This is a genomic window from Streptomyces sp. NPDC004838 (assembly GCF_053600955.1).
In genome coordinates, this window is record NZ_JBSGAW010000017.1 from 1 (window position 1) to 176,595 (window position 176,595).

Below are 176,595 nucleotides of genomic sequence, written 5' to 3' on the forward strand. Positions count from 1 at the left end.
CCACTCGACCGACCAAGACCAGTCGGCCTCAACGGGAGGACCCAGAACAATGCGTAAACAAATCATCGCGGTGGCCGCGAGTGCATCCCGGGAATCCCGGGACCGCGGCGGCCGGCTCCCCCACCCCCTGATAACCCCGCCCTCCGGAACTCCCCGGCTCCGCCACCGGAGCCCCTCACCCCACCACATGATCAGGACCCCATGAACAAGCGCCTCATCGCCCTGTCCTCGTCCGCCGCCGCGCTCGTGCTCGCCCTCAGCGCCTGTTCCGGCGACGGCGGTGACAGCGGCTCGGACGCCTCGTCCGGCACCACCGCCATCAGCCATATCCACGGCGTCGGCATCCACCCCTCCGACGGCAAGCTGTACGTCGCCACGCACAACGGCGTCTACACCCCCGGCGAGGACGGGAGCCCGCAGCTCGTCGGCGACCGCGAGGACGACTTCATGGGATTCGCCATCGGCGCGCAAGGGGCCTTCCTGGCCAGCGGGCACCCCGCCCCCGGCCGTGACGCGCCCGCCAACCTCGGCCTCATCGAGAGCACCGACATGGGCAAGACCTGGAAGGACAAGTCCCTCTCCGGCGAGGTCGACTTCCACTCCCTCGACTACGCGCACGACACCGTCTACGGCTACGACAGCACCAATGGGCTCCTCCGCGTCAGCAAGGACGGCGTGACCTGGGAGAAGCGGAGCGCGCTGCGGGCCGTGGACATAGCCGTCAGCCCCAAGGACCCGGACACCGTCCTCGCCACCACCGAGGACGGGCTCGTCCGGAGCACCGACGGCGGCAGGACCTTCGCGGCGGGCGAGCAGCCGCCCCTGCTGGCGTTCATCTCGTGGACCGGGCCCGACTCCCTCTACGGCATCGACCCGTCCGGGAAGCTGAGCGTCAGCACCGACGGCGGCACCTCCTGGAAGGAGGCGGGCACCGTGCCCGGCGGACAGCCGCAGGCGCTGACCGCCGTCGACGCCACACGGCTCGTCGCGGCGACCCAGGACGGGGTGTACGAGTCGAAGGACGGCGGCAAGACCTTCGACAAGCGCCTCGACGTCTCCTCGGGCGGCGGCCACTGAGGAACCCGCCGGGGCACGGTCCGTCCGCCCCGCCCGGCAGGCTCGGCCGGGCGGGCGGGCGGGCGGCGGACGTCCGCTCGTACGCGCGGGCGCGGTCGACCGGTCCGCGACGATCCGCCGCCGACCATCGACGGCCGGATGGGCAACGATCACCGGACCTGCCGACGTACGTCCACGGAACGCGTCCGCCCCGCCCGGACGATCGCCGAGCGGGGCGGAGCGGACCAGGTCGACCGGAGACGACCGGGCGTGACCGAGGGATCAGCCCAGGGACGCGATCGCCTCCTTGAAGGCCGCCGACGGGCGCATGACGTCCGCCGCCTTCGCGGGGTCGGGCTGGTAGTAGCCGCCGATGTCGGCCGCCGAGCCCTGTACGGCGATCAGCTCGCCGACGATGGTCTCCTCCTGCTCGGAGAGCGTCTTCGCGAGCGCGGCGAACGCCTCCGCGAGCTGCACGTCATCGGTCTGCCCGGCCAGCTCCTGGGCCCAGTACAGCGCCAGATAGAAGTGGCTGCCGCGGTTGTCGATGCCGCCCAGCCTGCGGCTCGGCGACTTGTCCTCGTTGAGGAAGGTGCCGGTGGCGCGGTCCAGGGTGTCGGCGAGCACCTGGGCGCGCGCGTTGCCCGTGGTCGTCGCCAGGTGCTCGAAGCTGACCGCGAGCGCCAGGAACTCGCCCAGGCTGTCCCAGCGCAGGTAGTTCTCCTTGACGAGCTGCTGGACGTGCTTGGGCGCGGAGCCGCCCGCGCCGGTCTCGAAGAGTCCGCCGCCGTTCATGAGCGGGACGACCGAGAGCATCTTGGCGCTCGTGCCCAGTTCCAGGATCGGGAACAGGTCGGTCAGATAGTCGCGCAGGACGTTTCCGGTGACCGAGATCGTGTTCTCGCCGCGGCGGATGCGCTCCAGGGAGAACGCGATCGCGTCGACGGGGGCCATGATCTCGATCCGCAGACCGTCGGTGTCGTGCTCGGGCAGATAGGCCCTGACCTTCTCGATCAGCCGGGCGTCGTGGGCACGGCCCTCGTCCAGCCAGAACACCGCCGGGTCGCCGGTCGCACGGGCACGGGTGACCGCGAGCTTGACCCAGTCCTGAATGGGCAGGTCCTTGGTCTGGCACATCCGGAAGATGTCGCCCGCGGACACGGCCTGCTCCAGCACGGCGTTCCCGGCGGCGTCGACGACCCGCACGGTGCCGGTGGTGGCGATCTCGAAGGTCTTGTCGTGGCTGCCGTACTCCTCGGCCTTCTGCGCCATGAGGCCGACGTTCGGCACCGAGCCCATGGTGGCGGGGTCGTACGCGCCGTGCGCGCGGCAGTCGTCGATGACGACCTGGTAGATGCCGGCGTAGCTGCTGTCCGGGAGGACCGCGAGGGTGTCGGCCTCCTCGCCGTCCGGGCCCCACATATGGCCCGAGGTGCGGATCATGGCCGGCATGGAGGCGTCGACGATGACATCGCTCGGGACGTGGAGATTCGTGATGCCCCGGTCGGAGTCGACCATCGCGAGCGCGGGGCCCTCGGCGATCTCGGCCTCGAAGGACGCCTTGATCGCGGGACCCTCGGGCAGCGACTCCAGGCCCTTGAGGATGCCGCCGAGCCCGTCGTTCGGGCTCAGTCCGGCGGCGGCGAGCGTCCCGCCGTGCTCGGCGAACGTCTTCGGGAAGAAGGCCCGTACGGTGTGGCCGAAGATGATCGGGTCGGAGACCTTCATCATGGTGGCCTTGAGGTGTACGGAGAACAGCACGCCCTCGGCCTTGGCGCGGGCGACCTGGGCCGCGAGGAACTCGCGGAGCGCCCCGACGCGCATGACGGACGCGTCCACGACCTCGCCCGCGAGCACGGGGACCGACTCGCGGAGCACGGTGGTGGTGCCGTCGTCGCCCGTCAGCTCGATCCGGAGCGAACCGGCCTCGGCGACGACCGCGGACTTCTCGGTGGAGCGGAAGTCGTCGGCGTCCATGTGGGCGACGTTGGTCCGGGAGTCGGACGACCACGCGCCCATGCGGTGCGGGTGGGCCTTGGCGTAGTTCTTGACCGACGCGGGGGCACGGCGGTCGGAGTTGCCCTCGCGCAGGACCGGGTTGACGGCGCTGCCCTTGATCCGGTCGTACCGGGCGCGGACGTCCTCGTCCTCACTGGTCTTCGGGTCGTCCGGGTAGTCCGGGAGCGCGTAGCCCTGCTGCTGAAGCTCGGCGACGGCCGCCTTCAGCTGCGGGATGGAGGCCGAGACATTGGGCAGCTTGATGATGTTCGCGCCGGGCGTCTTGGCCAGCTCCCCCAGCTCGGCGAGCGCGTCGTCGATGCGCTGCCCCGCCTCCAGGTACTCGGGGAAGGCGGCGATGATCCGCCCCGCCAGGGAGATGTCACGGCTCTCCACGGCGACCCCCGCGGTCGAGGCGTACGCCTGGACGACGGGCAGGAACGAGTACGTCGCCAAGGCCGGGGCCTCGTCGGTGTGCGTGTAGATGATGGTCGAGTCAGTCACCGGGTGCTCCGCTCCACGTCTGCAACATTGCTCGACATCAAGATATCTCGTGGGCGGCCCCCTCTCGACAGGACCCCGCTCCTGCCCCTGTCGGAGCCCTCCGGCACGCGCCACGCCGATTTACCTGTACTGAGAAGTGACCTTGGTCCACTTCGTGGCTTACCGTGATGGTTAACCGATCAAGTACCACTCAGGATCGCTTCAGGAGGCGCCTCCATGTCCGACGCTGACCCCCGGTTCGCTTCCGCAGCAGACGTTCGCGCCCGTATCGACACGGGCAAGCCGCACTCCGCGCGATTCTGGAACTACTTCGTGGGCGGCAAGGACAACTACGAGGTGGACAGGGAGATCGGGGACCAGATCAAGGAGATCTTCCCCGGCCTGGTCGACGTGGCCCGCACCAGCCGGCTCTTCCTCGGGCGGGCGGTCCGGCATCTCGCCGGGGAGCAGGGCATCCGGAACTTCCTCGATGTGGGCACCGGGCTGCCGACCGCCGACAACACCCACGAGGTCGCCCAGCGCGTGGCGCCGGACGCGCACATCGTGTACGTCGACAACGACCCGCTGGTGCTCGCGCACGCCCGTGCGCTGCTCACCAGTACGCCCGAGGGCAAGACGGCCTACATCGACGCCAATCTGTACGAGCCGGAGACGATCCTCGCGGAGGCGGGGCAGACGCTGGACCTCTCCCGGCCGGTCGCCCTGATGCTCCTCAACGTCCTCGGCCATGTCGCCGACTACGGGCAGGCCAAGAATCTGGTCACGGACCTCATGGCGGGTCTGCCGTCGGGCAGCTATCTCGTGATCAGCGACAGCACCGCCACCAGCGAGGGAATGATCGCGGCGTCGGACGCGTACAACTCCAGCGGAGCCGTCCCCTACTACGTGCGCTCCGTCGAGGACATCGCCGGGTTCTTCGACGGGCTGGAACTGGTGGAGCCCGGAATCTCCCGTGTCACCGAGTGGCGGCCGGAGGGCGGCGGTCCGGCCGAGGCCGTCGACGCCTACTGCGGGGTCGGCCGCAAGCCGTAACCACCGCCCGCGCGCGGCAGTCAGCGGCAGTCCCCGGCGCTCCGGAACCGCGGGCCGGGCCCCCGGAGTTCACCGGTGCGCCCGGCCCCGGCCGTCGGCGCCGGGGACTGCCGCGCGGGGGCACCGGGCTCTACCGTGGTCCGCATGATCAGACCCCCACGGATCGCGACGACCGCAGCGCTCGTCCTGACTCTCGCGCTACCCCCCACCGCCGCGTCGGCCGTGCCGAACGCGCTCCCCGGCGGGCCCACCGCCGCCGTGGCCGCTCCCTCACCACCGGAGACCGGCCGGACCGCACCGTTCCGACTGCCCCGCCCCACCGGGCAGTTCGGCGTCGGCAGTTCGGTGTTCCATCTCGTCGACTATTCCCGTACGGACCCCTGGGTGCCGAGCGCGGGAGAGCGTGAGCTGATGGCGACCGTGCACTATCCCGCCGCACGGCACGGCTTTGGCGCGACCGCGCCGTACGCCACCGCCGAGGAGACCACGCTCCTGCTGAAGGGGATCGGCGTCGACTCCCCGGACGCGGCGGCGCAGTTGAGCGCCGGACGGACCAACAGCCGGGCGGACGCCCGTCCGGCGAAGGGGCGTTTCCCGCTGGTCGTCCTCTCGCCCGGCTTCAGCGTGTCCCGGTACACGCTCACCCATCTCGCGGAGGATCTCGCCAGCCGTGGGTACGTCGTCGTCTCCGTCGACCACGCCTACGAGTCGTTCGGCATATCGATGCCCGGCGGCCGGACGCTGACCTGTGTCGCGTGCACCGCGCTGGACGAACAGGGCGTGCCCGCCAGTGTCGTGACGACGACGCGCGCCGAGGACGTGTCCTTCGTACTGGACCGGCTCACCGGCCCCGGTTCGCCGTGGCGGCACGCCCGGATGATCGACGAGCGCCGGGTGGGAATGGCCGGGCACTCGATCGGCGGGGCGAGCGCCGCCACCGCGATGGCGGGCGACCGGCGGGTGCGGGCGGGCGTCAACATGGACGGCGCGTTCTGGGAGGAGCTGCCGCCGGGCGGGCTGAACGGGCGGCCCTTCATGATGCTGGGCACCGATGACGAGGTGCACCGGCCGGGCGGGACGGACTCCTCCTGGGACCGGATGTGGCCCACCCTCGACGGCTGGAAGCGCTGGCTGACGGTGGCCGGCGCGGAGCACGCCAGCTTCGCCGACTTCCCGGCCATCACCGAGTACTTCGGGATGCCTCAGCCCCCGCTGGGCGCGGAGCGGGCGGTCTCGGTCGTCCGCGCCTATGTCGCGGCGTTCTTCGACCGGCATCTGAAGGGCGTGCCACAGCCGCTGCTCAAGGGACCGGACCCGGCGCACCCGGAGGTGAAGTTCCACCGTCCCTGAGAGACCCGACGGCCCTGAGAGACCCGACTGCCCTGCCACGCAACCGCCCTGCCGCCCGACTGCCCGTTGGTCCAGACCTCTTGACGGAAGGTCTGGACCAACTTACGTTGAGCGCATCACCCCCACGTACGTCTCCCGGCCCCCCACATCCCAGGAGGTGAGCGTGTTCGGCAGGGCCTCCCCCCACCTGATACCGGTATGCCCCGCCCTCTTCGCATGCCGCCGGCCGCCGGATGAACGGCGCCGGTGCAGGCAAGAAGGGAGCACAGCATGACCGGTCGGATGCCCCGCCTCCTGGGAATCGGCCTCGCGGCGGCTTTCGTCGTGCAACTGCTGGCCGCCGCCGCCCCCAGCACATCGAGTGCGGCGACCGCCCCACGTGCCGAGCGCGCCCCGAGCGCGGCCGCGGCCGAGACCTGTGCGGTCAAGTCCAAGCCCACGGGCAAGGTGCTCCACGGATACTGGGAGAACTGGGACGGAGCGGTCAACGGCGTTCACCCGCCGCTCGGCTGGATCCCGATCACCGACTCCCGTATCAGCGCCCACGGTTACAACGTGATCAACGCCGCCTTCCCCGTCATCCGCTCGGACGGCACCGTCCTGTGGGAAGACGGCATGGACAATACGGTAAAGGTCGCCACCCCCGCCGAGATGTGCGAGGCCAAGGCCGCGGGCCTGACGATCCTGATGTCCATCGGCGGCGCGACCGCCGGAATCGACCTCAGCTCCAGCGCGGTCGCCGACCGGTTCGTGGCGACGATCGTGCCGATCCTGAAGAAGTACAACTTCGACGGGATCGACATCGACATCGAGACCGGTCTCGTCGGCAGCGGCAACATCAACCAGCTGTCGCCGTCACAGGCCAACCTCATCCGCATCATCGACGGCGTCCTCGCGCAGATGCCGTCGAACTTCGGCCTGACGATGGCGCCCGAGACGGCGTATGTCACCGGGGGCAGCGTGGTGTACGGCTCGATCTGGGGCGCGTACCTGCCCATCATCAAGAAGTACGCGGACAACGGCCGGCTGTGGTGGCTCAACATGCAGTACTACAACGGCAGCATGTACGGATGCTCCGGTGACTCGTACTCGGCCGGGACCGTGGCGGGCTTCACCGCGCAGACCGACTGCCTCGACCGGGGCCTCGTCATCCAGGGAACCACGATCCGGGTCCCCTACGACAAGCAGGTGCCGGGCCTTCCGGCACAGCCGGGCGCCGGCGGCGGTCATATGTCGCCGAGCCTCGTCGCGCAGGCGTGGAACAGGTACAACGGCGCGCTCAAGGGCCTGATGACCTGGTCCATCAACTGGGACGGCTCACGCGGCTGGACGTTCGGCGACAACGTCAAGGCGCTCCAGGGCCGCTGACGCCCGGTCCGCGCCGCACACGGCGTACCGCTCGCCCCCGCGTCGACGGGAGTGAGCGGTACGCCGACGCCCACCCCCGGATCGCGGCCCCGGCCGGCACGAGCCGCCGCGCGGGATCGTGGGGGCCGCGTCGTTCACCGCGTACACGGCGGCCGCCGCCTCCGTCGCGCTGGGGCCGGCGGGTGGTCCCGTACTGGCGCTGCTGGACGGAGGGCTCGCGCCATGACCCGCGCCGCCGGTGGCGGGGGCTCGGGTCGGTCCCGTACGACGGACCGGCGCGCGACCTGCCGCCGGCCCGGGGCGTCCGGGACACACGCCCCCACCAGCGAGTATTGGTCCAGACCTTTACGGCGCGGCGGGTGAACTTATAGCGTGCTGCCCGATGGGACGCATGCCGTGGTTCCATCAACCCCCCACAAGGAGTCACACGTTGACAGGGTTCCTGTCGGCGTCCCCCACGCCGCACCGCACAGTCGTCCCGTCCACCGGCCCCGCCCTCACGCCGTCCCCCAACGGCAGCGTCGTATTACCCGTCGCCCCCACCGTCATGGGCCGAAGTCCATGCCGATGAACGGGCCCGGCAGACACCGCAGGAGCGAACCCCTCATCGGAGCCGCTCTGGGCCGCTACCGCCGCTACAGCACCACCGTGCTCCGCGTCTCCGTCGGACTCGTCTTCATCGGTTTCGGCGTCCTGAAGTTCGTGCCGGGGGCGAGCCCGGCGCAGGACGTCGCCACCAGGACCATGGACGTCCTGTCCTTCGGCCTCGTACCTGCGGAGGCGTCCCGGCCGCTGCTGGCACTGATGGAGACCGTGATCGGGCTGGGGCTGGTCAGCGGGGTGCTGCTGCGCCTGGTCCTCGCGACCTTCTTCGTCCATATGGCCGGGGTCTTCTCCGCCCTGCTCCTGCTGCCGGGAGAGATGTGGAACGAACAGACGGCGACCCCCACCCTGGAGGGCCAGTACATCATCAAGAACGTGGTGCTGATAGCCGCCTGCCTCACCGTGGCGGCCGATCAGGGACTCACGGGAGCGGCCCGGTACCGCACGGACTCGGTGGACCGCCGGGTCATGGTCGGGACGGCGTCGTGCGGCCGTACGGGCGCGGTGGACGCGGTGGACGCGAAGGCCGGACCCTGCTGTCAGGACCCGGCCCTCCACTCCGGGCCGGTCGGTCCCGAAGTCAACGGCAGTGAGCGGGAGCGTGTTTGACGCGCTCCCGCCGGCAGGCGGCCGGTGGCCGGTGGCCTTCACCGGCGATTGTCAGTAGCGCGTGGCAGGATCCGGGGCCAGGCTTTCGGACCGCGCGCACACCGCGCCAGGACGTCAGGAGTTGCACCGTGGAATGGACCCTCGAACTCGTGGTGGTTCCCGTCACAGACCTCGAACGCGCCAAGGACTTCTACGCGAACCGGTGCGGGTTCACGGTCGACCACGACTCCGCCATGGGCGATGGGGTGCGGGTCATCCAGCTCACACCACCGGGATCGCGCTGTTCCATCGCCATCGGGACCGGCATTCCGCCCATGCCGGGGACGCGCTCGACGACGCCGGGCGAGTTGCAGGGGCTTCAGCTGTGCGTCCTGGACATCCGGACGGCTCACAAGGAGTTCACCGAGCGCGGAGTCGAGGCGAGTCCGATCCACCATCTCGGGGCGGAGGGCTGGGCCGAGGGGTACCGGGAGGACGACTGGAGTTCCTTCTTTCACTTCACCGACCCCGATGGCAACGGCTGGTACGTCCAGGAAGCGCCCACCTCTCTCAAGAAGCGCCAGCCCTTCTGATCCTCACCGCCGCGAACGCGGTCGGCACGGGGCGTGCCCCATGCCGACCGTGTTCGTACCGTCCGCGGGCCGCCATGCGTGCGGGGCACGGACAGCTCACGGACGGGCGGTACCGGGCGGTACCGGGTGGTCGGCCCGCTCAGCGCTTGAAGGCGACGAATCCCCACTGCTCGACCGGATCCCCCGTCACCGGCTCCTCGGGACGCCACAGGCTGATCGAGCCGAACCCCGGCTCGACCAGATCGAGGCCGTCCGAGAAGGAACGCACCACGTCGGAGGGGCGGGAGATGTAGGGCAGGGCTCCGCCGCTGGCGTACTCGTCCGATCCGGCACGGGTCTCCGGCGTCTCGATCGTGTCGCACAGGATGAGGCAGCTGCCGACGGGAAAGGCATCGAGATAGGCGGTCAACAGGGCGGCGGCGTCACGGTCGTCGGCGACATGGCCCAGGGTGGAGAGCAGCATCAGGGCCACGGGCCGGTCGAGGTCGAGGGTCTTCCCGGCCTCCTCCAGAACGGTGGCGGAGTCCGTCAGGTCCGCGTGGATGTAGTCCGTGGCCCCCTCGGGCCGGCTGACCAGCAGCGCGCGGGCGTGGGCCAGCACGATCGGGTCGTTGTCGACGTACACGATCCGCGACTCGGGCGCGGCCTCCTGGGCCACTTCATGGGTGGAGTTGGCGGTGGGCAGTCCGGTGCCCAGGTCGAGGAACTGGCGTATCCCGGCCTCTCGGGCCACGTACCGCACCGCCCGTGCCTGGAAGGCGCGGGAAGCGCGGGCGATGTCGATGATCTGCGGGAACATCTCCTCCATCCGCGCGCCCAGGGCTTGGTCGACGGGGTAGTTGTCCTTGCCGCCCAGCCAGTAGTTCCACACCCGCGCCGAATGCGGCGTACTCGTGTCAATCAATTCCGCCGGGTCCTGCTGCTCCGCACCATCCATCGGGCTCTCCTCGTGTCAGCCCCCGCACAACCCGTACGGGGAACGTACCTATGTTTCACCACAGATCATGTAAACACCAACGGTCCGGCGTACAACTCCCTTGCCGAACGGCCCTGATGGGCCGCGCGGAACCCCGTCCCGGCCCGTCCGCGGCAGCCGTGGCAGCCGCGGGCCCCGGCGCGGCGAAGGGCTTTCAGTAGACTCCGGAGGTTCCGGCCATCGCACATGGGCCGGGACGGCGGGTCAGAACGTCGGGGCAGAACATCGGGTCAGGGCGTCAGGTCCGGGCGCGGGTCGCAGCGTCGGGCCGAAAGACAGAGGAGGACATCGTGCCGACAGCGGACGAACTGATCGGTGAAACGACGGTCGGTGAGCTGGCCGAGCGGCTGACCAGGTCGAACGGAGGCATTCCGGCCGAGGAGGTCGCGCGACGCGCCGCCCGGCTGACCGGACTGTCGTTCAGCGGGCGCGTCGCCGCGGTCAGGGACGCCGTGCTCGCCGATCTTCCCGAGGAGTACACGGCGTTCGCCGCGGTCATCGAAACGGCGCTCGGGGAACCGGGCTTCACCGGCTGGATGACGGCTCCCGTCAATGAAGCGGTCGCCGTGCGCGGGCTGGAGGCATTCGAGCCCGCCCTCGCGCTCCTCGCCGAACTCACCCCGCGGCTCACCGCGGAATCGGCCGTCCGGCCCTTCCTCCGCGCGGATCAAGGCCGCGCCCTCGAGACCGTCATGGAGTGGACCGGCCACTCCGACGCGCACGTCCGCAGGCTCGCCAGCGAGGGAACCAGGCCCCGGCTGCCCTGGGCTCCCCAGTTGCCCGCGCTGATCGCCGACCCCACCCCGGCGCTTCCCGTGCTGGACGCGCTCTACCGCGACGAGTCCGAGTACGTCCGCAGGTCGGTGGCGAACCACCTCAACGACATCAGCCGTGACCACCCGGCGATCGCGGTCACAGCCGCCGGACGCTGGCTTGACTCCCCCGCCGCCACGACGCCCGGCGTGGTCCGGCACGCGCTGCGAACCCTCGTCAAGGCGGGCGACGCGGACGCCCTCACCCTCCTCGGCCACAGCCCGGACGCCCCCGTCGCCGTCGAGGGGCCGCATATCCGCACCCCCGCGATCAGCGTGGGCGACCATCTGGTGTTCGACTACGCGGTGACCAACACGGGCAAGGGGACGGCGCATCTCGTCATCGACTATGTGATCCATCATGTGAAGGCCAACGGCTCGCGTACCCCGAAGGTCTTCAAGCTCACGACGCGGCCCCTGGCCCCCGGCGAGCGGTGGGCCGGAACGCGCAGACACTCCTTCAAGCCGATCACCACCCGCCGCTACCACGCGGGCGTCCACCACGTCCAGGTCCAGGTCAACGGGCGGCCTCACGGCGAAGCGCGGTTCACGCTCGCCACCGGGCCGGGCACAGTCTGAGGGACCGCCGCACAGCCTCCGGCCGAAGGGACCGCCCCGCACCGCGCAGACCGCCGCACAGCCTCCGGCCGAAGGGACCGGCGCGCACCGGGATCCGGCGGACCGGCGCGCCGCGCACCGGTCAGCCCGGTCGCGGAGGGACCGCGCGCCGGGTCCACGACAGACCCCGTCCAGGGGTGTCAGCCGCTCGTGGCGTGGAACAATTCAATAGGGGCGAAATGAGCAGATATGAGCCAATATCAAGCAGTTCCTGAGAACTCGGCCGGTCATCCGTCACGCGCGTACACCGCGACCGTGGCCGCGGACAGAGGCGGCACGGTGACGAGGTGGGACGACGGGGCCCGGCTGATGCTGGGGTACCGCGCCGCCGAGATCGTGGGGCGGGCCGCGGCCGATGTGCTGGGCTCCCAGGTCACCGACGCGGCACAGCCGGTACTCGACGAGCGCAAGCGGTGGAGCGGCACGGCGGTACTGCGGCACCGGGACGGCCACAGCCTGGACGTATGGCTGCTGGCCTACCGGCGGCAAGACGACGGCGGAGGCACCGAGTGGCTCCTCGCCTCCGCTCCGCGACAGGTTCTCGGCCCCCTCCCGGGCGAGGACCGCGCACTGGCGGAGTGGGGATTCGACCAGTCCGCCTGCACCGTGGCCCTCTTCGACAGCGATCTGCGGGCGGTACGGGCCAACGCCGAGATGGAGCGCGCGGCCGACATCACCCAGGACCGGATGAGGGGCCTGCACCTCAGCGAGATCGTGAGCGATCCCAGCAGCGAGCGGGTCGAGCGGGCCATGCGCGATGTGCTGAAGACCGGCGAACAACGGCGGGTGGAGACATATGTGCAGGTGCCGGGCGAGAGGCGCGAGCACACCTGGTCGGTCAACCTCTCCCCTCTGAAGGACGCGGCGGGCCGGGTCTGCGGTGTCTGTCTGGCCGCACACGACTGGACCGAGTACTCCTCGGCCCGGCAGCGGCTGCTGCTGGTCAACGAGGCCGGCAGCCGTATCGGCAGCACCTTGGACATCACCCGTACCGCCGAAGAACTCGTCGACGTGGCCATGCCCCGGCTCGCGGACTACGCCGCGGTCGATCTGCTCACCTTCATCGATCAGGGCGACGAACCGCCGTCGGACCCGCTGACCGGCCCGATCACCATGCGCCGTACCGCGATGCGCCTGGTCACCGGCGCGCCTCCCCAAGGCATGCTCCGGCTGGGGGACACCACCGTCTACCCCGTCTCGTCGCCCGCGGCCGAGTGCCTGACCACCGGCCGGCCCGCGGTGTACGAGATGACCGAGTCCACTCTCGCCGGCTGGACGGTCAAGGACCCGGCGAGGGCCACCCGGATCCGGCTGTCCGGATCGCATTCGGTGATGGTGGTGCCGATGCGCGCCCGCGGGGTCACCCTGGGTATGGCCCTCTTCGCCCGGAGCAGGCGTCCGGCCCCCTTCTCGCCGGACGATGTGCTGCTCGCGGAGGAGATCACCGCGAGGGCCGCCGTCTGCATCGACAACGCCCGCCGTTATGCCAGGGAGCGCCGTACCGCCGAGACCCTTCAGCGCAGCCTGCTGCCGCAGGCGCTGCCCGACCAGGCGGCGCTGGAGATCGCCAGCCGCTATCTCCCCGCGGGCGGCCGGGCCGGCGTGGGCGGCGACTGGTTCGACGCGATGCCGCTCTCCGGCGCACGGGTGGCCCTGGTCGTCGGCGATGTCGTGGGACACGGCATCCAGGCGTCCGCCACCATGGGCCGGCTGCGCAGCGCGGTGTGCACCCTGGCCGATATCGACCTGCCGCCCGACGAACTGCTCACCCACCTCGACGACGTCGTCATCCGGCTGGGCGCCGAGGACGCCAAGGCCGGAGCCGAGGCCGCCGGGGACGTCGGCGCCACATGTCTGTACGCGGTCTACGACCCGGTCTCTCGGCATTGCGTCCTGGCCAGCGCCGGGCACCCCCTGCCGGTCGTGGTCGGCCCGGACGGTGCCTCGGACATCCCGGACCTCCCCATCGGCCCGCCGCTCGGCCTGGGCGGTCTGCCCTTCGAGACCGCCGAATTCGACGTCCCGGAAGGGAGTCTGCTGGCGCTCTACACCGATGGTCTGATCGGAGCGCGCGGGCGCGACATCGACGAGGGGCGGGATACGCTGCGCCGGATCCTCGCCCGTCCCGGCCAGTCGCTGGACGATCTGTGCGACGCCGCGCTCGCCGCACTGCTGCCCGACCGTCCCGACGACGACAGTGTTCTGCTCGTCGCCCGTACGCGCGGTCTCAGCGACTGCCAGGTCGCCACCTGGGAGGTGCCCGCCGAGGCGACCTCCGTCGCGCGCGCCCGGACGAACGCCGCCGAACGGCTGACCGAATGGGGGCTGGACGAACTCGCCTTCACCACCGAGCTGGTGGTCAGCGAGCTGGTCACCAACGCCATCCGCTACGGGCTGCCGCCCATCCAGCTACGGCTGATCCACGAACGCACCCTGATCTGCGAGGTCTCCGACGCCAGCTACACCACGCCGCATCTGCGCCGGGCCCGTGTCTTCGACGAGGGCGGGCGCGGGCTGCTGCTCGTCGCCCAGCTCACCCGGCGCTGGGGCACCCGGTACACGTGCACCGGCAAGACCATCTGGGCCGACTTCTCCCTGACGGACGCCTGAACCCACCGCCCGTCGCCTCGGGGCGTGGCCCCGGCGGGCAGGGGCGTACGGCGAGGGCTCGACGGAACGCGGGAGCAGAGTGCGGGGCCGGTTCGCAGACGGTTCGGGGGGCCGGCCTCGAACACGGTCCCTGTGGGGGTTCGCGGCGACCGGACCGGGTGCCGTTCGGGGGGCTTGCGGGGGCGTCGGTGAGCCCCGCGGTGTGCCGTCCCGGCAGCCGCGAGCGGTGTCGCCGGGTGGAAGGACCGGAGCATGTGGAAGTACATCGTCCGCCTTGGTGGCGGTGAAGACGCCGATCCCGCCCGCGTCGGCGCGAAGGCCGCGAGCCTGGCCTCGTCGGCCGCCGCGGGAGTGTCCACGCCGCCCGGCTTCGCGGTCACCACGGAAGCGTTCGACACCGTCCTGGCGCGGGGCGGGCTCCGCGCCCGGATCGACCGGGCCGTGGGGGAGATCGATCCGGACGATGTGGCGGAAGCGGACCGGGTGAGCGCCGCTGTCCGCCGGGCCGTCCGTGCGCAGCCGGTTCCCGCCGCTGTGGACGTGGAGCTGCGGGCGGCGTACCGGGAGCTGTCGGCGGGCGCCGGTTCCGGATGCCCGGTCGCCGTACGGTCGAGCGCGACCGCCGAGGACCTTCCGGAGGCGGGCTTCGCCGGACAGCTGGACAGTTTTCCGTGGGTGGTCGGGGAGGACTCCGTCCTCGATGCGGTACGCCGGTGCTGGGCCGGTCTGTTCACCGCCCGCGCGATCGTCTACCGGGCCCGCAAGGGGATTCCGGCCGAGGGGCTGTCCATGGCCGTGGCCGTCCAGAGGATGGTCCGGTCGCGGGTGGCCGGGGTCGCCGTGACGCTGGATCCGGGCAACGGCGACCGTTCGAAGATCGTCATCGACGCGAGCTGGGGTATCGGCGCGATGGTCGCCTCCGGCGAGGTGACCCCTGACAACCATGCCGTCGACAAGGTGATGCTGACGTCCGTGCGGACCGTGGTCTCCGACAAGCGCGAGGAACTGGTCGCCGTCGGGCCGGTCACGGACGGAGGACCGGTCACGGGCGAGGGGCCGGTCACGGACGGCGGGCTGCTCCGGCGGCCGGTGGACGAGGAACGACGGCGGCGGTCCTGTCTGACGCCCGAGGAGGTGGTCGCGGTGGCGCGGCTGGCCAAGGCCGCCGAGCGGCACCACGGCGCCCCGCAGGAGATCGAGTGGGCCATCGAGGAGTCCACGGCCGAGGCGGCGGGCCCCGCCGAGGTCGTACTGCTGCAGAGCCGCCCGGAAACCGTCTGGAGCCCCAGGCCGCGGCGGTCGGCCGCCCGTGTCGGCACCGCCGCCGGAGCGGCGGACAGCGGCGGTGCCGACACGGGCGAAGACGCCGGAGCCGTCGTCCCGACCCTGCTGGACCGGACGGCGCACTTCACCGCGTCCCCGGTGGAGCGGCCGCGGGCCGGACCGCGGTGTCCCGAGTCCCCGAGCGGGGGTGAGCCGTCCGTGCCCCGGCGCCGGACCCGTTTCCCCAGTCCGTACGAGCTGCCCGCGCCGCCCGCGGCGCGGGGGTGGCGGCGGCTCTACCCCTACTACGTCCTGTTCCGGGAAGACCGCCGGGAGGACGAGGAGCGCAGGTTCTGGTTCCGCGACAGCCAGCACTGGCCGCGGGTGGTCAAGCCGTTCGAGACCATCGGGGTCGAGTTCGCGTTGCGCTGCCTGGGCCAGTTCAACAACCGTCATTTCCTCATGCCCGCGGCGGGGGGCATCGAGTACCGGGTCCACCAGGGGTACGTGTATCTGAGCCCCGTCACCGTCACGGCGGAGGAGGCGCGCGCCCGCGTCCCGGAGTTCCTCCGCCGGGCGGGCCACTACTACGCCCACTGGGACGCCCTGCTGGAGAACTGGAAGCGGAAGGTGCTCCGCACCATCGCCGCGATCGAGGAACTGGACTTCGCCTCACTGCCCGAGACCGTGCCCTACCCGGATGTCGAGTCCGGTCTCGGACTGGACGCGAGCGTGCGCCTGTTCCGTGACTACGACCGTCTGATCCGGCTCTGCTACCGCGCCTGGCAGTACCACATGGAGTTCCTCAATCTCGGTTACGCCGCCTATCTCGACTTCTTCGAATTCTGCGGGCGGCAGTTCCCCGGCCTGCCCGACCAGGGCATCGCCGCGATGGTCCAGGGCGTCGACATGGAGCTGTTCCGGCCCGACGACGAGCTGAAGTCGCTGGCGAGACTGGCGCTCGAACTCGGTCTCGCCGACGAGCTGCGGGGCGGCGCCCCGGAGCGGCGGCTCGCCGCCGTCGCCGCGGCGCCGCGCGGCGGAGAGTGGCTCGCGGCGTGGGAGACGGCACGCCGGCCCTGGTTCAACTTCACCTCGGGCAACGGCCTGTACGGCTCGGACCCGTACTGGCTGGACCAGCCGTCGATCCCCCTCGGTCACATCGCCGACTACCTCGACCGGCTGGAGCACGGTGAACGCATCGACCGCCGCGTGCCCGAACTCCGCGCCGAACGGGACCGGGTGACCGGTGAGTACCGCGAACTCCTCGCGCCGGACGCGGTGGTGCCGTTCGACGCCAAGCTCGCGCTCGCCCGCACGGTGTACCCGTATGTGGAGGACCACAACTTCTACATCGAGCACTGGACGATGGGCGTGTTCTGGCGCAAACTCCGCGAACTGTCGCGGATGCTGCAACGGGCCGGGTTCTGGGACGGCCCCGACGATCTGCTGTACCTCGGGCGCGACGAAGTGCGCCAGGTGCTGTTCGACTACGCCAACGGATGGGCGGTGGGCACGCCGCCGGCGGGCACGACGTACTGGCCCGAGGAGATCGCCCGCCGCAGGACGATCGTGGACGCGCTGGCCTCGGCCCGCCCGGAGCCCGCGCTCAACGAGCCGCCCCGAGCGGTCACAGAGCCGTTCGCGGTCATGCTGTGGGGCATCACCCCCGAGCGGATCACCGGCTGGCTCGGCGGGCCGGCCGACACGGACGGGCTGACCGGGATGGCGGCCTCGCCCGGCGTCGCCGAGGGCATCGCGCGGGTGATCACCGATCCCGGCCTGCTCGGGACGGTCCGGCGGGGTGAGATCCTCGTCGCCCCGGTCGCCGCGCCCGGCTGGGGGCCGGTACTGGGGAAGATCGGCGGGGCGGTCACCGATATCGGCGGCATGATGTCGCACGCCGCGGTCGTGTGCCGGGAGTACAGCCTGCCCGCCGTCACGGGCACCGGTACGGCTTCCACACTGATCAGGACCGGGCAGCACGTCAGGCTGGACGGTTCACGCGGCACCGTGACGATCCTCGACTGATCGCGTCATGACATCCGGGGCCGACCGCCGGGCGCGAACCGAGCGGTCAGACGGGCAGCCGGGGCACGCTCTCGACCAGCCGGGCCGTGTACGGGTGCGCGGGAGCGCCCAGCACCTGCGCGGTGTCGCCGTCCTCCACGATCCGGCCGCGTTCGAGAACCGCGGTCCGCTCGCACAGGGAGGCGACCACGGACAGATCGTGGGAGACCATGACGAGGGTCAGGCCCTGTTCCCGCTTCAGCTCGTTCAGCAGATCCACCACGGTGACGCGGGTCGTCACATCGAGCGCGCTGACGGGTTCGTCGGCGAGCAGCACCCTGGGGTCGCACACCGTGGCCCGCGCGATGGCGATGCGCTGGCGCTGGCCGCCGGAGAACTCGTGCGGATAGCGTTCCGCGGCGTCGGCCGGGAGTCCGACTCGTTCCAGCGCGTCGGCCACCTTGGGCGCGGCCGTGTGCCGGGTCGCGATGCCGAGGGAGCGCAGGGGTTCGGAGACGATGCTCCCGACGCGCCGGCGCGGGTCGAGGGAGGAGTACGGATCCTGGAACACGCACTGCACGCTGCGCCTGAACCGCCGCATCAGCTCCCGGTCGCGCAGCCGCAGTTCCCGCGAGTCGAAACGGACCGTGCCCGAGGTGGGGCGGGCGAGTCCCAGCAGCATCCGCAGCAGTGTCGTCTTGCCCGCGCCGGACTCGCCGACCAGGGCCAGGCTGCGACCGCTCTCCACGGTGAGCGTGATGTCCTCCACGACCGGCGTGGCACTCCCCCGGTAGGCGAAGGTGACCTCGTCCAGTTCCAGTACGGGTGTCATCGCCCGCTCCTTCGGTCGAGCGCCGATTCCAGTTGGCGCGCGCTGGCCACGAGGGCCTTGGTGTAGGGCTCGCGCGGGGCGGTGACGATGTCGCGGACGTCGCCCTCCTCCACGGCTCGGCCGTCCTTCAGCACCAGGACGCGGTCGGCGACCTTCGCGACGACCGCGAGGTCGTGGCTGACGAAGAGGACGGCCATCTCCCGCTCGCGTACCAGTAGTTCGAGCAGGTCCAGCAGTTCGGCCTGCACGGTGACGTCGAGCGCGGTGGTCGGCTCGTCCGCGATGAGCAGTGCGGGGTCGCAGGCCAGCGCCATGGCGAGGGCGACGCGCTGGCGCTGGCCGCCGGAGAGCTCGTGCGGGAAGGCGCGGGCGATGCGCTCGGGATCGGAGAGCCGCACCCGCTCCAGCGCCGCCAGGATCTCCCGTTTCAGTTCCGCGCCCTTCAGTCCGCGGTGTCTGGCCAGGGGTTCGGCGATCTGCCGGCCGGCGCGCATCAGCGGGTCGAGTGCGGTCAGCGGCTCCTGGAAGACGATCGCGGCGCCCTTGCCGCGTACGCCCATGAGCTGCTTCTCGGTCGCGCCCACCACCTGGGTTCCGGCGACGACGGCGCTGCCGCTCGCGGTCATCCCCTCGGGGAGGAGGCCGAGCAGGGCGAGCGAGGTCAGGGACTTCCCGGAGCCCGACTCGCCGATGAGGCCGAGGCGCTCGCCGGGGGCGAGGCCGAGACTCAGGCCGTCCACGAGGGTGCGCCCGTCCGCCGTGCGGATCGAGAGGTCGGTGACGTCGAGGATGTTCACGCGCGCCTCCGCCGGGCCGCCGGGTCGAGGGTGTCGCGCAGTCCGTCGGCGATGAGGTTCACTCCGATGACGAGCAGGACGAGCAGGATGCCGGGTGCCAGTGCCCCCGCGGGGGCCGTGGTGAAGGTGGCCTGGGCTTCGTTGAGCATGTGGCCCCACGAGGCGTTCGGCGGCGGCGCGCCGAGCCCCAGATAGGACAGGCCCGCCTCGGCCAGCACGGCGAGCCCGAACTGGAGGGCCAGGTTCACGGCGAGCGTCGGCCAGATGTTGGGCAGTACGTGCCCGGCCACGATCCTGGTCCACGAGGTGCCCGAGGTGCGTGCGGCGGTGATGTAGTCCTGGGCCAGGACCCGTTTGACCAGGATGCGTACGAGGCGGCCCACGACCGCGCTCTGCGCCAGTCCGATGGCCAGCACCGCGGAGCCGAGCGTGGCCGAGCGGGCGGCGACGACGAGCATCGCCAGCAGCAGGGTCGGGAACGCGATGAGGATGTCGAGGAACGCGGAGAGGGTGTCGTCGAGCCAGCCCTGCGCGAACGCGGCCAGCACCCCCAGGGTGACGCCGACGGTGGCCGCGATCAGGACCGATCCGGCGCCCGCCTGGACGGCGATCCGGGAGCCGGTCATCAGCTGGGTGAGCAGATCGCGGCCGAGTTTGTCGGTGCCGAGGAGGTGGTCCGCGCCGGGGGCGGTGAGCCGCCCGCCGGAGGTGTCGTCGGAGGCGTACGGAAGCCAGACCAGGGAGACGAGCGCGATCAGGCCGATCAGTCCGGCCACCGCGCAGCCGGTCGTCAGGGTGTGCGAGCGGGTGAGGAACCGTTTCACCGGGTACCTCTTCACCGGGTGCCTCCCGAGAGTCCGCCGCGCAGCCGCGGGTCGATGATCCGCTGGACCAGGTCGGCCGCGAATCCGATGATCAGCACCGCGAAGGTGGAGACGAACAGCACGCCCTGGATCACCGGGTAGTCGTGCTGTGCGATGCCGGTCGCGAGCAGGGAGCCGAGGCCGGGCAGGGCGAAGACGGACTCCACGACCACCGCGCCCAGGAGGGTCGACGCCAGTTCGATGCCGAGGATCGAGATCACCGGTACGGAGGCGTTGCGCAGCCCGTGCCGCCACATCGCCCCCTTGAAGGACGATCCGAGCGCCCGCGCGGTACGGAGGTGGTCGCTGCCGAGGACGTCGAGCGTCGCCGATCTGACGTAACGGATCAGGGACGCGCTCATCACCAGGGCGATGGTGACGACGGGCAGCGTCAGCGAGCGGATCGCCTCGGCGGGCTGGGCCCAGCCGTCCGGCGGGAAGCCGCCCGCCGGCAGCCAGCGGGCGTTCAGCGCGAACACGGCGATGAGGATCATGCCGAGCCAGAACACCGGTATGGCGATGCCCAGCTGGGAGACCCCGCTGAGCAGCGCGCCGTACCAGGTGCGCCGCCGGTACGCGGCCACGAAACCGGCGGGGACCGCGATGAGGACCGCCAGGGCGAACGCGGCGAGCGTGAGCGGGACCGTCACGTTCAGCCGGGCGGTGACCTCGGGGCCGACGGGCAGCGAGCTGACGAACGACGTGCCGAGGTCCCCGCCGGCCAGTTGCCCGATCCAGTGGGCGAACTGTTCGGGCAGCGGCTTGTCGGAGCCGATGGAGTGCCGGGCCGCGGCTATCTGCTCGTCGGTGGCGCCCACCGCGGTGAGCGCGTTGGCGGGGTCTCCGGGCAGCATCCGCAACAGCACGAAGAGCACGACGCTCGCCAGCGCCAGCGATACCAGCAGAAAGGCGAAGCGGCGCAGCAGATAGCGCCCCATCAGCCCTTCTTGATGTCGTAGGCGTGGAACTGCGAGTTCAGACCGTTGAGGGGGTAGCCGGACAGCTTGCTGGAGGCCACGACGATCTGCGGGTACAGATAGAGCCACTCACTGGCGGCGTCCTCGGCGGTCTTGCGGTTGACCTTCTTCAGCAGTTCGGTCTGCTCGGCCGTCGTGGAGGACTGCTCGGCCTGCTCGACCCACTGGGTGACCTGCTTGTCGTCGTAGCCCCAGTAGAAGTCGGGGTTGCCGTACCAGACGAGGTCGCGGTCGTTGACGTGTTCCTGGAGGGTGGCCGTGAAAGTGCGGTTCTTGTAGACCTTGGTGTACCACTCGTCGGGCGTGATGGTGTTGATGTCGACGGTGATGCCGACCTTGGCGAGCTGGGACTTGATGAACGTCGCCGCGGTCGGGTGCGGGTCGTAGTTCGGTGTGTCGAGGGTGAAGCGGAAGCCGTCCGGGTAGCCGGCCTCGGCGAGCAGTTTCTTGGCGCGCCCGGTGTCGTACGTGTCGATCGCGGTGAGGTCCTCGTACCACGGGTCGGTGGGCGGCACCATCGAGCCGATGAGCTTGCCGTGGCCGCCCCAGACGGATTCGAGCAGCTTCTCGTCGTCGATGGCCGCGGAGACGGCCTGGCGGACCTTGACGTCCGTGAAGGGCTTGGCCTTGTCGTTGAAGGCGAGGAGCAGCTTGGTGGTCGAGTTGCCCTCGTTGACCTTGTAGCCGGGGTTGTTCTCGAACTGGTCGAGGGCGTCGGGCGACTGTCCGCTGGTGACGACGTCGACGGCGTTGGTCAGCAGCGCGTTGTTGAGGGCGGTGGCGTCCTTGAAGTAGCGGAAGACGACCTGCTTGTTCTCGGCGGCGTCGCCCCAGTAGCCGGGGAACCGGTCGAGGCCGAGGGCGGATCCGCGGGTCCACTTGCCCAGCTTGTACGGGCCGGTGCCGTCCTCGCTGGTCTTCAGGTTCTTCGCCTCGGAGTTGATGATCCAGACGTACGACAGGTTGTAGATGAAGGAGATCGACTTCTTCGACAGCCGCACCTTCACCGTGCGCGCGTCGGGTGTCTCGACGGTGTCGATGACGGCGAGGTTGCTCTTGCGGGCGGACTGCGAGTCCTCGGCGATGACCTTCTCCAGGCTGTACTTGACGTCCTGGCTGGTGAGCTTCTTGCCGCTGTGGAACGTCACGTCGTCGCGCAGGGTGAAGGTGTAGGTGAGTCCGTCCGCGCTGACCTGGTGGTCCTGGGCGAGGAGCTTCTCGACCTTGCCCGCGTCGGTGAGCTTGAACAGCCCTTCGTAGACGTTGCCGTTGAGCGCTTCGGTGACGCCCTGGCCGCCGCCCGCGGTGTTGTCGAGGTTCTGCGGTTCGTAGAGCGAGCCGATGTTGACCGTGGCGTCCGGGTCGTGCCCCCCGTTGGCGGAGTCGCCGCTGCCGGTTCCGCCGCCGCAGGCGCTGAGGGTGACGGCGAGGGCGGCGACGGTGGCGGTCGCGTACAGGGAGGTCTTCTTGATGCTCATGCTTGATACACGCGCTTTCGTGCTGTGGGGAGGATCGTCCGGGGTGATCAGTTGCCGCCGGGGAAGCCGTCGCGGAAGACGGGGCGCTTCTCACCCGCGTGGACGGGCAGGTGGAGGCGGTTCTGCCGCGGCGGCATCGGACAGTTGTACTGGTCGGAGAATCCGCAGGGGGGCACGAAGGCGCGGTTGAAGTCGAGGCGGACGGCGCCTTCGCCGGTGCGGGTGACGAAGAGGAAGCGCCCGGCGCCGTAGGTGGTGTCGCCGTTGGTGGGGTCGCCGAAGACGAGCAGCAGGAGACCGTCGTCGTCGAAGGCGCTCAGGGTGTAGTCCCGGCCGTCCAAGGTGAGGGATATGTCGCCGGGGACCACGAGATCACGGGAACCCCCGTGGTCACGGATGTGCTCGAACGCCACTTTCCGGGCGCCGGGCACGGGGGTGTAGGTGGCGTCCAGCACCCAGGCCGGGTCGTAGGGGAAGACCTCGGTGTGGTCGAAGGCGCGGATCGCGGGCGACCTCGCGTCCCAGAACCGCAGACCGTGCTCGGGCTCGCCGCTGACGAGGTCGGTTCGCTGAACCGTGGTGACGGTCACACTGTCCGGCTGTCCGGCACGGGCCGCGTCGAGGTCGGGCCGCTCCCCGAGGGGGAGCCAGCGGGTCTCGACGAGCGCGAGGTTGCCGTTCGCGGAGGTGACCGAGCGCATGCGGTCGTCGCACCACGCCTTCCAGCCCGCGGCGGGGTCGTCGGTCGGCAGAGCGGAAACGGCGGGGTGGGACACGGCATGACTCATTCGCGTAGACATCTATCGGCGGCCACGCCGCAAATGTCACCCGGCGTGAAGTTCAACCCAAAGCGTGCTCTTTATCTGCCATAAGGTGACCTAATGTCAAGTTGTGACACATGGCGAGATGGCGGCGAACGCGCGGACGACACCCCTTACCACCTGGGGTTTTCTCGGGCGGCACCGGGGTGCCGTCGAGACCGCCGTCACCCGGAGTGACGGACCGTGCCGTGACGGACCGTGCGGGTCGGTGGTATAGGCCCGGCCGGGCTGCGCCGGTACGAGCCCGGTCGGGCGGCACCGGTACGGGACCCTGCGGCGGTGCCGCGGATCCCCTCCCCCGCCGCGACGTGCGGCGGCCGACGAGGGGCGACGCGTGAGGGCAGGGCGGGCGGCGGCAGGGCGGAGTACCGTGGAAGAAGCGCGAAAGGCCCTGGGGCTCAAGGGCCTTCTCTCACTGCCGGACCGAACCTGAAGCGTGTGCCTCACGGGTGGTGGTTCTCATGACGGCTCAGTCCCCCATGACGGTCGTCCTCGGATGCCTGCGTCGGGGGACGTATGCGCGCGGCCGATGAATCCTCGCAGAGCCCTGTCGGGACGATCGGCAGAGTGACGGTGCCGATCCCGCCCGACGGTCCGGGAGAGGTTCTCGTGGCCGTTCGCGGCGGGTCGGAGTCCTATGCGGCGTGGTCGGCGCGGCCCGTGGACAAGGACGTCCGCGTCATCGTCGTCGACGCGATCTCCGCCCGCGCGGTGATCGTCGAGCCGCTGCCCTCCTGAGCCGCCCGGCGGCCTCGGGACCGCCGTCTCCGGCATCACGCTTCCCGGAACCCAGACACGCCAGGTGATCTCTCATGTTGTTCTGGCACGTACCCGCACCGAATGAGGCCATGCTCATCTCGGGCTCCAAACGACAGGCACAGGACACCCAGTTCCGGATCGTCACCGGTCACGGCAGTTTCGTCCTCCCCGTCAAGCAGAAGGCCCGCATGCTGTCGCTGGCCCTGCAGGAGGCGGAGATCGCCGAGGACTGCGTCACGCAGCAGGGCATCCGGCTCACCGTGCGTGCCGTCTGCGTGTTCAAGGTCGGGGACGACGCCGTCTCGATCGCCAACGCCGCCCGCCGGTTCCTGTCGGAACAGCACCGCATGGAACAGCTCGTCGGCCGGATCTTCGCCGGGCATCTGCGCTCCATCGTCGGCGGGCTGACCGTGGAGCAGATCATCCGGGAGCGCAGCCGGGTCGCCCAGGAAGTGGTGGCGGGCAGCCACGGTGAGATGGAGAAGCTCGGCCTCGTCGTGGACGCCCTGCAGATCCAGGAGATCGAGGACGCCACCGGATACATCGACAACCTCGCCGCGCCCCACGCCGCCGCCGTGGCGGGCCAGGCGCGCATCGCCCAGGCCGGAGCCGATCAGCAGGCGACGGAGCGCGAACAGCAGGCCGCCGCGCTCAAGGCCGAGTACGAGCGTGACACGGCCATCAAACGGGCGGGGTTCCTGGCCGAGACGGAACAGTACAACGCCCGCGCCGCGCAGGCCGGGCCTCTCGCCCAGGCCAAGGCGTCCCAGGAGGTCATCGAGGAGCAGACCTCACTGGCCCAGCGCCAGGCCGGACTCGCGGCGCGGCGGCTGGAGGCGGAGGTACGGCGTCCCGCGGACGCGGAGGCGTACCGGCAGCGCACCCTGGCCGAAGCCGCTCGCGACCAGGTCAAGTTCGAGGCCGACGGCAGCGCCTATGCCGAGCGGACACTGGCACAGGCCCAGGCGGACGCCAACACCGCCCGTGCCACCTCGCTCCGCGAAGGCAACCAGGAACTGATCGCGGCCAACCGAGTGGTGGAGAACCTCCCGGCCCTCGCCGAGGCGGCCGCCCGAGGGATGTCACAAGCCAATCTGACCGTGCTCAACGGCACCTCCGGCGTCAACGAAGTGGCGGCGGGCGTGGTCGGCCAGGGCCTGGCCATCCTCCACTCGCTCCAGCGCTCGACGAACCGGGCCGTCGGCGGGGATCCCGTCCGGCGTCCTCCCGAGAAGACATGAGATCCGGTCCGGGGAACGCGACGGGGACGACCGGCCCGGCGTGCCCGGCCCCGGCCGTACGACCGGTCGTCCGCCAGGGCGGTCACCGGCCTCATCCGGCGGGCCTCGCCCCGGAAGGCCCCCGTACGAAGGAGGTGCGCGCGGTATGGACGCGGAACGTGCCGGCCGGCTGGTGACGGCGCTGCAGGCCCGCAGGGTGATGGCTCACGTCATCGAGGCGGGCGTCTACGAATTCGGAGTCCGTGTCGTCCTCGACCAGGGGATCGAGGCGCTCTGGGACGTCGACGGGGCGGCGGGGCTCGACGCGGAGATCGTCGACGAAGGCGTGCTCATCGGCTTCGTCCCCCATGTACCCGGCTCCGAGAGCTTCACCGAAGAGCAGCTCGTGGACTGCATCGCGACGACGGTCTACTCGGCGGAGGGGCTCCACCCGCCCGCCGACGCGCCCCCGGCGCCCCGGCCCCACCCCGAGCGGGACCCTTCGGCGGGTCCGGCGGGCGAGCCCGCCGGCGGTACCGAGGACAGCCCCGGGGAAAGCCCCGAAGGCGGTGCCCCCCGCCCCTCCGCTCCCCCGCCCGTCACACCGCCGGTCGCCCGGTACCAGCGCCGGGCCCACTGGATCCGGCGAGGCGAGCGATGACGTTCCCCGGCGCCGGTGGCCACCTGCCCGACCGCGCCCTCCACGCCCACGTCGCCGAGAGCCGGGCCGAGTCGGCCGTCGCCGAGAGCGGGCCCGAGCCGGACGCCGAGACCGTCATCCGCACCGTCGGGCTGACGAAGGTGTACGCGGACACGGACTTCGCGGCGGTCGACGGGGTGGACCTGCGGGTACGGCGGGGGGAGATCTTCGGCCTGCTGGGCCCCAACGGCGCGGGCAAGACCACCACGATCGGCATGCTGACCGGCCGTGTGGTGCCCACGTCGGGCTCCGCCCATATCGGCGGCATCGACGTGATCGACGATCCGGCCACGGCCAAACAGATCATCGCCGTCGTCACCCAGCAGAACACCCTGGACCGCTCCCTGAACGTGTGGGAGAACCTCTACTTCCACGGGCTCCTGTTCGGCATCCCCCGCCGTCAGTCGTGCCGGACGGCCGACGAACTCCTCGACGAGTTCCGCCTCTCGCGTTGGCGTACGTCATCGGTCTACGCCCTCTCCGGCGGAATGGCGCAGCGCCTGATGCTCGCGCGGGCGGTCTTCCACCGCCCCGCCGTGCTCTTCCTGGACGAGCCGACCGCGGGCCTGGACCCGCAGGGCAGGCTCGCCCTGTGGGAAGCGCTGGACCAGCTGATCGCCGACGGCCAGACCATCCTCCTCACCACGCACAACATGGAGGAGGCGGACCGTCTCTGCGACCGGGTGGCGATCATCGATCACGGCCGGATCCTGGCGCTCGACACTCCCCCCGGACTCAAACGGAGCCTGGGGGCGGACACCACGGTCACGGTCGTCTCGCACGGCCCGCCGGATGAGCTGGCCGCCGTGCTGCGGCGCGACGTACCGGGCGTCGTCCGCACCCGCCTCATCGACAGCGGCGTCGAACTGCACGTCATGGGAGTCGACCGGCTGCTGTCACGGGTGGTGGCGAGCGCCGAGGCCGGTGGCTTTGACCTGGTCGATCTCTCCCTCGCCGAGAGCACCCTGGAGACGGTGTTCATCAGCCTCACCGGAAAGGAGCTGAGGGAGTGATGTCCGCACCGGATCTGTCCTCACCGCTCGACGCTCCGCCCCGGCGCCGGATCGATGTGGTGCCGCGGCGGTCCGCCGCCGCCGCGAGCCGTTCCGCGCTGGCCGCCCTCATCCGGCGGGATCTGGCCGTACTGAGGAAGAACTTCGGCGAGTTCGCCGGGCGGACGGTCATGCAGCCGTTCCTGCTCGTGTTCGTCTTCCTCTACGTCTTCCCCGTCATCGGGCAGGGCGTCGGCTCCGGGGGCGGAGCGAGGGGCGAATCGGCCTTCGCGACCGTCCTGGTGCCCGGTGTGGTGTCCATCGCCATCATGTTCCAGGGCATCCAGTCGGTCGCCATCCAGATGTCCCAGGAGTTCGGCTACACCAGGGAGATCGAGGACCGGGTCCAGGCCCCCTGCCCCATCTGGCTCGTCGCGGTGGCCAGAGTGCTCTCCGGCGCCGTCCAGGGGCTGATCTCGGCGCTCATCGTCCTGCCGATCGCGGCCGTCGTCCACGCGCCGGGCGTGCACCCGAACCTCCATGTCCACTGGTGGATCGTGCTCACGCTGATTCCGCTGGCGTGCCTCGCCATGACCTCTCTCGGGCTGCTTCTGGGCACCACCTTCGAGCCGAGGAACATCGGCGTCATGTTCGGGTTCGTGATACTGCCGCTCGTCTTCCTCGGGGGCACCTACTACCAGTGGACCGCGCTGTCCCCGGTGCACATCGGAGGATTCCCCTGGCTCCAGGTGCTGGTCCTCGTCAATCCGCTGATCTACATCAGCGAAGGCATGCGCGCCGGGTTCACCGACCTGTCGCATATGTCGCTGTACGCCGTCTACCCGGTGCTCCTGGCGTTCTGCGCCCTCTTCCTCGGTCTGGGCCTGCGCAATTTCCGCCGCCGCGTACTGTCCTGAGAGGCCACGGCCGGGTCGCGGGGCTCGGCGGACCGGCGCCCCGGCCGGAACGCGTCACCGCGGGCCGGGACCCGCCCACGCCCGAGAACCCGCACGTGCCGGCGGACCGCCCGTTCTGGCGGACCGCCCGTGCCCGACGTGCGGTTGCCGTCGCGGAGACACCGCGCGGTTACTCGAACCGCGCGGTGTCTCCGGCTCCCCGGCGCAGGATTTCGAGGTCGCCGCCGGAGAAGTCGATGACCGTGGTCGGCTCGGTGCCGCAGTCGCCCGAGTCGACCACGACGTCCACCACATGGTCGAGCCGTTCCTTGATCTCCCAGCCCTGGGTCATCGGCTCGCTCTCGTCGGGCAGCAGCAGGGTGCTGGAGAGCAGCGGCTCACCGAGTTCGGCGAGGAGGGCCTGGACCACGGCGTGGTCGGGGATGCGGACTCCGACGGTCTTCTTCTTCGGGTGCAGCAACTGCCGCGGCACCTCCTTCGTCGCGGGCAGGATGAAGGTGTAGCTGCCCGGCGTCGCGGCCTTGATCGCGCGGAACACATCGTTGTCGATATGGACGAACTGCCCCAGCTGCGCGAAGTTCTGGCACACGAGGGTGAAGTGATGGCGATCGTCGAGGTTCCGGATCGACCGGATCCGGCCGATGCCGTCACGGCTGCCCAGCTGACACCCCAGCGCGTAACAGGAGTCCGTGGGATACGCGACGAGCGCGCCGGACCGGATGCTGTCGGCCACATTGCTGATCACGCGCCGCTGGGGGTTCTCGGGGTGCACGTCGAAGTACCTTGCCATTCGCCGAGTCTAGGGCCTGTTTGAGCCGCGCCCCGGCCGGTTCCGGCCGGTTCCGGCCTCGGAGACCCGTGACGGGGAACGGCCACGCGCCGGGGAACGGCCACGCGCCGGGCGGCGCGGCACCGGGCCCCGGTCCGGTGCGGACACGTCTCGGCCGGGGCCTTCCCGTCGGTGATCAGCCGCCGTTGAGCGCCACCGTCGGGTGGAGCCGGGAGGCGCGTACCGCCGGATAGAGTCCGGCGACCACACCGATGAGCAGCGTCGCGCCCAGGCCGGCCTGCACGGACCAGAGCGGAATGACCGTCCGCCAGCCCTGGGCCTGGGCGAGGGCGAAGGTCGCCGCACCACCCAGCACCGCTCCGGCCGCTCCGCCGAGGGCGGAGAGCAGCAGGGACTCGGTGAGGAACTGGAGCCGGATCGCGTTCCGCGTCGCGCCCAGTGCGCGGCGCAGGCCGATCTCCTGGCGGCGTTCCAGGACGGAGATCACCATGGTGTTGGCGATGCCCACGCCACCGACCAGAAGGGCCACCGCGCTCAGGGAGAGCATCAGCGTGGTGAGGCCCTCGTCGGTGGTGGCCTTGGCCGCGAGGGCGTCGGAGGGGCGGGAGACCTTCACGGAGCCCTCGTCGCCGGGGCTGACGCTCCGGGCGAGGACGGCCCGTACGTCCTCCACCGAGGCGTCGGAGGAGCGCTCGAAGACGGTGGTGGGGTGTCCGTCGAAACCCAGGTGGCGTTCGGCGGCCGGGAAGCCGATCATCGCGACCCGGTCCAGGGTGGGGACCAGGTCGATCGGCGAGAGGATGCCCACGACCACGAACCGTTTGTCGTCCATCATGATCGTCTCGCCGGGGGCGGTGACGCCCAGACGACTCGCCGCGACCGCGCCGAGGACCGTGACCGGCAGGCGTTCGTTGGCGGGGTTCAGCCAGACGCCCCGGTCGACCTCGGCCTTGAGGGCGGCGAGCAGGTCCGGCCGGGCCGCCTGAGTGGTGACACCGGCCGTCCGTTCCTCGGGGACCACGTCGCTGCGGCGGATCCTGGCGTCGACGTTCGCCGTCGCGGTGGCGTGCTCGACCGGGCCGATGCGTTCCACCATCGCCACGGCGGACTTGGGCAGTCTGACGGGCCGGCCCTGTGCGTCCTCGCCCGCCTCGGCGGTGAGGAGGTTCGTGCCGAGCCGGTCGAGGCGGTCCATCAGGTCGGCGCGGCTGGACTCGGAGAGGCCGACGACCGTGACCATCGTGGCGATGCCGATCGCGATGCCCAGGGCGGACAGCACGGCGCGGGCGCGGCGGGCCCGCAGGCCGACCGCTCCCAGCCGGAGGACGTCCACCGGTGAGAGACGGCCGGGTGCGAGGGTGCTGCCGCTGTGGGTCGGAGCGCTCATGGTGTCGTCCCCTTCGCACACCGGGGGTCGGCTGCCGGGAGGTTCGCGGACGGGGAGCCGGCCGTACGGAGGTCGGAGACGATCCCGCCGTCCCTCAGACGGACGCGGCGCGGCAGCGAGTCGGCGATCTCGTTGTCGTGCGTGATGACGCAGATCGTCGTGCCCGTGGCGTTCAGCTCCCGCAGGAGGCTCATCACGATCTCGCCGGAGGCGGTGTCGAGGGCGCCCGTCGGCTCGTCGGCGAGGATGATCCGGGGCTCGCCGACGAGCGCGCGGGCGATGGCGACGCGCTGTTTCTCGCCGCCGGAGAGTTCGCCGGGGAGATGGGAGAGGCGGTGGCCGAGACCGACGCGCTCCAGCGCGGTGCGGGCGCGGGCACGCCGTTCCCTGAGCGGTACGGAGGCGTAGAGCAGACCGTCCGCAACATTGTCGACGGCGCTGTGTCCCGCCACGAGATGGAAGTGCTGGAAGACGAAGCCGATGTGGTGTGCGCGCAGGGCGGAGAGCCGGGCGTCGCTCAGCGCGCTCACATCGTGGCCGGCCACCAGCACGGTGCCCGAGGTGGGTCTGTCGAGGGTGCCGACGAGTTGGAGGAGGGTGGACTTGCCCGATCCGGACGGGCCGGTGATCGCGACGAGTTCGCCCTGGTCCACGACCAGATCCACACCGCGCAGGGCGTGTACCCCGTCGGCGTACGACTTGGCGGCGTCGCGCAGTTCGATGACCGCACGGGAGGCGTTCACGCTTTCGCCACCCCCACTTTCAGTCCCTCCCGCAGTCCGGGTCCCCTGACCTCGATCCGCCCGTCCGCGGTCATGCCCACCTCGACGCGCACCATCCTGGAGGCGCCGCCCTCGACGATCTGGAGGCCGTAGCCGCCGTTCTCCCCGCGCAGGGCGACGACCGCTTCGACCGGCACCGCGAGGACGTTCTCCCGGCGTTCGCTGACGAAGGTGACGCTCACGGTCGCCCGGGCATCCGCCGCGGAGACGTCGGTTGCGCTGTCGAGGGTCACCTCGGCCGTGATGCCGTTCCCCTCGCCGCCGCCGTCGGACTTCTCCGGTCGGACCGTGCCGGAGACCTTGCCGGACACGGTCTTTCCGCCCGGCAGGGTCACCTCGGCCCTGGTGCCTTCGGCGGTGAGCGGGACGTCGCCCTGGTCGAGGGCGGCGAGGACGACCCGCCGGGTGGAGGCGACCGTGAGCACCGGTTCGCCGGGGCCGACCCCGTCGGCGAGCGCCGCGTCCGCGGAGACGACCCGGACCGGTCCTCGCTGGAAGACGACCTCGCCCCGGCCCACCCTTCCGGTGGTGTCCCGGTTCAGGGACTTCTGCCAACGCTTCACCGCGGCCTCGGTGGACTCGTCGTAACGGACGTCGACGTACAGCCCGGCCCCATAGCCCAGGTCGCGCAGATTTCGCTCCAGTTGGAGCACATCGCTGCCCCGGTCGCCGGTCTTCATCTCGCGGAACATCGGCACGGGCCCGTAGAGCAGGGTGACGGGCTTGTCGTCGAACTCGTACAGCGGCTCGCCTCTGGAGACCGTCCGGCCCTCCACGGCGGCCACGGTGACCGTGCCCTCGACCGCGGACTTCACCGGACGGCGTTCGGTGAAGCCGATGGTGCCGTCGACCGTCTTGGACTGTACGAGGTCGGTACGGACGATGGCGGCGGTCGTGGGCGGCGGACGGTCGCCCCGGTCGCCGCTGCCGGTGCCGGCGCCGTCGCCCCATCCACCGAGGGCGCCGGTCGCGCCGGCGGTCACGGCCGCGGCGGCGGCCAGCGCCCCGACGGTGACGAGCGTGGTCCTCCGTCTCACTGCATACCGTCCAGGCCGTCGAGGAGATGGGTCTTGCACGCCTGGCGGGCCTGCTGGTACGCGGGCGATCGAGGGTCGATGGACGGGTTCGCCGGATTCGGGTCGCCGCCCGGAATCGCGTTGCCACCGGACATTACCGGGTTGGTGAAGCGGGAGACACCGTTGTCGCGCATGCACTGGGCGTGCGCGAGCATCGACTCGTAGTCCTTCTGCTGATCGCGCTTCGGCTCCAGCTTCGTGGCTGCGAGGAACTCGGGCGCGCAGACCTTGTCCTTTCCGCCCTTGAACTTCTCGCCCTTGCCGTCCGGGTCGGGGATCGCCTCGATCGCCTGCCAGTCGAGATGGCCGCTCAGCTTGGGGTCGGGGAAGTCCTTGAGGCCGGCCTTGGTGCGCATGCACCGGACGTACTCCAGCTGAGCGTCGTAGAAGGCGCTCTTGCCCGCCTTCGCGGAGCCGCCGGCGTCCTTCGAGGGTTCACGGGACGCGGTGGCGGGGGCGTCCGGTACGGAGGCGATCTCGTCCTCCGCCTTCACACCGCCGCCCCCGCCCCCGCCGCAGGCGACGGCGAACGCGAGGACGGGGAGGATGACAAGCGCCGTCAGGCGCGGGTTCTTCGGACTCATGCGACCAATCTCGGGCTGCCGCATGGTGGGCACATGGTGGCTACATGATGAGGGCGTAACAATCGGCCCGGACGGCGATTCCGCTGGTCGGGCGGGCTCCGGGCCGGGTGAACGGCACGCATAATCGACCGCATGCCGCATGTTCTGCTCATCGAGGACGACGCCTCCGTACGGGACGCGATGGAACTCGTCCTACGCCGTCACGGGTACGAGGTGACCGCCGCCGCGACCGGTGAGGAGGCGCTCGGCCTGCTCGCCGCACCCGCGGGCCGGCAGATCGAACTCGCCGTCCTGGACCTGATGCTGCCCGGTATGGACGGCTTCGAGGTCTGCCGCGGGATCCGGCGCCGGTCGGCCGCCCTGCCGGTGATCATGCTCACCGCACGGGGTGACGACGACGACATCGTCACCGGGCTGGAGGCCGGCGCGGACGACTACGTCGTCAAGCCGGTCACCGCGCCCGTGCTGGAGGCCCGGATCAGGGCGGCGCTTCGACGGGCGGAGCCCGCGCACCGCCACGGACCGGGGCCCCGCGAGGACCACGCCGGCCTCGGCATCGACCGGGCCGGGCTCACGATCACCAAATACGGGACGTCCCTCGCCCTGCCGCCGACCGAGCTGCGGCTGCTCCTGGAGCTGTCGGCCTCGCCCTGCCGGGTCTTCAGCCGCGAGCAGCTCCTCGCGTCCGTCTGGGAACACGACTTCCGCGGAGACTCGCGGCTGGTGGACGCGGCCGTCGGACGGCTCCGCGCCAAGATCGAGGACGTACCCGCCAGGCCCCGGTACATCCAGACGGTCCGGGGCTTCGGCTACCGCTTCGGACCGCTGTGAGCGACGTGGAACACGGTACGGACAAGCGCGGTCGCGGTCCTCGCCGCGCGGGCCCCGCCGCCGGGCGGGCGCGGCGCGTCCCGGCCCGGCTGCTCGGGGGGCTGCGGACCCGTCTTCTCGTCGCCTTCGTCCTGATCGCGCTGGTCAGCGCCGTGACGGCCACCGGACTCGCCTATCGCGAGTACCGCAACGCCGTTCTCCGCAGCGCCCAGGACGCCTTCGCCGCCGACCTCCGCGAACAGGTGGAATCCCTGGCGCCCGAGTTCGACATACCGCCCGACCAGCGGTCGCTCACCGCCCTCGCGGGCGATGTCTCCGACGGGCTCAGCGGCGATCCCTCGGTCGTGGCCCGCTATCAGAAGCTGACCGCCGTCTCCGGCCCGCGCACGGCCGCGTCCCTCATCACCCCCGAACTGGGCTCGGCCGTACGCACCGGCGACCGGACCCGCCTCCAACGGGTCGAGCACCGCGGCGAGCCGTATCTGGTGGCCGGCACCCCCGTCGCCTTCGACAACGGTCGCGACTCCGGCCTCGACGTCTTCGCCGTCGCCTCGCTGCGGACCGAGCAGCAGGAGATCGGGAGCCTGCTGGACACCGTACGGAACGGGGTCATCCCCGTGCTGGTTCTCGCCGCGCTGCTGGCACTGCTCGCCGCCCGGACCGTACTGCGTCCCGTACGCGAACTGGGCCGGGCCACCCGGGCGCTGGCCACCGGGGCGCTCACCACCCGCGTCACCACCCGCGGCCGCGACGAACTCGCCGACCTGGCACAGGATTTCAACACCACCGCCGACGCCCTGCAGACCTCCGTCGGCGAACTGCGCGAACAGGAGGAGAAGGCCCGCCGCTTCGCCGCCGACGTCTCCCACGAACTGCGCACCCCCCTGGCCGCGATGACGATGATGACCACCGTGCTCGACGAGGACGCCGGCCACCTCCCACCGGACGCCGCCCGCGCGGCACGCGGGGTCGGCGCGGAGACGGCCCGGCTCTCCCGGCTCGTCGACGATCTGATGGAGATGTCACGCTTCGACGCCAAGGCCGCCCGGCTGATCTCCACCGAGGTCGACCTGGTCGCGACGGTCCGTTCGACCCTGGCTCTGCGCGGCTGGTCGGAGACGGTGAGGCTGCACGCCCCCGAGACCGTGCGGGCAGCGGTCGACCGTCGCCGCGTCGACGTCATCGTGGCGAACCTCGTCGGCAACGCAGTACGCCACGGAGCCCCGCCCGTCACGGTCACGCTCACCCCGGACGCCGACGGTGTGGTGCTGGAGGTCTCGGACCACGGCCCCGGACTGCCGCCCGAGGTCATCGGCCATGTCTTCGACCGTTTCTACAAGGCCGACACGGCCCGTTCCCGCTCCGAGGGCAGCGGCCTCGGCATGTCCATCGCGCTGGAGAACGCCCGGCTGCACGGCGGAACCATCGAGGCCGCGAACCGGCCCGGAGGCGGAGCGCTGTTCACCCTGCGCCTCCCCGGCACGGTCAGGGGGAGCCGCCCGTGAAAGCCATGCGCACCATCCCAGCGATACGCCGAACGGTCCCGGCCGCCGCCCTCACGCTGGCCCTCGCGGGCTGCGGCGTCCCGCCCACCGGAGTGCTGGACGCCGGAGCCCCGGCGAACGGCCTGGCAACGGCTCCGCGCGTCTACTTCGTCCGCGACGCGCGGCTCGAGGGCGTCTCCCGCCCCGACCTGCGGATCAGCCACCTCAAAGACGTCGTCAAACTCCTCATCGCGCAACCCACGCAGGCCGAACAGGAACGCGGACTGACCAACCTCGTCCAGCCGTCCGGCATCTACGAGGTGACCGGATCGGGCGACCGGATCACGCTCAGCTCGCCGGACACGTACTTCTCCGAGGCCCACGACAGCCCCGCGAACGGCCAGTGGGTCTGCACCCTGGCCCGCGCCCAGGCCGCCCTGCACCCGGACAGCCAGCCGGACAGCGTGCAGGTGACCCTCGACGGCCTCGGCCCGCCGCTCGGGCCCTATCGCTGCTCCCAGTTCCTCCGCAGATGACCCCGGACGCGCCGGGCGACCGAAACACCCCGGCGGTCATCACGAGCAGGGCAAACGCAGATGAGGGGAACGTCAGGGGGTGCTCGGGCTGACCAGGCCGGACTCGTAGGCGAGGATCACGAGTTGGGCGCGGTCACGGGCGCGGAGTTTGCTCATGGCACGGTTGACGTGGGTCTTCGCGGTCATGGGACTGATCACCATCTGCTCGGCGATCCGATCGTTGGACAGACCCCGCGCGACCAGGGTGACGGCCTCCCGCTCGCGGTGGGTCAGCTCCCCCAGCGCCGTGGCGGAGCCGGTGTCGAGCGGACGGCTGACGTACCGGTCGATCAGCCTGCGGGTGATCGACGGCGCGAGCAGGGCGTCGCCCCGCGCGGCGACTCTGACGGCGTGCAGGAAGTCCTCGGGCTGGATGTCCTTGACGAGGAAACCGGCCGCGCCCGCGCGCAGCGCGTCGAAGACGTACTCGTCGAAGCCGTAGTTGGTCAGGATGACCACATGCACCCCGGCCAGGTCCGGGTCGGCGGCGATGCGCCGGGTCGTCTCGATGCCGTCCGTGCCCGGCATGCGGATATCGACCAGAGCGACGTCGGGGCGGTGCTCCCCGGCCAGTGCCAGGCCCTCTTCGCCGTCGGCGGCCTCGGCCACCACCTCCATATCGTCTTCGAGGTCGAGGAGCGCGCGGAACCCGCTGCGCAGGAGCGGCTGGTCGTCCACGAGCAGGACACGGATCACGGCGTCGGCTCCACGGGGAAGTCGGGGACGAGGGGAAGTTCGGCCTCGACGGTGAAGCCGCCTCCGTCGCTCGGTCCGACGCGGAGCCGTCCGCCGAGGGCGGTGACGCGCTCGCGCATCCCGAGCAGCCCGATGCCGAGCACCGGCGCGGTTCCCCGTGTGGCCCGGCCATCGTCCTCGACGCGTACGACGAGGGTGTCCGGACGGTATCCGATCCGGACCGACGCGGCGGAAGCATCCGCGTGCCGGGCGACATTGGTCAGCGACTCCTGGACGATCCGGTAGACGGTCCGGTCCACCGCCGCGGGCACGGGAGTGTCGTGCGGATCCTTCGCGATCGTCAGTGTCGTGTCCAGACCGACGGCGCGGGCCCGTTCCACCAACTCCGGTACGTGGCCGAGTCCGCGCGGCGGGGCCGTGTCGTCGTCACGCAGCGCCTCCAAGGTCGCGCGCAGTTCCCGAGTCGCCTCCCGTCCGGCCTCCTGGATGGCCAGCAGGGCGTCCGGCACCGGTTCGCCACGTCTGCGGGCCACGTGGACGACGACCTCGGCCTGGACCTTGATGATCGAGATCTGGTGGGTGAGCGAGTCGTGCAGTTCCCGTGCGATACGCAGGCGTTCCTCGTCGACGCGGTGCCGCGCGATCTCCTCACGGGTGCGTTCGGCCTCCTCGGCGCGGCGCTCGGCCTGCCGCAGGGCCTCTCCCGCGGCGCCCGCCGCGACCAACCAGCCCAGCTCCAGGGCACTCCGGGCCCGCGCGAACGCCTCACCCGTGTCGTACGGACCCGAGGCCAGGGCCGCGAGAGGGAGGGCGGCCAGCACCGTCACGCTCGCCAGCACGGTGACCGTGCGGTGGCCGGCGCGTACAGCCGCGTACACCGCGAACAGGTACGCGACGGCGGACACTTCGAGACCGACGGCCCGGTACCCCACCGTGCACAGTCCGGTGACGACCAGGACGGGGACCGGAGCGCGGCGGCGCGCGACCAGTGCCAGGCCGCCCGCCGTCAGGAGCACGTAACCGAGCAGATCGCGGCCCGTCGTGGAGTGCTGTCCGGACACCGCGGTGACCAGGAGGACCGCCGTCACTCCGACGGCGACCGCCCCGTCCCTGACACCGGCCCCGACGCCGATTCGCCCCCTGCCCATGTGCGCACCCTAGTCAGTCGCCCGCGCGGGGGAATCCCGCCCGTGGATGATCGTCCGGCTACCGCGCCCGCGGTACTTCCCCGCGCCCCCACACCGTTCGCGGTACCGGACTGCGGCACCGGCGGCGGTACGAACTGACCGCGCCCGCCGGACGACTGGTGGTGGGTCCGGCCGAAAGGATCGGACCCACGTCCAGTCGCCGAAGGAAGAGGAGCCCCTCTCATGCTGGTCCGATCCGTGCTCGCGGCACCGATGGCCGCACACCTCGTGGTCGAGCCGTACGCCGCCGCTGCCACCGACATGGGTCCCGGCCGGATCGGGGCCGCCGTGGCCGCACTGCTCGGGCTGGCCGCCGTGGTCGTCGGCGGGTTGTCGCTGTCCCGCTCCACCGGCCGTACCACCAGCGGCCCCGGGCGGGGTGGAACCGCCGCGGCCCTGGCGGCAGCAGTCATCGCCATGACCGTCGGCGCGCTGGTCGTGATCACCGCCGACGGCGGTCTGGGCACGGGCAACGGTCTGGGTGGGGCACTCGTCGCGCTGCTGCTCGGTCTGCTCGGGGCCCTTCTCACCGGGCTGGCCCTGGCCCGCTCACGCCGCACCGACTGAAGGGGGTTCGTGCCGGACATGGGCAGCCGCCTCGGCCAACGGCCGTGCCGGGGCGTTCCGGAGGAGACCGGCCGTGAGCCCTCCGAGACGCGGCGCGCGTCACGCGCCGTCCGCCGGGGTGGTGCTCCCCGCCTGTGCGGCGCTCCCAGAGACCTCTTCTGGTCCGTGCACGCATCGACATGTACTGCGCACGCATCGTCAAGGACGATCCGGTCCCGGCACGGCACGATGTGGGGCATCGGGTCCGGCCATGGGCAGCAGACCGGGCGGTGGGACAGCGATGCCCTGGGCGCGGCGGGGAGACCCGAGACGTGCCATTCCTGGACCAACCGTGGCCGGTAACGACCTGGCAGGACTGTGGGAGAGGCCGAAGGGGGTAGGGGCCACGGGACCAAAGTGACTCAAGTGCATGGTGGTTCATCTGGGGCCCGGCATCGAGATCCGGCCCCGGCGTGATCCCGCCATCGATGAAAGGAACTCCTGATGCACATAGGCTTACGCGGTGCCCGCACTGCCTGGCGCGCCGCCCTTCTGACCTCCGCACTCGTCTCCGTACTCGTGCCGCCTTCCCTGGCCGCCGCGTCAGGTCCGGAGCCGACGCGTGCGACCGGTGCCGCGTACACCGCCGATGACGTCCGCTCCGGCGACGGCATGGCCGACACGCCCGCCGGAGAACAGGACGACCTCGCCCGGGGCACCGGGCCGGACGCCGCCCACGGGGACTCGCCGGGCACCGCGACTACCTCCGCCGGACGGCCCGAGGACTTCCAGCTCCGTTCCGGCGCCAACCTCGGCAATCTGGTGAGCCTTTTGACCCTGGGCCTTCACACACAGGGACTCACCGCCCTGATGGGCCAGGCCGACCGGCAGGCGCAGTGGAACACGAGCTGCGGAAACGGCTCCGCCCTCTACGGGCCGGTTCTGACACCGAACCGGCGAGCCTGCTGGACCGACGACGACGCCACGTCCACGGAGTGGATCCCGCAGGCGATCACCGGCGTGTCCGACGCCCAGGAGGACGAGAACTGGGGCAACTCCCCCGCCGATCCCGTGGCCGTGGCCTCGTACGACGCCGAGAACCCCGGCCGTGCCGAGTACCACCCGGACGACAACTGCCAACTCCTCGTCACCCCCGAAGCCTGCAACGAGAAGGGGGTGCGCGTCAGCTTCATCAACCAGCAGACCGGCCGGTACCGGCATGTGCTGCTGGTCTGGCCGTACGAGAACTCCCACGGGCACGCCTCCTTCGACGCCCTCCACGCCAAGGAGGCGAGCTGCCCGCCCGGTGTGCAGTCGCCGGAGTGCCGGGCCCAGGACGGCATCCACGCCGGAGGTATGACCTGGTACGGCAACTATCTGTACGTCGCCGACACCTCCAACGGCCTCCGGGTCTTCGACATGCGGCACATCCTCGACCTCGACCACGACCAGAACCCGAACGTCCACGACCGGACCCCGGACGGCCTGGTCAGCAATGTGCTGGACACCCGGCGGGTGGGCCGCCAGAACAACGTCTGGTACAGCTACGGCTACCGGTACGTCATGCCGCAGGTGGCGACGCTCCACCTCACCGCGACCCCGCCGAGCGGGACCTCCGGCAACCGGTGCTACACGACCGGGCGGCCCAAGGTCTCGTTCGTCGCCCTCGACAGGACCGGTACCGACCATCTGAGCATCGGCGAGTACTGCAACACCGACAACGGCGGCAACAGTCCGGGACGTATCGGCACCTATCCGATGGCCTCGGTGGCGGCGGCCGTCGAGGGGGCGGTTGGGACCATCGCCGACGCGGACTCCGCGTATGTGCTGCCGAGCGGACCGGTCCTCGGCACCGAGCCGTTGTGGCACAAGATCCAGGGCGCGGTGCGGTACGAGGGCGCCTGGTACTTCCACCGCAGCAACGCGCACAGCAAGGGCCGCCTGCTCAAAGCGACGGTGTCCGGGGGCGTGCTCGTGCCGCATCCGGTCGCGCTGGAGTCCTCCATCGGGCCCGAGGACCTGTATCTGGCCCATGGGCGGGGCAACGGCATCCCGCCGGAGCTGTGGTCGGTGAGCGAGCACGCGCCGAGCGTCTGCGGACCGTGCAAGCGGGAGGTGTACAGCTATCCCATGAGCACGGTGACGGCGGGATTCGGCCAGTAGCGACCTCGCCGTAGGCCGGAGCCGGGGCACGGGGAAGCAACGGTGGCGGGCGGCCGACAGGATCCGCGGTTTCAGCCGTCCCGGGTCCAGTCGCGTCCATTCCGAGCCGGGTCGGACGGCCGGGCCCCGCCACCGCTCCGGCCCGGTCGAGACCTCCATCCCCCGTCCACAATCTCCCGGTGCGATACACCTGGACTCGCCGACGGATGCGGTGCCGTCCCACGGCTGGGACTGGTGACCGCCACCGTCGCGTAGTTCATCGTGAAGCTGCCGCCCAGGGCGTCGATCGCGGCCCCGGCGCCCTCCAGCGCCTCCGCTGTGTGTGGCGGGTTTCCCTTCAACCGGCACTTTTTGCAGGCTCTTTGGAGATTCGCCAAACCCGCCGTTTCAGAGGTTTCGGGCTGCTAGCGTCCTGTCCCGTTCAAGTGGGTAACCGTTAAGAGCATCTGAGAAACGGTAGAGCGTGGCTGAATCACATGCATTACGTGACGGGGGCGTACGGCCCCGGTGGGACCCCCGGGAGGCCCCCTGCATCCCGGTACTGACCCTGGATGACCGGCTTGTCGATCTGAGTGTGGTGGAGCTGCTTCACGATGCCGATGATGTGCGGAGTGTGGAAGGCGGCACGCCGGGCGAGAAGGTCGCCGTCATCGAGTTCCTGCTGGCCATCTGCTATGCCTCCGGTACGTATGCGAAGTCGGCTGCGCAGTGGCCTGCTTGGGTGGATCAGAAGGGCGCGCTTCGGCCTGCTGCGAAGTGGCTCGCCCAGCGCCCGGAGGACGAGGTCTGGGATCTGTTTCATCCCGTGGAGCCCTTGGGGCAGAACGCCCTGCTTGCTCCGTTTCTCGACAAACACGGGGCGGGGCCGGCGCAACTGGTGATCGAGCGGGTCGGGGACTACAACCAGTTTTTCGACCACCACCACTTGGAGCACCCCAGTCCGCTCCCCGTCGCCCAGGCGTTCCGCGCCATGCTCACCCAACATGTGTACAGTCCGGCCGGGCGTGCCAGGATCTCCGGCAAGGAGACCCTCGGTGCCACCATCACCAATCTCGCCGCCACCCGTCTCAGTACCCGGATCCGGGTGATCGCGCTCGGGAACAGCCTCGGAGAGACGCTGCGCCTCAACCTGGCTCCCGTTCCCGGGCCGGCGGGAGAGCTGAACCGCACTTGGACCGTCGGTCAGAAGCGGCGGGGGTTCACGACCAAACCGAACGGCCGCCCGGTCGCCGGTCCAGCCGATCTGCACAGTTGTCTCGGTCGGTCGATCCTGCTCAGTCCGACCCGCGCGGGAGATCACGTGGACCGGGTGCTGCTCGGTGCGGGGGAACTGCTCGCGCTGACCGATGAGCATCTGCAGGACGCCGTATACGCCAAGAGAGCCGATGGCACCAGCAAGCCGCTGTGGGCTTCGGCGACTCGGGCCGTCTGGCGGCAGGCTCATGCCCTCTACGCAGCCGTGGACGAGGCGCGTTCGGAGGCGGGCGTCAATGACGGGAACACCCTGTACAGGAGGCTCGCGCTCTTCCCGGCCGAGGACGTCGCTCCCGAGCCCGGTCAGCAGCCCGCGCGGCGCATCGACCTGTGGACGGTCGGGCTCGTGGCCAAGCAGACCACGGCCATCGCATGGGTCGACGGTACCTTCCCGTTCGCCCCCGGCCTGGAGGCCAGGTTGTACCTGGCTTCCTACCGCGGTTCGGAGATCGCCGAGTTCGTGGCAGCCGCCCTGTACAAGGCGGCGTACACGGCCTGGACCGTGGTGTACCCGAACCCCAAGCCGAACGACAAGAACGCCCAGATCGCACGCTTCGACGTCCGTGGCCAGCACTGGGCAGCGACGCGGGAGCCGTTCGACCTGCTGATGGAGGAAACCACCCTGGGCGAGGACGTCCATGCCTCCCTGCACGAGTACGCGATCACCGTCGCCACCGCCGCTCGCAGGTTCCTCGCCGAATGCCTCGACCCGCTGCCCAGGAACTCACAAGGGGCGAAGGCCCGGGCCGCCGCGCTGAGGAAGTACGACGAGGAGCGGGACTCGGCTAAGGCCCCGGCCGAACTCCGAGGGGAGACCTCATGACCACCCATACCGGCGCGGACCCCGATGTCAGTGAGAGCGGTACCGCACTCACAGCCTGGCTCGCCAGCCTCGTCCACAACCACGACTACGCGAGCCTCGCCGAGCTCCGACGTCCCCGGATCCATCGGGAGCCCCACTTCCGGGCCCTGTGGTACAGCCCCACCGAGGCCCAGCGTGAGGTCTACGGCCAGGTCGCCTTCCTGTTCGCGGTCTATCACCAAGGACGGTCGGCGCCCACGTGCGGGTACGGCAGCCTCGGCGAAGCAGCCCGCCGTATCGGCGGCGGAACCGGACGCGGCCCGGACGACCCGGGCGCAGCCCGCCTGGTCGACCGCATCGTGTCCAGCCGCCGGATCCCCTGGCGGCATCTGCAGCACGCCGTCGCACGCCTGCGAGCCTGTGACCGGCAGCCGCCGTCCTGGGCACGGCTCGTCGACGACCTGACCCGATGGCACGACCGCAGAGCCCGTGTTCCGTACGAGTGGGGTGTGGCCTTCCACATGCCTCCCGCCCGCACCTCCGCCGTCCGGCCCGCTCCCTCCACTGCCGCCGCCTCCCTTCAGAAGGACTCCATCGCATGACCGGCAACGCCTCGTCCACCGGCAGCCAGTTCCTCTCCCTGCACCTCCTGGAGACGCTGGTGGCCGTCCTGCCCGTGCGTGACGAGAACGGAGCGCCCAAGTCGATCGTCTACGGCGGCACCGAACGCCATATGATCACCAGTCAGGCGCGGCGCAGGGCTGAGCGTGTCCACACCCGGAACCGGGCCAACGCGGGCCTCGGCGCTCTGGCCGGCCATCGCACCGGTGTCCGGACTCGTGAGTGGGCGCTGATCACCGCTCGCGCCCTCACCTCCGAGCACGGCTGGGAAGCCGACGAGGCCGTCCGCACCGCACGCGCCGTCATCGAGGCCACCGGTTTGAAGTTCGGGGACCCCGCCAAGAAGACCGTCGCCAACCTGACCAAGGTGCTGCTGTTCGCCCCCGCGGACGCGGGCACACGCATCGCCGCCCAAATCGACGAGCAGGCCGAGACGGTCAGGGCCTGGACCGAGGAGTACCTCACGGCGCAGACCGCGGCGGCCGCGGTCAAGGGGAAGAAGGGCACCCGCAAGAGCGCCGGGCAGGAAGAGCCGAACACGAGCGAGGGCGCCGAGACCACGGCAGCCGATGCCAAGCTGCCCGCAGTGCCGGGCGCGATCCGCGCGGCGGTCCTCACCGCGCTCGCCCCGCGCGACGCCATCGACATCGCCCTGTACGGACGTTTCCTCGCCGAGATCGCGGACTCCCCGAACGTCGAGGGCGCCGTCCAGAGCAGCCACGCCTTCACCGTGCACGAGGCGGAGCAGGTCGACGACTTCTACGCCGCGGCCGACGACGCGAAGCTCGACCGCAAGAAGAACGCGCTGGACTTCCTCGACGCGGCGGACGACGCCGGAGCCGGCATGACCGGTTACCAGTCCCTGATCACCGGCACGTTCTATCGGCATGCGGTCCTCGACCGCATGCAGCTGCGCAGGAACCTCCGGGCGGCCGGGATGACCGCTCAGGAGGCCGAGGAGGCGTCCGTCGCGGCCGAGGCCGAGTTCGTCACCAGCTTCGTCGACGCCTTCCCCGCAGCGAAGAAGAACTCGACCGCCTCCACCGGCTCGCTGCCTGCCCTGGTCCTCGCCTTCGAGGGCGAGCGCCCGTACAACTACGCGGCCGCCTTCCAGGCCCCCATCGACGAGAACCCCGTGGACAAGGACGGCGAGGGCCCTGCCGGTCCGGCCGCGGTCAAGCGGCTGCTGAAGCACCACGCGTTCGTCAGCCAGCGCCGGCCCGACATCCAGGCCGGACGCGTCCTCACCTACGACCCGCGGATCGACGAACTTCTCAGCACCCTCGAGGACACCGGCACCCTGGTCGTGACCTCGGCCGAGGAGCTGACGGCGTGAACACGCACGTTCTGCTCGTGCGGCTCGCCGCCCCCTTGCAGTCCTGGGGAGTGGCATCCCGGTTCTCGCACCGCGACACCCACGTCCGCCCCACCAAGTCGGCAGTCATCGGCCTGTGCGCCGCAGCCCTCGGCCGGGAGCGAACCGACCTCGTGGACGACCTGGCCGCGCTCGCCTTCGGTGTCCGCGCCGACCACCCGGGCACCCCGGTGCGCGACTACCACACGGTCGGCGCCGGCCGGTTCCCGCTGCGACCACGGGACATCATCACCGACCACCGGCGTGCCGCGGCCGTCGCCGCGAGCATGGAAGCGGCCGACGGTCAGGGTTTTGGACACCACGAGCTGGCCGGCTGGTACGGGGCGCCGAAGAAGATCACGGCCGATCCCGTCTCCGGGACTCTTGTCTCGGCCGAACTGTCGCGCACGGCGATGATCACCGAACGCTGGTACCTGTCGGACGCGGCATTCGTCGTCGGACTCGAGCACCGGGACCGGACGCTGCTGGAGGAAATCTCCCACGCCCTGGAGCACCCGAAGCGGCTGCTGTGGCTCGGCCGGAAGTCCTGCCCGCCCTCCGGCACCCTGACCGGGGGGATCCTGCCCGGCACGATCGCCACCGCATTCGCCGGCAAACTCCTGCTCCCCGGCCCGGACGGACCCGACACCTCGGGCCGGCGCCCTTGGGCGTGGATCCAGGCACGGCCGGACACTCGCGGTGCGGTGCGGGTCAACGACCAGCCGGTCAGCTTCGATCCGGCCCGCCGGGCTCACGTCACACGCTGGGAGACCCGTACACGCATCACCATCGCACCGACCGCAACCGGATGGGACATCATCCCGTGAACAGCACACGGGCCTCGACGGCCCGCTTCGTCGCCACTCACTCCGTCCTCTCGTTGAACCCCCGCCACCCTCTGGTGGCCAAGTCCTTGGTCGACGCCCAGGAGATGCACCGCACGGTCATGAGCGGCTTCCGTGGCTGGGTCGAGGACGGCACCGCGCAGGCACGTGCCCAGATGGGTGTCCTGTCGACATGGTCGGTGGACCTGAAAGCGGGAGCCCTCGTCCTGGTCGTGCAGTCCAGGGTCCCGGGTGACTGGACCCGTATACCACGCGAGGCGTTCACCACGGCCCCGCACATCATCACCGTCGACCGCACCTTCAAGGCGGGCGAGATCTTCGGCTTCCGCACAGTCGTCAATCCGACCCGCAGCAGGCTGTCGGGCAAACCCGCCTCGGAGAAGGCCCGTGGCATCCGCACCGCCCACACCACACCGGAACACGTGAAACGGTGGTTCGTACGCCGCCTCCAAGCCGACGGAGAGCCGGCGAACGCCGAAGACGGCGTCGCCCGCATCGGCGCGACCGCCGATTCCGCCACCCTGGGAATCCGTATGCTGCCGACGGTGTCCAGCGCCCACCGCGCCAAGCCGGTCCGTATCGGACGAGCCGAGATCCGCGGCTCCCTCACCGCCACCGACCCGGAAACCCTCGTGGAAGTCCTGTCGAACGGCCTCGGCCACGCGCGCGCCTACAGCTGCGGACTGATCCTCACCCGCTGAGCGGAAGCCCCGCGAGAAGCGCCAGGGGGCCGGAACGAAACCGGCCCCGTACACAAAGCGGTGGGCGACGACGCGTCGCCCTTGTCGTAAGGAACATCTGCTGGTTCGGGTGAGTGGCGTGAGTGAAAGACATCCCCGCACACGCGGGAGCCAAGAGGAGCTGCTCCTAACGGGGGCCATCTCCGCATATGCGGGAATCCTCCAGCAGGGGCCGAGAGTACGCCCTGGAACCCCGCCGGGACCAGATCGCGGGCATCACCGCTTCCCACCGCGGCGCATCAGGATCGTCAGCGTCGCCCGGGCGTCGCGCCGGCGCTGCGGGCTGCGGAAGAGGACGGAGGCGGCCGCCACCGTGACGACGGCCCCGATGTAGGCGAGGCCGGTGGCGGCGGAAAGGGTGGCGGCCTCCTGGAACACGGACTCCAGGACAGTCATCAGAACGGACATGCGGGTCCCCCTCGGGGTTGTCGCCCGATGGTCTTCTCCGCCGGGCGCGGTCCCCTAGGTATCCGCCTTCCGGGCAGTGTCCGGCGATGTCCGCACGGGCGGAACGGCGTTGTATCCGCAGGCCAGGAGGGGAATGAAGATGTGTCCGGAGAAGTCTTCCGCGGACAGCGGACGAAGCGGTACCGGACAGGCGCCGACCTTCATGAACAAGTTGAAGGCGCTGTACGAAGCCGCCGGCGGTCATCAGGAGTTGGGGTACGGACGCCTGGTGTACCTCGCCGAGCAGAACGGCTACCAGGTGCCCAAGTCGAATCTCGGTGACTGGTTCGGCAAGGCGCCCCCGCGGCAGCCGAGGCACGTCGACTACGTCACGCAGGTGCTGATCCCCTTCCTGGAGGACCGTGCGGCGCGACGTTCACCGGGTCACCGCAGGACGGCTGAAGGCACCTGGGGCCGTTGGCTGAAAGCAGCGCAGGACGTCAGCAAGAGCGGACAGGGCGGCCGTGGCTCCCGCGTTCACGCGACGTCCCGGGGACGTCTGCTGAGCGGGCCGTCCCAGGCCCTCCTGGATGTCCTTCCCGGTGATCTCGAAGATCGGGAGGAGGAAGTGGCCGAGCTGAAGGCATTCGTCACGGCTCCCGGCGGCGCGCCCGCCTACCTGTGGTGGCAGGCGGGCCCCTGGGCGGGGAAGACCGCTCTGGTGGCCTGGTTCGCCACCCAGGCACTGCCCGCCGGGGTGGATGTCGCGCATTACGTCATCGCGGGACGCCTGGGCACCGACCGCCGTGACGGTTTCGTACAAGCGGTCGGGGAGCAGTTGGCCAGCGCGGCGGGGAACAGGCGCCGCCCGACGGTGGACCGGAAGCGGCCGACCCTCGAGCCGTTGTACGAAGCGGCGGCTCGTGGGTGCGCGGAGCGCCGTCGGCGCCTGGTGCTGATCGTCGACGGGCTCGACGAGGACGCGGATGTCGGCCTGGACGGTACGGGCGTCGCCGGGCTGCTGCCGAAGTCTCCCCCGCACGGCATGCGTGTCATCGTCACCGGACGCCCCCACCCTCGTGTTCCGGTGAAACTGGCGCCGGACCATCCCCTGCGGAACCCTCGCATCGTCCGGCAGCTCACCCCCTCTCCCGCGGCACGGGTCATCCGGGACATGGCCGTGGCGGAGTTGCGCGCCCTGCTCGCCGATCGCGACGTCGGCCGACGGCTTCTGGGGCTGCTCGTCTCCGCGCGAGGTGCCCTCACCGGAGCGGACCTGGGCGAGTTGCTCGGCATCACGCCGTACGACGTACAGGACAAGCTCCGCACCGTGGTCAGCCGTTCTCTGGTGCCCACCCGCACCGATCTCCTTCCCTTGGACGTACGGATCGAAGCGGAGGCGGAAGCCGGCCGACAGACTTTCGTACTGGCCCACGACGTACTCCACGAGACCGCGGGTAAGGAGCTGGGGAAGCCCTTCCTCGCCGAACGCGCCGATGATCTGCACCGCTGGGCCCGGCAGTACCAGGAAGGAGGCTGGCCCGAGGACACCCCGAACTACCTCCTGACCGGCTACATCCGTCTTCTGCACGAGGCCCCGGACATCGAGCGGCTCACGGCCCTGGTCCTCAACCCTCGGTATCAGCGCCGCCTCGCCGAATGCTCAGGAGCCGACGTCGCTCTTGCCCACCTCCGCTTGATCGCTCCGCTTCATCCGGACCACTCACCACCACTGGGCCAGGCCGCGGCGGCCGCCGCTTCCCGGGAGATGCTGCTGGCCCACGTACGGCCGCTGCCCGGCTCCGTCGCGCGGACCATCGCACGGCTCGGCGATACGGGACGGGCCCGTGCCCTGGCGGCAGCGTCAGGGCGCACCGTCGACAAGGCGCTGAACCTGGCCGACGTGGCAGGTGTGTTGCAGACCATGGGCGGCAAGGAGGCCGCCACCACGGCCCGCGAGGCGGGAAAGTGGGCGCGTGCGGCGCTGCGGGAGGCGGACCGACTCGGCTACGCCGCCGACGAGGCCGAGGGTGCGGCAGCACAGGCAGCCCTCGCCCTGTTGAAGACGGCCCAGGGGCCAAACTCACCTGATGCCTGGGATACCACCGCGTTCGGTCGGCAGGCCGCAGGCACGTATGCCCGGCCCGTTCCCGGGACGCCCGCTTTGCCGGGCCGGGGCCGCGACCTCCAGGACCAGTATGAGGACGGTCTTGATCTGCTCCGTTCCACGCGCGGCACGGGTACGGCCCGCAACGAGGCATGGGTGCTGGCCGCCTGTCTGTTGGCACCGGAGCATCCGCAGGACGCGGCAGGGCTTCTGGACGAACTGGAAGAGCAGGCCGAGGTGCTCGCAGGCGAAGACCCTGCCGAAGGTGCCGGCGTGGCCGGTGCGGTTCAGCTCTGGCAGGCGGTGGCGTCCTGCGCCCCTGACCGTGCCGACCGTCTCCACGACCTCGTCCTGGAGCATGTGACGGGGCTGTGGCAGGACGCGCCCGCACTGGAGAAGGTGTCCGTGGTCGCGGCCGCCGCCTCGTTCGTGGCGCAGTCCCGGCCGGTGCGGGCCGAGCAGCTCGTGGCCGCGGCATGCCGCTATCTCGAGCACGTGCTGCATACGGATGCCGGGCGGCTTTCGGCGGCGGACGCCTTTCATGTCGAATTCGGCTTCCAGCACACGCTCACCGTGCTTTCCCAGGCCCTCACCGATGTCGGAACGCCACCGGAAACAGCCACCCGCGTACTGGAGTTCGGGCGGCGCGCCCTTCCCCCGGAGCCGGCAGACCAGCCGGGACAACCCGCCTCCGGCGAGGACGAGGATCGGTCCTTCACCGAGGCCGCCGGGCTCGCCGACCAAGCCTTCCAGCTGGCCGGCCACGGTGCCGTCAACGAGGCAGAGCACCATCTGGAGCAGGCACTGGCCCTGCTGCCCGCGGCCGGCCCCGGCAAGGGCCGCGGCCCTCTGTGGCTGCCCGACCTCGCGGGCGCACTCATCCGTGCCGACGCAGCCGCAGATCCCGGGCCGCTGCTCCATTCGGCAGAGCACCCGGCGGACCGGGTACGCATACACGCCGCCGTGGCCCTGGCCTATGCGGACTGTCGCCAACCGGCCGCAGCACGCCACCACGCACAGGAAGCATCCCGTGCGGCCACATCCAGCGCTGCCTCCGGCAGGAGCCGGCCCTATGCCGCACAGGCGCTGGCATGTGCGGGTGAGGTGGAGTCCGCTGTCGACCTCATCGGGCAGCCTTGGCATCCGAACAGCGCCGGCGGGCGGGCCGCCTGGCGACGGGCAGACCGGGCGGCGCGCATCGCTGTCGCCGCAGAACTGACCGCCCTCGCCCCCGAAGCAGCCGGCGAACTGGTCCTTCCCCTGCTCCAGCGTCTGGACGCCGCCCGGAACACGATCCGAAGCCAAGGACTGCTGACCTCACTGGCACAACTCCTCCCCGCCACCACGCACCTGCCCCCCGAACAGCGACGGTTCTTCAACACGGCCATGGAGCAAGCGCGTGAGCAGGCCGCGCGGAGCAGCCCGCAGTCCTGGCAGCCCGAAGACGTCCTCGTACTGGCCTTCTTGCGCATCGGCGACGGCGAAGAACCCAGCCGTCAAATGGACTGGCTGACGAGGGACATGGCCAACCGCGGAACCGAACACTCCCCCACCGCCGCACTGGCCGTACTCCACACGGCCCTGCATGACACCACCACCGCCCGCCGAGTAGCCACACTGCCCGCCGCCCCGCATCGCAGAGCAGCAGCACTGACCGCGATGGGCTCCCACCTCGCCCGCCTCCCCTGCCGGCCCTGCCCCATCCCCGCCCCGACCGGATCAGACCCCTTCACCAGCACCATCCGATACCTGGCCCTGAAGACAACCCCGGCCACACCCCCCGCCCAACAGACCGCCGCCCACACCCTCCACCACGCCCTGACCACCAGCGGCTGGCATCACACGATCCCCGCCCTGGCCCACCTCGCCCCCGAAACCATCACCGCCATCCACGACATCACCTTGACCCACCTGCACACACCACGAAGCCCCCACGCCCGGTGAACACAACCCACATCAGGCGGTGATGTCGGCGGCGGCCCCCGGGGCGTCGACCCGGCCGAGCCAGACCGGGCGGCCTCCGGCCTTGCGTCCTTCGGCCGAGGGCTGGATGACGATGGCGTTTGCGCGCTCGCACGCGTCGAGGCGGTCCGTGCGCCGGACCGCCGCGACGCCTGACAGCGCGGTGCGCAGGTCGGCGATCTGCGCCTCGTGGTCGAGGCGGGGCACCTTGACCGGGGTGCCGCGGCAGCATCCCCGGCAGACGGTGACCGTGCACCGGGCGACGCCGGTGGGGCCGGTGGGGCCGGTGGGGCCGGTGGGGCCGGTCGCGCCGTGGCGGCGGGTACGCCTGCTCACGCGGTGTCCTTGTCGAGGGAGTTCGTCCATGCGCGCTCGCGTAGCAGGCGCAGGCCGTTGAGGCCGACGATGACGGTGGAGCCCTCGTGGCCGGCGACGCCGAGCGGCAGCGGGAGTGTGCCGATCAGGTCCCAGGCCACGAGCGCGGTGATGAAGATCCCGGCGATGACCAGGTTCTGGATCACGAGTCGGCGGGCTTTACGGGACAGGTCCACGATGGCGGGGATGGCGGCGAGTTCGTCGCGGACGACGACGGCGTCGGCGGTCTCCAGCGCGAGGTCGGAGCCGGCCTTGCCCATCGCGATGCCGGTGTGGGCTGCGGCCAGGGCGGGGGCGTCGTTGACGCCGTCGCCGACGACCAGCACCCGGCGTCCCTCGACTCCCCATTCCCGGACGGCGGTCACCTTGTCCTGAGGGAGGAGTCCGGCGCGGACGTCGGTGATGCCGACCTCGGAGGCCAGGTGACGGGCGGCGCGCTCGTTGTCGCCCGTCAGGAGGACCGGCAGGCGGCCCGTGAGTTCGGTGAGGGCGGCCACCGTGGCCTTCGCGTCGGGGCGGAGCCGGTCGGAGATGCCCAGCACCCCGGCCGGTGCCCCGTCTCGCAGAACGAGTACCGCGGTGCGGCCCCGGTCTTCGAGCACCTGCACCGTGCTGCCGGTCTCCGGGTCCGCTGCGGAGGCGAGGCGGGCCGGGGAGCCGACCTGGACGGCGTGGCCGCCGACGGTGGCGGTGACACCGGCACCGGGTTCGGAGGTGAAGCCGGTGGCTTCGGCGAGGGTGAGGCCGCGTTCGCGGGCGGCCTGGACGACGGCGCGGGCCAGGGGGTGCTCACTGGGGTGCTCGGCCGCCGCAGCCAGTGCCAGCAGAGCATCCTCGTCCAGACCGGAGCGGGGTGCGGGGCGGATGTCGGTGACGCGCGGGGTGCCCTCGGTGAGGGTGCCGGTCTTGTCCAGGGCGACGGCGTCGATCTGGCCCAGGCGCTCCATCACGACGGCGGACTTCGCGAGGACGCCGTGGCGGCCGGCGTTGGCGATCGCGGACAGCAGCGGTGGCATGGTGGAAAGCACCACCGCGCACGGCGAGGCGACGATCATGAACGTCATCGCGCGGAGCAGAGCGGACCGCAGTTCGTCGCCGAAGGCGAGCGGGGTCGCGAAGACGGCCAGCGTGGCGATGACCATGCCGATCGAGTAACGCTGCTCGACCTTCTCGATGAACAGCTGGGTGGGCGCCTTGGTCTCGGAGGCTTCCTCGACCATCTTCACGATCCGGGCGATCACGGAGTCCGACGGGTCGCGATCGACGCGTACGCGCAGGGCTCCGGTGCCGTTGACGGTGCCGGCGAACACCTCGTCTCCGGCCTGCTTGGCGACGGGCAGGGGCTCGCCGGTGATGGTGGCCTGGTCGACGTCGGACGCCCCGTCGACCACCTGGCCGTCCGCGCCGATCCGCTCGCCGGGTCGCACCAGGATGGTGTCGCCGATGGCGAGGGAGTCGGCGGGAACCGTCTCTTCACCGCCGCCGCCGGGCAGGAGCCGGGTCGCCGTCGCGGGGGCCAGGTCGAGGAGGCCGCGCACCGAGTCGGCGGTCCGCGCGGTCGCGACCGCTTCCAGTGCGCCGGAGGTGGCGAAGATGACGATCAGCAGTGCCCCGTCGAGGACCTGTCCGATGGCGGCCGCGCCGAGCGCGGCGACGACCATCAGCAGATCCACGTCCAGGGTCTTGTCCTTCAGGGCCTTGCATCCCTCCCATCCCGGCTCCCAGCCGCCTGTGATGTAGACGGCGGCATACAGCGGGGCCCACATCCATGCCGGGGCCCCGAAGAGATCCAGCGGCAGGGCGATCAGGAACAGGACCAGCGCGGTCAGCGCCCACCGGGCCTCCGGCAGCGCCAGCACCCGCGTGCGGCGCCGCGGGGGCGCCGGACGCGGTCCGGAGGCGGGCGGCGCGGGCCGCTGGTCGAGGACTGAAGGCATGGCAAAACAACCCTTCGCGGGCGGACTGGCGCAACACCCCCACCATACAGGAACACATGAAGAGGTCTTCAGATGTCACGGTTATGATGTCCGTATGGGCCACGGAACCGGCAGTGCCAGCAGCGCCACCACCCGCGAACGCCTCGACGCGGTCGGTACCGCCGACGTCGCAGCCACCCTCCAAGCCCTCGCCACACCCTCCCGCCTGCACATCCTGGCCCGGCTCCAGGAAGGCCCCTGCTCGGTGAGCGACCTGGCCGAAGCCGTCGGGATGGAAGCCTCCGCCTGCTCCCACCAGCTCCGCCTGCTACGCAACCTGGGCCTGGTCACCGGCGAACGCCACGGCCGGTCGATCATCTACGCCCTCTACGACAACCACGTTGCCGAACTCCTCGACCAGGCCCTCTACCACGTCGAACACCTGCGCCTGGGCGTCCGCGATGTCCCGGCCGCCCTGCCCGAACCCGCCGTCGCCGACTGACCTCGTCAGCGGTCCGACCGGTATCGGGGCAGCTTCGAGGTGCGGTCCGGCCGGGTGGTCACGACGTAGCGCACGGCGGTCTGCGCCGTGATGCCGAACAGGCACATCGACCGGAGCGGGTCGGCACTCTCGGACGGCCCGTCGAGGATGGGGTCCCGGCGCGGACCGCCCGGCGTCGGCCCGCGCGGTTCGTTCGACAGACCGCCGCGCATCTTTCATCTGATCGGCGAGTCCGGCAACCGGCGGCACATCAGGCGCGGGCCGATCTCCATGAGGGCCGCCACGCGGCCCGTGAACGGCTCATGCAGGTCTGGTGTCAGGGCAAGCGCGGGGGCAAGGCGCATCCGCGGCGGGAGGCGCTGCCGTTCTCCTCGGCGGCCGCCGCCACTGTCAGTCCTCGATACGGGCCCTTCCGAACTGGCCGACGATCACGGGGTCGCGGTGGTCGAGGACCAGGGACTTGCCGGTGTCGAGGGCGGTGATGGCGGTCATCTCCTCTTCGGCGAGGGTGAAGTCGAAGACGTCGAGGTTCTCCTTCATACGGTCCGGGCGGACGGACCTGGGGATGACGACGACCTCGCGCTGAATGAGCCAGCGCAGGACGATCTGGGCGACGGACTTGTCGTGGGCCTCGGCGAGGAGGGTGAGGGCCGGGTGGGTGAAGAGGTTGTTCCGGCCGACGGCGAGGGGGGCCCAGGACTCGATCTGGACGCCGTGCTCGCGCATGAACCGCTGGTCGGCGGCACGCTGGTAGAAGGGGTGGGTCTCGATCTGGTTGACGGCGGGTGCGATGTCGTGGTTGTCGATCAGGTCGATGAGCCGATCGGGGAAGAAGTTGGAGACCCCGATGGCACGGATGCGGCCCTCGCGGTGGAGTTCCTGCATGGCGCGCCACTCGCTGTAGACGTCACCGTAGGGCTGGTGGATGAGGTAGAGGTCGAGGTGGTCCAGGCCGAGCTTGCGCAGCGAGGCGTCGAACGCGCGCTTGGTGTTGTCCTCCCCAGTGTCCTGGACCCAGAGCTTGGTGGTGATGAACAGTTCCTCGCGTGGAATGCCGCTGGCCTTGATGGCGTGGCCGACGGCCTCCTCGTTGTGGTAGGCGGCTGCGGTGTCGAGGAGCCGGTAGCCGGCGGTCAGGGCGTCGGTGACGGCTTGTTCGGTCTGCTCGGGCGGGATCTGGTGGACGCCGAAGCCGAGGACCGGCATGTCGACGCCGTTGTCGAGGGTGACGTGGCGCATGGGGTTTCCTTTCGTGCGCAGGCGCAGGCGCAGGCCCAGGGCTGAAGGGCGGGAGTCCGGGACGTTGACGGCGGCCGCTGCGGCACGGCACCGAAACGCACACCTCAGCGGTTGTCGCCTTCCGGCGCCGAACCCGGCAGACGGCGCCAGAAAGCGGCGATCATCTCGGTGTCGATTTCCGGGATCGTCACGCCGAGCCGCTCCAGGCTCCGCAAGGTCCGCCGGTTGTCGTAGGTGTCGGCCGACCGCTGGGCTTCCGCGTCGGTGGACCGCGCGGATTCCTCGTATGCGTCCAGGTAGGGCAGGAACGGCAGGTCCTGGCCCGCTTCACTCACCTGCCTGAGCCGACGCAGCCATTCCCCGAGCGGCACCGGTGTCGTGCGCGTTCCGTACATCGCGTCGAAGACCTCCAGAAACGCCTGCGCGCTCGTCTGCCGGACGTTGTGCAGATGGTGCACGACCTCCGGATGGGCGGGATCGTCGTCGAGGATGAGGGCGACCAGGGCGCGGGCCGCGACATCCGCGGGGACGAGGTCGGCGTGCGCCACCGCGTCCTGCGGGTAGCAGCCCAGCGCGGCGCAGGTGGTCAGCAGGCGACAGTAGAAGTCGTCCTGACTCACGGCTCCCTGCCGCGACTCCGCCCACACTCGCCCGAGCCGGTACACGCGTGCGTCGGCACCTTGGGCGACGGCGTGCTGAACCATTCTGTCGGCCACCCACTTGCTGGCCGTGTAGCCGTCCGACGGCGGGTGTCGCTCGCCCGAGGTGTCGGAGTCCTCGGTGATCAGTCGGCGGATCGAACCGCCGCGGAAGAGGCCCAGTGTGGACATGTGGTGGAAGCGCTTGGGGCGGCCTTCGGCCGCGAGCCGCAGCAGTTCCCGGGTCCCCTCGACGTTCGCCGGCTTCAGGCGCTCGTACGACGAGACGTGGTGAACGTACGCACCCGCGTGCACGATGGCGTCCACCTCGTCCGCCAACTCCCGCCACCGGCGGGGCCCGACACCGAGGCCCGGTTCCGCCAGGTCGCCGCGCACGACGCGGACACGCGGGTCGTCCGCTGCCGCGCCGAGGCCGTAGGAGCCCGTGGCGTCGTTCAGACGGGTACGCACCGACTCCGCCGAATCCCCGCGCACCAGGCAGAGCACCTCCGTACCGGCCGGCTCGGTCCGCGACAGCAGTTCTCGCAGCAGGAACGCGCCCACGAACCCGGTGGCTCCGGTGAGCAGGATCCGGCGCGGATCCGCGCCCGCACGGACTGGTCCCGCCGCCGGGAAGCGCGTACCGGCGGCGAGCCGCGCCTCGTCGTCGGTCACCACGGGCACGGCACTCGCCGCGCGCCCCGCCTGGTTGCCCTCGATGACCCCGGCCAGTTCACCCGGCGTGGGTGCCGCGAGGAACTCCCGTACCCACAGGCGTACCCCGAGTTCGGCCCGTACCCTGGCCAACAGCCTGATCGCCAGGAGGGAATGCCCGCCCAGAACGAAGAAGTCGTCGTCGACTCCGACCCGCGCCACCCCGAGGATCTCGGCGAACAGAGCACACAGCGCCTTCTCGTGTGCGGTCTCCGGCTCACGGCCGGAGACCTGTGCGGTGAGGTCCGGTGCCGGCAGAGCCCCCTGGTCCAGTTTCCCGTTCGCGGTCAACGGCAGCGCGTCCAGAACCGCGAAGGCCGAGGGAATCATGTACTCCGGCAGGCGCCTGCGCAGGAACTCGCGTACGACGGCGGTCAGTTCCTGCCCGGCTTCCGGTGTGGTGGCGTCCGCGGCCGGGACGAGGTAGGCGGTCAGACGTTTGTCGCCGGGGCGGTCTTCGCAGGCGATGACCGCGCTCTGGGCCACCCGCGGGTGGGTGGCCAGCGCCGCTTCGATTTCGCCGAGTTCCACCCGGTGCCCCCGGATCTTGACCTGCTGGTCCGTGCGTCCCAGAAACAGCAGGTTCCCGTCGGGCCGCCGGACCACGAGGTCCCCCGTCCGGTACATGCGCCCGCCGGCCGCGCCGAACGGGCAGGCGACGAACCGGTGCGCGGTCGGCGCGGGCTGTCCGAGATAGCCGCGCGCGATGCCCAGGCCCGACACGTACAGCTCACCGGGGACTCCGTCCGGAACGGGCCGCAGCCACGGGTCCAGCACGTACACGTCGGTGTTGTCGATCGGCACTCCCACCACGGGGTCCTGGCACTCGGAGGTGCCGACGCCGAGGGTGTTGATGGTGTATTCGGTGGGCCCGTACAGGTTGTAGCCCGCCGTCCCCTCGGTCTCGGCGAGCCGTCGCCACAGCGCCGGGGTGACGGCCTCGCCGCCCAGCAGGACCAGCGCGGGCCGCCGGGCCGGGTCGTCGAGCAGGCCCTCGGCCACCAGCTGCTGCGCGTAGGTCGGGGTCACGTTGACGACGTCGATGCCGTGGTCGAGGCAGTAGTCGACCAGCCGGGGCGCGTCGCGGCGCAGTTCCTCGTCGCAGATGTGGACCTCGTGGCCGTCGGCGAGCCACAGCAGCTCCTCCCACGACATGTCGAAGGCGAACGACACGGTGTGCGCGATCCGGAAGACGCGGTTGCCGTGGTCGGCCGACACCGGTCCGAAGACGCGCCGCTGATGGTTGATCAGCATATTGGTGAGCCCGGTGTACTCGGTCACCACGCCCTTGGGCTTCCCGGTCGATCCGGAGGTGTAGATGGTGTACGCGGGGTGCCGCAGACGGTCCGGGTCGTCCGGCGTGAACGTCACCCACGGCTCGGCCTCGGGCAGGGGGCGGTCCAGCTCGATCACTTCGCCGGAGAGCCTGGGTGTCACGGCGCTCACCGTGAGGGTCACCTCCGGTCGGGCGTCCGCGACGATCGACGCGATCCGCTCGTCCGGGTGGTCCAGCTCCAGCGGCACATAAGCGGCGCCGGTGCGCAGCACGGCGAAGAGCGCCGTGATCGAGTCGAGGGAGCGCGGGATCGCGAGACCCACGGACATCTCGGGGCCTACGCCCCGCCGGGCGAGCACACCCGCCACCGCGCGACTGCGGCCTTGGAGTTCGGCGAAGGTCATGGTCCGGCCGTGGGCGACGAGCGCGACCCGCCCCGGGTCGCGGTCGGCCGCCCGGTCGAACCGGTCGACGACCGTGTCCGTGCCGACATCGGTGCGCGAGGACGGGCCGGGCGCCGGCCCGAGGCCCGGCAGCGCGCCCACGGGTCCGGTCGAGCGGGCGAGGTCGTCGAGCAGGCGCAGGTAGTCGTCGAGGAGACGGCGGGCACCGGCCGTGGCCTCGCGGTACTCCAGTTTGACCGTGATCCGGTCGCCGGGGGTGACGATCCAGGTGAACGGGTAGTGCGTGGAGTCCTCGGCCCGCACGGCGGTGATGCCGTGCCTGGCGTTCATCTCGGCGAAGGCGTCCATGTCCAGGAAGTTCTGGAGCACGAACAGGTTGTCGAAGAGGGTGTCGTGCCCTCCGGCCCGCTGGATCTCGCCGAGTCCCAGGTGCTCGTGCTCCATCGCCTCGACCCTGGCCGACTGTACGGCCGTCAGGTACTCCCGGACCGTGTCGTGAGGCCGTGGCCGCGTCCACAGGGGGACGGTGTTGAGCAGTACGCCGACGATGCCGGACAGGCCCTCGCCCTCCCGGCCGGAGACGGTCACGCCGAACACGGCGTCCGCGCGGCCGGTGTGCGCGCCCAGCAGCAGGCCGAACGCGCCGGTGAGCACCGAGTTCAGTGTGACGCCGTGGGCTCTGGCCGCTTCCCTGAGCAGGTGCGACCGTGCGGCGGAGAGGGTGTGCGCGAGTGTGCGGGGCGGTCCGTCCGGCAGGGACGGCGCGGGTCCGGCGAGCAGTGTCGGCCCCGGAAGGCCGGCGAGGTGCCCGGCCCAGAAGCGTTCGGCCGGTTCGGGGTCCCTGGCGGCCAGCGCTCGGGCGTACTCCTCGAAGCCCGGTGTCGCCGGGGCCGGGACGGGCGTGTCGCCCGCGAGGACGGCCTGATAGGCGTCGAGGAAGTCCCGGAGCACGATCTCACGGGACCAGCCGTCCCACAGCAGCAGGTGATGGCTCAGCAGCAAGCCGTCGCAGTCGCCGGGTCCTCGTACCACGGTCAGCCGGATCAGCGGCGGCCGCGCGGGATCGAATCCCGTGTCGCGGTCGCGGGCGAGCAGGGCTTCGAGGTCCGCCTCCGTCGCGTCCGCCGGCAGGGTGATGTCGCCGACGTCGACTCTCCGGTCCGCGCTGAGGAGTTGGACGGGGTCTCCGCCGCCGTCGGTGGTGAAGCCGGCGCCGACGACCGGGTGCCGCGCGATGACGTGCGCCATGGCCTCGGCCAGTGCGCCGGTGTCCAGACGCCGGTCGAAGGTGAAGTAGTTCTGTGCCACGTACTGTCCGCCCGGGCCCGCCATCTGGGCCTGGAAGAACAGGCCCCGCTGGAGCGGGGTGACCGGTGCCGTGCGCTCGGCCGTCGCGGAGGCGTCCGCGATGCGTTCGAGCGCGTCGCGCCAGTGTCCGGTGATCTCGTCGGGGATGCCCTCGGCGAGGGTGAAGGCGGCGTGCAGGCTTCCGGTGGCGGCGTCGGTCCAGGCGTTGACCTCGACGCCGTACCAGCTGTCCTGATCGCCGCCGGTCAGGCGCAGGGCCCGGTCCTCGGTGCCGCGGCCGAGGTAGTTGAACAGCACCTGGGGGCGGGCGCCGAGCAGCGGGGCCGTCTGCGGGTTGAGATACCTGAGCCGTCCGTAGGCGATGTGCCCGTGTTCGTCCGGCTGCCGTTCGGCGAGTTCACGCGCCGCGGCGACGGGGTCGGTGTGCGCGGTGAGCCGTACGGGCGCGATGGAGGTGAACCAGCCGACCGTGCGGGCGTAGTCGTGGTGTTCCCGCACCGGGACCCTGCCGTGCCGCTCCAGGTCGATCGCGAGATCGGTGGGCGAGGGCTGGATGTGCGTCAGCGCGGCGCGCAGCGCCCCGCAGAGCAGTTCGGTGACGCCGACACCGAGTGCGGCGGGCGCGACGCGGGTCACGCGGTCGCTCAGCTCGGAGGCGAGGACGACGGTGGTCTCGCGCAGCGCGCCGACCGCGGGCAGCAGCGCGGGCGCTTGGAGGGTGGTGAGCCACTGCCCGAGGCCGTCGGTCTCGTCGGACGATCCGGCGGCCAGCGCTTCGGCGTACTCGGCGTACGAGGTGGTGGGCGGGGCGAGGGGCCTTCCGCTCAGGGCGGCGGCCAGGTCGTCGAGAAGGATGAGCCAGGACACGGCGTCGACGGCGAGGTGGTGCACCGTGACCACCAGGTTCCGGCTCGCGGCCAGCCAGGTGAACGCGATGACGTCCCCCGACTCGGGGTCGAGCCGTGCGGCGGCCTCGTTCGCCGCGTCCGTGGCGTCGGTCGCGTCCGTGTGTACGACGGTGATCGGGCGGGCGGGTTCGGTCCGCAGTGACCACACCCCGTGGTCGGCGCGCAGCCGGATCCGCAGGGCCGGATGGGCGGCCACGACGGCGTTCGCGGCTTGTTCGATGTCGGCGAGTCCGGTGCCCTCGGCCACGTCCACCACCCGTGCCTGCGCGAACCGGGCGAGGGTTCCGCCCAGTTCGCGCTGGCGCAGGACGACGGGCGTCGGCGGCAGCGGGCCGTCCTCGGGGCGGACGGGTGTGCGTTCCGCGGCCCGCGGGGTGCGCGTGGCCAGTTGTCCGGCGAGCCCGCGGGGTGTCCGGAACAGGAAGACGTCGCGTGGCGCGATCGGCAGGCCGAGCGCCCTGGCCCGGTTGACCACGGTGATGGCGACGATGCTGTCGCCCCCCGCGCCGAAGAAGTCGGTGTCGCCGTCGACGGCGGTACCGGGCAGCGCCTCGGTGAAGACGCCGACCAGTGCGGCGAGCGCGGAGTCGGTACCGGCGGCGGCCGGAGGTTCTTCCTCGGCGGCGCGCCGGGTCAGTGCCCGGCGGTCCAGTTTGCCGTTGACCGTCAGCGGCAGGGCGTCGGTCAGGAGCACCCGGCGCGGGACCATGTGCCCGGGCAGCTTGGCGGAGAGCAGGCCGGTGATGTCTCCGGGGATCCGGCCGACGAGGTGCGCGACGAGGTGGTCGCCGCTCTCCGCCACGGTGACGGCGGCGTCGGTCACTCCGTCGAGTTCCCTGACCGCGCTCTCCACCTCGCCGAGTTCGATGCGGAACCCCTTGAGCTGTATCTGGTCGTCGGCGCGGCCGATGAACTCCAGCTCGCCGCCGAGGGTGCGTCGGGCGAGGTCTCCGGTGTGGTACATACGGGAGCCGTCGCCCGCGAACGGGTCGGCGACGAAGCGGCCCGCGGTGAGCCCCGGCCCGCCCAGGTAGCCGAGGGAAACCTGGTCGCCGGCGACGTAGATGGCGCCCTGGCGGCCCGGGGGCACGGGCCGGAGCCGGTCGTCGAGGAGATAGGTGCGCAGGCCGGGGATCGGGCGGCCGATGGGGCTGACGGCTTCGCCGGGGCCGAAGTCCTCGTCGGTGAGCGGCCGCTGGGTGACGAAGACGGTGGTCTCGGTGATGCCGTACATGTTGATCAGTTCGGGCGAGGCGGTGCCGTACCGCTCGACCCAGTCGCGCAGCCGTCCGGGTTCCAGTGCCTCGCCCCCGAAGATGACGCGGCGCAGGGCGGTGAGCGGCTCCCCGGCCTGCCGGTCGGCCTCGACGAACTGGTAGAACGCCGAAGGCGTCTGGTTGAGCACGGTCACCCGGCGCTCGCGGACCAGCCGGCGGAACTCGACCGGGGAGCGGGTCAGCCCGTACTCGGGCACCAGCAGCTCCCCGCCGTGCGCCAGCGCGCCCCACAGCTCCCAGACCGCGAAGTCGAAGGAGTAGGAGTGGAACTGGACCCACACGTCGTCCGGGCCGAAGTCCCCGCCGGGCCGCGTGTTGGCGAGCAGTGTCACCGCGCTGGAGTGCGGGACGACGACGCCCTTGGGTCGGCCGGTCGATCCGGAGGTGTAGATCACGTACGCGGGGTCGTGCCATCCGGCCCCGGGCCCGGTGGCGCCAAGGGGTCCGGCGGGGTCGGGCGCCCGGTCCTCTCCCGGGACGAGCACGTGTGCCGGTACGCCCGCGCGGGACAGCATCCCGGTGAAGCGCTCCCGCTGCCCCCGGTCGACGAGGACGATCTCCGGAGCGGCGTCGGCGAGGACGTACTCCAGCCGTTCGTCCGGGTACGCGAGGTCCAGCGGCACATAGGCGCCGCCCGCGGTGACGATCGCGACCAGTGCGACGACCTGTTCGAGGGAGGGCGGGACGGCGACGGCGACGCGCTTGCCCGGCCCGGCGCCCGCCGCGCGAAGGGCCCTGGCCAACTCGTTCCCGGCGTCCGCGAGTTCGCCGTAGGTCAGTGACCGGGTGGTGCCGTCGAGGGCGCACTGGGTGACGGCGGTGGCGGAGGGGTCGCGGGCGGCGGCCGCGTCGAACAGTTCGCCCAGGGTCGACCGGGTGACCGGCACGGGCCGCCGGTCGCCCTCGGGCGCCGGTTCGCGGGCCAGGTCGACGACCAGGGCGCCTGGCCGGGTGAGCAGGTGGGTGAGGGTCCGGGTGAAGGTGCGCAGGATCTCCCGGGCGTCCGGCTCCCGCAGCAGCGCGCGGTCGTGGATCAGATTGAAGCGCGGGCGGCCGTCGCGGGTGCGTTCGACGACCAGCGTCAGCGGGTAGTGCGGGGCGCCCTCGTTCGCGATGCCGGTGACGACGAGCGTGTCGTGGGGTCCGCGCAGACCGTCCGCATCGGTGGCGACGTCGAACACCACGAGGGTGTCGAAGAGCGGGCCGGCGCCCGTCCGGCGACCGATCCCGGCCAGCGCGACGTGCTGGTGCGGCAGCACCGCGCTCTGGTGTTCGCGCACCGAGGCGATCAGGTCGCGCGCCGTGGTGGTGCCGGTCCACCGGGCGCGTACGGGGATCGTGTTGATGAGCAGCCCCACCATGTCCTCGATGCCGGGCACATCCGCGTCGCGTCCGGAGACCGTGGAACCGAACACCACGTCGCCGCCGTGCAGGATGCCGCCCAGTACGAGGGCCCAGGCGCTGTGCACGGCCACGCTCAGCGGCACTCCGGCGGACCGGGCGGCCGCGTCGATGTCGTCCTCCGGCTCCACCACGGCGTCGGCGAACCGGCCCGACGGGATGTGCCCCTCGGCGACCAGTGAGGGTCCGGGCAGTCCGGCGAGCTGCTCGCGCCACACCCTCTCGCTCTCGTCGCCGTCACGTCGGGCGAGCCGGCGTACATGGTCGGCGAAGCCGCCGACAGGGTACGCGCTCCCGGGCCGGTGGTACTCGGCCAGCAGGGTGCGGAGCATCGGGGGCACCGACCAGCCGTCGGCGATGATGTGGTGCACGGTCTGCACCAGGACGTTCCGGCCGGAGCCGGCGCGGACGAGGGTGTACCGCATCAGCGGGCCGGCGGCGAGGTCGAAGCCTGCGCGGCGGTCCCGCTCGGCCCATGCGCGGATCTCGTCGTCGGTGGCGCCGGGGCGGTCCAGGACGGTGAAGGGAGCCTCGACCCCGCTCTCCAGCACCGAGACCACACGGCCGTCGGCGAGGGCCGTGAACCGCGCCGCCAGGTTCGGGTAGAGCGTGAGCAGCCGGGTGGCCGCCGCCGCGAGCCGGCCGGGGTCCACCTCGCCGTCGAGCGTCAGCAGTTGCTGTTCGACGTAGCTGCCCGCCGATTCCTCGTCGAAGACCGAGTGGAAGTACAGGCCCTCCTGAAGCGGGGTGAGCGGCAGGATGTCCCGCAGCGCGGGGCCGTCCAGGGCGTCGACGTCGGCCTGGGTCAGCGTCAGCGGGGCGAAGTCGCTTGGCGAGTGGCCGCCCAAGTCGAGCGGGGCCAGCGCGGCCAGCCCCGTCAGGGCTGTCCGTAAGTACTCGCCGAGGGTCGCGACGTCCTCGTCGGTGAACATTCCCTCGGGCCAGGAGACGGTGGTCACCAGCTCGAACTCACCGGTGGCCGGGGCCGGTTCGGCTATCGCGTTGAACTCCAGGGCGCGCGGCAGCCGCATCCTCGGGTCGCGCTTCTCGCCGAGCTGCCCGGTGGCGCCCGTGAGCTGCCAGTCGCCGGACGCGCCCGCGTCGAAGCGGCCCAGGTAGTTGAAGAGGACCTGCGGCGCGGGCGTGGCGAGCCCAGTGTCGGACAAGTAACGCAGGGCGCCGTAGGAGACGCCGTTGCGCGGCACCCCCGCGAGGTCCTCCTTGACGGCCTTCAGCGCGGCGGCCAGGTATTCGGGGGCGGTGAAGTCGACCGCCGCTCCGGGGTCCACGGTCACCGGGAACAGGGTGGTGAACCAGCCCACGGTCCGCGACAGTTCGGGCTCGAAGCCCGCGGTGTCCGCCACGAACCGTCCTTCGCGGCCGTGGCCTTCCAGTTCGATGTACGCGAAGGTCTGGTCCTGTCCGAGATCGCGGCGCCACCGGGCGAGGGCGACGGCGAGCGCGGTGAGCAGCACGTCGTTGACCCGGGCGTGGAACTTCGCGGGGATCCCGCCCAGCAGCGCTGCCGTGACGCCGGGGCCGACCGAGACGGTGCGCACCCGTTCCCGGGCGACGGTGTCGGTGTCGGACGGCGGCCGCCTGCCGACCGGTTCGTCCACTCCGGGCAGCGGGCGCCGGAAGTAGGCGCGGTCGGCGTCGAACGGGGTGCGTGCCAGCAGCTGCGTCCAGCGCCGGAACGACGTGCCCACCGGGGGCAGTTCGACCGGAGCGCCGGAGGTGTGCCGGCGCCACGCCGTGGCCAGGTCCTCCATCAGGATCCGCCAGGACACGCCGTCGACGACCACATGGTGGACGACCAGGGCCAGTTGCCGTGCCTCGCGGCGCCAGACGGCTCGCAGCATCACGCCGTTGTCCGGGTCCAGTGCGCGCGTGGCCAGCGCGACGCACTCGTCGAGCGGCAGGTCGCTCTCCTGCCAGGTCCTCCCTGCCCCGTCGGCCCGGGTCCCGTCCGCCCTGTCGGTTCCGGTCGTGTCGGCCCGAGTCCCGTCGACCGGGGGCCCGTCTGCCCCATCGGTTCCGATCGCGTCGGCCCGGGTCCGGCCCGCCTCGGGTATGTCGAAGCTCCAGCGGTCGCCGCGCACCAGCCTGGCGCGGAGCGTGTCGTGCCGTACGAGCAGCGCGGCGAGGATCGTGTCGAGAGCGTCGGCGGTCAGGGCCGCCGGGGTGTTGACCACCACCGACTGCACGAACCCGTCGACCGCGTCCGTGGTCTCGCCGAGCCACTGCACGACGGGTGATCCCATGACGGGGCCGGTCGGCACGTCCGCGTGGTCCACGCCCGCGGCGTCCTCGCGGCCCGCGACGGCCGCCAGCGCTCCCACGACGCTGTGGGTGAAGATCTGCCGTGCCGTGACGTGGAGCCCGGCGTCGCGCAGCGCGCTCAGCAGCGCGATCGCCAGGATGCTGTCCCCGCCGAGGTGGAAGAAGTCCTGGTCGGTGCCGACCTCGTCCAGGCGGAGGACCGCGGCGACCGCCTCGCACACCACGCGCTCGTTCTCGGTGGCGGGCGCGCGGTGCGCGCCCGTCGCCCGCGCGGGCTCCGGCAGCGCGTTCCGGTCGAGCTTGCCGTTCGCGGTGAGCGGGAACTCCTCCAGTAAGACGATGTGGGCGGGCACCATGTACTCCACCATGTGCTCGGCGGCCCACGCCCTGACCTCGTCCGCGGTCAGGTCCTCACCGCCGGCCGCCGGGATCGCGTACCCCACCAGATAGGTGCCGCCCGCCGAGTTCCGCCTGGCGACGACGCAGGTGTGCCGTACCCGGGGGTGCTCCGCGAGGGACGCCTCGGCGTCCTCGATCTCCAGCCGCATACCGCGGATCTTGATCTGGTTGTCGGCCCGGCCGAGGAAGTCCAGCGAGCCGTCGGGGGCGAAGCGGGCGAGGTCACCGGTCCGGTACAGCCGGGAGCCGTCCCCGGCGAAGGGATCGGCCACGAAGCGGGACGCGGTGAGACCCGGGGCGCCCACGTATCCGCGCCCCAGCAGGAAGCCTCCCACGTACAGTTCGCCGCCGACCCCGACCGGGACCGGGCGCAGCTCCTCGTCGAGCACGTACAGGCGGGTATTGGGGTTGGCCTTGCCTATGGACGTCGACAGTCGTTCCGCCGTGTCCCGGTAGACGACGTGCGAGACGCCGATCGTCGTCTCGGCCGGGCCGTAGCCGTGGTACATGGGGATGTCGAGCCGGCCGCGGAACCGTTCGTACAGCTCGGGTGTCAGCACCTCGCCGCCGCACCAGACGTGCCGCAGGCTGTCCAGCTGCCCGGAGTCGCCCGCGATGTCCAGGAGGACGTCCAGCATGGACGAGACCAGATAGGTGAAGGTGACGCGCTGCTCGGCGATCACGCTCAGCAGGTGGTGCGGGTCGCGTTCGCCGCCGGGCCGCAGCACCACCAGCCGCGCGCCGCACACCAGCGGCAGGAAGATCTCGTTGATGGAGATGTCGAAGGAGAGGGGGGCCTTGAACAGTGACGCGTCGTCGTGGCCGAAGCCCAGAATCTCGCGGACCTGCCACAGCAGGCGTTCGCTGATCGCTTCGTGCCGGATCATCGCGCCCTTGGGCCGCCCGGTCGAACCGGATGTGAAGATCACGTACGCCAGGGCGGCTCCGGGGACGGTGACGCCGGTCCCGCCGGTGGGGTGCGAGCCGTACCGCCAGTCGTCGAGGTCGACGGCGACGGCTTCCGGTTCGCCCTCCGCGTGCTCGCCCGAGGTGTTGAGCTGCGCCGCGACGCTGGCGTCCTCGACGACGGCGGCCCGTCGGGAGGCGGGCCACTGCGGGTCGAGCGGTACGAAGGCGCACCCCGCCTGGAGCACGGCGAGGAGCCCGATCACCATGTCCGCGCCACGGTTCAGCGAGACGCCGACGACCTGCTCGGCGGCGAGACCGCGCCCGATCAGATGATGGGCCAGCTGACTCGAAAGTTCCGCCGCTTGACGGTACGTCAGGGTCCGGTTCTCGTCGACGATCGCTATGGCGTCCGGCCTGGTCCGCGCCTGTTCGCGGAACAGCTCCACGATCGTCGGGCGGTCCCGCTCGGCCCCGGTGTCGTTCCATTCGGCCAGCGGTCGGAGTCTCTCCGCCGGGCTGGACGGGCCGATGGTTCCGATGGGCCGGTCCGGGAAGTCGGCCAGGTCATCGAGCGCGAGCTGTGCCTGGGCCGGCTCGACGCCTTCCGGTACGGCGATGCTCCGGCCGTCGGCGCCGACCTCCCAGCCGCCCCCGCCCACCCCGCCGTTGTCGACCCACCCGAGAACGTCGGCGAAGAGTGTGCCGGGGGTGAGGTCGATCCCGTCGGGACTCCGGCCCGTCGCCCAGTAGGCCAGACCGATGGCACACGCCTCGGTGACGGTCCGGTCCGCATGGTCGCCGATCCGCCGGCGTACTCCGGCGAGGCGTGCGGTCGAGAGCAGAATGGGACAAGCGCTCGGTTCCACCATCGAGTACTCAACACCCTTCCGGGCCGGAGTGACCGGCCCCATGTCTTGTAGGGCCGGCTGAGTCTTGTAGGGCCGGCTGACCGCCTTCTCGCCATGCCCGCCACAGCCGCGCGTACCGGCCGCCACCAGTTCCTCGTGCGTTCCCTGCTCGACGACGCGGCCCGCGTCCGGCACGGCGGTCCGGTCCGCCGCCATCGCCGACCGGAGTGGGGAGCCCGTCGGGCAGGGCGGAGACCCGGCCGCCATCACCCACCGCCCACCGCCCACCGTGCGCAGCGCGTCGGTCGGTTCGGCGTCGGTGGCGGCCGGCGCCGCCAGGCGCGGGCCGCGGAGAACGCGTGCGTCTCCCGCGTCAGGACGCTCACCAGGACCCGCGCGCCCGCTCCGGGCCGGCGAGTTCGGTCGTCCCGATGCGCACCGATCCCGACTGCGGGGTGCCGATGCCCGCGAATCAGTACGGCGAGGGTCGCCTTGCCCGACAGCACGGCGAGGGTCGTCGTGCCCGACAGCCGGTTCGCGTACCCGCCACGGTTCCCGGGTGCCCCTCTCCCGGAAGGCGTCCTCCAGCCGGTACGCCCGGACCGTGTCGACCCCGTTCAGACCGCTGATCGACGCCTGGTCGCGGCCGGCCAGGGCCACCCGCTGTTCCGCGTGGAGACGGGCGGAACGCGGCAGGTGCCAGCGCGGGGCCGGCGCGTACGTGGGCAGCGCGCCGGTGCCCGCGAGGCCGAGCCGCCAGTCGAGTCCGATTCTCGTCGTCGGGCTCGTCCGCCGAGTCGGAACCACACCCCGCGAGGAGGCCGACACCGAGGGCCTCGGCGGTCGGGGCGGCCGCCAACCGCCGCCAGGAGTGCACAAGCGTCGTTCGCAGGAGGAGCATTCCGAGATCCCTTGCTCTCGTGCTGTTCACTGCGCCCTCTCAGGACAGGCAAACCCTACCTTCGTTACTTAGGTTAGCCTAGCCTTATCACTGCCTATCTTTCTGCGATCCACTCCGTACGGACGCGTGCACGGCCGATGGGCGCGACGAGCCGCCGGCCGGGCCGTCCATCACAGCGGCTCGCAGCCCGAAGGCCCGGCACAGCAGCTCGGCGGTGATCACCTCACGCGGGCACCCCTGCGCCAGGCCCCCTCCCTCATCACGACGAGGTTGCCGCTGTAGCGAGCGGCCAGGTGGAGGCCGTGCGGCACCATCACCACCGAGCAGCCGGATTCGTCCAGGTCGCCCACCAGGTCGAGCATGTCGACGGCGTGCGCGCCACCAGGTCCGAGCCGGCCGGCAGCAACACTCCCACCCAGCAGAGTTCACGGCGTACGACGTCGGCCTTCCGTGAAGCAGTACGTCGATTTGCCTATAAGCTATAGGCACCTGCATACTTTCTGTAGTAAAATCGAGAGTAGGTGATGGTTGTGGTTCGGGCAGGACTGAGCCCGGAGCGGCTCACACTCGCCGGTGCGGAACTCGCCGATGAAGCCGGTTTCGACCAGGTGACTCTGTCGGCGCTCGCCCGGCGCTTCGACGTGAAGGCCGCGAGCCTGTACTCACATCTGAAGAACTCCCACGAACTCAAGACCCGAATCGCGCTGTTCGCGTTGGAGGAACTCGCCGACCAGGTCGCCCACGCCGTGGCCGGACGCGCGGGCAAAGACGCCCTGACGGCCTTCGCGAACGCCTACCGGGACTACGCCCGAGCGCACCCGGGCCGGTACGAAGCCGCCCGGTTCCGGCTCGACCCGCAGACGGCCGCGGCCAGCGCCGGCGTCCGGCACGCGCAGATGACACGGGCGATCCTGCGCGGCTACGACCTGGCGGAGCCGGACCAGACACACGCGGTCCGCATGCTGGGCAGCGTCTTCCACGGTTACGCCAGCCTGGAAGCGGCCGGCGGCTTCAGTCACACGGATGTCCCTTCACAGGATTCCTGGGCCTGGACCCTGGACTCCCTCGACGCCGCGCTGCGGAGGCGGGCGACCCCCTGACGAGCGGCGCGCCACTCTTCGAACGGTTCCCGCGTACCGACCCGATTCCCCCAGCCCCCCGCCCAGAACCGAAGGCTTGAGGCAATGAGCACCGAACAGAAGTGGATCACCACCCCCATCACCGCCGACTTCCTGCGCGGACACCTTGAAGTGGAGGAGACCGCGCACGGTCTGCTGCCGCACCGGCTGCCCGCCTGGGCGCGCCGCCAGATTCCGGACGACCGGCTGGCCGTGGCCGAAGCCCAGCCTTCCGGTGTCCGGCTGGCCTTCCGCACCCGCGCCACCGGCATCGAACTGGACACCCTGCCCACCAAGCGTGTCTACCTGGGCTTCCCGCCCCCACCGGACGGCGTGTACGACCTGATGGCCGACGGCCGGCTCACCGCCCAGGCCACCGTGAAGGGCGGAAACCTCCGCACGATCACCGACATGCAAACCCAGACCGCGGAGTTCACCGAGGGACCGGCGGGCACCGCCCACTTCACCGACCTCCCCGCGGGCGAGAAGAACATCGAGATCTGGCTTCCGCACTCGGAGATCACCGAGGTGATCGCCCTGCGAACCGACGCCCCCGTCGAGCCGGCCCCGGACAACGGACGCCGGGTGTGGCTGCACCACGGCAGTTCCATCAGCCACGGCTCGAACGCCGTCTTCCCGAGCACCATCTGGCCCGCCCTGGCCGCGTCAGCGGGAGGCGTGGAACTGATCAACCTCGGATTCGGCGGCAGCGCACTGGTGGACCCGTTCACCGCGCGTGCGATGCGCGACACCCCCGCCGACCTGATCAGCGTCAAGCTCGGCATCAACGTCGTCAACAGCGATGCCATGCGCCTGCGGGCCTTCGTGCCCGCCGTCCACGGCTTCCTCGACACCATCCGCGAGGGTCACCCGACGACACCCCTGCTCCTCGTGTCGCCGGTCCTGTGTCCGACCCACGAGAACACCCCCGGCCCTCTCATGCCGGACCTCGAAAGCGGAACCCTCCGGTTCAAGGCCACCGGCGATCAGGCGGAAACCGCCGCCGGACGGCTGACGCTCACGATCATCCGCGACGTACTCTCCGGCATCGTCGAGCAGCGAGCCGTCGAGGACCCGAACCTCCACTACCTCGACGGACTCGACCTCTACGGCGAGAGCGACCACGCCGAGTTCCCGCTGCCGGACGCGATCCATCCCAGCCCCGAAGGACACCGCCGCATCGGCGAGAACTTCGCCAAACTCGTGTTCGCGAACAACGGCCCCTTCACCACCAAGACCGGCTGACCCCGTAAGCCCTACGCTGGACCGGCCTGCCGGACCCACTCGTGACGGCCTCGCGCCGGCTCCAGTGCTCCAGGTCGTGAGGCGAGGGGAGCCCCGGCGAGAGGAGAAACGTGCTTCCTCCGGTCGGCAGTACCAGCCACCGGCTGCTCGGATAGCCTCTCCGAACACACCCGCCGAAGCGACCCGACGAACTGTGAGCAGCCAGTGATACGAGACCTGTACAACGTCCGGTTGCAGACCGCGGATGGCGGCTCCACGCCACTGACCGAGGAGGAAGAACAGCGCACACGGGCGGTGTTGTTCGGTGATCTCGGCAAGGCGATCGCCGAACGGGGCTGGGTACGGTTCCCCGCGTACTCGCCGGAGGAACGCCGCCGACTGGTCGATGTCGCGCACCGACTCAGTTCCTCCTGGGGGCAGCAGGTGTTCGTCGAGGCCGAGGACCAGTGCGCCCTGATGCTCCATCTCGCCGGGTATGGGCCGGAGCCTGAGAATCCGATGCTGTCGCGGGCGTAGAACGGGGACAGGGCGGGCCGAGGGTCCGTGACGCGGAAGGATGAACTCGGTCCGCCTGTACGGAGGGTTGCCGGGGCACGCTGGTCGAACGAGGAGTGCTTCCAGGCCGCGAAGAGCGGTCGGCACCCTGCTTTCGCTCACGGGAATCCGGTCTCCGCGACGCCTGCTCTGCCGTTGGATGGGGGCACGGATGTACCGGAACGGGTCGTGGGTGTCGACGGTATGCCGAAGCGTGGCGGAAGTGGCTCGATGCTCGATCACGGCGCTCCGCACGCACCGGTTGCCGCGATCGGCGCGGTGGCGGTGCTCCCCGGGCCGGTCAGCGTGCCCGAACTCTTCGGCGTCATGGAGGAGCAGGGTGGTCTCGTCCGGGTGGGTGCGGCTTCATCGAGGCACAAGCCCGCCGGTCACACTCGAGGGTGAAGATCCTGATCAGACGAAGGCCGCCGCCCCACGCCCGGCGAGGTCCCCACAGGAGCGCCCCGGCCGGGGTCTTCGAAGCCCTGCCGGACGCGCTGGTCGTCGATGCCGCCGAACGGGACGAGGTGGACCTGTCGCTGGTCAGCGTGGCTCCGCCAACGTCCGGGCCTCCCATGGTGCCGCCGGGACGCACCTCGATTCCGGTGCCCTCACCGCTCTGGAAGAGCAGCTGCCGAACCGCCTCGGCGAAGCAAGGGGGTGCGTTTCAGGAGGCGTGAATGGCTTGAACATAGCCAGATCCTTGCGATGGAGTCGGGTACTGGTGTCTTCTCACGACCGAGCGATCAAAGGGGATGGATCGGTGAACACTGCCGGCAAGAAGGGTCGTCGGGGTGCGGGCGGCAGCCGGGATGAACGGCATGCGGTCGTCGTGGGCGGGAGCCTCACAGGTCTTCTCACCGCGCACGTTCTCGCCGGGTGCGCCGACCGGGTGACCATGGTGGAGCGCGACAGGTTCCCGGAGGGTGTGGAGCCGCGGTCCGGGGTACCGCAAGGGCGGCATCCGCATGTTCTGCTGGAGGGCGGGCAGGTGGCCCTGGAGTCGTTACTGCCGGGCCTCCTCGCGGAACTGGCGGCGGCGGGCGCGCCACGGGTGGGTATGCCGTCCGACCTGGTGTTGTGGCAGGACGGGCGCTGGTTCCGGCGGCTGCCCGCAACTACGCACATCTACACCGGTTCCCGCGCACAGCTGGAAGACCTGATCCGGCGGCGCGTTCTCGCCAATCCGGTGATCACCGCGGTGGAGGCGACCGACGTGGTCGGGCTCCTCGGTGACGCCTCCCGGGTACGGGGCGTGCAGTTGCGGAGCCGCTCCGGTGACGCCCGTGGGGAGCAGCGTTCCCTCAAGGCCGACCTGGTCGTCGACGCGTCGGGCAGCGGCACGAAGGCCCCGCGGTGGCTCACGGCGATCGGGGCCGAGGCCCCGCACGAGGAGACCATCGACACCGGGCTTGCCTACGCGTCCCGGCTCTACCGCGGCAGGGACGGCGTCCTTGGCGGTGACACGGCCGGCTACTACGTCTATCCCAGCCCGGCCCAGGTCCACGCCGGCGGTGCGCTGCCGCTGGAGGACGGCACCCATCTGGTCATTGTCTCGGGGCTGCGCGACGACGAACCGCCCACGTCCGACGACGAGTTCGTGACGTATGCGAAGAGGCTGCCGCACCCACTCCTGCACCGGTGGCTGGACGAAGCCGAACCGCTCTCACCAGCGTTCGGCTTCCGGCAGACCGCGAACATCCGCCGCCGCTACGACCTGCCGGGCCGTCGTCCGGCCGGATTCCTCGCCGCGGGCGATGCCCTGTGCACCTTCAACCCGGTCTACGGGCAGGGCATGGCCGTCGCAGCGATGGGTGCGATCGCCCTGCGCGATGCACTGGCCGATCCGCGCCGGACCCCTACGACGCGGCGCGTGCAGCGAGCACTTCTCGTAGCATCCCGGCAGGCGTGGAACATCTCCGCCGGGGCGGACCGCACGATGCCCGGCGCGATCGGCACCGCGGTCGGCGTCGGGCCCGCGGATCGCGTAGCGGACTGGTATCTGAAGCGCGTCCAGGCGTGCTACCCCGGCGACCCCGTGGTGGGGCGTGCCTTCCGCTCAGTGCTGGTCCTCTCCGCTCCCGTGACCGCCCTGTTCTCGCCGTCCGTGGCCCGGGCCGTGCTTCTCCGCCCGTCGGCGAGGACCCCTGCCGAGCCACCGCTGACACCGGAGAGATAGCGAAGCAGGCGCCGGTCAGGGGCTTTCCCACTGCCGCTCGCGGAGCCGGTGCGGAGCGCGGTGACGGGGTCGCCGGTGCCGCACCGGACCGAAGGCATGGCGGAGTCGGTCCTCGCACCGGACTGTCAGCGGACCGTGCCGGCGGCAGTGGTTGGGCCTCCGCGAGCGCCTGTCCGATCTCCCTTCCCGTACGTGGCTCCGACCCGGCCGCGGCCGGGCTCCCGCTTCTGCGCTCCCTCGATCTGCGGACCGACCGTCTGCGCACCTTGCCCGACTGGCCGACCGCGATCCCGTCGCCGGAGAAGCTCGACCTCCGCTGGAACGACCTCGATCCCCCTCCCGGACTGGTGGACGCGCTCGAACAGCGCCGCTGTGTGGTCCTGTTGCTCTGAGAAGCGGGGGTGTTGCCGGGAGGGGGGAGTCTTGCCGGGAGGTGAGTTGGGAGGTGAGCCGGGTGGGGAACAAACGGGCGGGTAACAGACCCGCTGGGAGCCCGGCCGCGGCCGGGTGCTTCAGTCACGGAGTGAGGGAGCCTGAATGGCCGACGCGGGGGAAGCCGAGCTGTGGGAGCGACTGGAGAGGCTGGAGCGGCGGCACGGGGCGTACGGGCTGGAGACCGCCGCCTTCCGGCACGAGCTGGCGGGGGAACTGCACGGGGCGGGCCGGCTCCAAGAGGCGGAGGAGCAGTACCGGCGGACGTACGAGGGCTTCGCCCGGAACTTCGGGCAGCGGCATCTGGTCACCCTCACCTGTCTGAACAATCTGGCGCTGGTGCTCCGGGACCAGGGCCGGCTGGACGAGGCCGTGCGTCTGCTCGGGGCCGTCTACCAGGCACGGGCGGAGCTGGTCGGCCCGGAGAATCCGCTGACGCTGAACGCCGCGAACAACCTGCTCATCACGCTGGTGCGCCAGGGGCGTCTGGAGGAGGCGGCGGAGCAGTATCCGGCGCTGATCAGCGCCTGTAAGAGCGCCTTCGGCGCCGATGATCCCAATGTGGCGGCGATCCGCGACGACCACGTCGATGCGCTGCGCAGACTCGGCCGGCACCGGGAGGCCGCCGGGCTGCGCGGCACGGACCCGGTGCTCCCGATCGCGAAGGTGCTGCTCAGCTGCGCACGGCAGCTGCGGTACACCGGGATGATCCCGGTGGCGATGTCCGCCACCCGCTACGGCGCCGAACTGACGCTGGGTACCCACCACCGGGCACGGGTGGACCTCGCCACGGGCCGCAGGCTGGTGGACGCCGAGTGGGGAGTCGGCTGCGACATCGTGGGGTCGTCGGACACCGAGGCACCGTACGACCCGGCCACGGACGGGCGGGAGATCGCCGACCCGGTCGCCGACGCCACGGGCGCGCTGGCCGAGCACTTCGCCGACGCGGAACGGGCTTTGGGTGAGGGACGGCTGCGGGTGCGTGTGTTCGCCCATCATCCGCACTGGCCCCGGCTGTCCGCTCCGCCGGTGCTGACGGTCGACCGTCGGCTGATGTCCCGCCGGGACCGGACGCGGCACGACCGGCTGGTACTGGCCATCCCCGGCGTCACCGTGCTGGAGAGCCGGGGCGGCCCGCTCCGGGGGCCCGGGTTCACGGTCCGGCTGCCCGGGGCGCCCGAGGTGACGGTCTCCAGCATCGAGGGCATCGACAGCCGCCCCGCACCGACCCGGGCCGAGGCATGAGGGGCGTCCGGCCGGCGGCGGGGCGCGGTCGTGAGCCAGGGGCCGGGGTGGTGGTTGGCGCGAGGCGCGGGGGTGCGGTGCCGGGTGGACCGGGTGGACCGGGTGCGGGGTGCGCGGTGGATCGCGCGGTGCCGTGGGCGGTGGGGTCCGTGCCGGACGAGGGACCGGCCGTCAGGCGCCGGAGTGGTCCGTACGGTCCTTGCGCAGCAGCGAGTTGGCCTCCTCGCCGACCTCCCGGGTCAGCCGGCCAGGGCAGTTGACACCCAGCTGGAGCACCAGATCACGTCCGAACATGTCCACCGACGACTCCACGAGGTCGGCGTAGACCCCGATGGCCAGCCTGGTGCGGTGCCGGGCGGCGAGCAGCACCGCCGCCGCGAGCAGGGCGGCGGGCCACCAGAACACCGCGAGCGCCAGATAGAGCAGGCCCCAGCCCACGAGCCGTGCGGCGGACGCGCAGGCCGTCTGCGCGGCGACGAGTTCGGGACGTACGGTCTCCGGAAGCATCAGCCACAGCCGGGGCCAGGCGGCGGACAGGTCCAGGCGGTAGCGGTCGTGGATCCGCTGGTCGACGGCGTTCAGCCGGTCACCGGCCCAGGTCGGCCGGTCGGCGGGCACGGTGCAGACGGCGTCACGGCGGGCGATCGCGGTCCGCAGGACCTCCGCCGCCCCGGGGGCGCCGCCCGACGCGGCGAACTCCGCGAGCGCCGTCCGTACCTGGGCCTCGGCGCGCTCCCACCGGCGTCTGCGGGCCGAGGTGAACCGGCGCAGCAGCGGTTCCCGCCCCGAGGCGGACCAGAGCCGTTCCACCAGCAGTTCGCCCGCCGAGGCCGCCATCCCGGCGGCGGCCGACGCGGCGGTGAACGCGACCGCTGCGATCAGCACCGACCCCGCCCGGCCGCCCGCGGGTGCCGCCGCGACCGAGTCGAGCCAGGTCCGCAGCGGGCCGGGGTCGAGCGCATGGCCGTGACCGAGCACGGCGGCGACCACCGCCGCGCAGATGTAGAAGGCGCCGGGGAGCAGCAGCACGGTCGCCCAGCGGCCCGCGACCTGGCGCCCCAGTTCCGCGAGGACGATGCTCACAGATGGATCCGGCGGGAGACCAGCCGCAGCCCGGTCAGCGCGCACGCAGGGCCGGCGTCGGCCCGCTCGCCGTCCTGCGTCGGCACCATCCGCGAGCACGGCCGGGGCGCCGGGCAGGCCCATACGGTCACCACCGGATGCTCCCGGCCTCCCCGGGGGGTCTCATAGCCGCGAGCACCCGTGGTGAGCCCGTCGATGCCGTGGCGCGCGAACGCCTCGTCCAGTGCGTGGAGATCCGCCGCCAGTCCGGGGCCGCCCTCGCCCGCGCGGACCGCCGCCGTCAGCCGGTCGAGCACCTCGCCCGCCCCGTACGCCCGCGCGTGCTCTGCGAGTGAGTCGCCCTCGGCCTGCGGGCACAGCCGGGCCAGTTTCTCCCCCACCTCGTCCACGGCCACGCGGTCACGACTCCCCTGATTCACCGACACGCGTCAAACTACTTGATGTGGTGACAGTTTGACGGACTGTCGTGCCGAACACCTTCCGAGGATACGTGTGCTGCTGAAGTACGGGGGCTGTGGTGAGCGACCTGTCCGGGCCGACGCCGGAGGAGATCGAGGTCTGTCTGGCCGCGTACGAGCGGACCGGTGACCCCGGTGAGCTGCCGGTGCTGGACGCCCCCGAGTTCCCGGACGAGGGCGCGAGGGAAGCGGCGCGCGCCGATCCCGCGCATCTGGCCCGGCTGGCGCTGGCGCGCTGGTACCGCTATCTCCAGTGGCCGGGTGTCCATGGGCTGTTGGAGCGGCGGGCCGCGCTGGCGCTGGCGGCCCGGCTGGGCGCCGTCGCCGGGTCCGGGACCCGGGGCGGGCGTTCGGACGGTGTGGCGGACCGGCTGCCCGAGCCGTTGCGCGGGCCCGCCACCGCACCGCCGCCTCGCCGCCCGCTCCTGCGCACGCGGCGGCCCGAGGCCCCGCCGGAGCCCGTCGCCCTCGGGGCCGCCCGGATCGACCAGCTGCGGTTCCTCATGGACCGGGCATACGAGTTCGGCGACATCAGCGCGCTGACCACGGCGATCGGGCTCCAGAGCCGGTGGCTGAAGGAGAAGACGCTGTCGCCCGTCGAGCGCGCGGCGCTCCTCACCGACCACTCCGTGCTGGCGCGCCGCGCCGGGGAGTCCGGTGCGGGCGGTGACCGGGACTGGTTCGGCGAGGCCGAGCAGGTCGCCACCCTGGCCGTGAAGGCGACCCGGCCCGACGGGCACGATCCTCATCTGGCCAACCGGCTGGTGCTGCGGGGGTACTGCGCCGCCCTTCAGTACACCGGGAACGGGGAGAGGGACGGAGCCGACCGGGAAGACGAGCAGGAAGGCGAAGGCGCTGAGGAGGGCCCGGCAGGTCACGGGGTGCGGGGGCTCGGCGGTCCGGGCGGTCCGGCGCCGCTGGAACGCGCCGTGGCCGACTACGGCCGTGCCGCCGAGCTGGCGGGGCGTGCCGTCCCCGTGAGCCTGGCGCCGGCGCGGGCGCTGGGCGCGGCGCTGACCCGCCTGTACGAGGCGAACGGTTCGGCCGAGACCCTGGCCGAGGCCCTGAGAACCACCCGCGATCTCGTACGGGCCACCGACGCGTCCGACCGCCGGGCCCGGGGACACCGGGAACGCCTGGAGGCCCTGCGTGTTCGCGCCACCGCACGCCTCGGCGCGGCGGAGACCGAGGCGATCCTGAGCGGCGAACCGTTCCCCGTGCCCGAGGCGATCCTCCACGGCGAACCACCGGTCCACGGGGCCGGAGCGGCCCTCGGGGCCGGAGCAGCCCTCGGGGCCGGAGCAGCCCTCCACGGCAAACCGGCCCCCGGAGCCGGATCGGCTCTCCACGTCGAAGCGGCCCTCGGCGGCGAAGACCCGGCGGAGAGCGCGGCAGGGAGCCCAGTGGGCAACCCGGACAGCATCGGTACGGCAGCTCCGCACGACCGCCACCCGACGGAGAACCCCACAAGCAACCCCGACACCCCCGGCACTGCGGCCCCTCACGACCGCCACCCGACGGAGAACCCCACAAGCAACCCCGACACCCCCGGCACCGCGGCCCCTCACGACCGCCACCCGACCGGGAACCCGGCAGGGAACGGCGCGCGGTCCGGCCGCAACTCCCGTACGCCGGACGGCGCCACAGCGGGCGTACCCCCGTACGAGACCGTGAGGGAAGTCGTTCGCGGCCGACGGCCCGTGCCGGACGTGTCCGGCGCGCCCAGTGCGGCGGACGGCGCCCGCACGGGACGCGACGGCCACCCGGCGGACGGCGGGGACCCTGCCGGGAGCGCCCCGCACCCGGGGCCCGGCCCGCACGGGCCGCGCGGCGGCGCTCCGGCCGGCCCCGGCACCCCCGCGCCCTCCGGGCACGTGCTCACCACCGGGGAACCGCACGCCCGTCACGGGCCGGACAGCTCCCGTTTCGACGCGGCACTCCACACCGCCGAGGACCCCGATGTCCCGGGAGGCGAGCGGCGACGGGCCGGGGAGGCGCTGCTGGAGATGGTGCCGCGCCACGACCCCCGGCGTCCCCTGGTGCTGCTCGTCGCCGCCGAGGCGGAGCTGGCGGACCGGCTCCAGGGCGGCGAGGGCGCGTCGGCCGAGCGGGCGCGGCTGACGGCCGTCCGGGCGGTGGACGCGGCCGGGGCCGGGCATCCGATGGCCTACCGCGCCCGTGCCGTCCTCGCGGAGTGCACCCTGTGCGCGGCCCGGGACGGCTCCCCGGGCGCGCGCGGGGACGACGCGCTGGCCGCGGCCCGTGAGGCCAAGTCGCTGCTCCCGGCCGGTGATCCGGACAACGGCGGGCGGCTGAACCGGCTGGCGGACATCCTGACCACGGCCGCGACCCAGATGGGCGACGCCTCGCTGCTGCCGGAGGCCGTCGAACTGCGCCGGGAGGCGATCGATCTCACCCCCACCCCTCACCCGAACCGCGCCTTCTGGCAGTCGAACCTGGCGCACTCCCTGCGCCGGCTGGCCGAAGAGAGAAACGACCCGGAACTCTCCTACGAGGCGGTGTCGGTCGCCCACGAGGCCGCGACCACCCTGCCCGACGACCATCCGAGGAAGCACGAGCTGCTGTTCAATCTGGCGTCGGAGTTCATGTCCGCCGCGGAGCGTGATCCGGGCGAGGAGCTGCTGGCGGAGGCGGACGCCGTCCTCGGCCGGGGCCTGGACATGCTGGCGCCGGACCACCACGACCAGCCGCGTTTCCTCAGCCAGATCGCCCTGGTACGGCTGAAGCGCCATGCGGCGACGGGCGACCCCGGGATGCTGGCCGACGCGACCTGGCTGGCGCGGGAGGCCGTCGCTCTGACCCGGGCGGACGACACCTGGTGGACCGCCCGCAACGACTATCTCGCCCGCGCGGCCGCCACGTCGTACCGGCTGACCGGTGAGACGGACGAGGCGCTGCGCTTGGAGGCGATGGAGGCGTACACGATCGTCGCCGCCGACCGGACGCTCCCGGCGGCCAAGCGGATCGAGGCGGGGAGCCGGCTGGCTTGGCTCGCCCGCGGGGCCGGGGACCCGGAGCGCGCGCTCCGGGCGCTGGAGGCCGCCCTGGACGAGATTCCGGCGATGGCCCGGCGGTCGCTGACCGGGCCCGTACGCCAGGGCGCCACCCGCAGGGCAGCGCGGCTCGCCGCCGACGCTGCGGCGCTCGCCGTGGACGTGGGGCGGCCGGAGCGGGCCGTCGAACTGCTGGAGAGCGGCCGGGCGGTGCTGTACGGGCAAGCCGTGGCGGCCCGCCGGTACTGGACACCGCTGCGCGCCCTCGATCCGCGCGCCGCGGACGACCTGGAACGCATCGAGTCCCGGCTCGCGGAGAGTGACATCTACACCAATATCAGCTCGTTCACCATCGAGGTCGTACGGATTAGCCCCGGAGGGAAGCGGCGGGAGTCGACACAGGAGGTGGATCCGCGCCCGGGATGGGCTGCCGAGACCCGCAGGCTGGCCGCCGAACGGGACCGTATCCTCGAACGGCTCTCCCGGCACCCCCGGTTCGCGGAGCTGCTGCGTCCGCGGACCTTCGCCGAGGTGCGCCGGGGGATCGCCGGAGCTCCGGTGGTGCTGGTGGCCGCCCATGAGCACCGGGGGGACGCCCTGCTCGTACCGGCCGATCCGGGACAGCCGGTGGTCCATGTGCCGCTGCCGGGGCTGACGGCGGGCGCGGTGCTGGAGCGGATCGGCCGGCTGGAGACGGCGGTCTCCGACGCGACGGACCTCGACAAGGGGTTCGCCCGGCGCGCGGCGGCCCAGTCGGAACTGCACGAGGTGCTGGAGTGGCTGTGGGACGAGCTGGCCGGCCCGGTCGTCGACCGTCTGCCGCCCCCGGCCGAACCCCTGCCGCCGGGCGCGCTGCCCCGGCTGTGGTGGTGCCCGGTCGGCCCGCTGGTACGGCTGCCGCTCCAGGCCGCGGGCCACCATCGCGACCCGTACGGCGGCGGGGACGGCCGCCCCCGTACGGTGATCGACCGCGTCGTGTCCTCGTCCACGCCGACGCTCGCGGCCCTCGCGCACGCGATGCGGGACCGTACGCGGCCCGGACCGGACGGCGATGACAACAGATATGGCAGGCACGACAGGTACGACAGGAACGGCAAGGACAACGAAGACGGCGGGGACAGCGTAGACAGCGGGAACGCGGGTGGCCCGGGGCGGTCGCGGCGGAGTGCGGGGGCGCTCGTCGTGGCGGTCCCCGAGACACCCGGCATGCCCTCGCTGCCCCAGGCCGAGGCGGAGGCCCGTGATGTCCTCGCACTGGTGCCCGGGTCACGGATACTGAGCGGAGAGGAGGCGGGTCTCCGGGCCGTGGAGGCGCAGTTGGGCCGCTATCCCATCGCGCACTTCGCCTGTCACGGCGACAGCAACGCCGCCCTCGGCACCCTGCTGGGCAACGGGCTCCATCTGGCGTCGGGCGAGAAGCTGACCGCCGCCCAGGTGCACGATGTCCGCCTGGACCACGGCGCGCTGGCGTTCCTCTCCGCCTGCGGCACGGCCGAGCAGCATCCCACCATGCCGGACGAGCCGATGCACCTGGCCTCGGCGTTCCAGCTCGCGGGCTTCCGGAGCGTCATCGGCACTCTGTGGCGTACGCCCGACAGCGCCGCCGTGGCCCGGTCGGTGTACTCCTTCCTCACCGCGGCCGGCACCCGCTCCCCGGATCTCACGGCCTCGGCGGTGGCTCTCAACACCGCCCTGCGCGCGGCCCGCGACGCCTATCCGGCGATCCCGACCCGCTGGGCCGCGTATCTGCACGCGGGCGCGTGACGACCGCGAACGCGTCCCCGGCGGACCGCGTACGGCATCCGGGGCCGGTACGCGACCGGGTCAGGTGCCCACCGGTATGCGTGACGGGCCGCCCGGGGCCGTCGCACCGCTGTCCGCCGGCCGCCGCGGTACCGGGCCGGCCGTACGGTACGGAACCCGGGGCCGCGCGGTGGTCTGTCGCCGATCCGGGCCGGGGGGCGCGTACGGGCCGGTGTGTTCATCGGTACGGGCGGCCCCGGGGCCGAGGGGCCGGGCCTGCGGAAGCCGGTCCGGCCCGCCGTACCCGGTCCGGGCCGCTTCCGTGCGGCGGGCGCGTCCCGCCCGGGCGCTACGCTCCGATCACGTCCTCCAGCTCCTGCATCAGCCGGCGCTTCGGACGCGCGCCCACCATCGACTTCACCGGTTCACCGCCCCGGAACACCATCAGCGTCGGCATGGACAGCACCGCGTAACGGTTCGTCGTCTCGGGATTGGCGTCCACATCGATCTGGACCACCTTGAGGCGATGCTCCTCCTCCCGGGAGATCGCGCTCAGGACCGGCGCGATCTGACGGCACGGCGGGCACCAGTCCGCCGTGAACTTCACCAGCACCGGCCGCTCCGACGTCAGCACCTCCGTGGCGAAGTCCGTGTCCGTCACGACCGCCACGCCTTCTGCCTGGATCATGTGTCACTCACCGAGACCTCTCCGAATTCGCATCGTGGTTCCGGGCAGCCGGTCAGCGATTCCGCCTCGGCCCGTGCGAGCTGCGCGCCGACCTGGGCGCGTACGGAGCCGAGACGGCCGATCAGTTCGTCGAGTTCGCTGATCTTGGCCCGGTAGACGGCGATCGAGGCGGGGCAGGAGTCGCCCGAGGGGTGACCCGCACGCAGACACTCCACGAAGGGGCGGGTCTCCTCCAGCTCGAACCCGAAGTCCTGGAGGGTCCGGATCTGCTGGACGAGACGCAGGTCGTCCTCGTCGTAGACGCGGTAACCGTTCTCCGTGCGCCGCGCGGTCAGGAGTCCGCGCGACTCGTAGTAGCGCAGGGTGCGGGTGGTGGTCCCCGCCCGCTCCGCCAGCTCGCCGATTCGCATGCGGCGACCGTAGACGTTGACGCCGGGGTCAGGGCAAGGCCGACCGCGGCATCGCCCGCGCCCGCGTCGTCGGCACCACCTGGTCCGGCCGCCGCTGGACCTCCTCGATCAGCGATGCGGACAGGTGCGGAGACAGCTCCAGGACCTCGTCCACGACGTGAGCCGTCAGGCCGGAGCCGCGGGTATGGACGCGATACCCCAAGTCGGCGGTGGTGGGCGGTTCATGACGGGCGACGGATACACGTGCAGGGAGAACCGCCGGTACCTCGCTCGCGGGCAGTTCGGTTCCGTGGTGTTCAGCGAACCAGACTCGCTGGTAGCCGAGTTCGTCCAGACGAAGCACGGTTTAGCTGGTCGCGTCGAGCGACTCGGCGGCTGTCCGGTTCGACTCCGCGATCACAAGATCCAGAGCGGATAGCGGGATGTCCATGATCGAAATCTCCCTGCGGCGGGCTGTGGCATGAGGGCGCGGGCGACCCTTCGCAGCTCGAAGTGGGCCAGGAAGGGCTCCAGAGCCGTTCGAGGGAGTCCTGGACGGAAACCAGCAGCATGGCGCGCTAAGGGCTGCACACGCTGGGTGATCGCGGTCAGGACTCGCCGGGCTCTGGGGAGACCAGCAGAAGCCGCTCCAGTTCGCATCCGATGCAATCGGCGGCGGTCGTATCAGCAGTGCAGCGGTTGGTGACGAGAATAATCGTGAGAGGCGAGAGGGCCCTGGCGAGGAGGCGGATTCCGGGGCCCCAACTGAACAAGCAGGCGCTTGAGTCGGCGGAGGTATCTCGCTCGGGGATCAGCCGAGCAGTGCCGTTGCTTCGACCTCGACGAGCACATCCGGCTCGAAAAGGCAGTCGACGCCGATGAGCGAGGCTGGCGGCATGGGGAGCCGGAGCCCAATCTCGTCGGCGACGGCCTCCACGCCGACCATGAAGTCGCCGATCTTCTCCGGGCTCCACTGGGTCACGTAGAACGTGAGGCGCAATACGTCGGCGAACGATGCGCCCGCTCCCTCCAGTCCGATGGCGGTGTTGCGCAGGGCGTGAGCGACCTGCCCGGCCAGATCGCCGGGCGCGACGGGGGTGCCGTCGGCCTGGCGTGCGACCTGCCCGCTGACGTGGACGTGCTTCGTTCCGGTGCCCACGGCCACGTGGTGGTACGGGACCGGTTGCAGCATGCCTTGCGGCGTGAAGTGGTGAACAGCCATGACTGTTTTCTCCTCCGCGGTAAGTATCCGTAAGCTACCTAGTTGAATAGGGACACTTCAACGAGACCAGGTTTCGCCATGGATACCGCCTACGAGTTCCGCATCGAACCCCCGCACCGCGAACTGCTCGACCAGATCCTCGACAAGTGGTCGCTCAGTGTCCTCAACGAGCTCTGCGAGCGTCCCTGCCGCTTCAACGAACTGCGTCGGGCCATCCCTCAGGTCACACAGAAGTCGCTGACCGCGACGCTCCGGCGACTCGAACGCAATGGCGTGATCGAGCGCGAGGTCGTCTCCACCCGCCCCGTGGCGGTCAGCTACCGGATCACTCCGCTCGGCAAGACCCTTCGGCCTCCGATCGACGTGCTGCTGGCCTGGGCCTCACAGAACATGCCCGCCATCACGCGTGCACGCACAACCTTCGACGCGCAGGAAGAAAGCTAGTGTTGTGACCGGAACAGTTTCACCGACCCGGTATCCGCCTCTCCCGCCTCAGCCCGGCCCTCCCGAACTGTCGCGAAGTGACAGGCGGCTCTCCGCAGCCGTGTGCAGGAGAACCGACTCCACAGCCGGCCACGCAGAACGCTCGGCTGGGAAGCTCAGCCGAGCGTCTCGCTGAGCTCGGGGCCGCAGCCGAATACGGCGGAGGTCGTCCGCACGGCGGCGGCCCGGCTGTTCGACGGGCCCGAGCGCCCTGACGCCGTCCTCGTGCTGCCGCAGTGGCTGGCCAACGGGATCGTCCAGGGAGCGCACGTACGCAACCTGTCGATTCCCGGCGATCTACTGGTCGCCGTCGGCGTGGACAGCGACCAGGCGCAGTCCACCGAGACCAGGCGCAGTCCACCGAGACCGCGCTGACGGCGGTCGACCTGAATCCCAGGGGGACCGCGATCAGCGCGGTCAACCTGTTGCTGGAGCGCATCGAGGGCGTCACGAGCGACGCGCCGGTCTCGATCACGCCGATCCTGCGCGCCCGCGCTTCGACGATGCGAGGCGCGGGCCGGGCGAGGAAACGCCGACCGGGCGAGCATGGTCCGTCCCAGCCTCGCTGACCTCGGGCTTCCGTCCCGTCACAGCTTCCGGCCGACGGCTCAGCCGTGCGACGCGGGGCGTCGCCCGGATCTCCGTCAGGACGTCGCCGGTCGCCCCGCGTGATCGGCCCGGAAGCGCGCCACCTGCTCGACACCGCGCGGGCCCTGCCGCCGCGCGAGACGGAGTGGGACATGATGAACTCCGTTCCCGCCGGTCACACCGGCCGCCTCGACCCCTCCGTGCCCGGGACGTACCGCGAGTACCTCGCCGCGGCCGACGGCGGCATCTTCAGCACCGTGGTCTTCTTCGAGACCAGGTACGCCGCCGGGAACCAGTTCCTCGCCGACACCATGGAGGGGCCCCGGTCGCCCTCGGCCGGAAGGGCTGCTGGGGCGCCGCCCCCCCCCCCGGAGGCCGGCCCGTCCGCGGGGCGGGGCCGACGCGTCGGTCACGGGGTAGCGCGGAGCAAGACGAATGGGCGTACGAATCCAGCCGTTTCGGAGATCGGGCTGCCAACGGGTCGCCGGAAGCGGAAACTTGAGCGGCAGCGCGGGCTCGCCGCCGGCCTGGAGCAGACGAAATGCCCATGCACTTGTACGTCAATGTCATTGACGAGAGCAGGAGTGTCCGGATGGCCCGCTTGCGCTTCTCCCGACCTGTAACCCTTGCCGCCGCGACGGCAACCGCCCTGCTCCTCATGGGCTCGGCGCCCGTTGCGGTGGCCGAACCCTCCGAACTGCCGCGGACCTCACGGCTGCTCCCGATCCCGCCGGGAGGGCTCCACAGTTTCGTCAAGGGGCTGAACAGCAGCGGCACGGTCGTCGGCGACTACTACGTGGAGGGCTCTGACGGGCCGCTCGCGATCCGGTGGAACGCCGGCCGTCCCGGCTACACCCGTCTGGCGCCGCTGCCCGGTGAGCGGTTCAGCCGCACGACCGCGCTCAGCGACCGCGGATGGGTGGTCGGCCTGTCCTACGACAGCCTGCCCGACTCCCACCCCGTCCGCTGGACACCGGGCGCCACCCCGACGCGGTTGCCCCTTCCCGCCGGGTCTCGCGGCGGCAACGCGTCGGCCGTCAACAACTCCGGGGTCGCGGTCGGCGACGCGTCCGAGGGAAACAACCGCTCCCACCCCCTGCGCTGGCGGTCCGACGGCAGCAGGACCGACCTGCCGGTGCTGCCCGGCGACGACAGCGGTACCGCGACGTCGATCAACAACGCCGGCACGGCGGTCGGTTGGACCGAGAAGCGCGACGGCACCGATGGCCCCGCGCACCCCGTACGCTGGAACGCGGCGGGTGCCGTGAGCGCGCTGCCCCTCCCGGCGGGGTTCGTCGGAGCCCGGACGAGCCAGATCACCGACGATGGCGTGGTCCTCGGTCACGGGCGGCTTGCCGGGAGCACCGAGTACGACCGGGTCCTGGTGTGGGCGGCCGACGGCACCGTCCGCGACGCCGGGCGCGGGCGGGGATACGACGTCAACCGGGCGGGCACCGCCGTGGGGGCTTCGCTGGAGGACAACCCGAACGGCGACCCGGCCCGCTGGAACGCGAACGGCACCCGGACCGTGCTCGCCAATCCGGCGGAAGCGGCCGGGGAGGTGCTGGCGATCAACAACCGGGGGACGGCCGTCGGGTACGCGTGGCCGCCGGCCGGTAACCCCGCGTTGGACAAGGCCCTGTTGTGGAAGCCCGACGGTACGGTCGTCCCGCTGCCGCCGTCGTCTCTCGGTCCCTACGCCGCGGCGTTCGCGATCAACGACGCCGGAGTGATCGCCGGATTCTCCGTCGGCACCGATGGCGCCGGCACCGCGACGACCTGGCGTGCGACCGTCTGGAAGCGCTGACGCCGGCCGCCGCCTCGTCGCTCCGCATGACCCGTTCATCAACGGTTTCCAGCAGCCGAGCGGCACGGGGCCCTCAGCCCTCCCGAAAGTGCGGCCCGACGGCTGGTGAAGTCGCACCAGCGGACTTGAGGCCGGGGGCGATCAGTCGTTTCCCGGCCTCAAGTCCGCTGTGGTCAGCCGACCAGCATTCCGTGTGGGCCTGCCTGTGTCACCGGTGCTCCTTGACGAGCTGTTCTGGAGACGGTCGGACAGTCGTCCATGGCTGTGGGAGCTTCCGCCTCCTTCAGGAGCGCTATGAGCGAGACACGGGCGCGGGCCACCCGCGAGCGGACGGTGCCGATGGGATCGCCATGACCGTGGTGAGGGCCCAGGCCATGTTACGGAGGGTGCCTCCGTCGGTCTTCGGGTGACATCGTCGCGCGCGGCGGGCGGCCTGGCGAGCGCGCGCCGTCTCAGCCGAGCGCGGTCCGCTGGGGGGTGCTGTCGATCGTCGCGACGGCGGCGAGGGCGCGGGCCATGGTGCGGGCGGCGTCGGTGAACAGGTGGTCGTGGACCCGGCTGCCGATCAGCGTGTGAGCCTGCTCGCGGGTCAGGCCGAACCAGTCCATCACCGTGTCCAGACCGTGCGGGGTCAGCCGCCACAGTTTGTCGGCGTCCTTGACGAGCGAGTCGTTGAGCGAGAGCGAGGTGAGCCGGGAGTCGTGGCCGTCGATGATCTCGACGATCTCGGCCGTCTCCGCGGGATCGTGGCCGAGACGGCCGAGGATGTCCGCGGCGATCGCCGCGCCTTCCTTCTCGTGGCGAATGACGAGGTCGTGACGGCCGGCGCCGGGGCGAATGGCCTCGAGCACCACGTCGGCGGGCACCTTCGACCAGCCGGTGTCGTGGAGGATGATCGCGGGCAGGACGACGTCCCGGTCGGCTTCGGTGCAGGTCGCACAGCGCCGCGGCGATGCCGTAGGAGTACGCGGTGTGGCCGTCGTTGCCGCGTACGTGGAGATGATCGACGGCCAACTGCCAGACGGCGTCGTCCCGGGGCCGGAAGCCGGCGGTGCCGGGCACGCTCGCGGGGTCGGGGAGGAAGCCGGTGACGTCGTCACCGAGCTGGTTGGCGGTCGGGGCCTGACGGGGCAGTGCCATGCTCATCGCCCTCCCGGCCAGCCGGTGTATGCCTCGGCGAGGTAGGTCGATCCGGCGGTCGAGCCGGTCACCGCGGCCAGCTCGCCTTCCTGGCGCCGGACGTCGAACGGGGTGGCCCCCGGCAGCGTGTGCAGCATCGTGGTCATCCAGTAGGAGAAGTGCTGGGCCTTCCAGACCCGGCGGAGCGCCCGCTCGCTGTAGGTGCGCAGCGGGGAGGTGTCACGGCCTGCGACCGCCCGCTCCAGTTCCTCGGCGAGCACCCGCACGTCGGCGAGGGCCAGGTTGAGGCCCTTGGCGCCGGTCGGTGGCACCGTGTGCGCGGCGTCGCCGGCGAGCACCAGCCGCCCGTGGTGCATCGGCTCCTGGACGAAGCTGCGGAACGGCAGCACGGTTCTGGAGGTGATCGGTCCCTCCTGGAGCCGGTGGCCGTTGGCCCCGACCCGGGACTGGAGTTCGTCCCAGATCCGGTCGTCGGACCAGTCGTCGGCGTTCTCGGAGGGGTCGCACTGGAAGTACATGCGCTGGAGGGTGTCGGTGCGCTGGCTGATCAGCGCGAAGCCGCGTGGCGAGTGGTTGTAGATGAGCTCCGGCGCGCTGGGCGGCGCCTCGGTGAGGATCCCGAACCAGGCGAAGGGGTATTCGCGGAAGTACTGGGTGCGCTCGGTCTCCGGCACCTGGCCGCGGCACAGGCTGCGCGACCCGTCGGCGCCCACGAGGAAGTCGGCGCGGACCTCGTGGCGGGTGCCGTCGGCGTCGGTGAACCGCATGACGGGCGAGTCGGAGACGAGGTCGTCGACCGACACGTCGGTGACGCCGAAACGGACGTCGCCGCCGTCGCGTTCGCGGGCGTCGGCGAGGTCGATGAAGACGTCGGTCTGGGGGTAGAGCTGGGCCGAGGCGCCGACCAGGCCCTGGAAGTCGATCCGGTGACCGCCGCCACCGAAGGCCAGTTCGATGCCGTCGTGACGGTAGCCGTCGTGGTGCACCCGGTCGGAGACGCCGCTGTCGACCAGCAGGTCGACCGAGTCCTGCTCGAGGATCCCGGCGCGGTGGGTTTCCTCGATGTCCCTGCGGCTGCGCAGGTCGACGGCCACGGATTCGATCCCGGCACGGGCCAGCAGGTGGGAGAGCATGAGTCCGGCGGGGCCGGCCCCGACGACGCCGATCTGTGTGCGGCTCGGGACGCGCGAGGAGGACATGGAGGACATGGCCGCATTCTCGGACGGTTCGGTCCGTCCAGGCCATGGCGCTCTTCCGCCCAGTGGAAACCGGTCAGTCGACGGCCGGGCCCAGGAGGCTGCGTCCGATACCCCGCGCCGCCACCTGCAGGGCGCTGACCAGCCGCGCCTGGTCCCGCTTGAGGCTGGGTACGACGACGCCGAGCGCCGCCACCACGTCGCCGTCGGCGCGGATCGGTACGGCGACCGAGCAGGCGCCCAGCGTCATCTCCTCCACCGTGGTGGCGTAGTCGTCCTCGTGCACCTTCTCGAGCTGGCGGCGCAGCGGGCCGGGCCGGCTCACCGTGTAGGGCGTGATCCGCGGGAGGGCTGCGAGCACCTCGGCCTGGACGTCGGCCGGCGCGTGCGCGAGGAGCACCTTGCCGACGCCCGTCGCGTGCAGCGGCAGACGTGAGCCGATCGTGCTGACCACCGGCACCGAGGCGTGTCCGGAGAGCCGGTCGACGTACAGCGCCTGCCTGCCGTCGCGCACCGCGAGGTGCACGGTGGCGAGGGTCGCGCCGTAGAGATCGTGGAGGTAGGGCGAGGCGATCTGCCGCAGGCCCGTGTGCACGGGCGCGAGCAGGCCGATGTCCCACAGCCGACGCCCGACGACGTACTCCCCGGATCCGGTGCGGCTCAGCGCGCCCCATGCGACCAGTTCGCCCACCAGCCGGTGTGCGGTCGCGACCGGGAGGCCGGCGCGGGTAGCGAGATCGGTGAGGGTGAGTCGCCGATGCCGCCTGTCGAAGGCCCCCAGGACCGCCAGCGCGCGGCTGGTCACCGAGCGGCCGGGACTCGCGGCGTTGCCTGCCATGGCCGACACGTTTCCATCCAGTGGAAGCGGATGCAAGCCAGTGCGCCGGTTTCGTGGCTACGGTCCCTGCGTGACCCCAAGCCAGCAGACGCACACCGCGCCGCTGACCGACCCCGACTCCGCGTCGGTCGGCCAGGCCGGCATCAATGCCGAGATGGCCGCGATCAGCGAGGAGTACGAAGCCGTCGGGACGGCCGAAACCAGGACCCGCCTGGACTACGCGCCCTACCGCAGCAGCCTCCTGCGCCATCCCACCAAGGACCTCCACCACGCCGACCCCGAGACGATCGAGCTGTTCGCCCCGGTGTTCGGCCATCGCGACGTCTCCCGCCTGGAGTCGGACCTGACCGTCCAGGCCGACGGTGAGCCCGTGGGCGAGAGGATCGTGGTGACCGGCCGGGTACTCGACGGCGAAGGCCGACCCGTACGCCACCAGCTGGTCGAGATCTGGCAGGCCAACTCCGCCGGCCGCTACATCCACAAACGCGACCAGCACCCGGCGCCGATCGACCCGAACTTCACCGGCGTCGGCCGCACCCTCACCGACGGCGACGGCCGCTACCGCTTCACCACGATCAAGCCCGGCCCCTACCCGTGGAAGAACCACCACAACGCGTGGCGCCCGGCGCACATCCACTTCTCGCTCTTCGGCACCGAATTCACCCAGCGTCTGGTCACCCAGATGTACTTCCCCGGCGATCCGCTGTTCGCGCTCGACCCGATCCTCCAGTCGGTCGTCGACCCCGCCGCCCGCGCGCGGCTCGTCGCGGCGTACGACCACGATGTGACGAGCCACGAGTGGGCCACCGGCTACACCTGGGACATCGTGCTGACCGGCAGCCGTCGCACCATGATGGAAGAGGACTCCGTATGAGCGCCCCAGCCCCCACCCCGGGCCAGACGGTCGGCCCGTTCTTCGGATACGCGCTGCCGTTCGACGGCGGCGCGGAGCTGGTCCCGGCCGGTCACCCGCGAGCGGTCCGCTTCCACGGCACCGTGTACGACGGCACCGGCGCGCCGGTGCCCGACGCCCTGGTGGAGCTGTGGCAGGCCGACGAGAAGGGCACCGTGCCACGGGCCGAGGGGTCGCGGGCCCGCGACGGATGGACGTTCACCGGCTTCGGGCGCACACCGGTCGACGACACCGGCCACTACTCCTTCAGCACGCTCCGCCCCGGTGCGACCGGCGGCCGGGCGCCGTTCTTCGCGGTCACCGTGTTCGCCCGTGGCCTGCTCGACCGGCTGTTCACTCGGGCCTACCTGCCGCTCGACGGCGAAGCGGCGGCTGCCGACCCGCTTCTCTCGACGCTGTCGGACGAGAGGCGCGCCACGCTCGTCGCGCGGCCCGACGAGCACGGCTTCGTCTTCGACATCCGGCTCCAGGGGCCCGGCGAGACCGTCTTCCTCGACTTCGGTGACCGTTGATGGCGGAGCTGCTGTGGCCGGGTGACCACCGGGCGGACGGACACCTCGGCGACGGGGAGGTGATCCGCGCCATGCTGCGGGTCGAGACCGCGTGGCTGGCGGCTCTGGTCGAGGCGGGGGTCGCCCCTGTGCAGGCCGCGGTGGACCTGACCCGGTGCGTCGGCGACATCGATCCGGCCGCGCTCGCCGTGGCTTCCGAGGCCGGCGGCAATCCCGTGATCCCGCTGCTGACCCTGGTCCGCCGACGTCTCGGGGACAGGCATCCCGAGGCCGCCCGGTGGGCGCACCGCGGGCTGACCAGCCAGGACGTGCTCGACACCGCCCTGGTGCTGGGCCTGCGGGACGCCGTCGACACCGTGCTCCGGCAGGTGGACGCGCAGGTCGGGTCCCTGGTCGAACTCGTCGAGCGGCACCGGGCCGACCCGATGACCGGCCGCACGCTGACCCAGCACGCCGTCCCGATCACCTTCGGCCTCAAGGCGGCCCAGTGGCTTCAGGGTGTGCTCGACGCCCGCGACGACCTGCGGGACACCCGCGACAGGCTGCCGGCGCAGTTCGGCGGCGCCGCGGGCACGCTCGCGGCCCCCGCCGAGCTGCTGCGGCTCACCGGCGGGCGTGGTGACGCGGTCGCGCTGGCCCGTGCGGCCGCCGCCCGGCTCGACCTCCCGTGGGCACCGCCGTGGCACTCCGTCCGCGCGCCCCTCACCCGGGTGGCCGACGCGCTGACCCGGGCAACCGACGCCTGGGGCCGGATCGCCGGTGACGTGCTGGTGCTCTCCCGCACCGAGATCGCCGAGCTGGCTGAGCCCGTCGGGGAGGGGCGGGGCGGCTCCTCGACGATGCCGCAGAAGGCGAACCCGATCCTGTCGGTACTGGTGCGTCGTGCCGCTGTCACCGCTCCCGGTCTCGCCGCCCAGCTCCATCTCGCCGCCGCGATGGGCGTCGACGAGCGCCCCGACGGCGCCTGGCACGCCGAATGGTCCCCGCTCGTCCAACTCGCCCGGCACGCGCTGACGGCGGCGGCCCAGATCACCGAGCTGCTGGCCGACCTGCACGTCGACACCGGCCGTATGGCCCGGCTCGTTCAGGCCACCGGGTCGGCGCTGCTCGCGGAGCAGCGCAGCCTGGCGGGTCTCGTCGACGGCTCCCCGGAACCCGGCCTCGACCCGACCGACTACCTCGGCAGCACCGATGACCTGATCGACCACATTGTGGGACGCGCGCGTTCCGGAGGATGACCGATGACCACTGTGACCATCACCGGCGTGCGGCTCGGCGGGACCCCCGAACTGCCTCTGCTCGTCTGCGGCCCCTCGCTCGGCACCTCGGCCACGGCCCTGTGGTCCCAGGCCGCCGCGCTGCTCGACGACCACTTCCATGTCGTCGCCTGGGACCTGCCCGGCCACGGCCGCAATCGGGCCGAGGTCACCGGCGACTTCACGATGGCCGAGCTGGCCGAGGGGGTCCTGTCCTACGTCGACTCCCTGCTCGCCGAGCGCGGCGAGGCCGACGGGAGTTTCGTCTACGCAGGCGACTCGGTCGGCGGGGCCGTCGGCCAGCGGCTGCTCCTCGACCACCCGGGCCGGATCACCGCCGCGGTCCTCGCCTGCACCGCCGCACGGTTCGGCGACGAGAGGGCGTGGCGCGAGCGCGCCGAACTGGTCCGTACCTCCGGCACCTCGGCCATGGTCGAGGGCTCGGCCACGCGCTGGTTCCGGCCCGGCTTCACCGACGAGCGGCCCGAGGTCGCCCGCGCCCTGCTCCGCTCACTCCAGGAGGCCGACCGGGCAGGGTACGCCGCGGTGTGCGGCGCGCTGGCCACCTTCGACGTACGGGCCGACCTGCGTCGGATCGGCGCACCGGTCGTAGCTGTCGCCGGCGCCTACGACGTGGCCGCGCCGGTCGCCGCCGTCGCCGAGCTGGCGCACGGCGTCGCCGACGGTCGGCTGGTCGTCCTGGACCGGGTCGGCCACCTGGCCCCGGCCGAGGCGCCCGCGGACACCGCCCGGATCATCCGCCAGGCCGCCGGGCACGAGCCGGCCGGTGCCGCGCGGGGGCCGGCCGAGGACCGGGCCCGCGCCCTCGCCGCCCCCGGTCCGGTGAACGACCGCGCGGCCGGGATGGCCGTGCGTCGCGCCGTCCTCGGCAACGAGCACGTCGCCCGCGCCACCGCCTCCGTGACCGACCTGACCCGCGAGTTCCAGGAGTTCATCACCGACTACGCCTGGGGCGGCATCTGGACCCGGCCGGGGCTGGACCGCCGCAGCCGGTCGATGATCACGCTCACGGCGCTGATCGCCCGAGGCCACCACGAGGAACTCGCGCTGCACCTGCGCGCGGCCCGCACCAACGGCCTCACCGACGACGAGATCAAGGAGGTCCTCCTGCAGTCCGCGATCTACTGCGGCGTGCCGGACGCGAACACCGCGTTCCGTATCGCCCAGCGCACGCTCGACGAGCTGGACGGAAGGGAGGCCCAGTGAGCCGTACCCAGCGGGCCTACGTGTACGCCCGCTGCGCCTCGGCTTCGGCTTCCTGTGCGGCCAAGCCGCCCGAGGGCGCTGCCGCGGTACTCCGACGGAGCCGGCTCCCCCGCCTGGAGCGCGCGGCAGGCACGCCCCCTGCACGGTCATGACCACGTGCCGGGCGGTGCGCCAAGTGGGGCACGCCGCGAAGCCACGCGCGCCCGGAGCCTGTTGAACGCTAGACCGCCGACAGGGGCGACCCGTCTCACCGCCGTGCCGACGCCCGGCCCCTACGCGCCGCCATCGGCACGGCGAACACCGCCTGATGGGGGATCAGCGTCCCGGGCACTCGTTGAACTGCAGTTTGTGCCCGTCGGGTGCTTCAACGGTGGCATATGTCCCCCACGGTTCGACCGTGGGATCGGAGACATCAGCACCCCGTTGACGCAACTGGTCCACCGTGGCGGCGACATCCTCGGCCGCGAATGTCAGATACGCGCCCGCTCCCGGTGTCTTCCCGAAGCTGGCGGCTTCGGATCGGCCCCGAGCATGACCGCGGCGGCGCACCGCGGCGTGGCCGGGCTCGACGGTGCCGCCGAAGCCCTCCTTCTCCAGCGGCAACTGGTCCCGCAGGGCCGCGTTGTTGTACTCCCACTTGTACGACAGCAGCGGGCTGCCCGGCGTCGCGGGCACGGCCGACAGCGGGCGCAGGCCCGAATGGCCCCACAGGCACTCGGAGCGCGAGCGCTCGGGGACGATCCGCTCGGCGTCGCTGATCTCGTCGCGGTGGAGCCGCGGGCCGAATCCCCGATCCTCGACCTGAAGCTGTTCATCTGTCCTGTGTGTTGTCGGCGCGGTGGGTGGGGTGCCGCTCCATCGCAGACCGCATTGGGGCTCAGTCCATGCCGGGAATCGCTGGGCGAATGCGCTCGACCAGCCGGGGGAGGAAGAGTGCGCTCGCCGTGGCCGCAGCCGCGGCGGACAGGGCGATGCTCCAGGCGATGGGACCGATGGGCGTGCAGCCGAAGAACTGGCTGAGGACGGGGGTCTGGACGACAGCCGCCAGTGCGGCCATCGAGCCGAGGGAGGAGAGGACGACCGCCTGGCTACGGCCCCCGACCAGGAGCGTCTGGCCGAGTTGCGTGCCAACGAGTGCGACGAGGGCGACGGTGCGGGCACGGGTGGCGCGGCCGGTGAGCCGCGCGGCGAGCCAGCCCGCTGTGGCCCCGAGTGTGGTGGCCGCGGCCCGGCACACCATCTCCTCAGTCAGTGCTGTGCCCAGCGAGGCTTCGGGTCCCTCTTGGAGCATGCGTTCGGCGGCCTCGGGCTGTGGCGGGCGCAGGGCGACGGCCATGGCCGGGACAAGGTCGGTGAAGAGGTTGACCAGCAGGAGCTGGCGGGCCGTCAGGGGGGAGGTCCCGGTGGCGGCCGTGCCGAGCAGAGTGAACGCGATCTCGCCGAGGTTGCCGCCGACCAGGATCGCCAGGGCCTGTCGCACGGAGGCCCACATCGCGCGTCCTTCCACGAATGCGTCGAGCAGCGTCTCCAGCCGGTCGTCCGTGACGATCAGGTCGGCCGCCGCTCGCGCGGCAGGCGTGGCCCGCTTCCCGAAGGCGATCCCGATGTCGGCGAGCCTGATGGCGGGCGCGTCGTTGGCGCCGTCGCCGGTCATCGCTACGGTGCGGCCGATGCGTTGGAACGCCTGAACCACACGGACCTTGTGCACCGGGGTACCACGGGCGACCACACCGACGTCGGGCAGGAGGTTGTCGAGGGCGCGGTCGTCCAGATCGTCGAGTTCGGCACCTGTCACCACCCGTCTGCCGTCCAGGACGCCCAGTTCACCGGCCATCGACTCGGCGGTGCCCGGATGGTCCCCGGTGATCATCACGATGTGCACCCCGGCGTCCGCGAGTCGGCGCACCGCGTGACGGGCGGTTCCGCGCACCCGGTCGGCGAACGCGAGGAAGCCGAGGAAGCCGAGGCCGTCCACCGTGTCGTCGGTGAGTTTGCCGCCGGGCGCGTCCCGACGTTCGGCGACCGCGAGGATCCGGTGTCCCTGAGCCGCCAGTTTCTCGCCCGCGTCGAGGATGGCCTTCCGGCCCTTGCTGTCCAGACGCCGGCCGTCGCGGGTGGCGCAGCGCTGAACGACTTCTTCCGGTGCTCCCTTCACCGAGAGGATCGGGCGCTCGCCGCAGCGGCCCAGCGTCGCGTGGAAGCCACGGCTTGGTTCGAACGGCAGGCTGGAGGTGCGCCGCCAGCCTTGCGCCGACGTCGTCCGGTGCACTCTCGCCTCGTCGGCGCCCTCGGTGACCGCTCCGTCCGTGGCGTGCTCCAGCTGCCCTCCGTTGTGCGGGCGTGGTGTCGCCCGCAGCGCGGCCGCGAGGACGGCGCGCTGCTCGTCCTCGAGACGTTCGATGGGGAGGCTGTGGCCGTCGGAGGCCACGGCGACGAGGGCGATCTGTCCGTGGGTGAGTGTCCCCGTCTTGTCGATGCACAGGACGTCCGTACGACCGGCCGCCTCGATGGTCCGGGGGTGCCTGAGCAGGGCTGCGTGGGCGGACAACCTTCTGGCGGAGGCGAGTTGGGCGGCGGAGACGAGGAACGGCAGCCCTTCGGGCACGCTGGCGACGGCCAGTCCCACACCCGCCCCGATGGTGTCCCTGATGGGGCGCCCTCGCAGCATGCCCACCGCGATCACGGCGACGGCCGAACCGAGGGCCACGGGCAGGGTGGTCCAGGTGATGCGGGCCAGTCGACGCTCAACCCTGGCGGAGGGTGCCGCGCCGCGCCCACGTTCCGCGGCGCGGCCCGCCTCTGTGGCCGTGCCGGTCGCGACAACGACCGCCCGGCCGCGGCCGGCCGCCACGGTGGTGCCCTCGTAGACCATGGACGTACGGTCCCCGAGGTCCGAGGCCAGAACGGGAGCCACGTCCTTGGCCACCGGCAGCGATTCGCCGGTCAGCGCGGATTCGTCGACTTCCAGGTGGTGCGCCTCCAGCAGACGTCCGTCAGCCGGTACCACGTCGCCCGGGTTCAGGTTCACCACGTCGCCCACGGCCAGTTCCTCGGCCGGGGCGGTGGTCTCCTTCCCGTCTCGCACCACCTGGGCCATGACGGCCGACTCCCGCCGCAGCTGGGCGATCGCGCGGTCGGTCCGGTAGCGCTGAGAGCCGCCTAGGAGCCCGGACAGGGCGGTGACCGCCACAATGACGACCGCGTCGAGGAGGGCACCCACGGACGCCGACATGGCCGCCCCGGCGCCGAGGACGGGGGTGATGGGATTGACCATCTCGGCCAGGTAGGCCCGGCCGAGCGAGGTTGTCGGCGCCTGCTCGCCGGTGGTCGTGGCCCGCGACCGTGCCTCCTGTGACGTCAGCCCGTCGTCGCTGCCGCCGGTTCTGGAGAGCGCGGTGGCCGGGTCCATCGCATGCCACGGGTGTCGCGAAGCCGTGGTCACCGGAGGGGGGCGTCGAAGGAGCCGTACGGCCGCCCAGACCCCGACCGCGATACCCAGCGCGGCTGCCGCGGTGAACGCCGTCACGCCCCGGTCGGCCGAGCGCCGCGCCGCGCCCGCCAGCACCGCCGTCGCGCCGACCGCGGCCGCGGCCTGGGAGAGCCGCACGCCTCGGCGGGCGGTCTGGCGGGCGGTGCCGCACGCCTCCACGATCACCACGGCTGACGCGGGATCGCCGTCCATGTACAGGTCCGCGCCCCAGGGCGGCCTCCCCCGCGGGTCTGCGAAGCCCACGCCGACGTCGGCGGCCAGGAGGGCGCGCCGGTCGTGCGAGAACACCAGGACGCCCTCACCGTCGCGCTGCAGGGCCCGTACGGATTCGAAGAGCCGGTCGCCACCTTCCTCACTGACAGCGTCGGCCTCCCGTACCGACGTGTCGCCGGTGTACTTACCCGCTGCCACGACTCTGAGCCCGGCCGCGTGGGCGGCCGGGACGAGTGCGCCGACGGCATCGTGCATCTCGGGCACTACGCCGATGACGGCGAGCAGGCGCTTGCGGTGCGCCAGACCCAGTACGAGGCGCGCGTCCTCGTGCCGCACACGCTCCTGGGCCCGCTCGCCGGCGCGGTCCTGCACAGCCAGACACTCGATCGGCCCCAGCTCCCACGGTCCGTCCCCTTGCACGGTTTCCGGGGCGGAGCCGTCGAAGAGGCGGTGGGCCGTCGCGGCGAACTCACCCGTGGGTGCGTCCTCGTCGAGGGCAACGAGATCGGCCAGCAGGTGGGACCCGGTGACCAGCGTGTCCGTGTCGAGCAGTACGACGCCGATCCGGTCCAGTCTGCGCAGCGCTCCGGGATCAGCCACCACGATTCCCCGACGGGCCAGCCCCCTGCCGAAAACGCAGGCGAAGCCCTCGCGCGCCAGGGGCGGCGCCTTCGGGATCGCCGCCAGCGCCGCGCCGACGGCCCGTCCGCGGTGCCGGGTGACCAGCAGCGATCCGGCGAACGACGCCGTCGCCACGGCGAGCGCCTGATCCGCGTAGCGCTCGATCGGTCCCGGCTTGAGCGGCACCTCACGAGCAGGCGGCTCGGGTACCGCGCGATGGCCCCCTGCCGCGGCACTGCCCGTGAGGCGCGGCTCGGCCGCGGCCCAGGCGGCAGCCTCCGCGTCACCCTCCATCGCCCGTAGGGCATGCCGAAGCGTGTCCACGCCGACCCCGGCGAGCCCGCCGGAACCGGCCTGGCCCATGGCGGTGATCGAGGCCAGGAGAATTCCGGCGTTGTCGGCCCCGACCGCATGCTCCACGAGAGACCGTAGCCGGGGCTGGGCCTCCACCAACGGCGCGAGCGCCGCGATGCTCGCAGGAATGAGGGTGTGGCGCGTCAAACCGACCAGCGCGGCTACGGGCGCGGCGGCCACGTGCAGGGCCATGGCCGTGGCGGACCGGCGAACCGTACCACCCGACACAGGGTGCTCGGACAGCGGATACGCGAGGCCGTGGGCTTCCTCCACCACCTCGACCGCCTCGACCAGAGCGTCCGCCATCGTGTCGGCCTCGAACGCACCATCGGTGCCCACGATGGCATGACCGAGCACGGTGTTCACCACCGCCCACTCCACGGCGGGGAGGGCGGCGAGGCGTCTCTCGACGTCTTCGGCGACCTTCGCCGCCGCTTCCTCGGGCAGGTCACCTGGGCGCAACCCGCGAACCGCGACGTGCGCACGCCTTCCGAAGAACCTCACGCGCCCCCGACCCTTGTCCTGAAGCGCACCGGCCGCGGACGACGACACAGCCCGCAGCAGTCCACACCCCGGCAGTGCCACCTCGCGTCACCTGCTTCCTGTGATCCGGCACCCACTGCACGTGCACGTCAGGCCGTAATCCCGCGCTTCCATGGCAACGCTTTCCCTGCGCACACGCCACCGCAGGCGCGCGATAATGGGAAAGGCACACCGCACGGACTCCGATGAAAGGAGGACGGGATGAGCAAGACAGCGAAGAAAACGCAAGCTCAGGCGGAAGCTCACGCGGACGGTGACACCGGTCTGCACGTGCACATGCGCACCTTGCATCCTTCGGTGCCGATTCCGTACCTCACCAGGGAAGAGATGACCAGCACGGCCCGAACGGCGACGTCACGACTGACGGAGAAGCCACCCGCCAAGGACCTCGCGTTCTACGGAGGACTCGGCGCCCTGACCGTGGCAGGGGCACTGGAATGGCCGGTCGCCGTCGCCGTCGGCGGTGCCACCTGGCTGCTGCGCAGCGGCCGGAAGGAGAAGCATGACGCGGACGCCCAGCGGTAGGGCGTCTCAACGGACGAGAGGTAAGGCACCGGGGGGATTGCCGAGCACCGAATGGCTACACGGCGCTGGGCGCCTACTCGCCGGGGCCGAAAGGACCGGGTGGTCGACGAGTCATGGCCGACCCACGGGTGGCCGACGGTGGTTTACACCCGGGAGAAGGCGTACCTGGAACGAGCCTCGACGCTTTCGGGGAACGCCGTCCGGAAGTCCGCCTCGTGCGCATTCGGCCGGGACTTCGAGAAGGAAGCGGCCAGTCGGCAACGGCGCATCTTCGCGGGCCGTTTCATGCCCTGAAGTCTCGCTCGCCCCAGCGCGCTGCCCGCGCTGCCGGACCTCCCTGTCACGGCCACGAGAAGTCACGGCCCCATGTGATCCGCTGGCCGGGGCACAGATGCCGTGTGAGGTAGCAGGCCGCCCTACCCCCGAGGACGCGGGCCGTCGTCCTCATCCGGGATGCTCTGCCGAGTCGGCGCTGCTCCTGAGTGTTCGGCCACAGGGCACCGCGCCTGACTTGATCGCGGGTCAGGTCGGCCTCCCGGGCGAGGCATGCTTCGCTGAACCCTTTGGGATGTGCCGCAGCGCTCGCGCAAGCTGCCTGCACACGACTCGGCGTCCACGGATAGCCGTAGGGGCAACCCGCGAACACGTACACCCAGTGCCCCATGCCGGACATCCTGCCCGCGCCGGTCAACCGCCCTGTGACCTATACGAAAACCGTGAGGAGGATCCACCCGAGGAGGCCATAGGCGAAGAGACCACGGGCTCGACAGGGGACACGGGGTGACGAGCCCACGCCACACCCGCCCCTACCGGCCGCCGTCACGAACCAACTCGGGGCACATCGGAGACGCTCCGGCGCGCAAGCGCGCCGGAGGGCCGGAGTACCGGGGTGCCGGGGTGCCGGGGTGCCGGGTTTCATCAGGGTGCCTGCGGGCACCCGGAGCGATACCTGGCGCACCCTTGCTCTCCCGTGCCCGCACAGTCGCGGTTGTCTTCCACCGCCTTGAGGGGTGCGCCCTGGGGCGTGCCGCCGGAGTTCAACGTCTTGGGGAGGTGAACATGAGCAGGCCCCGCATTGTCGTGGTGGGAGGGGGCTTCGCCGGTTTCCAGGCGGCCCGGTCGCTGCGCCGGTCCGTCGGCCGGCGGGCGGAGGTGGTGGTGCTGAATCCCACCGATCACCTGCTCTATCTTCCGCTGCTGCCGCAGGTGGCGACCGGTGTGCTGGAACCGCGCCGGGTGGCGGTGCCGCTGCCGTCCACTCTTGCCGGAGTGCGGCTCGTTCTCGGCGAGGCCCGGCACGTCGACCTTCCCGGACGAACGCTCGACTACACGGATCCGGAGGGCGGCAGCGGAAGCCTGCGGTACGACCGTCTCGTCCTCGCGGTCGGGAGTGTGAGCAAGCTGCTGCCGGTGCCCGAGATCGCGGAGCACGCGCGAGGCTTCCGAGGGTTGCCGGAGGCGCTGTATCTGCGGGACCACCTCACCCGGCAGATCGAACTGTCCGCCTACGAGGGGCCCGTCGACGCGCGGCGCACCTTTGTGGTGGTGGGCGCCGGATACACCGGGACCGAGGTCGCCGCGCAGGGAGCCCTGTTCACCGCGGCGCTCGCCCGGCGGCAGCGGGCCTGGGGTGACCGTCCGCGGCCGCGCTGGCTGCTGGTCGACATCGCGGAGCGGATTCTGCCCGAGCTGGATGGGCGGCTGTCCGCGACCGCCACCCGCGTCCTGAGAAAGCGGGGCGTGGAGATCCGCACCCGCACCTCGGTCAAGGAGGCCACCCGCGACGGTGTCCTCCTCGACGACGGCGAGTTCGTGCCCACGCGCACCCTCGTGTGGTGCGTCGGGGTCCGCCCCGATCCGCTCGTCGCCGGCCTAGGGCTGCCGGTGGAACGCGGTCGGCTGTGCGTGAACCCGACGCTGGACGTCCCCGGGCACCCGGAGATCTTCGCCTGCGGGGACGCGGCGGCCGTCCCCGACCCCGGCCGTCCCGGCGAGTACACCCCCATGACCGCCCAGCACGCCACCCGGCAGGGAAAGCTCGCCGGGCTGAACGCGGCGGCGTCCCTCGGCGGCGGCACCCCGCGCCCGTACACCCATCACGACCTCGGGTTCGCGGTGGACCTCGGCGGGATCCAGGCCGCGGCCGACCCGTTCGGGATACCGCTCGGCGGACCGCTCGCCGGAGCGGTCACCCGCGGCTACCACCTGGCCGCGATGCCGGGCAACCGGGTCCGGGTCGCCGCGGACTGGCTGCTGGGAGCGGTGCTGCCGCGCCAGGCCGTGCAGTTGGGGATGGTACGCTCCGCCGCCGTGCCGCTGGACACCGCCTCACCCGAGACCGCCCGCGCCCCCGCGACCGGGGAAACGGGCAGCGGTGCCGCGTACGAGGCGTAGGCCGGAGGAGGACGCGGGTACCGACGGACACCGGACAACCCGCGCGATGGACGACGACGCGGAGGAGGTCCTGCGGACGTTGGTCTCCCACAAGGTCCGTCGGCTGCCCGTGATCGACGGACGCCGGCTCGTCGGCATCGTCGCCCAGGCCGACGTCGCCCGCGCCCTCCCCGACCCCGAGGTCGGCCGGCTCGTCGCGGCCCTGTCCACGGACTGACCCTCCCGCTTGTCACGCACCCACAGCACACCGCCGAGGGTGCGTCGGTCCGTGAGCCGGGCCGGTGCTTCGTCGCCCCAGGTCGGCGATCGGCCCCTGAAGCCGCGAACACGTCAGGTGTCAGAGAGGTGGTGTGTGCGGTTGACCAGAGCAGGTGCCGCAGGCAGACAGTGTGACCGGGCGACGCCCTCTCCCCCGGCCCGCAGCCTGTCGGCACCGCATCGGGGATGGGGAGTTGGTGTGTGGTGTCGTCAACGGCAGCCCCCGAACCCGTCCGACGACAAGCTGTTGCGGCGACAGCTCCCGAGCGGGATGCCGGGTGCCCGTTTGGTTGACCACGGCGTCACGGTACGCCCCGCCGCCGCGCAGATGCGCAAGCGGCGCGGCCGGCTCCGGCGGAGGGTGCGCACGAGTGACCGCATCGTCGTCGCGGTGTGTCCCGCGGCAACGGAGCACACAGGCCGTGGAGGATCAGTACCGGGTGTGCGGAGGCCCGGGCCTTCACACCATCCTGCCGCCCCCTTGGCCGGGCTGGTGGTCCGGCTCCCGGGGCCATCAGCCCGGCGGCGTTCTACCGTTCCCGTGCCCGCCAGTACGGGCCCTTTTCCCTGGAGCTTGCCATGACCGGCCACATCACGGTGGAGCCCCGCTGCCTCACCGCGTTCCAGGAACTCAAGAGCAAACGGACCGTCAACACCGTCATCTACCGCGTAGACGTGGCCCGTCAGGCAGTGGTGTGCGCGTTCGAGGGCAACCTCACCCACACCGAACTCCTCGCCGCCCTCCCCGCCGACGAGCCCCGCACCGTCGCCTACCACATCTGCTTCGCCCTGCCCGACGGCACGCGACGGACCGCGGCCTTCCTCATCTCCTGGTCCCCCGCCGCGGAGACAGCGGCCGACGAAGCCGGCCATCAGGCGCTGATCGACCTGTTCGACGGCGTCGACGTCCATGTACGCGCCGCCTCCACAGCCGACCTGACGTACGCGGCCCTGGTGAACCGGGCCTGCGTCGGGCGGTCCAGGAGATCCGCGACTACACCAGGGGGCGCCTGACCCAGGTGCAGGAGCAGGTCTCTCTGCCGGGGTACGTCACTCCGGCGCTGGTTCATCCGCTCGCGGAGCTGATGGAGAACGCGACCTGGTACTCAGCACCGGACACGACGGTGGAGGTCAGCACCACACGCGTGTCCGAGGGCCTGACGGTCGACGTGGAGGACCGGAGCCTGGGCATCTCCGCGCCACGGCTCGCGGCGCTGAACGCGCTGCTTGCGGAGCCGGAAACGGTGGACATCCGGCAGTGTCTGGTCGAGGGACAGATCGGGCTCCTCGTCGCCGCCCGGCTCGCCGCACGGCACAGGATCACCATCCGGCTCCAGCCGGCTTCATCCGGGACAGCCGACGGACGCCCAGCAGGCACCTACCGCCTCCGTCGTAGGGCCGTTCCATCACATCCAGGTCCGTGCCGCATGGCTTCTCCGTTCCGAACGCGCAGAGTACGGAGAAATGGCGGCCGCTCCCAGGATGATCTTGATCAGCCGAGGAAGCTCAGCCGGACCTGCCGGTTGATGTTGTCGACATTCGTGTCCGCCAACCTCCGTTAGGGCAACTGTCATCGTATCCGGCCAGCCCTCCGCCCGGCTCCCGAGCGCGCCCGCTCGTCAAGCGATCGAAGCCGCGAATCAAACCCGAGACCTACGTAGGACGAGCACGTGAGAGATCGTGTCCCATCACGTTGCCCTGTTGCTCCATGACTCGCCCGGGGACGAGGGTTCCGTGCCCGTTGCCGGAGCCGGTGAAGGGCACGGGCACGGGCAGACAGCCACTGGGTCAGGGGAGGGTAAGGCCGAACCACTACTCGAAGATGGCGAGCAGTCCGTTGAGGGTGGTGAACGGGCGGTGGTGCCGGAGACGACGGTGAGGTCGCCGTCGGCGGTGTAGACGAGGACGCCGTTGCGGAGTTGGACGGCGGTCTGGTTCGGGTCATCAGCGCGTCCGCAGTGACGGTTAAGCCCAGGGCGAGCGCCGATTGGGCAGCCTCAGGGCCATTGAGGCGGATACCGCGGTAGTCGAAAGTCATCTCCAGGGGCATCGCTGCCAGCGTGGTGGGGTTGATGATCTGCGGAGACAGCGTCGAGGCCCTTGGCGGCGCCGCCGACGTCGTGGCACTCGATGGGCTACGAGCTGTTCCTGGTCTCCCGGATCCACGAGGAATGGGAGCAGGTCGGGGGACCATGCCTTCGCTGACCGGAAAGCCGCGCCGCGACCGGCCGGGGCATCACCGCCGCCGCGGTCATCGGGATCGTGGTCTTCGCCCTGACCCCGAACCGGATGGTCCAGCAGTTCGGACTCGGCCTCGCACGGCGATCCTCCTCGACGCCGTCGCCATCCGGCGTCTCGTCGTCCCGGTCGCCATGCAATTCCTCGGCCGGCCTGCCTGGTGGCTGCCGCCTTCCTCGCGCGACTGTTGTTCCAGACGGTGAACCTTGAACGCCCGGCGGCCGACTGATCACGACAGATGGGCGCTCCGTTCCACCACGTTGTGCGATGCGGGGGTGCCTCCGCGCCGGGCTTCGTCGCAGGGAGCCAAGTGCTGTCGACAACTGGAGGATGGGATCCTCGCGTAGCCGAAGGGCCTAACCATGGAGATCCATGCCCTCTCGGAACTCGGTTCCTTTAGCGTGACCGTATGAGCAGAGAACCTCACTCTTCAGCGCGAACCCTGCGCGACCTGGTGTCGAAAGAGGTCTGGGCAGAGGTGACCCGACGCCCACGAGGCTTCCGTCCACCCGGCGTCACCTTATTAGAACAGGGCACTGCGGGTGCTGGCGCGTTTGCGCTGATCAGCGGCATGGTGAAGGTCACCCGGAGGGACCGTGACGGTCGGCAGCGCCTGCTTGCCTTTCGTGGTCCGGGTGAGATTCTGGGTGAGATGGCCCTTCAGCACGGCGGTGAGCGGCTGGCTGATGTACGGACGATGAGCAGATGCAGAGTCGTATGGATCCCCGCCGGAGACTTCCATCGTTTGGTGAAGCAGCACCATCTCGCGTACTCCCTTGCGGTGCTGGCCTCAAGTCGGCTGCGCGAGCAGACCGAGATGTACGACGGCGCCATACATCAACGTCTGGCCATGGCGCTCCTCCGTCTGGTCGACATCTCGGAGGGCGTGTGGTCCTTCGCCCTCACCCGCAAGGAACTGGCCCAGCACATCGGGGCCGGGCGTAACTCAGTCACCGACGGCCTGAAGATCCTCGGACCGGGCAAGGTACGTGTGGAGAAGGGGCGCATCAGTGTGACCAGTGTGGAAGGGCTGAGGAAGACCCTCGACGACGCCAGTCCATGACGACGTTGTGCTCCACTTCACTAACTATCTGCACTCGCGGTGCAGACCTCCCGAGGCATCGTCGGGAGCCTGGGGCACAGACCAAGGACACTCCGTCCTCGTCCAGCCTTCCTGGGCGGGGCTTCAGCGAGGAGCCACATCCATGCGCGAGCAAATCAGCAGTTTGTCCGAGGGGAGCGTACGCCCCTTCACTCGCAGTCGTCCGATGCATCCTTACCGAGGCGTCCTGGCTGTGGATGCCAAGGGATTCACGGGACGGCCTGCCCTCGAGCACGAGACCATCAGCCGTACCGTGCCGGACCTCCTCATGACCGCTCTGGCCCGGGTGGGGATGCGTGAGCTCTGGGACGACCGGCTGTTCCCCAATACGACGGGCGACGGCTATGTCTTCGGGTTCGACGCGTCGCTCGTGCCCTTAGTGATCCACCCCTTCCTTCTCACTCTCCAGGATGTGCTGACCGACTACAACGTCCTGTCTCACGGGGTGGCGCCCATCAGGCTCCGGGCCAGTCTGCACATCGGTCCCCTGCCCGACACCGGGGACGAGTTCAGCGGCAATGGAACCGTGCGAAACGACACCCACCGGCTGCTCGACTCCCGCCCCGTCAAGGCAGTACTCGCCTCCCATAAAGAGAACATCACCCACGTGGCGTCGATCCTTTCGGACCGTTGCTTCGAAGATGCCGTGGTCAGTGGGTATACCGGGCGGCACCCCGATCACTTCGTCGAGGTGGCTGCAACGGTGGAGGGAAAACCCTTCGCCCAGCGGGCATGGCTCTACGTGCCTCAGCCGTCCGGGCCGCTGTACGAAGAGACCTCGGACAGCAACGACAGCGACAACGTGGTCCAAGAGAACGCCCGGACTCCCGAAAGCACTGGACTCCAGCCGCATGTGGAGAACAGCGCTCCCGGTGGCAACATCAACACGGGCACGGTCCACGGCGGCCAGAGCGTGAGCAACCATGACATCGCCGAAGGGAACGAGGCCCGGCGCGTACGCAGCTTCCAGGGTGACCGGATCCGTGGCGACAAGAACCGCGGGCGATCGTGACCACGGAAGAACCGGGGGCACCGCGGGACCGCCCGACGCGGCAGTGTCGGCACCCGAGCGCCCGTCCGTCGAAGGTTCGTCGCACGAGGGGCCGGAGTACGATCTCTCCGATGCCTTCAACATCTTCGGTGGAGCTGCGGGCGCCTCGGGGCCATTCGTCTGGGCGCCGTACGCGAACGTCAACGCCGGGGCCGTTCACGGCGATCAGCGTGTTCACAACGGTCAGATGGAGAACGCAGGGCCGCTCAGGTGCACGAGGGACCTGTCCCGGAGTCTGAGGTGGCAGCCGCGGCATTCGGGTTCGCGGAGCCCGCGTGGTTCGGAATGGCCAGGAAGGAACTGGACGGGAGAGTGCTCTTTCTGGCCGGACGCCCAGGGTCCGGGCGTCGTACCGCGGCCCTCAACCTGTTGCGCCGGTACTGCGGGGACCGCGCTCCACTCCAAGCCCTGGACAGCGCTACCGAGCTGGACCGCTGGCAGCCGTCCGGGCCCTCGGTACGGGGCTATCTTGTTGATGGGTTGTTTCCGGCGAGGACTCTGCTGCGCAATTCCGGGGGTGAGTGGGCCTCGGGTGCGCGATGATCGTCTGTGTGGCTGTTGACCTGTCGTGTGGCTGCGGGGGTGGTGTGGATGTCGTTGCAGCCGGAGGGGTCGCCGAAGTTCCCGGAGCAGACCGCGGTGGTGGCCCGGGCCGCGTTCCCGAACGGCAGCCTGCCGATACGGGTGAGGGACCGTCTCGCCGAGGTCTTCGCTGACGAGCCGTTCGCCGCCTCGTTCGGGGTGCGCGGGGCGCCGGGCACGTCGCCGACGGTGTTGTTGCTGGTCAAGGTGCTGCAGTTCACCGAGGACCTGACCGACCGGCAGGCCGTGGCGATGGCCGTGCGCGCGATCGACTAGAAGTACGCGATCGGCGCCGAACTCGGCGACACCGGCTTCGACGCCAGCGTGCTGAGCAGGTTCCGCACCCGGCTGGCAGGCCACGGCCTGGAACGCGTCGTCTTCGACCGGCTCCTGGAACACTGCCAGCAGGCCGGGCTGGTCGGCGCCGGGGGCAAGCAGCGCACCGACTCCACCCACGTGATCAGCGCGGTCCGCGATCTGAACCGCCTGGAGATGGCCGGGGAGAGCGTCCGCGCGGCCTTGGAGGCCCTCGCGGTTGCCGCCCCCACCTGGCTGGCCCAAGAGATCGACGTGCCGGAGTTCGCCCACCGCTACGGCCCGCGGGTCAACGGATGGACGATGCCCTCGTCGAAGACCAAGCGCGACCGTCTCGCCCTGGTCTACGCCCAGGACGGCTCCGTCCTGTGCCGGGCCGCTGGGCACCCGGCACACCCGCATGGATCCGCGAAATCGAGGCCGTCCGGCTACTGCGGCAGGTCCTCGTGCAGACCTATTGCCTCCACACCGACAGCCGGGGACGGGAGGTGATCAAGAAGCGGGACGCCGACGACGAAGGTGTCCCGCCCGGCCAACTGCGTCTCGCCTCACCGTATGCCCCGGATGCCCGCTGGGCCGCGAAGGGCGAAGACCTGTTCTGGCTGGGCTACAAGGTGCACCTCATCGAGACCTGCCATGCTCCCGCCGAAGCCGAAGATCGTGCGGCTCCCCGCCTGCTGCCGCATCTGATCACGGACGTGCACACCACGGACGCGACCGTGCCGGACGTGAAGGCCACCGCTCCGATCCAGCAGTGCCTGGCCGAGCGCGGCCTGAAACCCGCCGGGCACTACCTCGACTCCGGATACCCCTCCGCCGACCTGATCACCGCCGCCCACGGGCAGGGCATCACCATGGTCACCCCGGTCCTGCTCGACCACTCACCCCAGGCCCGCGCCGCCGAGGGCTTCGACAAGAGCTCCTTCTCCATCGACTGGAAGGCCCGGCAGGTCCGCTGCCCCGCCGGAGCCACCAGCGCCACCTGGACCCCCGTCCGCCAGCACGGTCAGGACGCGATCGCCATCGGGAGTGTCATGAATTAGATGGTTTCCTTCCTCGAAGGAGTCATCTGATGAGTACGACGACGGGTCACACGTTGGGGATGGCAGACGGCGTGTTGCCTGCCAGGGCTGCTGAGACCGCTGAAGGTGCGGGTGTGAAGGCGATGCCCGCATCCGAGAACGGTCTGTCGGTCGAACTGCTGGAGGAGCTGGCCGCACTCGCGGCGGAGAAGACCGCCGCCGGCGGCGGCCTCCGGCTGATGGGCGAGGGCGGAATTCTCCCCGAGCTCGCCCTCACCGGCAAGCCACGCCTGTGGGAACCGCGCCGCCTGCGGCTACGGCTGTTCTCCGCCGCCGCCCAGCTCGTCACCACCGGACGCCGCCGCATCCTCCGGCTCGCCAAGCACTGGCCCTGGACCAACGTGACCACAGGCGCCCTCGACCGGCTCCACGCACTGCCGAACCCCGGCTAACCAGCAACAACGACCTGCCCCGACGAACCTGATCACCTACCGGAGCCGTGGAACCCGGCGAACTCCCGACGCGATAGTCGGGCCACCAGCATGCCCACCCTCACCTTGAGTAGCCCAAAGGGCACACCGAAGAATCCGACGGACCGTCACGAAATATCGAGGTTAGGCCCCGCACTTACGGACTGGCAGGAAGAAATGGCGTCACTTCTCGGGACTCTGACCGATCAGGAGCGAAAGGAGATTTCCAGCATCCTCCGTGACCGGATCGCGGCGCTCGGACGCCAGGTTCCCGGGGTGGCGATCTGAGAGGGGAATAAGAAAAGAGCAGATGGGCGGGCGCGTTGCCTTCGGGCGACGCGCCCGCCCATTCGCGCGATGAGGTCCGGGCCGTCTCGAAGGTGTGACCGCAGTCACCCACTTTGCGCACTGCGGAAGCAGACGGTTGATCGTGCATGCACGACGCTCGAAGTGTTCAGAAGCCGCGCACTAGCGAGTCTCGGGCGTGCCGACTGCCCGGAAAGGACAACATGCGAGAAGAGGAAATGCGCCAGGAAAACAATGTGATCGCTCTTCGTTCGCGACGGATGCGCAGGCCGATAGATGATCAGGTCGAGCCGGCACAGGCCACTGAAGGGTCCGAACCCGCGCCCATCACGGTTCTCCACGCCGCGCGGGGGATCATCAATACCGGGACCGTCCATGGCGGTCAGCAAATTACTGCCGTTGACTTGTCCGGCCACCATGACGAAGGAGCCGACTGTGACATCTAATGTGCTCCCCGGAGGGGAGTTCGATGCCGTCTTCGCGGCCCTGTCTTCTGAGCAGAAGATGGTGGTCGTCGCTCCGAACGGTACGGTCAACACGGGACTGGTGACGGGTGATCAGCGACAGATTGTCTCCACCACCGCGCTGAGAGAGGGAAGTCCCGCCGCCTTACCCATGCGACAGGGGCCCGTACGGGCAAAGGACCTGAGGGCGGCGAGGCGCCGCTTCGTGCCGCCGCCCCGATTCGAGGGAGCGCTTGCCGCCTTCGAAGCAGGAATCGCCGTACTGGTCGGGCCGCCGGGTACCGGCCGTGAGACACATGCTCTCAATCTCCTGGCTCACGGGAGGGAAGACGCTGTGCTCTACCAGGTCGACGGAGCGGTCGACCTCACCCGGTGGGAGCCGCAGCCTCATCGCGTACACGGGTATCTGGTGATGGAGCCGCAGGACCTCTTGATGCTTCGCCCCTGGGACCTGTCCCGGTTGGAAATGACCTTGGCAGAGGCCGGGGCGCGTCTTCTCATCGTGCTGACGGACTCGCCCGGACTCGCTTCAGCCGTGACGGAACACCTGGGTACTCCGGTCATTCGGCACTTGCCGCCCGATCCGAGGATGGTCTTTGCCTCCCACCTGAAGGACGTCTGCCCTGACGAGCAGAAGCGCGCCCGGATACTGCGTTCCCTGGAATCGGGGCTCCTCAGCGAAGTACTGCCGCCCGAGCTGCCGCCGCGGCGCGCGACCCAAGCTGCAGAAGCCTTGACCCGCATCGGTACTGCCGACGGTGATACCGGTGCCGAAGCGCTGTACGCCCTGGGGCGGACTGAGGCATCGGAACTCATGGCCCGAGCACAGGAGGATCCCCAGCTCCTTGCTCATCTGCTGTCACTCTGTGTCTACGGCGGTCTAGAACGCTCGGTTGTGGCGGAGCGCGCGGCAAACCTGCTGGAAGCAGCCAGTTCCGGTTGGGAGCACGTACCAACCGTACAGATTCTGTTCCGTCAATCGAGTGAATCACAGGGCGGCGTGGCGCGACAGCAGCCCCTGTCCGAGACATTCCGAGTTCTCGGGGCGCGGTGCGGGCCCCAGATAGGGACACATGGCCCGGATATCGCTTCGTTCTACTGGCCGACCACTGCCGATGCGCTCTGGGAGGTCCTGTACAGGGAACATGAGGATCTGTCACCTCTGGTACACGCCTGGCTCGCCGGTACCGGAGACGATCCGCTTCACATCGAACGGGCGGGGTGGGCGACTGCGGCCATGGCCGCGGCGACCGGTGGCAGGACGCTGGTCCTTCTGCACCACCTGGTCCTGAGTTCGTGGCCACCGGCTGCCGAGATCGCGGCCCGGTGTCTGGGGCTGGTTGCCCGAAACCCGGCAGCAATGCTCAAGGCGGGCGAGCTATTGAACCAGTGGAGCGTTGCGACCGAGGCTCCACTGCGCAAGGCCGTGGCGTACGCCTGTCGCCCGGACCTGGGCGGGCCAAGACTCGAACAGACCCTGGAACTCATGGATCGACTGATGGGGACGTTGGGCGGCGACAGGGAAGACGTCGACGTCGCCGCTTCGATCACCGAGGTCCTGGTTCTGTGCATTACGGCGGGCGACGACCGCACGAGGGGCACGATCCTCGACAGGATGCCAGAGTGGGCCGCACTCGACGGCGTTCCGGGGCTGATTGTTGCTCACGCCTTTCCTCTTATGGCAGGGGCGGACCTCGCCTGGTTCGGCGATCGGGTCCTCGCCGGTGGCGAAGCAGCTTCGGGCATGGTCCGGCTGACCGGACACGCCCTCAACGAGCCGACCACTTACGAGTCCATGCGGGATGTCCTTCTCGACTGGTGCCGCAAAGCAGACGGAGCCTCGGAACCCGATCCGGCGCTGACGGAGCTTCTTGAGAGTCTCACAGCTGCCCGGCAACCCGGATTCCTCCGATGGCTGCTCGCCGTGGAACGGGGCCACGATGCCGGTCCCGGCAAGGAACTGGCCGTGGGGTTGCTGGTTTCGTGGCGCAGGAGGATTCCCGTCCGCGAGCCCGGACTGAAGGGGGCGTAGCGATGCCGCTTCTCCCACACTCGGGACTCTTCACTTCCATCGAGAATCTGTTCGCCAACCGGAATCCAGCACCCGAGCTACGCCTCTTCGACGGAACGGACGAATCGGGTCTTGCACTGCCCCTGAAGCGGGCCCGCCGGGTGCTGTACGACCGCTCCGCGGACCATACGGCACGCACCACGCTGTGGCATCAGATCGAAGGACGGTCGCGATTCGACGCCGAAGCGTCCGACTGGCCATCGGCAGTGGTGTGGTTGGGGCTGCCAGGGCTCCGGCGCGCCGCCTTCAAGATCGTCGATGCCCACGGTGCGGAGCGAGAGGACGTCGAGGCCGAACTCGTCACCTGCTATATGGAGGCTCTGGCCGAGTTCGGGACACATTCGTCGGACCCAGGCAGCCACGTGCTGCGCACGGCCTGCTCTCGTGCCTGGGAAGCATGGCGCAGGGCTCGCCGTGAGCTGGCCGTAGAGGATGTAGAACGTGCCGGAGACCTACAATCCCGCGCAGGTACAGAATGCCCCTGGCAGGTGGAGTACAACCCGCCCGCACGGCCTTCGGGGCTTCCTGCCAGTCTGCGCTTCACCGTTCCTAGCCACCGTGTCGAGGGCGTACGGATCGGCGCCCTTGCCCAGGCATGGGGTCTGACGGACACGGCCACGGAGATCCCTCATACGCGCCGAGGACGCCAGGTAGCGACGATCTCCCTGCGCCTGGCCGGGAGGGACCGGTGACGGATCGCAAAGGCACCCCGCTCACCTTCCGCGAGATCTTCGACCTTCCGGTCAGCGTCGACCTGAGAACGGCTGCCAGAGCCTTCGGGATGTGCCGGGACACGGCCTACCGGCACATAGCGCTCGACGCGTTCCCCTGCCCCACAATTCGAGTCGGTCGACGACACCGAGTACTCACGGTTGATCTGTTGCAGGCGCTGGGCATCGAGGAGCGTCCTGTCTTCGCCGACGAGGTCGCTGACGGAGTGGCGCTCACTCTCTTCGACTGACCTCCGCGGTCGACCCGCCAGTCACTCCGCAGCACAGAACGCCTCAAAGGCCATGCCGAAAACAACTATGGCGAAGGAATTGTCATGCCAACTTGCCTTGCCCTTGGAATGAGGGTCGCCGTGCCCCGCCCCTCCAGTGGATCGGTCACGGACGAGCAAGACCACTCAGCGATCCTCTACGAGGATGTTGTACGGCCTTCCTGCGAACAACTCAACCTCACTCCCCTCCGGGCCGAGGATCTGACGAACGCCGGACTCCCGGTGGATCAGTTGTTGCGCCTGGTAGCCGAGGTCGACATCGTCGTCGTTGACCTCAGCGGCACCGATGAGGAACTGTCCTTCGGGCTCGGCGTGCGACACGCACTCGGTCGGCGCACCATCCACTTCACCGATGGAACCGCCATCCCTCCGGGGAGCGATGCAAGCCCATCCATCGAGCTTCCGCGTCATGCCGCGGACCCCGCTGCCGCCCGAAATCAGCTCACGGCACTACTGGCGGAGGCACTGTGCGGGGCGTCCTCCAAGAGTTCGGCCGCCGGACCGACGACCGAGGCCGGCAGGACCCGACCGGACGGGCACGACGACGCTCCCGGCCTCTTCGACCTCGTAGCGGAGGCCGAGGTGCAGATGGAGGGCATGATGGCAGACATCGCCGACGTGGAATCGGCGATGGCTGACTTCGGGGCGATGATGGAACTGATGGCCGAGGACATGGCCCGAGTGAGTAATCCCGGGGCCTCGATGAGCGCCAAGCTGACGGTCGTGACCCATACCGCCAAAGCAATCAACGGGCCGGTTGGTGAACTGGAATCGGCTACGGAACGGTTCGCCCAACGCATGAGCGTCGCCACCGTCGCGTTCGATGCGTTCATGGAGTGGGCTGAGAGCACTCCGCGCAGCGAGTGGCCGGACGGTCTCGTGCAGGTGCTGGAGCAGATGGCAGAGTCCCCCTGCGGGATCGGAGCAGCGGCCTTTCAGGAAGCCATGACGCTGATTCACACCTTTGGTGCTTCCAGTCGGCACCTGCGTGTCCCCGCCCGGCGGATCGGTACCTCCTGCCAGACCCTCTTCCAGAGCTTCGCGGGCTTGGAGGAGCGGCGGACTAGAGCCGTGAGGCTTCTGCCGGGCTGATCTGCGAGGCCTCGCGCCGGGATGCGCTGCTGCCCTGAGTTCTTCCTGCCCTTGCAGGGCTGTGCTCCTCTGCGGACCCGCCTCGTCGAGTTTCCTCTCGGCCGGGCGGGCTTCCGGCGTGGGCTCTGAGGTACTCCCGAACCGGTTGAAAACCGGGCACCGCAGAGGATTTCGGCGGAGAGTCCGGCTGCGTGGGAGTCCGTCCGGCAACGCCCGGCTCAGGCAGTAGGGGACGGCCGGATCCGCCGCCGGGCTCGTCCAGGAGGTCCGCCACCACGGTCGTCGCGTACGGCGGGCCGGGGTTGAGTCGGAACTTCGTGTGGCCAGGAAGCCGGGGTCGCTCGGTGTGGACGCCGGGGCAGCCCTCGGGCACGAGGTGCTGAAGGCCAGGATGGCTCGCAGACCGCAGCCGAGGTCGACGAACTGCCGGACACCGAGGCGGAGTGCGGCTTCGGTGGCCACCAGGCCGTCGCAGGGCCCGCGCTCGTCCCTAGCCACGGTCCGAGTTTGGGTCGGGTCATCGGGTCCGTGGCCCCCGAGAGCTCCCAGTCGTCAGCCCAGCCGACGATGTGCCCGCCGATCGCGACGGCTGCGGCGAGCACGTCGGTCGGTGCGCTGCCACTCCAGGGAGGTCGTGGCCGGCTTCATCCGGGACAGCCGACGGACGCCCAGCAGGCACCTACCGCCTCCGTCGTAGGGCCGTTCCATCACATCCAGTTCCGTGCCGCATGGCTCCTCCGTTCCGAACGCGCAGAGTACGGAGAAATGGCGGCCACTCCCAAGGATGATCTTGGTCAGCCGAGGAAGCTCAGCCGGACCTGTCGGTTGACGTTATCGACATTCGTGTCCGCCAACCTCCGCAAAGACAACCCAGCCTATCCGGATGGCAACGCACTCCGGTCCAGCCGTGGCCGTCACCTCGCGGGGTGACCACCACGGCTGAAGCATCCGCTCAGCATGCGGTGGCGGGCCGTTCCCAGCCCATCACGCCGGCGTCACGGCTTCCTTGCCGACCCGGATCACGAGTCGTAGCGTTCGGTCACCACCATCGCCGTCCCTGCGAGTACAGCTCCCGTGGGCGCCTCAGCCCACTCGACGAGCAGCAGCGGCTTCTCGTCCACGGACTTCAGCAAGTGAGCGATCTCCTCGGCGGTCGGCGCGACCGGAAGGGCGCAGCCGACCACGGCGTGGCCTGTCGCGCTGGTGTGGTTCCCGGGCTCCTCCTCGGGATCATCCGGCACCCAACAGCCGACCTCGATCTCCCACGAAGCCTCGTCGTCGCCTGGTTCCGGCGCTTCGATCGTCAGGTAGAAGCCGTCGGAGTCGTACGGCTCCACGAAGAGGCGACAGCTGGGGTCGTCGAGTGAAGCCCACACGTCGCCCCCCTGGGAGTGCGCGGTGACCAGCACCCGGAGGGCGGCGACCGCCTTCTCCCGTTCCTCCGAGGTGAATCCCGACTCACGTCGGTTGAGCTGCTCGCGCGTCTCGTCGCTCAGCGTGTCCAGCCCGTCGTCGTACTTCACGAAGGGGTGCCCGAACTCCCAGCAGCGCTCGGTCTCCGGCTCCTCCGAGGAAGTTCCCGAAAATTCCGCGAGTCCTGTCTGCAAGCCGTGCTTCTCTGCCTCCAGTTCGGATCGAATCGCCCTACTGACCGTGCCGGGGAGAGCCGCCACGGCACTTTCCAGGTCGGCGAGCGCCTGGTGAAGCCGCAGGCAGACGTACTCGTACCACAGACTGTGAGCGCCGCCGAGAAGAGCGGTGCGGGCGGCAGGGTCGGTCAGCGCGGCAAGGTGCGTGCGCGGGTAGTAGCCCACACGCCGTTCCCGGCGGTCGTGGATGCTGACAGGGACGGTGGCGAAGGCGGAGATCCGATTGAGGGCGTCGACGACCGGAACCGCGAGGCGAGGCTCGGCAAGACTCGTCACGGTCTTGGACACGACGCCGTCCGGACCCTGGTAGGTCGCCAGGATCTGGGTCTTTCCACGGGTGGCGTGCTGAGAGTAGATGGTCAAGGAAACGCCTTTCGGCTGTCCGGCACACGGCCGCCGGACAGAACAGGTGCACAGGAATCGGGAAGGAGGTGGTGGCGAGGGCGCGTTCCGACGCTCCGTGCCTCAAGACGACCGGAGGTGGCCCAGGTACCGTCCCAGGCTCCATTCCTGCCCGCAGACTAGACGGATGCCCTGCGCACCGCAAGCGGGTTGTCGCCCTTGCTCGGGTGGGAAGGATCCCGACGCATGGGGAAGTGAACTGCGCGCCCACGGGACGTTCGGCCGCAGGTCTGCCGAGCCGGGGTCCAGGCCTCTCCCCGTTCTCGCACAGCCCTGCGCCGTCAGCGCCCCCCGCGTTACGGTCTGCCTGAGATCATCATGGGAGCGGGGGGACATGGCTGGCATGAATTACGAGAACGGCCCAAGTGGTACATGGGCGCGCGAGCTGTGGGACTACGCGCAGACCGTGCTCAAGGAGTGGCAGTCCACTCAGGTATGGCAACCCGCCCAGCAGTTGCGCGCGGCTTCGCATGGCAACGCGCGCGACTATGCCGGCCGCTTCCTCCTGGAACTGCTCCAGAACGGCCACGACGCCCACCGCGGAGGCCGCAACGGCGGAAGCGTGCACGTCCTGCTCGACGAGGACGAAGGGACGCACGGCACGCTCTACGTGGCCAACGGCGGCACGCACTTCACCTGGGCGAGCATCCAGGCCGTCTGCAAGCTCGCCCGGAGCGAGAAGACCGTCGGTGAGGGCATCGGGAACAAGGGAGTCGGCTTCAGGAGCATCCTGGAAATCACGGACGCTCCGGAGGTCTACAGCGCCGGCTCGGCCGGAGAATGTCCGGCCGAGCTGGACGGGTACTGCTTCCGGTTCGCGGTACGGGACGACCTACGGGTGCTACTCGGCAACGAGGGCCTCGTACGCAGGGCAGAAGAGGAACTTCCCCCCTTCCAGGTTCCCTTCCCTCTCTCAACCGTGCCCCCGACTTGCAAGGAGATGGCCGCCGACGGTCATGTGACGGTCATCAGGATCCCTCTGCGCAATGAGACATCCCGTCGCGCAGCCGTCCGCCGCCTCGACGAGCTCGGCGCCGCGAAGGCTCCAGTGATGCTGTTCCTGGACCGGCTCGACCGACTAGTCATCGAACGGCGGGGTGGCGAAAGCCCTCGGCGTACGGAACTCACCCGACGGGAAACCCCATTGGGGCTCGCCGAGGACCAGCCCCAGAGACACGACGCGCTTGCCGGTGCGGCGCGGACTGTCCCGGCTGTCTCCCTTGCCCGCGTCGAACTCGGCTCCCTGGGCGCATACCTCGTGGCCAGGGGCCGTATCCCCGTGGCGCGCCTGCGCGACACGATCGAGGCGGCGACCGAGCTCGGACAGCTGGACGACTCGTGGGGTGACTGGAAAGAACCGGCTGTCGTCGAGGTGGCATTGCCCCTCGACGGCATCGAGTCGCTGCGTGGTGGCCGGATCTACACCTTCCTCCCCTTGGGCGAGGATGCTGCCGCGCCCCTGCGCGGGCACCTCAACGCCCCGTTTTTCACGAAGGTGGACCGTACAGCCCTCGACCGGGAACACCCGCTGAACAGCATGCTGTTCGCGGCGGCGGCCGAGACCTCCCTGGCGGCAGCCGCCGCGCTGCGGAAGCGAGCCCGGCCCTCCGACCGTAGGCTGGCGGTCGATCTTGTGACTTGGGAGCACGAGCCGCGCTCCCACACCCTGCTGCGCGAGGCAGCGCACCGAGTGCACGGGGCTGAGTTCGCGGACGTTCCCGTCGTACCACTCCTGAACCGGGAGGCCCCGCACGGTTCCTGGGGCATACCCCGCGATTCTGTGCTCTGGCCCGAGCTCGGGCTGTCGGTGCTCACGGCCGAGGCGGCCGAGGCGGTGGGCATCGCCGTGGCCGACCCGGCCGTCGGGGCCAAGACCCTGAAGCGTCTCGCGAGGTTGTGCGAGGCGCTCAGGTGTCCCTTGGAGCCCTCGGCACAGCAGCGGGCGGACCACGCCGAGCGGATTGTGGGGACCCTGCCGCTGCCCGCTCCGGATGCTCCCGTCGACGACTGGAACGGCGTTTATGCCGATCTCGCTCTGCTGTTCAAGGACGAGGGCGGAGTACTGCAGGGCAGGAAGCTATTGCTGGCGGACGACGGGAAGCTCCGGCGTGCCAACGGCGGCCCTGCCACGGATACGACGGACAGCTCGCGGCGCATGGCGGCCAGGCGGGAGGCCTTTTTCCAGCCAGCTCGCGGCGAGGCAGCGGACGACGAGGGCTTGGCCGTGCCCCACGCTCTGAAGAAGCGCATGTTCTATCTGCACCCGGGGCTGAACTGGGTGGAGGAGGAAGGCCACGTTCGACGTCAGGAAGCCCGGCTGTTCCTGGAACGCTTCAGGCTCGTCCGGCGTTTCGACGCCGCCGGCCTACTCGACCACGTCCGCCGCGCCCTCACCGAGAGCAACTCGGTGCGGCTGCGTGAGCAGGCCCTCCGCTTCGTGTTCCGTCTCTACCGGTCGAGGCAGTCCACACAGTCTCTGCAACTGCGTCCGCTGGGACTGTACGTTCCCTCTGCCGAGGGCCCCGCCATCAAAGCAGCCAGCGCCGCTTTCGGGGCCGGATGGACCGGGACCCACGGTGACGAGCTCGCCTCCATCGTGACCGAGGGGCGGGAGTCCTCGGCCGATCTCCGCTTCATGGCAGAGCGGCTCGTGGCACCACCCGAGAACTTCCTCAGACGGGACGAAACCCGGGAGGAGTGGCGGGAGTTCCTCAGCGATCTCGGTGTCACCGAAGGACTGCTCCCCGTAGTGTCATCTGGTGCGGAGGCGGAAGCCGAGGGTGGCGCGCTCACCACGAGCAACCTGATCAGCATGGCGAAGGTGTCCGACGAGGTCGCCGATCAGTGGCGGCCGTTCATCGAGCGCGCACGGAGCCGTGTCGCCCATCCTTACACGCCGTACGTCGGAACCCCCGCGTACCGGCTGCCAGGCCAGGACGTCGCCGGGCGGCTGAGCGAACCGGGCCGGATCGCCTATGCACGACTGGTCCTACACGGTCTGGCCCGGTGGAACAACACGCACCTCACCAGCGTCTGGAATCGGGACCGGACGGGCAACCAGGATCTGCAACCCGTCCCGACCCCCCTTTCCGCCTTCGTCCGCGGCCAGCGCTGGCTCCCGGTGCGAGGCCGTGGCGGCACCCTCCGCTTCGTCCGGCCGGATGAAGCGTGGCACGCCCCCGCGCCCCTTGAGCAGGAGCCGGCCTTCGCCCCGACGGTCCTGCGGCAACTCCGCCCCCTGCTGGACGATGATCGGGCCCTACGGCGGCTGCGCGATGCCGAGTTGCCGACTTGGGACGATCCTAGGGACAGCGCCCGGCTCATCGCCGCCCTGGGCGAGCTGGTGAAGTCGGATGCTGTGGACGATGGGGACCGTCCCGCCCTTCAGCGGGCGAACGAGCGCGCCTGGCAGAACCTGGCCACGCACGCGGCCTCGATCGAGCCGCTCATCGGCTCGGCCCTGCTAGCCGAGCGGGGCGGGCAGCTCATCGCGGTCGACTTCGCCGCGCTCCTCGACGGCTCAGTACGGCTGTACGTCACCGGGGACCGAGACAATCTGAAGGCGCGCCTGGCCAGGGAGCTCAAGCTTCCGCTGCTCGTGGTGCCGGGGGCGGCGGCTAAAGTCGCCCGAATCCTCCGTCACCGCTGCCCGGACGCGATACGGCACGCCGACGACGCTGACCTGTCGGTCGAAATCGTCAGAACCTCCGGCACCACCGTCGTCGGAACCTCCGGCACTACTCGAGGGCTCGGAACGCCGCTCGTCGACGAGCTGCCGTGGCTTCCACTCGCGGTGGGCGTCCTGGCCGACCATCCGCCACGGGGCGGCCGCCCGGCCGACGCCGAGCTCACCGATTTCGTCGCCGCCGTCCGCCGCATCCGCATCCAGCGCTACGTCTCGCTGAAGATCACCCTCGACGGAGCTGCCGTGGAACTCCCGGAACGGCAGGACGGCATGCTACCTCTGCCCGACCCCTCTCACCCACTGATCCTCACCCCGGACCTACCCCTTTCCTGGGACTTCGTGGCCCGGATCGGCTACGCAGTCAGCCAGGTCCTGGACCGTCCGGAATACACCGTCCCGCTCAAGCTCGCCGCCCGCGAACTGGAGCGCGGGCACGCACCCCTCGAAGAACCGACCGAGCGGCAGCTCGCGGCGGTGCTCGATCTCTCCATCCACCAGGTCAGGGAGACCGCTCACCGCCTCGACGGGTCACTCGCGGGCGTACTGAAACGCTGCCACCCCTTCCTTGTACACGCCCTCGGCGCCGACCAGGCCAGGGAGCTAGCGGACCCGGCGCCAGCCGACGCAAGGGAGTTCCTCGCCCGCCTCGAACCGTACACGGGCGCACTTCCCCTGCCCGCCGCGCAGCTCATCGGCGCCGCTCGCGATGCGCGAGACATCGACGACCTCCGGGCCCTGGCAGAAGTCGACTTCGCGGACCTGAACCGCACTCTGGCAGGGCTTGCACCCCTGTACCGCCCGATCAGCCACGCCGAAGTCCACAACGAGGCCGTACGCCGACACGTGGACTTCGGTCGCGGCGTCCTCATCGACCGACTGCGCTGGGCCCGTCGGGAAGAGTTCGATGCCCGTAGGCCCATCGCCGACTGGCCCGCCACCCGCTCCCTGAAATGGATCACTGCTCCGGAAGAGTGGGCGCTCACCGTCGACACCGCCGACGACGGCCTACTGCGGGCCCTTGTCGAACAGGCACTCACCGCCCGGCTGGGGGCACCCGCGCCGACCAAGGGCGAACGGCTTGCTGCCATGGACAGGTTGCGCAGCCACAACCACGCGGTCATCACCAAGACGACGCCCGACCTGATCGCCCTGGTCAAGGCCGCGAAACGACCGCTGCCCGCAGCGCTGGCGAAGGCGGCTGCCGCCGAGGAGGTCACCGCCCTGCTGGACGAGGCGGGCGCGCTCGACTTCCGCGAGCTCTCGGCCGACGATATCGTCGGCTGGCTCGCCGCCCTGGGGCAATGGCCGGCCGGCATGGCCGCCTCCTCGGAGCCCCAGGCACACGGGCTCACTCCCGCCGAGCTGGACCGAGTACGGAACGCCACAGAGCAGGCTCGCACCGAACGGGCCAAGCGCAAGCGGATCATCTCCATCGGTGAACGGGACTTCGACATCGAGTCCGGCGACTTCACCGAGCTGGCCTCAGAGCTGCGCAGCGCTCTGGAATCCGACCCGCTCCCCAGCGGCAGTACTCGAAGGCGCTGGGCCTCGCTGCAGCCGATCCCGCCTCGGGGGACGGCTGGCTCGTCGGGTGGACCGCCGGGCGTGCGCGTCGACGGGGAGCGCGGGCTGTCGTCAGCCCAGCGCTCGGCGATCGGCTTCGTGGGCGAGTGGTACGCATACCAGTGGCTCTGCGAGCAGGACCGGGCGACCGACGAGACCAGCTGGGTCTCCGGCAACCGGGTACACATCTTCCCCGGGCCCGCCGGAGACGACAGCCTCGGCTACGACTTCAAGGTCGGCTCCGGCAGAAGTCCGCGGTTGTACGAGGTCAAGGCCACCCAAGGGCCGGGCGGGCAGATCGAACTCGGCGAAACCGAGGTACGGGCGGCGCAGAAGTACGGCGGCAGTGACCGCTGGCGGATCCTGATAGTGACCTCGGTACTGGACGTGGAGCACCGGCAGGTGCGTATGCTGCCGAATCCGTTCAGCGAGCGCGGCCGGGGGCTCTACCGCGAGGAGGGCGGCGCGCTGCGCTTTGCATACCGGCTGTGAGATGCAGTCGGCCCGTCTCGCCCTGCCCGAACAGGCCCCCCACGCCGACGCCGTCCGCCCGTCGCGTCCGCGGTACTGGGCCCTCGCCCACACCCTCAGTGTGCCAGTGCTCGTGCTCCCGAGCTGAACCCCGGACCCACCACGACATCCGTACCGCCCTGGCCGACGGCTCGGTCCGATTCGGCACGGTGGAATCTGCCCGCGTGAATCCCGTTACGTACGCAGGCGGTTCACTGCTCGGTGGCCCTGGCCGCCGTTCCACGGGCTGGCCATCCGGATGCCGGTGGGTAGCGCCGGGGCCGGGAGCGGGTGGGCGGTCCGGTCCGGGAGCCGGGATCGATTGTCAGTGGTGGGTGAGACGGTACGGAGCGTCGACTCGTCACGAGGGGAGCTGTCCGTGTCCGGAAGCCAGAACTACATCAACCACGTCGCTCTTGTGCTGGATGCCAGTTCGTCGATGTCGCACCTGAGCCGCAAGGTCGTCGAAGTCGCCGACCAGCAGATCTCGTATCTCGCGCGCCGGTCGAGGGAACTGGACCAGGAGACCCGTGTCACGGTGTACGTCTTCGCCGACAAGGTGGAGTGCGTCATCTACGACAAGGACGTGCTGCGGATGCCGTCGCTGAAGCAGCTGTACCGGGCCGGTGGTATGACGGCCCTGCTGGCGGCGGCGCTGAAGTCGCAGCGAGAGCTGGCGCAGACGGCTCAGCTGTACGGCGACCACAGCTTTCTGACGTTCGTGCTCACCGACGGGCAGGAGAACGCGAGTCATCGCTGCCCTGACACCCCCAGCAGGGATCCGCAGGAGCTGGTCCAGGCGGTGACGGGGATGATCGAGGCGCAGAACGACAACTGGACACTGGCCGTCCTGGTGCCGGACCAAGTGGGCAAGCGCGAGGCGATGCGGTGCGGTTTCCCGAAGGACAACATAGCCGTCTGGGACGCGACGACCACACAGGGGCTGGAGGAGGCCGGGCAGGTCATCCGGCAGGCCACCGAGAAATTCATGGTGGGCCGCACCAAGGGCATCCGAGGATCGCGGGCGGTGTTCTCCACGGGTACGGAGGCGGTCAACATGGACACCATCCAGGCGGCCGGCCTCACCCCGGTGGACCCGTCGGCGTTCGTACTGATCCCGGTGGACCGTGACACGGCGATCCGGAACTGGGTCGTCGAATCCGGGCACGCCTACCGTACCGGTGGCGCTTTCTACCAGCTGAGCAAGACGGAGAAGATCCAGGCGCGGAAGCAGATCGCGGTACTGGAGAAGAAGACGGACCGGGTGTACACGGGACCCGAGGCCCGAGCCCTGCTCGGCCTGCCGGATGTGGAGGCCCGCATCAAGCCGGACCACAACGACGACTTCACCATCTTCGTGCAGAGCACCAGCGTGAACCGCAAACTCGTGCCGAACACGCGACTGCTCCTGATGCACTGACACACCAACGGAGCCCCGCCTCCATGACAGCGGGGCGGGCGCCGGCACACCGCGCCGTCGGCTCGAGCAGGCCACCTGCCTACCTCCTGCGGGACCGGACACCGCGCCTCCGTCGCGGGCGCCTCCATGAACAGGGCGACGTCGAAGGTGCCGCCGGGACGGGGCAGTCAGACCACGTCGGCGCCCTGGAGCCGACCCAGTAGGCCAGTCCGGCCGCGGGGCGCCGACGGTGGCGATCGACCCGCGAACCGCCGTACAGAGCTCGATCAGCCGAGGAAGCTCAGCCGCACCTGACGGTTGACATTATCGATATTGGTATCCGCCAACCTCCGTAAAGACAACCCCAGCCTATCCGGATTGCCACGCACACAGTCTGGTGAGCTGCCCCGAGTTTCGTAGAGTTCGGTGATCTCGTTTCAGGCGGACTGCGGGGTTTGCTCCTGGCTCCGCCAGAAGGCTTCCTCGTACTCGGCGGGTGGTACGTAGTCGAGCGAGGAGTGGAGGCGTTCTTCGTTGTACCACGTGATCCACTGGAAGATCGCCAGTTCGACCTGGTCGACGTTTTTCCAGGGGCCCTGTATCTCGATCAGCTCGGCCTTGAAGGTGCCGTTCAGGGCCTCGACCATCGCGTTGTCATGGCTGTCCGCGACCGAGCCGACGGACGCGGAGGCACCGATGCCGGCGAACCGGTCGGTATACCGAATTGACACGTATTGCGACCCGCGGTCGCTGTGATGGACGAGGCCGGAGTCCTGCTTGACCCTCCGTCCCCACAGCGCCGTCTCCAGGGCTTCCAGCGGGAGTTCGGTCCGCATGTGGTGCGCGACCTGCCAGCCGACGATCATCCGCGAGTACACGTCCAGGACGAACGCCACGTATGCCCACCCGGACCAGGTGCGCACATAGGTCATATCCGCCACCCACAGCTGATCCGGCCGGGAGGCGGTGAAACACGGTCGACCAGGTCCGGCGCCTGGCCCGTCACCCAGCCCCGGTACGTGCGCCGGTACGGTGACGGACTCCTGCGCGCCCTCGGCGACCGGGCCGAACGGATCGTGCCGCTGGCCGAGTTCCGGGCCCACGACGTCCCGATCGTGCTCTCCTCCGACGCGCCGGTCTGCCCGCCGATGCCGCTGGAGGCGGTCCACGCGGCCGTGACCCGGCGCACTCTGTCGGGCCGGATCCTGGGCGACAACGCGATCACGGTCGCCGAAGCGCTGCGCGGCCACACCCTGGGCGCCGCGGCCTCGATCCGCCGGGACCACGAAGTCGGCTCCCTCGAACCGGGCAAACTCGCGGACCTGGTGGTGCTGTCGGCCGACCCGACGCGGGTGGAGGTCGACGACATCCCGAACCTGCGTGTCCTCGCCACCTGGATCGGCGGCCGTCCCGTCCACCACGCCACGCCCGAGCCCGCCGGAGCGGGACAGCCCGCGCACTCCTCCTGAGCCCGCCCCTGCCCGCCGTGGGCCGTGGGCCGTGGCTAAATCCGGCGAGCGGCCGGACCCGTGGGACGGGCGAATGTCGGCGTGTCAGGCCCCCTGGCGCCTGACAACCCGCTGCCCTTCGGCCGGTCAGCGCAGGATGCCCGCCGCCCGCGCGTCACGCAGCCAGGAGGGAAACTCCGACATCAGGGCCGTGTAGAGCGCGTCGTCGGTGTGGCCGCGCGGGTCGGTGCCCGCCGGGAAGAACCCCGCGTTGTCGATCGGTCGGCGGGCCGGCACGGCGAGCGTGTCCAGTCGGCGCAGGAAGTCGAACTGGTGGCCCTCGGGGGCACCGAAGCCCACGAACTGCCAGAAGACCGGAAGGCGCGCCGAGGTGCACAGCACGTGCTCGGCCGCGGCGCGCGAGGTCGGGCCGCCGTCGGTCTGGAAGATCACGAAGCCCGGATCGGTGGCCCCGCAGGCGGTGTAGTGGTCGAGGACCGCCTGCATGGCCACGTGGTAGTTGGTACGGCCCATCGGTCCTGCTCCCCGGTGCAGTTCGGTGATCCGGGAGCCGTGGTCGCTGAGGGAGAGGTCGGCGCGGGCGTCCACGTCCGTGGAGAAGAGGATCACCGGCACCACCCCGTCGTCGTCGAGGTTGGCGGAGAGCCCGAGCGCCTGCTCCGCCAGATGCTGCATGGTGCCGTCCTTGTAGAAGCGGCTCATGCTCCGGGACCGGTCGAGTACGAGATACACGGCGGCGCGCCGCCCCGCCAGCCCGGACTTCTCCAGCGACGTACGCGCCGCCTTGTACAGGCTGACCAGTCCCGGTGCGGTGGCCTGCACCTTCTCCAGGCTGATGGCGGAGCGGGCGGGGTCCGAGCGGTCCGGCTTGACGTAGTTGATGGCCATGAGGCTCCCCCTGTGTGCGGTCGTGCCTTTACGTCCCACGGTGTCCGGGAAGGGTACGCGCCGCACGCGGCCCGGGGGGCGCGAACCCCGCGATCGCTGAAGCGGGCGACCCCGGTGGGCGGCTCCGGCGGGCGGCAACTCGCCGGAGGAAAACGTCACGGGCCGGTTCCCCGACGGGGCGCGGGGAGGCGGAAACGTGAAACGCGCCCAGAGCCGGACCTTGGGCCGGTCGACCTCCGGGACGCCGAGCAACTCGCACAGGGCTGATGACGACCTGAGTCCCTGCCGGCGCAGTTGCCAGGTGAGGGGCTGCGAGCCCTCCAGGGCTGATGACGACCAGGGTCTGGCCGCTGCTCGACCTCCCGACCGAGGGGTTGCGAGCCCTCCAGGGCTGATGACGACGCGAAACCCGCCGGGTCGCCACCCGCACCGTCCGGTTGCGAGCCCTCCAGGGCTGATGACGACACGGCCGAACACCCGCACGACGCACCCCAACCGCCCCGTTGCGAGCCCTCCAGGGCTGATGACGACCGGCCAGTCCGCGAGGTGGTATCGCCAGAGCAGGGGTTGCGAGCCCTCCAGGGCTGATGACGACCGGCGCCCCCGTCCCCGACCCGGCGGCCTCGGCGGAGTTGCGAGCCCTCCAGGGCTGATGACGACCCTGAACCCCCGCCGCCTGATCCGGTTCCACCAACCGTTGCGAGCCCTCCAGGGCTGATGACGACGCCGGCGACGCGCGCGGTGGTGGCTGCCTGATGGCGTTGCGAGCCCTCCAGGGCTGATGACGACGTCGGCCGCGTCCCCGTCGGCGTCCTTCTCGTCGGGTTGCGAGCCCTCCAGGGCTGATGACGACAGCTTTCGAGCATGTATTCCGCGCCGGTCGTCGGCTGTTGCGAGCCCTCCAGGGCTGATGACGACCCCGCACTATCCACGTCGAGCTGCACGGCGGCCCCCTGTTGCGAGCCCTCCAGGGCTGATGACGACCCGCCACCCGGCGGCTGATAGAGGACAAGACGCGGTTGCGAGCCCTCCAGGGCTGATGACGACGCCCAGACGTCGCCCTGTCGCCGCTGCTGGTGGCGCGGGTTGCGAGCCCTCCAGGGCTGATGACGACGGCAGGGGACGGTGAGCGCGGGGTGGCGGGGGCCGCGTTGCGAGCCCTCCAGGGCTGATGACGACCATCGTCTCTCTGTACGGCGACGGCATCAGCCGCAAGTTGCGAGCCCTCCAGGGCTGATGACGACGGCCATCCATTCTCCAGCACGCTGGATTCGGTCGGGTTGCGAGCCCTCCAGGGCTGATGACGACTACCGGGCGCCGCCGCGTACCACCTGTACCGCAAGTTGCGAGCCCTCCAGGGCTGATGACGACCACGGCAGATCGCGGCGGACGCCTTCGCCATGGCGTGTTGCGAGCCCTCCAGGGCTGATGACGACATTGTCTCGGAAGATGTAGAGAAGCTGCCGGATGTAGTTGCGAGCCCTCCAGGGCTGATGACGACGGTACGGGTCCGCAGGAAAAGCGGTCTGCTGCTGCAGTTGCGAGCCCTCCAGGGCTGATGACGACGCCGGACGACTGGGATGAGGCCCCCACAGATACGCGTTGCGAGCCCTCCAGGGCTGATGACGACCCGAGGGTAAAGCCGCAGGTCGGCTGCCCCCTTCTGGCCCGTCTTCCCGCGATTTTTGCAGTGATCCGGCGGTAGTGCATCTGCGCAGGTCAAAGGATGTCTCCGGGACCGGTCGAGTCGACTCCCAGCCTAGTCAACTCGACTATGCCGAGGGATCGCGCGGGAGGTAAGAGTTCTGGGTCGGCTTGTCCATGGTTCATGGCATCGATAGGTCCGGTTGGCCGTTGATGGTGAGTACGACATGGCGGTGGGCGTATGCGTCGCAGACCTGGAGGAGCCACCGTACCTCGGCACCGAGCTTGTTCCGCTTCAGCGGACACCATCGGTGTGGTGGTCAGGCCGCGAGGGCGGCCTCGTAGTCGGCGGGGGGGGCGATGACCGAGACTGCTGTGGAGCCGCTGCAAGTTGTACCGGCTTTCGATCCACTCGAACATCGTGCTGCGGGCGGCGGCCAGGCACCGGGCCGTCGAGTCGGGTCGACCGTTCAACTGGTCGACGGTGTCGCGTCACTGACGCTTCCATGAGACCAGGTGTGGGCCGATGCCTCGGTGCCTTCCGAGAGGTCGGTGGCCCCTGGCCGGAGCGCGGCTTCTGCCCGAACTCCTCGACGGTGAACGATGACCGGACCCGGCGGTCGATGAGCCCATCGGCGTAGACGGCGAGTCCGGTGAGGAAGAACGTTCCACCATGGCGAATGAAGACGTGACGCCGGGTTCCGGATATGCGGACGCCGTCCGCCTCGCGGCAAGCGATCCGATTGCCGATCACCCCGTCCATGTGCCGTGGCTGGCCTCACAGCCCCTGTCTCCTCGACGAGGACTCATCTCGTCGCGAGAGACCGAAGGCCCGCTTCCGCAGCGTCGAGGTCAGGCCCAGGGGGCGGGGGCGGTGGTGGGACGGGGCAGTTTGGGGATTCAGAGGCCGTGGGGAGGTATCGGGTCGTATTGTCTCGGCCCAGGAGGGGTGGGCTTGTTGTCGGCGTTGCTGCGCGAGTGCGCCTGGCGGAGGTCGGTGGCAGCGCTATGGCTGCCGGCGGGATGGGCGGGGTGCGGTGCGGGTACAGCTGGTGTCGTTCGAGGCGTGGAACATCACCCGTTTCATGTTCGTGACGGGTAAGCGGCGTGAGATCGCCGGTGCATCGGAATTGATCACGTATGTGGACAGAGTTTGGGTCCGTGCCGCCTTGAGAGATTTATGCGAGGGGTTCACCGAAGAGTGGCGGATCGAGACGTGTCCGGTTGAGTTGCTGTCCACGGGGGCGGGGACGGCGAGGGTGCTGGTGCGTGAGGGGGAGGAGGATCTGGCACGGCGGTTGGTGGGTGCGGTGACGTTGGCGGCATTGCGGCAGGCACCGGGGCTGGACGTGTACGGGGTGGTGGGTGAGCCGTTCGAGTGGGACGCCGAGGGGGCGCTGCACGCGGCCTGTGCGGGGGCGGTCGGGGCGTTGGACCGGGTGCGAATGGGCCGCGTGTCGGTGGAGGCGCGATTCCTACGGTTGCCGCTGGTGGATGAGTGTGCGTCGACGGGGCTACCGGCTGCGGTGCTGGCGAAGCAGCCGGACGGCGGGTCCGAGCCGCGGTCGGCGGAGAGCCAGGCCAAGTGGGTGGCGTACGGGCGGATGGGGCAGGGGGAGGGCCTGAACCGGCTGGCGGCGCTGGCGGGAACGGATCCGCGGCAGTTGGGCCAGGTGGTGCAGTGGCTCGGTGAGCGGGCCGACTGGGTGGGGCTGGTATATGCCGACGGGAACGGTCTGGGGCGGGTGTTCGGTGATTTCGCCGCGTGCGTGCCGGGGCGCGGGAACCGGCTGTACGCGGACACGCTGAGGGAGTTCACACGGGGCCTTCAGGGGTGCGCGGAGAGGGCGTTCACCGAGGCGGTCGCGGAGGTGACGGCGCTTGTCGGCGACCAGGGCGGCGGGGCGGCGGTCCCGCGTGTGCTGCCGTTGATCCTGGGCGGTGACGATGTGGTGGCGCTGTGCGATGGGGAGTGGGCGCTGCCGTTCACGCGGGCGTATCTGGCGGCGTACGAGCGGATGACGGGCGAGGACCAGACGGTGGCGGCCGCGTTGCGGCTGCGGGGCGGCTCGGGGCGGGTTGCGGCGTCAGCCGGTGTGGCGGTGGTGAAGTCCCATTTTCCGTTCGTCGCCGCGGCGGGTCTGGCGTATGAGCTGATGGTGGAGGCGAAGCAGGTCAAGCAGCGGGTGCCCGAGGTGGCGTGTTCGGGGCTGGCTTTTCATGTGCTGTACGACAGTTCCGGGGCGGATCTGGAGCGGATCCGTGCCGGGAGTGTGGTGAACGGGGCCACGTTGGTGGCGCAGCCGTATGTGGTCAGCGAGGACGTGCCCGAGGACAACGGGTGGGCGCGGGGGCGGAGGTGGGCGGATCTGGCGGCGCGGGTGGAGGCGCTGAAGGCCCGCGGCGAGGACGGGGAGCCTCTGCTGCCGGCTTCACAGCTGCACGATCTGCGAGAGGGCTTGTTCTCGGGCCCGGAGGTCGCTGACGCGCGGCTGACGAAGCTGATGCGACGTTTCTCGGACCGGGGGTTGCGGGAGCTGACGAGCGGGGAGCGCAGCCTGTTCTGGCGGGAACCGGGCCCGGATCCCGGTGCGGCGCCTGATGCGGGGCGGAGAGTGACGGGGCTGCTGGACGCCATGGCCGCGAAGCCGTTTCTGTTCCCCGGCGGTGAGCGCTGATGGATCTGACGGTTCGTGTGGTGATGCTCAGTGACTGGCACGTCGGGACCGGTGCCGGGCGGTACGGCACGGTCGATCGGGCGGTACAGCGCGACCGCGCGGGTCTGCCGTATGTGCCTGCGAAGTCGATGACGGGGATGTGGCGGGACGGGTGCGAGGTCGCCGCGACGGCGCTGGACGGTCCCGGTACCGGTAGGGGGCTGTGGCGGGCCTGGGTGGAGTATCTGTTCGGCGGTCGACCGACGTCGGTGGAGCGTGGGGTGATGAGCGGCGGCGGGCCGCGGGCCGCGGCGTTGCTGGTTGGTGCGGCTCACTATCCGCCCGCGGTCGCGGCGGCACTTGAGGGGCGACCGTTGCTGCGCGAGGCGGCCGTCTTCCTCAAGCCGGGGGTGAAGATGGCCTTGGCGACCGGGGCGGCCGAGCCGGGGATGCTGAGGTTCGAGGAGATGGGCCGGTGCGGTGCGGTGCTGTCCGCGTCTGCGGTGCTGCCGGACTTCGAGGCGTTGGACGACGGGCAGCGCAGGGCTGTGCGAGCGCTGCTGGCGGCGGGCGCGGGTCTGGTGGAGCAGCTGGGTGGCAAACGGCGTCGGGGCGGAGGGCGTTGCCGTTGGGAGATACCGGAACTCGAGCCCGACTGGCAGTGGCTGCGCACCGGCCCGGACGTCCCCGGCCCGCCACCCGCGGTTGCGGCTCCCGCTCCCGCACGGCATGAGGCTCTGCCGCGGCCCGGCGGTCGGCGTACCGTGGCCGGTACGGAGCGGGTGCCGACGGCGGCGGCACAGTGGGATGTCGCCGAGCTGCGGCTGCTGCTGGAGCAGCCGGTGGTGGCGCACGAGCGGACGGTGGGCAACGCGGTCCGCAGTCTGGACCATGTGCCCGGGTGGATGCTGCTCCCAGGGGTGCTGCAACGGCTCGGCTCGGCAGAGGCCGCCGCCTGCGCCCGTCAGGGGAAGCTGGTTGTCACCAACGCGACCGCGGAGATCGCCGGCCGACCGGGCCGGCCCGCGCCGCTGGCCTTGCGGCACGCCAAGGGTGACGCCACGGACCAGCGGAACCTCCTGGCGGAGCAGCCGGAGGCGGGCTTCGCCGGAGAGCCGTTCGTCGGCGGCTACGTCGGCCCCTACGGGGGCGGTGCGGCGCAGACCGCGGGAATACGGACGCCGGGCCCGGGGACGGCGGTGGAGGTGTGCCGGGTCGGAAGCAGCGAGCACACCCACAACACGGTGGACGATGGCGTCCAGCGGCCCACCGAACGGGTTGGCGGCCTGTACAAGTATCAGGCCATCGCGCAGGGCACGGTTCTGCGCGCCCAGGTACGTGTCCCTCGTGGTGTGCTGCCCGTGGGGTGGGAGCGGGCGCTGTCGGGGGTGTGGCGGGTCGGCCGGTCCCGCAAGGACGGCTACGGCCGTATCCGAGTGGAGGCCGCCCCCGCCGCTCCGGCCCCGCGGCGGCCTGTGGTGACGGACGGGCACCTGTGGGTGTGGCTGCTGTCCGACGTCCTGCTGTACGACGCGCGGCTGCGCCCCAGTACCGACCCGGGCGACCTGGCCGCTGTGCTGGGGCGGGCTCTCGGCCTGCGGCTTGCCCTGTCGCAGCCCTCAGCGGACGGGCCGGAGGCGCAGGTCAGTGACGTACGCAGGCACGACCCGTGGCACCGCCGCTGGGGGCTGCCGCGCGCCAGCCTGGTGGGGCTGCGCGCTGGAAGCTGCTTCCGGTTCGACGTTCTCGACGGCTGTCCGGAGCCGGCCGCGGTGGCGCGGGTGGAGGTCGGCGGGATCGGTCTGCGCCGGGCGACCCGCTGCTGTCCGCGCCCCTGGCCGGCGCACTCCCCGCGCCGTCGCGATCGTCGCCGACCGGCCCATCCACCGTGCCGGAAGCGCCTCCGCCCGTGTCTGCCCCCGCCGGCCCAGGACAGGACCAGACCTCGGCCGAGGCGGATGCGTCGCTGCGGGCGATCGTCACCGCGGCCTGGCGGCAGGAGATCCACCGGGCCAGTGAGGCCCTGGCGGCGCACCCGGATACCCGCATCCGGGTGCTGGGCAAGGACCATGAGAAGGTCACGCCCTCACAGTTCGGTGCCCTGCGCACGCTGCTGCACCAGCTGTCCGGCCCCGACGACCCCCGCGCTCGTGCCTGGCTGGACGGACTCACCGCCACCGAGACCCGCAAGAACACCTGGCCCGACAGCGTCCGCGACCAGCTGCGCCGGCTGCTCACCGGATCGGCCGGACCCGGCACGGTCTGGAGCCTGATCGCACTGTCCGAGGAACACCTGACCCCCAACTCCGGCACCGGCAGCGCTGGAGTCGCCGTCCGGTCGGACGGCCCGCGGCAGACACTGTGGCCCGAGGCGGTACGCACGCTGGTCGGGGACTGCCTGAACGCCCATGCCCGCACCAAGCCCGAGCAGGGGGAAGCGTGATGACGGATCACCGCGGGCGACCGATGGCCCGGCGGCTGAGGGTGAGGGGTTGGCTGCGCACCCGCAGCCCCCTGCACATCGGCGGAGCCGGACAGCGCCGGACCGGTCTGCTCACCACCATGGCCACCGACGGTCTGGGCCGCCCCTACGTCCCCGGCACGGGCCTGGCCGGGGCGCTGCGCACCGCGGCCGAGCGCGCTCCGTGCGCGGACGTCGAGTACCTGCGGTCGCTGTGGGGATGGATGGAGCCGGATGAACAGGGCGGCACGGCCAGCCGGGTCGTCGTCCGCGACGCACTTCTCACTGCGGACACCACTCTGGACGAGTACGGCATGCCGTCGGCGCCGCTGGATCCGGCACACCTGGAGACCCGCTTCTCGGTCGGGATCGACCGGGTCACCGGCACCGCCGCACACGGATTCCTGCACGGGCGGGCCGTCGTACCGCGCGGCACCTTCTTACGCCTGGAGTTCGACATCGAGTCCGCGCCGGCCACGGCCGACGCCGACGCCGAGCATCTGCGGTTCCTGCTGCGTTCCCTGCGGCACGGACGGATACGTCTCGGCACCGCCAAGACCCGCGGCCTGGGCCGGGTCGAACTGATCACCGACCAGACCACCGTGCACGAACAGGACCTGACGAGCCCGGCGGGTCTGGTCGCGGCGCTCGGCCACGGCCCGGCCGGATCCGGCTGGTGCCTGGACGACGAACTCGGAACCGACCCGCCGCCCGGCCCGTGGCTGACGGCGCGTGTCGACTGGCGGCCCGCCGCCCCGCTGATGGTCCGTGCCGCTGCGGACGGCATCGACATCAAGGCCCTGCCCTACACCAGGGCCACCAGCCCCGGCCAGGTCGCCCTGGTGCTGCCCGGCAGCGCGCTGAAGGGACGGCTGCGTGCCCAGGCCGAACGCATCGAACGCACGGTCCGGCAACTCGACGACCTCGACTCCTGCGCCGACAACGGCGACGACGAGGCGCGGCGTAGCGCGGCCTTCCGGCATCAGCTCGACCGACTTCCTTCCGTACGGGCCCTGTTCGGTGCAACACCCGCCGCGGCGGCGGTCGCCGAATCAGCTGCCGGCGGCGGGACCGGCTCCGGCCGGGACGCGGGCCCGGACCGGGGTGCGGGGGCGGTGACCGTGGACGACTGCTTCGCCACCTCGTCTGTGCCCCAGGCCCTGTGGAACACCCTGCTCGGCATCGTTCCCGACGACGGACAACAGGCCACCGGCACAGACACCGACACCAGCGCCGGGCTGCCTGGCTGGGCTGCCGATCACGGTTTCGCCCGGGCCGACCATGTGGCCATCGACCGGTGGACCGGCGGCGCGGCCGAAGGACGTCTCTTCAGCGTCCTGGAACCCACCCGTACAAGCTGGGAACCCCTCACCCTCACCGTGGACCCCGCCCGACTCGACGCCCACGGCGGCATGGTCGGCCATGCGGCGATGTTCCTGTTCCTGCTGGTCCTGCGCGACCTCGCCGAGGGCCGGATCCCGCTGGGCTGGGGCACCAACCGCGGCATGGGAGACATCACCGTGGACGCCGTCACCCTCACCCTCCCCGACCGAGCCACCCCTGTCTCCCTCGACGAGTACCTGGCCGGCCCCGAGGCGGCCGAACTCAACACCCAGTGGCACCGCTACCTCGACGACTCCGATGAGAGCGCCGTATGACACATCCCGTCCTCCGCTCCAACCCCACCGCAGCGGTCCGGCTGCACAGCCTCGCCGCCGAACCCGTCGGCTTCCAGGACGCCCTGGCCCACGCCCGGCTCGCCGGGGCCGTCGCCCTGCTGTCCACCCCACAGGCTTTCGTCATCGCCACCGTCCACGACGACCACCGCTGCTCCACCGCCGACACCCCTGCCGGCATACCGCTGGACGACGTGTTCGAGGCCCGGGTCTTCACCCCGCACACGGAACTGCGCTGGATGGCGACCGGCACCGGCAGCGGACGCGCCGTCATCCTGACCGAGGACGACTCACCGCTGCCCACCGGACCCTTCACCGAGGAGATCACCCCGCTCACCGCCATCGACACCATCGAGTCCCGCTATCTGCTGTGGGGCCGCCCGCTGGCCGACGATCGGGCCCCCGACGGCTGGACCACCCTGCATACCCCTCGCATCGGCGTCCTCCACATCCCCACCCCGGCCGGCGCGCCCCCGCTCTCCGCCAGCGACCGCATGCAACTGGTCGCCCGCGAGTACGTGTGCGCCGAACCCCGCCACGGCAACGCCTACATCGCCGAGGAACGTCTGCTGCGCCTGGACGTCACCGGCCCGCGACGCAGGGAGAAGGCAGATGGCTGACCGCAGCGGACGCCTGCAGCGGGAGCCCGACATGGACAGGCTCGTCGTGCTGGGAGACGACGGGGATCGCCCCCGCCGTGTCAAGCGTGAACGCATGCTCGTGCCCGAGCTGCGGTCACGCGACGACTCCGCCTTGGACGGGCTGGAAGTCGACTACGACTGGATCAAGGGCCAGCCCGCCAATATCCGCACCCGGGGAGCGCCCGCCCCCGAACGTCCCGTTCCCGGGCAGCAGGTCGGCACCACCGAGTTCGCCAATCCGTATCTGTTCATCGCCGCCCCTCCCCGCGAGGGCAAGGGCGGCGGCCTCGGTGACCTCGGAGACCGCCGCCCGGACGGACACCACCGCATCCGCCAGGACCGCTGGAGCGGCCGCATCGCGGTCACCCTGACGGTCGAGACACCGCTGCTCCTGCTCGACACGTCCCGGCCCGACACCGCCGAGAACGGCCATGTCACCTATCCCGTTCCGACCCGTGCCGGAGCCCCCCACCTTCCGGCCACCTCCGTCAAAGGCATGCTCCGCACCGCCTACGAGGCCGTCACCAACTCCCGCTTCGGAGTCTTCACCGGCCATGACGACCGCCTGGGCTACCGCATGACCACACGCGAGGGTCTGACCATGGTGCCCGCCCGGATCAGCGACGACGGCGAGGAGGTAGTCCTGCTGCCCGGTGACACACCCGTCGGCGGTCAGGGCGACACCGATTTCCCGCTGCACGCCGCGTGGCTGCCCCAGTACACCGCCAGGCGTGCGACCCCCGGCAACTACCGGGACCGCCGTCGCTACCCCGATGGCCGACCCCCTGCCCACGGCGACGAAGTCGACGCGGAAGTGGAACTGTGCAGGCACCCCAGGAAGGGCTTCCTGTACTGGACCGTCCGCCGCCTCAGCCCCGCCGACCCTGCTGCCACCATGCCTTCGCTCGCCGGAGGAGCCGCCCCCGTACCCGGTACCCGTAGGACGATCCGCGGCTGGGTCTTCATCAGCAACCAGAACGTCGGCAACAAGCACGACGAACGCGTCTTCTTCGCCGGCAGCCGGCCCGCGATCCGCCGTCCCCTGACCAGTTCCCTCCGCTCCGAGTGGCAGAACCTCATCCGCGACTACCGCGCCGCCAACCGCCGCTCCGACGTCCTCGAACGGCGCCTTCCCGGCGGAGCCACCGCGTCCCCGCAGCAGTTCCTCGGCGACCAACCCGGCAAGACAGCATGGAGCCCCCACCAGTATGAGAACACCTATCTCCGGCTGGAGCCCGGAACCCTCTGCTACGCCACCGTCGTCGGAGACGCCGACGTCACAGGTCTGTATCCGGTGGCGATCGCCCGCGCCCTGTTCGACAAACCGCCCAAAGAACTGCTGCACAGCAGCCTGCGACCTGCGGCCGACCTGCACGAACTCTCCCCCGCCGACAGGGTCTTCGGCTGGGTGGCGGACTCCGGCGGCGGTGCCTACCGCGGACAGTTGCGCGTCGGCCCGGTCACCTGCGACACCGCCGCCGAGCAGGCGGTGGAGACCTTCCCGGCCCCCGGCGTCCCACTCGCCGTTCTCAGCGCGCCCAAGCCGCAGCAGGGTCGGTTCTACCTCGCGGCCGACCAGAACACCCCCCACAAGCCGCTCCGGCCGGGCAAGCCGAAGAATGAGTGGTTCACTTCTGGGCAGGGCCCACGCGGACGCAAGGCGTACTGGCACCACGCCGGTCTCCCGGGCGACTACTGGAGCAACCCCGCTGAGGACCGAACCCAGACCCCCACCTTCGGCCGCTACCAGGAGTACCGCCGGCCTGGGCCCGTACAGCACCCGGCATCGCCCTGGAAACGCGCCGAAGACGGCGACCGGAAGTACTCCCGCCCCGACGGCTCGCGAGAACGCGACGACCAGAACCGCTCCGTTCTCGGCTGGATCCGCCCCGGCACCGTCTTCCGCTTCACCCTCGGCGTGGAAAACCTCACCGACACCGAACTGGGCGCGCTGAGCTGGCTGCTGGCCCTGCCCGACCGTCACTTCCACCGCCTGGGCCACGGCAAGCCACTCGGTTTCGGCAGCGTCCGCCTGGACCTCGACCCCGCCGGAACGGACCTGCGCACAGGCGCCGACTGGCGTACCTACTACCGCGACCTCGCACCCGCACCGGACACCCGCCGGCCCGCCGGGGACGGCGTGCGGGAATCCTTCCAGGACCTGACGGAGAAGTTCGAGGAACACGCCCGCACCGTGACCCCCGACGACCCCGGCTCCCCTCTTTCGGCGTTCCTCGCCGCTGCCCGCGGCCCTCACGGCCTCGCCGTGCACTACCCGCGTACGCGCGCCAACGGCGACAAAGACGACGACGCCCACGCTCCGCCGCCCGACCCCGAGGGCCGCTCCTACACCTGGTTCGTCGCCAACGACAGAGCCGGCAAGGACGGCCGCTCATCCGCCGCCCGCAGCCTGCCCGAGTGGCACACCCCTGGGCTCCCATACAGCCACAACGACGCCGCCCGGCCGCGAAAGCCCCGCCCTCGAGGAGGACGGCGGTGAACCCGAACCCCGAGTCGGCCCCCACACCCCGCCCCCCGAACCGCATCGCCGTACGCCAGAACGAACCCTGGGCCCTCGACCTGGTCGCCGCCTACAGCCGCCGCTACAACACCGCCGCCCACTGGCGACGGCTCCGGGGCATCGGCACCTACGCCCTCGCCCTGCTCGCGCCGCTCCTCGGCCTGCTCTGGCCCGGCCAGGCCGCACTGATCGCCGCCCTGGCCGCTGCCTGGCTCGTCATCGGCCGGACCGCGTTCACCTACATCGAACAGTCCTACAGCACCCGCGCCGCCGACATCCAGGAAGCCCTCGACACCCGCCTGTTCGGCCTGCCCTGGAACGCCGCCGTCGTCGGCCGTCACGATCGTGTCCGCGAAGACATCGCCGAAGCCGCACCCCACCACCACCGGCCCACCCACCGGGACTGGTACAACACCGACCCCACTACCACCTGGCCCGCCGACGTCCTGCTCTGCCAACTCCAGAACGTCGCCTGGGGACGGCGCAATCACCGCGCCTACCTGCCCTACCTCATCGCCGGCGGAACCGCCCTCCTACTGCTCGACCTGGCCTGGGCCATAGGCCGGACCATGACCGTCTACGACTTCCTCGTCCTGCTGTTCCTGCCCGCCGCCCCCGCTCTCCTGGACCTCACCGACCTCATCCTCAGCCACCTCAAGCACAGCAGCGCCAAAGGACGCGTCGAGGACGACATCCGCGACCTCCTGCAGCACATAGTCAACGCCGAAGACACCGACATCGCGCCGGACGAGTGCCGGCGCATCCAGGACGCCATCTACCAATTGCGCTGCACCGGCCCCCGCATCCCCGGCTGGTTCTACCGCCTCCACCGCACCACCGACCACACCGTCCACGGCGTCTCCCTCGACGACCTCCGCCACCAGATCACCACCGCCCTGCCCGACCCACCCGCCGGACACTGAGCCGACCACCTCCTCCGTCACCCAGGACGCCCATGCCCACCACCTGGACCCTCCGGCTCCGCCTCACCGGTGCCTCCCCCTACCCGCCCACCCCCGGCCAGCTCAACGGCCTCGCCTGCTCAGTCACCGAACACCCCGGCTCCGACCACACCGCCCAGACCAAACCCTTCAGTATCTCCCCCCTCTTCCACGACACCACCGACCCCACACACCACCACTGGTTCCTGCGCATCGGCTGGCTCGACGACACCCACCCCCTCGACCTCACCCACCTGCCCGGACAACGCCTCCGTCTCGGCCACAACCACCTCACCGTCACCGACACCCGCCACCACCACACCCCTTACGCCGAACTCCAGAAACACCCACCCGTCGCCCGGGCCGACTTCACCTTCCACTCCGCCACCTACTTCAAAAGCTCCGGCACATGGGTCCCTGCCCCCGACCCGAAACTCCTCTTCCCCGGCCTCCTCCGCCGCTGGAACACCTACGCCCCCACCCCCATCACCCGTGACCAGACAAACCAGTTCATCCCCTCCATCGCCATCACCCACCACGACGTCCGGACAGCACCCGTCGCCCTCCCCAAAACCAACCGCACCGGATTCCTCGGCACCGCCACCTTCACCCTCACCACCCCCGCCACCACAACATGGCTCTTCCCAGCCCTCTGCCGCCTCGCCGCCTCCACCGGCGTTGGCGCGCAAACCACCCATGGCCTCGGCCATGTCCACGTCCACCTCCACTCAACGTGAGTGAGTACGCTCTCCGGCACCCGGACCGACAGCCGCACCCCGACCACCCCCGCACAGCCCGCCGTCACCTCCCTCACCGCGCCAACCCCCGGAACCCCCACTTCCTGCGTGAGCCATTCACCCAGGCAACCCCGCCACTCCCGGTTCAAGTGGTATGCGCCACAATGAGCGGGGAGTCGTGGCGGACATTCCTGCGCAACGGGCATCATCGCCGCAGGCCGTAGGCCATGAAAAATGGGTAGCATTCCCGACCAAAGCCCGCCCAAAGGGCATAGAAACAAGCGGGTCTTGCCGCGCAGATTGTCAGTACTGACCAGATTTCCGACCAGAGCCCGCCCGAAGGGCATAGAAACGTGAGCGGCGTGACGCGGCTGACAACCTGCCAAATCACTCTGCGGCTCGGGCATGCCTACCGAGTGGTGGCCACCGATCTGCTGGTCGTTGGACTCGTACGTGCGTCGGGTGTTCTTCTCGATCTTCCGGGTCAGCTCGAGGCCGATGCCGAGACCGTTCCTCTCCGCCACGTCGGCTACGTAGAGCAAGACTTCGGTCAGTTCTTCGCAGGGGTCGGAAAGATCCTTGCGCCAAGCGCTGAAGGCTTCGCCGACCTCGACGGTGAGAAGCCTGAATTCGAGGGACCCGTCAGTGGTGTTGAACCGCTTGAGGTTCTTGTTCTCCCAGCCGAGTTTCTGGGCGGACCTGTTCTCCAGGACTCCTCCGGCGGCGGTACGCCGAACACACCGCTAGCAGACTACTCAGGGCAGCTATCGCGGGGTCTACCGCAGTGCAGTGAAGGGGGTTGCGCGGTAACCGTGGCCGTGTGTTGCGAGCCCTCCAGGGCCGATGACGACCCGGTACGGTCCGGGCGGCGGCCCTGGTTCCTGCGGGTTGCGAGCCCTCCAGGGGCTGATGACGACAAGCGGGCACTGATCGTCCTGATGCTGGAGAAGATGTTGCGAGCCCTCCAGGGCTGATGACGACCGGTGACGCTCGCCCGCTGGGGCCTGTCGGCGGAGATGTTGCGAGCCCTCCAGGGCTGATGACGACCCGAGTACGAGGGCGCGCTGCGGCGCTACCTGTTCCCGTTGCGAGCCCTCCAGGGCTGATGACGACCCGGCCCCCTGCCGGACCTCTATCTCATGGGCGGGCGTTGCGAGCCCTCCAGGGCTGATGACGACCAGTTCGGCGTGCCACTCGGGCTCACCGCCCTCGCCGGGTTGCGAGCCCTCCAGGGCTGATGACGACCTGGGTCGACCTCGACGGCCGACGCCTCCAGGTCCGGTTGCGAGCCCTCCAGGGCTGATGACGACCAGTTCGGCGTGCCACTCGGGCTCACCGCCCTCGCCGGGTTGCGAGCCCTCCAGGGCTGATGACGACCTGGGTCGACCTCGACGGCCGACGCCTCCAGGTCCGGTTGCGAGCCCTCCAGGGCTGATGACGACACCGCGCTCACGGCCTGGGGCGGCATCACCATCCTGTTGCGAGCCCTCCAGGGCTGATGACGACGGGAGCGCGGCGGCACCAGCGGCAATGCGCCGCTCCGCATGTTGCGAGCCCTCCAGGGCTGATGACGACCGAGAGTAAAATCGCTGGTCAGCCCCTCTCTTTCGCGAGCCCTCAGAGGCCATTCCGCAGCGATCCGGCGGTAGTGCATCTGCGCAGGTCGGAAAGATAGTGCAGGAGATCGGCATCAGCGTGCGCCGATTGTCGGTGGTGCCCACTACCTTACGGGTCCGGTTGGCCCGCTGGGCCCGGCAGTGGACCACCATCCCGCCTCCCCTTTAGCGCAGAAGAGTGCGTTCACAGATAGTTTTCGAATGTTCGTCCCGGCATCGGCGCGATCCGCTAGGGTCCTCCCTACTTGGCCGCCACAGATCTTGGCCAGTAACAGCGTGTGTTATCAACCCAGTTGGGGGATATGGATGCGGGTCAGGGCAGACATCGAGACGAACGTCCCGAGCCTGCGCTGGGAGGACGTGCACGGGCCGGCGCGGGCGGTGGTGTACGAGCTGCTGGGCAGTCAGGACGCCGCGTTGGCTCAGTCGCTGCACGATGACGGGTGGATGGGACAGTCGCTCAAGCCGTTGGGGCTGACCAGTCCGCAGTTCAAGGGTGCGCCCAGGAAGAAGGGCGTGTACACCACGTCCCCTGACGGATCTGTGTGGTTCGGTTCGCCCGCCCCGGAGATCGCGTCTGTTCTGGTGGCGGCGCTGGCCGCTCGTACCGAGATCGTGTGGGGGGCTGCCCGGCTGAAGATCCGAGGGGTCGCCCTTGACATCGGCTTACCTGTGGTCGACGGACCGGTGGAGCTGGCGACCGCCACTCCCGTTGTGGTCAAGCACGACGACCGGTATCTGCTGCCCGGAGACGACCACTACACCGAGCGGCTCCAGCACAACCTCACACACAAGGCGGACATTCTGGGACTCCCGGCTCCCACCGGCCTGAAGGTGCTGGAAGCGGGCCCCAGACGTCGGTTCACCGTACGCGGCGCGCCACGCATCGGCGCACAGGTACGCGTCGCCATGGACGCCGACCACCGCTTCGTGGAGGCTCTCCGTTCCTGGGGGATGGGGCTGGACACGGTGCAGGGTTTCGGGTGGATCCGGTGAGCGCGGCGGCCGTGACAGCGCGTCCGCTGGTGGCGACGAGTCATCCTCTCCAGCGCGCGGGAGCATGGGCCGTGGCCGTTCTGGCCGGACGCCGGAGTCCGTACGACGTCACGGACGCCGACCTCGACACGGTCGCCGTCCGCCTGGCGGAGGACGTGAGCACCTCGGCGTCGGCGGCGAAGGAAACCGCCGCGTACGACTGGTGGAAGGTCCTCTTCGCCTTGTACCCCAACTCCAAGGCCACGCACAGCAAACGTTCCAAGGATCAGGCGACGCTGCGGCAGAGCATCGAGGAGCTGTTCGGACCCGACGGTGCGGGAACTCCGACGCGCCCCTGCACCTTCTGCGGAATCGCGGCGGCAGCGGTCTGGACGAAGACGAACCTGCCGATGTTCGACACCAACAAGGCCCTCAACACCCTCCCGCCAGGTGTCCCTGGTTGGCCGGTCTGCCGTGGCTGCCGCCTTGCCGCATGGGCACTCCCCTACGGAGCGTGGGTGACCGCCGGCTCCGCGACTGTCCTCTCCTCCGAAGGCGATGCCGCCGAACGGGCCTTCGCGGCAGGCAATGTTCTGCGGGCCCGGCGCGTGATGCATCTCGGCTTCGACGGCCTGTCCGCAGGCACCCGCCCCGAACTGGTCGCCCTCCGTGCCCTGACAGCCGTACGGGACAGCGCCCCGACCGCGTCCACGCTCTGGAGCTTCCAGAACCACAACCAGGAGCCCTGGCTGCGGGTGACCCGTACGCGCCGCGCGGTGCCCGTCTTCCTGGCGACAGTCCAGGGAAACGCCGATCTGCGCAGGGGCTGGCGGCTGCTGGAGCTTGCGCTCACCGTCCGTGACAAGACCGGCCGGATCACCGCCGGGGGTTCCGCGGAAGCCGCACGGCTGCTGTTCGAGGCGGATGACGGCCGTAGCCGGTCTTTCCTCCGTCAGCTGCACCATCTGCTGGATGAGCCGAACCGTGGCTGGTGCACGCGGGACCGAGCTTCCGTCACCCGGCTCGCTTTCACCTACGCCGAGGAGATTCTGGGAATGAAGCCGGACCTGATGCCGGTGGCGACCGTACTCGCCGACTGGATCCAGCACGGGAGCGGCAACCCCCGTGGGCGGCTGGCGGAGTACCGGAGCGTCGCCCTGAGCGACTACAAGCTCGGAGCCCTGCTGGTGCAGGCCCAGTTCCGGCTGACCTTGGACGGCCGCCCGGCGGCAGCCGGTCCGGAGGACTGGAGGCCGCTGATCCAGCAGAGGCCCCGTGCCTGGGAGCAGCGCATGCTCCTCTCGGCGACCGTACTCGGGCTGCTACAGGAACGCGGGGTAGCCGTCAGCGAGAGGCCGGCGGACAGCGACGAGCAGGACCGGACCGAGCAGTTGCTGGAGCAGCCGATTCTCCAGGACATCGACGACGAGATGGGACCGGCCTAAATGGCATATCTGGCAGGGAAGATGGTACTCGCCGTGGAGGCGGGTGCGCCGAACAACGGCAAGGGCGAGGAGACCAAGTCCCGGGTGAAGTCCGCCCGTGTCCGTGGCCGTCACTACCCGTACATCTCCGCTCAGGCCGTCCGCCGCTGGGCCCGAGACGGCATGGTCGAACTCGGCTCGGTACCCTCTCCGGTCACCCGCGTCGGCAAGGCACAGGGCAAGGCGCAGAAGGCCAACACCGAGGCCGACCCCGTACGGTTTGCCGACGACGACCTCTTCGGCTATATGCGGGCCGGGTCGAAGAAGGACGACGCGGCGACCACGTTGCGCGACAGCCCCTTCATGCTCGGCACCCTCATGTCGGTCGAACCGGCGTACGCGACCGAGGACTTCGGGGTCATGTCGCGTGGGATCACCGAGCCCGTACTGCACGGCCATGAGTTCTACACCGCCGATCTGGCGGCCCCCTTCCTCCTGGACGTTCCGAGGATCGGCACGTTCACGCTCCCCGACGCAGGCGGTGTCGGCAGACCGAACTACCTCACCCAGGAGCAGGCGCTCGCCGTGGCCGAGGCCGCGAAGGCCGGAGCGGTGGCCACGGTCTTCCGTGACCAGCCCGCCGTCCGGTTGCCCATCGAGGAGCGCCGCTCCCGCGCTGCGATGCTGCTGGAGGCGCTGGCCCATCTCAGTGGTGGCGCCAAGCAGGCTCTCCACTACGGAGACCGTGTGCCCGCCCTGATCGTGCTGGTGCCGTTCAAGGGTGGCATCAATCCGCTCGCCCATTGCGTCGACGGCGAGGAGGGCACCGGACTGCGCGTACGTGGCGAGGTGCTCCGCAAGGAACTGGACGCCTGGGAGGGTGAGTGGGAAGCACCGGTACGGATCGGCTGGCGTCCGGGCTTCCGGGACGACCTGCGCGATGACTTCGCCAAGGAGTGCGCGCACGAGATCGAGACCGGGAAGATCGTCATCGACCATCCACGGACGATCCTGCGCGGTCTGGCCGCCGAGTTGCGCGAGGGCCGGCTCGACGGCTGGTTCGACGATCCCGCGCGGTGATGCCGGTGCAGCAGCGTGAGCCGCGGGCAGCTTGGAAGGCCGCCTTCTGGGCTCCGGTCGCTTCCTTCCGCGATCCGCTTTTTCCCGGTCTCAGCCACGGTCTGCCGCTCCCGCCGCCCTCCACCGTGCGAGGTCTGCTGGCGGCGGCGACCGGTCTGGAGGCGGAACTCCTGGCATTCGGCATGGCGGCCCGGGCCGAGGGCGGCGGCGTGGACGCGGAAACCTACCACCCCATCGCCGCCGACGGCACCAATCCCGCGATCTCCGGGCGGGTGCGCGCGGTGAAAGGAGGCATGACCATCCGCGACCGCCCGTTCCTCGCCCACGTCCATCTGACGGTGTGGCTGCCAGGCGAGGACGGAGCTCGTATCGCGGCGGCCCTGCGGCGGCCTCGCTGGCCCCTGCGCCTGGGCCGTTCCCAGGACATCGTCCACCCGCTCGGGGTTGAACGCACCACTCTGCGCCCCGCCCGGAACGCGACCGTGAACCACGCCCTGGCACCGGCGTCGGCCCACGACGTGCCCTCGGCCGTGGTGCACCGCATGGCCGCCAGCGTGTCCACGGACCGTCTCACCACCAACTGGACCGACTACCTGTGGTGCGACGAGCCCACCGGTGTTCACCGGGTCCGTGACGCCTACGAAGACGACCAAGGGCAGGCAGTGTGGCTACTGGCTCCGTGACCCCGGGCTCCGGGTCGCGCGGGCTGCCGGACGTCCGCGCCAAGTCCACACCGCTCGCGGATCCCGAGCGCCTGACCACCCACTCCCGGATCGTCCATGACACGGTCGGGCAGGTAGAGGAACGCATCGCATCAGCCGGGGTCCTCGCGAGCGACCCCTCCTTCTGGCTGCGCGTCCGCAGGGCGGCCCTCCTGCACGACACCGGGAAGGTCGCCGAGGGCTTTCAACAGCAGGTGCGGCCCGGCGGAGCACTGTGGGGCGAGCGTCATGAGGTCCTGTCCCTGGCCTATGTCGACATCCTCGCCACGGCGGGAGGCTGGGGCGAAGGGGACCGGCTCATGGTCGCCGCGCTGGTCGCAACGCACCACCGGGCGCTGCACTCCTCGGCGTCGGGCGCCGCGGGAGGCAAGCCGAGCCTCTCGCAGACGTACAACTCCCGGACCCGCTGGGCCGAAGCCTTCACCCGCACAACGCGCCCGGACGGCGGACAGATCCAGGTAACCCGCAGACTGCACCGGGAGATGATCGCCTGGTACGCGGGCGCCCTGTCCATCGATCCGCCGCCCGACACCGACCCGCCGCTCGCCGAGCGGGCCCGGCTGCTTCTGGAACAGCTCCTGGACACCTGGCGGGAGCCGGTCAAGGCCGACCGCGGCCTTCTCGCCGTACTCGCCCAAGGCGCGCTCACCCTCGCCGACCACGCCGGCTCCGCCCATGTACGCCTCCAGACCCATATGCCGCTGCCTGCCGACTACATGGAGCGGCTGCCGTACTCGCTGTACGAGCATCAGCGGAAGGCCGCCGACACCGACGGTCACCTCGTCCTCGTCGCGCCCACCGGCAGCGGCAAGACGGAAGCCGGACTGGGCTGGGCCGCACGGCAGCTGACCACCATGCCGGGACTGCCACGCGTCGTCTGGACCCTCCCGTATCGCGCCTCCCTCAACGCCGCCCGCCGCAGGCTCCAGCGCGACCTGTCGCCCGCCGCCGGAGCAGCCGCCCCGGACATCGGCCTCCTCCACGGAACCGTCGCGAACACACTGCTCTCCGAAGCGGTCGACGACTGCGCATCCGACGACGGCGGCCGGCAGCGCACCGAAGCGACGGCCGCGATGGCGCGTCAGGCACGAGCACGGGCGGGGGCAATGCGTCTGTTCACTCAGCGCCTGCGCGTGGCCACTCCTCATCAACTCCTGCGAGGAGCCATCGCCGGACCTGCCTGCTCCTCCGTTCTCCTCGAACAGACCAACTCGGTCTTCATCCTGGACGAACTCCATGCGTACGAGCCGGAGACCTTCGGTCGTCTCTGCGCTGCGATGGGCCTGTGGGAGCGTCTCGGGAGCCGTATTGCGGTGCTCTCCGCGACACTCGCCCCGTCGATGATCGAGGTCATCGACGAAAGCCTGCGACTGCCCGTGACCTGCCACCGGGCACCGCAGGGCACCAGCCCCGTCCGCCACCGTCTGGTCCTGGACGAGAACCCGCTCACCGATCCCGAGAGCGTCGACCGGCTCCGCACCTGGCTCCAGGAAGGACACAGCGCCCTGGCCGTCGTCAACACAGTCGCCACCGCACAACAGTTGTTCACGGAACTCGCCGACGACGCCCGTGCACACTGCCCCGGCGACCCTCATGCCGCGCTCCTGCTCCACTCCCGCTTCAAGAACCGCGACCGGGATGCCATCGAGAAGAACCTGCTGGCACGACACCCGGAACGCCGCGAGGGCGAAGAGCGTCTTCCCGGCGGTCTGACCGTCGCCACACAGACGGTGGAAGTCTCCCTCCAACTCGACTTCGACCGGGGCGCGGTCGAGAACGCCCCCATCGAGGCCGTCGCCCAACGCGCTGGACGCGTCAACCGGCGCGGTCTTCACCCCGGCGGGCCGGTGGAGTTCCGTGTTCACCGCACGGGGAGCAATCGGCCGTACGAGCCCGGAGCGGTCGAAGCCTCCTGGGGAGCCCTCGCCACCCTGGTATCCGACGACACCGACACCCTCAGCGAACAGGACGTCGACAGGCTGCTCGCCCTCGCCTACGCAACGGCCTGGGGCGAGCGGTGGCGTGACACAGCCAGGCAGGCCCGCGACGCCTTCGCTGCGGACTTCCTCACCTTCACGGACCCGTTCCACGACCGCACCGAGTTCGCCAGAAGACTCAGCGAACAGTTCGACGGTGCCGAAGTCCTCCACCGCGACGACCTCGTCGAATACCGCGAACTGACCACCGGCCCGGAAGGCCACGCCCTGCGCGCTACCGGGCTCCTCATCCCCCTGCGGTACGGCCAGCTGAAGACGTACAACGCTCAGTACGAACGACACCTGGGTATCCACGTGATCGACGGCGAGTACGACAGCGCCCTTGGACTGCGGCCCCCGGCAGAACCGGAGACCATCCTGTGACCGATGCCTCCGCCTCCGTTCCCGACTCCGACTCCGCCGTCGGCTCCGGTCCCGGCTCCGGATACGACCCCGCCGACGAAGGAACCCGGCTCGGCGGCGTCCACATCAAGTACCTCCACCACTGCCCCCGCCAGCTATGGCTCTACAGCCGTGGCTACCGTCCCGAACAACGGAGCGACCTGGTCGCCTTCGGCGAGGTCATCGACGACACCACCTTCACCCGACGCCGCGACATCGACCTCGGCGAGGCGAAAATCGACTGGGTGACCACGGGCGCGATCGTCCACGAGACGAAATCCTCCCGAGCCCCCGCGCCCGCCCACGCCGCCCAGGTCCGGCACTACTGCCTCCTGCTGGAACGCCGGGGGATCAACGTGCGCGGCGGCACCGTGCACTACCCCCTCATCCGCCGCACCGTCGACGTCACCTGGGACGCGACCGCCCGTGCGGAAGCCGAGGAAGCCGAAGCCCGGGCCCGCACCACCATCGCCGCCATCGAACCACCGGCTCGCCTCAAGCGAAGCGACTGCCGTGGCTGCTCGTATCTCGACTACTGTTGGGGAGACTGGTGCCCGCCGTCGGCCGCACCTACTGGCTGACCGAACCGTGCCGCATCCGCCGCGAGGACAACAGCGTCCGCATCGAGCGCCCTGACGGCAGTCCGGTCCGCATTCCCATCACCGACATCCGCGACCTGGTCGTCTTCGACCACGCCGACATCAACACCTCTGCGTTCTCCCTGCTGAGCCGCAACGGCGTGTCCGTCCATGTCCTCGATCACTACGGCAACCACGCCGGGCACTTCAGCCCGTCCGAGTCCATGTCCTCGGCGAGCGTCATCCGTCGGCAGGTGGAGATCACCGCCGACCCGGACAAACGGAACGAAGTCGGCCGTTCGCTTGTCCTGGCCACAGCGGAGAACCTGCGCTGGGCGCTCGACACCGACCTCCTCGACGCGGCCCTCCTGTCCCTGCGAACGGCCCTGCCCGACTGCGAGGACAGCGACGCGATCATGGGCCAGGAGGGTAACTTCCGCTGAACGGGCTGGGCGGCCCTGGACACTCAACTGCCGACCTGGCTGCGTCTCGACGGCCGGACACGCAGACCTCCCACCAACGCGGGCAACGCGTTCATCAGCTACCTCAATTCCATCGTGTACGCACGGGTTCTCACCGCCCTGCGCACCACACCCCTCCACTCCGCCATCGGCTTCCTCCACTCGGACACCGACCGTCGCCGCAACACCCTCGCACTCGACCTCGCCGAACCCTTCAAGCCTCTCTTCGCCGAACGTCTTCTCAGGCGCACAGCCAGTCAGAAGAAACTGAAACCGAGCGACTTCGAGACGGATGTCGGCAGAGCGTCCCTGAGCAAGGACGGTCGCAAGAAGGTCGCCGCCCTGGTGAAAGAGGAACTGGCAACGACCGTCTACCACCGCACACTCAAGCGCAAGGTCAGCTACGAGGAACTCATCCACCTCGAAGCACTCAAGATCGTCCGAATGTGCCTCGAAGACAAGCCCTACAAGCCCTTCCGGCCCTGGTGGTGACCGGCCATCTTCGTCATCCTCGTCTACGACACAGCAGTCGAACGCAATCCGAAGGTCCTCAAGACCTGCCGGAAGTACCTCCACTGGACTCAGCGAAGCGTCTTCCAGGGCGAACTCTCCACAGCTCAGTACCGCGCCCTGATGGCCGCCCTGACCATCACCATCGACCCCGAATACGACAGCATCGTGACCTACACCGCGCGATCCCCCGACATGGTCGAGTCGACTACGCTGGGAGTCGACCTCGGCGGTCCCGGAGACATCCTTTGACCTGCGCAGATGCACTACCGCCGGATCGCTGCAGAAGTCACGGCGAGACGGGCCTGCAGGGGGCCGCCGACGTGCGGCTTTACCCTCGGGTCGTCATCAGCCCTGGAGGGCTCGCAACAGGTTGCGGAGATTCATCTCCCGGCTGCGCACCTCCCGTCGTCATCAGCCCTGGAGGGCTCGCAACGTGCAAGAGGTTTTGTGTGCGACCCATCGGGCCACGGTCGTCATCAGCCCTGGAGGGCTCGCAACAGTTCCAGCATCTCCAGTCCCCCGGAGACGGCCCCGGTCGTCATCAGCCCTGGAGGGCTCGCAACGGAGCAACCGCCGTCCGACCGGTCAGCGCGGCTGGTGTCGTCATCAGCCCTGGAGGGCTCGCAACACATCCGGCGCGGCGATGATCTGCGCGGTGGAGGTGGTCGTCATCAGCCCTGGAGGGCTCGCAACAGGAGTGCCGAGGCGCCGAAGGCGTTCAGCCTGGCGTCGTCATCAGCCCTGGAGGGCTCGCAACCCGAATGGCTCATGGGCCTGCCGGACGGCTGGGTCAGTCGTCATCAGCCCTGGAGGGCTCGCAACTACTGGGCGTAGTGCTTCATCGGCTTGTCGATGCGCGTCGTCATCAGCCCTGGAGGGCTCGCAACGTGACGGTGGTGGTGCGGGTGATGAGGCGGTGGTTCTCCTGTCGTGCCCTCTCAGGCCAACCCGACGAATCGGGGCGTCTCACCCAAGGCTGACAGAGAGGGTCTCGTGAACGATGGGGAGGTTCTTGGAGTGCAGCTCAGCCCGCGTGCCACTTGAGGGGCAGCTCATTCCAGCGGAACCGTTCGACCTCGGTCGTCGAGAGCGCGACGAGCGGGTCACCGTCGGGCTCCAGCCAACCCAGCAGGCGCTGCGCCACGCCTCGTCCGCCACCAGCGCTGTCACCTCCGCCGCACTCCGGCCTACCTGCCGATCCTCCCGCGGACGGAGTCCCGTCCGTGGGCGACGCTGCGGCGAAAACCCCACTACTGAACGTCGCGCCTCGGCAGCCAGGGTTCCCCCAGCCTGTCGGGACAGCACAAGCCCTACGCCGCCGACCACCATTCCCAAGGCACCCGAAACCCTCGGCTCCCCCAGGGGCGGCAAGGCGGTTCTGGCGAGCCGTCACGCATGCTTGTCGACCGGCCGTCCACCGGAGCGTCCGGGGTCTTCGGGGCCCCTCAGTCCGACCTCCCGACCACGATCTGCGTAGCCTGCCGGACGCGGTCCTCCACATGAACCGTGCAGGCATCCCATGGCGCTGCCTCCCGCACAACTACCCGCACCGGAAAACCGTCCACGCGTACACTGCCCGCCGACAAGAAGAAGGCGTATCCGACCAGATCAGCTGTCTGCCGAGGCAGCAAGCCCGGCAACGCGAAGGCCGCGACGCCGAACCAACCCCGCGTGTCGAGGCCGCCTGACGGGAGCGGAAGGACCGCTGACGCATCGGTGTCCCGATGCACCGGCTGCCCAGCGATTCTATGCCCCTTCGGCCCTGGCCTTGTGGCACACCTGGTCACGCTCCCGGCCCGACCAGAACGACGTCGTCCTGAGTCAGCTCCGCCCGCAGCCTTTGCTCGGCAACTTCCGCGTAGTGCGACGACAGCTCGACCCCCACGAACCGCCGTCCCTCCCGCAGGGCCGCGACGCCCGTGGAGCCGCTGCCCGTGAACGGGTCGAGGACGGTGCCGCCCTCGGGGCAGATCCGTACGAGTTGCCGCATGATCTCGACCGGCTTCTGGGTGATGTGCACACGGTCCTTGCGCGGCTGGGACGCGATGAAGTGTCCGGGCAGATAGAGGGACCGCTCCTTGTCGAGGGTGCCCTTGACGCCCCAGGTGATGAACTCGGCGGACTGTTTGAACCCGCCTTTCCTGGGGCGGCTGGTGGGCTTGATCCAGGGGAGCGTGCCGCTCCAGGTCCAGCCGGCCATCTGCAGGGCGTCGCTGGTGGTCGGCTCCTGCCGCCAGTCGGAGAAGACCACCGCGACGGAGTGCTCCGTCGCGATCCGGTACGCCTCGGTGAGCAGCGCGGTCAGCCAGCTCCGGTAGGAGCGCTGGTCGCGGTTCTCGCCGGGGAAGTTGCGCAGGTCGTGCGCGGATCCGCTGGTGACGTACTTGGCTCGTGCGGTGCGGCCTGTTCGGTCGGAGCTGGTGCGTCCGCCGGAGTTGTACGGAGGGTCGGTGATGACGGCGTCGACGCTGTCGTCGGGGAGGGTTTTGAGCACGGTGAGGGCGTCGCCTCGGTGCAGGGTGTAGCTCATGCGCGGGGCCTCTTTCGGAGCGCGACGGAGCCGGGGGCGGGCCTGCGTCGGACGGTGCCCACCGGCAGCCGTCCGGGATGGCTGTGCCGGAGGTTAGCCGTGTTCTCCGGCCGTACCCAATGAGCGGTTGCTCCGGTCGGCGGTCCGGTTCGCCGGTCGTTTGGTGCGGCCGGAATGTCCGTTTACTGTCTCGCCGTGTCCACCGGGGCTGAGCCCAGCTCCACCCGTCTGACCTGTGCTGATGCATGCTGCCGCGTCCATATGCGTCGTCTGGGCGGCCTGTTCGCGGAAGCGCTTCCGAAGCTGTGAGGAGAACCCTGTGTACCGCCTGAGAATACGAGTGCGGCTCGCTGCCGCGCATGGCCCGGGCAGGCGTCGGGCAGTCGCCGACGCCTCGGTCCCGGAGGACGCCTTCGAGGCGTATTCACCTCGGCGCGGTGTCGGCGGCTCTGCACGAACAGCCGGCACCGCGCCTCCGACGAACCGCGACGAGGAACTGCGATGCAGCACGCCCTGGTACGCCGACGCCCTCGCTCAATCCCGCTGAAGGGTTGGATCGTTGGTCCCGGCGAACGGCGGCCTCGATGAAGAGGACCGTCGCGGCCGTGGCCGCGCTCAGCGCTGCCGGACCGCTGTTGCTGGCCCTTCCGATCCTCGGACTCGCGGCCTGGAGCGCTTCGGCCTCGTGCCTCGCCGATGGCAGCGCACAGGCTGTGGACGTCGCTGCCGTCGCCGCTCAGGTGAAGGCGGTCCTGAACGGCGACGGCAGCGACAAGGACCCGGTCTCCGTGCCGGGTCTGGACGACCCGGCCCAGCAGGTGCCCCACGCCAAGACGATTCAGGCCACCGGCGTCGTGATACGTGTTCCTCGCCGGGGTCAGGTCGTGGCGCTGGCGACGGCGCTGCAGGAGAGCGGTCTGCGGAATCTGGCCTACGGCGACCGCGACAGCCTCGGGCTGTTCCAGCAGCGGCCCTCGCAGGGCTGGGGTACCGCGAGCGAGATCCTCGACCCGGTGCACGCCAGCTCCACGTTCTACTCGGCGCTGCGGAGGGTTCCGGGCTGGGAGTCGATGACGGTCACCCAGGCCGCTCAGGCGGTGCAGAAGTCGGGGTACCCCGACGCCTACGCCAAGTGGGAACCGCTGGCGAGCGCGCTGCAGAAGGCGATCGAACCGGCGCTGACGAAGTCCGGTGGTCCACCGACCGGTACCGCGACACCGGCATCCGGTGAGACCAGCGGCCTCCGGCCCGGCGGCGGCGCGGGCGGTTGCACGGCCAGCGGAGACGGCACCGTCTTCGGGCCCATCCCCTCCGGTGCAGTGCCGAGCGGATACCGGATCCCTTCGGACGCTCCGCCCGAGGTACGGACCGCGATCCGCTGGGCGCTCGGCCAGCTCGACACCCCGTACCAGTGGGGCGGCTCGTGCACCGACTCCCACGGGCCGGACCCGATGAAACGCTGCGACTGCTCCAGCTTGATGCAGCAGGCGTACAAGTCAGCCGGGGTCTCCATCACGCGGACGACGTACACACAGGTCAAGGAGGGCAAAGCGGTGCGGGCCGACGCTCTACGGCCCGGTGACCTCGTCTTCACCCAGGGGACCGCCGAAGTCCCCGAGCATGTCGGGATGTTCCTCGGACGGGGTCTGATCGTCAACGCCCCACGCACCGGCGAGGTGGTCCGTATCGAGACCCTCGCCTCCTGGAAGCCGCAGATTCTCGCTGCCCGCCGGATCGTCTGACCGGCGATTCCCCCGCTCCCCCTTCGCCGCACCACCGTTTCGCCCGCTCGGGCTCCGGCGTGCGGCAGAACAGACTGGAGTTCGCAATGTATCTCGCCGACACGGTCATCCAGCTTGCCTACGACCCCGGAATCAAGCCGAACGGCGGTGGCCTGCCGGGCCTCGCGGTCCTCAAGCAGGTGATGGGCTCCATCAACCTGTTCGGGATCATCGCCGTCGTCGGCGCGCTCGCGGTCAGCGCGGGTGTGTGGGCGTGGGGCCATCACTCCGGCGGGCATCAGGCCGAAGCCAACGGCAAGAAGGGCGTGCTGGTCAGCGCGGGGGCGGCACTCCTGCTGGGCGCGGCCAACAGCGTCGTCGCGTTCTTCTCGACGCTGGGGACGCAGGTCCGCTGATGCCTCCCTCTTCCACGGGCTCCGGCTCCGCGTCCCGTACGCGCCGCCGGGCGGTCATCGGCACCGTCGTGCTGGTGGTCCTCGTCGCCCTCGCCGGCCTGGCCGCCTACCTCACTCGCGATGACAGGCACTCCTTCCGGACGTCCGCGCCGCAGGAGACGCCGGTCTCCTCCTCGTCCGCTTCCACCGGGGCCTCACCACCGCCGAAGAGGCCGGGTGTTCTGCCCGCTCCCCCGTCCACCCGCGATCCGATCGCCTTCGGGAAGGCCGCTGCCGTGGCCCTGTGGTCCTACGACACCCGCGTCCATTCACAGCCCGAACTGCTGTCGGCCCTGCGTACGTGGCTGACCGGCGAGACCGAGTACGCCGATGCCGTCTCGGTCGAGGCGCTCGTCCCCTCGCCCGTGCTGTGGGGGCGGATGGCCGACAACGGCCAGTACGCCACAGCCGTCGTGAACGAAGCCCACTTCCCCGACGCGTTCACCCGCGCGCTGCAGGCGAATCCGGAGGCGATCAACCAGGCATACGTCTACGCCGTCACGGTCTCCGGCCGGCAGTCGATCGGATGGCGCGGCTCCCCCGCCGGAGGCGCCGAGGTCCGTACGACCACCCTCGCGATCCAGTGCCGTCCTTCCCAGTCCTGCGCGCTGGCTGGCGTCCTGCCGACCGCCGCACCCTGAACGCCACCGCGGAAAGGAGGCATCACCATGGGAGTCTGCGACCTTCCGCTGATGGGCAGCGTCTGCGACGCCGTCGACTTCGCCGCCAATCCCGCCGGGATCGTTACGGACGGCATCGGGGCGTGGATCGCCAAGTCGGCTGGTGAGATGGCCGCGAGCGCGGCGGAACTCGCCGCGACCGGAGTCGACGACACCACCGCCGTCGATCTCGACGCGGGCTGGTTCCGGGACGACTACGAGTTGCTGCTGCCCATTGGGCTGGCCATCACCGTCGGCACGTTCTGCGTCCAGCTGATGCTCGCGGCCTGGCGGCGCGACGAACGCGCCCTCGCACAGGCCGCGATCGGCACGATGACCGGAGTTCTCTTCTCCTTCTGCGCCGTCGCCTTCACCTCGGTCGCCGTCACCGTGGTCGACGCTCTGTCCGACGGCCTCTTCCAGGCAGCCAACTCATCGGTGGAGGACGCGATCCGTCGCGTCATCAAGGTCAGCTCTATTGGCGCGATGTACGGACTCGGCTGGGGCGTGCCGTCGCTGGTCGCCCTCGGATGCACGATCGGCGCGTTCCTGTACTGGGGCATGATGGTCGCCCGCAAGGCCGGGATCCTGATCATGGTGGCCCTCGCGGTCTTCGCCGGATCGGGCGGGGGCTGGGAAGCGGCGAAGCGGTGGCGGCGCGGCTGGATCGAGGCCACCGCCGTCCTGGTGGTCAGCAAACTGCTGATGACCGTGGTCTTCCTGATCGGCGTCTCGGCGATGGGCAAGCCGGACGCCCAGGACGGCATGGCGGCTCTCTCCGACGCGATGACCGGCATCGTCATCATGGTGCTGGTACTCCTCTGCCCGTACGCCACCTACAAGTTCGTCCACTGGGCGACCGACAGCGGCGGCCACGACGACCTGCACCGCACCGGCCTCGCCGGAGTGACCGTCGCCGCGGGCGCCGCGAAGACCGCTGGCAGCCTCGCCCTGCGGGCCGGCACCGGCGCCCCAGCTCCGCAGGGACCCGGCGAGATCCCCGGCACAGGCTCCGACGGGGTCGCCTCCGGCATCAACCCCGCAGGAAACCTGAGCAAGGAAGGCATCGACGCCGGGCCCCCGAGGCCGCGTACCACCTTCCGGTACGGCGAAGACCCGAACGCCACCGGTGACAAGGGCCGCGCCCTGATCCAGCGCCCCGGCATCCCCGCCCTGATCACACGGCCGTCCGACGCCGAATCGGATGAGACCACCACCAAGGGCAGCGGCTCCGCCCAGCAGTCCGCTGCCGCGGCGACTCCCGGTGGGAGCCTCACGCACGTCGGATCCGCCCGCCCCAGCTGTCCGGCTCCCGACGGGGACGACAGTCCGGCCGCGCCGGCACCGCCCTCCCCCGGTCCGCCACCGAGCGGATCACCGACCGCGACGAGTTGGGTCTACCCCGACCGGCCTCCGTCGGGTTCCTGACCGGCCATCCATGGGGCGGCCTGCGAAGGGTCAGCTCGTAGGCCGTCCCATCCCCAGCCCCGCGCGGAAAGCCGCCATGCCTCCGAGAAGAACGCCGTGTCCGCCGCCGTCACCTGCCCGCTCCCACTCCCTGGATCCGGAATGTCTGATAACTCCCAAGTCGAAGCCGTCGCAGCCCCCGTGACGTTCCCGCACCGTTCACGGCGGGGCGTCCTGCTCGGCCTGACCGCCCCGCAACTGATCGTCACGGCCCTCACCGGCCTTCTCCTGCTCGCCGTGATCCTCACCCGGGGTGTGGTCGGCGCTCTCCAACTCATCCCGCTGTGGGCTGCCGTCGCCCTGCTCGTCTTCGTCCGGTACCGAGGCCGGTCCCTGGCCGACTGGACGCCGGTCATCACCGGCTACGCGCTCCGCCGACTGCGGGGCCAGCTGATCTGGCTCGCCCGGCCCTCCCGCCGCCCGGTCCGGGAAGGTCTCCTTCACCTTCCCGGCACCGCCGCGAGCCTGCGTGTCGTCACCGCCCCCGACCGCCGCTACGGCGCGGTCCACAACCCCCACACCGGCACACTGACCGCCGTCGTCAAGGTCTCCTCACGCGCCTACGCCCTGCTCGACCCCGCCACCCAGAACGCCAATGTCGCTGGCTGGGGTCGCGCTCTCGCCGCGCTGGCCCGCACCGGGCATGTAGCCCGTATCCAGGTGATCGAGCGCACCGTGCCCGACTCCGGCGACGCGCTGTGGCGGTACTGGGAGGAGCACGGCGACCCCAGCGCCCCGGTGGCGAGCGAGATCTACAGCGAGCTGATCCAGAGCGCCGGCCCGGCCGCGGCTCCGCACGAGTCGTATGTAGCGGTCTCGCTGGACGCGCGGGCCGCCCGGCGGCTGATCAACCAGGCCGGCGGTGGCCTGACGGGCGGTTTCGGCGTCCTGGCCCAGCTGACCTCGACCTTCGAGCAGGCGGCGCGCACCGCCGGGCTCAACCCGGCGGGCTGGCTGTCCGCCACCGAGATCGCGGCCGTCGTACGGACCGCCTACGACCCCAGGTCTCTCGCGGCGCTGGACCGCTGGTCCTCCTCCGGTCGCCCCGAGTCCGAGCCTGCCGCCGCCGGCCCCGTGGTGGTCGTCGAGAAGTCGGACCACATCGCCACCGACTCCGCGTTCCACACCACGTATTGGGTGGAGAACTGGCCGAGGACACAGACGTCGGCCGGGTTCCTGCACCAGCTGCTGTTCACCGCCGGGGTACGGCGGACCCTTTCCCTGTCGTACGAGCCCAAGGGCCTGGACGCGGCTCTGCGCGACGTCCAGCGCAGGAAGGCTTCCGTGATCTCGGACGCCGCCGAGCGGGCCCGGCGCGGCCAGGTCGACTCCGAAGCCGACTCCATCGAGTACCAGGACATCAAGTGCCGCGAGCGCCAGCTCATCGCGGGCCACGCGGATGTGGCCCTGACCGGCCTGCTGACCGTGTCGGCCGACTCCGAGGAGGAACTGCGCTCCGCCCGCGCCGTCGTGGAGACCGCGGCCGTCGGCGCACAGCTCGACCTCCGGCCGCTCATCTGGCAGCAGGCAGCGGCGTTCACCGCCGCCGCGATGCCCCTGGCCATCGCGGCCTGATCCGGTCCACTCCCTTTGGAAAGAGCACCCCCATGTCCCGGACCGCAGATCCGACGTCACAGGACTTCGTGCCCTTCGCGACGGCCGCGCTCGACTTCCACCGTGCGCTCAACCTGCCGGGGGCCGCGCTCGTCACCTCCCGCGCGGAACTGGACTCTCTCCACGCACACCTGGTCTCCGTCTACGGGCTTCTCGACGCCCATGCGTCCCGTACCGGAACGCTTGTACCGATTGAGGGCGAGCAGCTCCGTATCGCCCGCGTCCGGATCTGGCAGGCCGCCGACCATGTCCACGCCGCCTTTCATGCGGCACCCCGGTCCGTCTCCGGGGAGCGTCCGGGCCGAGAGGCGTGCCGGGCCGGTCTGCCCGAGGGCGCGCCGGAGCTGACGATCTGCCAACGCCACCAGCGCACCGCACGCCTCCTGCGCCGCAGTACCACCCCCGCCGACCTGCACGCGCCGTTCACCGGATTCGTCCTCCGCTGAACCCAGCCATTCGACTGGAGATCCCCCTATGCCCAGGACCCGCGCCAGCGCATCGCACCTCTTCGTCCCCGCCAGGACGACCCGCGCCGAACAGCGGGCCGCCCGAGCCTGCATCGCCGAGGCCCGCCGCCAGGCCCGCCTCGCCCGAACCCCGCCCAAGCGCGGCGACGACGAGACCACCGACCCGGAGCTGCGGCCCACCTACCCGCCGTCCGGGCGTCCCGGCCCCGCCTCGGCACGCGGTGGAACGCTCAACCTGCCCGCCCACCGGATGACCACGGCGATCGCGTCCGGAGCGTATCCCTTCCTCGCCGAGGGCGGTCTGGGCGCGGAGGGCATCTTCATCGGCAGGGACGTACACGCCGAGGCGGCTTTCTGCTACGACCCGTTCTCGCTGTACAACAGCGGACGCGTCGAAGGATTCACCAATCCGAACGCGGTACTGGCCGGGATCATCGGCATGGGCAAGTCGGCGCTGGCCAAATCCATCGCGACCAGGGCGATCGCGCACGGCTACCGGGTGTACGTGCCCTGCGACCCCAAGGGCGAGTGGACGGCCGTCGCAACAGCCCTCGGCGGCTACACCATCGCGCTGGGCCCCGGCCTGCCCGGCAGGCTGAACCCCTTGGACGCCCCGGCCCGGCCCGCTTCCGTACGGGAGGACGACTGGTCCACCGAGATCCGCAAACGCCGCCTCATGCTGCTGGCCGGGCTGGCGCGCACCGTACTGCGGCGGGATCTCGGGCCGATGGAGCACACCGCCTTGGATCTCGCACTGGACCTGGTCGTCGCCGACGCCGAGGCGAACGGCGTCGTGCCGCTGCTCGGGGAGATCGCCCACACGCTCGGTTCACCCGAGCGGCTTGACCAGGCCCTCGGCGATCACGCCTCACGCATGGCACCCGCCGCCCAGGATCTGGCACACGCTCTGCGGCGGCTGGTGCACGGAGACCTGAGCGGCATGTTCGACGCTCCGAGCACGGTGGCCTTCGACCCGGCCGCACCGATGCTGTCCATCGACCTCTCCCGCCTCGGCGGCACGGGCGACGACACCGCACTCGTACTGGCCATGACCTGCGCGAGCGCCTGGATGGAGTCCGCGCTCACCGACCCTCATGGGGGCCGAAGCTGGGTGATCTACGACGAGGCATGGCGCGTCATGCGGCACGTCGGCCTCCTGGAGCGCATGCAGAGCCAGTGGAAGCTCAGCCGTGGGCTCGGCATCGCCAACCTGATGGTGATCCACCGGCTCAGCGACCTGCTGTCCGCCGGTGACGCGGGCTCTCGGGGGCGGGTGCTGGCCGAGGGGCTCCTCGCCGACTGCAGCACCCGGATCATCTACCGCCAGGAGCCCGACCAACTCGCCGCCGTGGCTTCGCTGCTCGGCCTGACAGGTGTCGAGACCCAGGCCGTATCCGCTCTGACCAAGGGCCGGGGCCTGTGGAAGGTCGCGGGTCGGAGCTTCATCACCCAGCACATCCTCCACCCGGCCGAGCGGCGGGTCTTCGATACCGACGCCCGGATGTCCGCATGAGCCGGACATCCCGCAGCCGCCCGGAGCAGCCGCCCACGTTCCGGTCCGGGCCGAGACCGAGGTGATCGCCCTGCGCAACGCGGCGTACCGCTCGCTTCGCCGCCTGTCTCGGCACTGGGATTCCGGATGCGGGACGAGCCCGCCCGGCACTGTCTTCCGGCGGGGTCAGACCACTCGATCGCCGCCTCCCCGACCAACGCCACCGTCCCCGTACGCCCCAGCCGACTTCGGTCTCCAGACCTCGGCCAGCGGGCGAAACCTGCTCCGGAGAAGCCCATATGCGCCCCGATCAGATCACCGTGACCTTCCAGTGCGAGGGTGCCCTCGTCACCGCTCGCACCAGCGGCCCCTTCCTCCAGGAGAACGCCTCCGACAACCCTCAAAACCAGTATCAGTATGGCGAGATCATCACCCCACTGCGGGAGCGTGGCCTGGTCTGCACCGTCGAATACGGCCTCAGCGACTACGTCGTCCACGCCGAACTTCCCGACGGCAGTGCCCTGATCATCTCCACGCTCCAGGAGTCGACCACCGACCGCTCACCCGAGGTCCCGGAAGGCTGGTTGGTGACCCGAGGGCATCCCGAAGAGTCCACGCTCCACGAAGTCGTCTACGACTCTGAACCCAACGGCCCCAACGTCCAGCACGGCGACAGCGTCCCGCACCTCCTCTCCGCCATCGATGCTCGCCTAGACCAACTCGGCCTGCCGCCGCGACGGGAGTCCGGACGCTCCGCTCAGGAGAGCTCCGCCGACGCGGTGCTCCACCGTGCGGGCTTCGTCCCCGTCGTTCTGCCACACGAGCGCTTCCACCGCCTGCCCATTGCCATGACCGACCCCGTCGAGCAGCGACAGACGGTCACCCGGGCCTTCGACATGCTCCGAGCTGGAGGCTACGACGTCTCGTGCGCTCCGGAGCTGCTCGACACCGGTCCGCGCCGCCGGGAGACACCCGAGATGGACCTGGGGGACCGGCTCGGCCGCCTGACCCGGGCCATCTCAACAGCCGCTCACACCAGCGAGACCGTTGCCGCGCTCAGTGAGCTGACGGCTCCCGCCGACGGCGTCCTGCAGCGCATCGTCGAGGCCCTCGACGAGACGGCCGCCTGGTGGCAGGGCCTGGGCGAACCGGCCGATCCCCACTACGCGAACCGGCTGCGCACCATCGCCAGGAAGATCGACTCCTACGCGTTCGAGATCCGGTCCATGCGCGGCGAGCTGGCCGACCGGCACACCGCTCACCCCCTCCACGACCAGGCGGAGCGGACCAACCCGGAGGATCCCACCGCGCCACGGGTCGCCGCCGCCCGCTCGGCCTCGCCGACCGCACGGCACAAGCCGCCGGCAGCAGCGCCCCCACCCCCGCCACTGCTCCCCACCGTGCCGCGCCCCCGTACTCCGTACTCTCCCGGCCGCTGACCGCCTCTCGTTCCGGAGAGGCCGATCACCCCGCCCACCGACCTGGCCCAGAAAGAGGAGTCGTCCCGATGACGATCAGACGATCACCACACGCCCCACCCTCCCCATGCCCGCCTTCGTCCTCGCCCTGGGAAGTGCCATGCCCGCCCCACGTACCAGCGCGCCCTCGATCACCACCGGCTCCGACACGCTCATCTGTCTCCTGTTCGGAACCATGGGCCTCGCCCTCGCCTTCGGTTCCCTTGCCTGGCTGACCGGCAACCTGACGAACCTCCTGTTCGGCATCGGCCCCTGGGTGCCGTTCAAGGCTGGCGACACCTTGCTGCACCCCGAGGTGCTGTGGCCCCATCTCAGCCATCCCTCCCTGCTCATCGGCGCGCGGATCGTCCCCGGCCTGCTCTCCGTCGGCCTCGCCGCCTCCGGGCTGGCCCTCTGGCTGTGGCTGCGCGGCGGAGCCCGGAGGGGCCTCGGCGGCAAGGCCGACCTGGCCCCGCTGCTGGACAAGGAGATCTCCGCGAAGGCGAAGAGCCTGCGGCCGAGCCTGTCCTACCTCAAGCCGGCGGAGATCGCCCCCACCGACCGCGGGATCCTCATCGGCACCCTCTCGCCCGGCCGCGCCCCGGTACGGGCCTCCTGGGAGGACGTCATCGTCGCGATCATGGCCCCTCGAAGCGGCAAGACCAGCGGGTTGGCGATCCCCGCGATCCTCGCCGCCCCGGGTCCGGTCCTGCTCACCAGCAACAAAGCGGCGAACGACGCCTTCACCGCGACCATCGAGGCCCGCGCGAAAGCCGGGACCGTCTGGACTCTCGACCCGCAGCAGATCGCCCACCACCCGCGCCGGATGTGGTGGGACATCCTGGCCGACGCACGCGACCTCGCCGGGGCCAAGCGTCTGGCGGGTCACTTCGTCGCCGCCTCGGTGGACGAGTCCAGCGGCTCGGACTTCTGGTCCACCGCCGCCTCGAACACGCTCGGCGCGCTGTTCCTGGCAGCTTCCAGCCACCGGCGCCCGATCACCGACGTCCTCGCCTGGCTCGCCTCTCCCGCCGACCGGACCCCGGTCGACCTGCTGACCGACGCCGGCCACGAGGCGGTCGCGGCCCAGCTTCAAGGCACCGTTTCCGGCGCGACCGAAACGCGTGACGGCATCTACGAAACGGCACGGCAGTACGCGAGCTGCCTGCTCGACCCCGACGTCGCGGCCTGGGTCACCCCCAGTCGGCACCTGCGGCAGTTCAAGCCCTCCGAGTTCGCCACCTCCCGCGACACGCTTTACCTGCTCAGCAAGGACGGCGGCGGCTCGGCCTCGGCCATCATCGCGGCAGCCGCCGACGCGGTCATGCGCGCGGCCGTCGTCGTGGCCGAGCGCTCCGGCGGCCGGCTCGACCCGCCGTGCCTGTGCGTCCTGGACGAGGCGGCCAACGTGTGCCGGATCTCCGACCTGCCCGACCTCTATTCACACTTGGGCAGCCGGGGCGTCATCCCGATGACCATCCTGCAGAGCTACCGACAGGGGCAGAAGTGCTGGGGCGAGGCGGGCATGGACGCGTTGTGGTCCGCGGCGACCATCAAGGTCATCGGCTCGGGCATCGACGACAGCGACTTCGCCGACCGCCTCTCCCGGCTGATCGGCGACCACGAGGTGCGGACCACATCGGTGTCCGTGTCCGACAGCGGCAAGTCCTCCTCGGTGAGCATGCGCACCGAGCGGATCCTGCCACCCGACGCCATCCGCGCCCTGCCCAAGGGCAAGGCGCTGCTGTTCGCCACCGGCATCCGCGTAGCGATGCTCAACCTCAAACCCTGGTACGAGGAACCCGCCGCCAAGGTGATCGGAGCGGCCTCCGCCCGCGCGACGGAGACCATCACCGAACGCGCCCTCGCCAAGTCCCCGGTCCGTGACGGAATCGAGGCGGCGACATGAGCGTGTGGAACACTCCGGCCACCGAGCGCGTGGCAGCGCTGCGCGAACAAGCCGGGCTGTACGGAGACCCGACTGCCGACCTGTCCGACCTGGAGCTGCTCAACGCCCGGTACGAGTCCGTACTCCGGGAGCAGATCGACACCCGTGACCGCTACATGGGCCTGCTCACCTCACTGCGCAAGCATGACGACGCCGTTCGTACCACTGCCGTCAGCGCGTTCAAGGAGCACGCCGACCGCTACGCGCAGAATGCGGTACGCCAGCACATGCAACCGTTCAACGAACTCCTTCACCGCGTAGAGCAGCTTCCCGACCGCCCGGGACCGAAGCAGACCGAAGCCCTTCGCTCATCAGCCGCCCAGGTCCGCTCCGCGCTCAAGGAATCGGGAAGCACCGAGGACATCGTCGACCCGGACGGGGCGCGGCACACTCTGCGGACCCTGCGGCACGTCGTCGCGATGCTGGAGGTCCGTGACGGACTGCGAGTTGAGGAGGTCCTCGGCCTGGTCAGGAACGCGCTCCACGACGATTCGCTGATCGACCTGTTCACCGTCGCCGACCGCGCCACGCTGGCACCGCCTGCCCCATCGCACGAGCCGCCGTTCGCCGGACCCGGCTGGAGTGACCTCCGGGGTTTCTGGGCCTACCAGCCGGAGAACGCCGCCGCACATGTGAAGGCGTATCCGGTCGGCGAGGACTGGTATCTGGACCTGTGGTCCGCACGCGGGCAGCTGCTCGCCTTCGGTTCCGTTCCCGCCGACGAGGTCACCCTGCTGGCTCCCGCGCTGGTCGATCAGGCCGACTCATGGGTACGGGATCGGTCCGAGTACGCATGGCGCCGGTTCGCCGACACCGCGAAGAGCACCCGGGACGCGGATCAGCGAGAGCACGCCCGTGGCGAGCCGGCCGCACGCCGGGAGGCTGCCGACAGCGCCCGCGTCCGGGTGGCTACCGCGGTGTCGTCCCAGCGTCCCGCCGGTCCCCTGGCGGGATCCCCGCACAACACGGTGGTGCCGACAGCACCACCCCAGACTCTTCGCCGCAGCCGCTGACCGCCGCAGTCCTCCCCCTCGTGGAGTTCGCCGTGCCGACGCCCGCTTCCCCGCTCAGCCCATCCCCCCATGGACTCTCCGCCGCCCCGACGCTCCTCAACGACTTGGACCGCCTCACCGCCGCCGGTGAATCCGTACCGGGTCCTGCCACACAACAAGGCAGGTCCCCCGTCCGCCGCCCCCGGGAGGAAGCAGCGAATCCGCCGCTGGAGGCCGAGCGGGCGCTGCTCGGGTCCCTGCTCCTCGATCCCCGCCAGCTCACCCATCTCGACTGGCTCTCGGCGGGTCACTTCTACCACCCGGTCCACCAGGCGCTGTTCGCCGCCATGCGCGATCTCCGTGCCGATGGCCATCCCGCCCTGACAACCGAGCAGGCGGTGCCGCTGTCGTGGGTGAACGACACCGTCGAGGCAGCCGGCCGCCACGTCCTTGGGATTACCTCGGTGTACGCCCATACCCTGATCTCGGCCTGCCCTCGCACCGACAACGCTCCAATCTACGGCCGCATGGTGATGGAGAGCGCGATACGCCGCATTGTCGCCGAGCACGCGGTCCACCTTCATCAGACCGCTCGCGCCGACGCCATGCGGGGGCAGGTAGAGGGAACGCTGCGCAGTGCGGTCGTCCTGGCCAAGTTCCTGGACGACCTCGGCCGACGCTGGGGCATCGAGCGGCACCCGGCCATCACCGACAGCCCACCATCGACGTCCTCCACCGCACCGCCGCCAGTACGGGCAGGAAAGGACGCCGGGGACGAGCGACTCCTGCTGGGGGTTCTGGTCGAACTGCCCGAATCGATGGACGAGGTGGTCGGCTGGCTGCGCCCAGCTGACTTCGCCGACCCCGTCCACGGCCACATCTACCGATGTCTGGGAGCTCTCCATCACCGAGGTGAGCCCATCGACCGGATCACCGTGGCGTGGGAAGCCCAACGGCGTGGTCTGCTCACCAATGGCACGCTGACCAGGGAGCAGATCACCGCCATCGGCGACGGGATCGGCGCCGGCAGCGCCGAGTGGCTGGGCGAGCGAGTCATACGTTCGTCCGTCACCCGTACCGCTGCCGCGTCCGCCTGGGCAATCCGCGCTTTGGCGGAGAAGGAGACCCTGGCCCCAGGACGTCTCATCGGCCACGCGCTCGACGCGCTGGACACACTCGGCACAGTGCGCGACCGCTGGCTGTCCGCCCAAGGCGGCCCCGTTCCGAAGCCCGTCTCAGCGCTGCCGAAGCACGAGTTCCCCACGGCCCGGATGCATGCGGCCCTCGCTCGCAGCACAACGCAACCAGCCGTTGAATCCCCACAAGGCCCCGCACCCGCGTCAGCGGTCCCGCGCCCGCCCTCGCGCGCCCGCGGCTGAACCGCACGACCCATCCACCCAGCCTGTCCGCACCCAGCTCTGGAGCGCACCGTGCTCGACACTCCTCTCTCCGATGCCTTGGCTCTCCGCGCCACAGCCTCCGCATTCGACTCCCACCGCGGCAAACTGCCCGTGCCCGGGGACCACCATCGCTCACCCGAAGCCATCGCCGTCTCACGCCAGATCTCCGAACTCGGCGCGCTCATCGCCAAACTGGGCGACGAGGTCCTGTCGCTCGTGACCGGCCGGGAGCGGACACCGCACACCACACGGGTCATCGCCGAGTTCGCCGCCGCCGTCCAACCCGCTGGCGAAGCGGCTTCCGCCTTGGGAACCGTGGCCCATCAACTCGCTTTCCTCGCCCGTACCGACCATGTACGAGACCAGCCCGACGCCAGGGATGCGAGGGAGGCGGCCGTCCAAATCGTGGCCGAATCACTCCAAACCGCCGACGCGGCACTGTACGACGCGGCCAACTCCCTGTACGCCGCCTCGGTGACGATCTCGCCGCCACTTGTGGAACGGCTCCAGGCGGCCCGCAGCCGTTCCACAACCCCCGTGCCCGCGCCCGGTCCACCGCCTCCCGGCGTGGGCCCAGCGGCCACGGTTCTCCCCGACCACGTCAGGCGAGGGCGCTGACGTGGAAACCCACCCGCCGCCGTTGATCGGCTCGCTCTGCTCGGGATACGGCGGCCTGGACCTGGGGGTACAGGCCGCCATCGGCGGCAGCCCGGCCTGGCACGCCGAGACCAGCCCCAGCGCCTCGCGCATCCTGGCCCGGCACTGGCCCGGGGTCCCCAACCTCGGAGATATCGCCGCCGTCGACTGGGCCCGTACTCCCCGGGTATGCGTCCTGACCGCCGGCTTCCCCTGTCAAAGACGTCTCGGTCGCCGGCCGCCGTGCCGGGCTCAACTCCAGTACCCGTTCGGGGCTCTGGCTGCACGTCGCCCGTGCGATCCAGGCCCTTCGTCCCTGCTTGGTGGTGATCGAGAATGTGCGCGGCCTCCTCACCTCGTCCGCCGGTTCCCCTGGCGACCTGGAACTCTGCCCGTGGTGTCTGGGAGACGGTCCAGCCAAGCCTTCTCTGCGGGCACTTGGTGCCGTACTCGGATCCCTGGCCGACCTGCGGTACGACGCTCGATGGCTCGTGCTTCGCGCCTCCGACGTCGGGGCCCCTCACCGGCGGGAGCGGGTCTTCCTCGCCGCTTGGCCCTCCGGAAGCCCTGCTGAAGACACCGACGAGCAACATCGCGAGGAACGGCGGTTCGCAGCATCCCGCGAAGAGGAGGAGCGGCGGTCATGGACCGAGCCTGGCCGACGAGGTGGAGTGGCTGCTCCTGCCGACTCCGACGGCATCGGACGGGATCAAAGGCTCACCCAACCAGCGACACGGCAACGGCGACATGACGCTTCCCTCAGCGGCGGCATCTCTCCTCCCCACCCCCAGGGCGAGCGATACGGGCACCCCTGGCCGCCGTCCGGGCAAGGGCTGGCGCCCGCCCCTGTCGGCAGTCGTCCTTCCGCTGTGGGCGGAGGCGAATCCACAAGCCCGGGACCCGAAGGGCGATGGGGTCCGCACGCCGCCGCCATCGCCCGATGGGAGAGCCTCACGCGGCCGGCTCCGCCGCCCACCGACGCGGGCGGACGCCTGCGCGCCGACTTCGTGGAATGGATGCAGGGCCTGGCTCCCGGCTGGGTGACCGCCACACCAGGACTCGGCCGACCGGCCCAGCTCACGGCCCTCGGCAACGGCGTCGTACCCCAGCAGGCCACCCGAGCCCTCCAGTTGCTGGCACCGCCGTTTCCGCACTGTTCCAGGTGCACCGCGCGATAGCGCTCCACTACCGGCTCTTTCCGGCCGCGCCAAATCGCGGATCCTCCGCATCCTCTCCCCGTACCGCACTCCCGGAGGAGAACCACCGTGACCCGCAGAAGAGCCCGCCACTCACGCCGCCCCTACCCCCGCACACCTGCCCCCTGGATCCGCCATGTCCGACGCCAGCAAGGCCGCCCCCGATCCCGAGCCGTTCCGCATTCCCGACGGCGATCTCGACGATCTCGCCAGCACCCTCGCCAAGACCATGGCCGAGGTTCGCCAGCACGGTGTCATCCTCGATCGCCTCAGCACCGACCCCGGTCCCGACGACAACGCCCATCAGCCCGGCACGGACGGCCCAAACGCCGAGACCCCCGGCGTCGGCCAGGCCGACCGGCCGACATCGGTGTTCATCCTCGCCCTGGGCGGGGAGGCGTACGCCGTCGAACTCGCCGCACTCAGCGGCTGGGTGAACTACCTGCTGCTGCCGGTGTACGGCCGGGAGATCAGCACCACCCGCCCATGGTGCGACCAGTGGCACGAGCACCCCGAGGCCGTTGCCCGGCTGCACGCGCTCTGGCTCGCGTGGCAACAGCTCACCGATGCGGAGGCCGGTCTGTCCGGACCCGCCACATGGCACCGCGATCATCTCGACCACACCCTGGTCCACCTGCGCTCCCCCGACGGTCCGTTCGCCGCCTGCACGACCAGCCCCACCCGGCCCAATCACCGTGTGCTCGCCACCCCGGCACCCGGGCTGACCGGAGCCGTCCAGTGACCACCGGCGATCTCGACTTCCACCTGGACGGCTTCGAGCCCGCCGACGACGCCTCCGAACTCGCCGAGAACAGCGTCTGCGCAGATGACTTGACCGTTGTGGCCGAGTACAACACCGCAGCGAACGCGTCGCCCAGCTACATCGCCGCTCACGACGCCTCATCGGTCTGGGGTGTACCCGGCCGCCCTCCACTCGTAGCGATCAAGATCACCTGGGACTTCGGCAACCGGACGTACACCTTCGAGGCAGCCAGTCACGCCGGTCTGGCCTTCGCCCAGAACTGGCTCGTTGAACGCGGCTGCCCGGCCGAGCCCATCGCCGTGGTCCGCGCTCAGTCCCTGACGCCCGCCGACGACCTCACGGTCAGCCTTGAGGGGCGGATCCACGCCTCGGGTGACCGATACGAGATCCTCGACGCCCGATCCACGGACTTCGACCCTTGCGAGACGTGGACGCTGGTACGCGACTCCAGCGCGGTTCAAGCCCCGGTCCGGGTCTTCCTCGAAGAGGGAAACCTCGAATCCGGCATCTACACGGTACGGGAGGGCGCCTTCGCCGATGAGACAGCCGCCCAGGAGTGGCTGGACAACCGTTGCGGCCCTCTGCCAGATCCTCCCGAGAACCGAAGTGCGGCAGCGACTCGGCAGACAGGGGCCGCCCTCAGCCGCTCGGCCAGCCCTGCCGTGCAGCCCCTGGCCGGCCTCGGCACCAGCACGTCACCGTCCACCAGCGCGCCCCGGGGAACGACCTCCCGGAGGTCGATGTGAGCCACGCCCGCTTCGCCTTCGCCGCGCACCCCGACGCCATCGCGGATCTGCGCCGGCTCCCCGCCGAAATCCGGGATCTGGCCCTGCTGGAGCTACAGAACCTGGTCCACGGCAGCGACGACTGTCTGCCATTGACCGGCCGTCTCGCGGGCTTCCACAAGGTCTACGTCGATCCGGCCGCCTCCTACCGGATGGTCGTCCAATTCCGCCCGGCCCCAACCACCTCGGCCCATCAACGCGAGATCTATCTCGTGGCGGCTGGCGCGAGGGAGGACTACGCGGTCTATCGCACCGCCCAGCTCCGTACCCACCGCACCGGTCTCAACCGGTCCGCCGATGCCGATCCCGTCACCGACGCGCGAGTCCAGGCAGCCCGGTCGCGCTCACCTCAAGCAGGCGACCGAGCCCCGTCCCATTCGGCATCCGCACTAGCGGCAGCGAGCCCCGCGGCACCCGCGGCCCCTCGAAAGGCGATGCGATGACCACCGACCGCTCCCCCGTGGCCCGCGCCGAACTGGCCGGGCTGCTCACCGAGGCCGCACAGAAGGTCTCCGGGATCCTCACCGCCGAGTACCCCACCCCGGCCAGCTGCTACTACCTGCACCCCGTCCTCGGCGTACTGTCCGCCGGTCCCCAGGTGGTCTGCGAGCTGGCCGACCGGCTGGAAGGGCTCCTCGATGCACCTCTCCCGGCCACGCCCGCCGGCCTGTTCACTCTGGCCTCCTACGCCGCCGCCCTCGGCTGGCTGACAGAGTCACTCGCCGAGCTGACCGCCTCGGTCGATCAGATCTGTGCCCGCGCCGGCATCCCCACTGGTCCGCCGGATCCGGTCATCTCCACCCTGTCGTCCCGAAGTCACGAGGATGAAGAACTCGACTTCGGCTTCAGCAGCCGGGAACTCGCGGCCCTCCGCAGCGCCGCCGTAGCGACCGGACTGACCTCCGACGAGTACCTCAAGGCACACTCCTGGTCGCTGCTCGCTGCCGCGCGTATCACCGACGCCTGCACGGAGATCTCCAGCGGCCTGGTCAAAGACGCCCAGTACATCCTCAGTGAAGCGGCCGACCACGTCCGGACCGGCGAAGGTCCCGACAGCCTGCCCACCCTGGTCCGCTCCCTGCTCGCCAGGATGGAGGCAGCCGAGTGAACCTCCACGATCCCGCCCGAAGGCCCGGCGCGCATCTGGTCTCCGAGGCGTTGGGCGTTGAAGACCCTTGGATGCTCAGCGACGCCAACCCGGCCCACGACCCGCTCGATCTCATCGGCAGGAATGTCGCCGAAGCCGCCGGCAAGGTAGACGAGCTGCATGGCGAACTGACCCGCCTGGCCCAGTCCGCGATTGAACTCCTTGAGCCCGTCGCACGGGGCGAACACGGGGACATGCGGGGTACGTACGGCATTCTGCGGACCACAGGTCCCCAGATCGAACTCCTCGTCGCACGCCGAGGAGCAGCCCATGAGCAGCTCACCCGGGCCGTGTCCGTCTACCAGAGCCTTCTGCCCGCCCCAGCCAAATCCCTGAACTCGGCGGAACCCGAGGAGAACCTGCGGCCGGCCCACGGACAAGAGACCGAGCAGGACCACGACCGGGCCGTCGTGGACGCCCACGCCCTCCGGCTTGCCGCGCTCCAAGCGGTCGAGGCAGGCGGACTGCGCTATCACGAGCACACGAAGTACTGCTACACCTTCCTCTCCAGCGGAGACGGCAGCCGACCGAAGGTGCTCACGGAAACAGCCGAGCAGCTGCTTGCCGACGGGCTCCTCCACATGGACATCGGTACGTCGTCGTACCGACCCGGCCAGCTCCTGTCGCTCACGCTCCAGGGCAAGTCAGCCCTGCAGGAAGCCCGATCCATCACGCCACGCGTATCGGCCGCCCTCAGCCGCAGCCACCCCGACGCAGGTCCTCGTGCCGCGGCCCCCGGCTCCGCCCCCGGTTCCCCCGCCAGGACGGCCGCCAAGACTTCCCGTTCTCGCTGAATCACCGGAAAGGACGATCTCCATGTCCACCGCGATGTACACCCGCCGCCTGGTCGAACATCGCTACGGCCGATCGCTGGAGGAACTGCGGCGAGACGCCGCACAAGTCGGCTCAGGAGACCCCGTTCTCTCCATCACGCTGCTCCGGCTCGGCGAACTCACCAAAACAAGCGCCGAAGTCGGTGCCGCCCGCCGCAGCCTCGAAGCGGCATACCGACGCCACCGCTCCGGTGAGCCCGCTCTTGGCGACCTCATGGCACGGTATGCGGCCGAAGTCGTAGCTTTGGAACGCCAGGAGCAGTCGAAGGCCGAGTCGGTGTGGGACCTGCTCGATGTCCGCCTCCTGTTGGACCAGCCGGCAGCGCGGCCGGACTCGTCCCGGCGCGCCGGGCCCACCCACGCTGACGAGGAGCTACTGGTCATCGCCCGTCAGGTCGCCGCCGGGCTGCCCCGGCTCACCCGTGATGCCCTGCGCCAGGGCCTGCGCGATCACGGCGTCTCCGTCAGCAACCGCCGCCTCGGCACTGCGCTCCAGCGTCTCCGCGCTGAGGCTGCCCCTCACTGACCGGTCGCGCCACACGCACCGGTTCTCTCGCTTCCCCGACTCCTCATCGTCAGAGAGCAGTTCGTCGGCGAGGCGAGGCGGTGCAGTACGCCGTCTCCGTCACCCAATCGCCGTGAGCCAGTCTCTCGACAGGCCGAGCCCACGCGTTTCGTCCACATCGTGACGGCTCCGGACTGGACCGAGGTTTCAACTCGACTGCCCGCGCCCCTGTACCGGCCACACTCGAACCCTCACTCCACCGTTGACCAGACCCTCGGAGTAGCTGTGCCCGACGACCCGACCCGCGACCGGTGGCACGAGTACAACGTCACCCCGCGCTACCTGGCTGGACCGACCTTTTCCGGCGACCCTGCCCTCCAACCCCTTCTCGACGCGGGCTGGGTGCTGAATGACGACGAGCTGGGCAACGTGTATGTCAACGCGCCGGAGCAGACCGTCCGCCTGGGATATCTACCCGAAGGCGAGGACGACGCCCTGTGGAAGATCACGGCGTACTCCGAACCCTTCGCGATGCCCCGCTGGCTGGTCACCTTCCAGAACACCGCCCCGACGGAGATCGTCGCCGGTTTCACCACCGCACTGGCCGCTGCCTACGCGGAAGGCCCCGACTCCTACCTCTCCTGCGGCAACAGCGAACTGACCATGCTCGACGCCGGAACACCGCTGGCAGCGGCAGGCTGGAGCCACCGGTACGGGCCAACCGACGTCTCCTTCCGGTCCCCGGACGGTCTGGCCGAGGTCCACATGTGCCGCACTCGGCTCGACCACACGGCGGAGTTGACGGGACGCCGTCAAGACCAGTGGCTCATGCTCGCCGGTCCGCCCAGAAACCAGTGGTACGCCACCGCCTCCTCCCTCACCCCAGAGGTCCTGGTGGCCGCGTTGAACGCCGCCGTCACCGACCCGGCACCGGTCGTCCGCTACGGCGGCGACGTGCGCCGGCTTCCCCCACAGGCCACCGCGACACCGATCAAACCCCCAGTACCGACGCCACTGGACATCCACCGCGCCCAGGCCGCCACCGCCCGCTCCACCCACGCAACGCACGCCCAAGAGCAACGTCCGGCCCTGCCCGCACCGTCGACCACCGCCGGCCCGCCGGCAGCCCCAACCCCGCGCCGGCGCTGACCGAACAGCCCGCGATCACCACCGCTGGCTTCCCGGAAGCAGGAATCCCCCGTGTGAGCCGCTCCTCCACTGTCGTCCCCACGCGCCACCGGTCCGTCCTCCGACGCCCCGCCACGGCCTCCCAGCACATTCCCCGCCGGCTCAGCACCCAAGGCCCCACCGCCTACCGGGACCACGTCCGGTCAGTCGAACGTCATACCGGCGTACGGGTCGGGCTCGCCCGTCCAGGGATCGATGCCCTCGTCCCAGAGGCGCTGCTCCTCGCGCCAGTGCAGGAACCGCCCGGAACCCGCGTCCCACATGCCCGAGTCGCCGAGCGGGTTGGCATCGAACTCGCGTGTGAACACCCGGCGCAGGAACTCGACCATGCCGCAGTGGTAGATCTTCCACATCGACACGAGGTCCGGCCTCACCACGGCCACCGGCCAGCTCACACCCCCTCGCCGCGTGACGGAAACATGTCCGAGATCACGGGGGAACTTCATTTCAGCAGACCACCCAGGGGCTGGCAGCGATCAAATCCCTGCGAAGGGATTGGGATAAGGGTGGGGTTCGCCCGTCCAGGGATCGATCCCGGTATCGAAGAGCCGTTCTTCCTCTCTCTCATGCAGGAATCGCGGCGACCTATCACCCCACACAACAATCTCGCTGAAAGGACACCGGTCGAACTCGGCGCGGATGACTTTGAGCAAGAACTCCACCATGCCGCACGCGTAAACGGCCCAGCCCCCGCCATGCCGTTCCCAGACGGCGACGGGCCACTCATCGGGTTCTCCGACGGTGATCCAGCACAGAGCATCCGCTCCACTCGTCTCGCCCCACACCAGCATGTCCTCGACGCGATACCGCGCGGCCATGGCCGGGTCCTGCGAGTCCTCCATCGCCGGCGAGTTCAGCGTCCGCTCGGGCAGCCTCTGAACGGTCAGCGCCTCCAGCCCCGACCCTCCCGGACGCGGAATCGAGACGGAAACGCCGCCACAAATTCCCCCGCACCGAAAACGTCGACGAAGCGACGGTAGTCACCCGGATACGCCATCCCCAGCTCGCGCTCAGCCTGATCCCAGTCCACCTCGTCCCCCGCACCCTCGTGCGGCGGCATCAGTTCGACCAACTGACGCAGAAGCTCACCACTCATGCCCTTTTTTACCTTTCCAGCTGCTCTATCGGGTTCCGCCAACCGGAACCGGCCCACCGCCCGAAGACCGTCCGAATCCGGCTCGCTGAGCACAAGGAACCGGACCGAGCCGCACCTCCTGCCGTCGTACTCACCCAAGCTGAACCCGGACGAGCTGGTCAACACCGACCCCGAAAACAGCCCGCCCCACACCCAACGGGGCCAGGAACCAGGCCGAAACCCGCAAGTTCTTCCACTCCCGACAACGGCAGCCCCAAATCGTTCGCAGACACTTCGGCGGCCCTCACGTCCGTTACATCCTCAGCGAGCGAACGCAATGAGTTTCTGATCAATAGCAACCTCGGACCAGTAGTGGCGTTCGGTGCGCACGTGCGTTTCCATGAATCACGGTGGCAGCAGTCCCGCCACGTCGCCGCTCTCCACCTGCCTGCGGCTCGGCAGCAATATCACATACCGCGCTCCGGCCCGTACCAGACGATCTCCGGGTCACCGGACGCCATTGGCAGGCTGATGAATTTCACAGGGCCCGCATAGAAGATTCCGTCCGCCGGGCCAGTCATGTGCTCACCGATCAGATGACGGTAGAGCCATTCGGAGAAAGAGAGCGGATAGTGATGAAAGTCCCCATCCCCCCCTTCAACGAAGATCGCCTCAGGCCTTTCCCCCGATCTCGGGGAGAAGAAAATCGTCTCTCCTCTGTCGCTGTTCAAGATAGGAGTCAGTCCGTCCCTGACGCCGAATCTCACTTCGCTGGCACCGAAGAAGAGGCGGGGGTCGTCCCCCTCGTCGAAGTCGTCCCATTCATCGACTTCCGACCATGCCTGGATCGTACTTAGAACCCAATCCTTCAGGTTCCAGCGTTCAGTTCCCGGATGATGGAGGTAGAGATGCGCGTTGAGGCGCACGGGAGCATAGCGGTCGATGATCTTTTTATAGTCACCCGGAAGGCTGAACCCCAGCGCTTGCTCTATACCCTCCCATGACCCCGGGGCTGGCGACCGGCTGGAGCGGTCGCCGAGCATCGCGAAAACTCTGGCCAAGTAGTCCACGACTAACTCCTCTTCTTCCGCTTCGGACAGTTCTCCGTCCCGGTTGTAGTGCCACCCGTCGGAGACTGTTCAATGACGCAGTGCTTGGTTACGTTATCCTTGATAATCGAGTAATTATACTCAAGCCTGGTCGGGATTCCGGAACCCTGATTGTCATAGTGTGGAGTTATCGATAGTTGAACATGCTTGTTCGCCTTGACGGCATTCCGAATGTCTTTTTCCACACCAAAGTTGAGATATGGACTGTTCGTCTTATTGTACTCCGCGACCAAGTTCCGCAGATCGATCCCGGATCCCATGGCCACTGAGGGTATCAAGTGACCGTTAGCAGCGTCGTGCCCTTGACTCTCGATCTCTCTCATTCCCGGCGGCTGCGTCGAACCATTGGTGGTCGTCCCGGGAGCCTTGGGCTTCGGGTTGTAGTCGCTCTTGTCGAGCATCCCGAATACACCTGTCGCTCGACACTGATAGCTGCTCTCAAATGTGTCGTAGTAGCGCTCACGCGGGAATTACGTGGCGTGCCCGGTGAGGCTGAAGCCCGGACCGTCGTCACACTTTTCGTCATCCCGCGTGCGTCCGCGGTTTTTCCCTCCCGCTGTGTCGACGGGCATGGGTTCCAGGGCTGATTCATAGTCGTGGGGGTCTTGCTGCGGTGCTGGTCAGGCGATGCCCAGCAGTTTGAGTGGGCGGGTGAAGGGCTCGTAGGAGACCTCGCGGAGGGCGGCGGCGATGTTGCGGTGGCCTGCGTCACGGAGGGTGTTGATCGCGAGGTTGCGGAGGGTGGCCATGTTGGCCGGGCCGTGGCCGGTGCGGATCTTGGAAGCGTCCTCGGCGAAGGTGGTGTCCCGGACGTGGTGGAGCCGGTTCTCGATGGTCCACTGCGATCTGGCGAGCTGGGCGATCCGTTGTGGGGAGGCTTCGGCCGGGGGCAGGTCGGTGATCGCGTAGACGGTCTGGCGGGTGCACCTGCCGGTCGCGGTGTCGACGCGGTGCCGCAGGATGCGGGCGGCCTGGATGACGTGGGGGAAGTCCAGGCCGAGGCCGGTGACGGTCAGTGCCCGGGTGGCCCGGGTCTCTTTGCGGCCGTGTCCGCTGTCGCGGTCGTAGCGGCGGGCGGTGACCTGCTTCCACGGCAGTGACCGCAACGCGGCGAACAGGGCTGGCTGGTTGGCCTTGACCAGCAGCAGGAAGTGGGCCCTCTTCTCCTCGACCAGGAAGCGCACGTGCTCGCGCTGGGTGTGCAGGGCGTCGGCGGTCACCACGACGTCGGCCAGGTCGAACGGGGCGAGCAGGGCGGTGAAGCAGGTGATCTCGTTCGTCTTGCCGGGAACGGGAAGCTGGGTGACGGTGCGGCCCTGGCCGGTCATCGCGGCCGGCAGATGCACCGCGGGGACCTCGGGACGGCGGGAGCCGCGGGCGGTCTTGCCGTCCACCGCCACCGTGCCGGTGCCGGCCGGGTCCTGGCCGGTCAGGTCTGCCAGACCGCCCGGACACACGGCGGTCACGACGCGGCGGATCGTGGACGGTGACGGCGCGATGCGCACTCCCAGGAGTCCGGTGGTGCGGGCGCCGAGCCGGGCCAGGGTGTCCTGTGGTGCCGACCGGGCCCACTGACCGACCGCCGCCCAGGACCGGGCGCCGGCCGTCACCGCGCACGCGGCGACCAGCAGTACCGCCACGAACGGGTGACGCAGCCCGCGCCGCCGACGCGGATCAGGCAGCACGGCCAGCCGTTCGACAAGCGACGGTAGTACACGATGCTGACGCAAAGGCGATTTGATCAAGCAGACGGTGGCAGACTGGCGGCACATCGAAGCTCCAGGTGTTCAGGGCGACTTGGCGGTCACTCCGAACAACCGGAGCTTCGATGCGTAGGTGACGACCTCGTCCTGCATCCCTATGGCCTGCGGCTACACATGATCACCGGGACTTTGAAACACCCCTGGTGCGGAGCCAGGAACCAGAAAGCAGCCAGGGCCGAGGGGAAATTCCTCGCAGATGCCAGAAATCGAAGACGACCAGCTTCTCGAATCGTGTGAAGAGAAGGTAGATCGCTTACGCCTGCCGTACCGCTTCAGCACCCGGAAACTGTGCGAAACCATGGCGGAACTCCGGGGTAAGCCCATCATCATGAGTCCCGTCGGCATGCTCGGGGTGATCGACGCGCCCTGCGGAATCCGCCTGGAGACACCCGAGGCGGATCTCATCTTTTATGAGCAGGGAACTTCGGTCCACCACCAGCGGCACATCCTCACGCACGAACTGTGCCACGTGTACTGCGACCATCCCGGAAGCCTGGAGATCGACGCCTCCACGGCACACGCCCTTGGGGTCAATCCCACTCTGTTGATGCGGATGTCGGGACGTACGAGCTACTCAACGGAATACGAACGCGAAGCGGAAATAATGGCTACCGTCATTCGTCGGCGCATCTACCGCCAACGTGAATCCCCTTCTCCTCAACCCGAACATGGGTCGGACAGCTGGGACGCGCTCTTCGCCCAACCCGTCAAGAAAGGTCGCTTCCTCTCACGGTGAACGCCCTGTTTCTCGGTATGGCTTGTCTACTCGCGGCGTCCGCCGGCTACTGGGTTCTGGGTCGAGGCACCCCTCGTCCCACCGGAACCTGGGCCGTGGGCGCGCTGCTGGCCTCCTTCTCCCTCGCTTTCCTCTCATACGCGCCCCTGGTCAGTAGCGCGGTGGAGGCAGCCATACCGCATTCCGCCCGGTTGGTGAGCAACTCCGCTTCTCTGACCGCCGCCACCTCCGTCCTGGCCATCTCCTACCAAGTCAACAGGGAAGCGGCAGAAGCACGGCGACGCATCCGCTCGCAAATCGTCGTCCTCACCGTCCTGATCTGCGGCATGACAGCACTGTTCGCCTACGAACAGATGACACGCCCCTCGCCGCGGGTGCACGCCCTCTACCTGCTCCTGTTCATCGGCTATCTGGGCTTCGCCGTCATCGGATTCCTACGGCAGATCGTCCTTCAGTCGAAGGCATCCCGCCTGCACATCGTTCGGGTCGGCTTACGTCTGGCGGCGGTCGGCTGCTTGTTCGCGCTGATCTACACCGCGTACAAGACGACGGTGATCATCTCACTCGGTCTGGGCCTGGACCTGATCTCCCGCCATGCGCCGTGCTCTTCCCTGGTCTCCTTTCCGTGCGTCTTCAGCGTGACCTCCCCCGCGCTGGCGGTCACGCTGATCTGCCTCGGCCTCACGCTGCCCGCCGTCGTCTACCCGATCGGTCAGGCCCGCCGTCGTCGCTGGGAGATCCGGTCCTTCGAGGCCCTCGGACCTCTCTGGCACGACTTGTCGACCGCCATGCCGGAGATCGTGCTGTCGGCCGCAGACGCTGGCAGGGAAGCATCGGGCGACTCCGACTTCCTGCTTCAGCGACGGGTCATCGAAATCAATGACGGCATTCTCGCCCTTCGCCCGTACTGCACAACGAACGTACGACGAGCTGCTCAGCGGACCGTCGACGCCGGTACAGAACAGGGTGCCGCCCTCGTCGAGGCCGTGGTCATCAGGGCAGCACTGACGGCTCTCCGGAGCGGCCACCTCGTCGGCGAGGTCTTCAGTCCGTCGACAGAGGAAGTCTGTTCCCGCGCCGGAGACCTCCGTGCCGAGGCGCTGTGGCTGCTTCAGGTCTCCGATGCGTACGCCCACCGTCGGGTCGCGCTCACCGCCGACGGCCAACCGAAACCGATCGGAGCCTGATCCATGGACGAGTCGATCCAGGACTCCCGTTCTCCGCGCGATCCTTCTCTCTCCTACGCGAGCCCGCAGTCCGCGTGCCCAGTCCAAGCCGTTCCCACCCGGAGCGGAGGGCACGTCAACTACCTGGTCAGCGGGTACGCCGAAGCCAGACAGGCACTTAGAACTCCTAACAAAGTGGGAGGTTCTTGAGTCGTCGCCAGCAGATGATGCCGCAGGCGAGGCTGAGGAAGGCTTCGTGGATGTCGTCGCGG

134 protein-coding genes, 12 pseudogenes and 3 CRISPR repeat arrays are annotated in these 176,595 nt (G+C 70.4%); of the genes and pseudogenes, 99 read left to right on the forward strand and 47 right to left on the reverse strand.

Annotated features, from left to right (window positions below):
- Positions 1 to 201: 201 nt before the first annotated feature.
- Positions 202 to 1,077: a F510_1955 family glycosylhydrolase gene (locus tag ACWEFL_RS19985; protein WP_451714219.1), complete on the forward strand. Its 876-nt coding sequence runs from the start codon at positions 202 to 204 to the stop codon at positions 1,075 to 1,077.
- Between the two features lie 261 nt (positions 1,078 to 1,338).
- Here the strand turns inward: ACWEFL_RS19985 and ACWEFL_RS19990 are convergent, their stop codons facing one another.
- Positions 1,339 to 3,558, reverse strand: coding sequence for an NADP-dependent isocitrate dehydrogenase (locus ACWEFL_RS19990; protein WP_451714221.1), 2,220 nt, complete (start codon positions 3,556 to 3,558; stop codon positions 1,339 to 1,341).
- 216 nt (positions 3,559 to 3,774) lie between these two features.
- On the opposite strand from ACWEFL_RS19990, the gene ACWEFL_RS19995 reads away from it, so the two are divergent.
- The 5 genes from ACWEFL_RS19995 to ACWEFL_RS20015 all read left to right on the forward strand — a co-directional run bounded on the left by ACWEFL_RS19995 (position 3,775) and on the right by ACWEFL_RS20015 (position 9,092).
- Positions 3,775 to 4,590 (forward strand): SAM-dependent methyltransferase, encoded by an 816-nt coding sequence (locus ACWEFL_RS19995; RefSeq protein ID WP_451714224.1) that lies wholly within the window; start codon positions 3,775 to 3,777, stop codon positions 4,588 to 4,590.
- Between the two features lie 144 nt (positions 4,591 to 4,734).
- Positions 4,735 to 5,940: an alpha/beta hydrolase family protein gene (locus tag ACWEFL_RS20000; protein ID WP_451714227.1), complete on the forward strand. Its 1,206-nt coding sequence runs from the start codon at positions 4,735 to 4,737 to the stop codon at positions 5,938 to 5,940.
- Between the two features lie 270 nt (positions 5,941 to 6,210).
- Positions 6,211 to 7,308: a chitinase gene (locus tag ACWEFL_RS20005; protein WP_451714230.1), complete on the forward strand. Its 1,098-nt coding sequence runs from the start codon at positions 6,211 to 6,213 to the stop codon at positions 7,306 to 7,308.
- Positions 7,309 to 7,869: 561 nt separating this feature from the next.
- Entirely contained in the window at positions 7,870 to 8,520 is a 651-nt protein-coding gene (locus ACWEFL_RS20010) for a DoxX family protein (RefSeq protein ID WP_451714233.1), read from the forward strand.
- A gap of 128 nt (positions 8,521 to 8,648) precedes the next feature.
- Positions 8,649 to 9,092 carry a VOC family protein gene (locus ACWEFL_RS20015; protein WP_451714235.1) on the forward strand — a complete coding sequence of 148 codons (444 nt, stop codon included), beginning with the start codon at positions 8,649 to 8,651 and terminating at the stop codon, positions 9,090 to 9,092.
- Positions 9,093 to 9,231: 139 nt separating this feature from the next.
- Here ACWEFL_RS20015 and ACWEFL_RS20020 read toward each other — a convergent pair whose 3' ends face one another.
- Positions 9,232 to 10,029, reverse strand: a complete 798-nt coding sequence (locus ACWEFL_RS20020) for an SAM-dependent methyltransferase (protein WP_451714238.1) — start codon at positions 10,027 to 10,029, stop codon at positions 9,232 to 9,234.
- 329 nt (positions 10,030 to 10,358) lie between these two features.
- On the opposite strand from ACWEFL_RS20020, the gene ACWEFL_RS20025 reads away from it, so the two are divergent.
- The 3 genes from ACWEFL_RS20025 (at position 10,359) to ACWEFL_RS20035 (ending at position 17,402) form a co-directional block, all read left to right on the forward strand.
- Complete coding sequence (locus ACWEFL_RS20025; protein WP_451714241.1) at positions 10,359 to 11,459, forward strand: DNA alkylation repair protein; 1,101 nt, start codon at positions 10,359 to 10,361, stop codon at positions 11,457 to 11,459.
- Between the two features lie 294 nt (positions 11,460 to 11,753).
- A complete protein-coding gene (locus tag ACWEFL_RS20030) occupies positions 11,754 to 14,108 on the forward strand; it encodes a SpoIIE family protein phosphatase (RefSeq protein WP_451714242.1) in 2,355 nt (784 codons plus the stop codon).
- Between the two features lie 252 nt (positions 14,109 to 14,360).
- Positions 14,361 to 17,402 (forward strand): PEP/pyruvate-binding domain-containing protein, encoded by a 3,042-nt coding sequence (locus ACWEFL_RS20035; protein WP_451714244.1) that lies wholly within the window; start codon positions 14,361 to 14,363, stop codon positions 17,400 to 17,402.
- Positions 17,403 to 17,448: 46 nt separating this feature from the next.
- Here the strand turns inward: ACWEFL_RS20035 and ACWEFL_RS20040 are convergent, their stop codons facing one another.
- Genes ACWEFL_RS20040 through ACWEFL_RS20065 form a run of 6 tightly spaced genes read right to left on the reverse strand, consistent with a single transcriptional unit; the run spans position 17,449 to position 23,104 of the window.
- Entirely contained in the window at positions 17,449 to 18,213 is a 765-nt protein-coding gene (locus ACWEFL_RS20040; RefSeq protein ID WP_451714247.1) for an ABC transporter ATP-binding protein, read from the reverse strand.
- Complete coding sequence (locus ACWEFL_RS20045; RefSeq protein WP_451714250.1) at positions 18,210 to 19,010, reverse strand: ATP-binding cassette domain-containing protein; 801 nt, start codon at positions 19,008 to 19,010, stop codon at positions 18,210 to 18,212. Before ACWEFL_RS20045 ends, ACWEFL_RS20040 begins: the two co-directional genes overlap by 4 nt.
- Positions 19,007 to 19,849, reverse strand: coding sequence for an ABC transporter permease (locus ACWEFL_RS20050; protein WP_451714253.1), 843 nt, complete (start codon positions 19,847 to 19,849; stop codon positions 19,007 to 19,009). The genes ACWEFL_RS20045 and ACWEFL_RS20050 overlap by 4 nt, the downstream gene beginning before the upstream one ends.
- On the reverse strand, positions 19,846 to 20,811 hold the full coding sequence (locus ACWEFL_RS20055) for an ABC transporter permease (RefSeq protein WP_451714255.1): 966 nt from the start codon (positions 20,809 to 20,811) through the stop codon (positions 19,846 to 19,848). Before ACWEFL_RS20055 ends, ACWEFL_RS20050 begins: the two co-directional genes overlap by 4 nt.
- A complete protein-coding gene (locus ACWEFL_RS20060; RefSeq protein WP_451714258.1) occupies positions 20,811 to 22,328 on the reverse strand; it encodes an ABC transporter substrate-binding protein in 1,518 nt (505 codons plus the stop codon). The genes ACWEFL_RS20055 and ACWEFL_RS20060 overlap by 1 nt, the downstream gene beginning before the upstream one ends.
- Positions 22,329 to 22,375: 47 nt before the next feature.
- Positions 22,376 to 23,104 (reverse strand): DUF1684 domain-containing protein, encoded by a 729-nt coding sequence (locus tag ACWEFL_RS20065; RefSeq protein WP_451714261.1) that lies wholly within the window; start codon positions 23,102 to 23,104, stop codon positions 22,376 to 22,378.
- A gap of 612 nt (positions 23,105 to 23,716) precedes the next feature.
- Here ACWEFL_RS20065 and ACWEFL_RS20070 point away from each other — a divergent pair.
- The 5 genes from ACWEFL_RS20070 (at position 23,717) to ACWEFL_RS20090 (ending at position 27,737) form a co-directional block, all read left to right on the forward strand.
- Positions 23,717 to 23,887: a hypothetical protein gene (locus ACWEFL_RS20070; RefSeq protein ID WP_389276418.1), complete on the forward strand. Its 171-nt coding sequence runs from the start codon at positions 23,717 to 23,719 to the stop codon at positions 23,885 to 23,887.
- 74 nt (positions 23,888 to 23,961) lie between these two features.
- On the forward strand, positions 23,962 to 25,149 hold the full coding sequence (locus ACWEFL_RS20075) for an SPFH domain-containing protein (protein WP_451714264.1): 1,188 nt from the start codon (positions 23,962 to 23,964) through the stop codon (positions 25,147 to 25,149).
- 145 nt (positions 25,150 to 25,294) lie between these two features.
- A complete protein-coding gene (locus ACWEFL_RS20080; RefSeq protein WP_451714267.1) occupies positions 25,295 to 25,789 on the forward strand; it encodes a hypothetical protein in 495 nt (164 codons plus the stop codon).
- Positions 25,786 to 26,841 (forward strand): ATP-binding cassette domain-containing protein, encoded by a 1,056-nt coding sequence (locus ACWEFL_RS20085; protein ID WP_451714270.1) that lies wholly within the window; start codon positions 25,786 to 25,788, stop codon positions 26,839 to 26,841. Before ACWEFL_RS20080 ends, ACWEFL_RS20085 begins: the two co-directional genes overlap by 4 nt.
- Positions 26,841 to 27,737: an ABC transporter permease gene (locus ACWEFL_RS20090; RefSeq protein WP_451714273.1), complete on the forward strand. Its 897-nt coding sequence runs from the start codon at positions 26,841 to 26,843 to the stop codon at positions 27,735 to 27,737. Before ACWEFL_RS20085 ends, ACWEFL_RS20090 begins: the two co-directional genes overlap by 1 nt.
- 169 nt (positions 27,738 to 27,906) lie before the next feature.
- Here ACWEFL_RS20090 and ACWEFL_RS20095 read toward each other — a convergent pair whose 3' ends face one another.
- The 5 genes from ACWEFL_RS20095 to ACWEFL_RS20115 all read right to left on the reverse strand — a co-directional run bounded on the left by ACWEFL_RS20095 (position 27,907) and on the right by ACWEFL_RS20115 (position 32,356).
- Positions 27,907 to 28,527 (reverse strand): L-threonylcarbamoyladenylate synthase, encoded by a 621-nt coding sequence (locus tag ACWEFL_RS20095; protein WP_451714276.1) that lies wholly within the window; start codon positions 28,525 to 28,527, stop codon positions 27,907 to 27,909.
- Positions 28,528 to 28,702: 175 nt separating this feature from the next.
- Positions 28,703 to 29,914, reverse strand: a complete 1,212-nt coding sequence (locus ACWEFL_RS20100; RefSeq protein ID WP_451714278.1) for an ABC transporter permease — start codon at positions 29,912 to 29,914, stop codon at positions 28,703 to 28,705.
- Positions 29,911 to 30,657, reverse strand: coding sequence for an ABC transporter ATP-binding protein (locus ACWEFL_RS20105; protein ID WP_451714281.1), 747 nt, complete (start codon positions 30,655 to 30,657; stop codon positions 29,911 to 29,913). The genes ACWEFL_RS20100 and ACWEFL_RS20105 overlap by 4 nt, the downstream gene beginning before the upstream one ends.
- Positions 30,654 to 31,733: a peptidoglycan-binding protein gene (locus ACWEFL_RS20110; protein WP_451714283.1), complete on the reverse strand. Its 1,080-nt coding sequence runs from the start codon at positions 31,731 to 31,733 to the stop codon at positions 30,654 to 30,656. The genes ACWEFL_RS20105 and ACWEFL_RS20110 overlap by 4 nt, the downstream gene beginning before the upstream one ends.
- Positions 31,730 to 32,356 carry a hypothetical protein gene (locus ACWEFL_RS20115; RefSeq protein ID WP_451714286.1) on the reverse strand — a complete coding sequence of 209 codons (627 nt, stop codon included), beginning with the start codon at positions 32,354 to 32,356 and terminating at the stop codon, positions 31,730 to 31,732. Before ACWEFL_RS20115 ends, ACWEFL_RS20110 begins: the two co-directional genes overlap by 4 nt.
- A 132-nt stretch (positions 32,357 to 32,488) precedes the next feature.
- Here ACWEFL_RS20115 and ACWEFL_RS20120 point away from each other — a divergent pair, with 132 nt between their 5' ends.
- From ACWEFL_RS20120 to ACWEFL_RS20130, 3 genes are read left to right on the forward strand one after another with little or no spacing between them, the layout of a single operon-like run.
- Complete coding sequence (locus ACWEFL_RS20120) at positions 32,489 to 33,187, forward strand: response regulator transcription factor (RefSeq protein ID WP_451714289.1); 699 nt, start codon at positions 32,489 to 32,491, stop codon at positions 33,185 to 33,187.
- Positions 33,188 to 33,192: 5 nt separating this feature from the next.
- The gene (locus ACWEFL_RS20125) at positions 33,193 to 34,692 is read left to right on the forward strand and encodes an ATP-binding protein (protein WP_451714533.1); all 1,500 of its coding nucleotides are present in this window, start codon (positions 33,193 to 33,195) and stop codon (positions 34,690 to 34,692) included.
- Positions 34,693 to 34,697: 5 nt separating this feature from the next.
- Positions 34,698 to 35,207: a GerMN domain-containing protein gene (locus tag ACWEFL_RS20130; protein ID WP_451714291.1), complete on the forward strand. Its 510-nt coding sequence runs from the start codon at positions 34,698 to 34,700 to the stop codon at positions 35,205 to 35,207.
- A 72-nt stretch (positions 35,208 to 35,279) separates the two neighbouring features.
- Here the strand turns inward: ACWEFL_RS20130 and ACWEFL_RS20135 are convergent, their stop codons facing one another.
- A complete protein-coding gene (locus ACWEFL_RS20135) occupies positions 35,280 to 35,942 on the reverse strand; it encodes a response regulator (RefSeq protein WP_451714293.1) in 663 nt (220 codons plus the stop codon).
- On the reverse strand, positions 35,939 to 37,090 hold the full coding sequence (locus ACWEFL_RS20140; RefSeq protein ID WP_451714296.1) for a sensor histidine kinase: 1,152 nt from the start codon (positions 37,088 to 37,090) through the stop codon (positions 35,939 to 35,941). The genes ACWEFL_RS20135 and ACWEFL_RS20140 overlap by 4 nt, the downstream gene beginning before the upstream one ends.
- Positions 37,091 to 37,312: 222 nt before the next feature.
- On the opposite strand from ACWEFL_RS20140, the gene ACWEFL_RS20145 reads away from it, so the two are divergent.
- From ACWEFL_RS20145 to ACWEFL_RS20175, 7 genes are all read left to right on the forward strand, one after another.
- Positions 37,313 to 37,696: a DUF6223 family protein gene (locus tag ACWEFL_RS20145; RefSeq protein ID WP_451714299.1), complete on the forward strand. Its 384-nt coding sequence runs from the start codon at positions 37,313 to 37,315 to the stop codon at positions 37,694 to 37,696.
- Between the two features lie 483 nt (positions 37,697 to 38,179).
- Positions 38,180 to 39,838, forward strand: coding sequence for a hypothetical protein (locus ACWEFL_RS20150; protein WP_451714301.1), 1,659 nt, complete (start codon positions 38,180 to 38,182; stop codon positions 39,836 to 39,838).
- Between the two features lie 463 nt (positions 39,839 to 40,301).
- Entirely contained in the window at positions 40,302 to 41,915 is a 1,614-nt protein-coding gene (locus ACWEFL_RS20155; RefSeq protein WP_451714304.1) for a type I-E CRISPR-associated protein Cse1/CasA, read from the forward strand.
- Positions 41,912 to 42,496 (forward strand): type I-E CRISPR-associated protein Cse2/CasB, encoded by a 585-nt coding sequence (casB, locus tag ACWEFL_RS20160; protein WP_451714306.1) that lies wholly within the window; start codon positions 41,912 to 41,914, stop codon positions 42,494 to 42,496. Before ACWEFL_RS20155 ends, casB begins: the two co-directional genes overlap by 4 nt.
- Positions 42,493 to 43,851 (forward strand): type I-E CRISPR-associated protein Cas7/Cse4/CasC, encoded by a 1,359-nt coding sequence (locus tag ACWEFL_RS20165; RefSeq protein WP_451714308.1) that lies wholly within the window; start codon positions 42,493 to 42,495, stop codon positions 43,849 to 43,851. The genes casB and ACWEFL_RS20165 overlap by 4 nt, the downstream gene beginning before the upstream one ends.
- Entirely contained in the window at positions 43,848 to 44,696 is an 849-nt protein-coding gene (cas5e, locus tag ACWEFL_RS20170) for a type I-E CRISPR-associated protein Cas5/CasD (RefSeq protein WP_451714311.1), read from the forward strand. Before ACWEFL_RS20165 ends, cas5e begins: the two co-directional genes overlap by 4 nt.
- On the forward strand, positions 44,693 to 45,415 hold the full coding sequence (locus ACWEFL_RS20175) for a type I-E CRISPR-associated protein Cas6/Cse3/CasE (protein ID WP_451714314.1): 723 nt from the start codon (positions 44,693 to 44,695) through the stop codon (positions 45,413 to 45,415). Before cas5e ends, ACWEFL_RS20175 begins: the two co-directional genes overlap by 4 nt.
- A gap of 255 nt (positions 45,416 to 45,670) precedes the next feature.
- Here the strand turns inward: ACWEFL_RS20175 and ACWEFL_RS20180 are convergent, their stop codons facing one another.
- Positions 45,671 to 45,862, reverse strand: coding sequence for a hypothetical protein (locus tag ACWEFL_RS20180; RefSeq protein WP_451714315.1), 192 nt, complete (start codon positions 45,860 to 45,862; stop codon positions 45,671 to 45,673).
- A gap of 202 nt (positions 45,863 to 46,064) precedes the next feature.
- Between ACWEFL_RS20180 and ACWEFL_RS20185 the strand changes: the two genes are divergently transcribed.
- Entirely contained in the window at positions 46,065 to 49,892 is a 3,828-nt protein-coding gene (locus ACWEFL_RS20185; protein WP_451714317.1) for a hypothetical protein, read from the forward strand.
- Positions 49,893 to 49,907: 15 nt separating this feature from the next.
- Here ACWEFL_RS20185 and ACWEFL_RS20190 read toward each other — a convergent pair.
- Positions 49,908 to 50,246 (reverse strand): annotated as a pseudogene (locus ACWEFL_RS20190) ((2Fe-2S) ferredoxin domain-containing protein); the annotation flags it as partial.
- Positions 50,243 to 52,222, reverse strand: coding sequence for a heavy metal translocating P-type ATPase (locus ACWEFL_RS20195; protein WP_451714319.1), 1,980 nt, complete (start codon positions 52,220 to 52,222; stop codon positions 50,243 to 50,245). The gene ACWEFL_RS20195 and the pseudogene ACWEFL_RS20190, both read right to left, overlap by 4 nt.
- Before the next feature lie 94 nt (positions 52,223 to 52,316).
- Here ACWEFL_RS20195 and ACWEFL_RS20200 point away from each other — a divergent pair, with 94 nt between their 5' ends.
- The gene (locus tag ACWEFL_RS20200; protein ID WP_451714322.1) at positions 52,317 to 52,703 is read left to right on the forward strand and encodes an ArsR/SmtB family transcription factor; all 387 of its coding nucleotides are present in this window, start codon (positions 52,317 to 52,319) and stop codon (positions 52,701 to 52,703) included.
- Positions 52,704 to 53,093: 390 nt separating this feature from the next.
- Here the strand turns inward: ACWEFL_RS20200 and ACWEFL_RS20205 are convergent, their stop codons facing one another.
- The 4 genes and pseudogenes from ACWEFL_RS20205 to ACWEFL_RS20220 all read right to left on the reverse strand — a co-directional run.
- On the reverse strand, positions 53,094 to 53,942 hold the full coding sequence (locus tag ACWEFL_RS20205) for an aldo/keto reductase (RefSeq protein ID WP_451714325.1): 849 nt from the start codon (positions 53,940 to 53,942) through the stop codon (positions 53,094 to 53,096).
- A gap of 104 nt (positions 53,943 to 54,046) precedes the next feature.
- Positions 54,047 to 66,328, reverse strand: a complete 12,282-nt coding sequence (locus ACWEFL_RS20210; RefSeq protein ID WP_451714329.1) for an amino acid adenylation domain-containing protein — start codon at positions 66,326 to 66,328, stop codon at positions 54,047 to 54,049.
- A 7-nt stretch (positions 66,329 to 66,335) separates the two neighbouring features.
- Positions 66,336 to 67,075, reverse strand: a pseudogene (locus tag ACWEFL_RS20215) (hypothetical protein); the annotation flags it as partial.
- A 227-nt stretch (positions 67,076 to 67,302) separates the two neighbouring features.
- Positions 67,303 to 67,585: pseudogene (locus ACWEFL_RS20220) on the reverse strand (cobalamin/Fe(3+)-siderophore ABC transporter ATP-binding protein); the annotation flags it as partial.
- 153 nt (positions 67,586 to 67,738) lie between these two features.
- Here ACWEFL_RS20220 and ACWEFL_RS20225 point away from each other — a divergent pair.
- The 6 genes from ACWEFL_RS20225 to ACWEFL_RS20250 all read left to right on the forward strand — a co-directional run bounded on the left by ACWEFL_RS20225 (position 67,739) and on the right by ACWEFL_RS20250 (position 73,961).
- A complete protein-coding gene (locus ACWEFL_RS20225; protein ID WP_451714536.1) occupies positions 67,739 to 68,308 on the forward strand; it encodes a TetR/AcrR family transcriptional regulator in 570 nt (189 codons plus the stop codon).
- 84 nt (positions 68,309 to 68,392) lie between these two features.
- Positions 68,393 to 69,571, forward strand: a complete 1,179-nt coding sequence (locus ACWEFL_RS20230) for a GDSL-type esterase/lipase family protein (RefSeq protein WP_451714332.1) — start codon at positions 68,393 to 68,395, stop codon at positions 69,569 to 69,571.
- A 231-nt stretch (positions 69,572 to 69,802) separates the two neighbouring features.
- A complete protein-coding gene (locus tag ACWEFL_RS20235; protein WP_451714334.1) occupies positions 69,803 to 70,087 on the forward strand; it encodes a hypothetical protein in 285 nt (94 codons plus the stop codon).
- A gap of 850 nt (positions 70,088 to 70,937) precedes the next feature.
- Positions 70,938 to 72,284, forward strand: coding sequence for an NAD(P)/FAD-dependent oxidoreductase (locus tag ACWEFL_RS20240; protein ID WP_451714537.1), 1,347 nt, complete (start codon positions 70,938 to 70,940; stop codon positions 72,282 to 72,284).
- 266 nt (positions 72,285 to 72,550) lie between these two features.
- Positions 72,551 to 72,676 (forward strand): hypothetical protein, encoded by a 126-nt coding sequence (locus tag ACWEFL_RS20245; protein WP_451714337.1) that lies wholly within the window; start codon positions 72,551 to 72,553, stop codon positions 72,674 to 72,676.
- Positions 72,677 to 72,821: 145 nt separating this feature from the next.
- On the forward strand, positions 72,822 to 73,961 hold the full coding sequence (locus ACWEFL_RS20250) for a tetratricopeptide repeat protein (protein ID WP_451714339.1): 1,140 nt from the start codon (positions 72,822 to 72,824) through the stop codon (positions 73,959 to 73,961).
- Positions 73,962 to 74,132: 171 nt separating this feature from the next.
- Here ACWEFL_RS20250 and ACWEFL_RS20255 read toward each other — a convergent pair whose 3' ends face one another.
- Complete coding sequence (locus ACWEFL_RS20255) at positions 74,133 to 75,044, reverse strand: hypothetical protein (RefSeq protein ID WP_451714341.1); 912 nt, start codon at positions 75,042 to 75,044, stop codon at positions 74,133 to 74,135.
- Positions 75,041 to 75,439 carry a hypothetical protein gene (locus ACWEFL_RS20260; RefSeq protein ID WP_451714344.1) on the reverse strand — a complete coding sequence of 133 codons (399 nt, stop codon included), beginning with the start codon at positions 75,437 to 75,439 and terminating at the stop codon, positions 75,041 to 75,043. The genes ACWEFL_RS20255 and ACWEFL_RS20260 overlap by 4 nt, the downstream gene beginning before the upstream one ends.
- A 122-nt stretch (positions 75,440 to 75,561) precedes the next feature.
- Here ACWEFL_RS20260 and ACWEFL_RS20265 point away from each other — a divergent pair, with 122 nt between their 5' ends.
- Positions 75,562 to 80,280 (forward strand): CHAT domain-containing protein, encoded by a 4,719-nt coding sequence (locus ACWEFL_RS20265; protein ID WP_451714347.1) that lies wholly within the window; start codon positions 75,562 to 75,564, stop codon positions 80,278 to 80,280.
- 328 nt (positions 80,281 to 80,608) lie between these two features.
- On the opposite strand, the gene trxA is transcribed toward ACWEFL_RS20265, so the two are convergent.
- From trxA to ACWEFL_RS20285, 4 genes are all read right to left on the reverse strand, one after another.
- On the reverse strand, positions 80,609 to 80,947 hold the full coding sequence (gene trxA, locus ACWEFL_RS20270; RefSeq protein ID WP_451714349.1) for a thioredoxin: 339 nt from the start codon (positions 80,945 to 80,947) through the stop codon (positions 80,609 to 80,611).
- Positions 80,944 to 81,357, reverse strand: a complete 414-nt coding sequence (locus ACWEFL_RS20275; protein ID WP_451714352.1) for a MerR family transcriptional regulator — start codon at positions 81,355 to 81,357, stop codon at positions 80,944 to 80,946. The genes trxA and ACWEFL_RS20275 overlap by 4 nt, the downstream gene beginning before the upstream one ends.
- 28 nt (positions 81,358 to 81,385) lie before the next feature.
- Entirely contained in the window at positions 81,386 to 81,700 is a 315-nt protein-coding gene (locus ACWEFL_RS20280) for a hypothetical protein (RefSeq protein WP_451714355.1), read from the reverse strand.
- 447 nt (positions 81,701 to 82,147) lie between these two features.
- Complete coding sequence (locus tag ACWEFL_RS20285) at positions 82,148 to 82,558, reverse strand: Rid family hydrolase (RefSeq protein ID WP_451714357.1); 411 nt, start codon at positions 82,556 to 82,558, stop codon at positions 82,148 to 82,150.
- 78 nt (positions 82,559 to 82,636) lie between these two features.
- Here ACWEFL_RS20285 and ACWEFL_RS20290 point away from each other — a divergent pair, with 78 nt between their 5' ends.
- The 3 genes from ACWEFL_RS20290 (at position 82,637) to ACWEFL_RS20300 (ending at position 85,436) form a co-directional block, all read left to right on the forward strand.
- Positions 82,637 to 83,002, forward strand: coding sequence for a winged helix-turn-helix transcriptional regulator (locus ACWEFL_RS20290; RefSeq protein WP_451714360.1), 366 nt, complete (start codon positions 82,637 to 82,639; stop codon positions 83,000 to 83,002).
- Between the two features lie 102 nt (positions 83,003 to 83,104).
- Complete coding sequence (locus ACWEFL_RS20295) at positions 83,105 to 83,416, forward strand: substrate-binding domain-containing protein (protein WP_451714363.1); 312 nt, start codon at positions 83,105 to 83,107, stop codon at positions 83,414 to 83,416.
- Positions 83,417 to 84,221: 805 nt separating this feature from the next.
- Positions 84,222 to 85,436, forward strand: a complete 1,215-nt coding sequence (locus ACWEFL_RS20300) for a hypothetical protein (RefSeq protein ID WP_451714366.1) — start codon at positions 84,222 to 84,224, stop codon at positions 85,434 to 85,436.
- 452 nt (positions 85,437 to 85,888) lie between these two features.
- Here the strand turns inward: ACWEFL_RS20300 and ACWEFL_RS20305 are convergent, their stop codons facing one another.
- The 3 genes from ACWEFL_RS20305 to ACWEFL_RS20315 all read right to left on the reverse strand — a co-directional run bounded on the left by ACWEFL_RS20305 (position 85,889) and on the right by ACWEFL_RS20315 (position 88,610).
- The gene (locus tag ACWEFL_RS20305; protein WP_451714369.1) at positions 85,889 to 86,536 is read right to left on the reverse strand and encodes an HD domain-containing protein; all 648 of its coding nucleotides are present in this window, start codon (positions 86,534 to 86,536) and stop codon (positions 85,889 to 85,891) included.
- A gap of 42 nt (positions 86,537 to 86,578) precedes the next feature.
- Entirely contained in the window at positions 86,579 to 87,784 is a 1,206-nt protein-coding gene (locus ACWEFL_RS20310) for a 4-hydroxybenzoate 3-monooxygenase (RefSeq protein ID WP_451714372.1), read from the reverse strand.
- Between the two features lie 64 nt (positions 87,785 to 87,848).
- On the reverse strand, positions 87,849 to 88,610 hold the full coding sequence (locus ACWEFL_RS20315) for an IclR family transcriptional regulator (RefSeq protein WP_451714375.1): 762 nt from the start codon (positions 88,608 to 88,610) through the stop codon (positions 87,849 to 87,851).
- Between the two features lie 154 nt (positions 88,611 to 88,764).
- On the opposite strand from ACWEFL_RS20315, the gene pcaH reads away from it, so the two are divergent.
- Genes pcaH through pcaDC form a run of 4 tightly spaced genes read left to right on the forward strand, consistent with a single transcriptional unit; the run spans position 88,765 to position 92,518 of the window.
- Positions 88,765 to 89,484 carry a protocatechuate 3,4-dioxygenase subunit beta gene (pcaH, locus tag ACWEFL_RS20320; RefSeq protein ID WP_451714540.1) on the forward strand — a complete coding sequence of 240 codons (720 nt, stop codon included), beginning with the start codon at positions 88,765 to 88,767 and terminating at the stop codon, positions 89,482 to 89,484.
- Positions 89,481 to 90,035 carry a protocatechuate 3,4-dioxygenase subunit alpha gene (gene pcaG, locus ACWEFL_RS20325; RefSeq protein ID WP_451714377.1) on the forward strand — a complete coding sequence of 185 codons (555 nt, stop codon included), beginning with the start codon at positions 89,481 to 89,483 and terminating at the stop codon, positions 90,033 to 90,035. The genes pcaH and pcaG overlap by 4 nt, the downstream gene beginning before the upstream one ends.
- On the forward strand, positions 90,035 to 91,273 hold the full coding sequence (locus tag ACWEFL_RS20330; RefSeq protein WP_451714380.1) for a lyase family protein: 1,239 nt from the start codon (positions 90,035 to 90,037) through the stop codon (positions 91,271 to 91,273). The genes pcaG and ACWEFL_RS20330 overlap by 1 nt, the downstream gene beginning before the upstream one ends.
- A 3-nt stretch (positions 91,274 to 91,276) precedes the next feature.
- Positions 91,277 to 92,518, forward strand: coding sequence for a bifunctional 3-oxoadipate enol-lactonase/4-carboxymuconolactone decarboxylase PcaDC (pcaDC, locus tag ACWEFL_RS20335; RefSeq protein ID WP_451714382.1), 1,242 nt, complete (start codon positions 91,277 to 91,279; stop codon positions 92,516 to 92,518).
- Positions 92,519 to 92,833: 315 nt separating this feature from the next.
- Here pcaDC and ACWEFL_RS20340 read toward each other — a convergent pair whose 3' ends face one another.
- From ACWEFL_RS20340 to ACWEFL_RS20350, 3 genes and pseudogenes are all read right to left on the reverse strand, one after another.
- Positions 92,834 to 93,067, reverse strand: coding sequence for a VOC family protein (locus ACWEFL_RS20340; protein ID WP_451714543.1), 234 nt, complete (start codon positions 93,065 to 93,067; stop codon positions 92,834 to 92,836).
- A pseudogene (locus ACWEFL_RS20345) lies at positions 93,062 to 93,286 on the reverse strand (cupin domain-containing protein); the annotation flags it as partial. The pseudogene ACWEFL_RS20345 and the gene ACWEFL_RS20340, both read right to left, overlap by 6 nt.
- Positions 93,287 to 93,395: 109 nt before the next feature.
- Positions 93,396 to 97,658 carry an HAD-IC family P-type ATPase gene (locus tag ACWEFL_RS20350; protein WP_451714385.1) on the reverse strand — a complete coding sequence of 1,421 codons (4,263 nt, stop codon included), beginning with the start codon at positions 97,656 to 97,658 and terminating at the stop codon, positions 93,396 to 93,398.
- Between the two features lie 282 nt (positions 97,659 to 97,940).
- Between ACWEFL_RS20350 and ACWEFL_RS20355 the strand changes: the two genes are divergently transcribed.
- From ACWEFL_RS20355 to ACWEFL_RS20375, 5 genes and pseudogenes are all read left to right on the forward strand, one after another.
- On the forward strand, positions 97,941 to 98,264 hold the full coding sequence (locus ACWEFL_RS20355) for a hypothetical protein (RefSeq protein WP_451714388.1): 324 nt from the start codon (positions 97,941 to 97,943) through the stop codon (positions 98,262 to 98,264).
- A 59-nt stretch (positions 98,265 to 98,323) separates the two neighbouring features.
- A pseudogene (locus tag ACWEFL_RS20360) lies at positions 98,324 to 98,555 on the forward strand (NAD-dependent epimerase); the annotation flags it as partial.
- Positions 98,556 to 99,323: 768 nt separating this feature from the next.
- The gene (locus ACWEFL_RS20365) at positions 99,324 to 100,658 is read left to right on the forward strand and encodes an NAD(P)/FAD-dependent oxidoreductase (RefSeq protein ID WP_451714391.1); all 1,335 of its coding nucleotides are present in this window, start codon (positions 99,324 to 99,326) and stop codon (positions 100,656 to 100,658) included.
- Positions 100,659 to 100,701: 43 nt separating this feature from the next.
- Positions 100,702 to 100,875 (forward strand): annotated as a pseudogene (locus ACWEFL_RS20370) (CBS domain-containing protein); the annotation flags it as partial.
- 620 nt (positions 100,876 to 101,495) lie between these two features.
- Positions 101,496 to 101,930 (forward strand): cofilin family protein, encoded by a 435-nt coding sequence (locus ACWEFL_RS20375; RefSeq protein ID WP_451714393.1) that lies wholly within the window; start codon positions 101,496 to 101,498, stop codon positions 101,928 to 101,930.
- Between the two features lie 52 nt (positions 101,931 to 101,982).
- Here ACWEFL_RS20375 and ACWEFL_RS20380 read toward each other — a convergent pair whose 3' ends face one another.
- Together ACWEFL_RS20380 and ACWEFL_RS20385 are read right to left on the reverse strand one after the other, a co-directional pair.
- On the reverse strand, positions 101,983 to 102,168 hold the full coding sequence (locus ACWEFL_RS20380; protein ID WP_451714396.1) for a hypothetical protein: 186 nt from the start codon (positions 102,166 to 102,168) through the stop codon (positions 101,983 to 101,985).
- A 318-nt stretch (positions 102,169 to 102,486) separates the two neighbouring features.
- Positions 102,487 to 103,110 carry an alkyl sulfatase C-terminal domain-containing protein gene (locus ACWEFL_RS20385; RefSeq protein WP_451714399.1) on the reverse strand — a complete coding sequence of 208 codons (624 nt, stop codon included), beginning with the start codon at positions 103,108 to 103,110 and terminating at the stop codon, positions 102,487 to 102,489.
- Positions 103,111 to 103,563: 453 nt separating this feature from the next.
- Between ACWEFL_RS20385 and ACWEFL_RS20390 the strand changes: the two are divergent.
- From ACWEFL_RS20390 to ACWEFL_RS20440, 11 genes and pseudogenes are all read left to right on the forward strand, one after another.
- Positions 103,564 to 103,854 (forward strand): annotated as a pseudogene (locus ACWEFL_RS20390) (cyclic nucleotide-binding domain-containing protein); the annotation flags it as partial.
- A gap of 48 nt (positions 103,855 to 103,902) precedes the next feature.
- Positions 103,903 to 104,217, forward strand: a complete 315-nt coding sequence (locus ACWEFL_RS20395; protein ID WP_451714545.1) for a helix-turn-helix domain-containing protein — start codon at positions 103,903 to 103,905, stop codon at positions 104,215 to 104,217.
- A 142-nt stretch (positions 104,218 to 104,359) separates the two neighbouring features.
- Complete coding sequence (locus ACWEFL_RS20400) at positions 104,360 to 105,268, forward strand: hypothetical protein (RefSeq protein ID WP_451714402.1); 909 nt, start codon at positions 104,360 to 104,362, stop codon at positions 105,266 to 105,268.
- 630 nt (positions 105,269 to 105,898) lie between these two features.
- On the forward strand, positions 105,899 to 106,165 hold the full coding sequence (locus ACWEFL_RS20405; RefSeq protein ID WP_451714404.1) for a hypothetical protein: 267 nt from the start codon (positions 105,899 to 105,901) through the stop codon (positions 106,163 to 106,165).
- A 48-nt stretch (positions 106,166 to 106,213) separates the two neighbouring features.
- Positions 106,214 to 106,696, forward strand: coding sequence for a hypothetical protein (locus tag ACWEFL_RS20410; protein ID WP_451714407.1), 483 nt, complete (start codon positions 106,214 to 106,216; stop codon positions 106,694 to 106,696).
- Positions 106,693 to 107,247 carry a hypothetical protein gene (locus tag ACWEFL_RS20415; RefSeq protein ID WP_451714410.1) on the forward strand — a complete coding sequence of 185 codons (555 nt, stop codon included), beginning with the start codon at positions 106,693 to 106,695 and terminating at the stop codon, positions 107,245 to 107,247. The genes ACWEFL_RS20410 and ACWEFL_RS20415 overlap by 4 nt, the downstream gene beginning before the upstream one ends.
- A gap of 236 nt (positions 107,248 to 107,483) precedes the next feature.
- Positions 107,484 to 107,678: pseudogene (locus ACWEFL_RS20420) on the forward strand (transposase); the annotation flags it as partial.
- A gap of 699 nt (positions 107,679 to 108,377) precedes the next feature.
- The gene (locus ACWEFL_RS20425) at positions 108,378 to 110,498 is read left to right on the forward strand and encodes a hypothetical protein (RefSeq protein WP_451714412.1); all 2,121 of its coding nucleotides are present in this window, start codon (positions 108,378 to 108,380) and stop codon (positions 110,496 to 110,498) included.
- Positions 110,499 to 110,500: 2 nt separating this feature from the next.
- The gene (locus tag ACWEFL_RS20430) at positions 110,501 to 111,229 is read left to right on the forward strand and encodes a hypothetical protein (protein ID WP_451714415.1); all 729 of its coding nucleotides are present in this window, start codon (positions 110,501 to 110,503) and stop codon (positions 111,227 to 111,229) included.
- On the forward strand, positions 111,226 to 111,498 hold the full coding sequence (locus tag ACWEFL_RS20435; protein ID WP_451714418.1) for a DNA-binding protein: 273 nt from the start codon (positions 111,226 to 111,228) through the stop codon (positions 111,496 to 111,498). The genes ACWEFL_RS20430 and ACWEFL_RS20435 overlap by 4 nt, the downstream gene beginning before the upstream one ends.
- Before the next feature lie 84 nt (positions 111,499 to 111,582).
- Positions 111,583 to 112,629: a hypothetical protein gene (locus ACWEFL_RS20440; RefSeq protein ID WP_451714420.1), complete on the forward strand. Its 1,047-nt coding sequence runs from the start codon at positions 111,583 to 111,585 to the stop codon at positions 112,627 to 112,629.
- A gap of 1,019 nt (positions 112,630 to 113,648) precedes the next feature.
- On the opposite strand, the gene ACWEFL_RS20445 is transcribed toward ACWEFL_RS20440, so the two are convergent.
- The gene (locus ACWEFL_RS20445) at positions 113,649 to 114,641 is read right to left on the reverse strand and encodes a hypothetical protein (RefSeq protein WP_451714422.1); all 993 of its coding nucleotides are present in this window, start codon (positions 114,639 to 114,641) and stop codon (positions 113,649 to 113,651) included.
- Positions 114,642 to 115,014: 373 nt separating this feature from the next.
- Here ACWEFL_RS20445 and ACWEFL_RS20450 point away from each other — a divergent pair, with 373 nt between their 5' ends.
- Together ACWEFL_RS20450 and ACWEFL_RS20455 are read left to right on the forward strand one after the other, a co-directional pair.
- Positions 115,015 to 120,420 (forward strand): sacsin N-terminal ATP-binding-like domain-containing protein, encoded by a 5,406-nt coding sequence (locus ACWEFL_RS20450; protein WP_451714424.1) that lies wholly within the window; start codon positions 115,015 to 115,017, stop codon positions 120,418 to 120,420.
- A gap of 397 nt (positions 120,421 to 120,817) precedes the next feature.
- Positions 120,818 to 121,858: a vWA domain-containing protein gene (locus ACWEFL_RS20455; protein ID WP_451714426.1), complete on the forward strand. Its 1,041-nt coding sequence runs from the start codon at positions 120,818 to 120,820 to the stop codon at positions 121,856 to 121,858.
- A 416-nt stretch (positions 121,859 to 122,274) separates the two neighbouring features.
- On the opposite strand, the gene ACWEFL_RS20460 is transcribed toward ACWEFL_RS20455, so the two are convergent.
- On the reverse strand, positions 122,275 to 122,940 hold the full coding sequence (locus ACWEFL_RS20460; RefSeq protein ID WP_451714430.1) for an IS3 family transposase: 666 nt from the start codon (positions 122,938 to 122,940) through the stop codon (positions 122,275 to 122,277).
- On the opposite strand from ACWEFL_RS20460, the gene ACWEFL_RS20465 reads away from it, so the two are divergent.
- Positions 122,857 to 123,306, forward strand: a complete 450-nt coding sequence (locus ACWEFL_RS20465; RefSeq protein ID WP_451714432.1) for an amidohydrolase family protein — start codon at positions 122,857 to 122,859, stop codon at positions 123,304 to 123,306. The genes ACWEFL_RS20460 and ACWEFL_RS20465 overlap by 84 nt on opposite strands.
- Before the next feature lie 126 nt (positions 123,307 to 123,432).
- Here ACWEFL_RS20465 and ACWEFL_RS20470 read toward each other — a convergent pair whose 3' ends face one another.
- Both ACWEFL_RS20470 and ACWEFL_RS20475 read right to left on the reverse strand, forming a co-directional pair.
- Positions 123,433 to 124,194, reverse strand: coding sequence for a VWA domain-containing protein (locus ACWEFL_RS20470; protein ID WP_451714434.1), 762 nt, complete (start codon positions 124,192 to 124,194; stop codon positions 123,433 to 123,435).
- Positions 124,195 to 124,502: 308 nt separating this feature from the next.
- Positions 124,503 to 125,824: direct repeats of the CRISPR family, unit length 29 nt; unit sequence GTTGCGAGCCCTCCAGGGCTGATGACGAC.
- A gap of 309 nt (positions 125,825 to 126,133) precedes the next feature.
- Positions 126,134 to 126,601: a DUF7638 domain-containing protein gene (locus ACWEFL_RS20475; RefSeq protein ID WP_451714436.1), complete on the reverse strand. Its 468-nt coding sequence runs from the start codon at positions 126,599 to 126,601 to the stop codon at positions 126,134 to 126,136.
- Positions 126,602 to 126,875: 274 nt separating this feature from the next.
- Here ACWEFL_RS20475 and ACWEFL_RS20480 point away from each other — a divergent pair, with 274 nt between their 5' ends.
- The 17 genes and pseudogenes from ACWEFL_RS20480 to ACWEFL_RS20560 all read left to right on the forward strand — a co-directional run bounded on the left by ACWEFL_RS20480 (position 126,876) and on the right by ACWEFL_RS20560 (position 148,907).
- Positions 126,876 to 128,516, forward strand: a complete 1,641-nt coding sequence (locus ACWEFL_RS20480) for a Cas10/Cmr2 second palm domain-containing protein (RefSeq protein WP_451714439.1) — start codon at positions 126,876 to 126,878, stop codon at positions 128,514 to 128,516.
- A 23-nt stretch (positions 128,517 to 128,539) separates the two neighbouring features.
- Positions 128,540 to 129,112 (forward strand): annotated as a pseudogene (locus ACWEFL_RS20485) (RAMP superfamily CRISPR-associated protein); the annotation flags it as partial.
- Between the two features lie 1,292 nt (positions 129,113 to 130,404).
- Positions 130,405 to 130,938 (forward strand): hypothetical protein, encoded by a 534-nt coding sequence (locus ACWEFL_RS20490; protein ID WP_451714554.1) that lies wholly within the window; start codon positions 130,405 to 130,407, stop codon positions 130,936 to 130,938.
- On the forward strand, positions 130,938 to 132,614 hold the full coding sequence (locus ACWEFL_RS20495; protein WP_451714441.1) for an RAMP superfamily CRISPR-associated protein: 1,677 nt from the start codon (positions 130,938 to 130,940) through the stop codon (positions 132,612 to 132,614). The genes ACWEFL_RS20490 and ACWEFL_RS20495 overlap by 1 nt, the downstream gene beginning before the upstream one ends.
- Complete coding sequence (gene csx19, locus ACWEFL_RS20500; RefSeq protein WP_451714444.1) at positions 132,611 to 133,252, forward strand: type III-D CRISPR-associated protein Csx19; 642 nt, start codon at positions 132,611 to 132,613, stop codon at positions 133,250 to 133,252. The genes ACWEFL_RS20495 and csx19 overlap by 4 nt, the downstream gene beginning before the upstream one ends.
- Positions 133,245 to 135,773 (forward strand): TIGR03986 family type III CRISPR-associated RAMP protein, encoded by a 2,529-nt coding sequence (locus tag ACWEFL_RS20505; protein WP_451714446.1) that lies wholly within the window; start codon positions 133,245 to 133,247, stop codon positions 135,771 to 135,773. Before csx19 ends, ACWEFL_RS20505 begins: the two co-directional genes overlap by 8 nt.
- The gene (locus ACWEFL_RS20510) at positions 135,770 to 136,717 is read left to right on the forward strand and encodes an S-4TM family putative pore-forming effector (RefSeq protein WP_451714450.1); all 948 of its coding nucleotides are present in this window, start codon (positions 135,770 to 135,772) and stop codon (positions 136,715 to 136,717) included. Before ACWEFL_RS20505 ends, ACWEFL_RS20510 begins: the two co-directional genes overlap by 4 nt.
- Positions 136,718 to 136,749: 32 nt before the next feature.
- On the forward strand, positions 136,750 to 137,472 hold the full coding sequence (gene cas6, locus ACWEFL_RS20515; RefSeq protein ID WP_451714453.1) for a CRISPR system precrRNA processing endoribonuclease RAMP protein Cas6: 723 nt from the start codon (positions 136,750 to 136,752) through the stop codon (positions 137,470 to 137,472).
- A gap of 952 nt (positions 137,473 to 138,424) precedes the next feature.
- Positions 138,425 to 139,047: a CRISPR direct-repeat array (repeat unit 29 nt; unit sequence GTTGCGAGCCCTCCAGGGCTGATGACGAC).
- Between the two features lie 347 nt (positions 139,048 to 139,394).
- The gene (gene cas6, locus ACWEFL_RS20520) at positions 139,395 to 140,084 is read left to right on the forward strand and encodes a CRISPR-associated endoribonuclease Cas6 (protein ID WP_451714456.1); all 690 of its coding nucleotides are present in this window, start codon (positions 139,395 to 139,397) and stop codon (positions 140,082 to 140,084) included.
- A 71-nt stretch (positions 140,085 to 140,155) separates the two neighbouring features.
- On the forward strand, positions 140,156 to 141,508 hold the full coding sequence (locus ACWEFL_RS20525; protein ID WP_451714458.1) for a hypothetical protein: 1,353 nt from the start codon (positions 140,156 to 140,158) through the stop codon (positions 141,506 to 141,508).
- Positions 141,509 to 142,567, forward strand: coding sequence for a type I-B CRISPR-associated protein Cas7/Cst2/DevR (gene cas7i / locus ACWEFL_RS20530; protein ID WP_451714459.1), 1,059 nt, complete (start codon positions 141,509 to 141,511; stop codon positions 142,565 to 142,567).
- Positions 142,567 to 143,250, forward strand: a complete 684-nt coding sequence (cas5, locus tag ACWEFL_RS20535) for a CRISPR-associated protein Cas5 (RefSeq protein ID WP_451714462.1) — start codon at positions 142,567 to 142,569, stop codon at positions 143,248 to 143,250. The genes cas7i and cas5 overlap by 1 nt, the downstream gene beginning before the upstream one ends.
- The gene (cas3, locus tag ACWEFL_RS20540; protein WP_451714464.1) at positions 143,232 to 145,649 is read left to right on the forward strand and encodes a CRISPR-associated helicase Cas3'; all 2,418 of its coding nucleotides are present in this window, start codon (positions 143,232 to 143,234) and stop codon (positions 145,647 to 145,649) included. The genes cas5 and cas3 overlap by 19 nt, the downstream gene beginning before the upstream one ends.
- Positions 145,646 to 146,248, forward strand: coding sequence for a CRISPR-associated protein Cas4 (locus ACWEFL_RS20545; protein ID WP_451714466.1), 603 nt, complete (start codon positions 145,646 to 145,648; stop codon positions 146,246 to 146,248). The genes cas3 and ACWEFL_RS20545 overlap by 4 nt, the downstream gene beginning before the upstream one ends.
- Positions 146,218 to 147,198, forward strand: a pseudogene (gene cas1b / locus ACWEFL_RS20550) (type I-B CRISPR-associated endonuclease Cas1b). The gene ACWEFL_RS20545 and the pseudogene cas1b overlap by 31 nt, the downstream one beginning before the upstream one ends.
- Before the next feature lie 15 nt (positions 147,199 to 147,213).
- Complete coding sequence (locus ACWEFL_RS20555; RefSeq protein ID WP_451714547.1) at positions 147,214 to 147,468, forward strand: CRISPR-associated endonuclease Cas2; 255 nt, start codon at positions 147,214 to 147,216, stop codon at positions 147,466 to 147,468.
- 89 nt (positions 147,469 to 147,557) lie between these two features.
- Positions 147,558 to 148,106: a CRISPR direct-repeat array (repeat unit 29 nt; unit sequence GTCGTCATCAGCCCTGGAGGGCTCGCAAC).
- A 336-nt stretch (positions 148,107 to 148,442) separates the two neighbouring features.
- Positions 148,443 to 148,907: a transposase gene (locus tag ACWEFL_RS20560; RefSeq protein ID WP_451714468.1), complete on the forward strand. Its 465-nt coding sequence runs from the start codon at positions 148,443 to 148,445 to the stop codon at positions 148,905 to 148,907.
- A 95-nt stretch (positions 148,908 to 149,002) separates the two neighbouring features.
- Here the strand turns inward: ACWEFL_RS20560 and ACWEFL_RS20565 are convergent, their stop codons facing one another.
- On the reverse strand, positions 149,003 to 149,749 hold the full coding sequence (locus ACWEFL_RS20565) for a DNA-methyltransferase (protein ID WP_451714470.1): 747 nt from the start codon (positions 149,747 to 149,749) through the stop codon (positions 149,003 to 149,005).
- Between the two features lie 584 nt (positions 149,750 to 150,333).
- On the opposite strand from ACWEFL_RS20565, the gene ACWEFL_RS20570 reads away from it, so the two are divergent.
- The 21 genes and pseudogenes from ACWEFL_RS20570 (at position 150,334) to ACWEFL_RS20670 (ending at position 170,435) form a co-directional block, all read left to right on the forward strand.
- Positions 150,334 to 151,491 (forward strand): C40 family peptidase, encoded by a 1,158-nt coding sequence (locus ACWEFL_RS20570; RefSeq protein ID WP_451714471.1) that lies wholly within the window; start codon positions 150,334 to 150,336, stop codon positions 151,489 to 151,491.
- Between the two features lie 86 nt (positions 151,492 to 151,577).
- Positions 151,578 to 151,886, forward strand: coding sequence for a DUF6112 family protein (locus ACWEFL_RS20575; RefSeq protein ID WP_451714550.1), 309 nt, complete (start codon positions 151,578 to 151,580; stop codon positions 151,884 to 151,886).
- Positions 151,886 to 152,566, forward strand: a complete 681-nt coding sequence (locus tag ACWEFL_RS20580; protein ID WP_451714474.1) for a hypothetical protein — start codon at positions 151,886 to 151,888, stop codon at positions 152,564 to 152,566. The genes ACWEFL_RS20575 and ACWEFL_RS20580 overlap by 1 nt, the downstream gene beginning before the upstream one ends.
- A gap of 27 nt (positions 152,567 to 152,593) precedes the next feature.
- Positions 152,594 to 154,012 (forward strand): SCO6881 family protein, encoded by a 1,419-nt coding sequence (locus tag ACWEFL_RS20585; RefSeq protein ID WP_451714476.1) that lies wholly within the window; start codon positions 152,594 to 152,596, stop codon positions 154,010 to 154,012.
- Positions 154,013 to 154,153: 141 nt separating this feature from the next.
- Positions 154,154 to 155,626, forward strand: coding sequence for an SCO6880 family protein (locus ACWEFL_RS20590; RefSeq protein ID WP_451714479.1), 1,473 nt, complete (start codon positions 154,154 to 154,156; stop codon positions 155,624 to 155,626).
- A 32-nt stretch (positions 155,627 to 155,658) separates the two neighbouring features.
- Positions 155,659 to 156,111, forward strand: a complete 453-nt coding sequence (locus tag ACWEFL_RS20595; RefSeq protein WP_451714482.1) for a DUF6238 family protein — start codon at positions 155,659 to 155,661, stop codon at positions 156,109 to 156,111.
- Positions 156,112 to 156,139: 28 nt separating this feature from the next.
- Positions 156,140 to 157,645 (forward strand): ATP-binding protein, encoded by a 1,506-nt coding sequence (locus ACWEFL_RS20600; protein ID WP_451714484.1) that lies wholly within the window; start codon positions 156,140 to 156,142, stop codon positions 157,643 to 157,645.
- Between the two features lie 278 nt (positions 157,646 to 157,923).
- The gene (locus ACWEFL_RS20605; RefSeq protein ID WP_451714486.1) at positions 157,924 to 159,063 is read left to right on the forward strand and encodes a hypothetical protein; all 1,140 of its coding nucleotides are present in this window, start codon (positions 157,924 to 157,926) and stop codon (positions 159,061 to 159,063) included.
- A 139-nt stretch (positions 159,064 to 159,202) separates the two neighbouring features.
- On the forward strand, positions 159,203 to 160,990 hold the full coding sequence (locus ACWEFL_RS20610) for a type IV secretory system conjugative DNA transfer family protein (protein ID WP_451714489.1): 1,788 nt from the start codon (positions 159,203 to 159,205) through the stop codon (positions 160,988 to 160,990).
- On the forward strand, positions 160,987 to 162,042 hold the full coding sequence (locus ACWEFL_RS20615) for a hypothetical protein (RefSeq protein ID WP_451714492.1): 1,056 nt from the start codon (positions 160,987 to 160,989) through the stop codon (positions 162,040 to 162,042). The genes ACWEFL_RS20610 and ACWEFL_RS20615 overlap by 4 nt, the downstream gene beginning before the upstream one ends.
- A 206-nt stretch (positions 162,043 to 162,248) precedes the next feature.
- Positions 162,249 to 163,400, forward strand: a complete 1,152-nt coding sequence (locus tag ACWEFL_RS20620) for a DnaB-like helicase N-terminal domain-containing protein (protein ID WP_451714552.1) — start codon at positions 162,249 to 162,251, stop codon at positions 163,398 to 163,400.
- 51 nt (positions 163,401 to 163,451) lie between these two features.
- Positions 163,452 to 164,039 (forward strand): hypothetical protein, encoded by a 588-nt coding sequence (locus tag ACWEFL_RS20625; protein WP_451714494.1) that lies wholly within the window; start codon positions 163,452 to 163,454, stop codon positions 164,037 to 164,039.
- Between the two features lies 1 nt (position 164,040).
- Positions 164,041 to 164,208, forward strand: a pseudogene (locus ACWEFL_RS20630) (DNA cytosine methyltransferase); the annotation flags it as partial.
- Between the two features lie 121 nt (positions 164,209 to 164,329).
- A pseudogene (locus ACWEFL_RS20635) lies at positions 164,330 to 165,235 on the forward strand (DNA cytosine methyltransferase); the annotation flags it as partial.
- A gap of 154 nt (positions 165,236 to 165,389) precedes the next feature.
- Positions 165,390 to 165,995, forward strand: a complete 606-nt coding sequence (locus tag ACWEFL_RS20640; RefSeq protein WP_451714497.1) for a DUF4913 domain-containing protein — start codon at positions 165,390 to 165,392, stop codon at positions 165,993 to 165,995.
- Complete coding sequence (locus tag ACWEFL_RS20645; RefSeq protein WP_451714500.1) at positions 165,992 to 166,762, forward strand: glycosyl hydrolase; 771 nt, start codon at positions 165,992 to 165,994, stop codon at positions 166,760 to 166,762. The genes ACWEFL_RS20640 and ACWEFL_RS20645 overlap by 4 nt, the downstream gene beginning before the upstream one ends.
- A complete protein-coding gene (locus tag ACWEFL_RS20650) occupies positions 166,759 to 167,244 on the forward strand; it encodes a type II toxin-antitoxin system RelE family toxin (protein ID WP_451714503.1) in 486 nt (161 codons plus the stop codon). The genes ACWEFL_RS20645 and ACWEFL_RS20650 overlap by 4 nt, the downstream gene beginning before the upstream one ends.
- Complete coding sequence (locus ACWEFL_RS20655; protein ID WP_451714505.1) at positions 167,241 to 167,909, forward strand: hypothetical protein; 669 nt, start codon at positions 167,241 to 167,243, stop codon at positions 167,907 to 167,909. Before ACWEFL_RS20650 ends, ACWEFL_RS20655 begins: the two co-directional genes overlap by 4 nt.
- Complete coding sequence (locus ACWEFL_RS20660) at positions 167,906 to 168,742, forward strand: hypothetical protein (RefSeq protein ID WP_451714508.1); 837 nt, start codon at positions 167,906 to 167,908, stop codon at positions 168,740 to 168,742. The genes ACWEFL_RS20655 and ACWEFL_RS20660 overlap by 4 nt, the downstream gene beginning before the upstream one ends.
- A 22-nt stretch (positions 168,743 to 168,764) precedes the next feature.
- Entirely contained in the window at positions 168,765 to 169,307 is a 543-nt protein-coding gene (locus tag ACWEFL_RS20665; protein WP_451714509.1) for a hypothetical protein, read from the forward strand.
- A 264-nt stretch (positions 169,308 to 169,571) separates the two neighbouring features.
- Positions 169,572 to 170,435 carry a DUF317 domain-containing protein gene (locus tag ACWEFL_RS20670; protein WP_451714511.1) on the forward strand — a complete coding sequence of 288 codons (864 nt, stop codon included), beginning with the start codon at positions 169,572 to 169,574 and terminating at the stop codon, positions 170,433 to 170,435.
- A 182-nt stretch (positions 170,436 to 170,617) separates the two neighbouring features.
- Here ACWEFL_RS20670 and ACWEFL_RS20675 read toward each other — a convergent pair whose 3' ends face one another.
- The 6 genes from ACWEFL_RS20675 to ACWEFL_RS20700 all read right to left on the reverse strand — a co-directional run bounded on the left by ACWEFL_RS20675 (position 170,618) and on the right by ACWEFL_RS20700 (position 174,388).
- Positions 170,618 to 170,869, reverse strand: a complete 252-nt coding sequence (locus tag ACWEFL_RS20675) for a hypothetical protein (RefSeq protein ID WP_451714514.1) — start codon at positions 170,867 to 170,869, stop codon at positions 170,618 to 170,620.
- A gap of 81 nt (positions 170,870 to 170,950) precedes the next feature.
- Positions 170,951 to 171,316, reverse strand: a complete 366-nt coding sequence (locus tag ACWEFL_RS20680) for a hypothetical protein (protein WP_451714517.1) — start codon at positions 171,314 to 171,316, stop codon at positions 170,951 to 170,953.
- Between the two features lie 41 nt (positions 171,317 to 171,357).
- A complete protein-coding gene (locus tag ACWEFL_RS20685) occupies positions 171,358 to 171,570 on the reverse strand; it encodes a hypothetical protein (protein WP_451714519.1) in 213 nt (70 codons plus the stop codon).
- Between the two features lie 446 nt (positions 171,571 to 172,016).
- Complete coding sequence (locus ACWEFL_RS20690) at positions 172,017 to 172,619, reverse strand: SMI1/KNR4 family protein (protein ID WP_451714521.1); 603 nt, start codon at positions 172,617 to 172,619, stop codon at positions 172,017 to 172,019.
- A gap of 2 nt (positions 172,620 to 172,621) precedes the next feature.
- A complete protein-coding gene (locus tag ACWEFL_RS20695) occupies positions 172,622 to 173,059 on the reverse strand; it encodes a DNA/RNA non-specific endonuclease (RefSeq protein ID WP_451714523.1) in 438 nt (145 codons plus the stop codon).
- Positions 173,060 to 173,278: 219 nt separating this feature from the next.
- On the reverse strand, positions 173,279 to 174,388 hold the full coding sequence (locus ACWEFL_RS20700) for an ISAs1 family transposase (protein WP_451714526.1): 1,110 nt from the start codon (positions 174,386 to 174,388) through the stop codon (positions 173,279 to 173,281).
- 229 nt (positions 174,389 to 174,617) lie between these two features.
- Here ACWEFL_RS20700 and ACWEFL_RS20705 point away from each other — a divergent pair, with 229 nt between their 5' ends.
- Positions 174,618 to 175,157 carry a regulator component gene (locus ACWEFL_RS20705; protein WP_451714528.1) on the forward strand — a complete coding sequence of 180 codons (540 nt, stop codon included), beginning with the start codon at positions 174,618 to 174,620 and terminating at the stop codon, positions 175,155 to 175,157.
- A 17-nt stretch (positions 175,158 to 175,174) separates the two neighbouring features.
- Positions 175,175 to 176,344 carry an MAB_1171c family putative transporter gene (locus ACWEFL_RS20710; RefSeq protein WP_451714531.1) on the forward strand — a complete coding sequence of 390 codons (1,170 nt, stop codon included), beginning with the start codon at positions 175,175 to 175,177 and terminating at the stop codon, positions 176,342 to 176,344.
- The last annotated feature ends 251 nt before the right edge of the window (positions 176,345 to 176,595 follow it).

Excerpts from the sequence above, each read along its gene's own strand:
- pcaDC (WP_451714382.1), top strand. The coding sequence starts at position 91,277 with ATGACCACTGTGACCATCACCGGCGTGCGGCTCGGCGGGACCCCCGAA.
- ACWEFL_RS20085 (WP_451714270.1), top strand. The coding sequence starts at position 25,786 with ATGACGTTCCCCGGCGCCGGTGGCCACCTGCCCGACCGCGCCCTCCAC.
- cas7i (WP_451714459.1), top strand. The coding sequence starts at position 141,509 with ATGGCATATCTGGCAGGGAAGATGGTACTCGCCGTGGAGGCGGGTGCG.
- ACWEFL_RS20210 (WP_451714329.1), bottom strand. The coding sequence starts at position 66,328 with ATGGTGGAACCGAGCGCTTGTCCCATTCTGCTCTCGACCGCACGCCTC.
- ACWEFL_RS20000 (WP_451714227.1), top strand. The coding sequence starts at position 4,735 with ATGATCAGACCCCCACGGATCGCGACGACCGCAGCGCTCGTCCTGACT.
- ACWEFL_RS20315 (WP_451714375.1), bottom strand. The coding sequence starts at position 88,610 with ATGGCAGGCAACGCCGCGAGTCCCGGCCGCTCGGTGACCAGCCGCGCG.
- ACWEFL_RS20685 (WP_451714519.1), bottom strand. The coding sequence starts at position 171,570 with ATGAGTGGTGAGCTTCTGCGTCAGTTGGTCGAACTGATGCCGCCGCAC.
- ACWEFL_RS20310 (WP_451714372.1), bottom strand. The coding sequence starts at position 87,784 with ATGTCCTCCATGTCCTCCTCGCGCGTCCCGAGCCGCACACAGATCGGC.
- casB (WP_451714306.1), top strand. The coding sequence starts at position 41,912 with ATGACCACCCATACCGGCGCGGACCCCGATGTCAGTGAGAGCGGTACC.
- ACWEFL_RS20615 (WP_451714492.1), top strand. The coding sequence starts at position 160,987 with ATGAGCGTGTGGAACACTCCGGCCACCGAGCGCGTGGCAGCGCTGCGC.
- ACWEFL_RS20200 (WP_451714322.1), top strand. The coding sequence starts at position 52,317 with ATGGGCCACGGAACCGGCAGTGCCAGCAGCGCCACCACCCGCGAACGC.
- ACWEFL_RS20165 (WP_451714308.1), top strand. The coding sequence starts at position 42,493 with ATGACCGGCAACGCCTCGTCCACCGGCAGCCAGTTCCTCTCCCTGCAC.
- ACWEFL_RS20020 (WP_451714238.1), bottom strand. The coding sequence starts at position 10,029 with ATGGATGGTGCGGAGCAGCAGGACCCGGCGGAATTGATTGACACGAGT.
- ACWEFL_RS20205 (WP_451714325.1), bottom strand. The coding sequence starts at position 53,942 with ATGCGCCACGTCACCCTCGACAACGGCGTCGACATGCCGGTCCTCGGC.
- ACWEFL_RS20095 (WP_451714276.1), bottom strand. The coding sequence starts at position 28,527 with ATGGCAAGGTACTTCGACGTGCACCCCGAGAACCCCCAGCGGCGCGTG.
- ACWEFL_RS20470 (WP_451714434.1), bottom strand. The coding sequence starts at position 124,194 with ATGGCCATCAACTACGTCAAGCCGGACCGCTCGGACCCCGCCCGCTCC.
- ACWEFL_RS20505 (WP_451714446.1), top strand. The coding sequence starts at position 133,245 with ATGGCTGACCGCAGCGGACGCCTGCAGCGGGAGCCCGACATGGACAGG.
- ACWEFL_RS20195 (WP_451714319.1), bottom strand. The coding sequence starts at position 52,222 with ATGCCTTCAGTCCTCGACCAGCGGCCCGCGCCGCCCGCCTCCGGACCG.
- cas6 (WP_451714453.1), top strand. The coding sequence starts at position 136,750 with ATGCCCACCACCTGGACCCTCCGGCTCCGCCTCACCGGTGCCTCCCCC.
- ACWEFL_RS20705 (WP_451714528.1), top strand. The coding sequence starts at position 174,618 with ATGCCAGAAATCGAAGACGACCAGCTTCTCGAATCGTGTGAAGAGAAG.
- ACWEFL_RS20180 (WP_451714315.1), bottom strand. The coding sequence starts at position 45,862 with ATGTCCGTTCTGATGACTGTCCTGGAGTCCGTGTTCCAGGAGGCCGCC.
- ACWEFL_RS20120 (WP_451714289.1), top strand. The coding sequence starts at position 32,489 with ATGCCGCATGTTCTGCTCATCGAGGACGACGCCTCCGTACGGGACGCG.
- ACWEFL_RS20010 (WP_451714233.1), top strand. The coding sequence starts at position 7,870 with ATGCCGATGAACGGGCCCGGCAGACACCGCAGGAGCGAACCCCTCATC.
- ACWEFL_RS20060 (WP_451714258.1), bottom strand. The coding sequence starts at position 22,328 with ATGAGCATCAAGAAGACCTCCCTGTACGCGACCGCCACCGTCGCCGCC.
- ACWEFL_RS20440 (WP_451714420.1), top strand. The coding sequence starts at position 111,583 with ATGCCAACTTGCCTTGCCCTTGGAATGAGGGTCGCCGTGCCCCGCCCC.
- ACWEFL_RS20185 (WP_451714317.1), top strand. The coding sequence starts at position 46,065 with ATGAACAAGTTGAAGGCGCTGTACGAAGCCGCCGGCGGTCATCAGGAG.
- ACWEFL_RS20055 (WP_451714255.1), bottom strand. The coding sequence starts at position 20,811 with ATGGGGCGCTATCTGCTGCGCCGCTTCGCCTTTCTGCTGGTATCGCTG.
- ACWEFL_RS20595 (WP_451714482.1), top strand. The coding sequence starts at position 155,659 with ATGTCCCGGACCGCAGATCCGACGTCACAGGACTTCGTGCCCTTCGCG.
- ACWEFL_RS20080 (WP_451714267.1), top strand. The coding sequence starts at position 25,295 with ATGGACGCGGAACGTGCCGGCCGGCTGGTGACGGCGCTGCAGGCCCGC.
- ACWEFL_RS20495 (WP_451714441.1), top strand. The coding sequence starts at position 130,938 with ATGACGGATCACCGCGGGCGACCGATGGCCCGGCGGCTGAGGGTGAGG.
- ACWEFL_RS20450 (WP_451714424.1), top strand. The coding sequence starts at position 115,015 with ATGGCTGGCATGAATTACGAGAACGGCCCAAGTGGTACATGGGCGCGC.
- ACWEFL_RS20330 (WP_451714380.1), top strand. The coding sequence starts at position 90,035 with ATGGCGGAGCTGCTGTGGCCGGGTGACCACCGGGCGGACGGACACCTC.
- ACWEFL_RS20405 (WP_451714404.1), top strand. The coding sequence starts at position 105,899 with ATGTCGTTGCAGCCGGAGGGGTCGCCGAAGTTCCCGGAGCAGACCGCG.
- ACWEFL_RS19985 (WP_451714219.1), top strand. The coding sequence starts at position 202 with ATGAACAAGCGCCTCATCGCCCTGTCCTCGTCCGCCGCCGCGCTCGTG.
- ACWEFL_RS20375 (WP_451714393.1), top strand. The coding sequence starts at position 101,496 with ATGACCGGCCACATCACGGTGGAGCCCCGCTGCCTCACCGCGTTCCAG.
- ACWEFL_RS20695 (WP_451714523.1), bottom strand. The coding sequence starts at position 173,059 with ATGCTCGACAAGAGCGACTACAACCCGAAGCCCAAGGCTCCCGGGACG.
- ACWEFL_RS20250 (WP_451714339.1), top strand. The coding sequence starts at position 72,822 with ATGGCCGACGCGGGGGAAGCCGAGCTGTGGGAGCGACTGGAGAGGCTG.
- ACWEFL_RS20300 (WP_451714366.1), top strand. The coding sequence starts at position 84,222 with ATGGCCCGCTTGCGCTTCTCCCGACCTGTAACCCTTGCCGCCGCGACG.
- ACWEFL_RS20400 (WP_451714402.1), top strand. The coding sequence starts at position 104,360 with ATGCGCGAGCAAATCAGCAGTTTGTCCGAGGGGAGCGTACGCCCCTTC.
- pcaG (WP_451714377.1), top strand. The coding sequence starts at position 89,481 with ATGAGCGCCCCAGCCCCCACCCCGGGCCAGACGGTCGGCCCGTTCTTC.
- ACWEFL_RS20585 (WP_451714476.1), top strand. The coding sequence starts at position 152,594 with ATGGGAGTCTGCGACCTTCCGCTGATGGGCAGCGTCTGCGACGCCGTC.
- ACWEFL_RS20040 (WP_451714247.1), bottom strand. The coding sequence starts at position 18,213 with ATGACACCCGTACTGGAACTGGACGAGGTCACCTTCGCCTACCGGGGG.
- ACWEFL_RS20145 (WP_451714299.1), top strand. The coding sequence starts at position 37,313 with ATGCTGGTCCGATCCGTGCTCGCGGCACCGATGGCCGCACACCTCGTG.
- ACWEFL_RS20075 (WP_451714264.1), top strand. The coding sequence starts at position 23,962 with ATGTTGTTCTGGCACGTACCCGCACCGAATGAGGCCATGCTCATCTCG.
- ACWEFL_RS20380 (WP_451714396.1), bottom strand. The coding sequence starts at position 102,168 with ATGTCCACCGTTTCCGGCTCCGCAAGCAGCGCGTTCAGCGCCGCGAGC.
- ACWEFL_RS20230 (WP_451714332.1), top strand. The coding sequence starts at position 68,393 with ATGAGCACCGAACAGAAGTGGATCACCACCCCCATCACCGCCGACTTC.
- ACWEFL_RS19995 (WP_451714224.1), top strand. The coding sequence starts at position 3,775 with ATGTCCGACGCTGACCCCCGGTTCGCTTCCGCAGCAGACGTTCGCGCC.
- ACWEFL_RS20365 (WP_451714391.1), top strand. The coding sequence starts at position 99,324 with ATGAGCAGGCCCCGCATTGTCGTGGTGGGAGGGGGCTTCGCCGGTTTC.
- ACWEFL_RS20600 (WP_451714484.1), top strand. The coding sequence starts at position 156,140 with ATGCCCAGGACCCGCGCCAGCGCATCGCACCTCTTCGTCCCCGCCAGG.
- cas6 (WP_451714456.1), top strand. The coding sequence starts at position 139,395 with ATGCGGGTCAGGGCAGACATCGAGACGAACGTCCCGAGCCTGCGCTGG.
- ACWEFL_RS20285 (WP_451714357.1), bottom strand. The coding sequence starts at position 82,558 with ATGGCTGTTCACCACTTCACGCCGCAAGGCATGCTGCAACCGGTCCCG.
- ACWEFL_RS20275 (WP_451714352.1), bottom strand. The coding sequence starts at position 81,357 with ATGCGAATCGGCGAGCTGGCGGAGCGGGCGGGGACCACCACCCGCACC.
- ACWEFL_RS20665 (WP_451714509.1), top strand. The coding sequence starts at position 168,765 with ATGTCCACCGCGATGTACACCCGCCGCCTGGTCGAACATCGCTACGGC.
- ACWEFL_RS20130 (WP_451714291.1), top strand. The coding sequence starts at position 34,698 with ATGCGCACCATCCCAGCGATACGCCGAACGGTCCCGGCCGCCGCCCTC.
- ACWEFL_RS20640 (WP_451714497.1), top strand. The coding sequence starts at position 165,390 with ATGTCCGACGCCAGCAAGGCCGCCCCCGATCCCGAGCCGTTCCGCATT.
- ACWEFL_RS20425 (WP_451714412.1), top strand. The coding sequence starts at position 108,378 with ATGGCGGTCAGCAAATTACTGCCGTTGACTTGTCCGGCCACCATGACG.
- ACWEFL_RS20655 (WP_451714505.1), top strand. The coding sequence starts at position 167,241 with ATGACCACCGACCGCTCCCCCGTGGCCCGCGCCGAACTGGCCGGGCTG.
- ACWEFL_RS20430 (WP_451714415.1), top strand. The coding sequence starts at position 110,501 with ATGCCGCTTCTCCCACACTCGGGACTCTTCACTTCCATCGAGAATCTG.
- ACWEFL_RS20710 (WP_451714531.1), top strand. The coding sequence starts at position 175,175 with ATGGCTTGTCTACTCGCGGCGTCCGCCGGCTACTGGGTTCTGGGTCGA.
- ACWEFL_RS20605 (WP_451714486.1), top strand. The coding sequence starts at position 157,924 with ATGCGCCCCGATCAGATCACCGTGACCTTCCAGTGCGAGGGTGCCCTC.
- ACWEFL_RS20385 (WP_451714399.1), bottom strand. The coding sequence starts at position 103,110 with ATGGTCCCCCGACCTGCTCCCATTCCTCGTGGATCCGGGAGACCAGGA.
- ACWEFL_RS20565 (WP_451714470.1), bottom strand. The coding sequence starts at position 149,749 with ATGAGCTACACCCTGCACCGAGGCGACGCCCTCACCGTGCTCAAAACC.
- ACWEFL_RS20575 (WP_451714550.1), top strand. The coding sequence starts at position 151,578 with ATGTATCTCGCCGACACGGTCATCCAGCTTGCCTACGACCCCGGAATC.
- ACWEFL_RS20150 (WP_451714301.1), top strand. The coding sequence starts at position 38,180 with ATGCACATAGGCTTACGCGGTGCCCGCACTGCCTGGCGCGCCGCCCTT.
- ACWEFL_RS20570 (WP_451714471.1), top strand. The coding sequence starts at position 150,334 with ATGAAGAGGACCGTCGCGGCCGTGGCCGCGCTCAGCGCTGCCGGACCG.
- pcaH (WP_451714540.1), top strand. The coding sequence starts at position 88,765 with ATGGCCGCGATCAGCGAGGAGTACGAAGCCGTCGGGACGGCCGAAACC.
- ACWEFL_RS20590 (WP_451714479.1), top strand. The coding sequence starts at position 154,154 with ATGTCTGATAACTCCCAAGTCGAAGCCGTCGCAGCCCCCGTGACGTTC.
- ACWEFL_RS20475 (WP_451714436.1), bottom strand. The coding sequence starts at position 126,601 with ATGGACGGGGTGATCGGCAATCGGATCGCTTGCCGCGAGGCGGACGGC.
- ACWEFL_RS20680 (WP_451714517.1), bottom strand. The coding sequence starts at position 171,316 with ATGGAGGACTCGCAGGACCCGGCCATGGCCGCGCGGTATCGCGTCGAG.
- ACWEFL_RS20005 (WP_451714230.1), top strand. The coding sequence starts at position 6,211 with ATGACCGGTCGGATGCCCCGCCTCCTGGGAATCGGCCTCGCGGCGGCT.
- csx19 (WP_451714444.1), top strand. The coding sequence starts at position 132,611 with ATGACACATCCCGTCCTCCGCTCCAACCCCACCGCAGCGGTCCGGCTG.
- ACWEFL_RS20610 (WP_451714489.1), top strand. The coding sequence starts at position 159,203 with ATGCCCGCCCCACGTACCAGCGCGCCCTCGATCACCACCGGCTCCGAC.
- trxA (WP_451714349.1), bottom strand. The coding sequence starts at position 80,947 with ATGATCCAGGCAGAAGGCGTGGCGGTCGTGACGGACACGGACTTCGCC.
- ACWEFL_RS20115 (WP_451714286.1), bottom strand. The coding sequence starts at position 32,356 with ATGAGTCCGAAGAACCCGCGCCTGACGGCGCTTGTCATCCTCCCCGTC.
- ACWEFL_RS20100 (WP_451714278.1), bottom strand. The coding sequence starts at position 29,914 with ATGAGCGCTCCGACCCACAGCGGCAGCACCCTCGCACCCGGCCGTCTC.
- ACWEFL_RS20355 (WP_451714388.1), top strand. The coding sequence starts at position 97,941 with ATGAGCAAGACAGCGAAGAAAACGCAAGCTCAGGCGGAAGCTCACGCG.
- ACWEFL_RS20035 (WP_451714244.1), top strand. The coding sequence starts at position 14,361 with ATGTGGAAGTACATCGTCCGCCTTGGTGGCGGTGAAGACGCCGATCCC.
- ACWEFL_RS20290 (WP_451714360.1), top strand. The coding sequence starts at position 82,637 with ATGGATACCGCCTACGAGTTCCGCATCGAACCCCCGCACCGCGAACTG.
- ACWEFL_RS20090 (WP_451714273.1), top strand. The coding sequence starts at position 26,841 with ATGTCCGCACCGGATCTGTCCTCACCGCTCGACGCTCCGCCCCGGCGC.
- cas5 (WP_451714462.1), top strand. The coding sequence starts at position 142,567 with ATGCCGGTGCAGCAGCGTGAGCCGCGGGCAGCTTGGAAGGCCGCCTTC.
- ACWEFL_RS20140 (WP_451714296.1), bottom strand. The coding sequence starts at position 37,090 with ATGGGCAGGGGGCGAATCGGCGTCGGGGCCGGTGTCAGGGACGGGGCG.
- ACWEFL_RS20580 (WP_451714474.1), top strand. The coding sequence starts at position 151,886 with ATGCCTCCCTCTTCCACGGGCTCCGGCTCCGCGTCCCGTACGCGCCGC.